191 protein-coding genes, 4 pseudogenes and 1 riboswitch (2 of these 196 cut by a window edge) are annotated in these 230,686 nt (G+C 50.2%); of the genes and pseudogenes, 105 read left to right on the top strand and 90 right to left on the bottom strand.

All coding sequences use genetic code 11. The features are described 5' to 3' along the window. The 7 genes from ilvD to ACJJID_RS15465 all read right to left on the bottom strand — a co-directional run. Positions 1-701: the start of a dihydroxy-acid dehydratase gene (ilvD, locus tag ACJJID_RS15495; protein WP_444920257.1), read on the bottom strand. Its footprint begins 1,135 nt before the window's first position; 701 of the gene's 1,836 nt are visible here — the first part of the coding sequence; it begins with the start codon at positions 699-701; its stop codon lies off the left edge, out of view. A gap of 124 nt (positions 702-825) precedes the next feature. Continuing rightward, positions 826-2,148 (bottom strand): amino-acid N-acetyltransferase, encoded by a 1,323-nt coding sequence (argA, locus tag ACJJID_RS15490; RefSeq protein ID WP_444920256.1) that lies wholly within the window; start codon positions 2,146-2,148, stop codon positions 826-828. A gap of 83 nt (positions 2,149-2,231) precedes the next feature. Continuing rightward, the gene (gene argE / locus ACJJID_RS15485) at positions 2,232-3,395 is read right to left on the bottom strand and encodes an acetylornithine deacetylase (RefSeq protein ID WP_444920255.1); all 1,164 of its coding nucleotides are present in this window, start codon (positions 3,393-3,395) and stop codon (positions 2,232-2,234) included. Then, entirely contained in the window at positions 3,373-4,251 is an 879-nt protein-coding gene (locus tag ACJJID_RS15480) for a carboxylate/amino acid/amine transporter (protein WP_444920254.1), read from the bottom strand. The genes argE and ACJJID_RS15480 overlap by 23 nt, the downstream gene beginning before the upstream one ends. Positions 4,252-4,425: 174 nt before the next feature. Further along, positions 4,426-6,126, bottom strand: coding sequence for a thiamine pyrophosphate-binding protein (locus tag ACJJID_RS15475; protein WP_444920253.1), 1,701 nt, complete (start codon positions 6,124-6,126; stop codon positions 4,426-4,428). A gap of 217 nt (positions 6,127-6,343) precedes the next feature. After that, positions 6,344-7,618: an inorganic phosphate transporter gene (locus ACJJID_RS15470; protein WP_444920252.1), complete on the bottom strand. Its 1,275-nt coding sequence runs from the start codon at positions 7,616-7,618 to the stop codon at positions 6,344-6,346. Between the two features lie 10 nt (positions 7,619-7,628). After that, entirely contained in the window at positions 7,629-8,306 is a 678-nt protein-coding gene (locus tag ACJJID_RS15465; RefSeq protein ID WP_152455299.1) for a TIGR00153 family protein, read from the bottom strand. Positions 8,307-8,451: 145 nt separating this feature from the next. Between ACJJID_RS15465 and ACJJID_RS15460 the strand changes: the two genes are divergently transcribed. From ACJJID_RS15460 to ACJJID_RS15445, 4 genes are all read left to right on the top strand, one after another. Then, complete coding sequence (locus ACJJID_RS15460; RefSeq protein ID WP_444920251.1) at positions 8,452-10,227, top strand: GspE/PulE family protein; 1,776 nt, start codon at positions 8,452-8,454, stop codon at positions 10,225-10,227. 128 nt (positions 10,228-10,355) lie between these two features. Next, complete coding sequence (gene glnE, locus ACJJID_RS15455) at positions 10,356-13,199, top strand: bifunctional [glutamate--ammonia ligase]-adenylyl-L-tyrosine phosphorylase/[glutamate--ammonia-ligase] adenylyltransferase (RefSeq protein WP_444920250.1); 2,844 nt, start codon at positions 10,356-10,358, stop codon at positions 13,197-13,199. A 60-nt stretch (positions 13,200-13,259) separates the two neighbouring features. Next, the gene (locus tag ACJJID_RS15450; protein ID WP_444920249.1) at positions 13,260-14,222 is read left to right on the top strand and encodes a branched-chain amino acid transaminase; all 963 of its coding nucleotides are present in this window, start codon (positions 13,260-13,262) and stop codon (positions 14,220-14,222) included. 254 nt (positions 14,223-14,476) lie between these two features. Next, a complete protein-coding gene (locus ACJJID_RS15445; protein ID WP_444920248.1) occupies positions 14,477-15,850 on the top strand; it encodes an O-antigen ligase family protein in 1,374 nt (457 codons plus the stop codon). A gap of 43 nt (positions 15,851-15,893) precedes the next feature. Here the strand turns inward: ACJJID_RS15445 and ACJJID_RS15440 are convergent, their stop codons facing one another. Beyond that, on the bottom strand, positions 15,894-17,225 hold the full coding sequence (locus ACJJID_RS15440) for a UDP-glucose dehydrogenase family protein (RefSeq protein WP_444920247.1): 1,332 nt from the start codon (positions 17,223-17,225) through the stop codon (positions 15,894-15,896). A 176-nt stretch (positions 17,226-17,401) separates the two neighbouring features. On the opposite strand from ACJJID_RS15440, the gene ACJJID_RS15435 reads away from it, so the two are divergent. After that, on the top strand, positions 17,402-18,292 hold the full coding sequence (locus tag ACJJID_RS15435) for an ELM1/GtrOC1 family putative glycosyltransferase (protein ID WP_444920246.1): 891 nt from the start codon (positions 17,402-17,404) through the stop codon (positions 18,290-18,292). On the opposite strand, the gene ACJJID_RS15430 is transcribed toward ACJJID_RS15435, so the two are convergent. Next, on the bottom strand, positions 18,289-18,954 hold the full coding sequence (locus ACJJID_RS15430; protein WP_444920245.1) for a YrbL family protein: 666 nt from the start codon (positions 18,952-18,954) through the stop codon (positions 18,289-18,291). The two genes, ACJJID_RS15435 and ACJJID_RS15430, sit on opposite strands and share 4 nt — an antisense overlap. Further along, positions 18,951-20,066, bottom strand: coding sequence for a glycosyltransferase family 4 protein (locus tag ACJJID_RS15425; RefSeq protein WP_444922641.1), 1,116 nt, complete (start codon positions 20,064-20,066; stop codon positions 18,951-18,953). The genes ACJJID_RS15430 and ACJJID_RS15425 overlap by 4 nt, the downstream gene beginning before the upstream one ends. A 175-nt stretch (positions 20,067-20,241) precedes the next feature. On the opposite strand from ACJJID_RS15425, the gene waaA reads away from it, so the two are divergent. After that, positions 20,242-21,552: a lipid IV(A) 3-deoxy-D-manno-octulosonic acid transferase gene (gene waaA / locus ACJJID_RS15420; RefSeq protein WP_444922640.1), complete on the top strand. Its 1,311-nt coding sequence runs from the start codon at positions 20,242-20,244 to the stop codon at positions 21,550-21,552. A gap of 33 nt (positions 21,553-21,585) precedes the next feature. Here waaA and ACJJID_RS15415 read toward each other — a convergent pair whose 3' ends face one another. Beyond that, a complete protein-coding gene (locus ACJJID_RS15415; RefSeq protein WP_444920244.1) occupies positions 21,586-23,109 on the bottom strand; it encodes a TolC family outer membrane protein in 1,524 nt (507 codons plus the stop codon). 355 nt (positions 23,110-23,464) lie between these two features. On the opposite strand from ACJJID_RS15415, the gene ACJJID_RS15410 reads away from it, so the two are divergent. The 4 genes from ACJJID_RS15410 to ACJJID_RS15395 are packed head-to-tail and all read left to right on the top strand — an operon-like array spanning position 23,465 to position 27,740. Further along, positions 23,465-24,115 carry a paraquat-inducible protein A gene (locus tag ACJJID_RS15410; protein WP_444920243.1) on the top strand — a complete coding sequence of 217 codons (651 nt, stop codon included), beginning with the start codon at positions 23,465-23,467 and terminating at the stop codon, positions 24,113-24,115. Continuing rightward, entirely contained in the window at positions 24,112-24,792 is a 681-nt protein-coding gene (locus tag ACJJID_RS15405; protein WP_444920242.1) for a paraquat-inducible protein A, read from the top strand. Before ACJJID_RS15410 ends, ACJJID_RS15405 begins: the two co-directional genes overlap by 4 nt. After that, the gene (locus ACJJID_RS15400; RefSeq protein ID WP_444920241.1) at positions 24,785-27,169 is read left to right on the top strand and encodes an MlaD family protein; all 2,385 of its coding nucleotides are present in this window, start codon (positions 24,785-24,787) and stop codon (positions 27,167-27,169) included. Before ACJJID_RS15405 ends, ACJJID_RS15400 begins: the two co-directional genes overlap by 8 nt. Before the next feature lie 22 nt (positions 27,170-27,191). Further along, entirely contained in the window at positions 27,192-27,740 is a 549-nt protein-coding gene (locus tag ACJJID_RS15395; RefSeq protein ID WP_152455273.1) for a DUF4136 domain-containing protein, read from the top strand. 192 nt (positions 27,741-27,932) lie between these two features. On the opposite strand, the gene ACJJID_RS15390 is transcribed toward ACJJID_RS15395, so the two are convergent. After that, entirely contained in the window at positions 27,933-28,988 is a 1,056-nt protein-coding gene (locus ACJJID_RS15390; RefSeq protein WP_444920240.1) for a glycosyltransferase, read from the bottom strand. A 38-nt stretch (positions 28,989-29,026) separates the two neighbouring features. Next, the gene (locus ACJJID_RS15385) at positions 29,027-30,067 is read right to left on the bottom strand and encodes a glycosyltransferase family protein (protein WP_444920239.1); all 1,041 of its coding nucleotides are present in this window, start codon (positions 30,065-30,067) and stop codon (positions 29,027-29,029) included. A gap of 116 nt (positions 30,068-30,183) precedes the next feature. On the opposite strand from ACJJID_RS15385, the gene ACJJID_RS15380 reads away from it, so the two are divergent. The 9 genes from ACJJID_RS15380 to ACJJID_RS15340 all read left to right on the top strand — a co-directional run bounded on the left by ACJJID_RS15380 (position 30,184) and on the right by ACJJID_RS15340 (position 38,044). Next, positions 30,184-30,882, top strand: coding sequence for an NUDIX domain-containing protein (locus tag ACJJID_RS15380; RefSeq protein ID WP_444920238.1), 699 nt, complete (start codon positions 30,184-30,186; stop codon positions 30,880-30,882). Between the two features lie 86 nt (positions 30,883-30,968). Then, the gene (locus ACJJID_RS15375) at positions 30,969-31,490 is read left to right on the top strand and encodes a DUF1249 domain-containing protein (RefSeq protein ID WP_444920237.1); all 522 of its coding nucleotides are present in this window, start codon (positions 30,969-30,971) and stop codon (positions 31,488-31,490) included. A 41-nt stretch (positions 31,491-31,531) separates the two neighbouring features. Continuing rightward, the gene (locus ACJJID_RS15370; protein WP_444920236.1) at positions 31,532-32,356 is read left to right on the top strand and encodes a phosphodiesterase; all 825 of its coding nucleotides are present in this window, start codon (positions 31,532-31,534) and stop codon (positions 32,354-32,356) included. A gap of 449 nt (positions 32,357-32,805) precedes the next feature. Continuing rightward, positions 32,806-33,459 (top strand): hypothetical protein, encoded by a 654-nt coding sequence (locus tag ACJJID_RS15365; RefSeq protein ID WP_444920235.1) that lies wholly within the window; start codon positions 32,806-32,808, stop codon positions 33,457-33,459. Between the two features lie 74 nt (positions 33,460-33,533). After that, on the top strand, positions 33,534-34,157 hold the full coding sequence (locus ACJJID_RS15360) for a YqiA/YcfP family alpha/beta fold hydrolase (protein WP_444920234.1): 624 nt from the start codon (positions 33,534-33,536) through the stop codon (positions 34,155-34,157). A gap of 12 nt (positions 34,158-34,169) precedes the next feature. Further along, positions 34,170-36,056: a DNA topoisomerase IV subunit B gene (parE, locus tag ACJJID_RS15355; RefSeq protein WP_152455261.1), complete on the top strand. Its 1,887-nt coding sequence runs from the start codon at positions 34,170-34,172 to the stop codon at positions 36,054-36,056. A 379-nt stretch (positions 36,057-36,435) separates the two neighbouring features. Then, positions 36,436-36,966: a hypothetical protein gene (locus ACJJID_RS15350; RefSeq protein WP_444920233.1), complete on the top strand. Its 531-nt coding sequence runs from the start codon at positions 36,436-36,438 to the stop codon at positions 36,964-36,966. Between the two features lie 73 nt (positions 36,967-37,039). Next, positions 37,040-37,447 (top strand): FAD-binding oxidoreductase, encoded by a 408-nt coding sequence (locus ACJJID_RS15345; protein WP_444920232.1) that lies wholly within the window; start codon positions 37,040-37,042, stop codon positions 37,445-37,447. Positions 37,448-37,570: 123 nt separating this feature from the next. After that, positions 37,571-38,044 (top strand): hypothetical protein, encoded by a 474-nt coding sequence (locus ACJJID_RS15340; RefSeq protein WP_444920231.1) that lies wholly within the window; start codon positions 37,571-37,573, stop codon positions 38,042-38,044. A gap of 54 nt (positions 38,045-38,098) precedes the next feature. Here ACJJID_RS15340 and ACJJID_RS15335 read toward each other — a convergent pair whose 3' ends face one another. After that, positions 38,099-39,019, bottom strand: coding sequence for a LysR substrate-binding domain-containing protein (locus ACJJID_RS15335; protein ID WP_444920230.1), 921 nt, complete (start codon positions 39,017-39,019; stop codon positions 38,099-38,101). A gap of 121 nt (positions 39,020-39,140) precedes the next feature. On the opposite strand from ACJJID_RS15335, the gene ACJJID_RS15330 reads away from it, so the two are divergent. Further along, complete coding sequence (locus ACJJID_RS15330; RefSeq protein ID WP_444920229.1) at positions 39,141-39,863, top strand: SDR family oxidoreductase; 723 nt, start codon at positions 39,141-39,143, stop codon at positions 39,861-39,863. Positions 39,864-39,899: 36 nt separating this feature from the next. Here ACJJID_RS15330 and mmsB read toward each other — a convergent pair whose 3' ends face one another. Together mmsB and ACJJID_RS15320 are read right to left on the bottom strand one after the other, a co-directional pair. Further along, the gene (gene mmsB, locus ACJJID_RS15325) at positions 39,900-40,799 is read right to left on the bottom strand and encodes a 3-hydroxyisobutyrate dehydrogenase (RefSeq protein ID WP_444920228.1); all 900 of its coding nucleotides are present in this window, start codon (positions 40,797-40,799) and stop codon (positions 39,900-39,902) included. 40 nt (positions 40,800-40,839) lie between these two features. Next, positions 40,840-42,351 carry a CoA-acylating methylmalonate-semialdehyde dehydrogenase gene (locus ACJJID_RS15320; protein ID WP_444920227.1) on the bottom strand — a complete coding sequence of 504 codons (1,512 nt, stop codon included), beginning with the start codon at positions 42,349-42,351 and terminating at the stop codon, positions 40,840-40,842. A gap of 384 nt (positions 42,352-42,735) precedes the next feature. Here ACJJID_RS15320 and ACJJID_RS15315 point away from each other — a divergent pair, with 384 nt between their 5' ends. After that, positions 42,736-43,791, top strand: a complete 1,056-nt coding sequence (locus ACJJID_RS15315) for a hypothetical protein (RefSeq protein ID WP_444920226.1) — start codon at positions 42,736-42,738, stop codon at positions 43,789-43,791. Between the two features lie 119 nt (positions 43,792-43,910). Here ACJJID_RS15315 and ACJJID_RS15310 read toward each other — a convergent pair whose 3' ends face one another. Beyond that, positions 43,911-44,879: an alpha/beta hydrolase gene (locus ACJJID_RS15310; RefSeq protein ID WP_444920225.1), complete on the bottom strand. Its 969-nt coding sequence runs from the start codon at positions 44,877-44,879 to the stop codon at positions 43,911-43,913. Positions 44,880-45,223: 344 nt separating this feature from the next. Then, entirely contained in the window at positions 45,224-45,826 is a 603-nt protein-coding gene (locus ACJJID_RS15305; protein WP_444920224.1) for a GNAT family N-acetyltransferase, read from the bottom strand. 447 nt (positions 45,827-46,273) lie between these two features. Between ACJJID_RS15305 and ACJJID_RS15300 the strand changes: the two genes are divergently transcribed. From ACJJID_RS15300 to ACJJID_RS15285, 4 genes are all read left to right on the top strand, one after another. Beyond that, positions 46,274-47,740 carry a DEAD/DEAH box helicase gene (locus ACJJID_RS15300; RefSeq protein ID WP_444920223.1) on the top strand — a complete coding sequence of 489 codons (1,467 nt, stop codon included), beginning with the start codon at positions 46,274-46,276 and terminating at the stop codon, positions 47,738-47,740. Between the two features lie 329 nt (positions 47,741-48,069). Then, entirely contained in the window at positions 48,070-48,864 is a 795-nt protein-coding gene (locus ACJJID_RS15295; RefSeq protein WP_444920222.1) for an FG-GAP repeat domain-containing protein, read from the top strand. Continuing rightward, entirely contained in the window at positions 48,851-49,687 is an 837-nt protein-coding gene (locus tag ACJJID_RS15290; protein ID WP_444920221.1) for an FG-GAP-like repeat-containing protein, read from the top strand. The genes ACJJID_RS15295 and ACJJID_RS15290 overlap by 14 nt, the downstream gene beginning before the upstream one ends. Positions 49,688-49,794: 107 nt before the next feature. Beyond that, on the top strand, positions 49,795-50,964 hold the full coding sequence (locus ACJJID_RS15285) for a PKD domain-containing protein (protein WP_444920220.1): 1,170 nt from the start codon (positions 49,795-49,797) through the stop codon (positions 50,962-50,964). Positions 50,965-51,004: 40 nt separating this feature from the next. Here the strand turns inward: ACJJID_RS15285 and ACJJID_RS15280 are convergent, their stop codons facing one another. Further along, a complete protein-coding gene (locus tag ACJJID_RS15280) occupies positions 51,005-52,306 on the bottom strand; it encodes an amidohydrolase (protein WP_444920219.1) in 1,302 nt (433 codons plus the stop codon). A 309-nt stretch (positions 52,307-52,615) separates the two neighbouring features. On the opposite strand from ACJJID_RS15280, the gene ACJJID_RS15275 reads away from it, so the two are divergent. From ACJJID_RS15275 to ACJJID_RS15245, 7 genes are all read left to right on the top strand, one after another. Continuing rightward, positions 52,616-52,906, top strand: coding sequence for a hypothetical protein (locus ACJJID_RS15275; RefSeq protein WP_444920218.1), 291 nt, complete (start codon positions 52,616-52,618; stop codon positions 52,904-52,906). A 51-nt stretch (positions 52,907-52,957) separates the two neighbouring features. Continuing rightward, positions 52,958-53,269, top strand: coding sequence for a cupin (locus tag ACJJID_RS15270; RefSeq protein WP_444920217.1), 312 nt, complete (start codon positions 52,958-52,960; stop codon positions 53,267-53,269). A 791-nt stretch (positions 53,270-54,060) separates the two neighbouring features. After that, the gene (locus tag ACJJID_RS15265) at positions 54,061-54,237 is read left to right on the top strand and encodes a hypothetical protein (protein ID WP_444920216.1); all 177 of its coding nucleotides are present in this window, start codon (positions 54,061-54,063) and stop codon (positions 54,235-54,237) included. Positions 54,238-54,605: 368 nt separating this feature from the next. Then, positions 54,606-54,914, top strand: a complete 309-nt coding sequence (locus tag ACJJID_RS15260; RefSeq protein ID WP_152455163.1) for a DUF1272 domain-containing protein — start codon at positions 54,606-54,608, stop codon at positions 54,912-54,914. 309 nt (positions 54,915-55,223) lie between these two features. Beyond that, positions 55,224-56,186, top strand: coding sequence for a glucokinase (gene glk, locus ACJJID_RS15255; protein ID WP_444920215.1), 963 nt, complete (start codon positions 55,224-55,226; stop codon positions 56,184-56,186). Between the two features lie 323 nt (positions 56,187-56,509). Further along, positions 56,510-59,350: a TonB-dependent receptor gene (locus ACJJID_RS15250; protein ID WP_444920214.1), complete on the top strand. Its 2,841-nt coding sequence runs from the start codon at positions 56,510-56,512 to the stop codon at positions 59,348-59,350. Positions 59,351-59,487: 137 nt separating this feature from the next. After that, on the top strand, positions 59,488-60,999 hold the full coding sequence (locus ACJJID_RS15245) for a tryptophan halogenase family protein (protein ID WP_444920213.1): 1,512 nt from the start codon (positions 59,488-59,490) through the stop codon (positions 60,997-60,999). A gap of 81 nt (positions 61,000-61,080) precedes the next feature. Here ACJJID_RS15245 and ACJJID_RS15240 read toward each other — a convergent pair whose 3' ends face one another. The 5 genes from ACJJID_RS15240 to ACJJID_RS15220 form a co-directional block, all read right to left on the bottom strand. Continuing rightward, positions 61,081-61,377 carry a hypothetical protein gene (locus ACJJID_RS15240; protein WP_444920212.1) on the bottom strand — a complete coding sequence of 99 codons (297 nt, stop codon included), beginning with the start codon at positions 61,375-61,377 and terminating at the stop codon, positions 61,081-61,083. 64 nt (positions 61,378-61,441) lie between these two features. Continuing rightward, positions 61,442-63,253, bottom strand: coding sequence for a VCBS domain-containing protein (locus tag ACJJID_RS15235; protein WP_444920211.1), 1,812 nt, complete (start codon positions 63,251-63,253; stop codon positions 61,442-61,444). Between the two features lie 322 nt (positions 63,254-63,575). Then, positions 63,576-65,759: a hypothetical protein gene (locus ACJJID_RS15230; RefSeq protein ID WP_444920210.1), complete on the bottom strand. Its 2,184-nt coding sequence runs from the start codon at positions 65,757-65,759 to the stop codon at positions 63,576-63,578. Positions 65,760-65,762: 3 nt separating this feature from the next. Next, a complete protein-coding gene (locus ACJJID_RS15225) occupies positions 65,763-67,760 on the bottom strand; it encodes a DUF3857 domain-containing protein (RefSeq protein ID WP_444920209.1) in 1,998 nt (665 codons plus the stop codon). 312 nt (positions 67,761-68,072) lie between these two features. Continuing rightward, entirely contained in the window at positions 68,073-68,927 is an 855-nt protein-coding gene (locus ACJJID_RS15220; protein WP_152455149.1) for a DUF3014 domain-containing protein, read from the bottom strand. A 296-nt stretch (positions 68,928-69,223) separates the two neighbouring features. Here ACJJID_RS15220 and ACJJID_RS15215 point away from each other — a divergent pair, with 296 nt between their 5' ends. Next, positions 69,224-70,870 carry an alpha-amylase family glycosyl hydrolase gene (locus ACJJID_RS15215; RefSeq protein WP_444920208.1) on the top strand — a complete coding sequence of 549 codons (1,647 nt, stop codon included), beginning with the start codon at positions 69,224-69,226 and terminating at the stop codon, positions 70,868-70,870. Between the two features lie 80 nt (positions 70,871-70,950). Here the strand turns inward: ACJJID_RS15215 and ACJJID_RS15210 are convergent, their stop codons facing one another. Next, positions 70,951-71,793, bottom strand: coding sequence for a universal stress protein (locus tag ACJJID_RS15210; protein ID WP_152455145.1), 843 nt, complete (start codon positions 71,791-71,793; stop codon positions 70,951-70,953). 316 nt (positions 71,794-72,109) lie between these two features. On the opposite strand from ACJJID_RS15210, the gene ACJJID_RS15205 reads away from it, so the two are divergent. The 8 genes from ACJJID_RS15205 to ACJJID_RS15170 all read left to right on the top strand — a co-directional run bounded on the left by ACJJID_RS15205 (position 72,110) and on the right by ACJJID_RS15170 (position 79,145). Continuing rightward, the gene (locus ACJJID_RS15205; protein WP_444920207.1) at positions 72,110-72,832 is read left to right on the top strand and encodes a thermostable hemolysin; all 723 of its coding nucleotides are present in this window, start codon (positions 72,110-72,112) and stop codon (positions 72,830-72,832) included. Next, the gene (locus ACJJID_RS15200; protein ID WP_444920206.1) at positions 72,823-74,301 is read left to right on the top strand and encodes an AMP-binding protein; all 1,479 of its coding nucleotides are present in this window, start codon (positions 72,823-72,825) and stop codon (positions 74,299-74,301) included. Before ACJJID_RS15205 ends, ACJJID_RS15200 begins: the two co-directional genes overlap by 10 nt. Then, complete coding sequence (locus ACJJID_RS15195) at positions 74,298-74,969, top strand: TenA family transcriptional regulator (protein WP_444920205.1); 672 nt, start codon at positions 74,298-74,300, stop codon at positions 74,967-74,969. Before ACJJID_RS15200 ends, ACJJID_RS15195 begins: the two co-directional genes overlap by 4 nt. Before the next feature lies 1 nt (position 74,970). After that, complete coding sequence (locus ACJJID_RS15190) at positions 74,971-75,816, top strand: SDR family oxidoreductase (RefSeq protein ID WP_444920204.1); 846 nt, start codon at positions 74,971-74,973, stop codon at positions 75,814-75,816. A gap of 148 nt (positions 75,817-75,964) precedes the next feature. Next, positions 75,965-76,633 carry a response regulator gene (locus tag ACJJID_RS15185; protein WP_444920203.1) on the top strand — a complete coding sequence of 223 codons (669 nt, stop codon included), beginning with the start codon at positions 75,965-75,967 and terminating at the stop codon, positions 76,631-76,633. Then, positions 76,630-77,973, top strand: a complete 1,344-nt coding sequence (locus ACJJID_RS15180; RefSeq protein WP_444920202.1) for an ATP-binding protein — start codon at positions 76,630-76,632, stop codon at positions 77,971-77,973. The genes ACJJID_RS15185 and ACJJID_RS15180 overlap by 4 nt, the downstream gene beginning before the upstream one ends. Before the next feature lie 10 nt (positions 77,974-77,983). Then, positions 77,984-78,352 carry a cupredoxin domain-containing protein gene (locus ACJJID_RS15175; protein WP_444920201.1) on the top strand — a complete coding sequence of 123 codons (369 nt, stop codon included), beginning with the start codon at positions 77,984-77,986 and terminating at the stop codon, positions 78,350-78,352. A gap of 10 nt (positions 78,353-78,362) precedes the next feature. After that, positions 78,363-79,145: an FTR1 family protein gene (locus tag ACJJID_RS15170; RefSeq protein WP_444920200.1), complete on the top strand. Its 783-nt coding sequence runs from the start codon at positions 78,363-78,365 to the stop codon at positions 79,143-79,145. A 716-nt stretch (positions 79,146-79,861) separates the two neighbouring features. On the opposite strand, the gene ACJJID_RS15165 is transcribed toward ACJJID_RS15170, so the two are convergent. The 9 genes from ACJJID_RS15165 to ACJJID_RS15125 form a co-directional block, all read right to left on the bottom strand. Beyond that, a complete protein-coding gene (locus ACJJID_RS15165; RefSeq protein ID WP_444920199.1) occupies positions 79,862-80,311 on the bottom strand; it encodes a GNAT family N-acetyltransferase in 450 nt (149 codons plus the stop codon). 420 nt (positions 80,312-80,731) lie between these two features. Then, positions 80,732-81,010 carry a hypothetical protein gene (locus ACJJID_RS15160; RefSeq protein WP_444920198.1) on the bottom strand — a complete coding sequence of 93 codons (279 nt, stop codon included), beginning with the start codon at positions 81,008-81,010 and terminating at the stop codon, positions 80,732-80,734. Positions 81,011-81,105: 95 nt separating this feature from the next. Further along, positions 81,106-81,492 (bottom strand): Rid family hydrolase, encoded by a 387-nt coding sequence (locus ACJJID_RS15155; RefSeq protein WP_444920197.1) that lies wholly within the window; start codon positions 81,490-81,492, stop codon positions 81,106-81,108. A 75-nt stretch (positions 81,493-81,567) separates the two neighbouring features. Next, the gene (locus ACJJID_RS15150) at positions 81,568-81,867 is read right to left on the bottom strand and encodes a hypothetical protein (RefSeq protein WP_444920196.1); all 300 of its coding nucleotides are present in this window, start codon (positions 81,865-81,867) and stop codon (positions 81,568-81,570) included. Positions 81,868-82,095: 228 nt separating this feature from the next. After that, a complete protein-coding gene (locus tag ACJJID_RS15145) occupies positions 82,096-82,284 on the bottom strand; it encodes a GDCCVxC domain-containing (seleno)protein (RefSeq protein ID WP_444922639.1) in 189 nt (62 codons plus the stop codon). Between the two features lie 112 nt (positions 82,285-82,396). Then, complete coding sequence (locus ACJJID_RS15140) at positions 82,397-83,242, bottom strand: acyl-CoA thioester hydrolase/BAAT C-terminal domain-containing protein (protein WP_444920195.1); 846 nt, start codon at positions 83,240-83,242, stop codon at positions 82,397-82,399. A gap of 162 nt (positions 83,243-83,404) precedes the next feature. Then, positions 83,405-83,629, bottom strand: a complete 225-nt coding sequence (locus ACJJID_RS15135; protein ID WP_444920194.1) for a DUF7661 family protein — start codon at positions 83,627-83,629, stop codon at positions 83,405-83,407. Positions 83,630-83,987: 358 nt separating this feature from the next. Then, positions 83,988-84,173, bottom strand: coding sequence for a hypothetical protein (locus ACJJID_RS15130; RefSeq protein ID WP_444920193.1), 186 nt, complete (start codon positions 84,171-84,173; stop codon positions 83,988-83,990). A gap of 74 nt (positions 84,174-84,247) precedes the next feature. After that, positions 84,248-85,063, bottom strand: a complete 816-nt coding sequence (locus tag ACJJID_RS15125) for a trypsin-like serine protease (protein WP_444920192.1) — start codon at positions 85,061-85,063, stop codon at positions 84,248-84,250. A gap of 1,137 nt (positions 85,064-86,200) precedes the next feature. Between ACJJID_RS15125 and ACJJID_RS15120 the strand changes: the two genes are divergently transcribed. Beyond that, positions 86,201-88,750 (top strand): alpha amylase C-terminal domain-containing protein, encoded by a 2,550-nt coding sequence (locus tag ACJJID_RS15120; RefSeq protein WP_444920191.1) that lies wholly within the window; start codon positions 86,201-86,203, stop codon positions 88,748-88,750. 47 nt (positions 88,751-88,797) lie between these two features. On the opposite strand, the gene ACJJID_RS15115 is transcribed toward ACJJID_RS15120, so the two are convergent. From ACJJID_RS15115 to ACJJID_RS15105, 3 genes are all read right to left on the bottom strand, one after another. Continuing rightward, the gene (locus tag ACJJID_RS15115) at positions 88,798-89,436 is read right to left on the bottom strand and encodes a hypothetical protein (protein ID WP_444920190.1); all 639 of its coding nucleotides are present in this window, start codon (positions 89,434-89,436) and stop codon (positions 88,798-88,800) included. A 214-nt stretch (positions 89,437-89,650) separates the two neighbouring features. After that, positions 89,651-91,564: an alpha-amylase family glycosyl hydrolase gene (locus ACJJID_RS15110; protein ID WP_444920189.1), complete on the bottom strand. Its 1,914-nt coding sequence runs from the start codon at positions 91,562-91,564 to the stop codon at positions 89,651-89,653. Between the two features lie 50 nt (positions 91,565-91,614). Further along, positions 91,615-94,056: a TIM-barrel domain-containing protein gene (locus ACJJID_RS15105; RefSeq protein ID WP_444920188.1), complete on the bottom strand. Its 2,442-nt coding sequence runs from the start codon at positions 94,054-94,056 to the stop codon at positions 91,615-91,617. A gap of 185 nt (positions 94,057-94,241) precedes the next feature. Here ACJJID_RS15105 and ACJJID_RS15100 point away from each other — a divergent pair, with 185 nt between their 5' ends. Beyond that, a complete protein-coding gene (locus ACJJID_RS15100; RefSeq protein ID WP_444920187.1) occupies positions 94,242-95,759 on the top strand; it encodes an MFS transporter in 1,518 nt (505 codons plus the stop codon). A gap of 178 nt (positions 95,760-95,937) precedes the next feature. After that, a complete protein-coding gene (locus ACJJID_RS15095) occupies positions 95,938-97,344 on the top strand; it encodes an alanine/glycine:cation symporter family protein (protein ID WP_444920186.1) in 1,407 nt (468 codons plus the stop codon). Between the two features lie 84 nt (positions 97,345-97,428). Here the strand turns inward: ACJJID_RS15095 and ACJJID_RS15090 are convergent, their stop codons facing one another. Together ACJJID_RS15090 and ACJJID_RS15085 are read right to left on the bottom strand one after the other, a co-directional pair. Next, on the bottom strand, positions 97,429-97,875 hold the full coding sequence (locus ACJJID_RS15090) for a L,D-transpeptidase family protein (protein ID WP_253868728.1): 447 nt from the start codon (positions 97,873-97,875) through the stop codon (positions 97,429-97,431). Further along, the gene (locus ACJJID_RS15085; protein WP_444920185.1) at positions 97,833-98,072 is read right to left on the bottom strand and encodes a hypothetical protein; all 240 of its coding nucleotides are present in this window, start codon (positions 98,070-98,072) and stop codon (positions 97,833-97,835) included. The genes ACJJID_RS15090 and ACJJID_RS15085 overlap by 43 nt, the downstream gene beginning before the upstream one ends. Before the next feature lie 630 nt (positions 98,073-98,702). Here ACJJID_RS15085 and ACJJID_RS15080 point away from each other — a divergent pair. Both ACJJID_RS15080 and ACJJID_RS15075 read left to right on the top strand, forming a co-directional pair. Continuing rightward, positions 98,703-99,038, top strand: a complete 336-nt coding sequence (locus ACJJID_RS15080; RefSeq protein WP_444920184.1) for a gamma-glutamylcyclotransferase family protein — start codon at positions 98,703-98,705, stop codon at positions 99,036-99,038. Between the two features lie 140 nt (positions 99,039-99,178). After that, positions 99,179-100,081, top strand: a complete 903-nt coding sequence (locus ACJJID_RS15075) for a hypothetical protein (RefSeq protein ID WP_444920183.1) — start codon at positions 99,179-99,181, stop codon at positions 100,079-100,081. Between the two features lie 64 nt (positions 100,082-100,145). Here ACJJID_RS15075 and ACJJID_RS15070 read toward each other — a convergent pair whose 3' ends face one another. Further along, positions 100,146-100,814 (bottom strand): outer membrane beta-barrel protein, encoded by a 669-nt coding sequence (locus tag ACJJID_RS15070; RefSeq protein ID WP_444920182.1) that lies wholly within the window; start codon positions 100,812-100,814, stop codon positions 100,146-100,148. A 296-nt stretch (positions 100,815-101,110) separates the two neighbouring features. On the opposite strand from ACJJID_RS15070, the gene ACJJID_RS15065 reads away from it, so the two are divergent. Beyond that, positions 101,111-102,562, top strand: coding sequence for an aryl-sulfate sulfotransferase (locus ACJJID_RS15065; protein ID WP_444920181.1), 1,452 nt, complete (start codon positions 101,111-101,113; stop codon positions 102,560-102,562). A gap of 202 nt (positions 102,563-102,764) precedes the next feature. Here ACJJID_RS15065 and ACJJID_RS15060 read toward each other — a convergent pair whose 3' ends face one another. From ACJJID_RS15060 to ACJJID_RS15050, 3 genes are all read right to left on the bottom strand, one after another. Continuing rightward, positions 102,765-103,061, bottom strand: coding sequence for a putative quinol monooxygenase (locus ACJJID_RS15060; protein WP_444920180.1), 297 nt, complete (start codon positions 103,059-103,061; stop codon positions 102,765-102,767). 20 nt (positions 103,062-103,081) lie between these two features. After that, on the bottom strand, positions 103,082-103,534 hold the full coding sequence (locus ACJJID_RS15055; RefSeq protein WP_444920179.1) for a DMT family transporter: 453 nt from the start codon (positions 103,532-103,534) through the stop codon (positions 103,082-103,084). A 152-nt stretch (positions 103,535-103,686) separates the two neighbouring features. Further along, a complete protein-coding gene (locus ACJJID_RS15050; RefSeq protein WP_444920178.1) occupies positions 103,687-104,361 on the bottom strand; it encodes a type 1 glutamine amidotransferase domain-containing protein in 675 nt (224 codons plus the stop codon). Between the two features lie 119 nt (positions 104,362-104,480). Between ACJJID_RS15050 and ACJJID_RS15045 the strand changes: the two genes are divergently transcribed. Continuing rightward, positions 104,481-105,362, top strand: coding sequence for a LysR family transcriptional regulator (locus tag ACJJID_RS15045; protein ID WP_444920177.1), 882 nt, complete (start codon positions 104,481-104,483; stop codon positions 105,360-105,362). Between the two features lie 2 nt (positions 105,363-105,364). Beyond that, positions 105,365-105,688 carry a cupin domain-containing protein gene (locus ACJJID_RS15040; protein ID WP_444920176.1) on the top strand — a complete coding sequence of 108 codons (324 nt, stop codon included), beginning with the start codon at positions 105,365-105,367 and terminating at the stop codon, positions 105,686-105,688. Between the two features lie 62 nt (positions 105,689-105,750). Here the strand turns inward: ACJJID_RS15040 and ACJJID_RS15035 are convergent, their stop codons facing one another. Beyond that, complete coding sequence (locus tag ACJJID_RS15035; protein ID WP_444920175.1) at positions 105,751-106,608, bottom strand: LysR family transcriptional regulator; 858 nt, start codon at positions 106,606-106,608, stop codon at positions 105,751-105,753. Between the two features lie 179 nt (positions 106,609-106,787). On the opposite strand from ACJJID_RS15035, the gene ACJJID_RS15030 reads away from it, so the two are divergent. From ACJJID_RS15030 to ACJJID_RS15015, 4 genes are all read left to right on the top strand, one after another. Continuing rightward, positions 106,788-108,209: an aromatic amino acid ammonia-lyase gene (locus ACJJID_RS15030; RefSeq protein WP_444920174.1), complete on the top strand. Its 1,422-nt coding sequence runs from the start codon at positions 106,788-106,790 to the stop codon at positions 108,207-108,209. Beyond that, on the top strand, positions 108,206-109,066 hold the full coding sequence (locus ACJJID_RS15025; RefSeq protein WP_444920173.1) for a TauD/TfdA dioxygenase family protein: 861 nt from the start codon (positions 108,206-108,208) through the stop codon (positions 109,064-109,066). The genes ACJJID_RS15030 and ACJJID_RS15025 overlap by 4 nt, the downstream gene beginning before the upstream one ends. Positions 109,067-109,082: 16 nt before the next feature. Continuing rightward, a complete protein-coding gene (locus ACJJID_RS15020; RefSeq protein WP_444920172.1) occupies positions 109,083-110,405 on the top strand; it encodes a phenylacetate--CoA ligase family protein in 1,323 nt (440 codons plus the stop codon). Between the two features lie 266 nt (positions 110,406-110,671). Then, on the top strand, positions 110,672-111,163 hold the full coding sequence (locus ACJJID_RS15015; protein ID WP_444920171.1) for a DUF1203 domain-containing protein: 492 nt from the start codon (positions 110,672-110,674) through the stop codon (positions 111,161-111,163). A 157-nt stretch (positions 111,164-111,320) separates the two neighbouring features. On the opposite strand, the gene ACJJID_RS15010 is transcribed toward ACJJID_RS15015, so the two are convergent. From ACJJID_RS15010 to ACJJID_RS15000, 3 genes are all read right to left on the bottom strand, one after another. Further along, positions 111,321-112,199, bottom strand: coding sequence for a polyphosphate kinase 2 family protein (locus ACJJID_RS15010; RefSeq protein WP_444920170.1), 879 nt, complete (start codon positions 112,197-112,199; stop codon positions 111,321-111,323). A 49-nt stretch (positions 112,200-112,248) separates the two neighbouring features. Next, complete coding sequence (locus tag ACJJID_RS15005) at positions 112,249-114,786, bottom strand: plasma-membrane proton-efflux P-type ATPase (protein WP_444920169.1); 2,538 nt, start codon at positions 114,784-114,786, stop codon at positions 112,249-112,251. A 177-nt stretch (positions 114,787-114,963) separates the two neighbouring features. Next, the gene (locus ACJJID_RS15000) at positions 114,964-115,830 is read right to left on the bottom strand and encodes a LysR family transcriptional regulator (protein ID WP_444920168.1); all 867 of its coding nucleotides are present in this window, start codon (positions 115,828-115,830) and stop codon (positions 114,964-114,966) included. Between the two features lie 102 nt (positions 115,831-115,932). Between ACJJID_RS15000 and ACJJID_RS14995 the strand changes: the two genes are divergently transcribed. Beyond that, positions 115,933-116,520, top strand: a complete 588-nt coding sequence (locus ACJJID_RS14995) for an FMN-dependent NADH-azoreductase (RefSeq protein WP_444920167.1) — start codon at positions 115,933-115,935, stop codon at positions 116,518-116,520. Positions 116,521-116,762: 242 nt separating this feature from the next. Here ACJJID_RS14995 and ACJJID_RS14990 read toward each other — a convergent pair whose 3' ends face one another. After that, a complete protein-coding gene (locus ACJJID_RS14990) occupies positions 116,763-118,400 on the bottom strand; it encodes an alpha-amylase family glycosyl hydrolase (protein WP_444920166.1) in 1,638 nt (545 codons plus the stop codon). Positions 118,401-118,634: 234 nt separating this feature from the next. Beyond that, the gene (malT, locus tag ACJJID_RS14985; RefSeq protein ID WP_444920165.1) at positions 118,635-121,349 is read right to left on the bottom strand and encodes an HTH-type transcriptional regulator MalT; all 2,715 of its coding nucleotides are present in this window, start codon (positions 121,347-121,349) and stop codon (positions 118,635-118,637) included. A gap of 487 nt (positions 121,350-121,836) precedes the next feature. On the opposite strand from malT, the gene ACJJID_RS14980 reads away from it, so the two are divergent. From ACJJID_RS14980 to ACJJID_RS14940, 9 genes are all read left to right on the top strand, one after another. Continuing rightward, entirely contained in the window at positions 121,837-122,730 is an 894-nt protein-coding gene (locus ACJJID_RS14980) for a hypothetical protein (RefSeq protein ID WP_444920164.1), read from the top strand. Positions 122,731-122,773: 43 nt separating this feature from the next. Next, entirely contained in the window at positions 122,774-123,424 is a 651-nt protein-coding gene (locus tag ACJJID_RS14975) for an MBL fold metallo-hydrolase (protein ID WP_444882889.1), read from the top strand. 44 nt (positions 123,425-123,468) lie between these two features. Beyond that, entirely contained in the window at positions 123,469-124,080 is a 612-nt protein-coding gene (locus ACJJID_RS14970; protein ID WP_444920163.1) for a DUF2799 domain-containing protein, read from the top strand. A 77-nt stretch (positions 124,081-124,157) separates the two neighbouring features. Further along, on the top strand, positions 124,158-124,589 hold the full coding sequence (locus ACJJID_RS14965) for a hotdog fold thioesterase (RefSeq protein WP_152455066.1): 432 nt from the start codon (positions 124,158-124,160) through the stop codon (positions 124,587-124,589). 30 nt (positions 124,590-124,619) lie between these two features. After that, on the top strand, positions 124,620-125,327 hold the full coding sequence (locus ACJJID_RS14960) for a M48 family metallopeptidase (protein ID WP_444920162.1): 708 nt from the start codon (positions 124,620-124,622) through the stop codon (positions 125,325-125,327). 55 nt (positions 125,328-125,382) lie between these two features. Further along, positions 125,383-126,747 carry a 23S rRNA (uracil(1939)-C(5))-methyltransferase RlmD gene (rlmD, locus tag ACJJID_RS14955; protein ID WP_444920161.1) on the top strand — a complete coding sequence of 455 codons (1,365 nt, stop codon included), beginning with the start codon at positions 125,383-125,385 and terminating at the stop codon, positions 126,745-126,747. 72 nt (positions 126,748-126,819) lie between these two features. Further along, entirely contained in the window at positions 126,820-127,275 is a 456-nt protein-coding gene (locus ACJJID_RS14950) for a DUF2750 domain-containing protein (RefSeq protein ID WP_444920160.1), read from the top strand. Between the two features lie 54 nt (positions 127,276-127,329). Further along, entirely contained in the window at positions 127,330-127,713 is a 384-nt protein-coding gene (locus ACJJID_RS14945) for a VOC family protein (protein ID WP_444920159.1), read from the top strand. Between the two features lie 14 nt (positions 127,714-127,727). After that, entirely contained in the window at positions 127,728-128,657 is a 930-nt protein-coding gene (locus ACJJID_RS14940; RefSeq protein ID WP_444920158.1) for an SDR family oxidoreductase, read from the top strand. A gap of 128 nt (positions 128,658-128,785) precedes the next feature. On the opposite strand, the gene mnmH is transcribed toward ACJJID_RS14940, so the two are convergent. Beyond that, positions 128,786-129,877 (bottom strand): tRNA 2-selenouridine(34) synthase MnmH, encoded by a 1,092-nt coding sequence (mnmH, locus tag ACJJID_RS14935; RefSeq protein ID WP_444920157.1) that lies wholly within the window; start codon positions 129,875-129,877, stop codon positions 128,786-128,788. A gap of 796 nt (positions 129,878-130,673) precedes the next feature. Here mnmH and ACJJID_RS14930 point away from each other — a divergent pair. Continuing rightward, positions 130,674-131,270, top strand: a complete 597-nt coding sequence (locus ACJJID_RS14930) for a hypothetical protein (RefSeq protein WP_444920156.1) — start codon at positions 130,674-130,676, stop codon at positions 131,268-131,270. A 243-nt stretch (positions 131,271-131,513) separates the two neighbouring features. Further along, complete coding sequence (locus tag ACJJID_RS14925; protein WP_444920155.1) at positions 131,514-133,370, top strand: SLC13 family permease; 1,857 nt, start codon at positions 131,514-131,516, stop codon at positions 133,368-133,370. 2 nt (positions 133,371-133,372) lie between these two features. Here ACJJID_RS14925 and ACJJID_RS14920 read toward each other — a convergent pair whose 3' ends face one another. Next, positions 133,373-133,819 (bottom strand): CBS domain-containing protein, encoded by a 447-nt coding sequence (locus tag ACJJID_RS14920; RefSeq protein WP_444920154.1) that lies wholly within the window; start codon positions 133,817-133,819, stop codon positions 133,373-133,375. Positions 133,820-134,365: 546 nt separating this feature from the next. Between ACJJID_RS14920 and ACJJID_RS14915 the strand changes: the two genes are divergently transcribed. Then, positions 134,366-134,842 (top strand): DNA binding protein, encoded by a 477-nt coding sequence (locus tag ACJJID_RS14915; RefSeq protein ID WP_444920153.1) that lies wholly within the window; start codon positions 134,366-134,368, stop codon positions 134,840-134,842. Positions 134,843-135,022: 180 nt separating this feature from the next. Beyond that, complete coding sequence (locus tag ACJJID_RS14910; RefSeq protein WP_444920152.1) at positions 135,023-135,592, top strand: SixA phosphatase family protein; 570 nt, start codon at positions 135,023-135,025, stop codon at positions 135,590-135,592. A gap of 19 nt (positions 135,593-135,611) precedes the next feature. On the opposite strand, the gene cobB is transcribed toward ACJJID_RS14910, so the two are convergent. The 3 genes from cobB to selD form a co-directional block, all read right to left on the bottom strand. Beyond that, on the bottom strand, positions 135,612-136,316 hold the full coding sequence (cobB, locus tag ACJJID_RS14905) for a Sir2 family NAD+-dependent deacetylase (protein ID WP_444920151.1): 705 nt from the start codon (positions 136,314-136,316) through the stop codon (positions 135,612-135,614). A gap of 203 nt (positions 136,317-136,519) precedes the next feature. Continuing rightward, positions 136,520-137,827 (bottom strand): NAD(P)/FAD-dependent oxidoreductase, encoded by a 1,308-nt coding sequence (locus ACJJID_RS14900; protein WP_444920150.1) that lies wholly within the window; start codon positions 137,825-137,827, stop codon positions 136,520-136,522. A 182-nt stretch (positions 137,828-138,009) separates the two neighbouring features. After that, complete coding sequence (gene selD / locus ACJJID_RS14895; RefSeq protein WP_444920149.1) at positions 138,010-140,295, bottom strand: selenide, water dikinase SelD; 2,286 nt, start codon at positions 140,293-140,295, stop codon at positions 138,010-138,012. A gap of 259 nt (positions 140,296-140,554) precedes the next feature. Here selD and ACJJID_RS14890 point away from each other — a divergent pair, with 259 nt between their 5' ends. The 5 genes and pseudogenes from ACJJID_RS14890 to ACJJID_RS14870 all read left to right on the top strand — a co-directional run bounded on the left by ACJJID_RS14890 (position 140,555) and on the right by ACJJID_RS14870 (position 148,895). Continuing rightward, positions 140,555-145,732: a DUF748 domain-containing protein gene (locus tag ACJJID_RS14890; protein WP_444920148.1), complete on the top strand. Its 5,178-nt coding sequence runs from the start codon at positions 140,555-140,557 to the stop codon at positions 145,730-145,732. A 398-nt stretch (positions 145,733-146,130) separates the two neighbouring features. Next, entirely contained in the window at positions 146,131-146,496 is a 366-nt protein-coding gene (locus tag ACJJID_RS14885) for a hypothetical protein (protein WP_444920147.1), read from the top strand. Between the two features lie 64 nt (positions 146,497-146,560). Further along, positions 146,561-146,983, top strand: coding sequence for a GFA family protein (locus tag ACJJID_RS14880; RefSeq protein ID WP_444920146.1), 423 nt, complete (start codon positions 146,561-146,563; stop codon positions 146,981-146,983). 356 nt (positions 146,984-147,339) lie between these two features. Beyond that, positions 147,340-147,537 carry a hypothetical protein gene (locus ACJJID_RS14875; RefSeq protein ID WP_444920145.1) on the top strand — a complete coding sequence of 66 codons (198 nt, stop codon included), beginning with the start codon at positions 147,340-147,342 and terminating at the stop codon, positions 147,535-147,537. A 469-nt stretch (positions 147,538-148,006) separates the two neighbouring features. Continuing rightward, a pseudogene (locus ACJJID_RS14870) lies at positions 148,007-148,895 on the top strand (IS30 family transposase). A gap of 38 nt (positions 148,896-148,933) precedes the next feature. Here ACJJID_RS14870 and ACJJID_RS14865 read toward each other — a convergent pair. Both ACJJID_RS14865 and ACJJID_RS14860 read right to left on the bottom strand, forming a co-directional pair. Continuing rightward, positions 148,934-149,737 (bottom strand): ABC transporter permease, encoded by an 804-nt coding sequence (locus tag ACJJID_RS14865; protein WP_444920144.1) that lies wholly within the window; start codon positions 149,735-149,737, stop codon positions 148,934-148,936. Next, complete coding sequence (locus tag ACJJID_RS14860; RefSeq protein ID WP_444920143.1) at positions 149,734-150,339, bottom strand: ABC transporter ATP-binding protein; 606 nt, start codon at positions 150,337-150,339, stop codon at positions 149,734-149,736. The genes ACJJID_RS14865 and ACJJID_RS14860 overlap by 4 nt, the downstream gene beginning before the upstream one ends. Positions 150,340-150,749: 410 nt before the next feature. Here ACJJID_RS14860 and parC point away from each other — a divergent pair, with 410 nt between their 5' ends. The 3 genes from parC to ACJJID_RS14845 all read left to right on the top strand — a co-directional run bounded on the left by parC (position 150,750) and on the right by ACJJID_RS14845 (position 154,670). Then, a complete protein-coding gene (gene parC, locus ACJJID_RS14855; RefSeq protein ID WP_444920142.1) occupies positions 150,750-152,999 on the top strand; it encodes a DNA topoisomerase IV subunit A in 2,250 nt (749 codons plus the stop codon). A 134-nt stretch (positions 153,000-153,133) separates the two neighbouring features. Then, complete coding sequence (locus ACJJID_RS14850; protein WP_444920141.1) at positions 153,134-153,598, top strand: MarR family winged helix-turn-helix transcriptional regulator; 465 nt, start codon at positions 153,134-153,136, stop codon at positions 153,596-153,598. Continuing rightward, the gene (locus tag ACJJID_RS14845) at positions 153,591-154,670 is read left to right on the top strand and encodes an HlyD family secretion protein (RefSeq protein WP_152455015.1); all 1,080 of its coding nucleotides are present in this window, start codon (positions 153,591-153,593) and stop codon (positions 154,668-154,670) included. Before ACJJID_RS14850 ends, ACJJID_RS14845 begins: the two co-directional genes overlap by 8 nt. A 150-nt stretch (positions 154,671-154,820) precedes the next feature. Here ACJJID_RS14845 and ACJJID_RS14840 read toward each other — a convergent pair whose 3' ends face one another. From ACJJID_RS14840 to ACJJID_RS14830, 3 genes are all read right to left on the bottom strand, one after another. Next, entirely contained in the window at positions 154,821-155,243 is a 423-nt protein-coding gene (locus ACJJID_RS14840; protein WP_152455013.1) for a DUF2147 domain-containing protein, read from the bottom strand. A 328-nt stretch (positions 155,244-155,571) separates the two neighbouring features. Continuing rightward, positions 155,572-156,174 carry a zeta toxin family protein gene (locus ACJJID_RS14835; RefSeq protein WP_444920140.1) on the bottom strand — a complete coding sequence of 201 codons (603 nt, stop codon included), beginning with the start codon at positions 156,172-156,174 and terminating at the stop codon, positions 155,572-155,574. After that, a complete protein-coding gene (locus ACJJID_RS14830; protein WP_444920139.1) occupies positions 156,161-156,400 on the bottom strand; it encodes a hypothetical protein in 240 nt (79 codons plus the stop codon). The genes ACJJID_RS14835 and ACJJID_RS14830 overlap by 14 nt, the downstream gene beginning before the upstream one ends. A 176-nt stretch (positions 156,401-156,576) precedes the next feature. Here ACJJID_RS14830 and ACJJID_RS14825 point away from each other — a divergent pair. Further along, positions 156,577-156,681: pseudogene (locus ACJJID_RS14825) on the top strand (replication initiator protein A); the annotation flags it as partial. Between the two features lie 43 nt (positions 156,682-156,724). Here ACJJID_RS14825 and ACJJID_RS14820 read toward each other — a convergent pair. Both ACJJID_RS14820 and ACJJID_RS14815 read right to left on the bottom strand, forming a co-directional pair. Next, positions 156,725-158,191 carry a protein adenylyltransferase SelO gene (locus tag ACJJID_RS14820; RefSeq protein WP_444920138.1) on the bottom strand — a complete coding sequence of 489 codons (1,467 nt, stop codon included), beginning with the start codon at positions 158,189-158,191 and terminating at the stop codon, positions 156,725-156,727. A 70-nt stretch (positions 158,192-158,261) separates the two neighbouring features. Further along, on the bottom strand, positions 158,262-159,740 hold the full coding sequence (locus tag ACJJID_RS14815; protein ID WP_444920137.1) for a Ppx/GppA phosphatase family protein: 1,479 nt from the start codon (positions 159,738-159,740) through the stop codon (positions 158,262-158,264). 237 nt (positions 159,741-159,977) lie between these two features. Here ACJJID_RS14815 and ppk1 point away from each other — a divergent pair, with 237 nt between their 5' ends. Beyond that, the gene (gene ppk1 / locus ACJJID_RS14810; protein WP_444920136.1) at positions 159,978-162,029 is read left to right on the top strand and encodes a polyphosphate kinase 1; all 2,052 of its coding nucleotides are present in this window, start codon (positions 159,978-159,980) and stop codon (positions 162,027-162,029) included. Positions 162,030-162,118: 89 nt separating this feature from the next. Here ppk1 and ACJJID_RS14805 read toward each other — a convergent pair whose 3' ends face one another. Further along, positions 162,119-162,622, bottom strand: coding sequence for a hypothetical protein (locus ACJJID_RS14805; RefSeq protein WP_152454983.1), 504 nt, complete (start codon positions 162,620-162,622; stop codon positions 162,119-162,121). A 56-nt stretch (positions 162,623-162,678) separates the two neighbouring features. Next, complete coding sequence (aceK, locus tag ACJJID_RS14800) at positions 162,679-164,433, bottom strand: bifunctional isocitrate dehydrogenase kinase/phosphatase (RefSeq protein ID WP_444920135.1); 1,755 nt, start codon at positions 164,431-164,433, stop codon at positions 162,679-162,681. A 168-nt stretch (positions 164,434-164,601) separates the two neighbouring features. Between aceK and ACJJID_RS14795 the strand changes: the two genes are divergently transcribed. Beyond that, on the top strand, positions 164,602-165,210 hold the full coding sequence (locus tag ACJJID_RS14795; protein WP_152454979.1) for a MarC family protein: 609 nt from the start codon (positions 164,602-164,604) through the stop codon (positions 165,208-165,210). Between the two features lie 460 nt (positions 165,211-165,670). Then, positions 165,671-167,554, top strand: coding sequence for a diguanylate cyclase (locus ACJJID_RS14790; RefSeq protein ID WP_444920134.1), 1,884 nt, complete (start codon positions 165,671-165,673; stop codon positions 167,552-167,554). Position 167,555: 1 nt separating this feature from the next. Here the strand turns inward: ACJJID_RS14790 and pstS are convergent, their stop codons facing one another. Beyond that, positions 167,556-168,641 carry a phosphate ABC transporter substrate-binding protein PstS gene (gene pstS, locus ACJJID_RS14785; protein ID WP_444920133.1) on the bottom strand — a complete coding sequence of 362 codons (1,086 nt, stop codon included), beginning with the start codon at positions 168,639-168,641 and terminating at the stop codon, positions 167,556-167,558. Between the two features lie 128 nt (positions 168,642-168,769). Further along, a complete protein-coding gene (locus ACJJID_RS14780; RefSeq protein WP_444920132.1) occupies positions 168,770-170,692 on the bottom strand; it encodes a PhoX family protein in 1,923 nt (640 codons plus the stop codon). 338 nt (positions 170,693-171,030) lie between these two features. Here ACJJID_RS14780 and ACJJID_RS14775 point away from each other — a divergent pair, with 338 nt between their 5' ends. Together ACJJID_RS14775 and ACJJID_RS14770 are read left to right on the top strand one after the other, a co-directional pair. Further along, a complete protein-coding gene (locus ACJJID_RS14775) occupies positions 171,031-173,661 on the top strand; it encodes a TonB-dependent receptor (protein ID WP_444920131.1) in 2,631 nt (876 codons plus the stop codon). 105 nt (positions 173,662-173,766) lie between these two features. Further along, positions 173,767-175,713, top strand: a complete 1,947-nt coding sequence (locus ACJJID_RS14770; RefSeq protein WP_444920130.1) for a phytase — start codon at positions 173,767-173,769, stop codon at positions 175,711-175,713. A gap of 599 nt (positions 175,714-176,312) precedes the next feature. Here ACJJID_RS14770 and ACJJID_RS14765 read toward each other — a convergent pair. The 8 genes from ACJJID_RS14765 to ACJJID_RS14730 form a co-directional block, all read right to left on the bottom strand. Then, positions 176,313-177,323: a serine hydrolase domain-containing protein gene (locus ACJJID_RS14765; RefSeq protein WP_444920129.1), complete on the bottom strand. Its 1,011-nt coding sequence runs from the start codon at positions 177,321-177,323 to the stop codon at positions 176,313-176,315. Positions 177,324-177,730: 407 nt separating this feature from the next. Next, positions 177,731-178,834, bottom strand: coding sequence for an agmatine deiminase family protein (locus tag ACJJID_RS14760; protein ID WP_444920128.1), 1,104 nt, complete (start codon positions 178,832-178,834; stop codon positions 177,731-177,733). 1,054 nt (positions 178,835-179,888) lie between these two features. Continuing rightward, a complete protein-coding gene (locus ACJJID_RS14755; protein WP_444887267.1) occupies positions 179,889-180,095 on the bottom strand; it encodes a hypothetical protein in 207 nt (68 codons plus the stop codon). Positions 180,096-180,110: 15 nt separating this feature from the next. Further along, on the bottom strand, positions 180,111-180,305 hold the full coding sequence (locus tag ACJJID_RS14750) for a hypothetical protein (protein WP_444920127.1): 195 nt from the start codon (positions 180,303-180,305) through the stop codon (positions 180,111-180,113). Between the two features lie 706 nt (positions 180,306-181,011). Next, positions 181,012-181,419, bottom strand: a complete 408-nt coding sequence (locus ACJJID_RS14745) for a hypothetical protein (RefSeq protein ID WP_444920126.1) — start codon at positions 181,417-181,419, stop codon at positions 181,012-181,014. A gap of 35 nt (positions 181,420-181,454) precedes the next feature. Further along, entirely contained in the window at positions 181,455-181,958 is a 504-nt protein-coding gene (locus tag ACJJID_RS14740) for a GNAT family N-acetyltransferase (RefSeq protein ID WP_444920125.1), read from the bottom strand. A 355-nt stretch (positions 181,959-182,313) separates the two neighbouring features. Further along, complete coding sequence (locus ACJJID_RS14735) at positions 182,314-182,979, bottom strand: replication protein P (RefSeq protein ID WP_444920124.1); 666 nt, start codon at positions 182,977-182,979, stop codon at positions 182,314-182,316. Next, on the bottom strand, positions 182,891-184,222 hold the full coding sequence (locus tag ACJJID_RS14730) for a DnaT-like ssDNA-binding domain-containing protein (RefSeq protein ID WP_444920123.1): 1,332 nt from the start codon (positions 184,220-184,222) through the stop codon (positions 182,891-182,893). The genes ACJJID_RS14735 and ACJJID_RS14730 overlap by 89 nt, the downstream gene beginning before the upstream one ends. 216 nt (positions 184,223-184,438) lie before the next feature. Between ACJJID_RS14730 and ACJJID_RS14725 the strand changes: the two genes are divergently transcribed. The 4 genes from ACJJID_RS14725 (at position 184,439) to gbpA (ending at position 190,289) form a co-directional block, all read left to right on the top strand. Continuing rightward, positions 184,439-186,682, top strand: coding sequence for a heavy metal translocating P-type ATPase (locus tag ACJJID_RS14725; RefSeq protein WP_444920122.1), 2,244 nt, complete (start codon positions 184,439-184,441; stop codon positions 186,680-186,682). Beyond that, positions 186,682-187,050 carry a cupredoxin domain-containing protein gene (locus ACJJID_RS14720; RefSeq protein WP_444920121.1) on the top strand — a complete coding sequence of 123 codons (369 nt, stop codon included), beginning with the start codon at positions 186,682-186,684 and terminating at the stop codon, positions 187,048-187,050. The genes ACJJID_RS14725 and ACJJID_RS14720 overlap by 1 nt, the downstream gene beginning before the upstream one ends. Before the next feature lie 226 nt (positions 187,051-187,276). Further along, complete coding sequence (locus tag ACJJID_RS14715) at positions 187,277-188,119, top strand: DUF417 family protein (protein WP_444920120.1); 843 nt, start codon at positions 187,277-187,279, stop codon at positions 188,117-188,119. A 592-nt stretch (positions 188,120-188,711) separates the two neighbouring features. Further along, on the top strand, positions 188,712-190,289 hold the full coding sequence (gbpA, locus tag ACJJID_RS14710; protein ID WP_444920119.1) for an N-acetylglucosamine-binding protein GbpA: 1,578 nt from the start codon (positions 188,712-188,714) through the stop codon (positions 190,287-190,289). 96 nt (positions 190,290-190,385) lie between these two features. Here gbpA and ACJJID_RS14705 read toward each other — a convergent pair whose 3' ends face one another. Beyond that, positions 190,386-190,985 carry a macro domain-containing protein gene (locus ACJJID_RS14705; RefSeq protein WP_444920118.1) on the bottom strand — a complete coding sequence of 200 codons (600 nt, stop codon included), beginning with the start codon at positions 190,983-190,985 and terminating at the stop codon, positions 190,386-190,388. A gap of 23 nt (positions 190,986-191,008) precedes the next feature. Continuing rightward, positions 191,009-191,455 carry an N-acetyltransferase gene (locus ACJJID_RS14700; RefSeq protein ID WP_444920117.1) on the bottom strand — a complete coding sequence of 149 codons (447 nt, stop codon included), beginning with the start codon at positions 191,453-191,455 and terminating at the stop codon, positions 191,009-191,011. 362 nt (positions 191,456-191,817) lie between these two features. Between ACJJID_RS14700 and ACJJID_RS14695 the strand changes: the two genes are divergently transcribed. Genes ACJJID_RS14695 through ACJJID_RS14685 form a run of 3 tightly spaced genes read left to right on the top strand, consistent with a single transcriptional unit; the run spans position 191,818 to position 192,895 of the window. Further along, entirely contained in the window at positions 191,818-192,192 is a 375-nt protein-coding gene (locus ACJJID_RS14695; RefSeq protein WP_444920116.1) for a hypothetical protein, read from the top strand. A gap of 42 nt (positions 192,193-192,234) precedes the next feature. Further along, on the top strand, positions 192,235-192,573 hold the full coding sequence (locus tag ACJJID_RS14690) for a hypothetical protein (RefSeq protein ID WP_444920115.1): 339 nt from the start codon (positions 192,235-192,237) through the stop codon (positions 192,571-192,573). Between the two features lie 28 nt (positions 192,574-192,601). Next, the gene (locus ACJJID_RS14685; RefSeq protein WP_444920114.1) at positions 192,602-192,895 is read left to right on the top strand and encodes a hypothetical protein; all 294 of its coding nucleotides are present in this window, start codon (positions 192,602-192,604) and stop codon (positions 192,893-192,895) included. A 163-nt stretch (positions 192,896-193,058) separates the two neighbouring features. Here the strand turns inward: ACJJID_RS14685 and ACJJID_RS14680 are convergent, their stop codons facing one another. Beyond that, a complete protein-coding gene (locus ACJJID_RS14680) occupies positions 193,059-193,670 on the bottom strand; it encodes a TetR/AcrR family transcriptional regulator (protein ID WP_444920113.1) in 612 nt (203 codons plus the stop codon). A 138-nt stretch (positions 193,671-193,808) separates the two neighbouring features. Between ACJJID_RS14680 and ACJJID_RS14675 the strand changes: the two genes are divergently transcribed. The 3 genes from ACJJID_RS14675 (at position 193,809) to ACJJID_RS14665 (ending at position 197,302) form a co-directional block, all read left to right on the top strand. Continuing rightward, positions 193,809-194,885: an MBL fold metallo-hydrolase gene (locus tag ACJJID_RS14675; RefSeq protein WP_444920112.1), complete on the top strand. Its 1,077-nt coding sequence runs from the start codon at positions 193,809-193,811 to the stop codon at positions 194,883-194,885. Between the two features lie 211 nt (positions 194,886-195,096). Then, entirely contained in the window at positions 195,097-195,891 is a 795-nt protein-coding gene (locus tag ACJJID_RS14670; RefSeq protein WP_444920111.1) for an SDR family NAD(P)-dependent oxidoreductase, read from the top strand. A 571-nt stretch (positions 195,892-196,462) separates the two neighbouring features. Beyond that, entirely contained in the window at positions 196,463-197,302 is an 840-nt protein-coding gene (locus ACJJID_RS14665; protein WP_444920110.1) for an alpha/beta hydrolase, read from the top strand. A gap of 170 nt (positions 197,303-197,472) precedes the next feature. On the opposite strand, the gene ACJJID_RS14660 is transcribed toward ACJJID_RS14665, so the two are convergent. From ACJJID_RS14660 to ACJJID_RS14630, 7 genes are all read right to left on the bottom strand, one after another. Then, positions 197,473-198,315, bottom strand: a complete 843-nt coding sequence (locus tag ACJJID_RS14660) for a copper resistance protein B (RefSeq protein ID WP_444920109.1) — start codon at positions 198,313-198,315, stop codon at positions 197,473-197,475. A 356-nt stretch (positions 198,316-198,671) separates the two neighbouring features. Beyond that, positions 198,672-199,466, bottom strand: coding sequence for a copper resistance protein B (locus ACJJID_RS14655; protein WP_444920108.1), 795 nt, complete (start codon positions 199,464-199,466; stop codon positions 198,672-198,674). Beyond that, positions 199,463-201,211 (bottom strand): copper resistance system multicopper oxidase, encoded by a 1,749-nt coding sequence (locus ACJJID_RS14650; RefSeq protein ID WP_444920107.1) that lies wholly within the window; start codon positions 201,209-201,211, stop codon positions 199,463-199,465. Before ACJJID_RS14650 ends, ACJJID_RS14655 begins: the two co-directional genes overlap by 4 nt. Positions 201,212-201,220: 9 nt before the next feature. Then, positions 201,221-201,712, bottom strand: a complete 492-nt coding sequence (locus tag ACJJID_RS14645) for a DUF411 domain-containing protein (RefSeq protein WP_444920106.1) — start codon at positions 201,710-201,712, stop codon at positions 201,221-201,223. Positions 201,713-201,827: 115 nt separating this feature from the next. Then, complete coding sequence (locus ACJJID_RS14640) at positions 201,828-202,166, bottom strand: hypothetical protein (RefSeq protein ID WP_444920105.1); 339 nt, start codon at positions 202,164-202,166, stop codon at positions 201,828-201,830. Between the two features lie 189 nt (positions 202,167-202,355). Then, the gene (locus ACJJID_RS14635; RefSeq protein WP_444920104.1) at positions 202,356-203,153 is read right to left on the bottom strand and encodes an MBL fold metallo-hydrolase; all 798 of its coding nucleotides are present in this window, start codon (positions 203,151-203,153) and stop codon (positions 202,356-202,358) included. A gap of 13 nt (positions 203,154-203,166) precedes the next feature. Further along, complete coding sequence (locus tag ACJJID_RS14630) at positions 203,167-203,568, bottom strand: pseudoazurin (RefSeq protein ID WP_253868716.1); 402 nt, start codon at positions 203,566-203,568, stop codon at positions 203,167-203,169. A gap of 306 nt (positions 203,569-203,874) precedes the next feature. On the opposite strand from ACJJID_RS14630, the gene radA reads away from it, so the two are divergent. The 4 genes from radA to ACJJID_RS14610 are packed head-to-tail and all read left to right on the top strand — an operon-like array spanning position 203,875 to position 207,878. Continuing rightward, on the top strand, positions 203,875-205,269 hold the full coding sequence (gene radA, locus ACJJID_RS14625) for a DNA repair protein RadA (protein ID WP_152454944.1): 1,395 nt from the start codon (positions 203,875-203,877) through the stop codon (positions 205,267-205,269). Between the two features lie 5 nt (positions 205,270-205,274). Next, positions 205,275-206,108, top strand: a complete 834-nt coding sequence (locus ACJJID_RS14620) for an ABC transporter substrate-binding protein (RefSeq protein ID WP_444920103.1) — start codon at positions 205,275-205,277, stop codon at positions 206,106-206,108. Beyond that, positions 206,092-207,087 (top strand): FecCD family ABC transporter permease, encoded by a 996-nt coding sequence (locus ACJJID_RS14615; protein WP_444920102.1) that lies wholly within the window; start codon positions 206,092-206,094, stop codon positions 207,085-207,087. Before ACJJID_RS14620 ends, ACJJID_RS14615 begins: the two co-directional genes overlap by 17 nt. Next, positions 207,084-207,878 carry an ABC transporter ATP-binding protein gene (locus ACJJID_RS14610; protein WP_444920101.1) on the top strand — a complete coding sequence of 265 codons (795 nt, stop codon included), beginning with the start codon at positions 207,084-207,086 and terminating at the stop codon, positions 207,876-207,878. Before ACJJID_RS14615 ends, ACJJID_RS14610 begins: the two co-directional genes overlap by 4 nt. A gap of 11 nt (positions 207,879-207,889) precedes the next feature. On the opposite strand, the gene ACJJID_RS14605 is transcribed toward ACJJID_RS14610, so the two are convergent. Beyond that, positions 207,890-208,987: a YHYH protein gene (locus tag ACJJID_RS14605; protein ID WP_444920100.1), complete on the bottom strand. Its 1,098-nt coding sequence runs from the start codon at positions 208,985-208,987 to the stop codon at positions 207,890-207,892. 42 nt (positions 208,988-209,029) lie between these two features. Continuing rightward, a complete protein-coding gene (locus ACJJID_RS14600) occupies positions 209,030-209,284 on the bottom strand; it encodes a hypothetical protein (RefSeq protein ID WP_152454939.1) in 255 nt (84 codons plus the stop codon). Positions 209,285-209,556: 272 nt separating this feature from the next. After that, a riboswitch (cobalamin riboswitch) is annotated at positions 209,557-209,720 on the top strand. Positions 209,721-209,846: 126 nt separating this feature from the next. Here ACJJID_RS14600 and ACJJID_RS14595 point away from each other — a divergent pair. The 3 genes from ACJJID_RS14595 to cobO all read left to right on the top strand — a co-directional run bounded on the left by ACJJID_RS14595 (position 209,847) and on the right by cobO (position 213,288). After that, positions 209,847-211,661 (top strand): TonB-dependent receptor plug domain-containing protein, encoded by a 1,815-nt coding sequence (locus tag ACJJID_RS14595; RefSeq protein WP_444920099.1) that lies wholly within the window; start codon positions 209,847-209,849, stop codon positions 211,659-211,661. Positions 211,662-211,793: 132 nt separating this feature from the next. Then, on the top strand, positions 211,794-212,612 hold the full coding sequence (locus ACJJID_RS14590; RefSeq protein ID WP_444920098.1) for an alpha/beta fold hydrolase: 819 nt from the start codon (positions 211,794-211,796) through the stop codon (positions 212,610-212,612). A gap of 61 nt (positions 212,613-212,673) precedes the next feature. Continuing rightward, positions 212,674-213,288, top strand: coding sequence for a cob(I)yrinic acid a,c-diamide adenosyltransferase (gene cobO, locus ACJJID_RS14585; RefSeq protein ID WP_444920097.1), 615 nt, complete (start codon positions 212,674-212,676; stop codon positions 213,286-213,288). 185 nt (positions 213,289-213,473) lie between these two features. Here the strand turns inward: cobO and ACJJID_RS14580 are convergent, their stop codons facing one another. Together ACJJID_RS14580 and ACJJID_RS14575 are read right to left on the bottom strand one after the other, a co-directional pair. Continuing rightward, a complete protein-coding gene (locus tag ACJJID_RS14580) occupies positions 213,474-214,541 on the bottom strand; it encodes an AraC family transcriptional regulator (protein ID WP_152454935.1) in 1,068 nt (355 codons plus the stop codon). A 738-nt stretch (positions 214,542-215,279) separates the two neighbouring features. Further along, positions 215,280-216,881, bottom strand: a complete 1,602-nt coding sequence (locus tag ACJJID_RS14575; protein ID WP_152454934.1) for an AbgT family transporter — start codon at positions 216,879-216,881, stop codon at positions 215,280-215,282. Between the two features lie 352 nt (positions 216,882-217,233). Between ACJJID_RS14575 and ACJJID_RS14570 the strand changes: the two genes are divergently transcribed. Together ACJJID_RS14570 and ACJJID_RS14565 are read left to right on the top strand one after the other, a co-directional pair. Continuing rightward, the gene (locus ACJJID_RS14570; RefSeq protein WP_152454933.1) at positions 217,234-217,935 is read left to right on the top strand and encodes a glutamine amidotransferase-related protein; all 702 of its coding nucleotides are present in this window, start codon (positions 217,234-217,236) and stop codon (positions 217,933-217,935) included. Between the two features lie 520 nt (positions 217,936-218,455). Beyond that, on the top strand, positions 218,456-221,443 hold the full coding sequence (locus tag ACJJID_RS14565) for a TonB-dependent receptor (protein WP_444920096.1): 2,988 nt from the start codon (positions 218,456-218,458) through the stop codon (positions 221,441-221,443). A 97-nt stretch (positions 221,444-221,540) separates the two neighbouring features. On the opposite strand, the gene ACJJID_RS14560 is transcribed toward ACJJID_RS14565, so the two are convergent. Both ACJJID_RS14560 and ACJJID_RS14555 read right to left on the bottom strand, forming a co-directional pair. After that, entirely contained in the window at positions 221,541-221,909 is a 369-nt protein-coding gene (locus ACJJID_RS14560) for a hypothetical protein (RefSeq protein ID WP_444920095.1), read from the bottom strand. A gap of 184 nt (positions 221,910-222,093) precedes the next feature. Continuing rightward, positions 222,094-222,807: an alpha/beta fold hydrolase gene (locus ACJJID_RS14555; RefSeq protein ID WP_444920094.1), complete on the bottom strand. Its 714-nt coding sequence runs from the start codon at positions 222,805-222,807 to the stop codon at positions 222,094-222,096. Positions 222,808-223,249: 442 nt separating this feature from the next. On the opposite strand from ACJJID_RS14555, the gene ACJJID_RS14550 reads away from it, so the two are divergent. Genes ACJJID_RS14550 through ACJJID_RS14540 form a run of 3 tightly spaced genes read left to right on the top strand, consistent with a single transcriptional unit; the run spans position 223,250 to position 229,219 of the window. Beyond that, positions 223,250-224,347, top strand: a complete 1,098-nt coding sequence (locus tag ACJJID_RS14550; protein WP_444920093.1) for an HlyD family secretion protein — start codon at positions 223,250-223,252, stop codon at positions 224,345-224,347. Beyond that, positions 224,347-227,091, top strand: coding sequence for an ATP-binding cassette domain-containing protein (locus ACJJID_RS14545; RefSeq protein WP_444920092.1), 2,745 nt, complete (start codon positions 224,347-224,349; stop codon positions 227,089-227,091). The genes ACJJID_RS14550 and ACJJID_RS14545 overlap by 1 nt, the downstream gene beginning before the upstream one ends. Then, the gene (locus tag ACJJID_RS14540) at positions 227,081-229,219 is read left to right on the top strand and encodes an ATP-binding cassette domain-containing protein (RefSeq protein ID WP_444920091.1); all 2,139 of its coding nucleotides are present in this window, start codon (positions 227,081-227,083) and stop codon (positions 229,217-229,219) included. Before ACJJID_RS14545 ends, ACJJID_RS14540 begins: the two co-directional genes overlap by 11 nt. Positions 229,220-229,619: 400 nt before the next feature. Here the strand turns inward: ACJJID_RS14540 and ACJJID_RS14535 are convergent. Then, positions 229,620-229,901 (bottom strand): annotated as a pseudogene (locus tag ACJJID_RS14535) (transposase); the annotation flags it as partial. A gap of 271 nt (positions 229,902-230,172) precedes the next feature. Between ACJJID_RS14535 and ACJJID_RS14530 the strand changes: the two are divergent. Continuing rightward, complete coding sequence (locus ACJJID_RS14530) at positions 230,173-230,406, top strand: IS3 family transposase (RefSeq protein WP_444920090.1); 234 nt, start codon at positions 230,173-230,175, stop codon at positions 230,404-230,406. 35 nt (positions 230,407-230,441) lie between these two features. Continuing rightward, positions 230,442-230,686: pseudogene (locus tag ACJJID_RS14525) on the top strand (IS30 family transposase); its annotated part runs 88 nt beyond the window's last position; the annotation flags it as partial.

Below are 230,686 nucleotides of genomic sequence, written 5' to 3'. Positions count from 1 at the left end.
CCTGCGCGCAGGAACAGTTCTTTGCGGTCTGCATGGGTGGCCAACAGGGTGCCATTGCCCGGCAGCGAGAGACCCAGAGCCTCGGTCAGGCAGTTCATGGAGTTGGCGGTGAACATGCCGGAACAGGAGCCGCAGGTGGGGCAGGCGGAGCGTTCATACTCGGCCACCTCTTCATCGGTGGCGCTATCTGTGGCGGCGATGACCATGGCATCCACCAGATCGAGTTTGTGGTCAGCCAGTTTGGTCTTGCCGGCCTCCATGGGGCCGCCGGATACGAAGATCACCGGGATATTCAGGCGCAAGGCGGCCATCAGCATTCCCGGGGTGATCTTGTCGCAGTTGGAGATACAAACCAGGGCATCGGCACAGTGGGCGTTGACCATATATTCCACCGAATCGGCGATAATCTCGCGACTGGGCAGGCTGTAGAGCATGCCGTCGTGGCCCATGGCGATACCATCGTCCACGGCGATGGTGTTGAATTCCTTGGCGACACCGCCGGCCCGCTCGATTTCCCTTGCCACCAATTGCCCCATGTCTTTCAGGTGCACGTGGCCCGGTACAAACTGGGTGAATGAGTTGGCGATGGCGATAATCGGCTTGTGAAAATCCGCGTCGGTCATGCCTGTGGCGCGCCACAGGGCTCGGGCGCCGGCCATATTGCGTCCGGCGGTGGAGGTACGGGAACGATATCTGGGCATGATACAAGCATCCGGCTGGGCAAATTAGAGTGCCAGCTTAGCAAAAAGCCGATATTCGGGATAGTTTCGCGCAGTGTTGAGTCACCGCGCTTCTCACTAGGATGAGTATTTCGGTTGGGAGGTGTTAAGAGCCGTTATCCTGGCCGAGGTTTTTACGCAAAATGCGTGAATTGCGCTGGATGTTGTACAAAGATTTACGTGAGGCCGGTAGGTCACTGACATCCACTTGCTCAAAGCCCTGCTCGATAAACCAGTGTTCGGTCTGGGTGGTGAGCACATAGAGTTCGTGAATATTGACTGTGCGCGCCTGGCGTTCTAGGTGGCGCATCAGCTTGGCGCCGCGGCCCCCTCCGCGAAAATCTGGATGGCTGGCCACGCAGGCGATCTCAGCCGCAGAAGTATCGCCGTTGTCATCCCCGATGGGATAGAGTGCGGCACAGGCTACGGGAGTGCCATCGACTTCCACCAGAGTGAAGTGATCAATCTCCGCTTCGAGCTTTTCCCGTGAGCGCCTTACCAAGACGCCCTGGTTTTCCAGTGGACGAATCAGCCCGAGAATCCCTCCCACATCGGTAATACGCGCCCGGCGCACCACTTCGTAACTATCCCGATAGATCATGGTTCCGGCACCCTCGCGACGAAACAGCTCCTGGATCAGAGAGCCATTTTGGCAGTAGCTGAGTAGGTGAACCCGGGCAATGCCGGAGTTACAGGCCTGAATGGCACACCGCAAGGTTTCGCTCTGTACCCGGTTGGCGGCCTGTTCTGCCTGCACAATACTGAGCTCATGGACAGGGTTGCCGTCGAGCATCAGCTGAGCGGGTTCGCGGAATAGAACTAACTTTTCAGCGCGCAGAACCCGTGCAGCTTCTGCGGCCAGGTCCAGGTAATTGATGTTAAAAAGCTCTCCGGTCAGCGAGGTACCCAGAGGCGAGAGCAATACCAAGGCGCCCTGGTCCAGGGCTTGTTCAATCGTGTTGATCTCCATACGCCTGACGGTACCGGTCCAGCCCAGGTCGACGCCATCCAGGACGCCACAGGGACGCGCGGTGACCAGGTTGCCGGAGATTACTTTCAGGGCCGAGCGGGCCATCGGGGAGTCTGGCAGCCCCTGGGAAAAGGCCGCCTCGATATCAAAACGCAACCTGCCCACCGCAGCTTTTATGATTTCCAGACTCTCCCGGTCGGTAATGCGCTTGCTGCCGTGGAAACGGCTTTCTATACCGTGTTCTTCCAGGGCGCGATTTACCTGTACTCGGCAACCGTACACCACGACCAAGCGGACTCCTAGACTGGCCAGCAGTGCCAGGTCGTGGACCAGATTGCGGAAGTTACTGTGTTCGAGTCCGTCGCCGGGAATGCCGACAACCAGGGTGCGACCGCGCAGATCGTTGATATAGGGCGCCGCGTGGCGGAACCAGTTGAGGGAGGCGTTCTCGTCGGTCACTAATACCTTTCCGTCTAATAAAGTATTTGCCTGTGTATCGGCGCGGGTGGATAGTCATCTGAAACCGGGGAGGCATTAACCGCTTAGAGGCAAAAACGCCCGATCAGATTGCGTAATATTTTTACCATCGGCTCTATCCGGTCGAGCCCCAGGTATTCATCCGGTTGGTGGGCCTGGTCTATATCGCCGGCGCCGAGCACGATAGTGTCAATATTCATGCTCTTCAAGTAGGGGGCTTCGGTACCAAAGGCGACGCTCTCGGCACTGTAACCGGTGAGCTTCTCCGCAACCCTGACCAACTCAGAATTTGGGTCCTGCTCGAAGGGCTCGGTGCCGGGAAACAGAGAAACCATTTCGAGGTGAATTCTGTGTTTGTCGATACGAGCCTGCAGCCGTCCATTTAACTCGTTGCGCAGCTCTTGCAGGGACATGCCGGGCAGAGGGCGTACATCAAATTGCAGCTCTACGTTGCCGCAGATCCGGTTGGGGTTGTCACCGCCGTGAATACAGCCGAGGTTTAGGGTGGGAACGGGGACGATAAATCCGGGGTTTTTGTACTTTTCCTGCCACTCTCCGCGCAGGTGCAGCAACTCTCCAATTACCGAGTGCATGGCCTCCAGGGCATTGGCACCGAGGCTTGGGTTGGAGGAGTGCCCGGACTGCCCAGTAATGCGTACAGCCTCCATCATTACGCCCTTGTGCATGCGAACCGGGCGCAAGCCGGTCGGTTCGCCAATTACCGCATAGCGGCCGTGGGGCCGCCCTGCTTTAACCAGTTCTCTGGCGCCGGTCATGGAAGTCTCTTCATCGGCGGTGGCGAGAATGGTCAGGGGATGGCGCAGAGGTTTATCGACAAAGCTGCGGGCGGCTTCAATGGCCAGGGGGAAAAAGCTTTTCATATCGCTGGTACCCAGGCCATAGAGGCGATTGTCGCGCTCCTGCAGGCTGAAAGGGTCCGATTGCCAGCGTCCATCATCGAAGGGAACTGTATCGGTGTGCCCAGAAAGGATCAGACCGCCTCCGGCGCCCTCGCGCGCGCCCAGAGTGGCAATGAGGTTGGCTTTATTTGGACTACCCGGCAGGGACATCAGCTCGACAGAGAAGCCCAGGGTTTCAAGCCAGTCTGCGAGTATCTCTACCACGGGGCGGTTACCCATATCCAGTGCTGGATCGGTGGCACTTACACTGGGGCAGGAGATTAATTGCCGAAGTTGAGTCTTGAACTCAGGTACTGCGATAGGCGCCATGGGGATTGTCCCTTGTTTTGTTGCGTCGCTCGTTGAGGATAACCGCCAGCGCGATCGCACATCCACCTAGAGCCAGTCTGGGAATGTCCGCATCGCGGTTCCAGATTAACAGGTTGACCAGCAGGCCGGCGGGTACCAGGGCATTGTTCATTGCGGCAAGGGTTGCAGCGGAGACCTGGGTCGCGCCCTTATTCCATAGAAAATACCCGAGGCCGGAGGCTATAAGGCCGAGCCATAGCAATACGCCCCACTGGGTGGTGGTTTGCGGGTATTTGGGTCCACCCAAAATTACCCATGCACTCACGGTGACGACTGCCGCTCCCAGAAAAAACCAGCCAAAAGTTTGCCTTGGGGGAAGCGCTTGTTCCCGCTGCATAAATTGCTTGTAGGCGACCTGGCCGATAGCAAAGCACAGGTTAGCCCCCTGGACTACGGCGAAGCCCAACCAGTAATTGCCACTGGGAGAGTCCCATCGGATAACGGCCGCCCCGGAGACTGCCAGCAGTGCGATGGCCAAATTCCACAGTGACAGGCGTCGCTCAATCAGATCATAAAGCAGTGCAATGTATAAAGGGGTAAATATGGTAAACAGCAGCACCTCAGGCACGCTGAGTAGTAAAAACGACTGATAGTAAAATAGGTACATTGCGCCCAATTGCACGGCGCCAATCGCCATCAGGGTAATAGCGCTGCGGGCACTTGTACGTCGCCATTGCAGCAGGGGCAAAAACACCAGCGCGGCTAATAAAACTCTTGTCATCGCCGAGAAATAACTGTCTACCTGGCCAGCGAGATAGACGCCGATCAGGCTAAATGAAAAGGCCCAGAGCAGGGTGACAAGGATCAATAGAGGCATGGTGATGCTTTCTCGGGAGCGGAAAATATACGGCTAGCAATAGCGGGTGAGTATTGCTTGGGCGAACAATAAATGGAAGTGGCCGCCATCCGCAGCCGTGAGAGGCAGGCAATGGGGATGACTCAATCGAAAGTGCCGGGGCTAGAGCATCGCCCACGCCGGATGGCGTTGCTGTTATATACTGCGATTAGCCCGACTGTTGTTGCGAGCCACCTGGTTGCCCCAGCGCAGCAGGTTCACATTGCAATCATTGCGGTCGATAAGCACTTCAATCAGGCATAGGCCATTACGTTTCTTGGCTTCTGTAATGGCTTTATCGAGTTCCCCCTCGCTGCTGACCTTACACCCCCAGGCGTTGCCTTCCCCGGCGCTGAAGGTTTCGACTAGCTTGGCATAATCCCAGTTTTTAATCGTATTGTAGGGGCCATCGTGGATCTCCACCTCAATGGTGTATCCGCCATTGTTGATCAGAAAAATAATCGGGTTAACCCCGTAGCGAATCATGGTGGAGATTTCCTGAGCGGTGAGCTGGAAGGAGCCATCGCCGATGCAGGAGATCAGGCGGCCTTTGCTCATACCGAGTGCGTAGCCGAGGCTCGCCCCCACAGACCAACCGATGCTTCCATATTGCATCTGAATTTCAAACTGTGCCCCCTCGGGTAATGAGAGCTCCATACCGTTAAACCAGGAATCCCCAGTTTCCACAAGCAGGGTACTTTTGCGATCGAGCAATTTTTGTATTCGCGCAAACAGCTGTCGGGAGGTGAGCGGCGTGTCCGGCTTACCGGGCTTGAGAATATACTTGGGGCTACTAACCCGGCGGTAGGCGGTCAGGGCGCCATCGTTTGCGCTCAACTGTCCGGCAAGGGCATCCAGCAGATCCCTCATATGCACATTGCTGTAGCAGGTCTCCCCAAGTTGTACCGATGTGGGTTGAACAATGATGGCCTTTTCGCTTTGGAAGCACAGCTGGTGTCCTGTAGTCGTGTAATCGGTAAATAGGGGGCCGGCAAATAGGAGTGCATCTGCGGTGTCCACTATTTCACTGCAGCCAGGAGTGCTTACCGGCCCCCAGTAGATACCCATAAAGCTCTCCATAGTTTCTGGAAGCAGGCCCTTGGCGTCCGGCATGGAGGCGAGACCGTATTTACAGCTGTGCGCCAAATGGCACAGAGCTCCCTGGGCGTTTGCCGCGCGCACCTTACTGCCGGCTACCAGTACAGGGCGTTCAGCGGCGTTTAGGAAATCGGCGATATGTTCCACTGCGGCGGCGAGGGAGTCGGGGTCACTGGTCGGTCGGCGGGCAAAACCCCGCGGAATGGGGGCGGAGGTCGGAGCGTTGGCAACGTTGGCAGCGATCTCGATATAGACCGGTTTGCGACGCAACATGGCGGTGTCCAGGGCGCGATCAATGGCCGCGGGTGCCAGCCTGGGGTGGTGGATGATTACGGTTTCTGCGGTGACGTATGAATACATCTCCCGCTGGTAGCCGTAATTCACCTTCCCCAGGGTGTGGTGCAGGTATTCCCACTCGGCTTCCGAATTCGTATTTGGCCCCCCGGAAATAGCGATCAGGGGGAGGTCTTCGGCATAGGCACCGGCAACCGCGTTGATCATGCTGAGCCCGCCAACAGAAAAGGTCACCACAGCTGCGGAGGGTCCTCCGGTTGCCCGCGCATAGCCGTCGGCGGCATATCCCGCATTCAGCTCGTTACAGCAGCTGATCATCTGCAGGTCCGATTCCAGCAGTAGCTGGTCGAGCAAGACCAGGTTGTAGTCGCCAGGCAGGGCAAAGTAGTGGTTGATCCCCACATCTTTTAAACGCTGTGCCAGGTAGGTTCCAACGGTCCAGTGCTTGGTTTCTCGTGTATTCATGGGGCGATATTCGTTTTCAGCGGGTGAAAGCCTGGTATGGAGGCGGGCTTAGGCAGGTGAAGCCGTGTCTGGGACAGCTTAGTCCAGTTTCTGAGGGGAGATAACGGGGAGAGATTGGGGCATTTACCAGGGGAGCAGCGGGCCAACAATGAATATATTGGAAATCAAAAAAGGGAAGCTGAGCTTCCCTTTTTTGACGGATACTGCGTGGCTGCTATCAGCCAAATAATCCCTTGAAGAAGTAGAAGAACAGGATCGCAATACCGGCACCTGCGGGCAGGGTAACCACCCAGGAGGCGGCAATCGTGGTGATCATACGCAGGTTCAGTGCGCCGATGCCCCGAGCCAGGCCAACCCCCAATACCGCACCTACCAGGGTGTGAGTGGTGGAGATTGGCAGACCGGTGCCGGATGCCATCACCACGGTGGCGGCGGCGCCGAGCTCCGCAGCAAAGCCGCGGCTGGGTGTCAGCTCGGTGATCTTGCGGCCAATAGTCGCCATCACTTTGAAACCGTAAGTAGCGAGGCCGACCACGATACCCAGGCCCCCGAGCAATAGAATCCAGGAAGGCATGGTTGCCTTAGCGGTTACCGCACCCATTTGGATGGTGTTGACTACCGCCGCCAGCGGGCCCACTGCGTTGGCCACATCGTTGGAGCCGTGGGCAAAGGCCATGGCACAGGCGGTGAAGATCATCAGGATGGCGAAGACGCGCTCTACGTTGGCAAAGCGGTTTTCTGCTTCGATAGAGGGGTCGCGCTTAATACGCTTGAGCATGGTGACGCCAATCCCGGCGACGATCAAACCGATGATCGCGGCGATACCGGCATCCTGCAGGAAGCTGAGCTTGATATCCGCATCTTTGAGAACGTGCTTCAGGCCCTTGGTCAGGGTCACCATGGCGATCATCCAGCCCACGGCAAACATATAGAAGGGGATATAGCGCTTGGCGTTAGCGAATGGATCTTCCGTGTCGAGGATTAGGCGCTGCACGCTGCGGAACAGCAGGAAGGAAATGGTTCCTGCCAGCAATGGGGAGACCACCCAGCTCGCCACAATACTGCCTACCTTACCCCAGGCCACGGCATCGGCAGAAATACCCACCGCAGAGAAACCGACAATGGCGCCAACAATGGAATGAGTGGTGGATACTGGCCAGCCGAGAATACTGGCCACGAGCAGCCAGGTGCCTGCGGCGAACAGGGCGGACAGCATGCCGTACACGAGCAGCTCAGGCTGTGAGGCAAAGATCTCAGAATCGATAATGCCTTTGCGGATCGTGGCGGTTACCTCGCCACCAGCCAGATAGGCGCCGGCAAATTCGAAAATCATGGCGATAATAATCGCCTGTTTGATAGTCAGTGCCCGCGAGCCGACTGAAGTGCCCATGGCATTGGCGACATCGTTAGCACCAACACCCCAGGCCATAAAAAAGCCCGCGACACAGGCCAATATCAACAGAATATGGCCATATTGACTAAGAACTTCCACGTTGAACCCCCTAACGTGCCAACAACAACTGCAAACGGTTACCCACGCTGTGGGCGCGATCGGCCAATTCGCCGATCCATTCAATCACCCGGTAGAGGAACATCACATCTACCGGCGGTAAGTCTTTTTCGATTGCGAACAGAGAGGCGCGAATTTCAATTTCCAGCTTGTCCGACTTGCGCTCCAGCTCATCCAGCTCTTCGGTCATGCGCTTGGCGATAGTCACCTCGCGCCCGGCAAAGCCGCTCTCCAGCAATTCATCCAGTTCATTGATTGCGCGCAGGGCCTGGGCGGAAGTGGCCACGGCGCTTTCAACAAATGTGGTCATCAGAGATTGCAGGCTCTCGGGAATCTGCATTTTCCGGCCAATTGCCAGCCCGGCGATATCCTGTGCCGTGTTGGCCACTTCGTCCTGGGCGTGCAACAGCTCCAGCAGGTCGGAGCGGGAGACTGGCATAAACAGACTGTCCGGCAAGTGCAGGCGCAAGTCTCTCTTGATGTCATCGGCGCGGTTCTCTGTAGCAGAGATACGCAATTGAATCTGCTCCGCCTCCTTCAAATCGCCTTTAATCAAGGCGTCGAAGAACGGGATCAGGTCGGCCGAAGCCTCGTGGGCCGTAGCCATGTGCTTCTCGATCGGCTTGATCGGTGAGCGGCCAAACAGATTGGCAATATTCGACAGGGCCATGGTTTGCTCCATTGCTCAGGGTGCGAAAACGGCGGCATGGTACCCCAATCGGGGCCACTTCGGTAATAGTGCGTTAACGATGCACTGTCTCCGATAGTTGATAGGGCTACAATGCGTCGTCATATGAGAATAAGGGGGCATGCCGATGACAGAGAGCAAGGCGGCGGACAGGTTGCTGGATTTACGTGGATTGCTGGAAGATCTCGTTGCCCAGGGCTACGTGAGCAGGCTGGATGCGAACCGTATTGTGGGCACGCCGCGTACCGCAGAGCAGGCACAGATGCATCCGCTCAGTTATATCGCCAGCTGCGACCTAGCCAACCAGAAGGCCCCAGGTATTTTGCTGGGCGACGAGTTGCTCAGTGCCTGGCTGGCGGAGAGCGCTGATCACCCCCTCTACCATATCGACCCGCTCAAGGTGAATGTGAGCGCAGTGACCGAGGTGATGAGTTTCCAGTTCGCTAAACGCCACCAGATTCTGTGTGTCGAGGCTGGTGCAGAAGAGCTAACCGTGGCCACGGCCCAGCCCTTTACCCACGGTTGGGAGGAGCAGCTGGAACACACCAGCGGACGCCGGGTGCGGCGGGTGGTGGCAGACCCCGCAGATATCAAGCGCTACTGTGTGGAGTTTTACTCCCTGGCGAATTCTATTTCCGGTGCCAGTGGGCTGCAGGGCACCTCTGCGGCGAATAATTTCGAGCAGTTGTTAGAGCTGGGTAGCCTGAAAGACCCGGAAGCCAACGACCAACATATCGTCAATATCGTTGACTGGCTGTTGCAGCACGCTTTCGACCAGCGTGCCAGTGATATTCATATCGAACCCCGGCGCCAAGTAGGGCGTATACGTTTCCGCATCGATGGGGTCCTCCATCCGATCCACGAACTGCCCGACCAGGTCAATGCGGCGGTAACCAGTCGCCTAAAAATCCTCGGGCGCATGAATGTGGCCGAGAAACGCAAACCCCAGGACGGCCGAATCAAGACTAAACGCCCCGATGGCAGCGAGGTGGAGCTGCGTCTCTCCACCCTACCCACCGCCTTTGGCGAAAAGCTGGTGATGCGTATCTTCGATCCCGAGGTACTGGCGCGTTCCTACAGCGATCTGGGACTCGCCGGCACCGACCTGGCCCGCTGGCAGGCGATGCTGGCACGGCCTAACGGCATTGTGCTGGTGACAGGCCCTACCGGTTCGGGTAAGACCACCACCCTATATACCGGCCTTAAGCAGCTCGCCACCAGTGCAGTGAATGTCTCCACCGTGGAAGATCCCATCGAGATGGTGGAGGAGAGTTTTAACCAGACGCAGGTGCACCACGCTATCGGCTTCGATTTTGCCGCGGGCATTCGCACCCTGATGCGACAGGACCCGGACATCATCATGGTGGGGGAAATCCGAGATCTGGAAACCGCACAGATGGCAGTGCAGGCGGCACTTACCGGCCACCTGGTAATCTCCACTCTACACACCAACGATGCTCCCACGGCGGTGACTCGTCTGTTGGATTTGGGTTTGCCGCACTACTTGCTCAAGTCCACCATCCTCGGTGTTATGGCCCAACGCCTGGTGCGGACCCTGTGCCCTTCGTGCAAGCGCGAAGACACCATCGACGAGGCCGACTGGCATTCCCTGGTTCGCCCCTGGAAAGCGCCTTTACCGGAAAAAGTGTATGCCCCCGAGGGCTGCCTGGAGTGCCGCAACACCGGCTACAAGGGCCGCCAGGGTATCTATGAAATCCTGCCGTTCAGTGAAGCGGTGCAAACCATTATCACTCCCGACTGTGACTTGCAGCAGCTTCGTCGCCAAGCTATGCGCGAGGGTATGAATAGTCTGCGTTTATCGGGGGCCAAGAAAGTGGCAGCAGGCCTAACGACCGTGGCGGAAGTATTACGTGTGGCACCACCGCCGGATATCGCTTTTTAATAGAGCTAAATTTCCGCTACAAAAAGTGTGGGATAAAGTGTGGAATACAAGTAGCTTGGGATAAAAACTGTGGGGCGGGAGTGCTGCCCCTGCAGAATTTCTCATTTGGAAATAAGGATCGATTCCGCATGATTGATAGCGCCATCTGCCCCGAACCTCTGCGCCCGCAATTACAGACTCTGTGGCGAGATTGGAGTGAGGCTGCGGGCCCCGCAGTGGCTGCCGAAGTAAAGGTGTTGCTGAAGGATCAAGCGCTTGAGCTGGCACTGGCACGCAGCTTTATCGGTTCTGAATTCTTTTATCGACAGTGCCGGCGCCATCCGGATTTTCTCTTGGAGTTACTGCAACAGGATGATCTGGGTCTGCAGCTGCCCAGTTTTGATAGCGATGAAGCTCTAGATCTGACCCTGCGGCAGCTGCGTAACCGAACGACCGCCGAGGTTATTTTCCGGGACTTTGCTGGCCAGTGGGATATCCCCAGGGCCTGCCTGCGCCTCAGTGAACTGGCAGAACTCGCTATCAACACGGCCCTGCAGTGGCACCACAGCCAGCTGGCACAGCGATATGGCGAGCCCCGGGATAGAAGCGGCCGGGCTCAGTCTATGGTGGTGCTCGGCATGGGCAAGCTGGGCGCGCGCGAGCTGAATCTTTCCTCCGATATCGACTTGATTTTCGCCTACCCCGAACCGGGGCATACTGACGGCGATCAGTGCGTGGAAAATCAAAAGTTTTTCCAGCGCCTGGGTCAGCGACTGATCAAATCCCTCAATGTCATTAATGCAGAAGGCTTTGTGTTTCGCGTGGATATGCGCCTGCGTCCCTATGGTGATAGCGGTCCCTTGGTAAGCCATTTCGCTGCGCTGGAGGATTACTACCAGACCCAGGGGCGCGAGTGGGAGCGTTACGCCATGGTTAAGGCGCGCCCGGTGGCTGGTGATCAAGGCGTTGCCGCTGAGTTGATGGAGTTGTTGCGGCCATTCACTTACCGCCGCTATATCGATTTCAGTGCTATCGACGCCCTGCGCGAGATGAAGGCTCTGATACAGCGACAGGTCCGTGCCCGCGGACTGATCGACAATATCAAGCTGGGGCGCGGAGGAATTCGCGAGCTGGAATTTATTGTGCAGGCTTTCCAGTTAATTCGTGGCGGACGGGTGCCTGCACTGCGAGAGCGCAATTTATTAAAGATACTGCCACTGCTGGAAACTGACGGCCATGTGGAGCCCGGGGTTGCCGATGAACTGGCCAACTGCTATTTGCTGTTGCGCCGGGTGGAGCACGCCTTGCAGGCCTATAAGGATCAGCAGACCCAGGCGCTGCCGCAGGACTCAGCAGAGCGCGAGCGGCTCGCATTCGCCCTTGGCCGTGACAGCTGGGATCAGTTGGTTGGGGAGTTGGCAGCCGTTCGCAATGTAGTGGAGCGGGAGTTCGATACGGTCATTGCGCCACCGGAGGAAATCGCCGAACCCCATGTGGCGGAAGAGTGGCAGGGATTGTGGAGCAGCTGTGGCGACGAGACCGGTAAAGAGATCAATCTACAGACTCTGGAAAATGCGGGATTCACTCCGGCGCCGGAGGCCCTGGACCTGCTGCGGGATCTCAGTGTCTCCCCTATGGTGATGGCACTGCCGGCGTCCTCGCGCGAGCGGCTGGATCATTTTATGCCCCTGCTACTGGCCGCAGCCAGCTTGCAGGAGCGACCGCTGTTGGTGCTCGGTCGGGTTCTACCTCTGGTGCGCTCGGTACTGCGCCGTAGTGCCTACCTGGTACTGATCAATGAAAATCCCCCGGTGCTCAGCCAGCTGGTACAACTGTGCAGTGCCAGCCCACGGATTGCCGAGCAGCTGGCGCGCCACCCCATCTTGTTGGACGAACTATTGGACTCCCGTCGCCTGCTGGCACCGGCCACGGCGGAGGATATTGCCGATGAGCTGCGGCTTGAGCTATTGCGTGTTGATCCCGCAGATCTGGAACTGCAGATGGAAACACTGCGCTATTTCAAGCAGAGTCAGAGTCTGCGAATTGCCGCTCAAGAGGTCAGCGGAGCCTTGCCACTGATGAAGGTGAGCGACTCCCTCACCTGGCTGGCAGAGGGGATATTGCGACAGTCGCTTAATTTGGCTTGGGCACAGATGGTGGACAAATACGGCCTACCCGCAGGGGCAACCGCCGAGAACATGCACTTTGCCATTGTCGCCTACGGCAAGCTTGGGGGGTTGGAGTTATCCCACGGTTCAGACTTGGATATTGTATTTGTGCACGATGCGGACCCCCAGCTTGCTACCGACGGCGCAACCAGCATCGATAATTTGCGTTTCTATACCCGCCTGGCGCAGCGCCTGATCCACATCCTGCAAACCCGTACCCTGAGTGGACCGTTGTATGAGGTGGATACCCGTTTGCGCCCTTCGGGTAACTCGGGCCTACTGGTCACCTCCATGAAAGCCTTTGAAAAATATCAGCGCGAGAGCGCCTGGACCTGGGAGCATCAGGCGTTGGTGCGCGCCCGCCCGGTTGCAGGGAGCGAACAGCTCTGCAGTGACTTTGAGGCCCTGCGCTTGAGATTGCTTTGCGAGCCGAGAAATGAGGGAAAGTTGCGCGAGGAAGTGGTTGGGATGCGCGATAAAATGCGCTCCCACCTGGATAAGAGCAATGATCAAAATTTCGATCTGAAACACGGCCTGGGCGGTATTGTCGATATTGAATTTTTGGTTCAATATGCTGCTCTGGCCTGGGCACAAACTTCGCCCTCGATCGTGCGATACACCGATAACATTCGCATTCTCGAAAGTCTGAATGACGCGGGCCTGATGCCGGCCAAACAGGTCGAGCATCTGATCGACGCCTACAAAGCCTACCGATCTGAAGGTCATCGCCTGGCACTACAACAACTGCCAGGGATAGTGAGCGATGACCGCTTCACAGCGGAAAGAAAGACCGTTCTAACAAACTGGCAGCAATTGCTTGGTTAAACCCCAGCTTCACCCTGCTGCCCGATTAAACTGTTTTTCAGGATTTGTAGGAGTTGCCCCATGTCTTTTGCCGACCGCGACGGCGTTATCTGGTTTGATGGTGAATTGGTTCCTTGGCGGGATGCCCGCGTGCATGTTTTGACTCATACCCTACATTACGGAATGGGAGTCTTTGAGGGGGTGCGCGCTTATGAGACCGATCGCGGAGCCAGTATCTTTCGCCTTCAGGACCACACCCGCCGTTTATTCCGCTCTGCGAAGATCATGAATATCCCCATGCCCTACGATGCGGATGAGCTGAATGAAGCTCAGCGTCTTGTGGTAAGGGAAAACAGCCTCCAGCACGCCTACTTGCGCCCAATGGTATTTTACGGCTCTGAAGGGATGGGGCTGCGCGCAGAGGGGCTAACTACCCATATAATCGTTGCCTCCTGGGAGTGGCCCAGCTATATGAGCCCAGAGGCATTGGAACGTGGTATCAAGGTAAATACGTCCTCTTATACCCGTCACCACGTGAATATCAGTATGTGCAAGGCCAAGGCCAACGGTAATTACATCAACTCGATGCTGGCCCTGCAGGAGGCGATACGCAACGGTTGTGAAGAGGCGCTGCTGCTCGACCCAGAGGGCTATGTGGCCGAGGGCAGTGGGGAGAATTTCTTTATCGTCAGGGACGGGACTATTTATACCCCAGAGCTGACCTCCTGCCTGGATGGCATCACCCGCGACACCGTGATCGAGCTGGCCAGGGAGTGTGGCTATCGGGTGGTGGAAAAACGTATTACCCGGGATGAAGTCTATATCGCCGATGAGGCCTTTTTTACCGGCACCGCCGCAGAGGTGCTACCCATTAGCATGCTCGATGGCCGATCCATCGGCAGTGGTCGCCGCGGTCCAATCACTGGCCGCTTGCAGGGGCTTTATTTCGATGTGGTACATGGCCGCAGCACAGCACACCGGGGCTGGTTGAGTGATGTGGATGATGCCGGTTTGCAAAATGGTAGCCACATTGCCGTTGCCTAGACTATAAGGTCCGGGTTTAACCTATTTCAGATAGGAGGGCCCTAAGAGCCCTCCCCAATTCTTCTCCAGGGGAAAGTAGTACCCTGCCCGCTGTTCTCGTAGAATGCCCAAGTTAATTATCCCTCTGTATTCTGTGGGTGTCCGCCCATCGCAGGTTTAATGTGAATCGAAAGCATTGAATGGTGAGTTCAATCTTTGACCCTGCTTGATGGGATACCGATTTAATGAGTCATTCAGGGCCATGGGAGTCATTGGTGTTACCAACTAAAAACCTCGCGAAGGACTGGAAAAGTATTGTCTCTCAGTTTTGGCAACGCAATGCGTTGATCGATGTGTCAGTCAGACTACAGATGCTCGGAGGAGCTTTGCTGCTCCTTTATGCGGCATTATTTCCATTAGCCAGCGACTATGCAGATACTGCTAAAAAACTTTTAGTTGTTCTTACTTTCTGGGTGCTTTTCACCCGCGGAAGACATTGGCTGAACTCACCAGTCGGCTGGTTTTTCGCTGCTTCCTTATTAGTGCAGGTGTTATCCTGGGTTGGCATGCTGGTGGAACATCCTATCTGGGCCGAATCCTCGCCAAAGCTTCACCGCCTGGGGCAGTGGTTTTTATTTGCTGCTATTGCCTGTTGGCTGGGAGGCAGTACTCGCAACACTTTAATTCTCTGGTTGACGGCTTTAATCGCCATACTTTTGGCTCCCTGGATTGCGGGAGGAGGATTTTCTGAGTGGGCATACGGAGCCATGGGGCAGCGGGTCGAATTTGGCTTTCATAATGCCCAGCATACGGCAATTATCTTTGGTGTTGCGCTGCTCGGATTGGCTGTTTTTTCAAAGCGAATATTTAACTATTCAGGAGTGTTATCTGTTCCAAGTTTAGCCTGGGCCGTTGCTGTTGGTTTATGTGCTCTGGCCGTGCTTTATTCACAGACTCGTGCGATTTGGTTTGCTATAGCGATATCTCTGTTTGCGCTACTAATAGTTTACGTAGTGGTAGTTTTTCGCAAGCCGGGTAAAGGCATTTGGTTGCGCTTGCTGTCTTGGGGGGCGGTTATCGGTGTAGCTATTATCGCCCTTTGGGTGAAAGTTGGGGATGTGGTGATCAAGCGCCTTGGATTAGAGAGGAGTACAGTTGATGCCTTGCTCTCAGGTAACCTTGAATCCATTCCCTATTCCAGTATCGGTGTCAGGATACACAGCTGGCATGCTGCGGTTAATTGGATAGCTGAACGCCCATTGCTCGGTTGGGGCGGTAAAGGTCGGCGTCTTGTTATTCAAAACCTGCAGGATATGCCACCGGAATTTAGAAACTCTATCGGGCATCTGCACAACAGTTATCTTGACCTGCTCGTGAATTATGGGTTTCTAGGGGCCTTGGTGTGGGGAGCGTTTAATTGTTGGTTATTCTTGGCAGCTTATAAAAGCTGGCGTAAGGGCTTTTTACCGGGGGATTTCTTCCTTTTTTATATTGGTTTTATGATTCTTTGGCTGATTGCTAATTGTTTCGAATCTTATCTTTTCTATTCCAGCGGACATTTTATATTTGGCATTGTAGTTGCGGGGATTGCTACTCATATTTTTCGAAGCAAGAGCACTCCTGAGCAGGGCCGGGCTGTTAGTGAGTGAATATGAGGGGGGGGGAGTCCCCCCTCAGTGGGGCAAGGGCGACTTATCCTTTGGGGCGCCCTACACAATAATACTCGATCCCACCCTCGCTCATATACTGGGGCTCATAGAGGTTGCGGCCATCAAAAATAACTGGATTGTTCAACGCATTAATAACGGCCTTAGCATCAATGGCTTTAAATTGTTGCCACTCGGTAGCGATAATCAGGGCATCCGCTCCAGATAGCGCAACCTCTTTGGTACCACAGAGTTGCATATCTTCGCGTACACCGTATATCCGTTGACACTCCTCCATTGCCTGAGGATCGAAGGCCTGAACCTTTGCGCCGAGCTGCCAGAGCTGCTCCATTAAGGTACGGCTGGGCGCTTCGCGCATGTCGTCGGTGTTGGGTTTAAAGGCAAGTCCCCACAAGGCAAAGGTTTTCCCTTTCAAATCCTCACCAAAATGTTTGGTGATTTTTTGTAGCAGGTAGCTCTTCTGGGTTTGGTTACGCTCCTCCACAGCATTCAGGATGCTGGGGGATACGCCCTTTTGGGTTGCCGTCGCTATCAGTGCTTTTACATCTTTGGGGAAGCATGAGCCACCGTAACCGATGCCCGCGTAGATAAATTGGTAGCCAATGCGAGGGTCGGAGCCAATACCCTGGCGCACCTGTTCGATATCAGCGCCCACATGGTCGGCAATTTGTGCCATCTCATTCATAAAGCTGATCTTGGTGGCCAACATGCAATTGGCTGCGTACTTGGCCAGTTCCGCACTGCGAACATCCATGGTGATGATTTTTTCATGGTTGCGGTTGAATGGCGCATAGAGCTGGCGCAGGGCATTTTCTGCGGGGGCGCTGCGGGTGCCAATAATGATGCGGTCCGGTCGCATACAGTCGCTGACCGCGGAGCCCTCTTTGAGAAACTCGGGATTTGACACCACGTCGAAGGCGATGTCTTCGGCGTTGCGTTCAGCCAGCCGATCAGTAATTGCCTGGCTTACCAAATCTGCGGTGCCAACGGGAACCGTAGATTTATTGACGATTACTTTAGGGCTGCTCATATAAGTGGCGATAGATCCGGCCACCGCGAGCACATGGCGAAGGTCGGCCGAGCCATCCTCATCGGGGGGGGTGCCGACTGCGATGAATATGACTTCTCCGTGCTCAACGCCCTGTGACGCATCAGTACTGAAATTTAGGGTGCCATTTTTCAGGTTGCGTTCTATCAGTGGGGATAAGCCGGGTTCATAGATGGGAATAACCCCTTTTTTCAGATCTTCGACTTTCTTCTCATCAATATCAATGCACAAAATATTGTGGCCAACTTCAGCCAAAACTGCGGCTTGAACTAGTCCCACGTAACCGCTGCCAAATACCGTTACATTCATGAGTATCCCATTACCTGTCGCTGGAGGGGCTTTGCTGCCCAAAAATCATGCGCGCAAGTGTATCAGATATTGCTACCCTGCCCTGGTGGGTATTCGGCATATCTCATGTCTCTTGTTCGTAGCCAGGTGGGCAATAAGTTATGCTTACGGGCTTTTAAGAATGGGGTTAACTGGCTTTGCAGCTCAGGGTTTGGCGTTTTCTCGATGGTAACCGGGCGCATGAGAAACAAAGTGCGGCGTTGGTTCGTGGCCTGGATAAAAGTTTTGCCGGGCAGGTAAAGAGTTTTGATGTCCCGGCAGAGTTGAGTGCCTCGCGCATCTTCCTGGGGCGTGCACAGGAGCTCAACCAGCTGCCCAAACCGGATTTCCTTATTGGCACCGGGCGCAAAAGTCGCCTACCGATGTTGGCTGCGCGCCACCGTTTTGGTGGGCGTATTGTGTCGATCAACCGCCCACAGTTGCCGTTCCGCTGGTTTGATTTTGCGATTGTGCCCGAGCATGATCGACCGCCGCCGCTGGAGAATATTATTCTAAGTCAGGGCGCTCTGACCGAACCGCTGCCCGATATTGTTCCACAGGTTGGAAGAGGATTGATCCTTCTCGGTGGTCCGAGCAAGCATTATTCTTGGGATATTCAGTCGATTCGCACCCAGATCACGCCACTATTGAGCCAGCCCCTGGAGTGGCAGATTTCTAACAGCCGCCGAACACCAGGGGGCACACTGGAAGAACTGTCTGGAGATAATGCCAGTCTTATCGACTGGCACTCATGCCCCCCCGGTTGGGTTCAGGAGCAGATGGCGACAGCTGAGCAAATCTGGGTGAGTGAAGACAGTGTTTCCATGTTGTTTGAGTCGCTGCAGAGTCGCGCACGGGTAGGGGTGATCCGGGTTCCTAGCCTTGGTAAGTCCAATAAGGTCCGTGCCGCGGTGCAAAGGCTGATCGATCAGGGAATAGTCAGCGAACACCTGGAAGAAGTGCTGGCCCAGCCACAGCGTCAGCCTTTGGACCAGTACCTTCTGTGTGCCAGGGCACTATTGCGTCGCTGCGGACTTTTGGCAAATTAGCCTTTCAGGCCGCGCGCCTCAAATTTTCTCCAGGGTACCTTTTTATCGGAAACCTCCCACTCCACTCGAAGCCACATACGCTGGATACGACGGTGGATATAGCGTCTAGCAAAAAAGCGGGAAAATCGCGGCAGCGGCAGGAAAGAGGCACAACCTAAACCATCGATCAGGTAGATCTGTAAACGCCCATTTTCTCGACGTAAAACCAAGTTGTGAGCGATCAGGTTTTTGGTCAGTACTTCGTATTCTAGTAACCAGCTGGCAAATTCCTGCAGTGCCGTGCGCACTTCTTCATCCAGGCCGTGTTTGTTTAAGTACTGGCGTAGAGTGGGGGCTGGAGCCCCGCTCTCATCTAAAACCATATCTGTGACAGCAGCTGGCCCGAGACTGGTCTGCTGAATGCCATACCAGCGAGGTAGGTGTTGCCATAGACCGGCTCGCTCCCGTTGCAATGCTCTTTGACTATAACCCTCCTGCTCGCGCAGGTTATCGTCAAAGCTGTCCAGGCCGCGCCATCGTTTATACCAGGGGGCCCTATCCAACAGTATCTGTGTGCGTCCTGGGCGCATCACTTTGACACATAAGAGGGAGTCTTGTGGATGCTGATAGCAAAAGCGGTTGCCCCCACTGGCGAATGGCTCACGGTCATTCAAATCTATCATTGTGCCGCACCCTTTCTGCTGTCGAGCATTGTGCGATAGATTTCCATGGTATGGGCAGCCTGTCGCGCTAAGGTAAATTCTTCGGTGAGATGAGGTTTTAGCAGGGGGGCCTCCAGCAATTCCAATGTGCGCTCGAGGAGCATTTGCTGGTCCCCTTTATTCACCAGCCCCTGTGGGAAACAGGCTTGTAGGGACTCGGCTGGGCCACCGATGTCATAACCGATAATCGGTGTGCCTATCGCAGCCGCTTCGATCACCGTGCGCCCAAATGGCTCCGGGCGCTGCGAGAGATTGAAAACCAGAGTGGACTGCTTATACCAGTAGCGGATATCAGAGCGGTGCCCAACAAAACTGATGTGATCCCCAATCCCCAGTTTTTGCACTTTCTCTTTTAGCTCTTGTTCGTAATGGACCTTATTCGCTTCGCTACCACCGAGGATTACTCCATGAATTTGGGGATTTAGGGGAGCGAGCTTGGCAATCAGCTCAATAAAATCTTCCTGACCTTTCCAGCGGGTCAAGCGCCCCGGCAGTAGCAGCCAGCGCTTTCCCTGGAGTTGTGGAAACTCGCTGCATGTCAGTTCCATCCAATCAGCCGGAAGGTTTATCTCTGGGTGAAACTCGGTGGTATCCACCCCCCGGTAGACAATCTGAGGGGGCCTTTGCAGATCCTTGGGGTAGTTCTCCTGCAGGTAATCGTTTACGCATTTGGAGATGGCGATAACCTGCTCGGTTTTCGCCATGATCGCACTGTAGCGGTTGGTGGAGTAGAGCCCATGTGCGGTGCTCAGTAGTCTGGGACGGCTTTCCTCAGGCATTTTCTTCCAGGCCAGGTAGGTAAGCCAGGCCGGCACTCGGGAGCGAACATGCAGAATGTCCGCGTTTAGTTCGTGTAACAGTCTACGCAGAGGGCGTACCTGTAACAGGCTGGTCAGGGACTTTTTGTGGATTGGTAGGGTGATATGCTGCGAGCCTTCGCGCTGCAGCTGCTCCACCATCCGGCCACCATTGGAAATGACGATGGATTGATGTCCTGCTCGGACCAGTGCACGGGCAAAATCCACGGTTCCGCGCTCAACTCCGCCCGAGTTCAAGGCGGGCAGTAGTTGCACAACTTTCAAGTGACCAGCTCCGAGTAACCAAGAAGAAAATGTTCTGCCAATGATATGATGACCAGGCCTTGGTTTCCTGGCAGAAGACTCATTATATGCAGTGAAGCCTAATCCAGTACAGTTGGTGGTACAGCCTACCAGCATTTGTTTACTTCTTGTGAAGCCCTTTTTGTCGATGCGAGTTCTGTATACCTTTATTTTTCGAGCGGCGATTCCATTTGTTTTGCTGCGCCTCTGGTGGCGCGGTCGCAGCCAGCCCGAGTATCGGCAGCGCCTTGGAGAGCGACTGGGAAAAGTGCCGGAACGCCTCAGCCGCACACCGTTGCTCTGGGTACACTCAGTTTCTGTGGGTGAAACACTGGCGGCGATACCGGTGATTGCCCAGCTGGCGGCTCGCCATCCCCATTGGCAGTGGTTGGTGACAACGAGTACCCCTACTGGCTCGGAGCGGGTGACCGAGGCGTTGCGCCCCATTCTTGGTGGACGCTTGCTGCACTACTACCTGCCCTATGATCTTCCTGAGTGCCTGACTCCATTTTTGCAGGCTTTGCGCCCAAATATGCTGGTGATTGTGGAAACTGAACTGTGGCCGAACCTTCTTTATCTCTGCAAAAAACACAATATTCCCACGTTGCTAGCCAATGCCCGGCTCAGTGAGAAATCTGCCCGGGGCTACGGCAAGCTACCGAGGCTTACCCGGTCGATGCTGGCCAACCTGGATAGGGTTGTCGCCCAGTATGACGTGGATGCCCAGCGATTTATTGATTTAGGCTTGCCGTCACAGCGAGTGCAGGCCAGTGGCAATATTAAGTTTGACCTGAATATTGATCTGGGGCTGGCCAGTGAGGCTCAGGTTCTAGCTCACCAGTGGCGTGGCGCAAAGGAGCGGGCAAAGGGGCGTAAGGTGTGGCTGGCGGCCAGTACTCACGCCGGTGAGGATGAAATTATCCTGGATGCCTACAAAGTGCTGGTCAAAACTTTTGCAGATTTACTTCTGGTATTGGTCCCCCGGCACCCCCAGCGTTTTGAGGGTGTCGCGCGACTCTGCCAGGAACGGGGCCTTAGAGTGACCAGGCGCAGTGAGGGGCGGGCGCCGTCAGCCCGCGATCAAATACTCCTGGGGGATACCATGGGAGAATTGCTGCGCTTCTTTGGTGCCTGTGATGTGGCCTTTGTGGGTGGCAGCCTGGTTCCCGTTGGCGGGCACAATATGATTGAACCGGCGGCCTGGGGAGTTCCTGTTGTGTGCGGGCCTTTCCTGCATAACTTCGCCACCGTTTCCCAGCTATTGAAAGAAGCAGGTGGTATGGAAATTGCCGAGGATGCAGCCGCTTTAGCTGCTCAGTTGCATGAGTGGTTGGAAAATGATCAGAAACGTATCTCTGCAGGCCAGCGCGGCAGGGATGTCGCACAGGAAAACAGCGGTGCATTGCAGCGTCTGTTGGATGAAATCGAAGGCTTGATGCCTGGTTTGGAAGGCCAGTGAGTGGATTTGAATCCACTCACTGGCCAGTAAAACCTACTTGGAAGGAGCGGCGGCGCCGGCTTCGGCAACGCGGGATACATGCAGTGCCGGGTTCAGCATAGCGTCCAACTCCTGCAAGTCTTTGGGCGACAGCAGTCCGGATACTTGCTTGAGATTGAGAGTATTTAGAATGTAGTCGTAAAGGGCATTGGCATAATCCGTTTCCGCCTGGAAGAGGGTGCGCTGGGCCAGCAATACATCGACGATATTTCGCGTGCCCACTTCATAGCCCGCCTGGGTTGCTTCCAGGGCGCTCTTGGCGGAAACCACCGCCTGTTGCCGAGCCGATACACGGGAGACATCGGTCACAACCAATCGATGCAGGGTACGGGTGGTCTGGATAGTATTGCGCTCGGTGAGGTTGCGCAGATCCTGGGCCTGGAAGGATAGGTTGCGCGCCTCGCGGCGATTGGCACTGAGCAGACCGCCGGTGTAGATGGGGATATCTAAGGTAATTGATACGGTGGTATCTCGGAAATCCTGATCGCGAGGGAATGTTGTACTTCGGTTTCGGCCTCGAAATTCTCCTTCAAAAGTTGCCCTCCTTGTTTGGTCACCTTCTGAGGTGGCTTTGTTATATGAGACGGCACCAGTAAGCGTAGGCAGATGCTGACTCGCGGCCGAGCGGGCGCTGTAACGGGCTGCCTCGGCATTCAGGCGTGCGGCTTTTAAGGTGAAGTTATTGGCCAGCGCGAAATCGACCCAGTCGGCGCGGTCCGCTGGCACCGGCGGAGCCACCTGGAAGCTCTCCACCAGCGGCGCAACTTCATCGTGATAACCGCCTGTAAGCACAGAGAGGGCATCGAAATTACTGAGCAGGCTGTCCTGGGCGGTGAGGCGTCGCGCTACGGAGCTGTCGTAGGCAGCCTGGGAGTCATACACATCGGTAATTGCCGTCAACCCCACCTCGAAGCGCTGCTGGGTCTGCTCCAGCTGCTTGGCCAGAGCCTTTTCTTCAGAGACGGCCGCCTCCAGCACATCGTAAGCCCGCAACACATCGAAGTAGGCGGTGGCTACACGAATCATCATATCCTGCTGGTTGGCGCTATACTCTGCCGTGGCCAGTTCGGTTAGCTTCTTGCCTTGTTGATAACCAAACCAGGCTGGAGCATCAAATATCGCTTGGCTCAGGGTGGCATTGTAAAGCCTATCGTCAAAGGTGCCCGTGTCTTTTTGAAGAAAATCAATGAGTTCAACATTCTCAACATCATCTACATTTTCATCAAAGGGTTCTGCTTGACCTGACTGATAGTACTCATGATTTCTCGCCGCCTGGATTTGAGCATTCACCTGCGGCAACAGCGGCGCGCGCAGTTGGTTTTTTGCCTCAATTCCTGCGTGGTAACCCGCGCGATCTGCGGCTAACTGGGGGTCGTTATCCAGCGCCTGCATATAAATATCCCACAGGGTGTCGGCCTGGGCCTGCATGGCGCCGAAGCCCAGCAGGGTTGCGGCGATTAGTTTCTTCAGTGGACGCAACTGGCGGCCTCGCGGCTCTTTGCGGTTACTTCTTTTCATCTGTTTCAACTTCCTGTGGCGGGTGCGGTCTTCAAGCTTCTGTCAGTTATTTGGAGCGGCACTCGAGTTCTGATTCTCGGTGGGTTCCTTTGGCTCGCATTGTCTGATGGCGCTGCCAGTCTCCCCAATTAGCAGTCGCGAGAGTGTACCCGCGGCTAGTCTAAGCGTCGAGGCGACGCTTTGGGCTTTTTGGTATATCTTCGTTAAACCGACGCGAATGTGCGTTTACCGGTAACTGCCTGGCAGTATCAGGGCAGCATTGAATAGGGCAATGGCCCTACATTGCAATAGACGCGCCATCGAAGTATTTGGATGCGGCAAAAATTGTGCAGAATAAGGCAAGGACCTCTGGCACATGAATCAGCTGCGCAACACTAAGCCGATACCCTGGCAGCGTGCCTGTCATGAATGTGACCTGTTATTGACCGGCGGTTTGGCACCGCCAGGCCAAAAACTGGTTTGTCCGCGATGCCGTTGCACTCTGCACCGCAACAGCAATCACAGCGTTTATTACACTATTGCCCTGAGTCTGACTGGGCTATTGCTATTTATTCCCTCGGCCAGTCTGCCGTTACTCAAATTCTCACTTTTCTCTTTTGGTGCCGATAATACCCTATTGAACGGGGTTCACTCCCTCTACAAAGCGGGTTTTATCTGGCTGGCATCCCTGGTGTTGTTTTGCAGTGTATTGGCACCCTTGGGGAAGTTCCTACTGCTGTTGTTTATCTGCTGCGGCAGTGCCTGGAAGTTCCTGGATCGGGCGGTTGCCTTTGCGGTGAGGTGGTACCAGCACATCAAGGAGTGGGGCATGTTGGATGTCTACATGCTGGGCATCCTGGTGGCGCTGATCAAATTGAGGGACCTGGGAAAAATGGATGTGGAACCGGGGCTCTACTGCTTTGGTGCCATGATGTTGGTGGCCAACCTCTCCTCCCTCAGCTTCGATCAAAATGCTATTTGGCAACGTATGGCACTGCGGCGTGACTTGCGCGAGGCAGCGCTATGAGTGCTCCGCAGAAAGCGCTTAAAAAGGGAATGACCAGCTGCCTGAGCTGTCATCAGCTGATTATTTTACCGGCCCGGGGAGGGCGTTGCCGCTGCCCTCGCTGTGATGCGAGTGTTTATGGGCGCATTGATGGCAGTTTGATGCTTACCTGGGCGCTGACAATCACCGGTGCTCTGTTGTTACTGCCAGCAAATATCCTGCCGATTATGAGTGTTATTTACCTCGGTGCCGGGGAACCCAGCACAATTATCAGCGGGGTGATGCAACTCTATAACAGCGGTATGTGGGGGATTGCCCTAATCGTTTTTGTGGCCAGTATTGCTGTGCCGGTAATGAAATTACTGGGGTTGATATTGCTATTAGTACAGATTCAGCTGCGATTGCATTTTGTGCCGACCCAGGCGATGAAAATTTATCGGGTGGTTTCTGGAATCGGGCGTTGGTCGCTATTGGATCTATTTATGATCTCGATTCTCGCGGCTCTGGTGGATATGGGGTTTATCGCACAGGTCGCTGCCGGCCCTGGTAGCACCGCTTTTGCCTCGGTGGTGGTGGTTACCATGCTGGCGGCGCGCTCTTTCGACCCGCGCTTGATATGGGATGCACACGATGGAGATCTGTATGCAACCGCGGTAGAGCCGGAAACGGCTCACAGGAGTGCGGCAGAAAATGGCTGACAATGTGCCTGAGGATAATGAAGTCATAGAGCCCCGGGCTTATGAGGGCGCCCAGCGCGGGCAGGTTCGCAGGAGCCGGGGTCTGCCGCTTGTTTGGATATTGCCACTGGTGGCCGGTTTGATCGCCGCCTGGTTGCTTTACCAGGATATGGCTGAAGGGGATGTGCACGCGAGCATCCTGTTTCACTCCGGCGATGGCCTGGTGAAAGGCAAAACGGTGGTGAAATATTCTGGTGTGGATATAGGCGTCGTTCAAGATGTACGCCTGGTTCCCAATGCTAAAGAATTAAACGGTGCCGATGGCGTGATGGCGGAAGTCAGTCTCAACCGCAGTGCCGAGTATCTGCTCGTCGAGGGCACCGAGTTTTGGGTAGTGAAACCGGAGCTGTCCATTACCGGCATCAGCGGATTGGAAACTCTGCTATCGGGCAACTACATCGCCGTGGAGTCCGGCAGTGGCAAACGCAAACGGGAATTTGTCGCTCTGGATCGCCCGCCAGCATTTGTTCGTGGCGATGGCCTGCGCGTGGTGCTCAAGTCCCGCAGGCTCGGCTCCCTCAGTCGAGGGTCGCCGGTGTACTACCGCCAGTTGCGCGTGGGGCAGGTGGCAGACTACAGCCTCGATGAAGACGGCAACCAAGTCGGTATCGAATTATTTATCCGTCGCGAATACGCCTATCTGGTACACCGGGGCAGCCGCTTTTGGAACAGTTCTGGCATTTCAATTGAGGGGGGAATCAGCGGTATCAGTATTAACCTGGAATCTCTCGCTGCCTTGTTTGCCGGTGGTGTCAGTTTTTACACGCCGGAATCCCAGCGTCAGTCGCCACTGGCGGTCAACGGCACAGAATTCAAACTGTATAAAAATTTTGCCGCGGCAGATGCGGGAATTTCTGTCACCCTAAATTTTGATCGAGGTGTCGATGTAACACCCGGCAGTACCAAGGTTTACTACCAGGGAATCAAGGTGGGGGAGGTCAGTCGTGCTAAAGCCAATGCCAGTATGAATGGAATGGAAGTCAGGGTGCTGATGGACCCGGCCACCGACGACCTACTCAGTGAAAATACGCGTTTCTGGTTGGCGCCGCCCACCTTTGATTTTAGTGGTGGCCTGAATGAATTAATTCAGGGCAATCGCATTGAGGTAGAGCTGCGTCGCGGACAGCGCTCCCAACGCACTTTTTCCGCTCGTGCCTCGGCGCCACAAATGGACCCCAGGGTGCCAGGGCTGCATTTGCGTCTTACCTCCCGCAACCCGGGCTCACTGCAGCGGGGGGCTCCCGTTTATTTCCGCCGTATCGAAGTGGGCAAAGTGCAGGGAATGGAATTGCGCAGAGATGGCGAAGGCGTTGAGGTGTATGTGGTGATCGAACCCCGCTATGCACACTTAGTTAAGCCGGGTACCCGTTTCTGGAATATCAGTGGGCTACGGGCTAGTGCGAGCCTCAGTAGCGGTATCGAGGTACAGGCAGACTCACTGATGTCGCTACTGCGCGGTGGTGTCGCATTTGGTATGAGGCGCGATGACCACGAAAAGGGCGGGCCCGTGCAAAATGGCGACCAGTTCCCCTTATACCGCAGCCGCGAGGCAGCGTTGGAGGAGGGCATTGAAATACACATTTATTTACCCAGTGCCGAGGGACTTAAGGTCGGGGCCCCATTGCGCTACAAAGGTGTACAAATTGGGGAAATAACCCGTTTGCGTCTCGGCAGGGATCTCAGTGAGGTGCAGGCGAGAGCGAAGCTCTATCACCGCGGTGGCAACTTTGCCCGTGCGGGCACTCGTATCTGGGTGGTGTCGCCACAAATTGGTATTAGTAAAGTTGAGCATCTGGATACGCTCATTACCGGCCGCTACTTGGCCCTTGAGCCTGGTGGAGGGCCCCCGGAAACAGAATTTTATGCCGAGTTACAGGCCCCGAAAGAGGACCTTGCCGAAACCATGAGTCGACCTGGTCTGACGATAATACTCGATGCCGCCAGGCGAGGCTCTCTGGTGGCGGGCAGTCCCGTCTATTACCGCCAGGTTCAAGTTGGGGAGGTTACCGGTTTTGAGTTGGGAGAGTGGGCGGACCGGGTATATATCTATGTGCATATCGAACCGCAATACCGTCCGCTTGTGCGCGAGTACACAGTTTTTTGGAACGCCAGCGGTGTAGATGTGAATTTTGGGCTGAAAAGTGGTCTCAACATTAATACTGAGTCTGCTCAGGCCCTGATTAAGGGGGGAATTGCTTTTGCCACACCCGAGCCGCCATTTATGGGATTCGAAGTGGAATCCGGCAGCCATTTCCCACTCTATCCACGTGCGGAGCCCAAGTGGTATAAGTGGAGTCCTAAGATAGAGCTGTATAACTATGCAGAACCGGTCAAATAAGTAATAAAGTCAAGGAGTATTTATGCGTTACATAACCATGGGACTAATGACACTGCTGTTTTTGGCCGGGTGCCAGGAAATGCAAGTGGAACGGGTGAATACGGGGGCCCAGCCGGTGGCTTTTTCCACTTATAAATGGGGAGTAACGCCCCTCAACGATGTGGATGCCTCTGCACAATTGGTGGAGCTGGATGAGGAAATGCGCGGCACGGTGGCGGCCCAATTACAGCAGCGCGGTTACCGTCAGGTAGCCCAGGACCAGGATGCGGATATGGTCGTGGATTATCAGGTGGCTGTGGTGGATGAGTTTTTTTCCGGAGATACCCGGGACCCAAGCTGGGACAAGCAGTTTGACAGCAACGCACCGCAAGATGTGGTGGAATTGCCGCCACTTACCGATGCTCCACTGGTGATTATGAGTGTGGGGATTGGTCGCCCTGATGGCGTGACAATTTGGGGTGGCAGTGCCAGCGAGCTGCTGACCCGCCCCGATAGTGTTGAACAGCGTCAACGCCTGATTTCACGAGGCGTCAGTGAATTATTACGGGATCTGCCACCAGCCTATCAGTGAACCGAATTATTATCGATTTTTTTAGCTCCCCTACCTTACATCCCGCATCGCCGGCCATTGGCCGGCGATGCTCTTCAAATATCAGAGAGCTGCCAGTTATTGGTAGCAATATTACTAACCTTTTTTGTTTTCACGGCTACAGAGGCTGGGCAGTGAAAATACTTTGAAGGCTTTCTGCAATTTTTATAGGAGTTAGGGGCGCCCGCGTCTCATCAGGGTATCGTAGAGTTCAATATAGGAGTCCACGATAAATTGCTTCGAATAACCCTGCGCATACACTTCCGCGGCATTCTCAATCAGGCTCTGGCGTAAATCTGGGTTATCCAGCACCGAGCGGACGGCCTTGGCCAGGGCATCGGCATCATCGATGGGAGTAATAAGTCCGCTGTGCCCATCACTGATCACTTCGCCGGGCCCCTGGGAATTGGTGGCGACGATCGGGCAGCGATGTGCCCAGGACTCCATTACGATGGAACCCAGTCCCTCGTGCCGTGATGGGCATACAAACAGATCGGCCGTGCGCATCAGGGTAGTGACGTCGTTGCGCCAGCCGAGGAAGCGCACGCGCTGGTCCAGGCCGAGCTTGTGGCACAGCGCTTTCAGGTTGGCCTCTTCGGGGCCGGTACCGGCGAGCCACAGAGTGGCGTCGGGTATCTGCGCCAGGGAGTGCAGCAGGACATCAAAGCCCTTATTGATGTGCAGGCGGCCCGCGGCGAGGATCAGGGGTTTGTCTTCGGGGGTATCGAAACTGTTGCGCGGTAGGGGTTCTACCGGAGTCTCATCGGCAAAATTGGGGATATGAAAAATACGCTCCCTGGGGATACCGCCATCGATCATATGTTGGCAAATACCCTTACTGATACCGATCCAATAATCCGCGTGGCGGTAGTATTTCAGGTTGTAATAGTGCCCGAGCCGGCTGACCAATAGGTAGTTTTTTGAGTTGGGGGTGATAATGGTGGCGCGCCCCATCCAGGTCATCACGATGTCCGGCTGCCAGTTATTCAGTGCCTCGCGGTAGACTCTGCGACCGAGAAAATCCAGTTTGCCGCCAAACTTAAAACCTTCGGTTTCGACACCATTGTTGCGCAGCGCCTGCACGCGGTGATCGTGGTTGCGGATAAAGGCTTTCTCGTTAATCTCAGCGCGCGGATTCAATCCGCTTACCAGGCGCACGAAAAAATTTTCCGCACCGCCGTGCTCGGCACCGGCCAGGACCTGCGCCACTCGAATTGGCTTGTTACTCATAAATCCAACGTATTCTGTGTAATTCTTCCAGTGGCCCGTTATTTCAGCGTGCCATCCAGGTTGATATCGTGCGCCCAGGCGTAGTCGTGACTAAAGGGTTGCAGGCTGGTGGCCTCAACAATGTACTGGGCGTAGAGTTTTGAGTTCATTTCGGTGTGGAAAAATTCCCGGGCTTTTGCTGCCCAGGCGCGGCGCTTGGCATCATCACCATGGAACTCGCGGATTTTTTCCAACAGGTCCTGCTCATCGGAAAAGTAAACCACGCTCTCTGCAGGCAGTAGTTCGTCGAAGTGCAACTTGTCACTGGTGAACTGCAAAATACCATTGCCGGCGAGCTGGGCCATACGCGCTGAGGAATACCAGTAGTGGGTATCCTGGCGGTTAAAGTTCAGCCCCATTTTAGTTTGTGCCAGTGCGCGATCGTAGTCCCTCCCCCAAACTGGCGCTTCACCAAAGCTGCCGTAGGTTTTGAAGTTCAGCGAATCTCCCAGGGCATCCTTGAGATTTTTCACCATTTGCAGGCGCTTGGTGAAATTATTGCTGTTGCTACAAAACAGCAGATCGATAAGCAGATCAGTGCGCTCGGCATTATTGAGGTTTTCGATGGAGGGCTCGACCGGGTTGGGCATGTGGTAAACCCGAGCATTAATCCCCTCAAAAATACTCAGTTCGCGGCGGCCGGTGGAGACAAAGACAGCATCGGCCACTTCAGCACGGTGCTTGATACGTTCAACATTGCTGGGCACGAACAGCGGATCGTTATTGCAGTGTGCGATCAGACAGTTGGGCTGTTGTTGCTTGATAGTCTTCAGGGTGTCGTTACTGATCATGTCGCAGTGGCCGGCGATGATCAGGTCGGGCTCGAATGCTTCAACCGTTTCCAACAGGCGACGATTGGCTTTGCTCACCCCCAAGTCGCGGATTCCAAAGGGCGCTTCAAAGGCTGCCACATCCCGGTCGCTGAACACCTGTGTATAGTGATCGTTTTTGATCAGGCCAAAAGTCAGTTTCTGTGCCCAGCTAACCCGCGTCTTACCGTAACGGCGCAGTTGCTGGTAGGCGATATTGAGCACTCTCATGGTGGTGCGGTCTCTAAAAAAATCCAGGGAGATAATACGTATGGCCGCTTGCTATAGGGGCTGGTACGGTGGGCGCAGAGTATAACAGCTGCATCCCGGTCATATAGTGCCCAAGTATGCAGATCCCACTCGCGCAGAAGGTCAGCGAACTAATGTCAAAAATGAAGAGTCAAAAGGGTTTGTCCCCGGAGTTTTCCGTAGATTCTGTAGAAGTTGTTTCCAGGGAGACGGTCTATAAGGGATTTTTTTCCATGTTGCGCCTGCGGCTGCGCCATCGCCTTTTTCGCGGTGGCTGGAGTGAAATCTTCACGCGGGAGCTGTTTGTACGCGGTCCGGCAGTGGGGGTATTGCTCTACGATCCTGATCGGGATCTCGTTGCGCTTACCGAGCAGTTCCGCATTGGCGCGCTGGAGCGGCCGGCGGGCCCCTGGTGCCTGGAAGTAGTGGCCGGCATGGTGGAAGCCGGGGAAGACCTGGAGGATGTAGCCCGTCGCGAAGTGCTGGAAGAAGCGGGGCTTAAGGTACAGGCGTTGCACTTTATCCACAGTTATATGCCCAGTGTGGGTGGCAGCTCCGAACGGCTGCACCTGTATTGTGCGCTGGTGGACTTGAGCAGTGCAGAGGGGTACTTTGGCTTGGAGCAGGAAAACGAAGATATCCGCCTGCGGGTGTTTTCCAGAGACTCGATACTCGCCACCATGGCGGGGGACTATGCTCCAGGTGAGAACCCTATCGATAATTCGGCCACCATTATTTGTATGCAGTGGCTGCAATTGAACCGGGCAAAACTAACAAACCACAGGCCAACTGCCTGACTGGTCATTTGCATTGCGCACTGTTACCTGCGTATAGAGCAAATTGAGAGCTGAGTCACGGCGGTCACTGAATTGGAGTGTTGATAATGGCTCTACTGGGCGAGGCTAAAACGCGACGGCGAAGGCAGTCGAAAATGTCGCCAAATGGCAACGGGCGGGTGGTGTATAGAGTCGATCTGTCGTCTTATCATGCCGATTGTGACGCCAACTACCTGCGCTTGACCAAATTGTTGCCAGAGCTTTCACAAAGAGCGCTTTGGCGCTACCAGCTGCCCGGTGGCACTCTGGTGTTGAGAGTAGTGGAGCGCTCCAGATACACCACGGAGGTGTCTCTGGCGGCGGAGGTAAATCTCAACGAGTGTCAGTGGCTGGAGCCTCCAGACCTGACTGTACGCCTCTACCACGATGCGTGCATGGCGGAGGTGATAAAAGCCAATGGTCGCGGGCCGGTGGGTGGTAAAGGAGTGGATACCGCCTATCCAAATCCCCGTATGCAGCGTGCAGATGAGAGACCCCAGGCCAATCGCTTTCTCGGCGAGTGGTTGGAGTACTGTCTTGCAAATGGTCGTGCAGAATTTGAACTGGTGTTGGATGGCCAGAGATTTTAATTCTGCTGCAGAACACATGGATGTGAACACAAGGTGAGCAAGTGATTCGCGAGCACAACAAGTCGGATTCACCCCCGGGGGTGACTTCGCACCGTCTTATCCAGATCACAGATCCACATATCGGCAGCAGGCCCGATTATCAATTGTTGGGTCTGGATACCGGCTACACCCTCGATGAAGTTTTGACCTCTCTCCGAAGTGGGCTACCCCGCGCCCGAGCCCTGGTTGCCACCGGCGATATCAGTGCCAATGGATCTGAGGCTTCCTACTGCCGATTCCTAGAAAAAACCCGCACACTTCCCATGCCCTGGTACTGGCTGCCCGGCAACCACGATGTCAGTGCCCGAATGAAAAAACTGGCTCCCAATCGCTGTACTGATTTGGTCGCCCTGGGAGATTGGCGCTTACTGCTGTTGGATACCAGCGTAACAGGACAGATTTGCGGTGGCCTGGACAGCGCGCAACTGGAGCGCCTGCAATTACTTCTGTGGGAAACTCGCGATCATCCGGTGATCATTATGATGCACCACCAGCCGGTACCTGTGGGTAGCAAGTGGATCGATGGCCATATGCTGCGCGAGGGCTGTGAAACCTTTTTGCAAATGGTCGATCAGGCTCCTCAGGTAAAAGCCCTGGTTTGGGGGCATGTACATCAGCAGTTTGACAGCAACCGAGGCCATTTCGGTCTGCATGCGACGCCCTCCACTTCTGTGCAGTTCACTCCCGGTAGCGGCCCCTTCGCTGTAGACGATGAGATGCCTGGTTACCGCTGGTTTGAATTGTTTAGCGATGGCACTTACGAAACTGGCGTGGAGCGGGTGGCTATCTCCAAGTATTGTGTCGATCTCGCCTCATCCGGATATTGATTTAAGTCAAACCGCTGCGCATTCGCAGCGGTTCTTCCGTTCCACTACAGCTTCTTCATCTTCTCTCCTGCAAGTTGTTATTGGTTCTCGAGTAAAGAATTCACTGCTTCCGGTATAATGAAAAAATAACTTGGACCTATGCGTAATCGTTATCCCTAATTCATACTATCCAAGTGCATTCCATTCCTTTCTTTCGCCTTTTTAGTAAAGCGCAAGAAAGCATTTCTTTACCAAAGCCCCCTGGTTTTCCTACTGTCTCACCGTACAATGAGGGGCCGGTATTAAGCTGTGTTTTTTCAATATGGGCGAAGGGCGGTGAAAGATGCGGTCAATTAAGAATTTAATTCTGATTTCTATAATTGCCGAGGCTCGAAATTGAGTGGTAGTAAATGTTGTGTTGGGAGCCTCTCACCGGATAAATATCCTGTCGGGAAAATGGGAAGTTAAAAATGCAAAAATTATTTTTTTTACCACTCCTCTCATTTCTTTTACTGATCACGGCATGCAGTCAACAGCCCGCTCTGCAGGAGCGCAGCGATGGTTTGGAAGTGCGGCCGAGCCAGCTCGATGAAGTCGCCGCGGCTTTCGCCCTGGATCTCAGTGGTGCTAAGGTTTATATCGCACCGGTTCAGATTGAATACACTAAGCGATTCTCCTCCCTGCCCAGGCGCCAATATCGGGAAAAAGATTATGAGCTGGACCAGAGGGATCTACAGCGACTAAACACTCTGTTGGCACAGAGCTTTAACGATAAGCTGCTAAAACCGCGCAATGCACAGCAGGTGTCGGATCAGGCGGAGGCCGATTACACGCTATCTCTGTCACTGCAAAATTTCTCCCTGGCGGCACCGCTCGATCCGTCTCCCTGGACCTGGCGTGTCTATACAGAGCAGAGTGCCTACGCAGAAATGGTAGGTACTCTGTACGATCGTAACGGCAGCGCTGTAATGCATTTCCGCGATCGACGGGATATTGGCGAGAATTTTGGTTCCTCGTCCGGACCGGGTGGACGGCTGGAGCGATTCACCAGTGTCACCTTCTGGTCCGATATGCGGGTGGATATACGCCGGGCTTTTGCCAGCCTGGACAGGTCCCTGTTGTAATCGGGATTGGTGATCAGTGGGATCTGTGAGGAGGCAGGCCCCATTGCTGCCGCGGGGCGCTATAATCCCCGACTATGCAAACACAAAATCTCAACGGAAGACCGCTGTTGATCTATCTGCACGGTTTTCTTTCATCGCCTCAGTCCTTTAAATGCCAACTGATGCGGGAGCGGCTTGCTGCCGACCACCCGCAGATCATTTTCTGTGCGCCGCAAATCTCTCCCTATCCGGGAAATGCTCAGCAATCACTGCTGCGCCTGCTGGATGGCTTCCTAGACTCAGGCAACACTGGGCCTATAGGCTTGGTCGGTAGCTCGATGGGGGGCTTCTGGTGTACCTACCTCGGTGAGCGCTATCGTTTGCCGGCGGTGCTGATTAACCCCGCGGTCCGCCCATCTCGCTTTATGCCGTCCTACGTCGGTCAGGTGTTACAGCCTTATAGCGGTGAGTCACAGGAGTATCGCCTTAGCGGGGCGGACGTTGATACCATGGCGCAATTGGAAGCAGAGATACCCAGCCCGCTGCTCAGCCGCTATTGGCTTTTGGCACAGCGAGGCGATGAAACCCTCGACTACCGCGATGCGGAGTCTTTCTATCAAGGGCAGCGTCAAACTGTCGAAGAGGGTGGTGATCACAGCTTTCAGGGCTTCGCGCGATACTGCGATCCCATTGTCGAATTTCTATTTAACCAGCAGTAATTTATAAAAATTATGGCCAATTATTCCGCCGAAGATATTGAGGTACTCACGGGACTAGACCCGGTGCGAAAGCGCCCGGGCATGTATACAGATACCACCCGTCCCAACCATCTGGCCCAGGAAGTGATCGACAACAGTGTCGACGAAGCGCTCGCCGGGCACGCAAAAAAAATTGAAGTAGTACTGCATAAGGACCATTCGCTCTCGGTAAGTGATAACGGTCGCGGTATGCCGGTGGATATACACCCGGAACAGGGGCGCCCCGGTGTCGAAGTGATACTGTCCACCCTGCACGCCGGCGGTAAGTTCTCCAATAAAAACTACCAGTTTTCTGGTGGCTTACACGGCGTTGGTGTTTCTGTGGTGAACGCACTTTCCAAAGTGCTGGAAGTAACCATCCAACGGGATGGCAAGGTGCACCGCATCGGCTTCCAAAATGGAGAAAAGGCTTCTGACCTAGAGGTGATCGGCGATTGTGCCAAGCGCACCACGGGCACCAGCGTGCGCTTCCTGCCCGATCCCAAGTATTTCGATTCCGCTAAATTCTCCGTAGTGCGCCTGCGGCACCTGCTGCGTGCCAAAGCCGTATTGTGTCCCGGCCTGACGGTTACCTTTATCAATGAGCAGGATGGAGAGTCCGACGAGTGGTACTACGAGGACGGCCTCAAAGACTATCTCGCCGCAGCCAATCAAGGTTGGGAAGTATTGCCGGCCGAACCTTTTGTGGGCAGCTTTGCCGCCTCTACAGAAGCTGCGGATTGGGCAGTACAATGGTTGCCGGAGGGCGGTGAGGTCACCGCCGAGTCCTACGTAAACCTGATCCCCACCGCCCAGGGTGGTACTCACGTGAATGGTCTGCGCGCGGGCCTGCTCGACGCCATGCGTGAGTACTGTGAGATTCGTAATTTATTGCCCCGAGGGATTAAGCTGGGCCCTGAGGATATCTGGGGACAGTGCTCTTACGTGCTCTCGGCCAAGCTCGCCGACCCACAGTTCTCCGGGCAGACCAAAGAACGCCTCTCCTCCCGTGAAGCCACCGCATTTATTTCTGGCGTGGCCAAGGATGCTTTTAGCCTGTGGTTGAACCAGCATACAGAAGAGGGCGATAAGCTTGCCGAATTGTGTATTGGTAATGCACAAAAGCGAATGCGCTCTGCCAAAAAAGTCGCGCGAAAAAAAGTTACCCAAGGGCCCGCATTGCCGGGTAAGCTGGCAGATTGCTCCAGCGCCGATACCTCCCGCTCCGAGCTTTTCCTGGTAGAGGGGGACTCCGCCGGCGGTTCCGCCAAACAGGCGCGGGATCGTGAGTTCCAGGCTATCATGCCGCTGCGCGGTAAGATCCTGAATACCTGGGAAGTGGATTCCGCTGAGATCCTCGCCAGCCAGGAAGTACACGATATTGCCGTGGCACTGGGTGTCGATCCCGGTAGCGACAACCTGGAAGGACTGCGCTACAACAAGATTTGTATCCTTGCCGATGCCGACTCCGATGGCCTGCATATTGCTACTCTTCTCTGTGCTCTTTTCCTGCGCCACTTCCGCCCACTGGTAACCAATGGCCACGTCTATGTAGCCATGCCGCCACTGTTCCGCATAGATATCGGTAAAGATGTTTACTATGCGCTGGATGAATCAGAGAAGCAGGGCATCCTCGACCGCATAAGCGCAGAAAAGAAAAAAGGCAAAATTCAGGTGACCCGCTTTAAAGGTCTGGGTGAAATGAATCCCTTGCAGCTGCGTGAAACCACCATGGACCCCAACACTCGCCGCCTGGTACAGCTTTATATCGATGCCGGTGATGACAGTAATCAGCTGTTAGATATGCTCTTGGCCAAGAAGCGCGCCGGGGACCGCAAGCAGTGGTTGGAGAGTAAGGGTAACTTGGCAGAAGTGGGTTAATCTTTAGATCCGCAAAATATCAATATATGTTGTTCTTCCACTTTTAAAGATAGCATGTACTTTGCGCATGGATGCCGAAGTACATGTGCTCACTCCCAATAATTCCTTCCATTTCAAGAAGTTTAAATAGTGATACTGGTATCGTCTAGTAACGTTACTAGTAGGGGTGTTTTCTTTTCATGTCTTCTAAGAGAATATTTAATGCTTGAACTTTATTGCTGATGTCGGAGGTCGGATTAGAAATTTTACTGTATATGAAAATCAGGATAAATTCAGTTGGGATGAATTTGCGGACCTATTAATTCCGGTTATAGATGACAATTAAACATCTACTCTATCCTTTGTTTATAACAGACTTGTTCTTTTAAAGGATATGACAATGCTAAGCCTGCTAGTCATCAGAGTGATTTTTGTCATTAAAGAGCACCGCAGATTATTGGAACAGCCAGGCTCGCCCACCGGGTGGCTGGTCGCTCAATGGGCCAAGATCATGGTGTTGCCACAGTTTTTCCTGGCGCCTTTCACTTTGCTCTTTGGGCGCTGGGAGGGGCCAATGATTTTCTTGGCGCGCTTTTTGGCAATGCATGTTGTTTACTATCTAGACAGAGTGATTCCCTATACCCGAGCCCTAGGGATTTGCCATCTGGTAACGTTCGGCCCACTCTTTATTTGGTTCAGTTTGAATTTTTCTGAGATATATCAAGGTTGGGGAGTCTTTGGATTCTTATTTGTAATTGAATATATCATTATTGGCCTATGTCTTTACTTTGACCTGAGAGACTTGATCCTCTATCTGTGTGGTCGCCCTTATCCCTGTTATGTGCGAGATTACAATCGAACTGGCTATCTTCATATTAAGGATAAAAGGGTAGAGCAGCCGGTAACATTGTTTTCAATATTCTTTTGGTAGTTTGTCTTGCCTCTAGCAGATTGTTTATCTGAACATGAGTGTGTTGAGAAAAGAATAGATCTAAAGAGTCTCTATGAAGTATTTTCCGTTGTTGTTTTTATTCTATGTTCTGCCCCTGTTCGCTGTAGAGATAGAGGATTTTCACTCTGATGGCTGTAGCGTCTTTCCTGATGGCACACTCGATCAAAGTGATTTATGGTTGGATTGCTGTTATGCCCATGATTTCGCTTACTGGAAGGGTGGAAGCTATGCACAGCGTGAAGAGGCTGATCGCAATTTGGAAATTTGTGTTGCCAAAACTGGGGAGAGAGAAGTAGCGTTGCTTATGCTAGTTGGTGTCAGAGTAGGTGGGACACCATTCTTGCCAACCCCTTTCCGCTGGGGCTATGGTTGGCCTTATTTACGAGGCTATAAAGCCCTGACAGAAGAAGAGCTGAAAGCCATTGAGCGGGTACAGGAGTCTTTACCAAGAGCGCTCTAGGTAATCTAAAAATATTTTCACTTAATAAATATGATCAATTCTATGGCGTTTCCACTGGAGGACGTTGGGAGCGACTGGTGACGAGGTCAATAATAATCAGATTTCTTAGAAGGGATTCATAGTATGTCCTATTTTCGCTATGTTCTATTGTTCTGTATTACCCTTAACCTGCTGATCTTTACTTATTTGGCTTTTCATTTGGGCTGGAATATTGGGCTTCTTGAGGTTTTACTGGGGATTGTTCTAGCCAATTTTCCATTACCCTTTATGGTTCGATGGTGTGAGCGTATGGCTAGTGATTTGCGAGGTTACTGGATCAACTTTATTCCTTATATAAGCCCCTTGTTGGTAGGGCTGGGTGGAACAGCGGTATATATTCATGCGGTTCTTCAGGGAGAGCAGGTATTTTGGTTGTATTTAACTGTGCCTATGGCACAGGCAACAGCTTTCTGGGTGCTCCTGGCATTGGTTTTTTGTATTTACCCGTTCATCAATACAGATAAGGAAGAAAATACGGAAATGAAGCTAAAAGATAGCGAGGAAAGCTCTATAGAAGGAACGGTCAAACAGCAGGAAAAATCGGGTGAAATTGCATAGAGTTTAAAATATCGTTGTTAAGATCACTACAGAATTTTTGCCGATAGCTGCTTGTTATCCGTTTTCATCTAATCCTTTTTCCAATAACCGCTCATATTCCTTGGAAAAATGATCTTTCAGCCATTGCATTAAACTGCGTACACGGGCTAGCTGATGGCGCAGCGGAGGGCAAACCATAGAAAGCTGGGTGGACTCTGACCATCCAGGTAATATCTCCTGTAATTTACCCTGTTGGATATCCGCCTGAACATAGATGTCTGCTAGGCGGGTTACCCCAAGTCCCGCCAGTGCTGCAAGGCGCATCGCGCGGCCGCTGACCAGCTTGATACCTTGTTCAACGTCAACTTTATGGCTTGCCTTACCGCGGGTTAGTACCCATTGGTCAACACTGCCGTAAATTAGGGGCACCTGTGAGAGATCCATGGGCTTTAGAATTGGGCCACGCGTTTTGATAAAATCCGGGCTCGCAACATAGCGGGTTTTGATACTCTGCAGTTTGCGTACTACGAGGGTGGAATCTGGCAGCTCCCCCATACGGATTACTAAATCGTAACGATCCTCAATGAGATCGACACGTACACTGGAAAAATCCAGTTGTATTTGTATTTCGGGATAAGTTTTCTGAAACTCAATGACCAGGGGGGCGATAATCTCCTCGCCGATAATCCCGCCCACCGCGTTGATACGGATTTTGCCCTTAACCTTCTCCCTGGAGTGTGTTGCCCAATCAGCTGCGCTATCCAGTTGCTGCATCGCTTGCTTGCAGCGCTGGTAATAGCCTTCACCGACTTCGGTTAGTCGTAACTTACGAGTGGTGCGTAGCAATAGTTGAACATCCATGGCGGATTCCAATTCCGAGACTTGCTGGCTAAGTGTGGCCTTGGAGTATCCCGTGTGGTCCGCTGCAGCGGTAAAGCTGCCATGCTCGGCCACGGCAATAAAGGCGCGAATGGCTCGCCAGGAGATATTGTTCATAAAATCCAAACAATGATTTCAGATTAAGTGGGTTAGTCATTCTAATACTAAATTCTATACTGCCGATACAGCAGGGTTAATCCAGTACCCAGGGTCATTAATTGCAGAAGAGAAAAGCAGTATGTCTAAGCCATTGGTTGTAATAACAGGCGCCAGTTCTGGCATCGGGGCGGCAATTGCTCAGCATATGTCGGATGCGGGACATCCATTATTATTGTTGGCACGTCGTCTGGAAAAGTTAGAGGCGTTGAATCTACCGAATACCCTCTGTCGACAGGTCGATGTAACTGACACTGCGGTTTTATCCACAGCAATTCAGGAGGCAGAGGCGCTTTATGGGCCCGTGGATTGTCTGGTGAATAATGCCGGTAAGATGTTATTGGGGAACATTGAATCCCAGAATGCCGAAGAGTGGCGGGATATGTTCGATGTGAATGTGCTCGCCTTGATGAACTGTATGCAGGTTGTCCTGGCGGATATGAAATCCCGTGGTCGCGGTACGATTCTCAATATCAGCTCCATTGCTGGGGTGAAGACTTTTATTAATCATGCAGCCTATTGTGGGACAAAGTACGCAGTATCGGCGATTAGTGAAACTGTGCGTGAAGAAGTTGCCGCAAGTGGGGTACGTATAATGACCCTTTGCCCCGGAGCGGTGGAAACTGAGCTGCTAAGCCATACCACCTCAGATGAAATTATTAAGGCTTACGAAGAGTGGAAAGCTTCCATCGGTGGAGCCATCAATGCTGAGGATATCGCACGTACGGCGATGTTTATGTACAGCCAACCTCAGCATGTGAATATCCGTGAAGTTCAGATAGCCGCTACCGGTCAGGACAGATAGATAGGTTAAATGGGATGAGAGCCTAAATAACCAATCTTATTTATAGGGCTCTTTATTGAAAATTGTTTGGATGCTGGAGAAATCCAGCTCTTCATTTCCCTTCAAGCTGTGTAAGCCAAATAGATTTCTGGCCAGTGAGCCGAGCGGTGTATAGCTTCTGCTATGGTCGGCAGCTTGCTGAGCCAGTCCCAGGTCCTTACACATTAATGCCACTTTAAAGCCACCGCGATAATGATTGCTTGCGGGGGTGCTCTCCATAACTCCAGGGTAAGGGTTGTAAGTCTGTAGCGACCAGTTAGCGCCGGAGCTTTTTGACATAATTTCGCTCAGTACTTTAGGGTCGAGGCCGTTATCCACACCCAGTTGGAGTGCCTCGGCTGTGCCAATCATATGAATAGCCAGTAACATATTGTTGCAGATCTTTGCTGTTTGTCCGGCACCTGCTGGGCCTGCAAAAAAAACGTTGGTTCCCATATGTTGCAGAACTGTCTTAGCCCTTTCCACATCCTCATGCTCACCGCCACACATAAAGCTGAGAGTGGCGGCAGCCGCTCCTTTGACTCCGCCAGAGACTGGTGCTTCTATGGCATGCAGCCCTTTAATTTGGGCGGCGTTAATTAGTCGCTTCGAGCTCCTTGCGGAAACGGTGGAACAATCGATTATTAGTGTCTGCTTTTCGATAACTTCCAGTAGGTGATCTTTATCAATATATAGTGACTCCACTACCGCATCACTGGGTAGCATGCTAATAACAAAATCTGCTCCTTTTACCGCTTCTTTCGCCGATGCGCATTTCTCCACCCCCTGCTCTACAGCCGCCTGGAGTAAGGTCTCCACTGGATCAAAACCTCTCACAGTGAATCCAGCTTTGATTAAATTAAAGGCCATGGGGGCACCCATATGCCCCAGACCGAGAAAGGCAACGATTTTATCCATGGTATTATCCAAAAAATAAAAACTGAGTTGTTAAGTGGTGTTACTTTAACTGTATGGTCATATTTGCTTGTTCGGCGTGTTCGATATCTGAATCAAACCAACGAGCAGTAATAGTTTTTGTTTCGGTATAGAAGCGCACGGCCTGCTTACCATAAGCGTGCAAGTCCCCATAGAAAGAGCTGCGCCAGCCGGTAAAACTGAAAAAGGGCAGTGGAACCGGGATAGGCACATTGATACCCACCTGGCCGACAAGGATTTCATGTTGGTATTTCCGTGCGGCAGCCCCGCTGGCAGTAAATATCGAAGTGCCATTGCCGTAGGGGCAATTATTGACCAGTGTTATGGCTTCATCTAAGTGATCTACATTCACTAAGCACAATACTGGGCCAAATATTTCATCCGTATAAATAGACATTTCAGCAGTGACATTGGCAAACAGGGTGGGACCTACCCAGTTGCCATGGGGATATCCATCAACTGTAACTTGTGAGCCATCCAGCAAACAATCGGCCCCCTCTTTTTTGCCGGTCTCGATATAACCCAGCACCCGCTCTTTTGCCGCGGGGGAGATTAGGGGGCCATAGTCGGCTTGTGGACTCTTCCAATGTCCAGGTTTTATCTTTGCCATCGCATCCCGTATTTCGGGGATCCAACTCTGTGCCTCACCGACTAGTACCACTACCGAAATTGCCATACATCGCTGACCCGCAGCCCCAACAGAAGAACCGATGATATTGTTGATGGTGGCACTTTTATTAGCATCGGGCATGACCACCATGTGATTTTTGGCTCCGGCAAAAGCCTGTACTCTTTTTAAATACTGAGTACCTGTTTGATAAATATGCCGACCCACCGGTACCGAGCCGACAAAAGAAATGGCTTTAATGTCTGGATCTTTGAGCAAGAAATCCACTTGTTCACGGCCGCCATGGATAACTTGCAGTACCCCTTTTGGGGCGCCTGCCTGCTCAAATAATTCGGCTAACTTGCATGGTGTAATTGGATCTTGTTCGGAGGGCTTAAGAATAAAAGTGTTGCCACAGGCGATCGCAAGGGGAAACATCCACAGTGGAATCATGGCAGGAAAGTTGAAAGGCGTAATGCCGGCGCAGACACCGATAGGTTGAACATAAGAATAACAATCTATAGCGCTGGCAACGTTTTCAACTGTCTCGCCCATTAATAGCGTGGCAATATTGGCAGCATGTTCAACAACCTCAATACCCCGCCAAACATCCCCCTTGGCATCCTCGAAAGTTTTCCCGGTTTCCTCTGCGAGAATCTCAGCCAAGGTCTCTTGGTGTTTTTTTAGCAGAGCCTGATACTTGAGCATAATACGCGCCCTGCTAGGGACTGGAGTATCCCGCCAGGATAAAAACGCCTGTTTCGCGGCGGCAATGGCCTTAAGTTGCTCTGCCTCAGTGGTATAGGGAGCCTGGGTTAAAACCTCCCCCGTGGCAGGATTTGTCACATCCAGCCACTCCTCGGCATTGGATTGTATCCAGTTGCCGTCAATGAGAAGCGGAAGGCGAGCGGGAATGGATTTATTCATATTATTTGCCTTACCAGAAACAGGTGGGGGGGTGACCAACAGTTTAGGCGTTTTAGGTGTTGTCTCAATAGTTAGGGGGTATTTCACGCCGTGTGTTGTTCTTGTTGGGAGCCCAAGAACGATTGTGTTATTAGGGGCAGGGGGGAGATTGTGGATAACTACAGATTGGTTAGAACACTCTTATATTTTTAGGGGCGCTGGCCTTGTCATGGCTTCTGCGTGTTAATGGGATTAAATAAGTATTGTGTGGGCTTTCTCAACTTGCTAATGGGTGTCAGGTATTTCCATAAAAGTTGTAGACATACTGATAGTATGCGTTTTCCGAATTTTAAAAGTAGTAACTCAGGGATCTTTATAAATTAATTTAAATTAGGAGGTTGTAAGGTGTTTTATCAAAAAAAAATCAAGTTATTGATCATTTCAATTCTGTGGTTAGTAAGCCACCTTGTCTCGGCCACCACTTTGGATGACCTGAAAGCTCATACACCTACTTCAAATAAAACCTGGGCCGAGCAATGGTTTTACAATATTGCTGTACCCGATGTGGGATATTTCAAGGTGAGCCTGCAAACTTATATCGCTCCGGATTTCACTGAGCCAACTCCTAGGCCTTATATTCATTTAGCATTTTCTCCCAAGAATGGCACAGAAGTTAAGTATGACCTTTTTCTGGATGAAGTCATCCTGAAGCATCCAGATAATTCAGGGGAATTCTACTACGAGGTCCCTGGAATTATTTTAGCGGATGAGGCAGGGATATGGGTCAATCACGCTGAATTTAACTTTAGCATGCGTTGGGCCGGAGACCATCATCACTATTGGCACGGTCTTAACCCTGGGCAAACACCCTTTGGCATTATTCCCGAGTTGCCTGGGGTGGGGGGAAAGTGGTTCCTCTATACGGTGGGAACACCAGTAGAGTATAGCTTTTCTGATGGTGATCGATCTTTAATTGGGCAAGGCTTTGCTCAGCTGGATAAAGGTTGGTTTGATAAGGAATCCAGTGCGGGTGTTATATACACTATGGGACTTACCGATGACATTTATTTTATGTTTACTGGGGCAAAAATTGGTGACTCAAGTATTGAGATGTGGGCGGGGAGATATATTTCAGACCAGTATGATCTAATTTTTTACCCAGCGTTTAAAAATTTATCGGTTAAACGTGAGCTGGACCCATGCTCTGGTTATCTAAAGCTACAAATGAGTAAATTAAAGTATAAATTGATTCTTGAGGCCTGGGCTAATGCAGGAAGTTTCTATCGGCAGAGGTTTCCTTCAGATGTTATTTTTGGCCTCGGCCAAATTTACATGAAATCAATGCAGGCAAATATTAACTTCTCTCTTTATAAAAAGGGCAGTCTGGTGGAATCCATTCAAGTGCCACAAGGGCTTTTGGAGTTTAGTGGGCCTTTTACCTGTGAAGGGGGCGCGGGGTAGAGTCTGGATCTATTCCCTGATGTATGATTGTATTCTGTTTCTAGGCTAAGGCGACGGTAGTTTGTCGCCTCTTTGTACAATTATTTTCCCTAGTGGGAGCTTTCTTAAGATTGGAATTCTTAATTGGGCGTAAGCCACTCTTGTAAGATTCTATGCTCTATATCACCGATAATGGCCATGCTCGGGTGATTTCTTTCCGGTAAATTTACCACCCTAATATGGCCCTGATCTAGGTTTTTAAAGTGATCATAGGGTGATATAGGGTCAGTATTTGAAGTAAATAAAAGCACCGGTATGGAAGAATTCATAATTAAGGGTTCAATTTTTGTATCTTGGGAACTGATATTGGCTTCTTTCAGTGCGGTTAATGCTCCTATTTTAATCTCATTCTCAGAAATTGCTTTGCTAAGCAGCGGAAAGTTTTCCTTAGCATAAAGATAAACAGCCTGATCAAATTCCAGCATGGGTGCCTGTAGTATTAGACCGCTGATATCCTGTCTAGATTGAGAAATTCTGGCCGCGGCAAGGCTTCCCATGGAGTTGCCAAGAAGATAAATGTGTTGATTCTCTATAATGCCTGTATCAATTAGGTCATCAATCAGTCTGTTAATGATTTTGCTATCACCAACACCATATTCCTTATTGCCACCGGATTCGCCATGACCAAGAAGGTCTGGAATAACAACGTGAAATCCCAATAATCGGAAATAAAGTGCCGAGTTGAGCATGAATTCCTTTGAGGCGCGGAAACCGTGTAGCAGAATCAAAGTGCCGGAATAACTGTTTTTCAGAGCCTTCCTATCAATGGCAAGAGCTACCGTAGTTGTACTCTGACCTGAGTCGGTTTCGATAGAGTATTTGATTTTGCTTTTTTCCAGGGGGGCGGCATAAAGATAGCTGATACTAAGATCTCTGTATGTATCGCGATAGTTACCTTTCTTAAACCCCCATGTTTCAATCTGTTCACTGGAAACGATCTCGTCGTAAGGGAAGCTTTTAGAGTGCGCAATATAGTCTGCGATATTTGAGGAGCAAGCAGAAATCAATACGCAGAATATAGTAACTGGAATCAGTTTTTTTAGTTTCATTCTTATAGGGATAAAATAAGCGATTAAATCTAATGTAAGTGCACAAAAGAACGAGAAATAGTACTGGTAGTCGATCTCTTTAGATCTGTGGTGACTCTTTGGTGTTTAATAAGCTCAACTGTGAAAACTGCTAGTAAGTTTAAAGGTTTATTTCCTGGTGTTATGCCCTGCCGGTTATCCCGTTAGGTATACCGATTCGGTAGCGAGTTGACCGGAAGGTCATTAAGTATCTTAGTGGATGGAAACAAGGGCACAGGAAGATTTTTTAAGTCGGGTGCAGTAAAGCAGTGGGATGGCGGCAGCCAAATAAAATTCACTAACCGCCATAATTGTGAGGGAGGCCTTTAACCCAGGTTAATCCCGGCCTCTTTGGAGGCTGAATCATAACCATTGGTAGGGGGATTTCCCTGGAGATTAAGGGTATAGGTTAATAGGGTGTAATCTTTCGGGTCAGCTTTACAAACAAACCCCATGGAGCGGGCAAATGTCTGCACGCGTTTATTATCGGCCGACTCAATAGAGTAAATCCGTTGTAAGCCCTGCTCTTTCGCACAGTCGATCAGACGTTTAAGCATCAATCGGCCGAGTCCCAATCCCTGCCAGTCATCGCGCACAACAACTGCGCACTCACAGGCTTGTCCGTCCGCATCTACAGCGTAATGTGCTGTGGCCACGGCCCTTTGCGCATGGTCACTGGTACACAGGGCAATAAAGGCCTCGTGAATCTGGTGATCATTATCGGTGAGTAGCTCAATCAATTTTTGGCTGGCTTTACAGCTTCCACCAATAAAGCGGTCTCGCCGAGTTTCTGGAGATAAATCTTCGATAAGATCTTTCTCCAGCTGGCTGTCACTGCGACAAATAGGGCGTATTGAAACCCTGCGCCCGTTACCGAGAGTGACTTGTTCGATCTGGTGTTCATTACTGACACTGCGATTGTGTGACATGGTTGTGAATATCCCAGCAGCACTTGGCTGCATCATCTGTGGTTCGCAACGAGGGTTGGATATCACAAAGATAGACGCTCGCGTTGCGAACGTGGAACTATGTTACGGTCGTCTCGCCCGAGTGCCTAACAATCCCTGTGTCTATGGCTATGAGGACTAGTTTTAGGGGCTGGAACTATACAGTCAGATTGTTTGTGTTATAGTGCTGCAGCTGATTTTTTTCAGCTGCGTCATTTGTAGGCCGGTGATATACCGGTATCCCCCCGTGAACATTTCTTAAATTCTTCCCGGAACCCTCTACTGAATGCCGCGCGCCGGCTGGCCGGTGATTTGACGGCTGTGTGCATCGAGCCTCGCTTGCTCTGGATGCCAACTCCGATTTTTCTATTTGCACCTCTGTGGTGCGAATGTGTTTGATTGCGCCTAGGGCGCAGTTTGAGGTTATTTATGTTGTTTGAAGATCTGGGCCTTGCCCAGGAGATCGCCCGTGCAGTTGCAGAGCAGGGGTACAGTGCGCCCACGCCCATCCAAGCTCAGGCTATTCCCGCCGTTATGCAGGGCAGCGATATTATGGCTGCGGCCCAAACGGGAACTGGTAAGACAGCCGGTTTTACCTTGCCAATGTTGCACCGTTTGAGCCAGGGGGAGCGCGCAAAAAAAGGGCAGGTGCGTGCGTTGGTGCTTACTCCTACCAGGGAACTGGCTGCGCAGGTGTTCGATAATGTGCAGAGCTATAGTAAATACTTGCCAATGCGCCACTCTGTTGTCTTTGGTGGGGTGAAGATCAATCCACAGATCGCCAGGCTGCGCGGCGGTGCCGATATCCTGGTGGCCACTCCCGGACGTTTATTGGACCTACATAGCCAGGGGGCTATCCGCTTCGATCGGCTCGAAGCCCTGGTGTTGGATGAGGCCGACCGCATGCTGGATATGGGCTTCATTCATGATATCAAGCGGGTATTGCGTATCCTGCCCACAGAGCGCCAGAACCTTCTGTTTTCAGCCACCTTCTCCCCGGAAATCCGCCAGTTGGCAAAAGGCCTGGTGAAGAACCCACTGGAAATTGATGTCAGTCCGCGCAACACGACTACAGATACCGTGCGTCAAAAACTGCATCCTGTGGATAAGGCACGCAAAACAAAACTGTTGAGTCACCTTATTCGCGATAACGACTGGCACCAGGCTCTGGTATTCAGCCGAACCAAGCATGGCGCCAACCGGTTGGTGAAGCAGTTGGAGGGCGACAATATCCGCGCGGCGGCGATTCATGGCAATAAAAGCCAGAATGCACGCACCCGTGCCCTGGCCGACTTCAAGGCGGGCAAAGTGCAAATATTGGTTGCCACTGATATCGCCGCTCGAGGAATTGATATTGATCAGTTACCCCAAGTGGTTAACTTTGATCTGCCTAACGTTCCCGAAGATTATGTTCACCGTATTGGTCGTACGGGCCGTGCCGGTGCGCGTGGCCAGGCGGTGTCCCTGGTCAGCGCCGATGAAATCAAGCAGTTGCGCGATATTGAGCGCTTGATTGGCAAGCCAATCCCCCGCGAGGAGATTGAGGACTTTGAGCCTGATCACCAGCTGCCGGCCTCTGGTAATCCCAAGCGGGGTGGCGGACAAAAGCCCGCCGCCAACAAGCGCCCTACCGGCTCCCGTAACAGTGAGGGGGGGCGTGAAGCGCGAGGTAATAGCGATGAGCGCAGGGGTAATCGCGGAAATGGTCGCGGCAAGACAGAAGGACGTGGAAACGGTGGCCGCAACAGCAATGCCGCCGCCGGTAAAGGCAGTAATGGAAATCGAGCCGGTGGTAATGGCAGAACTCGCGCTGCTGAATCCAGCCGCAGTGACGGCCAGAAACCTCAGAGAGCACCAAGACGCCGTCCCAGCAGAGGACGTTCGGAAAGCGCTTAGCAATTCGAGTAGTTGGTAATAAAAAAAGCGGCTTAGGCCGCTTTTTTTTGTGTTTGTTAACTCCCAGTTCTAATTGATTTTTATAGTTTTTTAGTGGCAGATTTTATAAAAAGATATTTATTTTTCAGTTGGTGTTTTGTGAATATTTTCTTTTCTTTTATCTCTTCTAATAAACGATGGAAGTTATATATACTTGATTTTGGAGCCAGCGTCTGCTTTTTGGTTGATTCAAACAATTTGTTCCACAGCTAATCACATTTTCCTTTTGAAATCATATTCTGTGCTAAATTAGCGTCGCTTTTTAAAGCGATATTGTACAAGGAGATGTTGTGAAGCTTAAATTACTAGCAAAATGTTTTGCTCTTTCCTCTATTAACTTTCTGCTTGCAAATACTGCGAATGCAGGGGATCTGTTTCAGCCAGTAGAGGTTCATTCCGTTGGATCAAAGGCAGAGGCAGTCGCTGTTGCTGACTTTAATAATGATGGACTTGATGATGTTGTGCTAACTACATCGAGTAACTTTGACCCCGAGAATGATTTTAAATTAAAGGTATTTCTACAGGATAAAATTGGTGCTCTGAAGGAGTCTGTTGATTATCAGCTAGCTGGGAATGAGGAAAGACCTCCTAAATCAATCGCAGTGGGTGATTTTAATAATGATAATTTAAATGATGTTATTGTCGGGCTTGATGGCGGCGTAATTGAGATATACCTGCAGGATCCTACTGGCGGTTTAGTGTATTCAGAATCTCTAGAGAACTCCTATTCTGAACGAGTGGCTATTGCCGAACTTGGTAATAATGGTGATAAAGGAATCCTTGGGATCAGTTGGGAAGAGTATGGTGCTGTAATAAGTCGTAAAATGGGAGAATCACCTAATTATGTGGGACCCATTAACGAGCTAGCGATTGAAAGTCCTGGGCAGATGGGGCTGGGTGATGTTGATGGAGATGGTTTAACAGATATCTCACTAGTCGGTAAGGGATTTCCCAAAAATCGTTTGCTTGTGCTATCGCCGGATGATTCCTTGATCTTGAATGAGATTGCCAGTATTGAATTAGATGGAAATACTGATGTTGATGATGATATTCAAATAAAAGGAATCGCTATTGGCGATCATTAATAATGATGGCCGCAATGATATTTCAGTATCACTCGGCGATGAGGGACAGGTTAATTCAAGAATCGCTGTATTTTACCAGGGAGAAGATGGATTATTGCAGCAGCCTGAAGTCCTCAGCTATGACGGTATTCCTGGAGAGCTTTTAACCAAAGATATTGATAATGATGGTTCTGCTGATTTAGTTGTCTTGCCGGCCAGTGGAGAGTTGTTAAGTATTTATCAGCAGCAAAATGACGGAGCCTTGGCTCTGAGTGAACAGGTGGCCATTCCAGGTGCGATATATACCAACCCTCAGAGTATGCCTAGTGGTGATATTAACGGGGATGGTATTGCGGATATCATTGTCGCAAATCCGTTACAGGGATTGGTTATATTAAAAGGTGGTGCTGGGCATATCAACCAGCCACCCACGGCTATCGCCGGTGAAAATCAAGCTGCTGAAGGTAATTCGGCGGTACTGCTCAATGGTACTCTGTCTTCAGATTCCGACGGCAGTATTATGGCTTACCGCTGGGCACAGATTTCCGGTACTCCTGTTATCTTAAATGACTCTGGTAATGGTTTCGCTAGTTTTACTGCGCCCTCCGAAATTACTGGAGTTGTACAGGAGTTAATTTTCGAGCTGGAAGTTGAGGATGATAAGGATCTAAAGAATACTAGCAAAGTGGCGGTTAGTATTGGAACTAATTTGGCTCCTATAGTTTTGCTTGATCCAATAGCGTCAGTTGTTTCTGGTGAAGAGGTTAAATTATCTGCAAGCAGTTCTTATGACCTGTTATTAACTATCATTGGCGACAGGTATCAGGCTTACCAGTTGAACTGAAAAATCTTGATGATGGAACCGCTTCATTTGTCACCCCAGTATTTTCTGGGGATAAAAAATATTGGAGGATTTTTTAGTTTGAGATTGAGGTTGAAGATAATGGTGGTTTGAAGAGTAAATCAATAGTTCCTATCTTTGTTGAAAGCATCGTTTTAGCTGCCCCTTTTATAATCTCGAGTTACCAATTCGTTGACCCAGGTGAGGAAGTCTTGCTTCAAGGGTGGGTTGGGGATAATGATGGCCATATTGTAGATTATCGCTGGCGTTCACTCTCCGATATGGATATAGAATTGACAGCCCACGCCGACGGTAGCGCAAGCTTTATAGCACCCCAAATTCCTTGGGATGCAGAAATTACCCTGAAGTTTGAGCTTGAGGTCGAGGATAACGATGGCCTGACAGCCACGGGTTTATTTACTGTAATTGTTAAGCAGAATATGCCCCCAAATATTGGTGCTGGAACTATAAGAGTGGTTCAACCGAATACAAATGTGACTTTAGATGGTTCCTATTCACATGATCCAGATGGATATATTGTGAGGCAACAATGGGAGCAAGTATCGGGTCCACCCGTTGAATTAGTAGATGCTAATAATTTAATTGCCAACTTTAAAGCTCCAGCAGAGCCAGCTGTATTGTCATTTAAATTGAGTGTCACTGATAACAGAGGGGCGACAAGCGAAATGACCGTCAGCGTAGATGTCGAGTTAGTTCCCCCGAAAGTAATAAGCACTACTCAAGAAGTTGAGCCCGGTGAAAATGTCTTACTGGTTCCTGGCATCTTTTGGGATGTCCCTGGTGCGCATATTGTCGACTATCGCTGGAGCTCCCTCTCCGATAGGGATATTGAATTGATAACTCACGCTGATGGCAGTGCGAGTTTTATAGTACCACAAAACCCGGGAAGGGAGTTTACTCTGGAGTTTGAGCTGGAGGTTGAAGATAACAATGGCCAAATAGTAACGAGTATATTTACGGTAATCGTAGAAGGGAACATTCCACCGTTTATGGTTGTTGCATATGGGGCTGTTGGCGGCGTTAAGACTAATACAATTTCGACCTTGAGCGGTGGGGCTTCAATAGATCAGGATGGAACTATTGTGAGCCAGAAATGGGAGCAGGTATCTGGCCCTGCAGTTGAATTGATTGATGCGGACAAGCTGACTGCTTATTTTATGACACCAGCAGAGCCCGCCACTTTGTCTTTCAAATTCAGCATTACGGATGATGATGGAGCAACAACTGAAAAAACTATAACCTTAGATGTTGAAGAGTAGATAATATTAAAAGCGAGCCTCTCAGGAGGCTCGCTTTCTATTACTGTTGCTTATAATTAGCCATATAGTCTAAGGTTAGAAAGGTTAAAGCTTCAGTTCCTTTACGCAACATACCTTCATCCACATAAAACAGCGGTGAATGGTTGCTTGGGGCTTTGCTGGGATCCTGCCCTTGAGGGGTTACCCCCAAAAAGTAGAAAAATCCAGGCACTTCATTCGCGTAATAGGAAAAATCTTCGGCACCGGTTATTTTGGGTACCTCCACAACACGTTGTTCTCCCACCACAGATCTTAAAATAGGCAGGGCCTTTTCTGTGAGCTCGGCATTGTTGACCGTTACTGGGTAGCCCTCAAGGATTTCCACATCTGCACTGGCTCCAGAGCTTTCGGCAATCAGTTTCGCAGTGGTTTTTAAGCGTTTAAAAATCTCCGCACGATTTTCCATATCAAAATTGCGGATGGTGCCGTTCAGGTAAACACTGTCTGGAATAATATTGTTGCGCACACCGCCATCAATACGGCCGTAGGAAATAACGGCAGGTTCCTTGGTGATATCGATTTGGCGGCTGACAATAGCTTGGGTGCCCATTACAACTTGCGCGGCGGTAACAATCGGGTCAACGCCACCCCAGGGACGTGAACCGTGCGTTTGTCGGCCGTTAATAGTAATGCGAAACTCGTCGGCAGCGGCCATTAACGGACCTGAGCGATAGCCAATCACACCGGAGGGTAACGAGGAGGTGACATGCTGGCCGAATGCCACTTCTGGTTCGTATTTTCTAAACAAGCCTTCCTCGAGCATCAGTTCTGCTCCACCTTCCTCACCATCTGGCGCACCTTCCTCGGCGGGCTGGAAGATAAAGAGGACATTGCCGGCCAGCTCCTCGCGAAGGCCTGTCAGTACTTCAGCAGCTCCCATCAGCATGGCCACGTGGGTATCATGGCCGCAGGCATGCATGACACCGACATCCTTGCCCTTATAAGAAGTTCTCACCTTAGAGGCGAAGGGAACATCGGCTCTTTCGGTGACTGGTAAAGCATCCATATCCGCGCGCAGGGCGACGGTTGGGCCGGGTTTGCTCCCTTTGAGAAAACCCACCAGCCCGGTATGGGCAATCCCTGTCTCAACCTCTAGGCCCAGAGCGCGCAGATGCTTCTCAATATATTTGGCGGTCTCAAATTCACGATTTCCCAGCTCTGGATTCTGGTGCAGGTGACGGCGCCATTCGATGACTTTGGGTGCGGTGTCTTCCAGTAATTGCTGGGGATTGGTATCTGTAGCAGATACCTGACTGGCCAGTAACGACGTACTGATAGCGAGTGATAGGAGTAGTTTCTTCACGGTATTTTCTCTTTTCTCATTATCGGTAATCGATTCTATCTTTCTGGAAGAAAAGCGCCAGCGCGAATGCGTTCAAGTAGAAACTTGTTCATTGAATAAACCGGTGGACTTATTCGATGAGCGTGTAGCTAGTCGAGCCGTTGAGCAGTAATAAATACTCATGCCAAAATGGTAGTTTAGGGGGGTATTGTTTCTGAGGACGGATCTTAAAACATTAACGCGAAATAGTATGTTTAACTGAATATTAAAAATATTATCAGTACAATATCATATCAAAATATACATCAGGGCATCGTAGGGAGAAGGCATTTGGGGATTTTAGATAAAGCCAAGCAGCTTGGAGAAAAAGTCAACGAGTCTGTTACAGCGTTTAGTAGTGATGAAGTGATAGCCAATACCGTTATTAAAGCGGTGGAAAAACAGGAGAAGGTCAATGCAATTCTTAAGGCAAAGGGCTCAAATTACCGGGTAGCAGATATTGATCTTGGCATGGGGATACCGCCGACGGTATCTTTTGGTGTGCGTAGGATAGATGAAATTACTGATGGGTTTGGTGAAGGTGAAGCTGAGGATCAGCCTTTGAATGCTTCATTTGATTGATTGTTGTAATTCAAGTTGTTTTTTAGAATTTAATGTGGGTTTAATTTATTAATGGAATTTATAAGAAGTAAGAGCTTCACGGGAAAGGTTGCCTGGGAATCAAAACTCATTGCCAATATGAATGGTGTTACTACCAAACTGCATTGGACCGATAAGCCTTATGTTTGGCATGTAAATGATGGTCAGGAAGTATTTGCCGTGCTCGATGGTTGCGTTGAGATGTTTTATAAGCAAGATAGTAAAGTGAAATCTGAGGTGTTGCATCCCGGTGATATCTTTTATGCTTCAGAAGGTACGGAACATGTGGCTCATCCTCAAGGAGAGGCTCGTATACTAGTGGTGGAGATGGAGGGAAGTATTTGATCCTGATTGATCGCTAGATTTTATAAAAGCCGGCTTCTCATTGTTTGCTCAGATAGTCCTTGAATGCCGGTTTTTTTGTGATGGAAGAATACCCTTTTCATAAAAATAATATTGATGCCATAAGTTTACCGATTTACCCCGGTATCAGCCTACTTGAATAATGATTAGGTTAGTTCTTGGCTATATACCCGCTAATACAACCATTCTTCAGCTTTTCGAATACTATTGATATCAACATAGAATCTGATGGTAAAGCCCTAAAGGTTGTACAGGTAGAACTATGGAAAGTACTACCCGGTCGTGAAGCACAGCTTCTTGATCAAGTTATTGCGGATAATACGGGGAAGGCGCGTTTAACCTATGGTTACCTTGAATAAGGTTCAGTTCTATATATTAAAAGTAAGGGTAGTAGGACCTCTGATAAGTTCCACCAGTACTTGGAGCAATTGGCTATTCTTCCCTTTATCAAGCCAAGTGCCGTGATCATAAATGAAATCACCACGATCGGTTCTATTTGGCCCAATACGCAACAATTGGAAAATGGCAGGCTACAAGGTTCATTTAATGTATTAAAGATTGGCTCAGGTCATGTGCAACACTTAACGCTGACAAGTACTTTGAATTGTTTAACCTGCGCTATCCAATCTCTGAGGGAAAACAGCGTAGAATTACAATGTTCCTTCCTTATCTATTATATCCACCAAAGTATTTTTTCCTGAAGATCAAACTTTCTGGTGGAGGCATCTTTACCGCTGGCCGGCTGATGTTTGATATCAATGGAAATCTATGGAGTGGCCAGAGCTGGATGCCGGGCTTTCAGTGAGGATGTCTTGGATGATAATCTGAGTCGAGAAATTGCCACTGCCGGTGGCGGCGTTGGGCTAGTCGTTATTTATGGTATTGCCAAACCTATACGTAATCCTTTTATTGGATCGGTACGTCGGCCGGTGATTCCGGTAGCCCAATGAGAGTGAGAGCCATTACTCTGTGAAGGATTTAAAAAGGTAATGATCCAGTCTACTCTACTTGAGAGTACATGAGGTGATGGTCTATGGGGTAAACTTGCCAATATGCTCTATACTCTCGCCTAAAGAAGCATTTCGGTATTTCTCTAAGCAAGTGTTTTTTTAACCACCTTCCAGCTATAAACGAACTGCTTTAAGGTTCCTGCCTTTTCCCCAAAGAATTCACCTGACCCTAGATGATTACTTCCCAAGGCTTGAAGATTATTAAGAATTATTGTTTATTGGGAAGTTATAAGAATAAAAGTCGACCTGCTTAATAAAGCTGAGATTTCTCAATTCTAATAATTACATACTCTGAAGGCGAGTTCCCCATGCTACAACTGAGACCCAACTGTGAGTGCTGTGATAAGGACCTACCTCCTAATTCCACAGAGGCAATGATCTGTACCTATGAGTGCACTTTTTGCCGCACCTGTGTAGAAGACATACTGAGCAACGTTTGCCCAAATTGCGGTGGTGGTTTTTGCCCAAGGCCCATTCGTCCACAAGTGGCTCGGCGCCCAGGCGTGGGTCTCGAGTTTCAGCCACCTTCAGAAAAGAGAGTGAAAAGCAAATTCAGCCACGAGGAAATGCAAGTTTTCGCTGAATCCTTAAGAGAGATTGCTGCTGAAGTGCGTTGATCTTTTTGCTGTGATTATTGATGCAGAGTTATGTGCTAATGACCAAATTATATTTTCCGGTCAATAGCTGCTTAGCATGCTGTCGCCGTGATAGCTATTCTGCATTAATAGGGAAAAAAGGTACGAAGAGAAGTAATACACTCAGCCTGTGTCCTTAAGGGCATATTTTCTTTGCTTCAGGGGCAGTAGTAGATTACCCGGTTACTTTATGGGCTAGGTTGCCCTCAACCCTGACCAATGGGGCTAGCATAATTTCTTCTCACCCCTTAACTTATATCGCCTTTTTTTGGGGATCTTACAGGGATAACTATGACGAGTATCGTAGCGGATATCGGCGGCACTAATGCCCGTTTTGCGATAGCCAGACCGGTTGCGGAGGGCTATCAGCTCGAGGGGCTGAAAGTAGTGGACTGCAAGCGCTTTGAAGGGTTTGATGCTGCGCTGCAGCATTGGTTGGATGGCCTCAATCAGCCCAGACCTGAGAAAGCCTGTATTGCCGCTGCTGGCCCGCTGGAAAAGACTTCCTCCGGTAGTCGCGTTTACATGACCAACCTGGGCTGGAGTATTGATGCCACGGCCCTGGCCGAGGAGTTTCAGTTTCCCCATCTGGAGTTGATCAACGATTTCGCTGCGTTGGCTCAATCCCTGCCGCGCCTGACCAGTAGTGATTATAAGGTACTGAGAGATGTGCCCCGCCCACAAGGGGCGCCCATGGTGGTACTGGGACCGGGTACAGGCCTCGGTGTGGCGGGCCTGGTTGAGGCCGATGGACGCTACCATGTGCTCGCAGGCGAGGGAGGCCATGCTAACCTAACAGTCTCCACCGAGCGCGAGTTGCAATTACTGCAGATCCTCATGAAGAGCCGTACACCGGTTTTTAATGAGTGGGTCCTCTCTGGAAATGGCTTGGTAAATCTGTACCGCGCCGTCTGCGAATTGAATGGCCGAACCCCTGAAGCGCTGACACCACCGGATGTAAGCACTCGTGGCCTGGATAACTCCGACCCTATGTGTCATGAGACCCTGCTGGATTTCCTCAATTTCCTCGGCAGTGTCGCGGGAGATGCAGCGCTGTATATGGGCGCACGTGGTGGAGTATTCCTGGGGGGAGGTATACTGCCTCGTATCGCAGAGTTGTTGCCCGAAAGCGAGTTTGAGCAGCGCTTTCTCACCAAGGGGCGGGTTGCAAAGTGGATGCAAGCCGTGCCGGTCTATGCCTTGAATGCCGGCTATCAGGCCCTCATCGGTGCTGCGGTGCAATTGGAAGGTTGATTTGCCAGCTGTGTCCCTGAAATAGATCAGCTTATTTGTTTCAGGGGTACCTATAAAACGTTTGGGAAAGTTAACACTAAATCGTCACTTTTTTCAGGGGCTCCGCAAGGCTTAAAGCTTCTCTTACAAGCCACACCTCCCTTTGCGCCTACCTAGTTAGATGCAATTTACCTTCGCCGCATCGCGTGTAATTATGCGGCATACCAGCGTGATTGAAGTCACAGTTTCTCCCGCCTCCTCCCCCCTCGGGGGAGGATGTTATGGATAGGGGGCCGTCCTAGGATGCAGGGTCTCAACATAACGATAAGTCCAGGGAGAAGATGATGAGTCTATCCAATAAAGGTAAAGGGGCACTCAGACCCACTTTGCTATCTGCTGCCATCGCGGCCTCCGTGTCCACCTCGGTTGGGGCCTATGCGCAGGAGCAGGAAACACTGGAAGAAGTAACAGTTACCGGTATTCGCACCAGCGTTTTGGACTCCGTTGAAGCCAAGCGCGCCGCCGATGTGGTGGCCGATGTGGTAGATGCGGGCGCTCTGTCATCTCTTCCCGACCAATCTATTGCCGACGCCCTGGGGCGGCTGCCCGGCGTAACCACCGTGCGATCCAACGGTCAGTCCTCACAGCTAAATATCCGCGGTATGAACGGCGACTTCCTGCAGACGACCCTGAATGGTCGTGAGCAGGCCTCTACCAGTGGTTATACCGAAAGTACTCGCTGGATCTCTTTTGACCAGTACCCAGCTGAGCTGATTAATCAGGCGGCGGTCTACAAGACTCCGAAAGCCTCTCATATCGAAGGTGGTGTAGCGGGCTCTGTAGAGCTGAAAACGGCCAACCCTCTCGATGCCGAGAAAGAACACAACTTTAATGCCAATGTACGCATGTCGTTTAACGACGCAGCCGATGACGTCGGTGCCGACGAGTTCGGTGAGCGTGTCACGCTGTCGTACATGGGTAAATTTATGGATGACAAGGTGGGCGTCGCTCTGGGTTATTCCCACCTTGAGCAGCCAAACAACTTTACCAAAGCGCGTGCAGGTGCTGACGATCAGCTCGGATACTTCACCGGAACTACGGAAGATGAAGAGGAAGTAAATGTACCTCGAGCCTTCCAATGGCAGGCTGGAACAGGTAAAGATACTCGCGATGGCTATCTGGCCAGTGTTGTATTCCAGCCCACAGATAACTTCAAGGCTCAGCTTGACTATTTCAAGTCTGAATTTGAGCGGATTGATACTCGCCACGGTATTACTGTTGGCAACTTAGAAAAGACCGATGGTTACACCCCTTATGGAATAATCGACGGGGGGGTTGCAACCTCAGGCACAGCAACTGTCACCGATACAACTATTGGTCCCTGGTTTGAAGCGCGCTCCGAAGATCAATCCACCCAGGCAGATAGCGACAGTATTGGCTTGAATTTGGAGTGGAGTTTTGCTGATCAGCATACTTTAACTTTCGATTATTCATACAGCGAAGGCACAAAGACTCGTAAGGACCAGATTGTGTCCATGCATGCGTATGACTTGGGGTATGACGATAGCGGTGAGCTGGAGACTTGGCAGGAAGCGGCAAATCAAAGCTTTGCTTACTCAATGAAAGGTGATGGTATACCTTCAGCTGCTTTTGCCGGGGTAGATTTTACTGACCTGGATACCATGCGTCTTTCTCGCTATGAGGAGTATCCTCACGAGTACACTGACGAGGTTGAAGCCTTCAAAGTGGACTACCAATTTGATTTGGAATGGGGCGCAATCGCCTCTATTGAAGCTGGTCTTCGTTACTCTGAGAGAACTTTTGATTCTGATCGTGGAACCTTCCTATATGGTAGTCGCGATGGGCAGTATAACGGTTACTGTGAAGAAAACCTTTCAGAAATTGAATGCATGCCACAGGAGCTGGATGGTTTCGTAAAAGTTCAATCCGTTGAAGGTGCTCCCGATCATTTCGTTATCACTGATATGGATGGCCTTGCATCAAGCATTTTTGGTGCTGGTAACTACAACGGTGTAAAAACTTTCAGTAATGGTAAGGATTGGACTTTTGTTGAGTCTGGAGCTGTTACTGAAGAAGTATTCGCTTACTATGCGATGGCGAATATTGATACCCAATTGGGTGGCATACCTGTAACCGGTAACTTTGGTGTGCGTATTGTCGAAACAGACGTTAAATCAAAAGGCATCCAAAAAATTGGTGATGGACTTGGTACCGCGATCACTGATGATTTGGGTGTGACTAGCACCGACTATGGCCATGTCGAGTATGGCCCTGAATATACTGATACCTTACCTTCATTAAATTTAAACTTTGAGTTATCAGAACAAGATTACATTCGCTTCGCCGCAGCAAAAGTTATGGGACGCCCGCCGGTTGGCCAGCTAAAGGGCGGTGCAGGTTCTTGGAACTCAGCGGGAGAGAATGATTATAATGTTTGGACCAAAGGATCTCCCTACCTAGATCCCTTTCGTGCGAATCAATTTGACTTAGCTTATGAACACTACTTTGAAGATGGTGGTGCAGTCACTGCAGCAATCTTCTGGAAAGATATCGAGAGTCTGATCGAGAAGCAGTATATTTATCTCGACAGCCAGTCTGAACGCACAGCTCTGTTTAAATCTTTGGGTATCGATGTTCCGGTAGGCTTTGAAGCTGGTGCATTTGAAACCTACGTGAACAATGATAAGGGTGGCTATATTCGCGGCATTGAGCTGGCTGGTACGAAAACCTTTGATCAGCTCCCAGGAGTTCTATCTGGGCTAGGTATGACCGCTAGTTATTCTTACACAGAAAGTGAGACAGAGGTTACTGGTGGTAATCTCGCTGGCGAGACAATGCCCTTACCAGGCCTATCTGAGAACGTGTGGAGTACTACGGTATTTTGGGATATCGGGAACTTCAGCAGCCATGTAAATGTGCGCTATAGAGATGAATTTACAGAAGTAATGTCAATCCCTGGTAGCTCTACAGTAGTTCCTGCTCGTGAATATACAACTGTGGATGCACAGATTTCCTATGCTTTCGAAAATGGTGTTGATATTGTTTTATCCGGCAATAATTTGACCAATGAAGCGGATGTGAAATCTTACGGGGTGGATGGTGCCCTCGGTGAATATACTGAATTCGGGCGTCAGTTTTATCTCGGATTAAACTATAGTTATTAAGTGCCTCTAGTTAATCCGGTGTAAACTGGAATAGTAATAAAAGACCACCCGCTGAGCCTTGCTTGCCGGGTGGTTTTTTGTTGGAAATTCCTCAATACCTGATATTTCGTTCAGGTTCTGAATATTTGAGAATAGAAATGAACCGTCAAAATAAAAAAATTATTATTCTGGGTGGCGGTACCGCCGGATGGATTACCGCTAACTTGATGGCGACCCATTGGCAGGATAAAGGGTTTGAAATCACCCTGGTGGAATCACCGGATATTGGCATTATTGGCGTAGGGGAGGGCTCGACACCGCCTTTAAAAGGCTTCATGGAGACGATTGGTGTTAGCGAAGCGGAGTGGATGCCGGAATGCAATGCGACTTACAAGGTGGGAATCACCTTTAAAGACTGGTCAGTGAAGCCAGGTTTCACCGAGTATGTTCACCCTTTTGTCGCTCAACCAGATCAATTCACTATCCCGGCATTTTTCCATAATAGTTTCTTACGTAGAAAAGGCATCGATCTGGAAGGGCACCCAGATCAGTTCTTTCTGGCAACTGAGATGATCCGGCAAAAATTATCTCCAGTCGCGCCGGAAAACTTCCCTTTTGAAATTGCCTATGGCTACCATTTTGATTCTGGTTTATTGGGCCAGTTCCTGCGGCGTGTTGCAGAACAGAAAGGCGTTCGCTATAAGGAGGCGTCAGTGGCTGGCGCCATGCTCGATGCACAGGGGAATATTGATCACCTGAAAACTACTGATGGTGAGGTTCTCAAAGCGGATCTGTATGTCGATAGTTCGGGTTTCCGTGGGAACCTAATCCAGCAAACACTGAAAGTGCCGTTTATTAGTTGTGCGGAGAGTCTCTTTAATGATTCGGCAATAGTGTTTCCGACCGAGCAAGAAGAAAATTTTGCTCCTCACACAATATCTAAAGCGATGAAGTATGGTTGGGCATGGAAAATTCCCCTGACCAATCGCAATGGCAATGGCTATGTTTATAGCTCTAGTTTTGTGGATGCTGACAAAGCAGAAACAGAAATTCGTGCCCATCTGGGACTACTGGATAGTGATGTAGAGACTCGTCAGTTGAAGTTCAAAGTTGGTCGGGTAGCTCAGCACTGGGCAAAAAACTGCCTAGCCGTGGGGCTTTCTCAGGGTTTTATAGAACCCCTCGAAGCGACAGCCCTGGATATGGTTCAAGAGACCGTGGTGCGATTTATCGAAGCCTATAACAATGGCGACTACACCGATAAATATAGGGAAGAATTTAATAATCGCATCAGCGCCCGTTTTGATGCCGTACGTGACTACATCGTCTGTCACTACCGAATCAGTTCGCGTAGGGATACTGATTACTGGATTGCCAATAGCACCAATGAAAAAATCTCACAATCTCTGCGGTCTATCTTGCAGTCCTGGATGGCCGGTAAGAATATTACCGATGAACTGCTAAATCAAAATCTGGATATCTACTTTCCCAATGTATCCTGGAACTGCTTGTTGACAGGCAAGGGTATCTACCCAGATCAGCAACAGCTGCGTCCGGGCAGTGACTTGGCAAATAAATATAAAATTGAAGATATTCGGGAGTTCAATAGACGTTGCGCATTGAACTTTGGATCGCACTGCGAACATTTAAGGATGTTGCAGTCCATTTGAAACTATCTTAGGGTGAATTGAAGATTTTCAGGGAAAAGATAGAGCCGGATACTTTTCATTAGCCCGGCTCTGAGGAACCTATTATTCTACAGTCTTTTCCAGCTTCTTGGTTTCCTTCATGTGCAGCATCCGCTTATCGCCCCGTTCACCGCGAATTCTTACCCGGTCCCCAGATTTCATGCCCTTTTGCTTAACTTCTTTAGCGTCAATAAAATAATAATTACCGCTAGCTTCATCTTTGATACTGAAACGACGCTCTACCTTACCGGTTTTAAAGTCTTCAGAGATGATCTCCTCTAAAGTTCCAGTAACGACTTCCTCTGCTTGACAGAAAAGGCTAAAAGTAATGCTGAATACGATTAATAAAACCTTATACATTAAGACTACCTTCTAAATAAAATGATTGATGGCTCAAGTAATTCTCTGACTGTCTTCACAGTCCTTATTTATCATATTCGACCGATATCACTGCAGATTGACCAGGCTCGCTGTTAGATTTGTAAGTAATCATGAGGCCGACATTGTCATCTTTAAAAGAGTCACCTGGTTTTTCCAGTACGGCGACATGATTTGAATCTATATCATGCAAATAGTGAATGGTCACTGAATTGGCATAATGAGACCTTGGATTTAGAATGTTGTGGCCAATATGATAGTTAACATAGTAGTAATCTTTACCGTTTTTACTACCATTGCTTTGCACTTTAAGTTGTTGGGGAAGTGTCCCGGAGAGTTCACCTGCTGTCAGCTCTATGGCCTGAATCTCTATATCCTGGGCACTGCCAGCGATCTGGCTGACGGTTGTAGTGTACTCTGGATTTGACTTGTACCAACCCATAACCTCCCGGTGGGCACTGCCAAATAGGCGAGATTTTGACCGGTTGCCCATTAGGGAGCCGGCGGTACCGTATTCATTTTCGGCTGTACCATCGTTATCTTCGTCCCAGCCTGCGTGGCCAAGGCCAATATTGTGACCCAGCTCATGCCCCATCACCAATTGATCGGTACGTGCGGCAACAATACTCCACTTGCCACCCACAGAGGCAATACCGGTACCAATCAAACCGGCATCTTCGGCTTCTGAAGGGTAGATATACACTTGGTGGCGCCAATCACTTAAGTTCAAAGGCTGACCGTTATCATCAACCAAGTTATTTTTGGCCCACTGATGGGCATCGTCTCTCCAGGAAAAACCACCATCGGTGTACTTGCCACCCTGGCCCTGGCGAGCTTGTGCATCTGCAACGCTTAAGGTTCCCCCGTTTTGAGGGTCTGGAATAGTGTATGTAATACAGTCAATAGAGCTTTTTTCTACACCCTCCTCACCATAGCAATAATGCTGCAGAGTATCGTTATCGATTCGGTGCCTAAGGAACTTGAGTTGGCCCTGGGAATTTTCCAGATAGGCATTATCAAGAGAATCGACTTCATTGAAGACCATGTCGGCAATTTCGCTAACCCCCGCCTCTCTGGTGGCGATAGCGTCGGAGAAATTCATAAATATAAAAACGATACTGTTTTTAGACGAGGCTGTTGTAGCAATTGAAAAAACTACTGATTGCTGGCTGCCATCTGTAAGTAGAAATTTGATCGTGTCTTCACTAGTTTCTCCTGTTTTTAATGCCTCGCTGTTGCTATTAAGTGAGTATTCCCAGGTTCCATCACTCTGAAGGGTAAATTGACCATATTCACCCTCAATGGAGTCTGCACTGAAGAGGGGGGTATTACCGTCGACATCATCGATTTCCAACTTACCAGAGGCGTACTCTTTGTCATTAAAAACCAATGAAGAGAGGGGCATGCTAGGTTTGAAAGAATAGGGGTCGTCAGCGCCGGTTATCTGAATGCTAATTTTTGTGACGTCATTGCCATTACCCACACCGAGGGTAAACGAGTCGGTGGCCTGCTCATCCGCATCCAGGGGATCGGAGAGAGCGCTATCCAGGGTATAAAGCCAGCTGCCATCAATTGAGGTTGTCAGGGTGCCATAAGTGCCTTGAAAACTACTATTTTCAAAGATCTGGCTGGGGTTGGCATCATCAATGAGCTTGCCACTCGTAGAGACTGTGCGGTCTTCGGTAACACTGCCTTCACCACCGCTAATTGTACCGATGCCAGTCTCTTGACTGCCACTGCCACTGCCACTGCCATTTCCTGCAGCGCTATCAGAGCCACCGTCACCGCCCCCACTACCACAAGCAGTCAAGAATACCGCCAAGCTGATGGTTGAAAATAGTTTTATCGAATCTTTCATATTGCTCTCGATATCCATCTGTAATTTTGCGCAGGATTATAGGCTAGAGATCTGCATATTCTGTGAAATCGGGTGGATATTGGAGCTTTACTGTGAATATTCAGGAATTGATACCTGTTAGGTACTTTTGGCGAAATTAAAGTAAAAAAATCTAGAAAATTACCTTCTGAATTACCTATCAGAATATATATTTAATTCTTATAGCCTTGTAATTTCAGGCTAAAAATTGCTCTTTATGTCACCAGTTTGTCACTTATGTGCACAGGTGGAAGTAAAGCGACCAATTTGACGGTTGGCCGCTTTATCAGTAAATCTAGGGAAATTATTCAGCTTTTGATAAGAGACTAACCAGTTTACCTATATCCAACTCACTGCAATATTGGGCTTTTTGGCAGTTAAGTAGGGTTTCTCTGACGATGTTGTTTCCGCTCTGCTCAGAGGCTAGTGTTAAAAAATGTATGGCCTTTTGCAGATCATATTCTTTAAGCTCATCGGAGCTGTAAGCTCTGGCCAGCTTTAAAGAGGCTCCCGTATGACCGAGTTCAGAAGCAATTTTATATAATTCAAGAGCTTGTCCCTGATCCTTGTTTACTCCCAACCCTTGTTCATACATTCGCCCCTGGTTATAGAGACCATACATGGAGTGATGTTTTGAAGCGCGTTCAAACCAGGCTAATGCTTCTGCATAATCTTGTGTGTCTTCACTTTGGTTGAGATAAAGCATCCCCAGAGCGTTCATTGCTTCGGTGGAGCCCGCCTCGGCGGCCTGCGCTAGATATTGCCTCGCCTGATGTAGATCTTTCTCAACACCTTGTCCGTTTTGGTAGAGTAACCCCAGATTGTAGCTGGCCCTGGCCGATCCCTGCTGTGCGGCGTACTGATAGATTTTAATTGCCCGATGGTAATCCTGCTCTACACCGGCACCCATAGCAGAGGCATAGCCTAGATTGGTCACGCATTCGAGATTATTTATCTTGGCACAGAGGGCATACCAGCCATAGGCGAGTTCGTGATTGGTCGGTACAAGTTTTCCAGTGGAATTGAGTACCCCCATACGAAATTGTGCTGGGTGGTGCCAGCTTAGGGCTGCCTTTTCGAAGTCCTGTAGCGCGGACTGTTCATCTTCCTTTTGTTGGTAGAGACCGTTTTCTGCAATTCTTCCCCTTAGATAAAGTGCAGCGGGGAATCCGGCACCGGCCGATTGCTGTAGAAAATGTATTCCCTCGTGAATTTGGTTGTTTCCAGCGACCTCAAGCAGATATTTCCCATAGTAAAACTGTGCAGGGGGATAGTTCTTTTCTGCAGCCTGGCTAATCAGGTCTGCGAAGATTTCCTCTTGTCCCGGCTTACCTTTCATATGAGAGCCTGCGAGGTCCAGCAGTGCCGGGGCATAGCCTTGCTGGGAGGATAGTTGCAGGTAGTGCTTTGCTAACTCCGTTCTCGGCATATTGTATTGATTCGATGCCAGTAATAGCGCCATTGCGTATTCGGCCTCGCCCTTGAGCATGGTGACTGCAGCACTCGCCAACAACTGGCTGGCTAACTCTGTATCGACTTCTATACCCAGTCCGATAGTGGTGATATAAGCGAGTAGAATTTTACCTTCCTGTAGCCCCAGGTCTGCAGCGGCAACAAAGAGTTGGGCACATTCATCCACGGCAAACATGGTGCTGTTGCCTTCGAGGCACAGATTGCCAAGACTAATATTCGCGGTGAGAGAGCCCATGCCAATGGCTTCTAAGTAGGTTTGCTCCGCCTGCTGGAATTCCCCCTCAGCCTCCTGAACCTGTCCAACGGCGTGGCGTGCGGCATAGTCAGACTCTGCCAGCGGTTGAATGATGTTTTTATACAAAGAGTCAGAGAGACCGGCAAAGGGGTATTGAATTTCGAGCAGGCGATGGAGGAAACGACTGTTATCAAAGTATATTTTGCGCACTTTGCTGTTGTCAGGATCGCGCACATTGTAAACTCGATACAGGCCGCTTCGACTCGCGGCAAATTCAAAATAGTTATCGAGTATTTCATAGCCAGACATGCTGAGTAGGTCCTCAGCGTCGGCCCAACTGGCTATTTCATAGGCGCTATAGAACGTATCGCCCCTGCGCGATGACAGTATTCCAGTGGCGATAAAGTTAAAAATATTCTGGTGATAGTTGGCCTGCTCACTATTGCCAGCAGATTCATAGCATTCGGCGGCGCTCAGGTGAGGCAGTAGCGAGATACTGTTGAGTTGGGTTATTTTTTCCCAATTTATTTCTGTACAAGTTTTCCTGCCGCTTTCCAGCTCTATCATTTCTGACTGGTAACGATCTTGTGCCTCTAAGGTTCTGAGAGGCTGGGGTGATTTTAAATATTCACTCCAATAGGTAGCATATCGCACCGAATCCGGTGCTTGCGCAACTTGTTCGGTTAAAGCCTGCAGTGGATCTGCGGGTGTTTGGACCGCGGTCTGGGAGGCGCAGGAAGCCAGTAAGAATAGGGTGGGTAAAATCAGCAGCTTCTTCATGGCTTACTTCCTGATTAGGGTTTTAATCAGGTTTTTCATTTCCTGGCTTCTATTGCGCTCGGAGGAAGCCTCCCCTTTAGCCCAAAACTTATACTGCAGTGCTTTGTCGAGCTGATTGAATTGTGCCAAATAGTTGGGCACATCTTGGGGTTCCACATGATCGGTTTTGGATTTGAAGGTGTAGTCTACCAGAAGTGCACCGTTATCCAGTTTGGCATTGCGAGTAAAGGTGAACCAGGGGTTGTCGATAGTGGTGGTACCCAGCTCCTCCTGCCAGAGAAGCTCCCCGCGAATATTCACAGTCGCACTCTGTTGGACATCGACTGGGTGTGTCAGCGCCAGGGGGCTTTGGCGAATAGGGCGTTGAGGCTTGGATAAATAGGGCACCAAAGCGGAGCCATACAAGGAAAATATCTTGCGCGCGGAACTCAGCTGGGCAAAGTCGCCGATTTGGTAATGCTCGGATACCTCCAGCTGGTTTTCCTGCAGGCTATCTTTATAGGTGATCTCTGGATTGGTGCTTACGCCCGGATAATAACCGGCGATAAAATTGGTATAGCTACTTTTGATTTGCTCAGAATCTGCAGAGAGGAAGAATTGACGCACCTGCTCGGCTTTCAGGTGGGAGAAATGAGAGCGTACTTGGAGTTCCGCACGGTTTTCCGCCGCATTGATATCATACTGTTCTTCGATACGGGCGCTGTAGCTGGCGACCTGTTCTGAGCTGGGTTCTAGGGCTTTCAGGGTACGGGTCTGCTTGGCAATGGGAAGTGCCAATTCATAATCGAAAAAGCCCTTATTCTTTATATCGATACCCTGACCTGAAGCCGTGGCATCCACCCAATATTCCCGATTATTTAGTTCGATCAGGTTGATCACATGGTTAAAAGTCTCGGGGGAGGGAATATCCTCGCCGATATCCCGCCCACGGGAAGAGGAGACCAAGGCGGGGTAGGATTGCACTCCCATGTGTGCCAGCATACTAGTTAGTAAAAGCGCTTTGTCTTTGCAGTCTCCATAACGTTTTTCCAGGGTTTCACGCGGGGTTCTGGGTTGGTGGGAATTAATACCCAACTCAATGCCAAAGTAGCGAATATCCTCCTGCACATATTCAATCGCCTTGCTGACCGCAGCCTCCAGCCCCAGCTGTGTCCGCCAGTTATCCAGTTTTCTTTTTAATGCCTCTGGCAATGAGCGGTCGACTTGGTAGAGCCCCAGGGCCCAGTCGTTCACCTGCCCCCAGTTGTCGTAGCTGGAGTATTGGATGTAATTAAGCGGGTCGTGCCAGTATGGATATTCGCTTTCCATTGGCACTCCCGCAACATCGCGCAAGTCCAGGGTGTAAGCGTAATTATTCTGTTGATGGGTTTTGTGGACTGGATATTCACGATGGTTAAATCGGTAATTAAGTTTCTTGTCGCTGCTAATTTTCACGTAGCGGCGATCTACCGCCTGGGGCCAGGAGAGGTACAAACGGCCAAAGTCGCTGCGGGCAAAAATCGGGTTGCTGCCCTCAATGGTATAGGCGTAACTGATAATATCGCCGGGGCGAATATCTTCCAGTATATACAGTGCATTCCATTGTTCGGAGTAGAGTTTATTCGCGAGCTCCTGCTCAGATTGGAAAAGCTTGAAGCCATCCTTTTGTAGGCGATCCAGTCGCTCACCGTTACGCTGTACACTGATATCGTGCATCCACAGCTTTTGGAAAGCTGGGAAGAAGCTGAAACTCAGCTCGGCAATTTCACTGACACCCTGCTGATTCAGGGGCTCAACCATTACCTGGAAGTAATACTGCTGGTCTTTTCCCCTGTGGCGGATCTGGGAATTGGACAGGTGCACACGCACGCTGCCTTGCGCCGGGCGCTTTGATTCCACCGGCTGTAATATTTCCACCCATTCAGGCGTGGCACTGAATAACAGCTCCGGGGCCGCTTGTGCAAATGAGGTGACAAGGAAAAGAGTGGCAGCCAACAATTGGCCGAGGAAACGATATTTCAAGGTGAGCCTCAATAGTTTTTACAGCGGGCATCCAGATACGAAGGGAACTAAAGGAGCTAAATAGGAAGCAAAGGTAATTACCGGTCGGCTCCGGCAAACCGCTAGCTCCTCCTGAGCCTCTCGATAGTCGCCTGTAGATCCTGCTACAGCGCCGGTCGGCAGTACTTCGTTAACCGCCAAGTGTGCCGGTAATATACCCCAACCCCAAGGCAGAATATATTGAACAGCTGGCGGATCTGGGGATGTGAATGGGGAAGAGCGGACGTGTTACATTGAGCCCTCCCTCGGGAGGGCTCGATGATATTCAAGCGATTACTGGGCCTGTTCCGGCTGCTGAACCGGCATAGCCTCCAGCTTTTGCTTCAGCTCCTTAAGCTTTTCCTTCACGCGTGCGGCGTTATCCGGGCCCATGCGAATCATCAGCTTTTGTACACCGGGCAGTTTTTCAAGCTTGGGATCGGCAAACTTATAGTAGACCGATGGGCGCACCAGCTTGATCGGGCCCTCGACCTCAGGGGCCGCGAGCACCTTATCGATGGCTTCAATCACCACCTGGTGGAAAGTTTTATTGCGGATACCCAGTTCACCATAGGCTTGCGCCAGGCGCGGATACCAATATTGGTAGAGGCCAACCGCGGTGTCGGTATCCATCAAGGCGAACAGGCGCACCGGCTGATCGTAGCGGCGGTAATTGTCCGGTGATAATTCGTAGCCCTCCATTGAGGAGCCGGTAACAATAATTGGGCCGCGAATGGTTTTCAGTGGGCGGTGCTTGTGGATCAGGTCTCCCCGTGAGCCAGAGTTGACCGCGGCCACCCACTTGCGCACCACCTCATCGTTTACCAGCCAGCGCGACAGGGCGTTGTCTGGGGCCAGGCTCATCAGATCGTCATAAGCGGCCTTATCGCTTTCGTTGAGAGGCGGTGGGGGTTCTCTGCTGGGTTCTTCCACCGGTGCGGGTTCCTGGGGCTCCGGGGTGGCGGCTTGTTCCTGAGGCTGTTCCAGTGTTTCTGGTTCAGGGGTGCTTTGGGGCTCCTCAATAATTTTGGTAGGGGGAACCTCTTTCTTTTTTTCTTCGCCAGTCCACAGCCAATAGGCTGCCGCGGCGACGACGATCACCACAATAATTCCGATGATCCACCCATGCCTAGACTGTTGTTCCGACATTCCCTGCCTCCTTTTGCTGCTATCAGAATGTGACCCTTTGACCACGGCAAAGCGCTTCGGTTTCTCCGTGATGCCTGGGTTTTACCTTACTCTCCACAGGAGCCCATCGCAAAGGGGATTTGATTCACTCTCTGCCTGTTGCGTAGATTGTTACAGGTTCTGTCCGGCTCCCTCTTTCCTACCGATTACGCCCCCGCTTGGGAGGATGTATGAATTCCATTGCGGATTAGAGTGGACTAGTGAAAATGTGCGCGTCGCATAAGAGCGGTTGAGCGCGAAGAATAAGAGAGGGAACAATGGTTAAATTCACCAGCCTACTGATGGGCCTGTTTCTGGGGGTTGTGCAGATTGCTGCAGCCGCTGAAGCGGTCGACCCTTTTTGGCGCAATGCCACTATCTATTTCATGTTGCCGGACCGGTTTAATAACGGCGACACAACCAATGACTTTCCCTATGGCCGCAAGGATGACGCGGCACACCTGCGTGGATTCGCCGGCGGCGATCTGCGTGGAGTGATCGAAAAGATTGAGGCGGGTTATTTCAACGATCTGGGGGTGGATGCCATCTGGATGTCCCCGGTGATCGAGAATATCCACGGTCACAATGACTCCGACAAGCGCACCTATGCCTTCCACGGCTACTGGCCCAAAGACTGGACTGCGGTGGATGCCAACTTTGGCACTGAGGCCGAGTTAGCGGAGCTGATAGAGGCCGCGCACAAGCGCGGTATCCGTGTGTTACTCGATGTGATTCTCAATCACACCGGCCCGATAACCGCAAAGGACCCGGAGTGGCCCGCCAGCTGGTTGCGCAAAGGCGCGCAATGCGATTGGTCTGATTACGCCGGCAATGTGGAGTGCGCGATCCATGCCAACCTCACCGATATCCTCACCGAGAGCGATAAGCCCGTGGCGCTGCCGCCGCAGCTTGTGGATAAGTGGCAGCGCGAGGGCCGCTTGCAACAGGAACTGAGCGAGCTGGATGCATTTTTCGAGCGCACCGGCTATCCGCGCGCGCCCAAGTACTACCTGATCAAGTGGCTGACCGATTGGGTGCGGGAGTACGGCGTGGATGGCTTTCGTGTGGACACGGTAAAACATGTCGAGCCAGAAGCCTGGGCAATCCTGAAAAAAGAGGCGGACTTGGCTCTGGCCGAGTGGAAAGAAAAACATCCACAGCAGAAACTCGACGATCGCGATTTCTTTATGCTGGGTGAGGTCTATCACTTTGGTGTGAATAACTATGGCCCCACTGTCGGCCGTATTTACGATTACAGTGATCAGCAAGTGGATTTTTACCAGTATGGTTTCGACAGCTTGATCAACTTCGATTTTGCCCAGGTGGCCGGTGAGCCCGCAGAGAAAATTTTCTCCAGTTATTCCACCGCACTGAATCACGGCGCGTTAAAGGGGCTGGGAATACTCAACTACCTGGGCTCTCACGACGACCACCACTCCTTCGACCGCGAGCGCCAACAGACCCGCAGTGCGGCCAGTAAACTGATGCTGGCGCCGGGGGCGGTGCAGATCTATTACGGCGATGAGCTGGCGCGACCCATGACCGATGCCCGTGCCTTTGGCGATGCGGCCATGCGCAGCCCCATGAATTGGGACGACCTGAAAAAGGCTGAAACCCGCGCATTGCTCGCCCACTGGCAGAAGCTCGGCCAGTTCCGCCGAGCACACCCCGCCGTGGGTGCCGGTGTGCACAAAAAACTCGTCGATAAACCCTACACTTTTGCTCGCACTTTAGCCGGGGAGCAGCCGGTGGTAGTGGCAATGGAGCTGCCCCTCGGGGAGAAGCGTATTTCTGTAAAAGGCGTGTTTGCCGATGGCACGGTGTTAACGGATTACTATTCCGGTGAGCGTGCAAAAGTTGAGAGTGGCAGTGTGACTTTTAATACCGGTGGGGATCTGTTGCTGCTTTCAGCTCAATCAAAGTAGCCCTGGTTTTTAACCGGCCCGAGAAAGAAAAAACCCGGCAAATGATTGCCGGGTTTTTTCTTAGAGCTTTCTAATGGAATTTACACATCGGTGTTGGTGAACTGGTTGCACACCATCACATCCACGTCCAACTGGCCGATCACCCGCTCGGCGGTATTGCCTCGCAGCAGCGAGCCGGTTTCGCCGAACTGGTTGAGGGTGCCCATTACCACCAAATCCGCATCAATTTCCTTGGCCACCGCTTCCACCACATCGCTGGTATAGCCCTGCTTCACATGAATGCGGTGTGTGGGCACGCCGGTTTTATCGGCCAGCTTGGCGAGGGCGCCGCGATCGGGATAGCGCATGGAATCTAGGTAGGCGTTCACCAGGTGCAGCTCGGCGCCGTAGTGGCCGGCAATATAGGTGGCCCGCTCGCTGATCTGGCGGTTCAGCTGGCGCTGTTCCAGGGTTTTGGCCTGGTAGTTGACGGTGGCCAGCACCACTTTGCGCGCGGCTTTGGCACCGGGACGAATCAGTACCACCGGGCAGCGTGCGGTTTTCAACACTCGCCACTTGGATTCGGCGAAGGTAAAACGGCGGCTGGATTTCTTGTGTACTGGCAGGTAGATCATTTCTGCATCGCAGCGCTTGGCCTCCTGCACAATGGCCGCTTGCCAGTCGCTGGACCAGCACACGGTGATTTCGCAGGTGAGCCCTGCCTCGGAGATGGGTTCACGGATTTGCTCGCGGAACCAGGATTCATCGCGGAATAGGTGGTCGTTCACCGCGCGGGTATCCACTGCCTCGCCGTCCACCGCGACAAACACCGCCAAGCGCGGCTGCGGGTTGCGACCGCGGGAAGTGCTCATTGCCCGTTCCAGGGCCACATGCTTGTCATCGTTGGGGTCCACGACCACGAATACGGTGCTCTGCTGCTCCATCTTTCCTCCAGATCAATGGGTGTTTCCGGTCCCTGCCTTATGCAGTTGACTCCTGGGTCTACGTTATCACGGGGGGCCTCAGGCGCGGAGAATTTGTCGTCTTAATACGTTGAAAAACGCGTCAGACAGCCCCTAATGCCGGCGCATGATGAAGTAATGGGGAAGGACTGTATTGAGCCAGATCAAGACCGGCCGCCGGTGCGATTAGTGCCGGGTGGGGAGGGGAACCCTCGGCGGGGTTTTTCAGCGTTTCTTAAGTTTGCCTTAATTTTGTCTCCGTAGACTCTCGCCGTGACACTCCCAAAGAGGGTTTTCAATGGCGCTACAAAGACATTATCAATACCTGGACCAGAGTGCGTTGCCCAAGCGCAGGCTGCGGCGGCGCAAACTGGATTTCGACCTGACCCGTATAGGGCAGGCAGGCCACAGCCGGGTGCAGGGATTTATCGCGCAGAAGTTTGCCGATACCTATGGTGCGCAGGTGAACCAGTTTGCCCCGCTATTGCTATCCGCCTGGCAGGAGAGCGCGTTCAGCAGTGCCCTCGGGCTGCGCCGCGCCGACAGCGGACCGCTGTTCCTGGAACAGTACCTCGATCAGCCGGTGGAACAGGAGATCGCCGCCTTCAGTGGGAGTCCGGTAAGACGCACGGAGATTGTTGAGATCGGCAATTTGATCTCCACCAGCCGCGGTGGCAGCCAGATGCTGTTCCTGATGTTGTTTGAATTATTTGCCGCCGCCGGTGTGCATTGGGCCATTTATACCGCAACTGCGGAAGTGCGCGGCCTGTTGCAGAAACTGGTGGGTCGGCAGACGGTTTTATGTGAAGCCGACGGCCGGCGTTTGGGGGATAACCTGAACGAGTGGGGTCGTTATTACGAGTCGGCCCCGGCGGTGACCGCCATCGATATGGTCGCTGAGCATCGCGCCCTGCTGGCAAATCCCCGCACTCGCGAGACTCTGCTGGCCTGTCGTGCCTCGGCCCAGGCTATGTCGCCTGTCCTCACAACCTCGGCGAGAGGAGCCAATCTATGCAATTGATAGAGCAAATTCGCCAGCAGGCTGTGAATCACCCCGAGCAGCTGGCGCTGCGGGGGGAGCAGCGTACATTTAGCTACGGGCAACTACTGGCGGCCGCCGAGGAAATCGCCGTGGATCTGCAGGCGCGCGAGATCCGTGTGCTGGGCCTCTATGCCGACAATGGCCCCAATTGGTTGTTGGTGGACCTGGCCTGCCAGATAGCGCAGATCACTTTGGTACCGCTGCCGGTTTTCTTTTCCCAGCAGCAGCTGGCACATACCCTGCGCGTGAGTGGTATGCAGGCCCTGTTGAGCGATAGCTGTGAACGTTTTACCGCGCTCGATATGGTAGGTCAGGCTAGGGCTGAGTTGGCCGGTATGGCCCTGATCGATATCCATGCGGAAGCGACAGCGGCGCTGCCGGAACACACTGCCAAAATCACTTTTACCTCTGGCTCTACCGGCAAGCCGCGCGGTGTCTGCCTGTCAGCCCAAACCCAGCTCACCACCGCCAGTGTACTGGCGCAGCAACTACAGCCTCAGGGCAACCGTGTGCACCTGTGCCTGCTGCCTCTGGCCACTCTGCTGGAGAATGTGGCCGGGGCTTACAGTAGTTGGTTACGTGGTGGTGAGGTGGTGGTGCCGACCACAGGGCGCCTGGGCCTCAGAGGCAGCTCGGGTCTGGATGTAGCCCAGCTGGCGAGCTGTATCGATGAGTATCGTCCCCACAGCGTGATCCTGCTGCCGCAGATGTTGAAGGCGCTGTTGGAGTACAGTGAGCACTACGGCTGGCAGCCGCCGAGCTCACTGCGCTTTGTCGCCGTGGGCGGCGGTAAGGTCTCGGACCGGCTGTTGTTGCAGGCGCGCAGTCTTGGCCTGCCGGTTTATGAAGGCTACGGCTTGTCCGAATGTGGCTCGGTGGTAGCCCTGAATGTGCCAGGCGCTGACCTTCCAGGCAGCGTGGGTCAGCCCTTGTCTCACTGTGATATCGCCATTCGCAATGGCGAGGTGATGGTGCGCGGTCCCCGCTACCTGGGTTACCTGGATAGTGCCGAGGGTGGTGAAAGCCAGTGGCTCGCCACCGGTGATTTGGGTGAGTTAGACGCACAAGGATTTCTGCACATCACCGGGCGCCGCAAGAACATCCTGATCAGCGCATTTGGGCGCAATATCTCGCCGGAGTGGATTGAGAGCGAGGTACTGCTGGAGCCGATAGTGCAACAGTGCGTGGTGGTCGGCGACGCTCGCCCCCACTGTGCCGCCCTGATTTTTGCACGCCCCGGCAGCAGCCGCGAGCAACTCGACAGTTGGTTGCAGGCAGTGAATCGCAAATTGCCGGATTACGCTCAGGTGCGCACCTGGACCGCGCTGCCGGCGCCATTAACGTTTGCCGATGGCCTGCTCACTGCCAACGGCCGCCCGCGCCGCGATCGCATCGTCGCGCAGTTCCAAAATTCTATCGATAGCCTTTATGGAGGTATCTCCTCATGAGTTTTTACAATCTGCTTGAACAGCAAACTGCCGACGCCCGTCAGTCTCTGATGGAGGTACCTTTTATCCAGCGCGCCGCACGGGGTGAGATTGCCTTGCAGGAATATGTGGCCTTTCTCACCCAGGCCTATCACCACGTCAAGCACACGGTGCCGCTGATGATGGCCTGTGGCAGTCGCCTGAGTCAGCAACAGGAATGGTTGCGCGAGGCGGTTGCGGAATATATCGAGGAGGAAACCGGTCACCAGGAATGGGTGCTCAACGATATTGCTGCCTGTGGCGGCGATGCGGAAGCGGTGCGCAACGGCCGCCCGAATCTGAGTACCGAACTGATGGTGTCCTACGCCTATGACAATATCGCCCGCGGCAATCCCCTCGGCTTTTTCGGCATGGTGCATGTGCTTGAAGGCACCAGTACCGCCGTAGCAACGCAAGCGGCGCGCGCCATCCAGAAAACCCACGGGCTGCCCAACAAAGCGTTTAGCTATCTGCTCTCTCACGGCGATCTGGATATCGGCCATGTGGACTTCTTCAAGGGGCTGATGAATCGCATCGATAACCCCGATGACCAGGCCGCGATTCTGCACTGCTCGCGGGTTATGTACCGCCTGTATGGGGATATTTTCCGCGAACTGGACAACCCCTTTAACGTGCAGGAGGCCGCTTGATATGACAGCAAGAGAAACGCTCACGGTACTGATTACCGGCGCCAGCGGCGGAATTGGCAGTGCCATCAGCCGCTTGCTGGCCGAGCAGGGCCACCGGCTGCTATTGCAGGGGCGCAACGCTACGCGCCTGCAAAAGTTAAAAGTGGGGCTGCCCCACAGCGACAGGCACCAGGTACTGGTGGCCGATCTGTGTGATGGCGCGAGCCGTTCCGAGCTGGTGCGTAGCTGCGAGCAATTGCCTGGCGGTGTGGATGTGCTGGTCAACAACGCCGGCATCGCTTCTTTTTCCCTGCTCAGCGATATTAGTGATGCCGAGCTGGGCAGGTTGTTAAACACCAACCTGATCGCGCCTATGGCGCTTACTCGCGATTTGCTGCCGACACTACAGCGCAGCGAACACGCCGCCATCATTAACATCGGCTCCGCCTTTGGTCATATCGGTCATCCGGGCTTTGGGGCCTATGGCGCCAGTAAAGCGGGGCTGCACGGCTTTACCGAAACCCTGCGCCGGGAATTGGCGGGCAGTAAGGTGCGCGTGCACTACCTGGCGCCCAGGGCGGTGGATACCTCTCTCAACAGTGACGCAGTCAACGACTTGAATCGGGCACTCGGTAACAAGTCCGACTCGCCACAATTTGTCGCCGCCCAATGTCTGCGTTTACTACAGAGTAAACACGGCCGCAGGCGCTTTATCGGCTGGCCCGAACGCCTGTTTATCAAGGTCAATGCGCTCCTGCCCTCTCTTGTGGATAGCGCGCTGGCAAAGAAACTGCCTTTGGTTCGCCAATTTGCCCGCGGGGAAACTCCGCCAACAGTACAGGATAAGGCGGCTCCCGGCGCGCTCTGAGCGCGCTGGCCTTTTCAATTCAACAACTAATTCAACAACCACTCCCGCGCCACCCACCGTCCCGGCAAAGGCACTATGCTCTGGCGGTGGGGGAGGGCGTTGCACAGCGCTCTCCTAACCTGTTTCCATTGCTGAAGAGCCCAGGCCAATGCGCATCCTACTGATCGAAGATAACCAATCCCTGGCCGAGGGGATGGTCACCGCCCTGCAGAGAGGGGGCTATGCCGTTGATCACGCGGCCCGCGGCAGTGAGGGTATTGCTCTGGCTCAGGCGGCGATACCGGATGTGATTATTCTCGATCTAGGCCTGCCCGACCTGGATGGTGTGGAGGTGTTGAAACGGTTGCGAGCTAAATCAATTCGCTCGCCGGTATTGATTCTCACGGCCCGCGATGATCTCCCCTCAAAGGTGCAGGGCCTGGATGCCGGTGCCGATGACTATCTGACCAAGCCCTTTGCAGTAGATGAGCTACTGGCGCGCTTGCGCGCTCTGGAAAGGCGCGGGGGCAGCGGTCTCAGTGCGGAAATCCTGATTGGCGATGTAGCCATTAATTTATCCAGTCATAGCGTGACGAGGGCTGGGCAGGAAATAAAACTGTCGCGGCGGGAATTTAGCCTGCTGCGCGCCTTGGCCGAGCGCCCGGGCCATATTCTCAGTCGCGAACAGCTGGAAGATAAGCTGTACAGCTGGGGCGAGGAGGTTTCCAGCAATACTGTGGATGTGCATATCCACAATTTACGCAAAAAAATCTATCCAGAGTTTATTCAGACCATTCGCGGCGTTGGCTACAAACTGGAAGCGGCTGGCGGCGCATGAAATCTATCCGTATTTTTCTGTTGATCGCGCTGCTCAGTATTATCATGCTGGTCAATTTTGTCTCGGCACTGCGCGGCTACCGCGACACCATGGCGGAAGCGCAGCGGCTGTTTGACCGCCAATTAAGCGCCTCTGCCAGGTTATTGGCAGATATGCCGGTGGCAACAGGGGCTGAGCGGGTGGTGGCCCAACCCGAGGCCATGGTGATGCAGGTATGGTCTGAGGATAAGAAATTACTGGTGCGCTCCGCCGATGCCCCGACGCAACCCCTCAGTGAATTTGCCGTTGGCTTTAAGGAAATAAATTTCTCGGGCTACCGTTGGCGCAGTCTCGCCGAATACTTTCCCGATAATGGCCACTGGATTATCGTTGCCGAGAGATCTGACCTGCGTTACCAGCTGGCAGAAAAACTGGCGATTGCTGCAGTGCTACCGATGCTGTTGGGTCTACCGATTGCCGGGTTGCTGATTTGGTTTGTAGTAGGGCGCGGTCTTTTTAGTTTGCGAAAACTCGCCGAAGACCTGCATAGCAAACGCGCCGAAGATCTGACACCACTGTCAGAGGGTAATCCCCCACAGGAATTGCTCCCGGTGGTGCAATCCATTAATGCACTACTCGCACGCCTGCAGGCCTCTTTTGAGCGCGAGCGGCGCTTTTCTGCCGATGCTGCCCATGAATTGCGCACGCCCATCGCCGCCATACAGGTACACGCGCATAATCTGGAGAGTGATTTTGAGGGGGCTGGGCAAACAGTAATGCCCCAGAGTCTGGTCAAGCTAGAAGATAGTGTTCAGCGCATGGCGCACTTAGTAGAGCAAATGCTGGATTTATTTCGCACTACACCCGAACACTACCCGGCGCGCTTTGAGATACTCAATCTTCATGCCCTGGCACGAGAGGTATTGGCAGAGGAATACCCGATCTTTGCCCAGAGAAAGCAACAGGTGGAACTGCTGGGCGGTAGGGTATTTCTGCGTGGCGACCGTTTCGCACTGACTATTCTTTTAAAAAATCTCCTGCGCAATGCGGCGAAATACACTCCTGAGGAGGGCCGTGTGCAAGTAAGTACCCGGTTAATCAAAGGGGATATTCTTCTACAAGTAGAGGATTCCGGGCTGGGGATTCCAGAGGAAGAGTACTCCAGGGTTTTTGAACGGTTCTACCGAGTGGGGGGCGACCGCCACCAGAGCACTGCCCCCGGTTGCGGATTGGGCCTTTCCATTGTGCAGCATATCGCACGCCTTCACGGAGCTTCAATCGAACTCGGCCAGTCACACTTTGGCCAAGGGCTTTCAATAACTGTGCGTTTTAAAAAAGCAAAGGACGACAAGGATGCGTAGCTGCTTACAGGTGCGAAGAAAAACCTATAAAAAACAGAAAAAGAGCGACGCTTTGGCTGCCGGCCTTTGGATTTTGGTTTCAATTTTATTGGGTGCCTGCGCCCCAGATACTAATAAACCCACTGTAAAATTAGAAATCCACAACCATCTTTTTAACCCTTCCGAACTGGTGGTACCCGCCGATACGGAGATTAAACTGGTGATCTACAATCGTGATGCATCCCCAGAAGAATTTGAGAGTTACCAGCTCAACCGAAAAAAAGTGATCATGGGTAATAGCAAGGCAGTGCTATTTATTGGCCCTTTGCCAGCAGGTGAATATCTGTTTTTTGGTGAATTCCATCCCATAACGGCTCAGGGAAAAATTATCGCACAGTAGCGAAAGACTTATGTTATTAACCTCTGTAATGGTAGTACTGCGGGAAGTGTTGGAAGTGGCGCTGCTGCTCAGTGTGCTATTGGCGACTACCCGAATGCTGGATCTTCGCGCCCGCTGGTTTTATATCGCGCTATTACTCGGTGGATTCGCTGCAATCGTCTATGGTGAAAACCTTACGCGAGTCTCCCAGGCAATAAATGGTACAGGCCAAGAGCTGTTGAATGCCGGAATATTAATTACAATCTATATATTATTAATAATAGTCACCACCTTGTTGTTACTTAATTGGCGTAAGCAGCAATACCATTTACCCATCATACAGGGCGCTATGCTACTGGCAGTCACACTCGCGATTATGCGTGAGGGGTCAGAAGTTTATGTTTATCTCACTTCCTTTTGGCTGCACCCACCACTCTTACCCTCCGTAATAATTGGTGCATTGCTAGGTGCCGGTATCGGCTACAGTTTAGGTGCATTACTTTATTACTTTCTATGTGGTCTATCACCCAAATATACTTTGATGACCTCCTGTATATTGCTCACCATCTTGGCAGCCGGAATGATCCTACAGGCCTCGCAATTATTTATTCAAGCAAATTTACTGCCTGGGCAAGAGCCCCTCTGGGATAGCTCTCAGCTGTTGCGGGAGGACTCAATCCCAGGGCAGTTGCTCTTTGCTATAGCTGGTTACGAAGCCACACCAACCCCTCTGGAAGTCATGGTCTACGCAGGCAGTATTTTTCTTATGCTGGGCGTGCTTGGGGGTTTTTATTATAGGTGTTCCAGAGATTAACTAGTGGGTAGATAAGTTATTCCATTTGGGTTTATTTACGCCTTTTCTTATTGAGGGCATTCTCGTAAATATAGTCTTTCATTCTCATGGCCGAATCATCCATACTTTCAAATAACACATATTCGCGCAATCCTGCTTTGAGACAGAGTGTATTAAATTTTGCGGCTGGTGTGTGCTTAGTGTTCATAATATAGCTTGAAATATATAGGTCTTTTAGCCCCCATTTTAATCTGCACATGGGCTTCCATTTCCATGGGATTAATCCTCTCATGAACACTATCTCTCTATTAAAGTCTATTTTTGTCTGCACAGGAAAGGCTGCCCCTTAGGCCTATTAAAGTGGAGAGCAATATAGGAGAGACACAGAGAACAACCCACTCAGGACCAAGATCCAGCGTGATATTAGCGATATATAAAGTTAGCAAGCTTAATCCTGCTAAAACAATAAAGATAACACAGTAAGAGTTTCTCTTAATAGTTACTGTGCCATCAGTAATGATACATTTTTTGGATAAATTCATGGTCTACTAACTACTAGAATTTTAAATATCAAGTCTTTTTCATAGTGGTTTTATCGTATATTTCATAAATAAAAATATGTAGCCGACACTGCTAGGCCTGCCACCATACCTTAAAAGTTTATAAAATCATTAAACATTTTAACCTGCTAAATATGAATCCTATCGCTATCAGAAATATATATCGAAGAAGTGCCCTTAGGTATAATGGAGCTCCATTATCGTTTCATCGAACTCATCCTGGTCTACGAGGTTAAACCCAAAGCGTTCGAAAAAAGGTTTCGTGATGTCATGTCCCTCAACGTAACAAATGGATATAGAATTAAAGCCTTCAAGTTTCTTTATTTCTGCTAATACGAGTTTCACTGCTTCTGAACCGTAGCCTTGACCTTGAAAGCTGATGTCAATCAATAATTGATCTATAAAGATTTCGTTTGGCTTGCCATTGCCATGATTTGGGTAATATTGGATAAATCCAATGGGCTTATCCCCAAGATAAACGCCTCGATTGATGTAATGATCATAAAACTTGGATGCGGCAATAGCTTCTGAAGTTAGAGCCACATAGTTTTCTTGTTCTTTTGTGATGTCAAGGCCAATCATATCGACCCAGTTATCTTTTGATATTTCTCGTAAGTTGATGTTCAATGATATAAATCCTTTTTATATACAATGGGAAGATTAATGTTAATGTATAGAGGTGGACCACAGAGCAGAGGGTGCCTTTGTTCTACACTCTGGGTTTACTTGAATCACTAGCTGCAGTTCACTGGTCTAAATACTTTCTTAGGCACTTGGCTTTATCGAGAGCTTTACTTTTCAACTCGTAGTTATCACAAACATATACATCAATTTGTTGAATAGGTAATAGGCTTCGCGATAATTTCCTTGGCCTTCTTTTATCAGTGAAAAATTATATATGAGGCTACTACAAAAAGTGGAGTCAAACAAACTAATACAAAAGTTCCATTTCTCATTATGGTTTTTCACCGCTGGTGCTATCTGAGTAATCCTCTAGGAACCAGTAAGAACTCCAGTTTACTGCCTGCGATTATTAAGTTTTTGTGCTCAAACATTCAGTTGATAATCTCCAACGCTAGACAGCAAGCACACAACACCACAAATGAAGGCGAAGAAGGCTAGAATCCAAAAAAATACAGGTTGATCTTTGACTGTTAAAAGAATTTCTTCTGGACGGAAATTTCCTTTTGTTAGGAGGAATTTTCCATCCAGCACAAGCCAAGGAATTAGCCCTAAAAATATACCTGAAGCTATCAGTAAGTTGATAATTGGCGGCTGATGAGATTGCCTAGGGGCTCCGAATTCTATTAGTGCTTTCCAGTTCATATAAAATCTTAATACAGGGATAAGGTGGCGGTTCGGGTAATATTAACGCGTCGTAAACTTGTTCAGTGACGGGTGGAGCGTACTTCAGCGAATTTTTATATCTGGTCCAATACACAATCCATTTCTGTTTCCACAGGCCATGCCAGATCTATAAAGCGACTTACCTCAACAAACGTGCACGCAGGCTTTATTGTAGAGAATAGCTCTCCATGTGCTTTTGCTGCTTCTTCCCAGCAGGATATATCGGTAAGCATGATACGGGTTCTGATGATACCCGTCGGTTTCCCTCCTGCTTCTAGTATGGCCTTCATCGAAAGCTCCAGACAGTACTTCGTTTGAGCATACACATCACCAATGTAAGCTGTCTGGCCATCCTTGATAGGTGCCGTACCAGAAACAGAAATTAGGTTTCCAACTCGGCACGCTCTGGAAAATCCTATCGGCTCTTCCAGATGAGAACCTGAAGAGATTAGTTTTCTCATGTTTCCCTACTTGAGTAAAACACCCACTGTAACGTAGTGAGTACAGGCCTGTAAGATCGAAGTTACTGCTGTACATTACAAGGAATGAACAGCGAGTAGTTTTCTTATCGTAACAGTATTTAACCAAACAATAACAGATGCTACTGCAAATTGACCTAGCGAGTGAAGAAAGAGTTTCGGCCAGAAATCTATTTCCTCAGTTAGCAGTGGGTGCCAAACATATACAAGAGTCAAGTTTCCTGGAAATAGAAATATCTTGTACCCAGGCATACCTCCGCCCCAGACATTCCAATTTAACGCAAATGCAATGAGCCCAAATGCTAACGCTAAAGGACCGCCATAAATCGCGATGGTAGTCGAATTGAATTTACTCATTGTGCATCGTACTCTTTAAAGTAGAGGTACGACTTTATATGCGATCTACCGCTTATGATTGTTAGATCACTAGTGATCATAATTACACTATTACTTGTTAGGTTTCTTAGTATCTTGTGTGCTGAGCCTGTTCATGATTTATGGTGTTCGGGTTAGGGACGGCTGGAGCGGAGCATAGGTAGCCCCAACCGTGTTGTTTCGCAGCGACTACAACCCTTGCTATGTGTGTTACCCGCAACAGTTTTGTCCTCGCTGGATTGGCGGACATTTTACCGTGCCATAAGAACAGAAAACGCAGCAATCACCAGGCTTTGGCTTAAGCAGTGTTCGGCACTGTTCACATTCATAAAAAAAGACACAATAATTCGTAGGCATGGCCTCAGTCTTTTGATGTCGGCACTTGGGGCAAGTAATCATCGTTTCTAGAATCATGGTAGCCTTAAACTCACTCTACGATTAGTGTCGCAATTATGCGCTTACAAATAATGATCAAAGTAGCAGTGAGATACACATCTGCTGACGATGTTTGTTAGCTACCTTTAAGCTTATCGATAAACGTATGGTTGATAGCCGTACCTTTGTCTAAAAACTTATAATCTAACAAGTGATCCAAACCCTCGTAATTAATGTGCTCACACTGATTTTCACTCTTAGCGTTCATTTTATCGCAAATATCATTTGCCATCTGAGGCGCCGGCCAAATTGCATCATTTTCGCCGGTCATCAGCACGACTCTGGCTCTTATATCATTAACAGAAATATCTGCTTTATTGCCATCAACACGGTTCGCTAATGACTGGGCATATAGATCCCGCAAACCGTTTACCGGACCAGAGGGTTTAAAAGGGATATGAGTTAACTCTTGGCCTTTCTCCGTCCAACTTGATGCAGGTACTTTTGTCCAATCTTTTAAAATGCCTGCCCAAACTACTGAGCTTGGTGCTATTGCCACTACCTTTGAAATCTGTTCATCTTTTGATGCTAAGAGTAATGCCAGTTCGGCACCCTTGGACCAGCCAACAATTGTTAACTCATCTGGCTTTACATTATTCTGACTCTTTAACCAAGACTTAGCCTCAGTGAAATATTCCAGAGGGATCTTCTCTAGTTCTTGAGGTAATCCATCGGCATTAAAATAGGCTAAAGCCAACGTTGGATATCCTGCGTCGACAACAGGCCGGGCGAGCTTTTCAGGTAGCCCGCCTTCTGACCCGCCCAGGACCAATACAGCAACCTGCTGCTCAGCTGATGAAGATGGATAATATTTTCCAACAAAATCGTTGTTCTCTAAATTAAAATCAACAGTAGAGGCATTTAAGCTTTGGACCATAAAAAATGAATAAACCAATGTGGCTTTCATGATCTTCTTTAACATGCTTTTTTCCGTGTGGCTAAATTTTGTTGATTGCTGATCTTGCCTTTGTGTTAGGCCGAGATCTAACTATACAAGGTGTCTAATAATTGTGTATAAGTCTTACTACTAACACCCTCAATATTCTGCTTGAAGCTGTTAAGCGGACTCTTTGTAAATATCCGTTTATTTTTTACCGAGACGTACCACAAATGGGTGCCTTTCAGTTGCCCATTCATGGCAGAGATCAGATAAATACTGAGTTAACTCACCTTCCGTAATTTCTGGCGGAACAAATATTTCGGTGTCTCGGCGCTTGCCTTCAGAACTCTGATAGAAGGTTTTCCAGTGATTTTTGCTTCTTTCAACTAAGACTTCTCTACCAAAAATATTATATTTATACCTTTCCATGACTTTGGCCTCTGCCTAATGCCCGTATCACCGGAGACATTGTAGTAGATCAAATTGTAGCAAAGTGCGTCTGGAGTACCATAATTGTCGATACTTAGGTTTTTTATGCATGCGATTGTTAGATTTTTTCATGGTTGAACCAGCTTATTTGGATAGCTGACAATGCTTTGCAAGATGAAACTCTTGCAGATACATATTTAATGTTAGGTACATTTTCACTAGTGCTCAGTGTGGACCAAATGTCAGTAGCACTATTTCGCCCAAGGGCCGAATTAGTAAAGTTATACTTACTACCATTTTCACCAATAACAATAAGTTTTATACAGCCTTCTGGGAAAATCGATCGTAGATACTGATTTTATTTCAGATAATCTAAGCCTTCATTAGAATATTGGCTAATATCAACGTAAAATGTAGCCCATTTTCTATAAGCGGTAATTGGTTTGTCAAAAGAGATTAAGAACGGTTGATCGGATATGTAAATTGGTTCAGGAGTAACAATGGTACTACCACCAAACACCAATATCAAAATCCATTCAAGCATCCAGATGCCCCATAAAATCTACGTTTGAATTCACCGACCTGTGTGGCTTGTGGCTCTGGTCCGGTGATTTTGTGTTAGCTATCTGCTCGCGACTGTGCAGAGATTACATTTCCAATCCACTCTTTATAGTGACTCAAGCGGACATTACAACTAATTTGCCCATACTGCCCCGGGGGATTCCTGATAGCACCTTGTGGAGCTGTCCATGAAGTCAATCCTGCCAACAGCCAATCGTCATCAGTTTGGATAAAGATTGGACCGCCGCTATCACCATTCCCCTCTCCGCCCTCAAGGGGTAGTGCTTCCGGTGGTGCATCAAACACATAGCAGAACCAGCGGCCATGAGCGCTTGTGACTTTATTTTCCGCACGACGAAGTTCAGTACGGTGCGAGTCATGAAAGTTGTACCCAGTGAAGCCGGTACCTGTAGCGCCTTTTCCTATGATCTTGATGCTCTGACCGAACTCATTATCTCCTTTGTAGATGGCGACAGGAGAGACATCAGTAACGGGCTGTGCCAATTTGAGAAGTGCAATGTCATCTGAGGAGGAGAGCAGCACTGCAAACAGCGTCCACTCCCAAGTGGCCAATGCATGATCAAGTAGCTCCTGTGACGGTTTTTTGTATCCCGAGTGTATTATCAGGCGCTCTATATTCCTGGGTTTGCCATTGAGGATTATCTGTTCAGGGCGCCATGTGACCGCATGTGCGGCAGTTATTACCCATTGAGGAGCAATGAGTATTCCGTGCCCCTCACCAGGTATGTCTGCAAGAGCAGGATATTCAGACCCAAGCACTCTATATTTTGAATCGTCAACGTCATCTCGAATAACGATCGCGCAGACGCTGGAGGATACAAAAAACAGTACAAACAACATAAATCGAGTCATATAAGATGCCTTTGTAAATGTCTTCAAGGGGCTAACATTTATATAGTGATCATCATGACCACTATTATTTTGATTGCTATTCTGGAAGTAGCTTAACCTTAGCTACCAAAAAATAAGTTAAATAATCTGCTTTTATGAATTTGGCACTAATGTAACATTTGCGGTGCGCATGTCGTGACGACTATCTCAATAATTCCTTACCATTCCAATAGGTTGACTTCAAAAATTTTATTTTTTATTTCGCTAGATCGAAAATAATGATCATAGTGAAAGAAGTCTCTAGGTCAACCTGGTCCCATGAATGATACATGCCTAACTTCTTTAGGTTGAATCAAAACGGTGGGCTTTAGGCAGAATAGGGTCGCCTGGTAAATGGAAAGGAAATATTAGAGCAGTCTGTGGCTAATAATCTAAAACCCTATAGTGATTGATACACTAGTAATTTATATGAGGGTGATAGTTGTAATTACTCCAATTACCATGGACTGATATTTAGCAAATAAACTGATATTGGTCTATGTCAAATAGGGTTGTGTTTAAATAGTTATTAATCCTTAAGTTTCACTGGCCCTACTTAATTTGACAGCTATCGCCTAAAATTTAATCCTGTTTTTCTTTGAACACCGCACTGCCTCTCTTGTTACTAAGTTCAAATTTCTGCAGATAAAACTACTACGCCCCCCTAAAGGGGGATGTGTGCGTTAGTACCATTTCTTTACTCTGCAATAGGTCACACCCCAGAGAGGGTGGACACTTGTGCCAGAGTCATTGGGTTAGAAGCGCTTTTTGAGTTAGGTATAACAACAATAACTAGGTTTATTTATTTCCATGTTTGACATTCACTGGCAGTCATTTGCTCTCACGGATACCAGCTTTTCGCTTGGATGTTTCCGGTTACTGAGCCTAGTCGTGAATGCTTGACAATTTGAACCTCATTTTGATTGTTGCGCCCTTGGTTTCGTTTACCTTTGGTGGAATAACCTTTCTCAGCGTCAAAGCTTGCTGTTTCTCAATCCGTGACTTCGGTCTTCAAATTCAGGAGATCTAGTCCCCTTGGCTCACTGTTTGTGTGATTGAGGGCTCGGATACCTGGCTTTAAAAAATAACAGCGAAAAGATGAGTAAAGAGAAAGCAAAGATGAACAATCCATTCCCCCTAAAAAGGCTACTGGCCAGTACGGGCCTTTTGCTTGGTACACTGTCTAGTGCCCACGTTAATGCCGGTACCGCTTTTGTACATTTATTCGAGTGGAGCTGGAATGATATCGCCAGTGAGTGTGAGAACTTTCTCGGGCCTAAGGGGTTTGATGCGGTGCAAATATCTCCACCCAATGAGCATATCAGCCTGTCCACCTGGTGGGCGCGCTATCAACCAGTGACTTATACCAACTTAACCAGTCGCAGCGGTACTGAGCAAGAACTGCAAAGTATGATCAACCGTTGTCATGCAGCAGGTGTGAAAGTCTACGCCGATGCGGTAATTAACCATACGGCGGCCTGGAATGGCGGTGGCACCGGTTGGGGGGGCACCCAGTGGTCCTTGCTGGACCATCCGGAGTTTTCTGATAACGACTATCACTCCGATTGCACCATTAATAACTACAATGATGCTAATCATGTGTGGAGCTGTCGGTTGAGTGGTTTGCCAGATTTGGATACCGGCTCCAGTTATGTGCAGGGAGAACTCGCTGGCTACCTCAGTAAATTAAAAGGCATGGGAGTCGATGGCTTTCGTATTGATGCGGTCAAGCACATGTCCCCCGGCGATTTACAGGCAATTGTGAATCAAGCTGGCAACCCATGGATCTTTTCCGAGGTTATCGGTGCTGCTGGCGAGGCCTCAGAAATCCAGCCTTACAATTATACTTTTCTAGGCCGTGTCACTGAATTTAAATATGGCACCGATGTAGCCAGCAACTTTAACGGTCAGATTAAAAATCTTGCCACTATTGGCGAGAGTTGGGGACTTTTATCTTCCAGCGATGCAGTTCACTTTATCGATAACCACGATCGTGAGCGTGGCCACGGGGGTGGCGGTAACCTGACCTATCACGATGGCTACAAGTACAACCTGGCCAACGTTTTTATGCTGGCACACCCCTATGGCTATCCGAAGGTAATGTCAGGTTATGACTTTACCGATACCGATATTGGTCCCCCCAATACTGGTCCGGAGAGTTGTGAAAACAACGAATGGGTATGTCAGCACCGATGGGGCAATATTGCCAATATGGTGGGTTTCCGTAACTATACCGATGGCACCAGTATGGAAAATTGGTGGGATAACGGAGATAACCAGATTGCCTTTGGGCGCGGTGATAAAGGCTATGTCGTTATCAATAACGAGGGTAATTCTTTCAGCCAGACACTGTATACAGGCCTTCCTGCAGGGGACTACTGCAATGTCCTGGCGGGAGATGATGAGTGCAGTGGCGATGTTATTTCCGTAGGCAGCAATGGTTATGCCACCTTCAATGTCGCAGCTTATTCCGCTGCTGCCATTCACGGTGGGCAGCTATCTGGTTCCTGTGGTGAAGAATGTTCTGGGACGGGTTTCCCCAGCCTTTATTTCCGTGGCACAGCGAATAATTGGGAAGCAACAGCTTTTGAATTGGTAGCAGATAATACCTGGCAATTGGTGGTTAATTTTGATGGCCAGGCAGACCAACGCTTTAAGTTGGATATCTATGGTGACTGGGCCGAAAATTACGGTGACGATGGTGCTGATGGCACGCTGGATCAAACCGGAGAAGATATTTATACCTCTGTAACCGGTAACTACTTGATTGAAGTAAATGATGAGACTCTGGCCTATTCGATCACCGAGGTCTCTTCCCAGCAGGCACCCACTGCAAGTGTGACCCCAGTATCCATCACAGTAGAGGTCAATCAGAGTGTCACCCTGGATGCCAGCAGCTCTACTGATAGCGACGGTAGTGTGATTTCCTATAGCTGGAGCAGTGGTGGTAGTTCTTCCTCGACGACTTTGCGCTTCGCCAGTGCGGGCACTTATACCGAGACAGTCACTGTTACTGACAACGATGGCCTGACCGATAGTGCTACGGCAACCATCACCGTGACTGATCCCAATGCGGGTTATGCTCAAAACTTTACGGCATTAAATTTCCGCGGTACGCCCAATAGCTGGGGCACTCAGACGATGACCCTGGTTGCGGATAATACCTGGCGTGCCACTGTGGTGTTTGATGGCAGCAGTAACCAGCGCTTTAAGTTTGATGTCAGCAGTGACTGGGCTGAAAACTACGGGGATAACAATGCGGATGGCTCTCTGGAGCAGGGTGGGGATGATATCTACACCGATGTATCAGGGACTTATATTGTTGAGGTAAATGATGAAACCTTGAGCTACAGCCTGACCTGTGCAGACTGTGGTAGTTACGCATCCAACTTTTCCTCGCTTTATTTCCGTGGCACACCAAATAGTTGGGATGCTGACGCTATGGAATTAGTTGCCGACAATACCTGGGAAATCCAGGTAAATTTTGATGGTCAATCCCAGCAGCGTTTCAAGTTTGATGTTAATGCTGACTGGAGTGAAAACTACGGCGATAGCGACTCCGATGGCGACTTGGAGCAGAGTGGATCTGATATCTACACTTCTGTAAGCGGAAGCTACAAGGTGCAGGTGAATGATCAAACCATGATTTATAGTGTGATTGCACTGTAATTGATAAGAGCCTGCAGGCCAGGAAGCTGGTCTGCAGGCTTCTTTAGTTATTTATTTTCTTTTTCTTTAGCCAGCAGTGCTTGTTGTAGCGCCTGCAATTTTGCAATCTCTTCTTGATTTAACTCTGGGTTCGATTCACAACGAGGATCGGTTTTTTGCAGCAATGCTAGTATTTCTTTTGTCAGTGGTATGGGTTCACAGCCGTGTCCGGTCTCGCAAATTAAATCCCACTGCGGTTTGGCTTGAACATGACAGGCAAAGCAGTTACCTCCAAAACGGTTAACTACATCAACAAAACCTCGGTTACGGATTTTGCTGCCTTCTTCAGAAACATCCAGTTCAAAAAACTCCCAATCTTTAGTGGCGGGGTTAAAGCCTTTTTGGTGTTTGACCATCACTTCCCCGGGGACTAACTGGACCACTGATCCAGGAGGATAAACACCTCCAGTGCTGGAGTTTGCGACCTCTAGAGTCCCATCCAGATCTCCCAGTAAATTATCCACATAAAACCCCCGCACCTTGGTCATATCTCGGATGCAGTTAAAAGTCTCGTCTGTCACCTGGATAGGTGCTTCGCTCTGTTCAGCCTTGTTAGTTTCAGCCATTGTAGGAAGTGCCACTGATGCTAAAAGTGCAGTCAAAATTAGGTTTAGCGGTGAAAAATAGCAGCTAGACTGTCTGTTCATAATTTCCCCTTGCATATCAATTTCGGCTTTTATTTAAGTTGTGCACAATATAATTGCGGGCAATATACATGGGGTAGTGTTTATGTCAAGCGAGTTACCTGATGAGTATGGTTAGGGATTGTCGGGATTATGTTGTGAGAAGGGGGGTAGGGTGGGTATAAATTGCTGTGCTTAAGTGTTCTTGGAGGGGATTAGTCCCCTCCAAGCTGAGAGGTTATTTCTGGGGAGCAGTGGATATTGCAAAGATATGGCTTTCGTAGGGTGCCAACTGGATCTTTATGGAGGCTTGGTCTTTTTCCAAGATAAGGTTTGCCACCTTATTGGATATCTGGCTTTCAGCCAGGTAGCTGCCCGGTTGTAGTTTCCAGGCCTCTAGAAGTGCTGTCGGCAACTGAAAATCAAACTCCACTGCCCTGTTATCGAAGTTGGCGATTACTAACAATTTTTCATGTTCACTCCAGCGGGCAAAGGAGAATTGTTTTTCCCCATAGCCAGAGTTTTGCTTGCGGTTGTAGTTGTGCAAGTCCAGGTAATCGCCAAGTAAGGCCGGGCTCTGTTTGGAGAAATTAAGCAGGCGCTGGTAGAAGCTGCGCAGCTCTTTTTCTTCTTCTGTCAGCAGTGCAGTGTCAAAAGCGCCCTCATTGTTCCAGCGGCGCACACTGGGTACTGACCAGTAGTCGAAAATGGTGGTGCGGCTGGCTTTACCGAAGCCGGCATCTTTGTTGGCGGGCTCTCCTAACTCCTGGCCAAAGTAAACCAAGGTAGGGGCTGGAGAGAGCGCGGCAGACACCAGCATTGCAGGTTTGCCAGCCTCTGGGTTGCCAGAAAATTGTGGGCTGGCAATACGCTGCTCGTCGTGGTTCTCCATAAAGCGCAACATATGAGAGGAGATATCTACCAGGCTTGCCTGCACCTCTGCGATTTTATCTGTGCTGCCCTTGTTCTCCATGACCGCACGAATAGCGTCGTAAGTGCCGACTTTATCGTAGAGGTAATCCATTTTGCCCAGGTGCAGATAATCCCGATAGCGCTCCGGAGTATAGATTTCGGCAAGTAACAGTGTGTTGGGGTTGCGCATTTTGATGGAGGAATTCAGGTAGCTCCAGAATTCTACCGGCACCATACCGGCCATATCATAGCGGAATCCATCGACGCCAAAGTCCAGCCAGTAGTGGGCGATATCGCGGAATTTTTCCCAGGTGTCCGGGACTTTCTTGTCTGCCCAAAACTGGGCGTGGGCCCGGTAGTCGCGCTCGGCATATTCCTGGGGTAGCTCAGAAAAATTCTTGCTGTCATCGGGGCGAACGCCAAAATTAATTTTGACGGTTTCATACCAGTCGTGCATGGCAGGTTGTGCACTGCGCGCGCCGTTACCGGTCCATTTGGCTGGACTCTCTACAAACTGCCCATCGACAAGATCATTGGCCTCGCCATTGAGAGGCTGATAACTGTCTTCTGCAACGGGCACGCGGAAGTCTTCGTCCACCACATAGTAGAAATTGTTGTTGCGGGCGTAGGTGACCTGGGTGTTGTCGCCAGCTCCAAAATCCTGCACGCCTTGGGGTTTATCGAGAGAATGATAGGCGCGGGCTACATGGTTAGGCACTATGTCGATAATCACTTTCAAACCGGCCGCGTGGCTGCGTTCCACCAGTGCGCGGAACTCCTGTAATCGCTCTGCTGGGTTATTGGCCAGGTCCGGGTTTACGCTGTAGTAATCCTTGATGGCATAGGGAGAGCCGGCGCGGCCTTTGACCACATCTGGATCATCGTTGCTGATACCATATTCGGTATAGTCGCCAACGAGCGCGTGGTGCAGGGCGCCGGTATACCAGATATGGGTGGCGCCCAGCGCCTGGATTTCATTCAGTGCTTTTGGGGTAAAGTCGGAGAACTTACCTACACCATTCTCTTCGAGTGTGCCCCAGGGTTTGTTGGTACTGTTAGTGTTGCCAAATAAGCGCGGCAGCACTTGGTAGATAACGGCTTTTTTCTCCGCAACTTTTTCAGCGGGTTGTAATTCTTCCGGGCTGCTCTCCTGGCTGCAGCCGGAAGTACCGAATAGAGCAGCACCTAGTAGGGAAGCCGAAAGGAGTTTGGCAATAAACGGGGAATGTAACTTCTTCATTGTTTTCTGATGACTTGAATTTTTTTGTCAGTGAACAGCGGTTTGCTGAATTATGGATTTTTGAGCATTAAATCCAGCGGTTCTTTGTGCCAGTCAAATTTAACCAGCAATTGCTGCTTGCGCTTGTTGTACCAGGCCCCACGGGGTGCCTGAGCAAAGTCTTTTTCACTGTCGAAAATAGGCAGGGATTTGCCGGTAACATCAAGCTGCGCAGGCACTTGTTGCCAGTTGTGGATCTTTAAATTGACCTTGCGGGATTCCGGCATACCGGTATAACCGTCTCCTTCACTCTTAAAGGCGAAGGTTAAACCCTGCTGTTTATTTTCAGCTGAGAAATGCAGCTTCTCGTATTTGCCTTTTTCAAAAGCCTGCGCGGTAGCGCCATCATCTTCATAAACATAGCGCTCGGACTTTGCTGTTGAGGAGTGCGCGTAGTAGTCCAAGGTCAAGTTTTTACTGGAGTAATCACGACTGCTGTGGACATCGTCAATGGTGGGAATAATGGCGCCGGCCCGCACCAGTACAGGAATAGTTTTCAGGTTCACTTCTACCAGGGCCTGATCGCCAGAATATTGTTCATCAGTCCAGTAATCGAACCAGGTGCCGCCGGGCAGTTTTACCGCGACCTCATCCACATCTTCTTCCACGACCGGGGCAACGAGGAAGTCCTGGCCCCACAGGTAGGCATCCTTGTAGTCCAGTAGGGACAGGTCACTTTCATTTTCGAAAAACAGCGGGCGCATCAGTGGCATGCCGGTCTGGCTGTTTTCGAAGGCGAGGGTGTAGTTGTAGGGCAGCAGGCGATAGCGCAGTTTTACATATTCGCGCAGGATATCGCGGGTGCGGCGATCGTGGAAAACCGGTTCGGAAGCAATATGCTCCTGGGCGTGCGGGCGGTAAACCGGTTGGAATACGCCGTACTGTAACCAGCGGATATAGAGTTCGCGGTCAAATTTCTCGCCGCCGGCAAAGCCACCCAGGTCTGAATGGGTGTAGCCAAAGCCCAGCAAGCCCATACTCAGAGCCAATTCCACCTGGGGTTGTAAGCCACCCCATTCCCGAGCGACGTCGCCGGTCCAGGGGATCATGCCGTAGCGCTGGGAGCCGGCAAAACCGGAGCGCATCATAATAAAGGGGCGACGCTCAGGGTGCTTTGCCGTTTGGCGTTCGTGCAGTAATTGCGCCCAGGCGTGGCCGAAGGCGTTGTGGATTTCATCGGCCATACCGATTGCGTGAACGGTATCGGAGGGGTGAACTTCCGGTTCACCCAAGTCGCCCCACCAGCCGGCTACGCCCTGTTCCAATAACCCGTCGTAAATATTCCAGAACCAGTCGCGGCCATCTTCAGAGAAGACATCGATCAGGCCGGTATTGCCGAAATAGAAATTAAAACGCTTGGGCGCTCCGGCCAGGTTTTTGGCCAGGGCATTATTCGCCACGGCTTCCTGCCAGCGCTCGGAGGTGGAGAGGACAAAAGGCTCGGTCACCAGGATGGTATTGATGCCGCGATCTTTTAGGTCGGCCATCATTTTTTCTGGCTCGGGAAAGGCCTCCTTATCCCAGGCCAGGTTGCCCATATGGCCTTTGATATTTGGGCCAAACCAGTAGAGGTCTAACACCAGGGCGTCCAGGGGGAAATCTTCCTCGGCAAACTTATCCACGGTTGCGCGGACTTCAGCTTCGCTGTGATAGCCAAAGCGGGAGGCGAAGTTACCCAAGGCCCAACGGGGGGGCAGGGGCTGTTTGCCGGTGGTGGATACATAATTTTCCAGCAACTGTGGATAAGTCTCACCGGCTACCACGATGTAAGCGGTGCGCCCGGCTACAGCTTCAAATTGCAGGATATCTTCTTCGTTTGCGCCCAGATCCAGGGTGCCGGTGGCAGAGTTGTCGAACAGCAGAATGTATTTGTTGCTGGACAGTACTGCTGGCAGGGAAAAATACATCTGGTTGGATTCGGTGGTGTATCCGTAATGGGCACGGTTATATAGAGGCAGGCGTTGACCGCGACGGTCCATCCCCATAACCCGCTCTCCGCCACCCAGCAGTTTTTCCTCTGGCGACAGTGCGAAACGGAATCCGCGCATCGTCTCGGTGGCAAAGAAACCACGCTCTTCACTCAGGATTTGTTCGCTACCGCGCAAGTACTCGATTCGGAAGGGAGACTTGTGGATGACCGCAGTAAGCGAGCCAGTGCGGTAAACGAGCTTGTTCCCTTGTTGCTCCAGCGTCGCCTCGGCTCGGTTGGCAGAATTGGTGGCCAACGCGAATGAGGGAAACTGCTTCAGGCCTTCGCGACGATAGTGCACCGATAGCGCTGACGGACCAACCGGGGTGAGGGTGACCTCGCCCTCACTCGTCTGTACAGTTAGTGAGTCTTCGCTCATGGTGTGATCGCGGTAGTTGCGCTGTTCAGCGGCCAGGGATTGAGCGCTCAGGCAGAGTGTAGCTGCGAGGCACACCAGGCGCAGGAGTGGGAGTTTTAGGATCATCGCGCGGGACTTCAGTTGCTTGATTAGGATTCACTGGTTTCTGTTGGCCCGACGCGTACGCTGGGCCTGAGTTTATCCTAAAGCGCATAATCTGGCCCGCATCCCCCCCGTTGGGGGAGGATGGATGCTCAGGGACTGCGTGTGAGAATGGCAGAATAAGCATAACTAGTGATGCGGTGACCTCTATGACCCAATCATCAAGCAGCGCCGTTGCGCCGCAAGCCCAGCAACCGCGCTTGCCCTTTTGGCAGGTGTGGAATGTCAGTCTCGGTTTTCTCGGGGTGCAATTTGGCTTTTCTCTGCAAAATGCCAATGCCAGTAGAATCTTGTCTGATCTGGGGGCGGACCTTCACTCCCTGTCTCTATTCTGGATAGTGGCGCCGCTCATGGGACTTATTGTGCAACCTATCGTGGGTTCGGCCTCGGATCGAACCTGGAGTCGCTTCGGTCGCCGCAACCCCTTTATCCTTTTTGGTGCCATCGCCGCAGCCCTGGGGATGGCGTTTATGCCCAATGCCGGGATTGTGGTGGCGATAGTGGCCCCCATTATTTTCGGCGGCGTTATGTTGGCAATGATGGATGCGGCCTTTAACGTGACCATGCAGCCTTTCCGCGCCCTGGTGTCCGATATGGTGCCATCAGAGCAGCGTACCCTGGGGTACTCGATACAGTCTTTGCTGATTAACATTGGCGCCATCTTCGGCTCCATGTTGCCATTTATCCTGACCAATGTGATTGGTCTGGAAAATACCGCCCGTGCAGGTGAGGTGGCGCCCTCCGTTATATGGGCTTTCTATATCGGCGCCACAGTGCTGCTGGGCAGTGTGTTGTGGACTGTGCTGCGCACCAAGGAGTATCCGCCAGAGCAGTACAATGCCTATAAAGGTCTCGACTCCGCGCAACTGGAGCAGGACAGACAGCAAAAAGCCCCACTGGCAAAGCGCTTGATCGGTTTTTTCCAGTTGCTCATTAAAATGCCGCGCACCATGCGCCAGCTGGCACTGGTGCAATTCTTTTCCTGGTTTGCCCTGTTTATTATGTGGGTTTACACCACGCCTGCGATCACTCAACACGTTTGGGGAGTGGAAGCCAAGTGGTTTGATCCAGTTTACTTGGAAAGTGTCAAAGAAATTCCCGCACATATTTCTGCTGCCAAGGGGACTGCCGGTGACTGGGTAGGAATTATTTTTGCTGCTTACTCCCTGTTCGCAGCGATCTTCTCTATTGTCCTGGCCCGTTTGTCTCAGGTGCTGGGGCGTAAGCTCACTTATTCCCTATCGTTGGCACTGGGCGGTTTGGGATACATCAGCTTCCTATTCTTCCAGGGGGGCGATCCCACACAGGTGAATCTGTTGATTACAGAAGTTTCCGTACCCAGTGGCGCCCTGGGATTATTGTTACCCATGGTGGGTGTGGGCATTGCCTGGGCCGCTATTCTGGCGATGCCCTATGCGATCCTCTCCGACTCGCTGCCAGCGGATAAGACCGGTGTTTATATGGGGATTTTTAATTTCACTATCGCAGCCCCGCAGATTGTTTCCGCCCTGGTAGCTGGCTTGATATTGAAAACAGTGTTCGAAAACCAGGCAATTTACATCATTGTTCTGGCGGGGGTGTGTATGTTGCTTGGCGCTATATCGGTAGCGCTTGTGAGGGAGAGTTCAGAACCCGAGCCCGCATTAAAGGCAACTGCTACAGCTTGATAAAAAGTTGTAAAAGATCGTTTGAAAAGCCCCTATTTGGGGCTTTTTTATTGCCGGGATTCCAGGTTTTTCCAAAATCTTCGCATTGATTGACCTATGGGATTTCATGGGAGCATTTTGACAGTTTGGTGTGAGCGTACCTAGACTGGCGGTGTCTTACAGAAAACGACGCAAGCTTATGTCTTTTTTCGATGCCATTGATCGGGCCTTACAGGCCTTCGCTAATTTTGTTTGGGGGCCGCCTTTATTGGTGTTACTGGTTGGCGGTGGTTTGGCACTGCTGATTTATTCCCGGGGCCGCCCCTACCGCCATTTGAGCCATAGCATTGGCTTATTGAGTGGCCGTTATGATGACCCCAATGATCCCGGCCAGGTAAGCCATAGCCAGGCACTCTCCACCGCGCTCTCTGGCACTTTGGGTTTGGGCAATATTGCCGGCGTGGCCATTGCCATCACTGCCGGTGGCCCAGGAGCGATTTTCTGGATGTGGATCACGGCCTTAGTTGGTGTGGCTACCAAATTTTATACCGCGACTCTGGCGGTGATGTTCCGTGGCCGTGATGCCAATGGGGAACTGCAGGGCGGGCCCATGTATGTGATTCGCGAAGGCTTGGGCAGGCGCTGGACACCGCTGGCAGCGCTGTTTGCCGTGGCGGGGCTGTGCGGTATGTTGCCGGTATTCCAGTCTAATCAGACTACTCAATTGTTGCGTGAATCCTTCGCCGAGCCGATGGGCTGGGTCGCACCGGGTGGTTCGCTATTGTTTGATTTTGCCATTGGTTTATTCATTGCGATCGCCTCTGCCTATGTGATTGCCGGGCGTATCCAGCGCATCGGCAAATTCTCCGCGCGCATAGTACCGGGCATGGTACTGTTTTATTTGGTAATGACTCTGATCGTGATAGCGAGTTTTTGGGAGCAGGTGCCCGCGGCATTTGCCCTGATTTTTAGCGATGCGTTTAGTGGCCAGGCGATTGCAGGCGGTGCCCTGGGTACAGTAATTACCATTGGCGTCAGCCGGGGGGCTTTCTCCAACGAGGCGGGAATCGGTACGGAATCTTTGGCCCATGGTGCGGCAAAAACCCGCGAGCCAGTGCGCGAAGGCGTGGTGGCTATGCTCGGGCCTATCGTGGATACCCTGCTGATCTGCACCTGTACCGCTCTGGTGATCCTACTCACTGGCGCCTGGCAACAAGGTGAGGGTGTGGCCGGTGTGACTCTGACTGCCCAGGCATTTTCTCAGGTGTTTGGTCAATTGGGCCCCATTCTGCTGCTGTTTATGGTTTTTCCCCTGGCTTTTAGCACCATCGTTACCTGTTGGTATTACGGTATGAAGTGCTACGTATTTCTTTTCGGTGGCCGCTGGCAGGGTCTTTATACCGGGCTCTATATGGTTCTGATTGTATTGGGTGCGGTCGCGTCTTTGAGCGCGGTTAACAGCATTATCATCGGTATGTACGCCGTAATGGCCGTACCCACCATGCTTTCTACATTATTGCTGGCAAGACACGTTAACCGTGCAGCTCACGATTATTTCACCCGTATGGAAACTGCAAAGCGAGAAGGGGCAGAAGTCTCTCAATAACAGCGGTTTTTTCAGACAAAGAAAAAGGCGGACTTAATAGTCCGCCTTTTTTATAGTGCCTTTTAGTAAGTACGTAGGTTTTGCCTAGGGCACGACGGATACCTTAGTTCCGACTCTGGCGTGGCTGTAGAAAATTTTCGCCATATGCCAGGGGATACGGATGCAGCCGTGGGAGGCTGGGTAGCCGGGTACATAACCGGCGTGCATGGTGACCGGACCATTAATCCGCATCATGTAATCCATAGAGGCTCCGCGGAAACGAGACCCGGCAGGTTTACGGTGACGGCGCACATCCACATTACTACGCACTACATAGCCACGAGAACTTACATAGTGACCGTACAGGTTTGAGCGGTGACTGTATTTCTTCTCTGAAATACGGAAGTTGCCAGTGGGTGTACGGTGGCCGGGTTTACCGGTAGAGACCGGAGACATGCCAGCAAGACGTCCACCCTTATAGAAGTAGGCCATCTGGTCACTGAGGTCGATCACAATACGCGGTGTGCCTTGCACGTTGGCTTTAAACCACATGTGTCGGCCATTCTGTGGCTGTGCCCGTTGATACCTGCCGTATCGAGAATAGCTCCTTTGGTTTCTGTTGTATCGAGAATAACTTCTTTGATTCCTATCGTATCGCGAGTGTCCTCTGTACTCTCTTCGGTACCTGTAATCCCTGCTGTATCTGGAGTGCCGGTCATAATGCCCTCCATGCCCCTGATGAGCGACATACCTTGAGCCCTGGCGGGAGTAGGGGTTGGAATAATCCGCAGCATAGGCCAGGGGGGCCAATATTGCCGATCCTACAACCATCAGCGCAGCGGCGAATGAAGCGTTTTTACGTAGAGTTCCTTGTACTTTTTGTAGGGATGTTTTCTGTCGTGTAGGTATAGTTTGATGGTTTTGCAGCGAAGGTCGGTTATGCATTACACACCTCTCTATTGCCAGTGGGCCGTGTAAACAACCATGGATTTAGAGTCAAACCATTGCCTTCCTGGGGGGCAAAATCCGTGCGCACCCTAGTTGGGGCAAGGCGCAGGTTAGAGATTTCCCCAAAGCAGCTCGCCATATACTCAGCCTCAGCTGCGGGATGGGTTAGCACAGGTTTTCACCAATGCAGGTCCAAGGGATGTTAAGGTCGGTGTCTTAGGCCAGTCACATCAAAAAGGAATAAGTGAATCACTGGTTATTAACCTGAAATACAGCTAGCCGGTAGGTTTTCCCAGTTTTAAGAGTAAGAACTTAAATTTATAGGGCCACTACTTTTATCCGATTCTAAACAGGTAAAATACCCTGGCGATATAGCGGGTGTGTTTTTACGTTGCAGCCAATAAGTTATTAGCAGGATTAAGGTTTGAACTATGGAACGTTTATTTTCTTACGGTACGCTTCAGCAGGAGAATGTCCAGCTGGAAACTTTTGGACGTAAGTTAAAGGGATCTGGAGATGTCTTAATTGGCTATCAGCTTTCCGAGATAAGAATCATAGATCCACAGGTTATTCAAACTAGTGGCAAGGAATTTCATCCCATTCTGAAATATACCGGAAATTTCTCTGACGAAGTTGAGGGAACGGTCTTTGAGATTTCTGCCGAAGAACTCGCTCAATCTGATGCCTATGAAGTAGATGCCTATCAGCGGGTTGCCGCCAGGTTGAAATCTGGTACAAAAGCTTGGATTTATGCCGAAGCTAATTAAAACATTTTTATTTAAGGGTATTATTCTTTTAACAATAAATAGGCAAGGGATATTTTTCACAGGGAAATGGGTTCAAAAAGGCCTAAGGAATACTGAGAGTCGCTCTAAGTGATTCTTAGCTCCTCAGTGAATAAACGGATATGAAGCAATATTTCGATAGAAGCAAGAAGGGTTTATTTGACCTTTCTCGTAAACTGCCAGCAGAAATCACCGGCAGCTTAAAAGTTTTTCAAGAAGTGGTTGCCGGCCTGCCGATATTCTCCTCTGCTGAGCGCAGTGATCATTTTGTGCAAAAATACGATGAAAAGCATTACTTTGTGATTCCTTATAGGCTCTCAGAAACTGGCTTTACTCTCCATACAATGCGTTGTTTGCCCGATGATGCCCCCAAGGTAAATGATCTACCCAAACGCCGCGTGTTTCACTTTCCTAACTCCCATTATGAGGGGAGTTTACGTAAATTTATGGTGGAGAGCGCCGTCGAATTGTCGCTGGAAAGGGGAAATTCCAGCAAAAGCTCTCTCGAGAGGCTGGCAGATGATATCGACAAGCTCGACAGAAAACTAACTCTTGGACTGTTGCTGGTTGGGGGTGCCACAGCAGTATTTAACCCTTTAATAGGCGCTGGACTGGCTGCCAAGGCGGTATTGCCCGGTGTGAGTGGAGTGGTTAATAAATTCGGCTTGCGCCCTGCCGGAGAAAAGTTATCGGAATTACAGGGCAAAAAAATGCTTCGTCAGGCAGAGGAGGAAGTGGTCAAGCAGTTTTCCGAATCCAATACCCTCAAGGTGATCAATCCGATTCTACAAGAATTGGAATTAGCGCTGAGAACCACTGAAGCACAGCATGACCCATTGACCGATCCCAATTTAGCCGATGGCTCAATCCCTGAATTGGATAGCGAGCGCTGGCGCGAGTTGACCGAGCGAGCGGTTTATCATGTATATAAGGACGTGTATCTGAATAAGAAACTGGCCAAAAATGCTCAGTTGGGGCCGGAGGACTTGCGTTGGTTTGAGGTATTGTTTGCGGGGATAAAGTAGCTTTAGAGTTTTTAGAGAGAAATTCAGCAGCCGATTTGGCTGCTGAAAAAAGTAAAAGCGGTCTTTAGAAATTGTAAGTCAGCCCCAGGGAGGAGAGGCTGGGCTTTTGGTCATCCATCTCGAAAATAGTGTGCTCCAGGCTGAGGCTCCAGTTGTTGTAGTTCCAACCAGCGGAAACACCATAGTAGAGGTCACTGCCATCAGTGTCATCGCTATAAGAAAGATCTTCCTGGTAGGAATACAATTCTACTGTTTGATCGTAGCCATTGCTCCATACAAGACTTTCGCTCACTTTTCCTGTGAGTTCAATTTCGGCATCCCATGATTGATACCCTGCTCGAACGCCTGCATAAAACGGTTTATTGGTATCGGTGGATAGGAACACGCCCAACATTTTTGTTTGGGCACTAATTTGGGATTTATAGCTATAGTCGTAATAAACAGTTTCATAATCGTTGTAAGGCATAAAGCCGCTTTGACTGTCTTTAGCTTCAGCCTCTCCCAGATCGGCATAACCACCCTCAATCGCAAGAAAATTATTGAAGCGGTATCCCAGTGTTAAAAACCAGCCGTTAGGATCTGAGAGTTTTGTTCCGAAAAATTCCTGAGCTTCTTGTGAAGAAATATCTGTATCTACCTTTCCATAAGATGACTTAATGTAGAAGCTGTTTTCCATTGCCATAGTATTGGATGCGGAAAGAGCGATAACGGAGCTGAGAATAAATCTTTTCAAAGGATATCCTTACATCAATATAAAAGACCACCTACCTGGATAAGTAGGCAGCGGTGAGTATTTTGTGGTGATGAATTGGCAGAGAGGTGAAGTATCAAATTCTGTAATGCATTCTTCAAAGCTTGGTAAATGCGTACCAGTTCTCAATTTTGGCGCATAGTGCAGCATTAGGTGCGTCTAGTCAATAATCATCCATTACGATCGATTACAGTCTCTTGAAAAGTCAATTTCTCTGTAAACCAGAAGGCAATGGTTGCGTTAAACAGTTGTATTCATAACAAACTGTGAGATCCCCAATGAGTAAATATATTAGGTTGGCTGTTTTTCAATCAGTATTCTTGCTGCTTTTATCAGGTATTGTCCCTAAGGTTTTTGCGCAGGAGGATGATGCTGTTCAATTAACAATCAGCGCTCACCCTGAGAACCATCTGATGGTGAATGCCAGTGTAATTACTGCGGAGACCGCGAGAGTGGCAATAAGGTTTAACTCTGCAGATACCAGTCGACGACGTACAGCGTATAGTGAGCTAGGCACAGACCACGAAGTAACCGTCGTCGGTCTGCGCGCTGATACTACCTATCGGTTTACTGCGGTTGCACTTTTAGATAGTGGTGAGGTTGTTCGTAGTGAAATCGTAGAGTTTAAAACAGGGTCGGTGCCTACGGGAGTTCCCGCTGTTGAACTTTTGAATAAAACGGTTAAGTCTGAGGGGGGCATTACTATCTTTGCGCCATCAGCGGAGAGGGATAACACTTTCTGGGGATTTGATGAAGAGGGAGAGGTTGTTTGGTATCTGCACGGTGATGTCCCATTAACTGGTGCCCCAGTAGCGAGAAATCTGCATGATGGGCGTTTACTTTTACTACTCAGCGGGGAGGCCCGAGTAATTTCCTTCGCCGGAGAGGTGTTGTCCTCTTTCGAATTGCCGAGTTATCACCACGATGTTCAATTGCTGGAGAATGGCAATTTGTTGGTGTTAACTAACGAAACGGGCCAGTTTGGTGAGCATTTTTTACAAGGAGATGCCATTTTAGAAATCGATACTGATGGGAACACAGTGTGGGAGTGGTCGGCATTTGATCACTTGGATACCAGCCGTTTCCCCGGTGCTTTGGCCAGTAGGGTTTTGGATAACGGAGCCCTTGACTGGAGCCACTCTAATGCACTGCATTATGTTCCTCAGGATAATTCCATTTTACTTTCTAGCCGCTCTCAGAGCTGGGTGGTCAGCATTGATCATCGGTCTGGTGCGATAAATTGGATAATGGGGAGGGACTCAGATATTGAGAACGATTTGAAGGATAAATTCTTTACTCTACAGACTGGTTCCTGGATGGCCTCGCAGCATGCGCCAATGTTGACAAGTGATCATGAAATTCTGATTTACGACAACAGAAATGAAGCTGAGTTGAGTGGTAATATCTACAATAGCCGTGCAGTAAAGTTTCGGCTCAATACATCGACAATGAGTGCTGAACAAACCTGGGAATACATAGCGCCAAAGTATACTCAATCCTTGGGTGATGTTGATGAGCTTGCTGGTGGAAATATATTGCTTTGTGCCGGTGGCCCATCGGACATCAGTACGGGAAGTGATCGCAATGCTTACTTGGTAGAGGTAACATCGACTAGCCCAGCGGATACTGCGTGGGAATTAAAAGTGTACGATAGCACGATTTACCGAGCAGAGCGTGTTAGCTGGTCGGAAATGTTGACCACCAATCCTGTTTTTAATCTGCCTGAATAATGACATAAGTATTTAGACAGAGTGGTGCTTGTAGTATTTTGATTCAGGGTGAATTGAGTTTTTTACTGCTGAGTGCATTTGTGAATGCGCTACTTATTATGATTCATGTGTCTTCCCTTACTTCCTGAATATTCTCCTTGGCCCACACTAACTTTGTTGTGGGCCTATGATCATTCACTTTGCTGGAGATGGTCGTATGCTTTTAATCGGAAATAACCTGATATTTTTCGATTCTTGGTTCTTCAGCCAAAATTGGTTCTAACTCTGCTAGTGTTTCTTTTAAATGCGGCTCTTGCCAATGTTTTTGTTCACTCTCTTTTGAATCCCACACCTCTAATGTCATAAAGGTATCTGTATCCTCACCCGAACATAAAATCTGATAACTCAGGCATCCGCTCTCCTTTTCAGAGTTCGTTGCCAGTCTGGTCAGAATGTTCTTAGCTTTCTGTGTTTCTCCAAGTTTAGACTTCACTTTTGCCATTACATATAGATTGGGCATTGTCTGATCTCCAGATATATTTATGAATTGCGTTTTACTACTAGTAAGATGCCTGTAATCATTAGAATAAATCCAATAATTCGTTTGGAGTCCAGGCTGGTTTGTTGTGCACCAAAGAGGCCAAAATGATCGATGGTGGCCATAGCAAAGAGCTGGCCGAGCAATACAAAAGATATAGTATTGCCAACACCGTATTTTGGTGAAACCCAAGTGACGCTGAGTACGTAAAAAGCAACCAATATGCCGCCGAGATAAAGGTGCCATGAGATATCTTTGTGAAAACCGGCTACTTGGAAACCTTCAGTTTTAAATAAGTAAATAGCAGAGATGGTAAGTCCGACAAAAAACAAAATCGTCGTAGCGAGAGCAGAGCTGCCAAGCTTCACACCTAGACCACTATTTAACGTGGCCATCACCGGGATGCCGATTCCGGCAATTAACATAAGCGACGGATAAAGAATTGAGCTAGGCACTGCTGGAACCTCGCTGGAGGGGTTTTAAGGCTATAACTGCTGATGTAGGTGAGTTGGGTTGACCCACAGTGGAAGCTGTAGGGCTGTAGAGTTATGAAAAGCTGGCGCAGGAACATCAGCTTGCGCCAGCTTTGTTGATACGTTATTAATCGCTAGTTTATTAACTGCTTAGCGATCGCTTTACCAACAGCATGCGCACTGGCTGGATTTTGACCGGTAATCACGCGGCCATCCTCGATGACAAATTCCTGCCAGGGTTGCACTTTGTTAAATCGAGCAGACTTTCGGCTAACTGCTTCTTCAAGCAGGAAAGGAATATCCTCAATGGTGCCGAAGTCGATTTCTTCTTCTCGGGTAAAGGAGGTTACCGATATGCTAGCCAGCAAACTCTCACCATTACTCAGGGTGATGGGTAGTAAGCCAGCCGGACCGTGGCAGACCGCAGAAAGAATGCCGCCATTTTCATAGATCTCTGCACTCAATTTAGCGAAATCTTCATTACTGGCTAGGTCGGAAAGTAGACCAAACCCACCTGGGTAGAACACGGCATCGTAATTGGCAGTATTCAGCTGGTTTACTGGAATAGTGTTGTTGACTCGGTTCTGGAAGTCTTCATCGGCCAATACCTGGCTGTTGACCTCATCTCCTTCAATATCGGTACCGTAGAGTGGCGCCTTGCCACCTTTGATGGAGGCAATATCGTAGTCAATGCCATTCTCTTTGAGGACATGCACGACGTGCGTCAGCTCAGGAGAGTAGGTGCCATTAGCTTGGTCGGTTTCCCCGAGGGTTGCATGGTTGGTTACGGGAATAAGTACTTTCTTCATGAATCTGTCCTCTGTGTTAAGCATTCAGTGGGGAGGATTCTAGGTTGTCCCTGGGTGGATGATAATGGGGGTTATCTGTGAAATACTTTTGCTGAGTAGCAATAATAGAGAGTGCTGGGATGGATACATTTGACGGCGTAATCGAGTTTGTCGCTGTGGCAGAGAGCCAGGGCTTCTCTGCAGCCGCCAAACAGTTGGGGTGCAGTACCAGCCATGTGAGCCGTCAGGTGGCTCGCTTGGAGGAGCGCCTGGGAAGCGCTCTTCTGGCTAGAACAACGCGCTTGGTCAGCCTGACTCAGGCTGGGGCTGTTTATTACCAGCGCTGTAAAGAACTAGTTGTGGGTCTGCAGCAGGCCAATGAACAGGTTGGCCAGCAACAGTATGAGCTGAGTGGCACCTTGAGGGTGAGCTGTGCCGGTATATTCGCCGAGCAGTATGTGGCACCAGCGCTGATGGCTTTCGCTTTACAGCATCCCGACCTGCAGATTGATATCGATTTCAACAGCCGAATGGTTAATTTTGTTGAGGATGGTATCGACTTTGCGATCCGCTATGGCCGCCTGGAGGATTCTGGACTGGTAGCCCGCAAGCTGGCGGGACGCCAGATGATGGCTGTTGCCAGTACGGAATATCTCGATCAATTCGGCAGGCCAAACCATCCTCAAGATTTAAAGTCACACAGTTGTATTGTTGCGAATAATGATAACTGGATATTCGATATGGAGGGTGTTGAAGAATCAATCCGCGTTAATGGTCGTTGGAGAAGTAATAATGCCCATACAGTGGTAAACGCATGTGAAAAAGGTCTAGGTATTGCCTATATGCCAAAAAGCAGCTTTAACCGCTCGTTAGACTCACAGTTATTAGAGCCCGTACTGGAGCCTTATTGGGGGCACGGAGCCAGTAGCTGGATTGTGTATCAGAATCGCCGCTTTTTACCAATACGAGCGAGAATGGCCATTGATTATCTAATGGATCACTTTTCTAGCTGGCAGGAGTAAATATGATAAATATTCTCGAGAATCTCCCGAAAAACACTGAGGTTGAGCACTTCCAGGACATCGTAAAAAGTGATGCTGTACGAATTGAGAGAATTGTTTCATACGGCCAATCCTCACCGGAGAAAGGTTGGTATAACCAGGATGAACATGAGTGGGTGCTTGTACTGAGTGGTTATGGGGTGGTGGAGTTTGATTGCGGGGAGATATGCCAACTGAAGTCTGGTGATTGCTTATTGATAGAGGCTGGAAGAAAGCATCGGGTGATTGAGACATCCTCTGGTGAGGCGACGGTATGGTTGGCAGTATTTTATCGAGAAGGAGCTTGAAATATAGATCAAAAATAATTGGCTTATAGATTAAAAAATAGTTTCCTATTCTCTTCTATTAATCAAATTTTTTTGTAATTCGTAAGTTTAAATTCTTTAATTAACTTCTCAGCACCTAGGCTATGGGTTATTTCCCTTCGATACACCAAGCAGATTTCATCTTTGAATCCTGGTTGGTCTTCATTAACCCATTGAAGCTGATTTCTTCCAATTGCTTGAGCAACTCGGCCAGGAATGATGCCGACCCCGACTCCCTCAAGTGTCATATTTGTGATCAATTCGTGGCTAGAGGAAGTAATATATTGTTTATATTTGTTATTTTTTGCCATATTTTTTAGCAGCCAGTCCGTTTGCATCAGTGCTGGATCATAAATTAATACGTCCCTGGACTGTATTTTTTCAGGGTTATGCCAAAAGCTCACCACATCGTGACAGAGGTGCTTTATTATCAAATCAGGATGGGGTACGGGATTTACCACAATGCCGATATCAGTTTTCCAGCTGACCACTGATTCGACAATTTCCCGAGAAAGCGCGTGTTGGAAGCTTAATTCGATACCTGGGTTTTGAGCAATGAATTCGGCTAACCTATCGGGCAGCATATGTAGTGAAATGGAACTGTGACACCCGATGGTGAAGTGACCAACAGCTTCTTTGTTTTCGCGCAGCGCTGAGTACTTAACCTCATCCCAATCATCAAGTAACTGCTGAGCACTTTTTAATAGTCTTAACCCTGCACGAGACAATTGCACACCAGTTTTTTCTCGTATGATTACTTCTGTACCAAGCTGTCTTTCCAGCCTCTTGATAGCCGCGCTTAAACTCGGTTGCCGAATCCCTAACCTCTCTGCCGCTCTTGAAATATTTTTTGTTTTAGCAACCTCAATAAAATAATTGAGTTCATCAGCGTGTGGAAACATAGGAATAACTTATTTAGCCACTTAAAAAGCCAGAGTCTTTAAGTTGAGTCTACATCGACATTTATTTGGTTGCCATAGATATTGCCTATGGCAACCAGCGACCAGTTCTATTTTTCAAGTTTTAACTCCCATGCTAATTTCTTCGCCTTCTTAGTATTCAAATTATTTTTGGAGTCAGGGTGTCTACATCATCTCTAAGCTATCCAGCGGTAGCGAATGGTAATGCAGTAACTTATGAAACTAATTTCAACTCAGTTTTAACTTTTCCTCTACATGCTTGGTATGAGTGGGGGTACTTACACAACCCAATTACTGCGAGTGATATAGATATTTCTAGAGTTAAGCATTCCTATGCATTACTGCAGGAACAGCTTGGAGGTGATGGAAATCCTATCTACGGTTTGCACACAAGTTATGGAGAGAATGAGCGCAATCGCCTAGATCCAAGTCAATGGAAAGAGACACAAGTCAATCTTCTGGAATACTTAAGAGTTGGTGTTGGTGCGCCATTACCGAAATCGGTAGTCAGGCGTGCATTAAAGTTACAGGCTCTAAAAACAGCGCACGGCTTATCTGGTATCCATCCTTCCACATATCAAGCGCTTCTTAAGCTGGCCAATAGCGAAAGGCTTCCGAGAGTACCCCGAAAAGGGAGCCTTGGAGCCAGTGGTGATTTGATTTCCATGGCTCATGCTATTTCACCTCTATTTGAACAAGGGCCAAGAGGCCCCCGTGATGTCATTGGGCTTGTAAATACTAACTCTATGATGGCTTCCTGGGCTATTGAGCATGATTATCAGCTAAGAAAGCTATTAAGAGATTGTTTCAAATCTGTGGCATTAACCTCCATGGCCATAGGGGCGGGAGATGAACACTTCTCCGAGGGATTGAGCTACGGAGAGGTGCATGGCAGTTATGCGCGTGCTGGCCAATTACTTACACAATTACGACGTGATTACCTGCGGTCCTCAAGGGTTATCGAGGGTAAAAAAAGCTTATTACAGGCGCGATATTCTGTTCGCTGTGCTCCCCAGATATTAGGCCACTGCCTTGATCTATTGGATTATTCAGAGGCAAAAATACGTTCTGAAGCCACTGCCGTTGCAGATAACCCTCTAATTCTTGAATCAGGTCCATGGCATGGCGGATTGTTTTATGCGATTGGATTGGCAGCTTCTGCCGAGTTTATGCAGGAAATTATCCATCGTTTAGCCGAAATGCTTGATCGACAAATATTGATTTTGATGGATCATCGATTGAATGGAGGACTGCCGGATAATTTAAATGTTGAATCGTTTAACCACTGTAAAGGAATTCATCAGTTATCGTCGGCTCTGTTCCAGGAAATAAAAGCTAGATCGACACCTGTGCGTCAGATGAGTTTCTCGTGTGAAGGAAATAATCAGGATTTGGTTCCCTGCGGAATGACAGCTCTCAATAATATCAGTGACCAACTGGATAGTTTAAGAGAAATTATTCGAGCAGCGACTTTTTGCTCAGCTAGGGCAGCAATAATGCGTTCAAGTGGCGATTTGCCAGAAGCATTAAAATTAGTGAATTGGTCGCAATATACAACATCTCAATTAGAGAGCATTCTATGAATTTTAACTATTTAACAGGAAATTTTGGTATTGAGTTTTCCGCAAAAGAAATTTCTGAATTCGATCTGGACACTAAGCAAACATTAAAAAATTTATGGCATGAACATGAACTTTTAGTTGTCAGAGATATGGACCTGGATACTCAGGCATTTGTTAGGTTCTGCAGCTTGTTTGGGGAGCTTCAGCAGAACTATTTTTTCTTTCAAGGTCACTCAGAGGGTTATCCACAAGTTGCTAAAATTATTAAGGAGCCTGGTGAAAAGAAAAATACAGGAGGAATATGGCATCACGATCAGGGCTATTACTCCAACCCGGTAAAAGGTATCGCATTGTACGGTATTGATATTCCTCCTAGGGGTGGTGATACCCTCTTTACAAGTTCAACGCTTGCTTATGAGAGCCTGTCAACTGTAATGCAACAGTTAGTCGGTTCACTCAATGTGATACACACTACTGAGTTAATGCTTAAAAAACAGCCGCTGAAAAAGTCAATAGAAGGTAAAGATGGAGATGAATCTGGTATAGAGCGAGCACTCAAATTGATGCCGCTAGAATCTGCTATACATCCAGCAGTCTGTAAAAATCCTGTAACTGGTAAGCCTTTTCTCTACGTAAACCGAACTACTACCTCACAATTTGAGGGAATGACATGCGATGAAAGTATGGGGCTCTTGAATTATTTATTTCATCATATAGAAAAACCAGAATTCAATTGTCGAGTGCAATGGCGTCCTGGGACCTTGGTTATTTGGAATAATCACCAAGTCTTACACTATGCCGTCAATGATTATAATCAACGAAGAGAATTACATCGTGTACATTTTTCTGCTGAAAAACCGATTAAGTACTATAAGTGATTAATTGGTGGATTTTATGAATTATGATGAGCTGCAGACTGAATTTTCACATGTCAATAATCAGCCTGAAATTCAAAGGCAGAGTTTAAAAGATGTACAGGTGAGGCAATTATTGCGAGAAGCCTTTGAAAAATCTGATTACTATCGCAAGTTAATTATAAGTAATGATATTGACATAGAGGGAATAAGAAGTTGTAAAGATTTATATAGGCTACCAATTATAAGTTCGGAAGTGTTCTCAACTTCTATGTCAGAAATTAGTATGAATTATGACAATATTGTTCGCTATTGTCATACTTCGGGCAGTACCGGTGCACCCAAGCGCGTGCCCTATACACGTAAAGATATTGAGCTGGCAGTAACCTCTCAGGCTCGAAGCTATTTGCTTGCGGGTGTTGAACCATTCGACAAGTGTTTATGTGCAATGACTTATGGTCCGTGGCCTAGTGGGATGATCTGTCATGCTGCCAGTGAAATTTTTGGTCTCACTATTCCTGCAGATTCCTTTCTAGGAATTGATCATCAGCTACAGAGTCTACAAAAAGATAAGCTGAATTATATGGTTTGCTTACCTTCATTGTTACCGAGGCTAGAGCGTTACTGTCTGGAAAAAAACATATCGCCCGTGTCTTTGAGTGTCAGGAAAATATTCGTAGTGGGTGAATTGTTTTCAGAGACTTTTCGGAGTTACTATGAGGGGGTATTCAACGCCAAGCTAATTAACATGTATGCAAATACGGAATTTGGGCTAGTAGCGAGTGAATGCCAATATCATAACTTACATGTCTGGGAAGATTTTTTTCATGTGGAGGTTATTGATCCAGATACGGGTAAGTTATGTGATGATGGTGTTACAGGAGAATTAGTAATAACAGCTCTGAAACGTGAAGCTCTTCCTCTGATTCGTTATAACACACACGATTTGGCTGAAATGTATAAGGAGCCATGTGAGTGTGGCCAAACTGGAGCCTATTTGGGTCCCATCAGAGGGCGTCTCGATAATATGTTCACAATCAATGGGGGAAATATATATCCAATTGTGTTAGAAAACATCGTTACATCCATTCCTGGATTCAGTTCCTTTTACCATTGCATTATCGATAAAATTGATGGGCACGATCAATTATCATTTAAAATTGAAGCTAAAGATATTGTTGATGATCAGGCAAAAGAGTATTTGGCGGGTGAGTTTTATAGAGAGTTGACTAGTTTTGATCTAACACTTCGTATGATATTCCTTGGGCTTGAGTCTGCTTCAAGACTAAATATAGATATCCTACAGCCTGGTGTAATTAGTGAAAAACCTGGGAAGATTAGAAAAATTATAGATAGAAGGTGATTTCTGTATCACCAATAGCTTTTCAGTGTGTTGTTATTGTTGCTAAGTGTTCCTCTGTATAGAGGTAGTATATCGAGTAAGCTTGAGGCTGGCTTATAGTTAATTTTGTTGGTTTTATTTGTCGCTGAGTGTGTGATCATTAGATAGAGAAGTCCTATCGCTTCAACCCATTAGTGTATTCTTTACAGTTTTATCACATTTGCCCAAATTTACACTTCCGAAAATGACCGATACTCGGTGTTCTGTGAAGTTATGATTGTTTCTTCTTGACCAATCAGGTTGCAGTTACCATGGCATTTCAAATACAAGGCATTAACCCGCTAAATTTTTACCATTTATTGATGCTTCCAGATGCTCAGTTGAAAGAAAAAAATTCTTGCTGGAAGCTTGTAGATGCGAACCCCGGTTATCCCTGCAGGGTGTCCCTTGTGGATGCCAAAGCAGGGGAGAGGGTACTCTGCCTACCCTATAGCCATCATAATACTTCATCCTTTTATCGTGCTTCAGGCCCTATCTTTATTCGGGAGCATGCAGAACTCGCGAAATTAGATACTAATGAAGTTCCACTGATGCTGCGACACAGGCTACTTTCAATTCGCGCTTATAATTGTGAGGGGCTAATGGAGACTGCTGAGGTTGCTCAGGGAGCGGAGCTTGAGGGTGTGCTTGAAAAGCAATTTTCCTTAGGGAGTGTGGAGTATATTCATATTCACAATGCGCTTCCGGGGTGCTTCAATTGCGCCGTCTACCGAGCGTAAGGTGCATCATTGGGGACTGCCTGTTGGGCTTCTGAAAAACTCTGCTGATCGCTGGGATATAGCCCTCACAGTCCTGAGGTTCCACTGATAGTTATTGTTACCTTCATTCAACTTTGAAGTGAAAAAATTATCGAAGATTAGAACTTAGGAGAGGTTGCTAGCTTTTCTTATGCTCCTTTGAATCATCTAAGAGTCCCTCTTTTTCCTCTAGGCCATCCAGCTTATGATATTTTCTTTTTATTTCATTGATATCCACACTGGGCTTGGGAAAAGACATTTTTAGGGCCTCCATCGCGTCGGCTACAATGGAGGCAATTGCAAGATTTCTAAACCATTTGTGATTGGCGGGAATAACGAACCAGGGGGCATGAGCTTTGCTGCACTTATAGAGAATATCCTCAAAAGCCTGGGTGTAGGCGTCCCAGTAGCTTGCCTCCGTATAATCGCTCTCACTGATCTTCCAGTGTTTGCTTGGATCATCGATACGTTGCTTAAAGCGTTTCAGTTGTTCGTCCGCATCGATGTGCAGAAAAAATTTCAGTGTCAGGGTGTTATTGTCGGCTAGTAGCTGTTCGAAGTGGTTAATATGGTCGTAACGCTTGGACCAGATGCTCTCTGGTACCATATTATGCACCCGTTGAATTAATACATCTTCATAGTGGGATCGGTTAAAAATCGCCACATGTCCCTGTGCGGGGGTGACTTTGTGACATCGCCATAGGAAATCATGGGCGGCTTCCTCTTTAGATGGCTGCTTGAAGCTGGTCACCGTACAGCCTTGGGGATTCATTGCTCCAAGCACATGATTAATTGTGCCATCTTTACCGGAGGCATCCCGACCCTGTAGGCAAATCAATAAGGAGCGCTTGTGCTCAGCATACATAAGATACTGCTGTGCGCGAATTCTTTCATCTAATTTATCAATGACCGGCTGGGCCTCTTCGCGATTGTTATAGCAATTTTTAAAACTGGCATCGATCTTATCTAACTGTATCTTGCTGCCGGGTTTTACCTGGAATGCCTCGAAGCAATTCATAGTTTTATTTCTTCATGATAAGTTAAATAATTTGTCCATGCAGGTTGGATTAAATATCCTGCAGACGTTGGTAGAGCAGCTTTTTCACCAGATCCAGAATAAACATCCACAAAATCATATAGAGCCAAACGAGCCCGATAATGCGCCAGGGAATAGCAGGTACCAGCCAACCAAATCCACACATTAAAACCGTGAGCGCTTGAGTACCGACAATAGCGATAAATAACTTCATTGCGGGCAGTGGCTTTGCGAAGAAGGCAGAGCGAGATCGCACGACAAAAAGTAGTAAATGACCGCCAGCGACAATTTGTAAAAAGATAATCGTTTGGATCTGTGACTTATCCAGGGGTATCCAGGATTGCCACTGGCTGTTTTGTAGCCATTCCATACCAATCAAAAGCAGCCCCATGGTTTGTGCGATAGAAAAAATACCGATAATGGTCGAACCCAGTAATAAATCACGCATTTCCCAATGCACGGGCTCTTTCGGCAGCAGGGTGTTGTCGTAGGCAATAGTCATAATGGGAATATCGTCGAGCAGTGCCACTAATACGATCATGACTGGGGTGAGGGGAGAAAAACCGAAGAGGATAGTGGCAAACACCACCACCACCATAATATCCAGGGTCATGGATACCCGAAAGAGCACATAATTAATAATGCGCTCAAAGATCTTGCGTGCTTCGTCAATAGCATCCACTACAGTGGAGAGGCCCGGAGCGGTGAGAATAATCGCCGCTGCGGCACGGGCCGCATCGGTGGCGCCACTAACGGCAATTCCGCAATCAGCTTGTTTTAGGGCAGGCGCATCGTTGACACCGTCGCCGGTCATTGCCACCTGGTGCCCTCTCTCTTGTAAGGCTTTTACGATTGCGTACTTATGCTCGGGGAAAACACGGCCAAAGCCATCGGCGCGTTCAACACAATCGACCACCTGCTTGGATAAGTGGTCCATATTCTCCGAGTCGGTAAAAACATCGGCGGCGGCATAAATATTCTGCCCAATCCCCACCTGAGCAGCGATTTCCTTACCGATAGCGACGTCGTCGCCAGTAATCATTTTTACCTGCAGCCCGTGCTCCCTGGCTCGGCTGATGGTTTGTTTGGAATCGTCCCGAGGCGGATCTTCTAAAGAGAGGATGCCAAGAAAGTCCCAGCTTTTCCCATCATTGGAACGCGCCACACCCAGGGAGCGTAAACCCCGTGCGGCGAGTTCCTGCACGCAGTCTGAGGCTTTCTTTTCATTATCACCACTAAGCTTGCACAATTGCATCACTGCTTGGGGCGCACCTTTGCAATAAAACAAAGAATTTCCACTGTCATCGACTACTTGGGCCTGGGTACGCTTGATTACTGGGTCGAAAGGAGTGAACTCTTTAAGCTGGTAATTATTCAGTGCTTTCTTATCTTTGAGGCCGGCAAAAATTGCCTGATCGATCGGATCACTAGAACCTTTTTCCGAGGCGAGTGACGCGGCGAGAATTAACTGTTCCGGGCTCTTGGCGAAAAATAATTTGGGGTCGTGCAGGCTTAGTTGGTTCTTGGTGAGCGTTCCGGTTTTATCGGAGCAGAGAATATCGACCCCGGCAAGCTCCTCTATAGACTCCAGTCGCGAGACTATGGCTTTTTTTCGGGATAGCGCCAGGGCACCGAGTGCGTTAGTGACAGTGATTACGGAGGGCATTGCCACGGGAATCGAGGCAATTAATAGCACCAGGACTGTGCGTAAAATATTAATAATGTCCGACCAGTGCCAGCTGGGGGCCACCACTATGTCACGGTAGAGCTGGGTACCTACCAGTAACAAAGCCAGTACCAGGCACAGCACTATCAGGAAATCGCCAATATGAGTAACGGCTTTTTGCGAGTGGGAGGCGCCTTGGCCGGCACCGGCTACCAGCTTTGCGGTGCGGCCAAAAAAAGTATTGCGCCCGGTGCCAATTGTAACGGCGGTCATTTCGCCGCGCTTGGCGATACTACTGGAATAACCGATGTCTCCTATTTTTTTGCTGACCGGCAATGACTCACCCGTAAGAGCAGCCTGATCGATACTGATGGATTTGCCATCGGTAAAGCGCACATCTGCGGGCACCACTTGGCCGAGTTTGATTCGCACAATATCCCCGGGAACTACATCGGCGGCGTCAATGGTTTGAAAACTACCATCGCGCAACACCTCCGCCTGCGGCGCCATGCTGGCCTTGAGCGCGGCCAGAGCATTGGAGGCCTTGTGCTCCTGCCAAAATCCCGCGACGGCGTTGTAAAGTAGTAGCGCCATAATAATGGCGAAATCTGGCCAGTGACCGATAAGTGCCGATAGCAGGGCGGCGGCTTCGATCATCCAGGGAATGGGCCCCCAAAAGAAACGCAGAAACTTGAGTAGTGCGCTTTGTTCTTTCTCCTGGATGCTATTGGGGCCATAGCGTTGCAGCCGTGTCTCGGCCTCGGCCTGGCTTAACCCTTGGGGTGAGGTATTGAGTGCCTGGTAAACGGAGGGTAAATCGGCTTTCTGCAGGTCAACCTGGGAGCCTTTTAAGTCGGCTTTACTGGCGTTTCCGCTTTCGGATTTTGGCCCGGGTATTGGCACGGATCGATTCCGCCTGTTGAAAATAATTTCCCGTCGAATGGTCCGCCTGTTAACGACAGTTGGGGTTAAATACGGCTAATCATTATTGAATGATTGGGCGGCGCATCCATATTAATTGAACATTATAGGCTGTGATCTGATGGATACCGGTAGCTAATAATTTTCACCTTGATCAGCTTAAAGATAGCCTTTTTTAAAGGTGTCCAGACTGAAGTCCCAAAAGGCTTTAACGCGTGCTGAATTGCGCATTTGAGGATGAGAAAGTAACCAGAAATGACTTTGAAACTCTTTAAGCTCGAATACTTTCTTTAGTTTGTAAGGTTGCACCATTTTTTGGTCCCCTTCGGGCAAAATGGCAAAACCCAGCTTTGCATTGGCTGCACCTGCCGCCGCCATTACCGAATTACAGTAAATTACTTTGCGACTATTCTTAAATGTTTTTTCACTCCAGCGACCAATCGGTAAACTTAAGCCGCGATAACCAATAATGTTTTGCTGCTTAATTTCATCCAGTGTCATTGGACCGCTAACCAAGTCTGGATGGGCAAAAATATGCCAGTTGATATCAAAGAGCTTCTTGGCAATGAGGTTATCCGGAGCGCTAGGTGATCCACGAAAGGCAATGTCCGCCTCCCTCTTCTCCAGTGATAGATGTTCCGCCGAGTCTATGAGTTCAAATTCCACTTTGGGGTGGTGTAGGCGAAAGGCGGCACAGAGTTTTGGAACCACCTCATAAGAGTAAGAGCCAATTGAGGTAATACGGATAATGCCTTCCATTTCCAGGTTTTTAATGCCGGTATTCAATGCAATGGCATTGATATTCTCGGCGGCTTTTCTGGCGTGTTCTAAAGCCGCATTCCCTTCGTCTGTGAGGAAATAGCCCTGCCTGTCTGCCACGAAAAGCTGGCAGCCAAGATCTTTTTCCAAGGCCTGTAGACGCCTCCAGGCGGTGGAATGGTTTACCGCCAAGGCTTTGGCTGCACTCTGTAGGGAACCGTGATCTGCCACGGCTATCAGGTATCGAAGATCGTTCCAGTCCATCATTTTGCATTTATGCAATTATAGATTGCATAAATTGATAATTTAGTTGCTAATTTGCAGAGATTATAGTCTCCGCATCATTGATGTTCACTAGCTGGAGAGACTATGAGTCACAAAATTCTTGCCGTTTATACCTCTGCCTTAGGGGACCATTCGACTTCCAGGTCACTGGCCAAGCACTGGCTGTCACGACAGGCTGACACTGAAGTCACCGAGTTGGATTTAAGTATTAACCCGGTTCCGCATTTGAGCGGTGAAATGGTAAGTGCTTTCTTCACCCCTGAGGAACAGAAAAGTGCAGCCCAGAAAGCGCTAACGGAGTTTTCGAACAATCTTATTGAACAGGTAAAAAATGCAGATACGGTACTGATTGCAGCACCCATGTATAACTTTGGTAGCCCATCTACTCTGAAAGCTTGGTTTGATCACTTAGCGCGGGCCGGAGTGACTTTTACGTACACAGAAAATGGGCCAGAGGGTTTGATTAGAGATACCAAAGTGGTCTTGGTCACGACATCTGGGGGTTTCTATAAAGATTCTGTTATTGATTTTCATGTGCCCTACATCAAGCATTTTCTCTCATTTATTGGCATTGACGATGTCACGGTCATTTATGCCGAAGGGCTGAATATGGGGGATGACCACAAAGAGACTGCCTTAACTCAGGCTAAGGTAGCTCTGGAAGCAATCTGATCTATGAGGCGCACAGCAAAGTAAGTAGGGCAAAGTAAGTAGAGCAAAGTGAAAAAAGCCGGCTTTGGGCCGGCGGAGAAGCAGACGTCGAAAGGATAAATGACGTTGCAGAGAGACAGAAAAACCAACTTATAGCCCTGGGAGAGGTATTGAAGTTTTTCTGAAATTGGCAGCCGGTGGTTGTTGCCACCAGCTGGTAAATTTTTTGACGGGCTGTTAAAGCCTGAAATTAATTCCTGAAATTAATTATTGTTTCGCAATATACCGGCGCTAGCGGCGGGCAAAACCAGCGTGTTTTCTCTCAGCTCCATTGCAAACAGGCCTGGAGTAATATCCTCGGCCCCAAAAAACTCTTGTGGCAGAGCGTAGCTTTCCTCAGTGGCGCCCAGGTTCAGGGCGACCAGGTACACTTCCTGTTCTGCGCGGCGCACGAATACCAATAAATCATTGCCGGTATCAAGCACTTCCTGTTGTGCGGTTGCCAGACTTTGGGGCAGTTGCCGGTGCCATTTGATCAATGCACGGAACTGGTTGAGCATAGAGTGCTGGCTGTCTTGCTGCAGATTCACGGCTAAGTTCCGGTGACTCTGGGAGATCGGTAACCAGGGCTTCCCGCTGGTGAAGCCGGCTTGATCAGCGCTATCGGTCCAGGGCATAGGCGTGCGGCAGCCATCGCGACCTTTGAACTCGGGCCAAAGGTTAATACCGTAGGGGTCCACCAAATCCTCAAAGGCGATATCCGCTTCCGCCAGACCCAGTTCTTCCCCCTGATACAGGCATACGCTACCGCGCAGGGCAAGTTGCATCAGTAGGAACAGGGGCGCGCGCTTTTGCGCCAGCTCCGGACTAAGGCCGCGGTTCCAGCGGGTGATAGAGCGCGGCACATCGTGATTGCTAATGGACCAGCAGGGCCATCCTTTTTCAATTACCGCGCGGTTCTTTTCCAGGGTTTCGCGCAGGAATTGCGCGCTGCAATCCTCGGTTAATAAATCGAAGGAATAGGCCATATGTAGGCGCTGTTCCGTGGTGTAGTCCGCCATGATTTTATGGGTATTATCGTCACCCACTTCGCCCACGGTAACGGTGCCTGGGTATTGATCCATCAGCTGGCGCACACGCTGTAAAAACACCAGGTTTTCTGGCTGGGATTTGTCGTTCTTGTGCCATTGGTAATCGTAGTGATTGACCGGCGGCAGTCCTTTTTGGTCCAGCTTAAGCGGGCGCGGAGGATTATCGCTGAGGGCCTGTTGGTGGAAGATGAAATTCACCGCATCCAGGCGGAAACCATCCACACCGCGATCCAGCCAGAATTTCATATCCGCCAGCAACTGCGCCTGCACCTCGGGGTTGTGCACATTGAGATCCGGCTGCTCTTTGAGGAAGTTGGCTAGGTAGTATTGGCGGCGGCGGGTACACCAACGCCAGGAGCCACCACCAAAAACAGATACCCAATTATTGGGCGGGTTGCCATCGGCTTTAGGGTCCTGCCACACATACCAGTCGGCTTTGGGGTTGTCGCGGCTGCAGCGGCTCTCCTCGAACCAGGGGTGCTGATCTGAGGTGTGGCTCAAAATCTGATCGATAATAACTTTCAGGCCGCGGGCATGGGCGGCCTCAATTAAACGGTCAAAATCCTGCAGATTGCCGAAAATCGGGTCCACATCGCGGTAGTCCGCCACGTCATAGCCAAAATCCACCATGGGGGATTTAAAGAATGGGGATATCCAAATAGCGTCCACACCGAGGGATTTCACGTAATCCAGCTTCTGGGTGATACCTGGCAGGTCGCCGATACCATCGCCGTTGGCGTCGCAGAAACTGCGGGGGTAAATCTGGTAAATAACGCTGTTGCGCCACCACTCGGTGCTGTTGCCGCTCATGGATTACTGCCTTGTCTCATTATTCGAAGGGTGGGGCGGGCCCACTCAGGAAAGGATAGGGTGAGTATGGCGAAGGGCGGAGCCGCGTTCCTCCTCCCCATAGAGGGGGGGAGGGGCTGACCGGGGGGATTTAGAGCAGGAGTAACAAGTTTCGGGAACTGCTCAAATAGAGATGTGGAGAAATCCTGCAGTGGGGTTTTGCGCACATCCCTGTGCCCCGACTCGCAGTTATTCCTATGGGCGGTCCTGCACCGAGCGCAGCATTTGTTCGGCCAGGGTAATCGCTTCCTGGCGGTCTTTGACATCCAGCTTTTGGTAGAGGCTGCGGATATGGGTTTTGATGGTACTCGGTGCCACTTTGAAGTGCCTGGCGATACGCTCGTTCGAAAGGCCTGAATGAATAGCGTTTAAAACCTGCCACTCCCTTGGAGTGAGTGGTGAGTGACGCAGAAAATCCGGTACCGCGTCGCTGGCGAGAATCTCGCGAATAATAGTGTCGTCCAGCTCAATACGAATGCCACCGTCCAACTCCGGCTGTTGCTGGGCGAGTTTGATCAGCCCTTGGGCCTTGTCGGTGGATGCCTCATCCAAGCCCCGTTCCAGCGCAGCCTTGAGAATCACAATCAGGGGTTTGCCAATCTGTAGAAAGCTGGCGCGAAATCCTCTACCTGCGGCCAGCAGTAGCGCCTCGCTAATGGCTTCCACGGCTTCACCGTGCTGTTCGCGCAGCCACAACAGGTGGGATTCCAGCACACGGTTGCGCAGGCGATCGGTGACTAAATGACACTCTTCCGCGAGCTGTTGCAGGCGGCTGAGCAGGCGATTGGCGTCGGACCAGCGGTGCAGTTCGATCAGTGCGCGCACATGGTTGCGGCCGTGACACTGTTCAAAGTGATTACTGGGCCTGTCCGCAACTGGCGCAGCTTGCTCCAACCAGCTGGCAATGGCTTGTTGGTTGTCCAGGGCGCGCCAGGTGCGAATACGCGCGGCATCGGCATTGGCAACCCAGTCGCGGTGGTAGCGCCCATCTGAGAGTAAGCGGTCGATGCGGGCCAGCCACTCCAGCGACTCCTCTTTTTCTCCGCGCGCCTGGGCGAGTTTCAGCAGCAGCGTGTATTCCGGCAGTAGCCAGTGTTCACCCACTTTGCGGTTGATCTGCATTCCCCGCCGGGCCGAGTGCTCGGCGCTCTCCAAATCCCCCTTTTCCCACTGCAGCTGTCCGAGCAGGCGGCAGACAAACTCAGCGATGGGCAGGGTGGAGAGGTGGTGTTTCTGCACCAGGTTGGACACCTTTTTCTGCAGTGAGGCAGATTTTTGTAGAAGCCCCTGGGCGAAGGCGATCTCACTCTGTTGGCAGATGGCCCAGGCGGCGCTGGGAATATCTCCCTCGGCGATAGCCAGGGCCTCCACCTCCAACATATGGGTCGCGGCGGGCTCTAATGCGCCCAGGCAAAAGCTGGTCTCACCGGTGACAAGCAGTGCCGAAATCCGCTCGCCTAGTTGGTTGGGCTGCAAAAGTCCCAGGGCCTCTTCGGCATACTCTTTGGCCTGCAGGGTCTGGCCGCGGGCGATGGCCACCTGGGCGCGCATGGTGGCGAAGGCCCCTTCAAACTGACGCCATTGCTGTGGGTCCTGCCGCTGCAGCCAGCTCTCGGCGCTGGCGAGCATTTTCTCGCACTGGTCGTATTCAAAATTCTCCCGCGCCATTTTTGCCGAGAGCAGGGTGAAGCGCGCACTTTGCTGCAACGCCTCACTGCCGAGCCATTCCAGGCAATCACGCAACAAGCGCGACTGCCCGCCGCGCAGCAGTATTTCTCCCTGGCTATCGAGCAGCTGACACAGGCGCTCGCGGTCACTGCCAGCGAGGGCATGGCGCAGGGCTTCCACCGGCTGTTCCATTTCCTGCCAGGAATCACAAGCGAGAGCGTGCAGGTGCAACAGCTGCTCTCGATTGGTGAGCTGGCGCTGCAGGAAGCGGGCGAACACCGGGTGAAAGCGGAACCACTGGCGGCTGGAGTCCTGTGCCTGCAGGAAGAGTCCGCGTCGTGCCGCTTCTTCCAGCAGTTGTTGGCCATCGTTGCGGCCACTCAAGCGTTCCGCCAGCTGGGCATTGACACGGGTGAGGATCGAGGTGCGAGCGAGTAACTCGCGCAGCTCTGGCTCCAGCCTTTCCAGCACTTCTTCGGCCAGATAGTCGAGGATATGGCTGTGGCCCTGTTCCAGTTCCGTCAAGTAGCGGTCTACTTCTTGGCGATCGCGCACCGACAGAGCGAACAGTTGTACCGCCGGCGGCCAACCCTCGCTCAGGTGGTGCAGTTGTGCGGCGCGGTCGCCATCGAGATTAAATGGCAAGCGCTGCTTCAGCAGACGTGCGATCTCTTCGGTATTCAGGGCCAGTTGATCGCTGCCCAGCTCCAATAGGCGGCCTTGTACACGCAGGGTGGCCAACCCCAGGGGCGGCTGGCTGCGGCTGGTGAGAAGGACCCCGACGCCTGGAGGTGCGTGGCGCAACAGGAAGCGAGTGATGCTATGCACCGCCTGGTTGTCGATATGGTGGTAGTCGTCGAGCACTATGCGCAGTTCGCTGGGTAAGCTGCGCAGTTCACCCAGCAGATGACTGATGAGGGTTGTTGGATCTGGGCTTTGTGGCGCCGCCAATAAGCGACAGGTTTGCGGTACGCCTTTGCCGGTAGCGCGATGCACGCTTTCTACCAGATAGCGACAAAACTGGCTCGGTTCATTGTCGCTGGCATCGAGGGTATACCAGGCCATTGGATTTTCCTGCGCCGAGGCCCAGGAAGTGACCAGCGTGGTTTTACCGTAGCCCGCCGGTGCCGTCACAAGCAGCAGCTGGTCGCTGTGGCTGTCGTCGAGCAGTGCCAGTAAGCGCGGGCGCACCAGGGTATGCTCGGGGCAGTCCGGCAGGCTGTATTTGGAAGTTAAAAGCATCGCTGCGGGCAGGATTGTTTTAAATGTCTGATTTTTATACAGGGATATTATGCACTAGCGGAGCGCTTTTGTGACAGATTTGCGCCGAGGATAGGACGACTTGCTGGATTCTCTTTGGCTAATACTAGAAGTGGCTTTGCTTATGACGGTATATTGATCGGCGGATCCAATCAGTCTTACCGATCCAGCCCAAAGAGACAAAATAATCAGAAAGAGATCCTGCGGCCAGTTTTTGGCTTGCGGTGTCCGGTGCCAGGAACACATCCCTGTGTTCACCTAGACCGGCGTAGAGCTACCCGACAGCGTTATCTGCTTTCCCGGCTGACATTCGTTGCCGTAATACACAAACGTTTGTACGCAGTGGGGGATTCTTGGATCACTGGATTATGAAAAAACAGAGTTATTTTCGAAAAAAATTTGGTGAATAACTGATGCCGTCAGGGAAGTAGATGCGGCTGCGACAACAATAATAAAAAAAGAGGGAGTTATGGCCGATATTGTGGTTTTGGCAGCGCCGGCTATAGGTGACGCACACAGGAGTTGTGTAAAGCCGTTGTTTTCCATGCTCAGGGAAACCCTGGGTGAAGACTGGTCGCGCCTTCATTGTGATACTTTTCCTACTGTGGAAACACTGCCAGGTAATACCCAGCGAGTATTTGAGGATATGCGCAAATGCGAGGTGGATGGTCTGCGCGCGCGCAAATTCTTGCTCAACGCCCTTGCTGAGAACTCGGCGCAATTGGGGGATATTTATAGCCGTGGTGGTCTCTACGAGAGAACCCAGACAGCCATTTATCGAACCTTACAGAAGGCTGCAGCCGCCGCTGGCGATTGCGCTCCGGTGTTGCTTATCAGTCATTCGGCCAGCTGTATTAGCTTGTCCAACTATTTGTGGGATGCCCAGCGGCCCAGTGTAAACCACGGTGTCTGGCGCGATGGCGGGCCAGCCGAGGTGCGCAAGGGCTCCGCACGGGAACGCTTTTTGCGCCTGAAAACGCTCAGCCATTGGTATACCCTCGGGGCCGGCACGCCGCTGTGGTTTGGGGCCAAGCAGCGGGATCAGATCCAGGCGGTGGCTACGGCCTCCCGTGGGTATCAATTCCGCTGGAAAAATTTCTATCATCCGAATGACCTGCTCGGCTGGCCCCTAAAGCCTCTCAGCCCCAGTTACAACCAAGCGGTATTTCGGGATTACGCGACAAGGCCACTGTCCGATCCAGACGATGCCCTGGCCGGTCCACAGCTACTGCCACCGGAGGATTACTGGCGCAATGCATTGGTGTGGGAGCAGCTCAGCAAGGACCTGAGCACTCTTCTGCAAAACACTAAGCCGAAGGCAGGCGCATCCGCACAGCGATCTCGGCGGGCAGTCGCGGTATAATTGCGGCACTAGCTACTACTCCCGAATAAGGATGGGTTTTACCATGTCGCTGCAATTTCACTCGGTCCCGGTCACTCCTTTTCAGCAGAATTGCACCCTGCTCTGGTGCGAAGATAGCAAGCGTGCCGCAGTGGTGGATCCGGGTGGCGACCTCGATAAAATTCTGGCGGCGGCGCAAGAGCGCGGGCTCAACATTGAGAAAATCCTGCTTACCCACGGTCACCTGGATCACGTGGGTGGCACTGCGGCGCTCTCTAAACAATTACAGTTGCCGGTTGAGGGCCCCCATGAGGGCGATGGTTTCTGGATCGAGCAGTTGCCGGTGCAGGCGCAGATGTTCGGTTTTCCCTCAGTGGAGGTATTCACTCCCGATCGCTGGTTGCAGCAGGGCGATACCGTAACTGTCGGCGACCAGGAACTGGAAGTGCATCACTGCCCAGGCCACACCCCAGGGCATGTGATCTTCTTCCATCGCCCGAGCAAGCTGGCACTGGTAGGCGATGTGTTGTTTGCCGGTTCTATCGGCCGTACCGATTTTCCCCAGGGGGATCACGACACCTTGATCCGCTCGATTACCGAGCGCTTGTGGCCGCTGGGCGATGATGTGCGCTTTGTACCCGGTCACGGCCCCATGTCTACTTTTGGCCAGGAGCGTCAGACCAACCCGTTCGTCGCCGATAAACGTTTCGGCTAATTGGTGGAAATGGCAAAACAATAATCCATCGGGAGCCCCTTCCCATGCCTGTAAAGCTGAGTGTTTTCCTGTTGATTCTGGCCACTGCTATTAGTGGTTGCGCTGTTATTTCCGAGACGGATTGCCGTAGTGGGCTCTGGTATGAGCGAGGCCTACATGACGGCGCTCGCGGGCGTTCCCAGGCGCTGGTGCATGATATCGCCAAGGAATGCCAAAGTTACGAAATCTATGTGGACAGTGAGGCCTGGTTGCGGGGCCACGAAGAAGGCGTGGAACAATTTTGTACCGCTGAGAATGGCTATGCTCAGGGGCGCCAGGGGCGAAAATATGAGGGCGTATGCACCGGTCCCACCGCGGATATTTTTTTGCAGAATTACCAGCGTGGCCTCGCCCACTATCGCGTAGCACAGCAGTATCGCGATTTATTGTGGCGCCGGGATAATTTAGAGCGAGAACTTTACTCCCTGCATCACGCCCTCAGGCACAGCGATAGTGACAACCAGAGGCGTGCGCTCTATTTCCAGCACAGCCGGCTCGAATGGGAGTTGCGCATGTTGGATTTAGAACTACACCGCTACGGGCTTTTCGGCCCAGACTATTTCACACCGGGTTTTTATCCGCGCGGCTTTTTTTCATCTGGTTTTTTTTACTGGTGAATTTAGTGGGTTGATATGGCTAGTCAATTCAGCCATTTCCCCCGGTCCCAGTTTGGATTTTCAAGAGAGTTATTCCCATGGCAATTTGGCACGTTACTCCCACCCTGGAAGAGATTAACCGGGGCACCGCCCAGTGTATGCCCGGTTATCTGGGCCTGGAGATTACCGCAATCGGTGAGGATTACCTGGAGGGCAAGCTGCCGGTGGATCATCGCACTCGCCAGCCGTTCGGTATTCTACATGGCGGTGCCAACGTGGTGTTGGCGGAAACCCTGGGATCTATCGGTGCCAATCTGTTGGTGGATACCAGTAAGTTTTACTGCGTTGGCCAGGAGATTAATGCCAATCATCTGCGTCCTGTGCCGGAAGGTGAAGTTACTGGCCGGGCCAAGCCGGTACATATCGGGCGCACTAGCCAAGTATGGGAAATCCTGATTTACGCCCCCAATGGCAAGCTGAGTTGTATTTCCCGGATTACCATGGCGGTTGTGGCTCATGCCGCTGGGTAAATTTCGTCGAGTTTTATTGGGGCGATTTTTATGAGTGAAGTGCGGGAATATTTTTTTGAGGATATTCCCTACCGCTTGGTGCGTTCGGCAAGGCGCAAGCGCCTAGGGCTGGTGTTGGCGCAATCCGGCGTGGAGGTGCGTATTCCACAGCGCTGCGCCGCCCGCCACGGCCATCAGTTTTTACAGGAAAATATCCAGTGGGTACGCGCCCAATTGCTCGCTGCCAACCAGCGTGCGGCACAGGTGCCACAATATCGGTTTGAGTTTGGTGAGCACTTTCCCTGGCTGGGTAAAATGCGCCCCTTGGAGCGCGCGTCTAATCGAGGTGGTGCGGCAATCACCGAAGAGGCCATTCGTCTCTACACCTTAGTGCCCGCACCTACACCGAAGCAATTACAGGGAGCTCTACAGCGCCTCTACCAGCGCGAGGCGTTGGCCCTGTTAACAGAAAAGTCCCAGCGCTTGGCCGAACAATTGGACTTGCAGTTTTCCATACTGCGAATTCGCCGCACCAAGAGTAAGTGGGGGCACTGTAGTATTCGTGGAGAGTTGCAATACAACTGGTTGGTGTGCCTGGCCCCCGAACCAGTGGTGGATTATCTGGTGGCCCATGAGGTCAGCCATTTGCGTCACCATAATCACGGTCGCGATTTTTGGCTGCTGGTGCAGAGTGTTTGCCCCCGCTATAAAGAGCTGCGCCGCTGGCTGCGCGATAACGGCCACCGCCTCACGGTATAGAATTTACCGACAGGTCCCATTGATTTCAGTTGTTTTGATTATTCAGTAATTTCCTATGAGTAGAAAACCGCGTTTTATCACTCCGCGCAAAACGGTAAAAAAACCTTTGCCCACCCAGGCAGAAGCCTGTGTGGAAAAATTCAGCCACGATATGCGCGGTCTTGCCCGTGTGGGTAAAAAAACAGTATTTATCGATAACGCCCTGCCTGGTGAAGAGGTGCATTTTCGTTATAGCGCTCATCGCGCTCGCTTCGATGAAGGTGTTGCCAGTGAGATAATTCAGGCTTCGCCACTGCGCTGTGCACCACGCTGTCCTCATGTGTCCCTGTGCGGGGGGTGCTCCCTGCAACACCTGCAGGACGATGCGCAAATTGTCGAAAAACAAAAAATATTGTTGGATCAGCTGGCTCGTTTTGGTGGTATTGAACCCGAGGAAATTTTGCCTCCCCTGCTGGCCGAACCTTACGGCTATCGGCGCAAGGCACGTATCGGTATTCGACTGGTGAAATCGGCAAAAGGCAAAAAACTCGTTTTTGGTTTTCGCGAAAAGCGCAGCAACGATTTGACCGATATCGATGAGTGCCATGTTTTGCACCCTTCTATCGCTCAACATATTCCCGCGTTAAAGCAATTGGTGGCGGAGAGCGAGGGACGCACGCACTTTTCCCAGTTGGAAGTGGCGGTCGGTGATGATGTGGCGGCCTTGGTATTGCGCCACCTACAGCCCTTGTCGAAAGGGGATCGGCAGCGCTGGCTGGGCTTCGCCAAATCAACAGGTATACACATGTATATACAACCTGGTGATGCGGCTTCGATGCAGCTTCTGTGGCCAGAAAATGGTGAGAATTACCTCAGTTACCGTCTGCCGGAATTTGACCTGAGCCTGCACTTCCAGCCGATGGATTTCTTCCAGGTGAATTTCGAGGTCAACCGGCAGATGGTGAGCCGTGCTGTGCAGTTACTGGACCCGCAACCCGGCGAGCGGGTGTTGGATCTTTTCTGCGGATTGGGAAATTTCACCCTGCCACTGGCGCGACGCGCCGGGGAGGTTATCGGTATCGAGGGTGTTGGCGCTCTCACCCAAAGAGGCAAGGAAAATGCCGCATTGAACGGGCTGAACAACGTGCGCTTTCACACTGCCGACCTGAATGAGGAAATGGTGAAAAAGGCCTGGGCCAGCGGTGGCTTCGATAAAATTTTGTTGGACCCTCCGCGCGATGGCGCCTTGCAGGCGGTGCGTGGTATCGCCCGTTTCAAGGCGCAGAAAATTGTTTACGTGTCCTGTAACCCGGCGACTCTGGCGCGGGATGCCGGGGAATTGGTTCAGCTGGGTTACCGTCTTAAGCAGGCCTGTGTCATGGATATGTTTCCGCAAACGTCCCATGTGGAATCTATGGCGGTATTTGAGCTGGATTCCTAAAGTCATTTATTCAATTTTATTCCGTCCCTGTATGTCATTTAAAAAGTCCTGGGGGATGGAAGTAAAGCAGTTTTGCCTGATGCCAGAGCCGTGGCCTTTGCGTTGGTGCGGGGGGCAAACTGGCGTAAACTGCTGGCAAACTTATTAAGCGAAGATGTTATGCAAAGCGAACCCTTAACTGACGATTTTGAAGAAAACTGCGCACGCTTTTTACCGGAGGCCGCTGAACAGGGCTGCGTCTGGGCGCTGCAGGGGGAAGAGGGCTTTGCGTTGTGCGAATCCGAAAAGCGCCCACAGACCGAGGTGATGCCCTTTTGGTCCCAGCGGGAATTTGCCCAGGCACACTGTGAGGGCGATTGGGCGGATTACCAGGCGGTAGCTATCGATCTGGAAGAATTTATGGATGACTGGCTCACCGGTATGCACGAGGATGTACTGCTGGTGGGGCTGAACTGGAACGATGAGCTGGACGGTGTGGAGCTGGAACCCATCGACCTGCTGGAGCAACTGGAGCAGGAGCTGCAATAAGCTGCGCCATAGTGCCCCACCCAGCGGATAAAAATTAAACAACAGGGTGTCTCAATGGAGCAGTTTCTCGGCTTGCATACAGTTATTTACGGTGTAACAGATATTGCGGAGGCCCGCGCCTGGTATTCGCAGCTGCTGCAGAAGGAGCCCTATTTCGATAGCGACTGCTATGTGGGTTTCCATCTCGGCCATTGTGAACTGGGCCTGAATCCTGATGCGCGCAGCGCGATCAGCCGTGCGGACGGGGTGATCGCCTACTGGGCGGTTGCGGATATGGCCGCGCAAGTCGAGCGTCTTGGAGCCATGGGTGCGCGACAACACAGCGATGTGGTGGATGTTGGCGAGGGCGTACTGATGGCGAGTTTTCTCGATCCTTACGGCAATATTATTGGCCTGATTGAGCAACCTCAGGTCGTGTCGGAGGGTTCGAACCAGTAAACGGAGCAGTCCCCGTGAACAAACCGCCAGTATCCAGTTTCCGAAAATCTCCCGATAGCTTTGCCGCAGAGAGCCTTGTGCAAATTGGCCGGGGCTATGTGGCGCCCGACAGAGTCGCACTGATTACCGGCTGTTCCAGTGGTATTGGCCGCGAGCTGGCCCTGGCTTTGCACCGCCGCGGTACAATCGTTATCGCCACCGCGCGGCGCCCGGAAAGCCTGCAGGAATTGGCAGATCTGGGGATCGCCACCGAAGCTCTGGATGTTAATAGCCAGGCAGATATTAACCGGGTGCTACACGCTCTCAAGGCCGCTTATGGTCGTCTGGATATATTGATCAACAACGCCGGTTACGGGCAGATGGGCCCGCTGATGGAGCTGGATACCCGCTCCCTGGAAAATCAGTTTCGCACCAATGTATTTGCCCCACTGGCACTGGCGCGCGCCAGTGTGCCGTTGATGCGCTCGGGCAAGGGGGCTGTAATTTGTAATATCGGTTCCGTATCCGGTGTTTTGGCTACTCCTTTCTCCGGAGCTTACTGCGCTTCCAAAGCGGCCTTGCACACGCTCTCGGAAGTCTTGCGCCTGGAACTAAAACCTTTTGGGATTCGCGTTATGACGGTACAACCTGGGGCTATTGCCTCAGAGTTCGGCCGCCACGCGGAAGTATCACTGCGTGGTCTCTTGCCCCCAGATTCAATGTATAAGCGTCAGGAAGAGGTGGTACGCGCACGCGCGCAGGAATCTCAACAGAATGCCACCCTGGCCAGTTCCCTGGCGCGTAAGTTAGTACGTGAAATTCTACGCAAACGGCCGCGCACACTGGTGCGTATCGGCAATCGCAGCCGCCTGTTGCCCTGGCTTGCGCGCTGGTTACCGCATAAATTGCGAGACTGGATTTTATTGCGTCGCTTTAAGTTGCACCGCTTGGCCCACAAGGTTTAATTAATTTTTATAGGCCGCTTGGTCGTAGCTTCAGTTTTACCTCTTGGACAAGCAATTTTTACAGCGCAATGCGCCACGGCAAAATACCGACTTAGTTTTAAGAATTACTAACTGAAATTTAATAGTTACTAACTAGCAGTTGCACTCGCTTGTTGCAGCCATTCATTCACTTCAGAGAAACTTCCGCGAAACAGGATGGTGCTGTCGCGCTTTTCCATCAAGTAGTTGTAACTGCCATCGTAATATTCCCGCAACAGTGTCATAACGAGCGGGATATAGATCTCACTGTTACCGCTGTGCTGTAACTCCCGGTTGGCATCGGCCAGTTGTGCATCCAACATCTGATAGCGCAATCCACCGAGACGTTTACGAATTTTACTCAGGCTGTTACGCAGGTCTTCCCCCAGGGCAACCGCGGGTTTTTCTGTAGCTTTAAAGCGCGGCAGGGACTCGCTCACATAACTGCACACAATACGCCGAGCCCGCTGTTCCAGAGGTTCTTCCACCAGGACTCTGGGAGCTTTTTTCATGGCACTTTGCAGTATCGGGGGCAGGGCACAGCGGCCAATAAGTCGGCTTTCATCTTCGATAAAAACGGGTCCGGCTGCTTGGGAAAGTTTGAGTAAATCGATGCTTACTTGGTTTTCAAAATCGATTTGAGATGGTTGTTCACAACCAATGCTGCCAAAACTGGAGCCGCGGTGTCGGGCAATTCCCTCCAGATCGAGTGCACGTTTACTGCCCTGGATCAGTTCTGTCTTGCCACTGCCAGTATGACCGGCAATTACGACTAGCGGCAGCTTTTGGCTGAGGTTGTCCAGCTCGTTGAGTAGGTAAGTGCGCACGGCTTTGTAGCCACCTTCAATCAATGGGTAATCACTTCCCATCTCCCGCAATAATTTTTGTGTAGTGCGCGAGCGCAGGCCGCCGCGAAAACAGTAGAGATAACCTTGGGGGTGGCGATGTATAAATGCAGTCCAATTTTGCAGCCTTTGCTCAACCACTTCCGGAGTGGCCAGCTTCCAGCCCAAATCGATAGCCGCTTGCTGACCCTGTTGCTTGTACTCGGTACCTATCAACTCACGCTGCTGGTCATCCAATAGCGGATGATTTTCCGCACAGGGGAAGGCTCCACGTTGGAATTCCACCGGCGCACGCACATCCAGTAGAGGAATATCGTTGAGAAAAAGGCCCCGGTAATTCGCAGTATTGTGCCGCAATGAGAGTCTCCACAAATTCTGAAGCGGTGAGAGTAAAGTACCCAGACCTGTCCATTGCAGGTTTGGTCCTCAAATTGTAACGCGCCTTGATGCTTTCTTACCCATAAGTTTGGATGTGGAGTTGGGAGTGAGTCGGTACGCTTTGAATAAAGCCTTTTGGTAGGCGTTCCCAGTCATGCCGGTAGGTTAGCAAGAACTAACCAGGATTTGCTTGAATTCTCGATGGAAGTGGTAGCGTGGTACTAGTGGTACTAAGGGGTAGATTTTAAACTCATTAAAAATCCGGTATTCCCTTTTTTGGAGAGGCACTTTTAGGGCTTTAAATTAAAAAATAAAAAGTTTCCAGTCATTTGCGATTAAATAATGGTTCATTTCCAATGCTCTTCTCTACTATGGGCTTTAACAACAAAGATTAAAGACCCTCTTAATCTTTAAGCAATTTACCAATTTCCTGAAGTTACTCTTGAATAGTTATTATCGTTAATGGAAATTGTTTATTTATTGAGTTTGGAGCTCCTAAATCCTCAGCTATAAAAGATAAACCATCAATAACCTCAATTTGTGTCGCGTTATGACAACTCCATTTTGCAAATTTCATTGGCTTTTAGCGGTATTTATATGGCTAACTTAAAGAAGGCTTAAGGGGGTACCCAAAAGTCGTATTAATTATCAAGGTTGATTAAAGCTGGGGCTGGGTTCAATGGCGGGTTAAACAGAGGCAATCATTTATACCAATGATTGATTACTACGGGTTTAACTGCCTTTAGAAACATCAGTGACCCAGGGAAGTTTTATAATGGCAAAAAGTTATATTTATATTCCCATTAATAGCGATGAAATGCAGGAGTACGCAAAGAGTTTGGCTGGGGCCTGGAATATCCCAGTAAACCAGATACTTGCGAATAAAGTAACTTCTGGTATTGGGAAAGCGATGTATCGTTGGGTCGATAAATGCCTCAGTAAATTGAGGCCAGAGGATACTCTTTATATCGTTACACACGGAACGGGGGCGCCGGATGGTCAAATGATCGGTGCTGAGCGATCTGTGGGAAAAAATGTACAGAAAAAAGTGTATGTAAATGGAATGCCGAAGTGGACTGGGGGGGAATGGAAAACTTACACGCCAGCTGAATTGGCGAGCACCCTGATTAAAGAGGGACTACCCGCCAATTTCGTAAATCTTCATGTGTGTGCCTGTGGTTCGGGCTATGACGGCGAAAATCTGAGACCTTGGGCCCAGCGCCTGTTGCAGAGGATGGCTACAACGCACGGGAGCCTCCAGGTAACGGGATATCGAGGTTGGTTTTCCTGCAGTACTATGCGGGTATGTATCAAGGTGGGTACCCAGTTTTACCCCCTTGAGGAGCGGGCGGTGACCTTCACCTTAGCTTAATTAGGACAGCAACGCTGGCCCCAAACCGCACAGGGATGTGCGATTGGAACTCTTTCTCGCTATTTCTTTCCCGAGCGATTTACTTCGCTGACAAAGGCAGAAGAAGTAAATTTCGGCACAAATACCTCTCAATAGAATCCAGTGTTCTGGCGCCATTTTTCCTCTTTAGCCTTAATCCTTGTATACCCTGAATAAGTCGCCCTGTGGGAATTTCCCTATGCGTTGCATTAGGCGCTCCTCTATATGACCCTCGATCAGCTGCTGATTTTAATCATTCTCGCGATTACGATAGTGCTGTTTATCTGGGGGCCTTGGCGCCACGATATGGTGGCGCTGTCCTCCCTGCTCGCTTGTGTTTTCTTCGGATTAATCCCTCCTGAAAAAGCCTTTGCTGGATTTGGTCATCCCGCCGTGGTTACCGTGGCCTGCGTGCTCATTCTCAGTCGCGGCCTGCAGAATACTGGCGCTATGGGGGCCCTGGCTCAGCGGGTAGTACCGCGCAGCGGTAACATCACAATATCCATGTTATTGCTTACCGGGCTCGGTGCTCTCTTATCCGGCTTTATGAACAATGTAGGGGCTTTGGCACTGTTGATGCCGGTGGCGGCGGATATGGCGGAAAAACAGGGCTTAGCCCCGGGTAAGGTGCTGATGCCGTTGTCTTTCGCAACCATTCTTGGAGGCATGACCACCTTGATCGGCACGCCGCCAAACCTGGTGGTCTCTGGTTTCCGCGATAGCGCCGGCGCCGGTAGTTACGGCATGTTCGATTTCACACCAGTGGGTTTAGTGGTGACTTTGGTGGGCTTGTTGTTTATCGGCCTGCTGGGTTGGCGCCTGGTACCCGGACGTGGCCAGACGGGTGCGGCTAGTTTTGACACAGGAACCTACCTAACTGAGGCTCTGGTCGGGGAAAAGAGTGCGGCGGTGGGTAAGAGCCTGGGGGAAATTGGCAAGGTGCTTAGTGCCGAGGATGCTCAGGTGGTTGGGTTGGTGCAAAGCGATGCCAGGGTAGCAGCGGTCGCTCCCTGGCAGCGGGTGCAAAGCGGGGACATTCTGGTGATTGAGGCCGAGCCCGAATCCCTGGCTGCCAGTTTATCCAGGCTGGGGCTGAAAATGGTAGGCGGCACTGAGACGGAAAAAGACAAAAAGGTTGTTGTGCAGCTCGGCGGCGCGAAACCACTGGAGGATACTGATGGGCGGAAAAAAGATCAGGATAAAGATAAGGGCGTTCCGGCTGGCGAGGAAATGCAGCTTCGCGAACTGGTAGTGATGCCCGATTCATTCCTGGTGGGGCGCTCGATTCAGTTTGTACACCTTTCGACCCGCTATCAGATCAATCTGCTCGCCCTGTCCCGACGGGGACGTCGTTCCGTGCGGCGGCTGCGCTCAACACCGCTGCAAGCGGGCGATGCCCTTTTGATGATGGGCCCCGATGACAACCTCAGCAACTTTGCACGGGATCAGGGTTGTGTGCCTTTGGCCCAACGGGATATCGGCATGCCCAATAAAGAGAAGGCCGCAATCGCCCTGATTGCCATGGCGTTGGGAGTGGCGGGGGCGGCCTTTGGTTTGGTGCCTGCAGCAGTCTCATTCGCCACCTGTGTGCTGGCTTTTATGGCGCTGAAAGTTGTGCCACTGCGCAATATTTACGAGGCTCTGGATGGATCGGTGATTGTCTTATTGGGCACTCTGATCGCTGTAGCTGAGGTCATAGAGAGGACAGGCGCGGCGGATCTGGTGGCACAAGTACTGCTGGATAACCTGGCTCAGGGTAGCTCGGTAGTGGCTTTGGCCTTGATATTAATCATCACCATGACCCTGTCGGACTTTATGAACAATGTGGCTACTGCGGCGGTGATGTGCTCAATTGCCATCAGTACCGCCGAGCAATTGGCGGTGAATCCAGATAGCTTTTTAATGGCGGTGGCGATCGGTGCATCCTGTGCCTTTCTCACGCCGGTGGGGCACCAGAACAATACCCTAATCCTGGGGCCGGGCGGTTTTGACTTTGGCGACTATTGGCGCATGGGCCTGCCCCTGGAGATACTGGTAGTGGTTGTGAGTATCCCTATGCTGCTGTGGGTATGGCCCCTCTGAGCTCAGGCGATGGAGTCGTCCACCGGTTGCGCCAGCTCCGCAAGGTAGTTGCCGCAAAAGCGCAGGATATCGGTCACTGTGACGATACCTACCAGCTCTCCCTCGCGCATGACTAACACCGAGCCGATACCGGTATCCGCCATGGCCATGAGAATCTTATCCAATGGATCGTGGATATCGGCAATAAAAGGGCGGCGCGCGCACAAGTCGTGGACATAGAGTTGCTGCTCTTCCAAACGGTGTCCCGGTGCATTGGCCCTTTCGATATCCCCTTTGGAGATAACCGTCTCCAGATCACCGGCGCGGGTCACCGGTAGATGGCGCACCTTGTGCTCTTCCATTAGCGCTAAGGCTTCCTCGACCGTGGCATCGATATCAATATGGTAGGGAAAAGGTGTCATCAGTGCCGCTAGAGTGGGCATATGATGGATATTGTGGGTATTGGACATAGCTTACAATGGTTATCCAATGGTTTTTTGCAATGGGTGCTATAACAAAAGTCTATGCAATAATTTGCAACTGGTGACTGCGGATACAATATAGCCAAAACAGGAGTGTTTGAATATCCTTTTGTTGAGGCAGATATCCCCGCCTTTGTTACACTTTGTTAGCGATAAGAGCGAAGAATCCTATTATATTCAAATGATAGGGCGTAAACAGTTGATATTTGTTGGCGAAAGATTATTATTCGCGACCTCAGCCGAGAAATATAATCAGTGTTTCGGGTTCAATACCGGAGATGGCTGAAGTCGGCTAGCTTTAAATAATGTATTTGCCGAACATATCTAGCACTGGAGTCGACCGGTGCAACGATATCTCGTTTTTGCATTCGGCTAATTCGTAATATGCCGAATATAACATCACTTATCCGCCTGTAATCGGCTAGTGGTGCTGTTAACAATTTTGATATTTCGAATAACCGGGCTCGACTCTGTGTCGGTTTCCGTCACAGTGTTTACTCTGTATTTTTAATAACCGTCGTTGAGGTTTATTGAATGTTCCAGGAATACGAACAACTCGAACAACAAATTGCCGAACACCAGGCAAGAATAGAAGAACTGCAAGAGCAAATGGCTCAGGCAGAGCGCAAAAAAGATGGCGTTATTGCTTTTGATAAGGCGCTGGTTAATCTGGCCGCCGAATACCACATGGAAGAAGAGGAATTCTTCGTTGCACGTGGCCGTCAGGTCGTTGAGTGGCTGGTAGACCAGCTGAATGATGAAGACGCTCCAGACTACGTGCAGACTCTTAAGTCTCGTGTGGCTCGTCACCTGAAAAAAGAGGGTGATACCCCCCGTCGCGGTCGCCGTGCTGCTGCTGCGAGCAAGTCTGCCGAGCCTAAGCTGGAAACCGGTCACTACCGCAACCCTTATACCGGTGCCACTGTAGAAAAGAAAAAGCGCAATCCTAAAGCGCTGAGTCAGTGGATCGATGAGTACGGTCTGGACACCGTGAAAGAGTGGAAGATCTAACTCCTCTCTGGCTCCCTATCCAGTACCGGTAATACCGGTGCTGGATACTTCTCACCACAGTTATCTTTACACTTCTTAAAAATTAAACGCATTTTCCTGTGTTTCATCGAATACGGGTTTACTTTCCCTAATATCTTTTGCATAACCTCCGGCCAATTGTTGGATTGAGAGAGTCTTTCTGTGTTTACCCGGGTTATCGGTCTGCTAGTTTTTTGTATTACAACCCTGGGCGGGCTCAATGCCTGGGCGGAAGCCACACCATCAAATACCAGTAGCCAGGTGATTTATCTGGTGCGCCATGGGGAAAAACAGCGGGGGCCGGATGCCGGTAGAGATCCACAACTCGCAGCGGCCGGAAAAGCGCGTGCTGAACAATTGGCTCGGATACTCGAAGGTGTGGAAATTGATGCGGTGTACAGCACCGATTTTATTCGCACCAAGGAAACCGCCCGCCCACTGGCCGAGCAGCGGGGCTTAACGATTAAAAGCTATGATTATCGCAAATTAAAAGAGTTTGCTATGGAGCTGGAGCAGGCTGGTGATCGCATATTAGTGGTGGGGCATAGCAACACTACCTCGGAGATGGTGGCGCTGCTCGGAGGGGAGCAGGGTGCGCCGATCAGGGAATCGGATGAATACGATCGACTCTATATCGTTATCCGTGATCGCGGACAGGTGACCACCCTGCTACAACGTTACGGTGAGGACAGTAGAGAAAACAAAATGGCCGAGCACTCGGAAACCCAGTAATTCTCAACGGATATTCTTCCTAGCCGAGCAGCTCCTGTACAAAACTGCCGACAATCTTCGAGGCAGGTCCATAGCGGTGCTCGGCGAAGGCATCACCCACACTACTGGGTTCCAAATTTAATTCCACACTGTGCGCACCTGCCAGGTTAGCGCACTCCACAAAACCGGCCGCCGGGTAAACATTGCCGGAGGTACCGATGCTGATAAATAGGTCGCACTGACTCAAAGCTGCGTAAATAGTCTCCATCTGCAATGGCATTTCCCCAAACCAAACCACGTGGGGGCGCAAGGTGCCGGACAGCCCACAGCAGTCGCAGCGATCCGTAACCTGTAACTCCCCTTGTAGGGAAAATAGCTGGCCGCTGATACTGCAGCGTGCTTTACGTAGTTCACCGTGCATGTGGATCGGGTTGCTGCTGCCAGCGCGCTCGTGCAGGTCGTCGATATTTTGGGTAACTAATAAAAAGTCCCCGGTAAATTCTTTTTCCAGTTCGGCTAAGGCTCGATGGGCAGGGTTGGGAGCTATATCACCATAGAGCAGCTGTTGGCGGCGCTCGTTATAAAAGCGCTGCACCAGTTGTGGGTTGCGTTCAAAGGCTTCGGGAGTGGCGACATCTTCAATACGCTGATTTTCCCACAAGCCATCGGCCCCACGAAAAGTGCGGATACCGGATTCCGCTGAGATACCGGCACCGGTCAGCACCACGATACGTTGATATTGCATAGAAAAAAGTTCGCTAATCTGTGGGGATTAAGAGATAAACATATTCTGGTTAGTTTAAGGAGAAAAATACCTTATCTGAAGCCAGAAAACCTAAATTACCTGGGGTAGGGTAAAAATGTAGAACGATCTGTGAACATTTGTAGGTTTAAAAGTAAGGGCGGCCTGGATAGGCCGCTGCTTTTATTGATTTAATTATTTTTTTATCAATGCAATTTTAGACGGGGGCTCACCGCGCGGTTGGCTTGACCAATCAAATAGAGCAGCATGGCTTTTGGCCAACCGTGGATAGCCGCCAAGTGCATGCGATAGAGGGAGCGGTAGGCAAGTCCGGCAATTCGTCCTTCTATGGTGAGGCTGCCTTTTACCAGGGTGCCCATCAAATTTCCCACCGCAGTGTATTTACTCAGGGAGACCAGTGAACCGCGATCCCGGTAGTAAAAATGTCCTAATGGCTTGTCTTCAATCAGAGCGATCAGGTTGGTGGCGGTGAGCTTGGCCATCTGTTGTGCCGCTTGGGCGCGTGGCGGTACCCGTTGCTCGTCACCATCGATGCAACTGGCACAGTCTCCCATGGCAAAAATATGTGGATCACTTTGGCTCTGTAAAGTGGTTTTCACTTCTATCTGGTTGAGGCGATTGGTGGCGAGCCCGTCGAGGCGGTTGAGGAATTCCGGCGCTTTGACCCCTGCGGCCCAGACGCGAATGGCTGCGGGAATTTCCCTGCCATCGCCGGTGGTGAGACCTGAGTCACTGGCACTGGCGATACTGCAACCCGTGAGTACGCGCACACCCATTTTACTCAGTTCGCGTTCGGCGTTATTGCCCAAACGGGCCGGAAGGGCCGGCAACAGGTGCGGCCCAGCCTCAATGACAGTGATATCAATAGCGTCGGCACTGATTCGCCCGTAGTTGCCCATTTGCTTACTGGCGCCGACTAATTCTGCCGATAGCTCTACCCCGGTAGCGCCGCCACCGACTATGGCGATCTGCAAATTTTTATTGGTGTGGGTCTCCAGGCGCAAAAAGTGATTGAGAAGCTGCTGGTGGAATTTCTGTGCCTGCTCACTGCTGTCGAGAAAAACGCAATGGTCGCGCACACCGTGGGTGTGGAAGTCGTTGCACTTGCTCCCAATACAGAGCACTAAATAGTCGTATTCAAGCTCGCGTGGAGGCACCAGTTCATTGCCCTCGTCATCCAGCACTGCACCCAGGGTGACTACATGGCGCTTTCTGTCGAGGGACTGCAGGGCGCCGAGTTGAAATTCATAACCATTGGCACGAGCGTGAACCTGGTAATTGAGGGCGTCCATATTGGCGTCCAGTGCGCCGGCGGCAACCTGATGAAGCAGGGGTTTCCAGATATGGGTGCGATTTTTATCGACCAGAGTGACTTGTGCTGTGAGGGAATTACGCCTTTTTCCCAGGAATGGAGTAAGGCTGAAATAGTGCCCGAGCCGGGTGGCCAAGTGTAGTCCACTGGCGCCGCCGCCGACGATCATAATTTTTTTCATGGTGGGTGGTCTTCCTGTCGATTGCTAATAAGCCGACTCCCCGATCTGTGAAGACCTATCGCCGCAATACTTGGCTGCTGGCGCTTGTTTTGGCGTCAGTATCCCCTGCATTGGCAGTGATAGCAATTAGTATTAACAGGCCCTAACCAGTGGCGATGAAAATTGGAGGAAAAACGGGGTTATCACACTTGGCTGTGTTCCGCTTCGTTATCGCGGGTAAGTAGCTGCCGCCAGTGGCCATCTCTGCGCAGGCTTACCTTTGGTTGTGGATTCTCGTTACTGCTGATCACACCGATGATGGCAGCTTGGCTGCAACCACTCTGCAGTAGTGCGCGCACACAGGGCTCAGCCTTGTCTGCAGGCACTGCGGCGAGTAGGCCACCACAGGTTTGTGGATCTGTGAGCAATGCCCAGTGCGGCAAGGATTGCCATTCCCGCGAGTTTTCCACATAAGCGTAGGCGCTGGCATTTTGCGGCTGCAGGCTGGAGAGCCAGCCGCGCTCAATGCACTGGCGGGCACCGGGAATCATCGGCAGTGGCTCGGCGATCAGCGTGGCGCCGAGTCCATCGGGTTTCAGCATTTCCAGCAAGTGACCGAGCAGCCCGAAGCCGGTGACATCGGTGAGGGCGTGAGCGCCATGCTGGGCGAATATTCCGGCGGCGGCTGCATTACTGTGCAGCATGGTTTCCAGTGCCTTTTGCAGCCAGCGCCCCTTGGCTTCCCCCATCCCCTCGGCGGCGAGAATGGTGCCGATGCCCAGAGGTTTACTCAATATCAGGCAGTCCCCATGACGAGCTCCACGCTTTTCCAGTAATTGCTCCCGCTCGGCCAAGCCATTTACGGTGAGGCCCAATTGCATTTCCGCGCCCTCGGCGGTATGGCCACCGGAAAGTACGCAGTGATGGCGATTGAGTTCGTAAATCGCACCAGCGAGCAGTTGTTGTAAATCCCGCTGGGTAATTTCCTCTGCTGCGGTGGGCAGGGTGGCCAATACCTGCGCACTCACAGGGCGCGCATGCATGGCAAATAGATCGGAGAGTGCGTGCAGGGCAGCGAGTCTTCCAAATAGCCAAGGATCGGCAACTGGGGCACGCAGTTGATCGGAACTTTGCACCAATAACTGTGTGGCAGGTAGGTCCATTACGGCGGCATCATCCCCGAGACCGCGCAACAGATAATCGGATTGCTGCGCGGGCAATTTGGCCAGGGCGCGGCGCAATACCTCCGGGCCCACTTTGGCGCCGCAGCCATTACAGCGCATGCTCGCCAGAGAAATACCTTCGCGTTGGCTCAGTGTCTCGCGGGGTTGCGCGGTCGGCATCTCTTCCATGGTGACGGGCAGATCGCTAAAACGGTGCATAAAGCTGCGGTCGATATGGTCCTTCCAGCGCCAAAGTGGCGCGCCCACTGCGGCAACTCCATTGCGCACCGCTACAGCACGCCTGCCTCCACAGGACAGCAGGCTGAGAAAGCGCTTCTGCGGGCGATAGCGCTTCAGTGGGCGCCCGGTGAGTGTCGCGCGCAGGTTATGGAAGAGCACGGGCCCCTGTCGTACCGCATAAACACCAGCCTTGGGCAACGGCCCTGCGGAAAAGCTGGCCACATCCCCGGCAGCAAAGATTTCCTGATGACCCTGGGCACGCAGTTTGCTGTCTACTAGAACGAAGCCTTTGCCGTCCAGCGCAAGCTGGGAGTCTGCCAGCCAGGGAGGGGCACAGGCATTGGTGGTGAGCAGCACCTGATCCAGGCCCAATAAATCACCGCTGTTGTTACGCACGCCCTGTTCGTTAATTTCCGCCACGGTCCAGTTGTGGTGTACTTCTACCCCGAGGCTACGAAGTTCTCGCGCTACTAATTTTTGCGCGAGGAATGGGTAGCCCTGGGGGATTTCGTCGGCGGCGTGGATCAGGTGAATTTGCACGCGCCCAGAATAGAGCTGTTCCTCTAAGCTGTGAGCCATGGCCATGGCTAGCTCGCAGCCGCCGGCACCGCCCCCAATAATTCCGAGGCGCAGGGGGGTACGGTTTTTTTGTACGTGCTTTTGTAGCTTTTGCCAAAAGTTGTAGAAGTGCCCGATGGGTTTAATGGGGATGGCCAGCTCAGAGCCCGGCAGTTCCCGCACTGGGGTGGCGCCGACATCCAGGGAGAGCAGGTCATACTCCAGTGGGGGGCGCCCGAGCAGAGAGACCGTGCGGGCTTTTACGTCGATATGGTGGGCACAGGCCTGAATAAACCGGGCACCGGCGGCGCGACACAGGCGCGCCAAGTCAATATGCGTATCATCCAGTGAGTAGTGGCCCGCCACCATCCCCGGCAACATGCCTGAATAGGCGGTTTGAATCTGTGGTGAAACCAGCGTCAGGCGCGCGCCCGGCAACGGATTCATAGCCCACATTTGCAACACTATGGCATGGGCGTGGCCGCCGCCGACCAGAACGATATCCTGGTAGTTAGGGTGCTCCTGCATTTTTGCTCACTACTGATTCTCTGGAACGATTGCTGGGGTAAATCCATTGCCCGCCAGCCAACTTCTCCCGCCGCGCAAATTTACTTCTGGATAAATATTAGACAGCGTGAGTTGGGACGAGACTGATAGCACGACGTCAACTTTCATTATCGCGAATCGCAGCGTCAGGGTAAAAAAAACAACGGGGCTGGTCTTTACTTTATGGGCTCAGCTGTCGTTGCAGCTTGCGTTCAATTCATTTCGCGGCGCTATTTTTCTAATGCCAACAGAGCCTGCCCGTCATAATGCCCGCTTTCGTCATCTGCTGTGGTGGCTGATTGGCGGATTATTGCTGCTCGAAGGGCTATCTCTGGTGCTTTCCGGTCTGGTACGCGATAAGGCCAGCGCATGGATGGCCGAGCGGGGGCTGGATTTTCAGGCGCAACACTTCCGTGTGTCTCTGCTGGATCTAAGTGTCTTGGTTGTCGATTCGCGTGCAATCAATCGCGAGGGGCGTGGTTTTTCCGCCCAGGAGATCCTGCTGGACTACAGCTGGTGGCAGTTGCTGCGTGGTCGCGCCAATCTGCCGCGGGCTTCGATCAGCGGCGGTTATATAGACCTGCAATCCACTCCTGGAGATCAACAAAGGGATTGGGAGCTGGGCGGCTGGAACCTGACTCAGGGCGAACGGCAGGATAGGGATTTTCAACTGACAATCGGCTCGGCGCGCATACGTAATAGTGAGCTCTGCTATTTGCACAGACCCATCTGGTCGAGGGCTTCCTGCGTTTATTTAGGCGATGTGCGGGCGCGGGATTTTTCCCTGGGACTGTGGCGTAAGGGGGATGTTCCCCTCAAAGTGGATATTGCCGCTGCAGAAATTGAATTGCACGAATTGTTAGCTCGAGAGAGAAACTCTGCACGATATAACACCACCTTGGCATATTTTCATTTAAAGACTGGAGAGTTTCGTTGGCCCAGTCTACTCACCGAGGCCGATGCCTTTCAGGCTGAATATTTCTCGAGTTGCCCACCGCAGCAGTGGGCCGATGCGATTCACGGCTTGCAACGCTTGATCGGTCATTGTGCGGCAGCGCGCACGTTGCGAGCTGCAGGGGACTTAAAGTTTGACTTTGGTCGTGTAGCCATGGCGCAGTGGCGCCGCGCCCGCGGCGAAGGGGTTTTGTTGCGGCGCAGTGATCAGCGCTGGCAGGATTGGCGTGCGGAAACCATTGCCATTCGCGATTTTGATTATATCCGTCCAATTAAACGGCTGCGGTGGCGACGTGCAGGCGCTACCGCCTTTGATTGGTGTCCACAACACCTGCGCAATGCTGAGCATCATTTTTGTGTGCGTGCCACCACCCTAAATCTCCCCGGGCCCACCGAGTTTGACTGGAATCAGCACCTAAAAATAGCCACAGGGCCCAGCCATGCCCAACAGGTTCGCTACCTGGATGTGGCACAACCCCACAGGCAGCCCCTAACGGCACAGCAGGCCCAGTTGGGTTCGCTGAAATTCGATATGTCCAGCCGAGTTCTCTCGGTGGACAGTTTATCGGTCGATAATGCCAGTGGCTGCGTACCTGGTGAGCTGTGGAATAAGCCCGACCACTGTGTGCGTTTGGCGGGCCTGCGTGGAGAGGAAAAAGTGGCACTGCGCTTTGGTTCGCAGCCAAAGTCGATTCCCTGGGGATTTGCCAGTGGGCCATTGTATCTTGGACAAATGCAGTTGAAGGGATTGGCGGAGGAAAAATTGAAACTGCGCCAATTACAATGGGGCGGCATTGACACTTTGGCATCCGATACGCCTTATTCCATTCAAGACTTCTCCCTGGAATCTCTATCCGGTTGTCTATCGCGTGGCTTGCTGCCGGAGGGCCTGGGGCCTCTGTGTGCCCAGCTGAGTAGTCTGCGGGGGCAGGGGAATTTTGCCCTGCAACCCGGTAAGGACGGCTATGCCATTTTTGGCAAACTGGGGGTGCAGCGGCTGATGCTGGGAGACAGCCCCAGTGGCAATAAGGGCCTTTTACTGCAAAAAATGGCCAGCGGTGCCGGTTATTATCGCCGTGAAGCGGTTGAAGACCCCTGGGCTGCCAGTGCTATGGCATCGGATATAGGCCCAACTGAAGCGGATTACGGCACTGAGAAGGGGCGTCTCGAGGAACAAGGACCACTGGCCAGTACTCAAATAGCCAGCGTGGACGCGCCAAATTTCAAGCTGGAAAGTGCTAGCTTACTTCGTCTGGACGGCTGCCTGCCGGACTCCTGGGCCCGCTTAATTTATCGCGACTCACTTCCTCTTGAAGAAATGCCTACTTGCTTCGACCTGCGTGACTTTCGTCAACTGCAGCCGCTTCGCATAGCCTGGCGTGGAGGCATTGATATCGCCACATCTGAGGTTTCTCTTGAGCAGGCCCTAGCGCACACAGCACAAAATCGCTCCCTACTAAATATAAAAAACCTGAATTTACCACTGGTAAGAATCCGCCACTCAGAAGCCGCCATACTCAGCACTTACATAGCCCTGCCGGGGAGTGATTTAAAGACGTTATACACCTGCCTACCCGATATAGCTGTGTTCTCTGATATTCATATCCGCTGTATAGACTTTCAGGAACTTCAACTAGGCGAAGCGTTTCATTTTGAATTTGGTCGCCAACAGGCATCTGCTAACCTAAATGACTCCAGTATTGCCCGGGTTCAATTGCTTGGGCGGGACGACGTAGCCGCTCTGGATGTACAGAAACTTTCCCTGCCTGTTCTGGAATTTCTATGGTCCCGCAATGGCAGTGCTTCTTCAGAAATAAAGTTTGAAAAAGTGTCTGCAGAATCCCTGCAAGCTTGTCTGCCACAGCAACAGGGAATACAAGTAAAATTACCGCACTGCATTTTCAGTCGGGATTTACACTCAATCAATAATAGTGGCATGGTTTTGGGGGAGACTAAGTTTACCCGTACAGTCTCTGCTGAGCCCCACTGGCAGTTCTCAAAGCTAGAAATTCCAAAGATCTACTTTTCCCCAGGCGCTATCGATCTCTATGATTTATCTATCGATAACATCTTAGTTTGTGGTTTGCAGCGCTTAATGCCTGGTGGGGCTGACAGAGCCAATTTAGCCGATTGTATTGAAACCCCACAGATAAAATTTACTGGGAACCCAATTCGTATTGGTTTCGACCAGGGTATTGATCGTCTTAGTTTTGGCACGGTACAAGCTGGTCCAATCGCCTTCTGGCAAAAAGGTCAAGCCTTCCTTCAGGCTGGCCTGCAAAAGCTGAGTTTGCGGGGACTTAACTGGAACGGCGGAAAGGATTTTTCCGTTACCGATTTAAAGGTTATCAATACGCGGATCTGCCTGCCGGATTCTGGCAAGACCGTGACAATCGAACGACTTGAGAGATCTAGAGCCGGGGATACACGGCGGTGTTATGGCATAGATGAATTATATATGCCCGGTTTACAGCGCATATCCTTGAAAAAGCCTTTTGCGCTTAAGGGTTCGTTACACTTGGTCGGCCTCTCAATTCCCCGAAAAAATACCCCACCCATTAAAATTCCCAGCTTCCAGCTGGATAATATCTCCTTTGAAGGTGAGTCGCTGGCAAGGGTTCAGAATGCCAGTGGCTGTTTACCTGCGGGACTGTTAAAAGACAAAAAGCTTGCCCCCTGTTATCAAATGGGGCAGTTGCGTTTGGGGGGAATGGAAAGCCTGCAGGCATCAACAGGGAGAACATTTCTGCTCAGAGACATCAGTGTGGCAGAAATACAAATGCACGAAGCGGGGTTTCCTCAAGGTCTACCTCTTCCCTTGTTAAAAACCCAGAGACTACAGGTCGAGCAGCTGCATTTTGGAGACCGGTCCTTAGGGGTACAAAAACTGCGCCTCCTGGATATCGCCAGTTGTATTCCCGCCGGTTACTTTGACCAAGGCAGTCACTGCCTTAAATTCGGAGCTGTTGATCTAGATGGTAATTTTAGTGGAGCACATGGACTAACGCTGTCCCTATTTAAAGTTGAGAATATTGATCTCTTTTCGCCAAAAGGCGAATTACTAGTCGAGGGGGAGAGTATTGAAGTTTCACACTTCTCCATGAATTCAGAAGAGTGGTACTTTGCCTGGGGAGAAGCCGTTCATTTCCACTTTTTTAATCGGGACCCTGGTGCCCCGGAATTTGAACGCCATAGTACTGTTGGGGACTTCAGGCTATTACATATCAAAGCCTTAAGTTTTGATCGACGTAAGGGGCTGCTAACGATTGATTTTATCGATTTCTTGAAGCCACGCTTTATTTTGTTGCGAGATGAGCAGGGCCAGTTTCCTGTGACTTGGGAAATTGCTGAGCTGCGTGGCATACCGATTAATCAGTATATCCACCGGAAGAAAAAACTGCAGCCGCCACTTTTTTACCACATCGGCGATATCTATTTGCGCCACGGCACTTTTACCTGGGTAGACCGAAAGCATGAATTTCGCGCACGCCTGCCGGTGCGTGACATTAACCTTAATCTCACTGACATCAGTAATTTGGGAGAACATCCTCCAGCTGTTGTAGTGGCGAATGGCCGCCCCGGTGGGTTTGGCGATATTCAATTGGCGGGGACGATTGATTATCTTGGACAGCAAAAATGGAATGCAGATCTGACCGGTTACTTGGCCAATGTAAATCTGATACCGGCTACACCCTATATGGCCAAACTACTTGGCTTCAAGATACTACAAGGGCAGATGGATGCTGTGGTTAACATTCATGTCCACGAAAATCAACTGAATGCCTTTGCCGATGTCGTGCTGGAAAAAATCAAGGTTCGGCGAGTGCGAAAAGACGATGAATTGCCAGTTAAAAAGAGGTTTATTCCCCTGAATCTGGCTCTTTGGTTGCTGAAAGATGGAAAAGGGAATGTGAAGTTTGGTATGCCGGTTACTGGTAATATTCGTGATCCCAAGTTTTCCATGGAATATGTGTTTAGTGAGCTTCTGCAAAAAGCCATCATGGATGCACTATTTAGTTACTTCACCCCTTATGGTATTTATCTTTTGGGTAAATTGGCTTGGGGACGGTTTATGGCTAAGTCATTTGATTCTATCGACTTTGCTCCAGGTAGTGCGGAGTTAACCGGTTTAGCCCTGGCACAGCTTCAGCAAATGGTGGCAGTGCTGCACAAACATCCGGATGCCCGTCCAGGGGTTTGTGGAATTGCCAATGTCAGGGACTGGAATGCAATGTATCCCAACTCCACCATTGGCTTGCGTGGTAGTCGTCGTTTCCTGTCTAATTTTTATCGTAGGCCGCCCATTATCTTGCGAGAAGAATTTGAGAAGCTCGCTTTGGAGCGAAGTCGCAAGGTTGAACGCTACTTAATTGACGCTGGCATTCCTGCGGCGGAGCTGATCCCCTGTGCTCCGGATTATATGGGGCGAGATTTCGGTGAGCCAAGGGTCGAATTTTCCAATTAACGTTGATGCTTATTAGCTAAGTTAATAACTTATAAATTGTTGGCTTGGTTTTTTTGATAATGGAGGAGAGCCTTTTAATAGGCTTCTTCTAGGAAACTATCCTTTTGATAGAGCTTAACCGATTTCCTATGTAGATATGGACTTCACATTGATAAAGTTTCTTGTGATCTTTTCAGTTGCTTTATTAATCAGTATTGCCGATATGACCGTTGAATTTAGTGTGCTAGATACCTGAATTCTAGAGCGCAAATATAGGTATCTTTAATATAGCTTGATGTGGTTCTCGTTTTTGTGACATAGTTGATGTGTGAATACCTCTCTTTAGGTAGTGCTATTTACCACTGTTATTGCGACTATTTGCTCATACCTTTAAAAGAATAAATATTCAAGGAATGAATATGAGAATAACCCTGTTATTCCTATTACTGTTTTCAACCTCTGTATTTGCTGTTGAACAGCAGCAGCCCCTTAAAACCATGTGCACGTGTTTGGTAATGAATAAATGGAGTGCCTGGGGTATGTGGGAATTCCAGGTTTACGCAATGGCCAGGGAGAAGATCTTAATTGGTGATAAGGAAAATCACTTCCTGATTACAGCGGATGAGCCGGGATTTCGCCACATCATTGCTGATGAGGAAGTCGCAAACTATCCAGAAGCAACCACCCTGGAAGATCTGGGGCGGTTGTGCAAGGAAAATTGCCCGCTGAATCACACCAAAAGGATCAACTGGTTCAAGCGACGCTGCAAGTCTTATGAGTCTTAGATTGTCCTATGGCAAGAGTTAGTAAGTGTACGCTTCTATAGCTTTACAGAAGAGAGAGAAAAATATGAACGATTCTAATCAACTCCAGGGAAGCTGCCTGTGCGGTTCTGTGACCATTAAGGCTGAATTGCCTTCTTCTGACCTTGGGGTCTGTCATTGTGGTATGTGCAAGAAATGGAGTGGTGGTCCACTGTTGGCAGTAGACTGCCAGACCAGTGTTGAAATCTCCGGTGAAGAACATGTATCGGTATTTGACTCTTCAGACTGGGCTGAGCGTGGTTTCTGTTCAAAATGTGGCTCCCATCTCTTCTACCGATTAAAGGAAACTCAGCAATATTCAGTACCTGCAGGTATTTTCGAGCTTCCCCCAGAAGTAACAATGACCCATCAGATATTTATTGATGAGAAGCCCACTTACTATAGCTTCGCCAACGAGACTAGAAATATCACCGGCCTGGAGTTGGTCACTGAATTTTCCGGAGAGTGAGTGGTTACACACTCCCAGTTACTATTTGGGGGACCATTTGTCCCCCTTTAAGGTTACTATTAGACGCTAACAGTGCTTTTGGATTTGGATTTGGATTTGGATTTGGATTTGGATTTGGATTTATGAGTAACTGTGCCCGCAGCACAGCTTGTGGGTGACACGAGATTCCCACAAGCAGTCATTTTAAACTGCAGAAAGGGCCTGAAAATGTGGAATGACCAAGTAGTAATAGGGAGTGGCAAATTGCCATGACAGAAACACAGATAGTAGAAATTTTCCTGGCTAATCAATGGTGGTCCATAATCGCACTAGTGATATGTGTCATAGGTGTCACCTTGTGTTGGTTTGGAGGCCTTATGGCCGCACTCACTGCCTTGGGCAATAAGCATTGGGTTTGGGGTATTGTAACCATCTTTCTTGGACCCATTACCGGGATTCCCTATGCGCTGCGTTATAAAGAAGCGGAGTATGCACGCTCTTTGATGTTGCGAGGTGTCTGGATTCTGCTGATTGGTTTAATTATTTTTGTACTTATTTTGTTCTTGGGCCGCTGATTTAACGTTAAAAGTGCCGAGCCATGAATCGGCACTTTTTAGATTGGTATCTACTCTATTTCTGGTTCTTTCATCCCTCCAAGTTTCTTACAAAAACTCTACCTCTTCATAAATATCTATTTTGCACTTTTGTTTAAATTTTTTGACTATCTTTTTATGAACTGCTTTAAGTGTTAGGTAGTGATTATTAAATAAAATTTTGCAATAAGTGTTTTAATTTTATTGAAACAATTACATTTGCATGATAGAAAGCGTGCGCTGATTTTCCTTTTGGGGTGGTTTGTCTTTCTTAGGAAGTAAATCTGTCAGACAGGGAAGGAGTATGATTGTTAAAAATCTAGGGAATGATAATTATGGGACTTGGTTTCGGATAATAAGTGCAATTGGTAAAGGAGGGCTCGGCTGGTAGAGACCGCACCTCTCCCGACCAAGAGAAAGGCACTGATGAGCTACTACCAAACGATACCAGATTTACAGCCTAAGAAAAGCCGGACACTCTCAGAAAGCAATAGCAAAATTATTGGAAAGGCATCCCTCGACGATCAGCCGAGAGCTACGACGCAATATAGGCTTGCGAGGATATCGTCCAGGGCAAGCAAATAAGCTTGCAGAACCAAGACGCCAGCAAGGGTACAAGGCACAGAAAGTAACTAATTGTGTGTGGCAACAAATAGTCACCCTAACCTGGAAAGAACTAAGTCCCCAGCAAACTGCAAGCTATTTAAAGAGACATACAGGTGTATCGTTACACCATGAGACGATCTACCAACTAATTTATTTAGATCGGGCAAATTGTGGAGACTTATACAAGCACCTTAGGATTGCATCAAAACCCTATCGCAAATGGTATGAAAAGTATTATCGGCCAGCTGTTGAAGACCGAATGAATCGGATTGGCGACTGGGAAGGTGATACTGTTATAGGCTAGAGGCGTGGCGAGGCTTTGCTGACTATGGTTGAGCGCAAAACGTTATTTACCGTTATTGTTAGATTGACTGGCAAACGATCATACTTGCTATCTGAAGCAGCAGTTAGCTTATGGTGAGTTTCAAAGATAAAATCAACACAATTACCTTCGACAACGGTCTTGAATTCGCTGTTCATGAAACGATTGCGAAAGGCTTGGGCGCTGATATTTATTTTGCTCACCCATTATTATCTTGGGAAAGAGGGATAAATAAAAATACTAACGGTCTCATTCGGCAGAATTTCCCAAAGGATACAGACTTCAATAAAGTAACAGGTCAGCAGGTTTAATTTGTAATGGGCTGCCTAAATAGTAGGCAAGATTGAGTCGGGGTGAAAGGTCACCGAATGAGCTATTTATGGGGCTTCAAGATGATTTTCTTGCAGCATGAAAATATTACAGTTATTACTTGAAACCAAGATAGTTAAACTAAAAATGCCCTGCTAGTAGCCTATCGATACATAAGCGTTCGCGCTTATCAAACATTCGTCTCGCACATAGAGCAACTGCTACAAAAGTTCCAAACCCCGTACCTGCAGCAATCGTAAACATAATCAAAATCTGATATTTCACTGCAACTGTAGGAGATGTGCCAGCTAGTATCTGCCCGGTCATCATACCTGGCAGAAATACAATACCGGCTGCTGCCATCGAATTGATCGTTGGCATCAACCCCGCGCGCATCGCATCCCTGCGAAATTCAATACTGGCTTGTCGCCAGGTTTCGCCAAGCATTAAACGATTTTCAATAATATCCTGCGAACGCTGCATACTTTCTGTTAGTCGGTCCAGGCCCAGGGCGACACCGGTCATGGTATTTCCCAGCAGCATGCCTAATAGAGGAATGGAGTATTGTGGTTGGTACCAGGGCTGGGGGGCAATCAGTACCACCAAGCTTAGTATTGTGACGCTAAACGCGGATACCAGCATGGAGAGGGTGCCGATGGCAAAACTCCAGCCGCCTCGTAGGCGATATTTTTGCCGCGAGACGACTTGTTGCCCGGCAAACAATAACATCGCCAGCCCTAACAGACTCACCCATAACAGGGTGCCTACGGCGAATAGCGCTTCCAGTATCAAACTGACAAGCGTCAGCTGAATCGCCGTGCGCACCGCCGCAATAATCAGCGGTTTACCGAGCTGTAACCGGGCGATATGGGTGCAAATTGCCAGAGCGACTACCAACGCGGCAGCCATTGATAGCTGCCACCAGGAAAGATCGATCACATTCATTGTGATATCTCCCTCTCTATTAGGTTGCTCCCTTTAATTTCAAAATGTCTGCTGGCTACGCGCTGGATCTGCTCTTTACTATGGGCCACCCAGATAACCGGATATTGATGTTTGCTGATTTCTGCTATAAGCCATGCTTCTACTTTACTCGTAGTGTTTGCATCCAGGTTGGCAGTGGGTTCATCCAGTAAAAGTGCCTGTGGTGCGTAGGAGAGCGCGCGAATAAGCGCCAAGCGTTGTTTCTCTCCGGAGGAGAGCTGGCTTACCTGCCATTCTGTTGCCTCCTCGGGAAACCCCAGTGTGTTTAATGCTTTCCCCATCGTTTGATTAAAGTGTTCCCCGACTGTCTCGTACCACCAGGCGCTCTGTGCTGGCGCCAACATAACTTGGCGGCGCCACTGGTGCCCAGACATTTCCTTCTGATCTATGTCGTCAAGAGAGATATCACCACTATGGGGTTCAATGTCGGCAATGGCCCTGAGCAGTCGGCTCTTACCTGAACCAGAAGAACCTGAAAGGCAAATGATTTCTCCTGGTTGTATTTCCAACCGTACTTTTTTAAGTGGGCCGATATTTAGTTTTTCTAGTTTTAGCTGCGGCATTTTATGGGTTACTTGCAAACAACTTTGCAGTTAATAGTTTTTTTTGGGGTTGGTATTCTAAAGTACTGATATCTCTATCGTATGAATTAAGTACTATGACTGTGATAGGTTGGTTCGATTAGTTAGGTGATGAAAATTGAGAATCTGTGAGGGTTACTTTTTTATTCTCAACTATCCCGCAACATAACTTAGTCTGCGACTCATGATGGCTTAACCACATCCTAACTATAGAAGGATGTGGTTGAAGCTCTCGGAGGCATTCAGTTGATAACCATAGTCATAGTTCTCCTTCATTGATGCAGTTCAACTTTTTGAACCTGCCGCTTCCCTTTGAACCTGCCGCTTCCCTTTGAACCTCCCGCCCCAGTCCGCCATAATCCGCTCTTTCCGAATCGAATAACGAGTGCTGTATGACCGACACCTCTGTCTATGAGGCCACAGAGCGCCTGCCGTTAAAGGAGTACACCGAAAAGGCGTACCTGGATTACTCCATGTATGTGATCCTGGATCGTGCCCTGCCGAACATCGGTGACGGCCTGAAGCCGGTGCAGCGGCGTATTGTCTACGCTATGAGCGAGCTGGGCCTGAAGAATACCGCCAAGTATAAGAAGTCCGCGCGCACCGTCGGCGATGTGATCGGTAAGTACCATCCCCACGGCGATAGCGCCGTGTATGAGGCGATGGTATTGATGGCACAGCCGTTCAGCTACCGCTACCCATTGATCGACGGCCAGGGCAACTGGGGCTCCCCGGATGATCCTAAGTCCTTCGCCGCCATGCGTTATACCGAGTCACGTATGGGTAAATACTCGGAAGTGTTGTTGTCGGAACTGGGCCAAGGCACGGTGGATTGGCAGCCGAATTTCGATGGCACCATGGATGAGCCCTGTGTGTTGCCGGCGCGGGTGCCGAATATCCTGTTAAACGGTACCACCGGTATTGCCGTGGGTATGGCCACCGATATTCCTCCGCACAATTTGCGCGAAGTGGTCAACGCGACGGTGGCACTGCTGGAAAACCCCAAGGCCACGGTGGAAGAGCTGTGCGAGCATATTCTCGGCCCGGATATGCCCACCGAGGCGGAGATTATTACCCCGCGCGAAGATATTCGGAAGATTTACACCAGCGGTCGCGGCTCTATCAAGATGCGCGCCCTGTGGAGTAAGGAAGACGGCGATATTGTGATTACCGCGCTGCCCCATCAGGTGAGCGGCGCCAAGGTGCTGGAGCAGATCGCTCAGCAGATGCAGGCGAAGAAATTGCCGATGGTGAGTGACCTGCGCGATGAGTCGGATCACGAAAATCCCACGCGCTTGGTAATTGTGCCTAAGTCCAACCGAGTGGAGATGGAATCGGTGATGAATCACCTGTTCGCTACCACCGATTTGGAGCGCAACTACCGCGTCAATATGAATATGATCGGTATCGATGGCCGCCCACAGGTGAAGTCCCTCGATAAGATCCTGCGCGAGTGGCTGACTTTCCGCGCCACCACCACCCGCCGCCGTTTGCAATTCCGCCTTGATAAAGTAGAGAAGCGTCTGCATCTGTTGGCCGGCTTGTTGGTTGCCTTCCTCAATATCGATGAAGTGATCGAGATTATCCGTACCAGCGATGAACCCAAGCAGGAGCTGATGGATCGCTTCGAGCTGACGGATATCCAGGCGGATTACATCCTCGATACCAAGCTGCGTCAGTTAGCGCGATTGGAAGAAATGAAAATCCGCGGCGAGCAGGCGGAGCTGGAGAAAGAGCGCGATACCCTGACCAAGACCCTGGATAGTGAGCGCCGCCTCAAGACCCTGATCAAGAAAGAATTGCTGGCTGCGGCCAAGGAGTTCGGCGACGAGCGCCGTTCCCCCATTGTGGCCCGCGAAGAAGCCAGGGCGTTTAGCGAATCTGAGCTGCTGTCTTCCGACCCCATCACCGTGGTGGTTTCCGAGAAAGGCTGGATTCGTGCGGCCAAGGGCCATGAGATTGATGCGGCGGCGCTGAGCTATAAGGCTGGAGACAACCTTGGCTTTGCCGCACGCGGCAAGAGTAACCAACCCGCGCTGTTGCTCGATAGCACCGGGCGCAGTTATTCCATCGCCTCCCATACCCTGCCATCGGCGCGGGGCCAGGGTGAGCCACTGAGTGGTCGTATCAACCCCCCTTCTGGAGCGACTTTCAAGGGGTTGTTGATGGGGTCGGACGACCAGCGGGTTCTGTTGGCCTCCGATGCGGGTTATGGTTTTATCGCCAGGCTCGCCGATCTGCAGTCGCGCAACAAGTCGGGTAAGGCCATGTTGACCCTGCCTAAAGGCGCGCAGGTACTGCCGCCACAGTTGCTAGACAGTCCAGAAGAAGCGCTGCTGGCGGCAGTGACCTCAGAGGGGCGCATGCTGGTATTCCCTGTCACAGAGCTGCCGGAATTGTCGAAAGGCAAGGGCAACAAGATTATCAATATCACTGCCGCGCGGGCCGCAAGCCGCGAGGAAGTGGTGGTGGGAATCGCCGTGTTAGAGGGTAAAAACCAGCTGGTCGTGCATGCCGGTAAGCGCCATACCAAGATCAAGATCTCGGAAATGGAGCACTACCGCGGTGAGCGCGGCCGACGGGGCAACAAGCTGCCACGGGGCTTCCAGAAGGTCGATAGCATCGAGGTGCTGGAAAAATAAGCCAAGCAGTGATGCGGCAGAGCCAAAGCGGTCGTTACGACCGCTTTTTTATTGCCAGCTTTTTATTGATAAGCCGCGCATTGATGAAATAATAAGCAGGCTTATAATGAGCGCCCTCAAAAAAGGGAGAGACTATGTCAGGGATGGGCGAGTCAGGAAAAGACAGCGCAACCGAGATGAGCTTTGCGCTGCACAGTGCGGCACGCCTACTGCGGCGTAACTTTGACCGCCGCGCAAGGGATCACGGCCTCAGCGATGCCCGCTGGCAGGTGCTCTGGCACCTGACGCGAGAGCAGGGGCTGAAGCAAACTGCACTGGCGGGGCGCCTGGAGATTGCGCCGATCAGTCTGGCGCGCCTGCTCGATAAGCTGCAAGGCGAAGGGCTGGTGGAGCGGCGGCCCGATCCGCAGGATCGGCGCTGTTTCAGGATTTATCCCACCGATTTGGCCCAGCCGGCGATGGCGCTGCTGGGTGATTTGGCAGAGGAGACCCGCAATCACGCCCTGGATGGCTTTACTGCGGCGGAAATAGGGCAACTGCAGGCGCTGCTCGGGCGGCTGCGCAAGAATTTGATAGGCGAAGAGATTGAATGTGACTGAAAAGCTGCACCTGAAGCTAAAGCCGAGCGCGATGCGCAAGCTGGGGGGCGCCCTGGGGTTGGCGCTTGTCGCCCTGGCGGCCGGCTGGAGCCTGTATGGCGGCGGCGATATCGTCGAGACGCAAAACGCCTATGTAAAGGCGGATAAGGTCTCCCTGGCGCCGGAAGTCCATGGTGTGGTGACCAAGGTGCTGGTGAGTGCTAATGAGCCGGTTTTCAAAGGCCAGCTACTGATTCAAATTGATCGCACCGCCTATGAACTGGCGGTGACAGAGGCCGAGGCGCGCCTGGCCCAGGTGCGCAATGACCTGCTGGCGCGCCGCGCCGAATATGCCGAGGCGGATGCCGCCCTGCAGCAGGCGCGCAAAGATGCAGACTTCTACCGGCGCCAGCTGGAGCGCAATGAAAAGCTGGGCAAGGTGGCTTTCTCTGAGGCGGAACTGGATAGCGCCCGCCAGCAACTGGAGCGTGCCCGCGCACAGATCACCATCAATGCGGAGAAACTCTCCAGTCTGCGTGCCGAGCTGGGCGGCGACCCCAGTGTGGCCCTGGAAGAGCAGGCTGATCTCAAGGTGGCTCAGGCGCAGTTGGACAAGGCCAATTATCAGCTGTCGCGCACCCGCATTATTGCGCCTATGGATGGTGTGATCGCCAATACCCTGCCACAGGTCGGAGAGATGGCGACTGTCGGTGAGAGCCTCCTGTATATGGTGGGCACTAGCGGCCTATGGGTGGAAGCCAACCTCAAAGAAACCGAACTGGCCAGGGTGCGCACAGGCCAGCAGGCGGAGGTGACCCTCGATGCCTACCCGGACTTTGAATGGCAGGCCCAGGTGGACAGCATGAGCCCGGCTAGCGGCAGTGAGTTCTCGCCAACCCCGCCGCAGAATGCCAGTGGCGAATGGCAAAAGGTAGTGCAGCGGGTGCCGGTGCGCTTGCGCCTTTATCCCCTCAAGGATGCGCCGCCGCTACGCGCAGGGATGAGTGCCAAGGTGCGTATCGATACCAGTGAAGATGCCAAGGTGGTTTCCGCGCGCGCCTCTACCGGTGAGAGTGGCAGAGTGGTTCTGTAGAAAAAGAGAAAAACAGGAAGAGTTGGGATTTGCGCAGAGCGCAGAACTAGCGGAACTAAGAGGGGCTAGTCATTTAAATCGGACTAGCCAGCGACTACTCGCTAGAAAAAAACTAGAAAAAAGAAAGGCCCGCATTGCGGGCCCTGTATTTTACTCTTCGACTCTGTACCAGGTCTGGGTACGGTAGAGAAAACCGAGGTAACCGCGCACTTTCAGGGTGTTGTCGTTTTCCAGCCAGAACTTGCAGTCGTACACCTTGCCTTTCACCGGGTCCATAATTTCCCCGCCTTCGTATTTTTTGCCTTTTTTCACCATATTGGTGATCACGTCCATTCCTACGATAGGCTTGCCCTTCAGGTCGCCAGGACAGTTCTCGCAAATGGTGTCATTGGGTTTCAGCAACAGCTGGACGATCTTGCCGAAGTACTTGCCGTCCTTTTCATAAATTTCCACGATGGATCTGGGCTTGCCGGATTCGTCATCGATAGTGCGCCACTTGCCTACAACATCTGCGGCATTGGCCTGCAGGGCGAACAGCAGGCCAAATGTGGCCAGAAGCAGGTTTCTTATCATTTGTAGGTTTTCCTCTATTCAGTGGGTGACCCAGATCTTACAGGAAGTCACTTGCAGCGACACCGCATAAGTCACCATCGGGTAAAAAAATAACCGCATACAGACGACATTTGACCGCAAATCCCGGTAATTTGTTCGCAAGTTGTACCATTTTGGTTACTAAGGGTACTCAATAAAAGATTTGCCAGAATATGACAGCTGTTGAGGCTGTGTGTGAAAAATGTGAACAAAACAACCGTGTCTTTCTCTAGAACTGGCGAATTTATTCTCAAGGTGAGGGAGTGGGTCGAATAGCCTATAGCCTACGCCGACCCAGGAGAGAAGAAGGCTACCAGGAGCCCTGATCGTTGTACTTGTCCATAAAGTAGGTTTTAACCCATGGCGTGCCGTTTACATAGCTCACTAAGTCTCTGTTCTTCACTTCAGCGACCAACTTGATTCCGTCCTCAGAAGTATTGTCAAAGATTAGGGCATGATCGGCGGCCATGGCAGCATCGAACAGCATTTCCATGGTTCGCTTGTAGCGGGAGAGGATCTTATCGACGGGAACGGGATGACCACCTTTTTTAACTCGGTCAGCCACACGGGCCACGTTCTTCTGAGGGTCATTGATGCCGACGAAGAGAAGCATCACTTCAAAGCCATCGGCCTTAGCTTGGACCATGTACTCAATCTTGCTCGGGTGACTCATCACCGATTCGAAGGAGTGACTTGTTTTCGTCTGGCGCAGATTGTTGCGTTGAGCTTCAGCAATCTTTTGCGCTGCCTTCACCCTTTCCTGATCGCTCCCTTTGAGGCGAGCCGCAATCTCATCGGGATTTATATAAACGCCGAAGTCTAAACCTTCAGACATCAGCTTATTTGTTAGTGTGCTTTTGCCGGACCCGTTTGGTCCAGCAATCAATATCATCCTTGGCTTACGCTCCGCCATCCTCAGTCTCTCCCTTGACTACTCGCTGCTCGGTTCCATCTGGCAGCTTCTTGGTTATTACGGTTCTACCTTGCTCGTCTTCGCTCACAACCTCACAACCTGCGTCGAGCGACTCCTGCCGGGCTTCTTGTCCAGCTTTGCGAGCAATATCTGCAATTTCAGCCGTTGATACCTCGCTGAAGTCTCGAAGCTTGAACTCATCTTTCTTTGCGGGTGAACTAGCCATTGTTGACCTCCGTTGTTTCCCTAACTCAAATCTTACGCTCATAGCCAGCTCCTCGCTAGCGGCTGTTAGGAGGTGTCTTTCCTTTGGTCAAGAAACTGTCCTGACCATAAAGTTCTACGTGATCAAACTTGATCGTTGCACATTTGACACAAAAGTTGCTTGAAGCTTTGCCGACAATGGTAATTCGGAGCGCTGACGGCCGCGCGATCATGCAGGACAAGGATGTGCTGATGCATTGCATTGGTCAGGTGGTTGAGGAATTGAACCGGAGCCGCGAAGTTTCCCTACATATGGTGATTGCGGCCCATGATTTTTTAGGTCACTTTAAGAGCTACAGCTCAACGGGATACGCTTGCCGGATTCCGGTGGGGCGCTGGCCCAGACTTCGTGCTGAGGATGTTCGTCAAATGGGCTCTGCAGTAGCTGGCGCAGGGTACGCAAGGGCTGGTAATCCCCGGCTTCGGCAGCCTCGATAACCTTCTGTGCCAAATAGTTACGCAATAGGTATTTGGGGTTTGCTGCCAGCATGGCTCGGTTGCGGGCGCAGGAATCACTGTGCTCGCGCGCCAGGCGTCGGTCGTAGTGCTCCAGCCACTGCTCGAGAGCACTGTGCTGGGCTTCGGCGAGACATTCCTGAAGTCCTTGGGCGGGGCGCTCGCCGCGGTAGTGGGACAGGGCGCGGAAGAAGCGGGTGTAGTCCGCTTCACCTTGTTGTAACAGCTGCAGTAGATCGGCGCACAGCGCCTGATCGCCATCCTCCTCGGTGGTAAGCCCCAACTTGGCGCGCATTCTCTCAGCATAGGCTTGGGTCACCAGGGGTTGGAACTGCTCCAGGCAGTCGCGCAGCGCCTCCACACTGACAAAGTCGGATAGAGCGTGGGCCAGGGCATTCAGGTTCCAGAGCACCACGCCGGGCTGCTGCTCGAAGGCATAGCGACCGGTATGGTCCGAATGATTGCAGATAAAGGTGGGGTCGTAGTCATCGAGAAAGGCATAGGGGCCGTAGTCAAAGGTGTCGCCGATGATCGACATGTTGTCGGTATTCAGTACACCGTGGGCGAAGCCCACCGCTTGCCAGCCGGCCACCAGCTCGGCACTGCGTTTGGTGGTAAAACGCAGCATGGCTTCGGCCTGCTCGCCGACATTGAGCCCTTGGGTATTGGGAACAAAACGCCGGCAAATCTCACCGATAAGCTGTTGCTGGGCCTGTAGTTGCTTGGTGTAAAACAGGTATTCGAAGTGGCCGAAGCGCACATGACTCTCGGCCACGCGGATCAGCATGGCGCCTCTTTCAATTTGCTCGCGGGTCACTGACTCGTCGCTGCCGACGATACTCAACGCGCGGGTAGAGCGAATGCCCAGGCCACTTAAGGCCTCTCCGGCGAGATATTCCCGAATGGTGGAGCGCAACACCGCGCGGCCGTCACCAAAGCGGGAGTAGGGGGTTTGGCCGGCGCCTTTCAGGTGCAATTCCCATTCTTTGCCCTGGTGCCCTATCTCCCCCAGCAGCAGGGCGCGACCGTCACCCAGATCCGGGTTGTAGACGCCAAACTGATGGCCTGTGTACTTCATGGCGAAGGGGCGGCTGCCCTGAAATAGCTTGGCACCACAGCCCAGTTGGGCCCAGTCGGGATTGGTCGCCTCTGAAGCATCGATTCCGAGTAGCTGCAGCACCGCGGGGTTGATATCGATTAGCTGTGGGTGCTTGAAAGGCGTGGGGGCGATACGGCGGCCAAAAACATCGCCCATATCGGCGTAGTGGTGGCTGAGGGTAACTTCTCTGAGCTTCATAGGTACTGATTGTAGGTTGCAAATGGCTGCGGGCTCGCTCTAAATCGGGCCCTTGAATTGGCTGAAAAGATTAAACCGCCAGTAGGCGCAACGGACGATTCTGCGATTGCCAATGCTGCTCCTCCTGGTAGAGCAGCTCTTCGATGGCGGGGCTCTTGTCGAGCCAGTCCCGCGCTATCTGCAGGCGGAAGGCGTCTCCTTGGTCTGCCAGGTTAACACCCTGCAGAGTGCGCTCCGTGCGGTCGCGGTGAATAATACAGGCCAGGCGCAGGCACAGCAGTAAATCCGGGCTCGGGTGGAAACCATAGTGTTCTTTAGGAGGCTTGATGGTGCCGCGCTGGTTGCGCACCAGATAGGCCAGGTGTTCCTGCTCACCATTGGAAAATCCGGCCATATCCGCGTGCTTGATCATATAGGCACCAAGTTTTCGGAAGCTGCTGTGGGTAAGCGCCAGTCCTACTTCGTGTAACTGGATGGCCCAGCGCAGCCGCTGCCTGCCCTCGAGTGGAAATTCGGGGCGGAGTTGCTGCAGCAGTTTAAGTGCGGTGTCGTTGACGCGGCGCACCTGGTTTTGATCGATCTGCCAGCGCTGTACCACGGCGTCTACTGTGCTGGCGCGGCGATCGCCACCGTGCAGTCGCCCCGCCAGGTCGTGCACTATGCCCTCGCGGATGGCATAAGGGGAAACTTCCATACGTTGGATATCCAGCTCACAGAAGATGGCATGCAGGATTGCCAGGCCAGCGGCGAATACAGGGCGTCGCTCCTCATCGAGATTGGGCAGGTCCAGTTCGGCGATATGCTCCACCTGGGAGACTTCTTCGGCGAGCCGGTTGATATCCTCCCGCAGGATATCCGCCACTTCCCCTCCATTGAGCACCCGGGAAACCGCTTTCACACTGCCCGAGCAACCGATTACTTCCGCCTCGGCTGCGATGTGCTGTAGCTCCTGCAGCTCTGCACGGGCGGCACGCTGTGCGCGCTTAAAATGGTTGACGGTGTTTTCGCTGATTAAGCCATCGGCAAAAAAACGTCGGCTGTAGGAAACACAGCCCATGTTCAGGCTTTGCAATTGTTGAGGGGCTTCGCTACCGCGCACCAGTTCGGTGGAGCCTCCGCCGATATCGATGATGCAGCGAAGCCGCGGTGGACCGTCGGCAGCGGCCATTACTCCACTGTAAATTAGCCGCGCCTCCTCAATGCCGCTAATAATTTCCACGGGCACGCCGAGAATTGACTCGGCCTCTTCGAGAAAGCCATCGGCATTGGCCGCGGCGGCACGGAGGGTATTGGTGCCGACGACGCGAATATGATCGGCCGGCAGTTTTTGTAGTACCGGCTGGAAGCGGGTAAGGGCGGCCAGGGCGCGCTCAGACACCGCCGGGTCCAGGTGGTGATGGGCGTTCAACCCCTCCGCCAGGCGCACCATCGCGCGGTCTGTATGCAGGCGCACCATACGCTGCCCACGGAATTCTGCCAGTAACAGGTGGAAGCTGTTGGAACCGAGGTCGAGCGCGACATAGCGTTCAATCGGTGTTTGTGTAGGCATCCTGGCACCTGCTTAAATTTATAGAGCAAACCGCTCCTGCACTTGCAAAATCACCAAATAGTTTTGGTTAGTGCGAAGTACCCTGTGGGTCAAGGAGAGCTGCACGAGTTTGTTTTGAGAGAGCTCGGCTTGCGCTAAGTATACCCCTGTCATAGAGATTTCGTCTTTTTGTGGGATTTTATCCCGGTCGATCTTGTTATGATGTTTGAACTGGTAATTATGTGAAATGGTTTTCCGATGCCGAGTGATATCCCCCTCTTCCCCAAAGAATTGAGCTGGTTGTCCTTTAACGAACGGGTGTTGCAGGAGGTGGAAGATGAGAGTGTACCCATTATCGAGCGGGTACACTTTCTGGGTATTTTCTCTAATAACCTGGATGAATTTTTTCGGGTGCGAGTGGCCGATGTTCGTAGACTCACGGCATTTACGATCGGTGAGGAACAGAAACAGCACTTTTCTGACCTGCTAGGGCAAATTAATAGTCGGGTATTGCAGCTGCAAAGGCGCTACTCCAAAGCCTATGCCGAAGTGCTCTCGGTCCTTGATAAGCACAATATCCACATTGTCCGGGAAACCCACCTGAATGAGCAGCAGCGGGCTTTTGTCGAAGAGTACTTTCACCGCGAGGTGCTGCCAGAGTTGGAGCCTTTCTTTATCGATGAGCGCAATACCATGCCGTTGCTCAACGAAAAGAATATTTATTTTGCAATTACCCTTGCATTAAAAGGTAACCTGCGGCGCTATGCCGCTATGGAAATTCCAACGGATACCCTCTCGCGCTTTGTGGAAATTCCGGCGCGCAAGGGTAAGCGGGAAAAAGTTTATATTGTTCTGGATAATATCATTCGTGCTTGCCTGATGGATGTGTTTCGTCATGTGCTGCCGATCCTCTCCGCTCAAGCTTATATGTTTAAGATCAGCCGCGATGCAGAGTTGGAAGTCAGTGAGGAGGTTACCCAGAATATTGTGGACCGCGTTGAACGCTCTCTTAAACAGAGAAAATATGCGGACCCGGTGCGCCTGGCCTATGATGCGGAAATGCCCAAAGCACTATTGGGGCTGGTGAAGAAAAAGTTAAAAATGGGCCGCTATGATAGCTACACCCCAGGTGGGCGTTATCACAATTCCAAAGACCTGATGGGTTTTGCCAGTGACTCACGCAGTCATCGCTACAAGCGCATGGCGCCATTGCCTACCCTGCCGGTCAACGAGAGTATCTTTGCACAATTGAGGCTAGGGGATCAGCTTTTCTATTATCCCTACCACGATTTTCGTGCGATCACCAATTTCCTCGCGTCGGCAGCCATAGATCCCAAGGTCAGGGAAATTCGTATCAGCCTGTACCGGGTGGCAAAAAATTCACGGGTGGTGGCCGCACTAATCAATGCGGTGAGAAACAATAAAAAAGTGATTGCCGTAGTGGAGCTTAGGGCGAGCTTCGATGAAATGGCCAATATCCACTGGTCTCATGAATTGAGAGAAGCTGGTGTTCAGGTGGTCTACGGAATACCGGGTCTGAAAGTACATGCTAAATTAATTTCTGTGGTGCGGCGGGAGGAAGGCAAAAACCGTTTTTATACTCATTTGGGCACTGGTAATTTCAATGAAAACACCGCTCGTATTTATTGTGATTTTAGCTTGCTGACTAATGACCAGTCGGTTGGCCGTGAAATATACAATGTATTTGAATTTATGCGCTCTCCAGATAAGCGGCCTGTTTATAGAAATATCATTGTCTCACCATTTAATCTGCGCAATTCCTTAGAAGAAGCTACTGAGCGGGAGATAGAAGCGGCCAAGGAAGGGCGTGAGGCTGGGCTGTTTTTTAAATGCAATAACCTGGTCGACAGCCAGGTGATTGAGCAACTCTATAGGGCCAGTGCAGCAGGGGTAAAAATAAAATTGCTGATTCGCGGTATGTGTTCGCTAATCTGTGAAACTCCCGGACTGTCTGACAATATCCAGGCTATCAGCCTGGTCGATAAATACCTGGAACACGCGCGCGTGTACATTTTCCATAATGGTGGCGAGGAGATTATGTGGATGTCCTCAGCTGATCTGATGAAGCGCAATTTGGACCAGCGGGTGGAGGTCACCTTTCCGGTATCCAACCCGGAGCATCGCAAGACCATCAGGCATATTATGGATTTGCAGTGGAGCGATAATCAGAAAGCGAGAATTTTGGATGCCACGCAGAGTAATACCCGCCTGGCCAATCGAGAGGGAAAAAGTTGTCGCGCCCAGGATGCTATTTACGGTTACCTGAAACGCCTCGGCCAGGAAGATTAATCCAGTGTGGAGGCCGATAAATTAGAACGTTAAGGCAGGGTATTCCTGATTGATATCTGACGATGGCTCATTTGTGGCTGGCCGAGTCGCTATCTCACTGGGCTGAAGCCCACCAATTTGCCACGGCTGAATGAGAAGCGGTAGCGCTGCCCTATGCGCAATTGCTCGGCGCAGGGAGATTGAATAATCATACGCGGATACTGCGGGGTAACGACCCAGGTTTGGAAGTCATTACCGGGTCCGCGTCCGATTAAGTAATAGTAATTCCCTCTTCTGCAAAAGGCGCTCGGCGCACAGCGTTCGCTGCCCCACACATAGGCCAGTACATCGTATTGCATTGGCACACTGGTTTTCTCTTGAAATGGCTGACGCTCACTGCCGGTAAAGGTATACAGGCTGTCGAAAGGAATCTGGCGAAATCCTTGCGCAGGGGTTGCACAGCTGACGACTTGAGGCTTTCCGGTGATACGGGCGTGAGGAGGCGGTGCCTTTTCCTTGCCGGGGATGGTCATTTCGCTGGGCAGATAACCGCAGCCGCTGGCCGTTAATAGAGCCAGGGCCGCGAGGGTTGCGGCCCATGCAAATATGCGCACTGTTCACCTGTTCGAATTGTGGGGGCCTCCTACCAATATAGCCATAGTTTGCGCGCTTATTTGTTCCGTGCGATGGCCGGGGCGCGGCGGTGAAAGCGCCATTTGCGTCGGTAGGGGAAGGCACTTTCCACGTGTCCGGCGCGGATTCGATCTTGCAGACGTCTCCAATAACGATAGTCGTAGAGATCGCTGTGTAGCCTCTCAAAAGCGGAACGCGCGATGGGGTTGCCAGAGAAGAACAGGCGAAATTCTTCTGGGAAAACATCTGCCTCATCCACGGTGTACCAGGGTTTATCCGCCAGCTCCTGCTCGGGGGTTTGCGCCTCGGGAATCTTGCGGAAGTTGCATTCGGTCAGGGGGCAAAGTTCGTCGTAATCGTAGAAAACCACACGGCCGTGACGGGTCACACCAAAATTCTTGAGGAGCATGTCGCCGGGAAAGATATTGGCTGCTGCCAGCTGCTTGATGGCATTGCCATACTCCTCCATGGCCTCGCGGGTTTCCTCCTCGCTGGCGTTTTGCAGATAGAGGTTAAGGGGTTCCATACGCCGCTCAACATAGAGATGCTTGATGATCACCCATTTTTCATTAATGACCAGTTTGGAGGGCGCGACCTCCTGCAGTTCACGCAGCAACTCCTCGCTAAAGCGATTGCGATAGAAGATGAAGTTGGTGTACTCCTGGGTATCGGCCATGCGCCCAACCCGGTCGGAGCGGGATACAAATTTGTATTTATCCCGCACAATTTCTTCCGTGACGGTTTTGGGGCGGTCGAAGCGGTCCTTGATGACTTTGAAAACCACAGGATAGGAGGGCAGGGTAAATACACTCATCACCATGCCTTTGATACCGGGGGCGATCACAAACTGGTCGCTGCTTACCTTCATATGCGCCAGGATATGGCGATAGAATTCCGTCTTGCCGTGCTTGTGGAAGCCGATGGAATTGTACAATTCCGACTTTTCCTTGAGCGGCATAATGGTGGAGAGGAAGCGTACAAAGCGCGAGGGGATAGGCGCATCCACCATAAAATAGGAGCGGGTGAAACTGAAGATGATACTGGCGGAGTCGTTGCTGTGCAGCAGGGTATCTACAAAAATGCCGCCGCGACCGTTATTCAAGCAGGGCAGAATAATGGGCACCACTTCGCCATTGAAAATCATACGCCCAACCAGATAGGCGGCCTTATTGCGGTAGAAAACTGACTCCAGCATATCCACACGCAGTTGTTTCTCATTCTCCAGGTTGGCCAGCGGTGCCTCGCGCAGGGCCGCGCAAATATTTTCTATATCCCGCTGCATGTTTTCCCAGGGGGCGGAAAAACTGAAGTCTTTGAGGATGTCCTCGATCATGTATTCGAGTCCATCACGCCCGCTGTAGCTGATATAAATACTGTAATCCCGCAGCGGTTTGTCGTCTGGAGCGCGTGAGGGCTTGACGAAAATATTTCTGTCGTGAATATCTGCGTGATGGAACTGGCTGCAAAATACAGAGTTAAAGAAGGTTTCTGCGATCTCGTAATTACTGTGATTGGCGATCAATTGCGCGTAGGTGGCGCGGGCATCTCTCCAAAGTTCCAGCTGGCTGGTGTCTTTACTGGTCACCGAATGCACCAGTTTGAGCACCTGGTTGACCTTGGTTTTGTATAGGTCAATACGCTCCTTGTTGGCATCATGAACGGCCTGCCAGGAGGCGGTCTCAAAGCGTGCCTTGGCGCCTAGAGTGATGTTCTGGTAGTCTGCGAAATACGCATCAAAACCATTCAGGATGGTCTTAGCGATGCGGCGGGCGGTCGGTGAGTGATTTGTCATGCACTAGACTTGGTTTCTGGGTTACAGGTTAAGCATTTGTCCGGGGGAGCTGTTTTGGGCGGCTGGCGGGAGTATCCCGTGCCTTTCCAGATTCTACCGCCACGGCGCTTGCCGATCTCCCCGCGGCAGGGAATAAGCGGATAGTAGCACGGCACGCCGGAGTACCAATTGAACGATTGGATCAGTAGTTTTGTCTTTTTCTTTGCGGTGATCGACCCGGTGGGCACCCTGCCGGTATTTATTGCGGTCACTTCCCGTCATGCCGAATGGCAAAAACGTAAAATCGCCTGGTTGGCGGTATTGGTGGCCGCCGGCATCTTGTTGTTCTTTTTGTTGGCTGGCCAGTTCCTGCTGGAAGCTATCGGTGTACCGCTTTCCGCCTTCCAGGTAGCCGGTGGGGTGGTGCTGTTCCTGTTCGCCCTCACCATGATCTTTGGCGATAGCAAGCCCGAGCAGGAGATGGAGATCGTTCGCGAGGGTCATGAGACTGCCATATTTCCACTGGCGGTGCCCTCCATTGCCTCGCCGGGCGCCATGTTGGCGGCCGTGGTGCTCACTGATAACCATCGTTTCGACATGATGCACCAATTCAATACCGCCACTGCCATGTTTGCGGTGCTGGGCATTGTGCTGGCGTTGCTGCTCACTGCGAACTGGATATACCGCTTTATCGGTGATGCCGGCGCCAGTATTGTCAGCCGGGTGATGGGGCTCATCCTCGCCTCAGTAGCCACCACCAACGTATTGCTGGGGATTCAGCAGTTCTTTTCCATCTAAGTCCTCTAGGCTTGGAATAATAAACACCCCGAAAGCCTGTCGGGGTGTTTACCTGGGGTCACTGACCGACCCGATTTGAACATTACCTAGGGCTACTTTTCTCCCATTACTGAGGTCTTGTTAAATAACCCCACTACTGCAAAAAGTCATGTAATCAACTTGAGTACTGTGGATCGAGGGTTTTTAGCAGTCGACCATTTTACTGGAAGTAATGCGGCTCATTCCGAAAAGCATATTCACTTTTTTACAGACTATCCTGAATATAAAAGCTTTATACGGTAAGTATCTTTAAAGTACTTTTAAGACGCTAAGGTAGGGCTGTTTGGTAAGTTAAATGCGGCAACCTACCTATTAAAAAGTACTTTTTACCCAGAATGTCCCAGGTTGAGTGAGAGGGTGTCATTTACTGCTATAGGGTAAGCATTTATAACGGTTAGGTTTATTCCCGCGCGCCAGGATTATGAAAGACAGAATAATAAGACAGCGGTTACTTAATTTATGGCATGCTGTTTTCAAATCTTGGTACTTTCGTCCCGCTTTATGTGTCTTCCTACTTCTCTTTATCCATACGATTTTTTTATCCAATGCGCCGGTCTGGGCACATGCGCCCCTGGATGTAACTCTTAGCGAGAACGGCGAAAAGTCCACCGGTCTCCATGCCATCTGGCATGACGAGAGTGGTGAGAGCGATATTTATACTGCGCGACAAGCTAATGAACTTGGAGAGTTTCGCACTCTGGAGACGGCTGGCTCCACAGGCCTAAGTGCCGGTGTCTTCTGGTCTCATTTTACTCTGCGCAATCGTGACAGCCAGCCTACAACCCTCCATATCGAGTACGTTGACCACCAGCTGGTGGGTTTACAGGCTTTCAGTAGGGAGGCCGCTAGTGGTGATCTCTACCGCGAGATCAGCCACCTCTCTATTTACGAACCTTTTGCCAGCCGGCAGGTGGCCCATAACCGCTTTGTTTTTCCAATTACCATTGCACCGGGGGCCACTCAGGAGTTGATGGTGAGGTTCGATGTTGGTGATTTGGGCGTGGCATTTCCCAGCCTGCGTATCTGGAGCCCTCAGGCGTTGCAACAGAACAGTAAAGGCGAAACCAGCTTGATTGCGTTTCTGTTTGGGGGCTACTTCCTAATGGCACTCTTCGCCTTGGTAGGAGCGATCGCGATTAAGGAGAAGATTCTCTATATCTACTCTTTTTACTGCGCCAGCAAAATTCTGGTGTGGGGTACGGTGTTGGGATATACCCACCAATACCTGATGACAGCCAGCTCCCACTGGGGTTACGCCTCACTGAGTGGAGCTGTGGCGATTATGGCCGGGCTTGTTTTTGCGCGGACATTTCTCGAAACCCGTCAGTTCACTCCAAAACTGGATTTTCTTTTGCAGCTGATGATGCTCAATGCCGCTTTCCTGATCGGTTGTGTGCTATTGGGGCTAAAGGCCCTCTCCCAGATCTCAATGATCATCGCTTTGCTGTGTTACCCAATAGTGGTTCCCATCGCTATGACTCGCTGGCGCCAGGGGGAAAATGCCGCAGGGGTCTTTGCCTTGGGCTGGGCCACCCTGGTACTGGGATTACTGGTGCAGGCAATGCGCGATCTCGGCTTTGTGGTACACAACCCGGTCAACTACTACTGGCCGCCGGTGGCCTCCTTTGTGGAGATGCTGGCGATCATGGGCGCGATTGGTTTAATGGTGCAACGCCTGCGCCTGCAGAAGGACAGAGCGGAAAAAAAATATCTGCAGCAGCTGGAAATTTCCAAGTCCGATCTGGAAGAACTGGTGCAGTCTCGCACCAGAGAATTGGAAGCAGCCAAGACCAGGGCGGAACTGGAGGCGCGCACAGACCCCCTTACCGGTATTCACAACCGGCGCAGCTTCTTTGAAGAGTCTAATCGGCTGCTCAAGCTGGCTCAGCGTAAGGGAATTCCCCTGGGCATTTTGATGCTGGATATCGATCGTTTTAAATCCATTAATGACCGCCACGGTCATCTGATTGGCGATCAGGCCCTCTGTGCCACCGCAAGGGTGATTTCTCAGCATGTACGCGAAGTAGATGTGTTTGGCCGCATAGGCGGTGAAGAATTTGCACTGCTGGTCAGCGCTGATGGTCCGGGCACATTGGTGGTCGCCGAGCGAATCCACAGGGATATCGCCAAGATTATGATTAAGTCTGCCCAGGGCCCGGTGCAATTTACCGCTAGTATTGGAGTGGCGCAGTTGCGAGGGCAGGGCGATGTGTTGGAGCTATTACAGCATGCCGACAACGCCCTCTACCGAGCCAAAAGGAGCGGGCGCAACCGCGTGTTGGAGTATGAAACTGTGGAATCCTGAACTACTGTACGTAAGTCACGGCGTTCAGCACTCTGAGGCGAACGTTTTCCGGCAAGGGCACTAAGCCAATTTTACCGGCTTCCGCCTGGGCTTTCTGACTCAACATAAATACCAGCATTTGTCGCAAAGCCTGAGCGATATTGTCCTCCTGCTTGGCGTAGAGCAGTAGCCAGGAAAAGCTGGTAATTGGGTAAGCATCCTTGCCCTCGGGGTCCCAAACCCAGGCGATCAGGTTGGGAGCACCGCTCACCGGTAGCTTACTATCTGGGAATTCCACTTCTTCCAAAGCGGCTGACCCAGTTTCAGCATTGGCCTCGATATACCGACCCGAACGGTTTTCTAAAACCGCTAGCGGTAAGTTTACGATTTTGGCAAAGCCGTGCTCCACATAGCCAATGGCCCCTGGAATTTCCCGCACCTTGGCCGCCACGCCTTGGTTGCCGGGTGCTCGTTTGAAGGTTGATAACCTGGGCCAGTCGGGAGTGCGGTCGAGCCCAATATTTTGGCGAAACTCCTCACTAACAGCGCTGAGGTGGCCGGAAAAAATATAGGATGTGCCAGAGCTCTCCGAGCGGGTGACCACGGAAATTTCCGTACGCGGCAATTTAACATTGGGATTGCTGGCGGCGATAAGCGGGTCGTCCCAGTGGCGGACCTTGCCCATAAAAATGCCTACATAGGCTTTCCGTGATAACTTTAATGTGTCGATACCAGGCAAGTTAAACACCAATACCACCTGCCCAGCGGTGACAGGCAATACAACACCGCCCTCTTTGACCTTTTTTAGCTCATCGATTTCTATGGCCGCGTCGGAGGCGGCAAAATTTACGGTATGGCCGAGAAAATCGCGAATACCGTCGCCACTACTGGTCATTTCGTAAAAAATAAAAATATTGTTTTCGCGATGAGTGAACTGGCGAAACCACTCCACATAAACCGGGTAGGGAAAACTGGCGCCACTGCCCCGTAAGTTAACGGGGTTTTCTGGTACCTGAGCTTGAAGCTGCAGGCCCAGGAGTGGGATGCTAGTGGCCACCACCAGGATGACTGCAAGGCGGCGTAGAACAGCGGCGCACCTCGATAACATGGGGTACCTCAACTAAATGGCCGCCAGCCTCTTATTCGAGGCCGGCGGCGAGCCGCAAAAAAGGGCTTCAATAGAAAAATTCTAGCAGGGCTGGCGGCGCCGTGTGAAAGTGCGCCGCCCCAATGATATTAACTACCTACTTCGCCGCCATCGTCCCGGTAGATGGCCAATACCGAGGGGCGCGGTGGTAGCTCTGGGTTGTTATCCGGCCAGCGGTGCAGTGGTTGGTCGTAGGTAGAATTGAGGGCATCGGCGGGGTGTTGCACCGAGACAAACAGGGTTTTGCCATTGGGGGTAAACTCTGGGCCGCATACTTCGGCGCCCCGGGGGCAACCAAAGAAGTGCTTGGGCGCGGCGCGCAGTGGGCCCTCAGTGGCCATGGCCCAGAGTCCATCGTGAAAGCCGAAGCTCTCACAGCCGTCTGTGGCCACCCACATATTGCCCTGGGGGTCGAAGGCGACATTATCCGGATTGGCAAACCAACCGTGACTGGAAATGTTGTAGCTGGATTGCTGGCCGTAGGCGCCGCGCTCCAAGGGATTTTCGGCATTGGGGTTACCACCCAGAAGAAACTGCCGCCAGTGAAACTTGTCGCTAGCGTGGTCTCTTACGCCACTTTTTCCAGGGGGAACAATTTCCAAAATATGCCCGGCAGCGTTGCGTGCGCGGGGGTTGGCAGCATCCACTCCATCCTCGGTGCGGCTTTTATTCTTGGTTAGCATTACATAGGTGCAGTCGTTATGGGGATTGGTCTCCACATCCTCCGGGCGATCCATGGGGGTAGCGCCCAGCAGTGCGGCGGCTCGGCGTGCATCAATCAAGACATCTGCCTGGTTGTGAAAATCATTTTTACTGCTTAGAGGCCCCTGCCCGAATACCAGCGGCAGCCACTGTCCGCTGCCGTCCTGATCAAAACGTGCGGCATAGAGTGTGCCCTCGGTCAGTAACTTGCGATTGTGGGCTGGAGCTTGTGGAAGGTAAGCCTCTTTCGAGACATAGCGGTAGACGAACTGGCCCTCGTCATCATCGCCGCCATAGGCCACCACAGGCTGGTTTGGCTTGCATACCAGGGTAAAGCCCTCGTGTTCAAACCGGCCCAGGTTAGTCAGTTTGCGCGGAGTGGACTGGGGATCGTAGGGGTCGTACTCCACCATCCAGCCAAAGCGGTTGGGCTCGTTGGGTTCGTGTTGGATATCAAAGCGCCGGTCGTATTCGCCCAAGTTGCGGTTGTGGGGTGTTATACCGAAATCGCGATGATTACGTGCCTCGCGAGGGTCCTCGATCTTGTCGGGGTCACCCTGGAAAGCGCCGCCAAATCCCTCTTCGGCCACCAACACCGTGCCCCAGGGGGTCTTGCCACCGGCGCAGTTGCCAATGGTGCCGAGCACCTGGGTGCCAGAGGGATCTGCAGTGGTTTGCAGGCGCTTATCCCCGGCAGCGGGGCCGCTAATTTGCATCGGCGTGGTTGAGGTGATGCGGCGGTTATAGGGGCTGTCTAAGACAGGCTGCCAGCCCTTGCCTGCGCGCTTGATTTCCACAACCGAGTGCCCGCAGGCGGCCATTTCTATTGCGACGTGCTCTGCGCTGACACCACGGGTGGCACTATATTCATCGTTATAGCCGGAAAACATCAGGTGCGGCTGGGTATATTCGTGGTTTACACACAGCAGGCCGCGATCGCTATTGCCGCTCTGACAGTGAATATCACCGCGCCCCGCAGGGGTACCCTCTGCCAGTGGCATAAAGGCGATAAAGTCATTGTTGTAGCCAAAGCGTTGCAATTGGCTCTGTGCGGTTAGTTGTTTCGGATCAAACTGCTCGATGTTATCGACAATGGGGTCGCCCCATCTCAGCAGAATATCAGCGCTATAACCCTGGGGCAGGTGATGGTTGAAATCCAGGCTATGGGGAACTTCCTGAAAAGAAAGATTCTTCTGTTTATGCTCCGAGCCACAACCAGGAATAAAACTGGTGGCCGCGCCAGCAGCAGTGGCACCGCCTATGGCTTTGAGTAGCTTTCGACGGCCGGGATTTTTCGGGAAATCTTTCATTACAGCTGCTCCATTGCAGGAAACCTGAGAAAAAGGCTTTTATTGGACTACTAAAAAATCATAAGGTGAAAATTATTGTATTTTCTGGCTACCTCAACTGGTGAGTCATCTATTTATTTCAGTCTGCAGCCAGTAAAGTTATAAGTAATAAATTTTTTGCATAACGCCAAATAAATAATGAATGATATTTCATTTTTGCAGGAATATTCCCAGGCATTTCTGAAAGCTTGATGACAGCTTAAAAAAACCGTCATGTAAAGTTCATAGTCGCCCACTAGTCTGCGCTCCAACTCATAAGCCACTAAATACGCCATCGGCATTAATCGGAGTGGGACGCCATGAAAAATTCAAACATCAGTTTTCGATTGCCCAATACACCCATTACCACACTTGCCGCCGCAATTTTTTGCGCCAATGTCGCTCTGTGCGCTAATACCTATGCACAGGACAACCAGGCCCGCGCCATGGAAATGGTGACTGTTACCGCCCAAGCCAGCAACGCGCGCAGTGACCTGGATCGCCAGCGGGACTCCAACAAGCTGGTGGCGGTACAAACCTCTAATGCCATCGGTGAGTTACCGGATGCCAATGTGACCGAGGCCCTGCAGCGGATGCCAGGGGTCTTTATTGCCCGCGACCAGGGGGAGGGGCGTTTTGTGGGGGTGCGCGGTATAGACCCCAACCTAAATGCCGCCACCATCAATGGCGTGAGCCTGCCCGCCCCGGAAACAGATAGCCGCGCTGTGGCCCTGGATGTGATTCCCTCAGACCTGCTCGCCAGTTTGGAAGTATTTAAGACCCTAACTCCAGATATGAGTGCAGACTCCATCGGCGGGGCGATAGAGATCAAGAGTATCAACGCACTGGATTACGATGGCAGCCGCTATAAATTCAGCGTTGAAAACAGTTACAGCGACCTGCAGGAAGAGCACAGCCCCAAATACGCAGCCACCATGACCAATGTTATTGATCTCGAGGGCGATAGACGTTTCGGTATTGCCCTGGCGGTTAGCCATCAGGAACGGGATTTTGGTTCTGAAAATATCGAGACCGATGGCAGCTGGAGACAACTTGTGGCCGAAGATGGCAGTGAGGGAATCGGCGCAACTGAAATAGAGCAGCGGGACTACACCATTACCCGCGAGCGCACCGGCGTGGCCGCCAATTTTGATCTGGAACTGAGCAGCGATGCGCGGATATATCTGCATAGTCTTTATTCCGACTTCTCTGATCAGGAGATCCGTCAGCGCAATTCCTGGAAATTAGATGCGGAACGCGATGAGCCGGAAATGATTTCCAGAAATTCCGCAATTTGGGACGAGGCGGCACTGGAAAAATCTCTGAAGGATCGCCTGGAAGAACAGGAAATTATTTCGACAGTACTGGGTGGTGAGCACAATTTCGAACAATGGGGTCTGTCCTACGCGCTGGGCTATTCCCATGCGGAGGAATCCGAGCCTCACCGTCGTGATACCGACTTTGTCCTCGAACCACTGCGCCTCGGTTATGTGGAAGCCGATAAGACCCCGCGTATGGCGGTGGGCCGTTCCGATGCTGAAAAAATAATAGACCCCTCTAATTACCAGCTGGACGAGCTGGTGATTGAGGATAACTTCACCGAGGATGAGGAGCTGAGTGTACGCTTGGATTTTTCCAGGGAAATAGAGTGGGGGGATTATGCCTCAACCGTGCAGTTTGGCTTGCACGAACGCCAGCGAGAAAAAAGCGGTGACCTGAATGCCAGTGTTTATGATGGCTTTGGTGGTGACTTTACGCTGGCAGATTTTGTCCGCAACGATATCGACTACGGCCTCGATACTTTTGGGCCGGGAGTTAACCCTGGTAGCCTCAACAGCTTTATCAATCGCAATATCGCCAGTTTTGAATTGGATGAAACTGAAACCGCGCTCTCCTCTGCGCGGGATTATAAGATGCAGGAAGATATCAGCGCACTCTATGTGATGAATACCATCGAACTTGATCGCGCCCAATGGGTTTTTGGTGTGCGTTATGAGCGCACCGATTTCAGTGCCGAAGGGATGCGTGTCATTGAATCCGAGGAGCCGGTACCCGATGCCGATCCTATCGCTGATGAGGTCTATGCCAGTGCGGTTAACTTCCAGCGTGACTACGATCATTTCTTTCCCAGTGTCAATTTCAAGTTTGACTACAACGATAATATTGTTCTGCGTGCAGCTTACACCGAGTCCCTTTCACGTCCCTCGTTTGCTCACCTGAATCCGTCACCGACTAAAATTGAGTACGACGACGGTGAGCTGGAAGTGGAAGCTGGCAACCCGAATTTACAACCCTACGAATCCCGTAACCTGGATATCTCTGCGGAATATTATGCGGACCACCTGGGTATGTTCTCCCTTGGGCTGTTCCATAAAGATATCGACAACTTTATTGTGATGTCCGATGTTTCCCTTAGCGCGGACTTGACTCAGTACATCGGCAACCTGGCAGTGGAAGAGGCTGAGGTAATGCAACCCATCAATGGTGATAGTGCGCGAATTAACGGCGCTGAGTTGGCCTGGACACGGGGTTTTGATAACGGCTTTCTCTTACGCGCCAATGCGACACTCACCGATTCTGAGGCCCGGCTTGGCCTGGGACCGGATCGTCAGCGTAGTGACAAAATCTCTCTACCTTCCCAGGCCGATTTGGTGGGGAACTTTATTGTCGGCTATGAGCGCGATGCCTTCAGCTTGCGCTTGTCCGCCGCTTTCCGCAGTGAGCAACTATTGGAGGTAGACATGGAGGATGCCTCTCGCGATCGCTACGAAGAGGATCACCTACAATTGGACCTCTCCGCTCGTTACCGTTTTAGCAATGGCCTGCAGCTGACATTTACCGGGGTAAACCTCACCGATGAACCCTACTATGTGCATAACTCCGGCTTTAACGGCCAATATGAAGAGTATGGCCCAACCTATGCCTTAGGGCTGAGTTACAGCACTTTCTAATGAGGCCGCTTCTAAAGTCTTTTTGAAAATAATAGCGCAGTTACATGCGCAATTTACCGAACCCTGCACAGGCGGGGTCTATTCTCTGGAATGTAACTGCTACCCATGAACAAGCTGCGTTTTACTTTTGCAATCACTCTCTGCATCTCTCTGCTTTATGGCTGTGGTCATGAAATGGACTCTGTTTTACGCATAAAAAAAGCACTGCCCCAACAGGTCATCTCACTTGGTGCAATAGAAACCGAGCAGATGCTACCGGTACAAGTGGGTGGTGAGGGTTATTTACTGCTTGCCAGTGAGCGCCGCGGTTTGATTTTAATTAATCCCTTTGGGGAAATAATCGCCGCTCAAGAAGGGCGGGTAGAGCGCTTGGCAGTGCAGGTTCTGCCTAATAAAAATTTATTGGTAGCCTCTTATGACGAGGGCCAAGCGCAATTAAATTTACATGAAATTAGACCCAGCGAAGGTGAACGAAAACTAGATTTTAGGCTACTGAGCAGCCAAAAAATGCGTGCTCCGCAAAGTGCCCTGTGCTTCTCTCGTCAAGAGGAGCGAACGCACTTATTTACTATCGCCGAGGATGGCATTGGCTACGAATATTTACTTTTACCGGCCCAGCAGCAGTTACAAGAAATGCGCCCGCTTTATTTTGGTGAACAGGTCAATGCTTGTGCAGTGAATTCGAAGACACAACATCTGTTAGTCTCCCAACCGCCTATCGGCATCCTGAGTTTAAATGCCAGTGCGGAAAAAGATGAGCAACGTGAGTTGATGCTAAGTGGCCAATGGCTTGGTGAAGACTTTGGCAATCTGTGGCTCGATACCCAAAATGAAAGTTTGTGGTTGACCGTTGATGATCAGGTACGTCGCTACAACTTGAGCTCTCTGAAAGAGGAGCCAGATTGGCACCTCCATATTGATGAAAGCCACACGGTAATCTCCCCAGTGTTATTAAACGGCCAACTCATCGCCCTGGATGATGGAAGAGACCAGCTGCTGATTTTTGATCAGGTAGAGTCCGATTCTTTGCCCCATGACCCTCCGGTAATTGCGACAGAGAGTGATAGCTCAATCGTTAGTATCTTCGCCCGCAATCAGACAGAGTCTGTGCAATCATTGGGAGATGCCGCCGATGATCCAGCAATTTGGGTAAACAAATTTCGGCCGCAAAATAGTTTAATTTTAGCAACTGACAAGAAAAGTGGTCTGAATGTCTACGACCTATCAGGAAAAATGCTTGAGCACTTCCCAGTGGGACGTGTGAACAATGTAGATATTCGTAGTATTGATCACCCCCTTTATAGTGCAGTGGCGGCAGCTTCCAATCGTTCTATCCCAGGTGTGAATCTATTCGCCATCACCCGTGAGGGACGAATTGAGCACCTGGGTCTGCGTACAATTGATTTACAAGATCCCTATGGCTTGTGCCTACAAAAAACCGATAACCGGATTTTCGCCTGGGTATCGGATAAAGACGCGGCCTTGCATCAGTTTGCTATTGAACTTGGAGAGATTCCCAGCGAATTTAGCTTAAAAGCACAGGCAGAAGTGGCTGTGAATAGCCAAGTTGAGGGCTGTGTAGTGGATGATGAGCGCCAGACTCTCTTCTTCGCTGAGGAAGATCGGGGAATCTGGTCATTGAATCTTGTTAAGCAGCGGAATGGTGAATCCCAGCCAAGGTTGGTTGCCGAAGTAGATGGTAAAACCCTTATAGATGATGTGGAAGGGCTCGCCCTCTACCTGACAGAGGATAGCGGTTACCTGATTGCCTCCAGCCAGGGTAATGACAGTTATGCGTTATTTACACGTGATGGTAATAACTTTGTTGATCATTTTAGGGTAACAGTGAATATGAGATTAGGTATTGATGGAAGTTCTGAAACCGATGGGTTGGCTGTTACCAGCTTGAATCTTGGGCCGGAATATCCAATGGGTCTACTGGTTGTCCAAGATGGCAGAAATCGTCTGCCCAATGCCAAGCAGAATTTTAAATTAGTTGGTTGGGATTCTGTGAGTGAAGCGCTGGGTTTGTCTGTTTTTGTCAAGAATTAGTCATTTAAATTTCTTATGCATAGACCTGGATTAATTTTCTTTAATGTTTCTTGATAAAATATTGAGCTGGGTCTTCGTTATAAGCTAGATTTAATAATGAAAAATATTTTTTATATTTATTACTTTAGGATGTAAGCTAGCGTTGTTTTTTATATTAATTTCTATTAAATCTTAATCAAAAAAAGTTTGATGGGTTGTTAAGCCTAGAAAATCTCTGAAGGGCTGCGTGATTCTTCTGCTCTTTAGAGTGGTTCACAATCAAGGCACTGCTTCGCAGGAATATCTAGCCCTTTCTAAAGGTTGAAACACTGAGTGTAAATCGCTATGAAAGTGCAGAAAAGGGCAGGCTCTGTAGGTTATGTCTGCTACACTGCAGCTCTTGTAAAGGGCTGGGGCCATTCGCGGTGAGCTGTGCCCAACCTCTGCAACGCTTAAAGTCCGCAGAGGTATTCCAGAATTATTCAGAGGCTCCCCTGTATCTCCAATAATTATTTTTGACTCATTTATGGATTAATTTTTGAGGCAGGTCTTGTATAAGTTATGATGTTTGCTCATTGACCAACTCTTAAAAAGACTTGCCTAAACTATCCCCTGTTACTTTATAGCTTAAATTCAGGAATATATTCAGCTGCAATTTTGTCTACAAACTGGATTGGCAGTCCGCCAATTAAATTTGTGAGAACAACAATGGATAGATTATCATCCGGGTAGTGGATCATAGTTGCCGCATTTCCACCGCTCGCACTCACTGCACTGTGATGTTCCCGATCGATAACTTGCCATCCAATAGCATAACCATTCTCTACACGATTAAACCCAGCCGTTTGGCCATTCTTTAAAGTGATTGGCGTCCAAAGTGAATTGAGGTTTTTGACCAGCTTTTTTGACTGCAAGGCAATAAGATATTGCGCAATTTCTGTTGCAGTTGAATTCATGCCAGCTGCGGTTTGTAAAATATAAGGGAATTCAACGTAGTTATTTTTGTGCTGACCCTTATCGGAATCGTAGAGATATTGCCTTGCATGATTGGCTATAGGGCGCATCATGTGTTCAAAGCCGGCATCAACTGTTAATTGCATATTAGCGATTTTAAGCTGATTATCGGTAATGAATTTAGGGAAGCCACCTTGTACGTATTTATCGATTATTTTACCGATAATAACATAACCCGTCTGATTATAACTAAATTGTGTGTTTGCCTCTGATTTTAAAGGTAATTCTTGTACTTTGGTCCATGCAGCCTTTGGATTGCCACGAACAATCAAATCAGTAAGGTAACCACTGAAAATATTGGGAAGTCCAGAAGTGTGTGCCATTAGATGTTTTATCTTTATTGACTTCCAGTTGGCAGGTAAGTCAGTAAGGTGTTTGCCAATCTCATCATCTAAGGAAAGGCGTCCTTCCTCTGCGAGCTGTACCAATGCAACGCCTGTGAACGCCTTAGTCATTGAGTTAATAGGAAATACGGTGTTGGATCTTACCGGCACATTATCTTGCAAATTAGATAATCCATAATTTCCCAGCTTGATGATTTCACCGTTTTTAACAATGGCTAATTGGAGGCCAGGGATCTGGCGCTTATCCATAATGCCCCTGATAAGTTTATCCACAGAGTCTGCATATGATGGAAAGCTGAGGGATGTCATGAAAATAGCTAGAACGGTTAAGCGTAGTTTAGTTAGCAATCGAAGTGTATTATTCATCAATAATATATCCTTATTGTTTCCCAACTTTAGGAGCTTTATAACTGAATTGTCTCTTTTATAAAGAATATGATCAGTGTTATGGCAAGTCTGTTATCTTGCCATAGATTTCTGAAAGGAAGGGGTTTTTACCGTGGAAATGTAATTAGTTGTAATTTTTATCTTCTTTTGTGGTTATGTAGTCAACATATTTCTCCATTAAATTATGTGCGGCATGAATATATTCAAGATAAATACATAATAATTTATGGCGAATACCTAGGCTGACAAGAATTTAAAGGAGTAAATTCTTTATTAATTAAAATCAAGATCAGTTAAATTTCCGGTTCCTGTTGAGTTGTACAATGGATACCTCCGCCACCCGCTGCAATACCGTCAATATTGACCTGTACAATATCGCGATCTGGAAATATCTTTTGCAATTTTCGTTGGGCTGCTGTATCTGTATTAGGATCTCCGAACTCAGGAATAATAACTGCCCCATTGCAGATATAAAAGTTAATGTAGCCAGCGGCGAAATCGGCATTGTCAAACCGCTCTCGAACGATTGATGGTGCCTCAAGTACAACAATCTCTAGTTCCCGACCACTGGCATCTGTCGCCGAGCGCAGAATCCTCAGATGCTGTTTTGTTACGGCATGATCGAAAGAGTTTGGATCGGGATCATAGCCCGCAACAACCACACCTGGGCGCACGAAACGGGCATAAAAATCTGTATGTCCATCGGTGATATCCATGCCTTTAATGCCGGGTAACCAGATAATTTTCTCTAGGCCAAGAAGCCGTTTTAGCTCATGCTCGCATTGTTGCTTACTAACACCAGGATTGCGGTTATCGTTGAGTACACAGCTCTCGGTTATGATGGCGGTACCATGCCCGTCCACCTCAATTCCACCACCTTCGAGAATCAGGTTAGTCTGGATACTAGGTACTCCAGCGTACTGAGCCGTGAAAGCAGCGACCTCTGCGTCATTGTCAGACTCCTGCTTTTCACCCCAACCATTGAAGTTGAAGTCAATTGCCGCTTTATCACCGTGATCATTAATAATAAAAACAGGGCCTATATCACGCATCCACAAGTCATCCAGTGGATAGGCAACTAGCTCAACCTTATCCCCCATTAACCGACGGGCTATCGGCAGGTCGGCTTTGCGGACCAGCATTGAGACGGGTTCGTACTCCGCAATCGTCAGGGCAATTGTCGCCAAGTTGCGTTGGACTTCCGGTAAGAGTTTCCGCCCCCAAATTTTACGGCTTGCACCAAAGGCCATCCAAGTACGCAGGTGAGGCTCACCTTCATCTGGCATGTACCAGGTACTTTTACTATTCATTACTGCAAATGACTCCTTTGTGCCACTCAGTAGAGAGGCTGCAGTTAAGGCACCTAGTGCCTTAACAAAATTACGACGGTTAGTCATTGTGTGGTATCCCTTCTAAATACAAAAACGGTGCTTTCTGAGATAATTGAAATGATATCCGCTTAACTAAACCACAGTGGTAATTCATGCATGCTTGCCACTTTTGTAGCTGCCAATAATTCAAAATAAGTATAAAGTTCGCAATCATCATAAAAAAGTAATTCGTTACTTCTTATAATACGCAATTCAGAATCATCTGTGTTTGAAAGTGTTGTCCAGTGACGTTTTTACCAAGAAAATCTATTTCAAGTGGAATAAAGTTATCGAAATGGTCAGCTATCTTAGTTTTTCTTTCATCCAGTATCGGGTTTAATAGTTTATATGGTTTCCCTAATCATGTTCCATGAGTAATCATGTGAGCAGTAAGGCTCTTGCTGAGTATCGTTAAATGATAGATTTAATTTCTACTCTAATGCTTTTTTACAGCAGACGCCAAAACTATTATTGTGAATTAATGTTGAAGTTCATGTCCAGGGGTTAAACATATCATTCCTTTTTTTGTAATACTTAAAATTGGTCATAGTATTATTAGTTTTTTTATAGGCATAAAAAATATACTTTTTAAATTTCCAAATTATTCACGGAGGGTTTTAAAGCCTTAGGATCCAGATAGGGTAAAGTTTAAATATAGAGTGTTGTTTATGGTTTAAGTAGCAGGCTTGCTGGCATCTTTGAATTGTTATCTTATTCTTGTCTGGTAGAGGGCGCTTAGATGAAAGTTGTTTTTTATCCTCTCAATTTATTTAAGCTTTTCTTTAAGGCTGCATACGGCGATCTTTCCGAGATCTAAATAACTTCCTGGTGCTCGAAATCAGTTAATAAGTCTGACATTATTTGATACAGTCGCATACACTTTTTTCGTCATGATATTATGTGGTGTCTGAAGCTGGAATAAGCATCATCACAATATCACTTTCACTTATTAACTAGGCCGAGCCCTCTAAGTCCAACTTAAACTGCCAGGAACTTAGGGGGCTTGGTGTTGAAATTTTATGCTCGGATGAGTATCGTTAGGGGGTGACGGCTATAATTACAGATAACCATTAATATATGTTTACCATCCACTAACACTATGTTTTTCGCCTACTTTGGCGATCATTCGTATCTGTTGTTTTCCACCTTCAGATCTCTTGAATACTAAAGAGCTAACAGAAACTTCATAGGATTGCTCTCCAGTCATTTTTTCTATAACTTCAGTTAAAGATTTTTCGAGATCTTCTGCAGAAATACAAATTAAGTCTTTATTTCTATCTAAATCCATTGTCTACCTCTATTCTCACCAGTTGTTACAATCAATTTCTATCGTAAATTCAATAGCACCATCATCAGAGTATCCCCCTGATGCGTATTCGAATAGACTTATGTAAATTGAGTGAAACTTAGAACCTGTAATTTTCTCTAAGTTTTGCCTTAACTCTGCTTCTAATCTTCCTGGTGAGAGGGACTTTAGTTTTTTAGGATTTTCTTCCATAAATAAATCCATTTAATGGGAAAAGGTCGCAAAATATTTAGCTCAATCATTACTGATGTAAAATTTCACCAGTCAGTATACTCTACAATAATATGTCCTCATTTTGTATGTGTTCAATTCAAAATTACAATTTATTTTGTTTTTTTGTATTTTATCTCAATGTGATAGTTTTTTAAGTCTAAGTTTTCGTGTCCATCTTTGAGCTGTGTAAGCATACCTCTTGGCAACCCCTCAAGCCTGATCTCAATACCGGACTACTGGAATTTACCCTTTGCATAGATTTCTATAGATCTGCTTGCCAACTTATGCCCATCATGGGGATGCTTTTCCGGCCAGCCCTCCAGGCTAATGTCGGGTATTCCAAATGTCCGCATTCCCTTTGAATGTAACCTAATTCCATCTTTCTCCGGAGAGTACATTAGAAAAACATGTTTTTAGGGGGAAGGTCTCCGTGGTTCAAAATAAGTATCTGACCACTGATCAGCCGTGTAGAGCTAAGCGACTTGAAAGTCTATTACAAAAACTACCCCCCTTTTCTGTAATAGCTTTAATAATACCAATGGTATTTTTGAGGTACTTAAGTGATTGTACGCCCTTAAACTCACCTGACACTATGGCCATACTATTGGTTTGTATTGTTTTTTTATATAACTCCGGTGATTACGTTTTTAGTAGTTGCCTCATTGTTCCTGCCAGTAACCGAATTTTAGGTTATGACTCTGGTGTGCCATTGTTTCACATCCTTTACAATCGCTTTGTAAGTTTTATCTCTAGTTTTGATTGTGCTGCGACATTCCATATTGAATAAAACAATTTTCTTTTTATTTGTAGCTACTTTGTCTGTGTCGATGTCTACTTCCAGGATGGCACTTTCTAGTTGCGAAATGTCAATACTACCTTTTTTGCTTTGATACTTAAACCAAGATTGAATCTGCTTGGTTATATGTAGATCTACGGCGCCAGAAATAGAATGATGAGCTTCGCCCGAAAGAATATTTACAAAGATAGTGCCATCTGGTAAGTCGGACATCATTTCTAGGTCATTGCTCATGCGCCAGCCGAAAAACATTTTACAAACTATATCTGCATAATGATTTAATCGCTTCCTACGCATTTTTTAAATCCAATATTCATTGCTGGTATTTTTTGTCACTCCGTATTTTGTAATGTAAGTGACATTTCATGCCAGCTAAGCCCGCCATGATCAGAATCCGATTTTCCAAGGTGTATAAAGCCGTATTTGGCATACATGCCAATAAGTTCAGCCTGGCATATAAGGTAAATTTTTGTTTTCCCTATCTCCCGCATGGACTCAATAAATCTATCCATCAGCTTACTTGCCATGCCTTTACCTTGATATTTAGGGTGAACTACCACAGACATGATGACAATGTACTTTCCGCTCGGATCATGACCTATTAGTTCTTTGAAGTTTTCATCAGATAATTCAACCTTGTGGGTTGCTCCTGAATTAATAAAGCCAATGATTTCCTCACTGTTTTCTATAATGAGAAAACCATCAGGGTAGGTCTTAATTCGCTTTAAAATTTTTTCTCTAGTTGCGGCCTCGTTACCGGTATAGGATACAGACTCAATCTCATAGCACCTATCCAGATCTAGCTCATTTGCAGTGCGAATATTTACTTTAGACATTTTCGATTAATAGTCCTAAGAAAAACATTTATATGGTGATTAACAGGACCTCTACTACCTGATTTCTATTCCAAACGCATTTCTGCGCTAATGTCTCCCAAAAAACATAATAAATCAATCTGCCACTTCTAAATGGTTCCATGGTGCATGCCAGAGGCTGATAGAGCAATAAATCTACATTTCTTTGAGTTTAAGAGGGGTTCTATCTTTTTGTGGTGGCTCGATAAAAAGAGTGATCAAAGTGACCTAAATCTTTCTGTAGATCCGGTCATATTTTTTGGGAGTATGTGGGGAAATAGGAGTGTTGGAGGGGGGGGGACGCTAAGGGTATTCCCTAGCGCCGGGCGAAGAAGATTTAAATACCTAACTCAGCCCTCAGGGCTGCCATTTTTTGCGCATTCTCTTCTTTGGAAAGCGGGGTGCCGGGGTTTTCTTCCAGCTTTAATTGTTCCGGGGCACTGAGTTTTTCTCCTTCCAGTACGCGCGCACAAAGTTTGCGGTAGTGCTCTGCAAATACTGGGTAGGCGATGGATTCTGGGTTGTTGGCGAGAAAATACCAGTTGGATTCACGCCCGGCGTGGTAAACCGCTGGGTGGCTCCATTTGTGGTTGGTTTTGGGGCTGGGGGCATTACAGGCTTCGCGGTAGGCGGCGCGGGCCTCTGGAAGGCCGTTTTCGCCGGCGGCGCAGAGCTGCAGCATCTTGTGTACTGTGGGCAGGTATTCGCTCTGCAGTATCGCGCGCTTTGCGCCCTGCATAATATCCTGCGCTTCAAAAGCGGCCAGCGCTTCGAGCCACAGGCGTTTTGCGTGGTGTAGGGTTTCGGTATCCGGAAATGCAGCACTGAACTGGTTGTGGTAATTCAGTTTAAACAATGCGAATACTTCGTTAATCGCGCGTTTTTTTTCGTTCAGCAGTTCCTGATTTTGCGCATTACCAGTTTGTGTCTGTGAGTATGTCGCCGATTGAGCGGTCGCGGGTGCGTTGGTTTGCGTTGTTGTGGGCGTCTTGTGGATTGCCATAAGAGTTTCCTATTGCCAACTTGTTGCGCTCTGCCCATTGGTGGCGAGCGTGACGCACAAATACGGCGTCCCAGCTTTTGCGCGCGGCGTTTTGGCCGCGCCAGTAAATAATAAATTCCGGTACCAGTGACAGGGCGAAGTCGCGGTCTATCTCGCACTGGTTCACGAGGTGGCTCAGGCAGTCGCTGCCGGGCTGCCAGTTGCGCGCTATGGGTTTGGCTACTGGGTTTTTCTCAATACCCTGGCAGTAGTAGGCCCATTCCTCGCGGGCGTATTCAATAAACAGTTCGCCCCAACGCGCGCTGTGGCCACCGCGCTCTGTCCATTTATAAATAAATTCCGGCAGCAGTTCGGCGGCAAAGCGCGGGTTGATTGCCAGGCGCTGCAGCTGCTCCCAGGTGTGTTCGCTGGGTTGCCAGTCGCGGGTCATGGCGGTGGGTTTGCGCTTTTCAATAAATGGGGTTTCCTGCTTCTCCCAGTCTTCCATGATCCAGTCATTGAATTCCAGGTCCCAGGAAATGGATTGCTTGCCGCTGGAGCGGTGGTAGTCCAGAAAGCGCTGCAGGCCGCGGCTGACAAAGGTACTGGGTACCCCCTCGTCGGCCAGTTTGCGCAGGGTATCGTTGTTCGGCTGCCAGTTATCCGGCAGGGCCTGCTTGCGCTGGGCGGTAGCGCGAAAGGCCTCCCACTTACTCTTTACCTGGCGCAGGAACAGGGAACCGAAGGAGTGACGCGGCTCGGCCCGTTCGCGCCAGTAGGTGACAAACTCCGGTAGCTGCTCCCGCACAAAGTGTTCCGGGATGCCCAGCTGGCTGATGCGCGCCATGGTTTCGGCATCCGGCTGCCAGCTGGGGGCAATGGTGTTAGCGCTGCGGCTGGTTGGCGCCGGAGCGCGGCTCGATTCTGGGGGTTGAGCCTGGACTGTTGGGCGGCGATGTTCACTGGGCAGGGTGAACTTAAGGACCTCACTGCTACCGAAAGGAGCCGCGCCGAGCATCAGGGCACCCTGATTGCGCAGGCTGGTGGCTACCCGCTGGATATCTGCCGCCTGCCAGAAGGGCAACAGTAGATAGAGCTGCTCGCCGGTGGCGGTAAACCAGTCCCGCCCGGCGTAGGGTTCCGCAGGCAGGAAAGGTGTCAGGTCGCCCAGGGCGGTGAGCAATACCGCTTCCTCCAGGCCAACAGTCGCGGCCAGAGTCGGGGAGATACTCAGGGGTCTTTCGGGGAGCAGGGGGTGTTTCATGGCGCGATAATAACATTCCGGCGTAGGGCTTGCGCGGCCTTTACAGTGGCTCTTTATTACGTGCTTTTGCCAGAGCAGGGTGCGCCAGTCCAGCCGCTAAGCTAGATATTGGCGGCCCGGGAATAGGGCAGGGAAAATTGTGGCTGTAACCCGTTGCCTTACCCCAGGGGTAAGGTTGTAACTTTGTCGCCAGAAACGGTATTGCGGGAGAGCATTATGGCGAAAGAGCAGCAATCAGCGCAGACACTATTCCGCCTCAGTGGCGTGAGCTGTGCCGGCTGTGTGAATAAGATTGAGAGCGCTGTACAGGGGGTTGCGGGGGTGGAGGATGCCCGCGTAAACCTGGCCGATAAAACCCTAAAGGTGCAGGGCGCGGCGGCGCCGCAGGCCTGTATCGAGGCGGTGCGTCAGGCGGGTTATGACGCCGAAGTGGCCAAGAGTAGCGAGCGTCAGCGGCGCGAAGAGCAGCGTGCCCAGGAAGAGCGCCACTATCACCAGCTGCTGTTGCGCTCGGCTATCGCCCTGGGTGTGGGCCTGCCGCTGATGGCCTGGGGCCTGATTACCGACAAGATGTCCGTCAACAGTTTCGCCGACCAGCTGGCCTGGGGCGCCATGGGGCTTATTACCCTCGCGATTCTGGTGTTCTGTGGTGGTCAATTCTTCAGTGGGGCCTGGAAGGCGTTGCGCCACCACAGCGCTACTATGGATACCCTGGTGGCCCTGGGTACCGGCACGGCCTGGCTTTTCTCCATGTTGGTGGTGCTGGTGCCCCATTTGCTACCGGAATCCGCGCGCCATGTGTACTTCGAGGCCAGCGCCATGATTATTGGCCTGATCAGCCTGGGGCAGGCGTTGGAAGTGCGCGCCCGTGGGCGCACCAGTGCGGCGGTGGAGAAACTGCTGGAGCTGCAGGATACCTCGGCGCGGGTTTTGCGTGATGGCAAAGAAGTGGACCTGCCGATCGAGCAGGTTCAGGCCGGCGACCAGTTGCGCGTGCGCCCCGGTGAAAAGATCCCGGTGGATGGGGTAGTGCTGGAGGGCGGCAGCCTGGTGGATGAATCCATGCTCACCGGCGAGCCGGTGCCGGTGAAAAAGGGTGAGGGAGACAATCTGGCTGCCGGCACCCTGAATAAGAATGGCAGCCTGTTGTTCCGTGCGGAAAAAGTAGGGGCGGACACCCGTCTGGCGCAGATTATCGAGATGGTCAAAAACGCCCAGGGCTCGCGTGTGCCCATTGCACGCTTGGCGGACAAAATCTCGGCCATTTTTGTGCCGGTGGTAATGATCATCGCTGTGGTGGCGGCACTGGTCTGGTTCAACCTGGGTCCGGACCCTCGCGCCGCCCATATGCTGGTGGTGCTCACCTCGGTGCTGATTATCGCCTGTCCCTGCGCCCTGGGGCTGGCCACGCCTATGTCGGTGATGGTGGGCGTGGGCAAGGGTGCGGAATACGGTGTATTGGTGCGCAACGGCAAGGCGTTGCAGCAGTCCTGCAATCTGGATGTGCTGGTTGTGGATAAGACCGGCACGCTCACCGAGGGCTCACCGCGTCTCACCGATATTGAAAGCGAAGGCGATAGCGATGAATTACTGCGTTTATTGGCGAGCCTGGAGCAGGGCTCGGAGCATCCGTTGGCTGAAGCGGTTGTGACTGCAGCCCATGAGAAGAAGCTCGATCTACAAAAGCCCACTGATTTCGAAGCCATTACCGCACATGGGGTGATGGGAGTTATTTCCGGTAAAAAGGTACTGCTGGGCAACAGTAAGTTAATGCAGCGGGAAAATATTTCCCTGGGTGACTGGCAGGCCCGAGCCAGCAGTCTGGCAGAACAGGGCCGTACAGTGATGTACGGCGCGGTGGATGGCGTGCTGCAGGGAGTTATCGCCGTGGCCGATCCCATTCGTGACGATGCCGCAGCGGCCATCGCTCGTTTACGTAAATTGGGCCTGCGTTTGGAGATGCTAACCGGTGATAACCAAGCCAGTGCCGAGGCCGTTGCCCGCCAGCTGAAAATCGATAAAGTGCATGCGGAACTATTGCCGGAAGATAAAGAGCGCATAGTGGCGGAATTGCAAAAAGGCGGTGCGCGCGTGGGTATGGTGGGGGATGGTATCAACGATGCCCCGGCACTGGCCCGTGCCGATGTGGGCTTTGCCATCGGCGCCGGTACCGATGTCGCCATCGAAAGTGCGGATGTCACCTTGATGCGTTCCTCCCTACATGGAGTAGCCAACGCGGTGGAATTATCGCGGGCCACTCTCGGCAATATTAAACAGAACCTTTTTGGAGCCTTTATTTACAACACTTTAGGTATACCCATCGCCGCAGGGGTGCTATATCCGCTCACCGGCATGCTGCTGAGCCCGATTGTGGCCGGCGCCGCTATGGCACTTTCCTCACTGACCGTGGTGAGCAATGCCAACCGCCTGCGCTTTTTTAAGCCTTCGGAGGTGCACTAATGAATGCGATCCTGGTAAATACCATCGGAGTGCTGCTGATTATTGCCATCATCTGGTGGTTCTGGCTGGGCCCAAGGCGCGGAGTGGCAAAGACAGTGGCGGCCAGTGAACAATTAAAAATTCTGGTCAAAGATGGTGTCTATGAGCCGGATCATATTCGCCTGCCTGCGGGCCATGCTGCCACCCTGCATTTTTTGCGGGAAGATCCCAGTCCCTGTTCCGAATGGGTGATTTTCCCGGATCTCGAAATCAGTGCTGAACTAGCGCTCAATAAAGAAACCACGGTAGAAATCCCCGCGGCCAAACCGGGGACATACCCCTTTAGTTGCCAGATGCAAATGTACCGTGGGACGCTTACTGTGGAATAAAGTGAGCACGACCAGCAGAGGCCAGTCTATTTTCAGTTAATAAGTTAATTAAGGTGTAATTTTTTACAGCCAGGACCGACAACTTTAATAGGCCTTCAGGCACTTTCACAGCTAACCCGACCTAGAATACTAGATGGGTCATTTGGGCATAGGGAAGTGCTGTAAGAAGAGTGAGAGTGGAAGCCACTAGATTTTCCGCAAGTGCTATTTACGATTTGGTCCCTGAATGATGAATACCTTTTTACAAAAAATTTCTAGGGCCCTACTGGGCCTTTCATTTGCATTGATTGCTGCCGCTTTGTTTCTTGGCCAGAGTGGGGGCTTGGCCTCCATTTTCGGATTTTATGGTGTGGATAGTGAGGCAGGCTTGAACACCGTAAGAATTGCCGTAGCGCTAGTCTTTGCTGCAGCTGCCGTGCTAGCCCTGTTATCGTTGTTAAAAGAACAATATATTCGCCCTCTGGCACTACTGATTATATTTATATCCTTGATCCCATTACTGAGCCTCCTCGGAAGTGCACATTGGATCGATAGCCTCGGTGGATTTCCCGCTATTGGCTCTGGGCAGGGCGTGATCAAGTACTTTGCCCTCACAGCGATTGGCCTGACACTGTTGAGCCGCAATGCCTACCAGTCACAGCGCTATATCTGGCTGAACTATTTACCGGTGGGGTTGGTCTTGCTGTGGATTGGCGGGATGAAATTCACCGCAATAGAAGCCCAGGGCATTGAGGGTCTGGTGCGTAGTTCACCCTTGATGGCATGGCTCTATCATTTCTTCAATATACAACAGGCCTCCAATCTGATTGGCATCTATGACTTGGTCGCCCTGATCATTCTGGCTATAGGCATAGTCATGCGGCCTCTGTTTTGGCCGGGAGTGCTGCTCTGTGGTGCGGTCTTTGTGACAACTCAGACCTTTCTCTTCAGCTATCCCGGAAGCTGGCAGAGTCCCGGAATTTTGGCTTCAAGCGGCATATTTATCATCAAAGACCTTTGGTTTATCGCCAACCTACTAATAATGATTGATATCCGTAAGCGACAAAACTGCCCAGCTACAGGAGAGTGACAGGTTTGTGCCAAGTCTGTGCTGCTATGGCGTAATCATTAGCCTGTTTGGGTTTTGGGGAGGAAAAAAGTTCCTATGCAATTGGGCTTTGGAGTTTTATTTCCTTTTGGTATCCCCTTAATAGGTCTAGGCAACATAGGGATGTGTTGCCATATGACTGCATAGTGGAGATAAGGTGTTTGCTGGCCTTATATCCTTAATTGTTTTTTTGTGCAGGTTCTAATTTTTGGTCATATATTCAGTAAAAAACTTTTTGGATTTTTAGATGGTTGCTTCCCATTGTTTATCTGCCTAGAACTCTCTATGTGTTTGTAGTCGATTTATACTTTCTCTCCTCCAGACAAGAAGTCTAAATAGAAATTCCCAAAAATTTTCTGATATTTTCTCTTGCTAAGAGTAAATTGTATTTTGGTGACAATATCTTAATTTGTTAGCGCAATAGCGAAAATTCTCGGAACCGTATTTATAGAGCGTAGTCCATTAACCTGACAATAACGCCTTACAAGTATTTTTTAAATAAAGCGATGTTTACTTGGTCGGGCAAAATAAGGAAGTGAATCAACCCAGGAAGGAAATCGCACATGCATAATTAATGGCAGTTGATATGACTTTACGAATGAAAAAAGCAGTTTCTTCACTGAATAAATCTGCATTAAATAAAACGCTATTGGCGATGATTTTGGCTGGCGTCAGTTCAAATGTAATGAGCCATGGCTATGTCGAGGAATTAGACGGTGGTGTTGCCTCTGCGCGGGGAACTCTATGTAAATATGCCCAATCCACTACTGGAGAAAAGAATGTTAACTGTGGCTCTGTTCAGTGGGAACCACAGAGTATTGAAGGACCCGAAGGGTTTCCGGAGAGTGGTCCCGCGGATGGACAAATTGCTAGTGGTGGCAATAGCTCCTGGTCCACACTCAATGAACAAACTTCCGATCGTTGGATAAAAAATCCTATCAGTGCCGGTACGCAAACATTTAAATGGCACTTTACTGCGAATCATGTTACCCGCGACTGGAAATACTATATTACAAAGGCGGATTGGAATCCAAACCAACCACTAACTCGCGATTCTTTCGATCTCAACCCGTTCTGTGAAGTTGATGGAAACTTCCAGCAACCTCCCTACGATGTTTATCACGAGTGTGTTGTTCCTGAGCGAGAAGGTTACCAAGTTATTTTGGCGGTATGGGATGTTGGTGACACTGTTAACGCTTTCTACAATGTGATTGATGTGGAGTTCAGTGGAAATAACGGTAATGATGACAACAACTCTAACTGGAGCCAGGGCGGCACTATTATCCCCACTCAAGACTTGAGTGTGGGTGACAAAGTTTACACTCGTGTGTTTGGCAATGGCGGAGAGAATGAAGCCTATTCCACCGTATTGGATATCACTTCTGCTGATCAGGGTATGGCCACCAACTGGACACACGATCTGGCTGAGAAAATTAATCAGGAACAAACCTTGATCCGTGCCGGTGAGTACGATGGGCAAGATAGCTTCAACCCCACCTACGGTTCCAATCCGATCTACTTGCAAAATGATAGCGGCCTGGAACGTGTTGAAATCAGTTATGAAATCAATACCGAAATCCCTGACTATGAGCTAAATATATCCGGCCTGGAGAATGAATATACGATTACCGGCGATCAAACAGCTCTGGATCTTTCGCTAACAGCAGTTGGTGACATCCGAGCTGAATTAAAAGTTGTTAATCACGATCAGGAGACACTGGCCAACTATGCCAGCAATATACGAGATGGTGAAAGTGTTAATACCACACTTGCTCTGTCCAAATCTGAAGCTGGACATCACATGTTAGTGGTAGTTGTAAAAGACTTTGATGGTAATCTGATTGAACAAAACACTTTAAACTTCTATCTGGTCGGTGGTGATGACAGTGGAGACGACGATCACAACTCAGGTGATGATGGTCAAAACAACGGAGATGACGGCCAGACTATAGATGAAGATGACTATGATTATGTTTTCCCTCGTGGCCTAAGAGGCTATACCGCAGGCACTAAAGTTTTGGCTCGGGATGGAAATATTTATCAATGTAAGCCCTTCCCTAACTCTGGCTACTGTGTACAGTGGAGCAGAAGTGCGAACCAGTATGAACCTGGCAGAGGTAGCCACTGGCAGATGGCTTGGGAAAAATTATAAATTCAACTAACCAAATAAGGCCCCACTAGGGGCCTTTTTGTATTTTACGTTGCGCTTTATTTCTGTTGAACTATTTCAATTGGGCATAGGCCCTATTTAGTATGTGATTTGCAGTTTTCTGTGGGTTTCATGAATTTCTTTAAAGCTAGGGATTCTAGGAGGCTTGGATAAGTAATTATAGGCCGCTCGCATATGGCCAGCACAACGCCTTGCCGGTAAGTTTCCAATGCCAGTGCCCAAGCCTGGGCAAACTATTGAGTTTATCTTCTGTGTGGGAGTTGATTCATTAAATAGTCGCACTGAGTTTAAAATGGCCCTAAAAGCATGATAGGCATTCATAGTATTTGATATGCCTTCAGGAATACGCATTGTGGGTGCGGAAATCAGGTATGGCCACCTGGAATTTGAGGTCGGAATCACTATTGCTGACCCAATGGGTAGCTCACCATGAAAATCAGATTTAATTCGTTCTTGTAACCGATCTTCCACCTCAAATCCTAGTTCATTCCTAATCGGCAGGTCGAGGCCCCCATCCATAATGCCAAAACTGTTTGCTGGGCTGACCATTGCATCAGCAGGTTTTGAGAAATAATCGCCCTCAATAATTTCAAAAATCTCGATATCACCAAAAACCTGGCACCAGGCTTCAATCAACTCTTTTGATTTGTCGATCAAATAGATCTTAGCGGGGAGCATTGTTTCCTACGTATAGTTATATTTTAGGGAGATGGATGAGTGTTTTTTATATTTGTGCTCATTAAGCACTCAATATGTCCTGTATGGTTATCTGATTGCTCTTTCAGTAGGTGAAAACCTTGAGATAGGTAAAATTGATAACTGCTAACATTCTCTTTGTAAACCGTTAGATTTAACGGGCTTCTCTGTGATTTTGCGTGTTCTAAAAGCTGTTTCCCAATACCCTGGCCTTGGAATTCTGGATCTACAAAAAGCGCGGCTAAAGTATTGTCAACTAGAGAGTAAAAGCCAGTTACCTTTGATTGTATTTCATAGATATAGGTTTCTGAGTTTGGTATATAGATATTGCGCATATTATCTATTTGAGACTTCCAGAAGTCAGCTGCGATAAAATTATGTGCCTTAACGGAGGCTTTTAGCCAAATATTTAGTATGGTCTCTATATCGTTTGGGGTGTAGCTTCTAATCATTTTGTTGATGTACTTTTTTGTTGATATTGTATCAAAGTGGGTAGTCAGGCGTCATGGGCCTATTAGTATATTTTGGCCGTCCCTGCTGATTTTCTGTGTTGATTTTTGTTTAATAATATATATGGATGGAAAAATTTATGATTGATATTTGGGTTAAATTCAAAATGAAAAACAGATATTTTTCCAATAACAATTGATTATATTTGGAGTTATAGCTATTGATTTTATATTAAAATTCTGGAATTTCTAATGATTTTTGTATTGGTTATTAACGGTGAGATGACCTGAACTCCTCAGGGTTGTATGTGTTACCGTACTGTGTTTGATAAGTTAACCCTCATGCCTGATATTGAGAGATGAATATGGATAACAAAGATATATGGATCGTTTCGACTAAGTCACGTCGAATGGATGGATGCCAGTTAGATGACGATGGGTCTGATTTTTATTTTGTCGAGTGCCTGATTCCCTCAAGTAGCTTTGAAGAGGCAAGTGGTTCAATTGAACATTTATTGCGAGATAAACAGCTGGAATTGTGTGAGGTATTGCGATGTGAAATTTATGATGCCGAGTCGTGGGTAGATACTGAGCAGTTTAGCCAGATTGAGAGTGCGGCTGAAACTGCCAGACGAAAAGGTGAGCCAAAGTTTGCTTTGTTCATTTCTTCTGAAGCTATGAGCTTTAATGAAAGTGAAGAAAGTGAAGAAAGTGATAACGATGAAGTGGAGTGGGACTGACTTTAGCTAGTTAGTAGCAGATTTAATAAGGATGTTGTTGCAATGAATATAGATTCTTTTGCTATGTTTATGGCTGAGGGCAATCCAAGCTTCGAAATGGATGTCTCTTTGGTATTTGGAAGTCCTAAAAATAGAGAGAAGATCTTACGTACCTGCTTTGATTCGATTGATATATGGTCATTAAAGTATTTTGGATCTATCAATAAATCTCCTTTTGAAAGAAGGTTTGATTCTATAACAAAAAATGCTGCCATTATCGACAATGAAGTTTGGGTGTACGGTATAGATTCTACAGTGAGTAGTGATATTGTGGCTGCAGTAAAAATTGCAGCGGAGTGGTATCAAACTACCCCTCAAGCATTTATAAGAAATATATGTTAAAAATCTGAATGCTGAGGGTGAAAGAATCATGTCACCAAATGACTTGGTTCAGGAGAATAAAAAGCTATATACCGGTGTGAGTAAAGCGATACGTGAGGTTGCGCGGATACTTGACTATACAGGAGGGATAGACTTCTGGGTTATGAGTAATAATGTAAACCCTAAAATACCCAAAAAGGATCTACACCAAGCCCTTAGGGATGGAGGTGCAAAAGCTGCAGCGGTGGCAAAAAGAAAATACAAATATATGAGTGGGTCAAATAATGGGGAAGATGCTCAAATGTTAATAACTAATTTGCATCTGGGCAAGTTGCAAGTTTAATCGCAGCGTGGCCTAGCTCAAAAGTAGTTATCCTACTGAATTTTATTTTATCTGAAAATTTATGGATAAGTCTTAGAAAGCCACTTGAAATAATAGGGTTTTGTTGAGTCAATAATGTGTTGGTAGTTTCAGGACTATCTACCAACACATAAAGATCTAGATATTAAACCTGATAATGACTTAAAAACATCCCCGCAGTACGCTCCGCCAGTGCGACTTGTTCGGTTGAGCTAGGCGGGCCGGAAAGTTGTAACATCTGTGGCCAAAAACAGCTTCCCTTAATTAAGTTGTGTATCTGCCCGCTGGCGATTTCTGGGTCCAGTGGCTTCAGCCGGCCATCGGCTACGGCAGCTTTAATCCAGCGCTGTACACCGGTTTCATGGGCTTTGTATTTTTCCATTTCCTGACGCAGGGCTTCCGGTTGGTGGAAGAAGTAGTCGAAGGCCATGCGATTTAGTTCAATATACTGCGGGTTGCAGATGGTTTTAATTTCCAGCTCCAATAGCGTGAGAAGCTGCGCATGCAGGTCGCTGTCGGGGTTGTAATCACAGCCGGGAGACTGGGTTGCCTGCTGCCAGAGCTCACCAATCAAAAACATCACCAGCGCTTCTTTACTGGCAAAGTGGTTATATACCGTGCGCTTGGACACTTGGGCTCGGGCTGCCAGTTCATCCATGCTGGTCCCCTGAACGCCGAGTTCCTGAAAGGCCTGTTTAGCGGCATCAATAATAGCCTGGCGCTTTAGTTCGCTTCTAGTCGGCTTCTTTCCACTCATGTGACTCTCGGTATCTCTGTTTGCACCAGTAGATCTGCCTGGCGGGGAATTACACTTTTCGATTAATTTTACACTAGTTGGTTTACTTCTGCCTCTTCCGTAATTAAACTGCACTGTATAGTTTACTTGGTGGCATCTATGAAGAAGCGCTGGTGGTTATTACTAGGAGTGATAGTTATGTCCGTTGGTCTGTTTAATAGCTGTGCTACACAGCCGCAAAAGTTTCAAAACACGGAGATCGACTATAGAGCGGGGCTGGGTAAGATGGTGGACATCATTGCTGCCTATGCTCGTGCTGAGAGGGTGGCACCGGTACCAAGAGCACCTCTTCCCCTACAGTCGATCACAAAGGAAGTACTCACAAGCAATGAGGGACAGCCCACGATCTATCGCCTGGGGCACTCATCCGTTTTGATCCATCTTGATGGAGAGTATGTACTTACTGACCCGGTGTTCAGCGAAAGGGCTTCACCAGTACAGTGGATGGGGCCGAAACGTTTCCACCCGCTACCTTTGTCTCTGCAGGATCTGCCTGCGTTAAAAGCCGTAGTAATCAGTCATGATCACTACGATCACCTGGATAAAACCAGCGTGCGCACTCTGGATAAGAAAGTTGAACGCTTTGTTGTCCCTACAGGGGTAGGCGATTACTTACGGGAGTGGGGAGTCGCTTCAAGCAAGATTATCGAGCTGGCCTGGTGGCAGTCCTTTTCCCTAGGCAGTCTGCAATTGACGGCCACTCCGGCGCAACACTTTTCCGGGCGCGGCCTTATTGATAGGGATAAAACCTTGTGGGCCAGCTGGGTAATTACAGGACGCGAGGCACGAATCTTCTTTAGCGGTGATAGTGGCTATTTCGGTGGCTTTCGGGAAATCGGTGAGCGCTTCGGCCCCTTTGATCTGACCTTGATAGAAACCGGTGCTTACAACGATCTGTGGAGCGAAGTCCATATGTTACCGGAGGAGAGTGTGCAGGCTCATTTAGATCTGCGTGGCCGTGCCATGGTTCCTATCCACAACAGTACTTTTGATCTTGCCCTGCACGACTGGTTTGAACCTCTAGAGCGCGCGTTAGTGGCCGCAGAAGCTCATGGGGCAACAGTTCTTTCTCCTGTTATCGGTGCTCCGGTGAATGTGCGTACGCCCGCCCCGACACAGCCCTGGTGGAGGAAGTTTACTGTAGAGGGACAGGTTGAGCTGGCTACTCAACCATAAAGACGGTCTTGCCAACTCAGTTGAGTATCTTTCGAGAGGGAAATGCAGATGGATAAACAATTTATATTGATAACCGGAGCTTCGTTGGATATGGGCAAGGGCTCTGCCTGAGCACTGGCTATAAAGGATTTTGTCTGCACACCTGCCCGATGTCGGGATCGAATGGGCGACCTAAATAAATAGGATTTGAGTTGTATTGGGATAGTAGTAAATGAAATCAAAGACTGTATTAGTTACGGGAGCTTCTTCGGGAATCGGCGAAGCATTTGCGTATGAATGTGCGAAAAGGGGTGCAAACCTAATTTTGGTTGCTCGATCTGAAGACTCCTTATCGAATATCGCAACAAAAATTAATGAATTATACCCAGTAGATACAAGCTTTATTCCTATGGATTTAAGCGTGGAAGGATCTGCGCAAAAACTCTTTGATAAAACTAAAGAGATAGGTGTTGAAGTTGACATTCTCATTAATAACGCAGGTTTTGGCAAGTGGGGAAGCTTTGAAAGCTTCACCCTTGACACCTATAGGGATATGTTGCAGCTCAATATTAATACCCTTACAGAGCTGTGTTACTTATATCTACCAGAGATGAGGCTCAAGAAAACAGGAGGTATCATTAATGTTGCCTCTGGAGCAGCCCTGATGCCGGTACCTTATGCTGGAGTCTACTCTGCATCCAAAAGTTACGTACTGAATTTTTCGGAAGCTCTCCACAATGAACTACAAGGGACCGGTGTAACAGTAACCTGCCTTTGCCCCGGTGGAACCAAGACAAATTTTGCCGAGGTGGCGAATAATCAAGTCATGGTGGATGAAAGTATCTACGAAACTGCTGAGTATGTCGCTCAAGTAGGGTTGGAAGGATTCTTGTCTCAAAAAAGTTATGTATTGTCAGGTAAGCAAAAGTGGGCACTGGTTTTACTTTCTCGACTATTGAGTCGAGCGCAACTCCTACGTCTATCGGGGAAAGTATTTAAGCGTATTGTAAGTAATGAAAAGACATAAAATTTCGCTATTTTATTAGAGCTGAATTATCCACTTGGACCCTGCTGTTGGCCATATTGATAATCTGGGAGGAATATATTCCTGATGATTCAGGAGAGTCAGAATGCAGGTGTACCGTTGAATGGTATTTTTACGTTTTAGTTAGTAAAGGTTGTCTGAATATCCAGGGTTAAAATGATCGCTCAATATTTTGTTGCGGCTGATAACAGTCACTTTGGAAATTGGATTTAGGCTATTTTTGGATTTAGGCTATTTAAGGATCGAGCCTGTCGCCATATTCAACGCATAAGGTAAAGATTAGAGTGGATCCTAAGTAAATTGTCTTAAAAGGTAGGGTTCTGTCTTTTTTTACAAGTTTGCAGGATTTTGTATTGGTTTGGCTTTACTTAAAGCTATGAAAAGCTACTCTCGTGGGGATTTTTATTTTTAAATAAATACGCTTCTTTGCTTGTTTTTTTGCTTGGCAATTAATTTTCGTGTCTGAGTTGACATTATGGTTAGCGCTGAATTAAAAACTGGGGTGTCGCTGATTGCATTGGTGATAGTGATTTTATTCAGCTAGGGAAGGTTTATGCGAATATTATTGTCAACGATTTTTCTTGTGCTTGTCGCTTCTGTGGGGGCGGCGTCTGCAGGAACTGCTGAGCCAGTCTCTTTTACTCGTGGCGAAATATTGTCTTTTTATTACCAGTCAGACCTCTTGGCGCGTCAGTACCAAATTGATGTGCTATTGCCTAAAGAGTACGATCCCGAGAACGATACCGTTCAATATCCAGTTGTTTATATGGTGGATGGTTATCTCGATTTTCCAATGATGGCTCCAAATTTCTTCAAGCAGAGTGCAACAGGAAAGATTCCGGCTTTTATTTTTGTCGGTATCGATTATGTTAATGATAGTTTGGGGAAGTTTCGGCGTCTCGATTTGACGCCAACTGCTGTGGAGATGGATGGGGAAATTCAGGGGGGTGGTGCGAATCAGTTTCTTGAGTTTATCAACGAAGAGTTAAAGCCCTTTATTAACAATACTTTCCTTGCTGATCAACAGGATCAGACCTTTATGGGGCATTCTTTAGGGGGATTGTTTGCTCTTCATACTTTGTTTACTCAGCCAGATAGCTTCCATCGTTACATCATAGCAAGCCCTAGTGTCTGGTGGGATGATAAAGTGATTCTTGCCAAGGAACGACATTATGCGGAATATAATGCAGATATGAATAAGCATATATTCATGTTTGTCGGTAAGGAAGAGGGGTTTATGGTGAAGGACATGAAACAACTTGTGCGCAGGTTGGAGTTGCGCAATTATCCTAGCCTTAAATTGTCGAAAAAGGTATTTAAGGGGGAGGATCACCTAACGGTTCCAGTGGTGGGTTACAATTTCGGAATTAGGGAAATATTTAAAGAAGATTAACGCTTTAGCTGCTTGGCTGACCTTTTTTGCACCTCTGCGAATTATTCTTGCCATCCTGTTTGATGTTGGGCACATAAAGATTTAAGGTTCATAGGATGAAAATGGTAAATTTTCAGAGGTGCCGCTATTTTAATAGTACCAATGTTAGCTAAGGGGGAATTATCTTTGGTTTATAACCAAGCTCGAAATCCCAGAACCCACACGGTATCGTATACTTTTTCTCCCTCTTCGCGTTCAAAGTCTGCAGTTTTTCCGATATTGCGATATTGATGTATGCCAATATAAGGAGAGAATTTCGGATGAAGTTCATAGCGTAAACGTATGCCAATTTCTATTTCAGATAGACCAGATCCTCCGTCTGCGCTTCTGTCATTTTGCCCAAAGAAATCAAATTCTGCACGGGGCGCTAAACTAAATTTTTCTGAGAGTTTAAATGTATAAACCCCTTCTATACGAAGGGCAGTGCTGCCGCTTCTGCCAAGGAAAAATACCGCGTCCATCTCAAATGAGTAGGGGGTCTCGCCAATAATACCAATTGCAAACCAATTGCGGCTGGTATTCTCCAGGTAAAAATCATGACGAATTCCTGCGAGAATATTCCAATTAGCAGAAACTGAGTGGCTGTAAATGCCCCATAGTTCATTCTCCTCTGTCTCTCCGTTGGAGCGCTCGTAGTCTACTTCTGCGGATAGCTTGCTTTTGTCTGTACCATAGCTGATGTCCCCCTCAATGGTGGCTCCGTTATTACCTTGTAGCTCGAATTGATCAAGGCTGAGCTTGGCGATAGGTTTGTCTTCTATTAGGGTTGCATCATTATTAACTCCAGATGTGGAGTGATACTGAAGGCCATGATGTAAATCCTCCTGGGATTGTCCTTCTATAGCCAGCATCCCGCTAAGTAGGGAAAACGTCATCGCTGAAGCTATCAAAACTTTACGCAGAAGAATTTTACTTGCCTCTCGTCTGGATTCCCGCTTATCCCATATCGGCTTGGTAAAACCTATGATGTTCAATGAATAGAAATCTTTCTGTAGAGATAGTGAGTGTATGGTGAGTAGAATTATAGGGTTTATGTAAGACACCTTTTGCCCTTTTTAGACCCTTTTTCTCTGATGTAATAATTTCACGTTTATGAGAGGCTGCCTCTGAATTACGCCATTTTATCAAGCTTAGAGTCTGTTTCTGTAAGTAATATATTCCAGGATAAATACATTGCCTTTCTAACCTTTCAATTTCGATAAAGTCCCTCTGTTCATAAATTCTATGAAAAAGTATGAATTACAACTGTAAGCCAAGAAAATCCTGGTTTCCTGCTGCATCTACTTGGCGGTTAGTCAGTTATAAACAGAACGTTTTATAGCGTAGGGGGCTAAAACCAGACGCGAAAACCAATCACCCACACGGTGCTATAGACCTTTTCCCCTTCTTCGCGGGCAAAATCTGCGGCATTGCCCACGACTCGTTCATGATGAACGCCAATATAGGGGGAGAATTTTGGGTGAGTTTCATAGAGTAGCCGCAAGCCTGTTTCTATTTGAGACAAACCACTGCCACTGCCAGCGATTTCATCATTTTGGCCAAAGAAATTTAGCTCCAGCCGCGGAACAAGGCTCACTTTTTCTGCGAGCTTTGCATCATATTCCCCTTCCAGGCGAAAAGCTGTACTGCCGTTCCTTGCCAGGAATAGCACTGTATCCATTTCTAATGAATAAGGGGTTTCTCCAGCCAGCCCAATCGCCAGCCAATTGCGGCTGGTCGTTTCCCGCTGCAGGTCGTGTCGGTAGCCGGCGAGGAAATTCCAATCTTTGGAAATGGATCGGCTGTAGACCAGCCATCGCTCATTTTTCTCTGTTTCTCCGCCTCCCCGCTCAAAGTCCACTTCCAGCACTACTTTATTGACGTCATCTCCATAACTGAAATCACCTTCGATTGCCGCGCCGTTCATGCCGCGTCGTTCGAATTGGTCAAGGCTGAGTTTGGCTACTGGCTTGTCCCCTTCCCCGACCATACCATGGTCCTCTCGAACGACTGAGCCTACTGAGCGGGATTGGAAACTGTGATGCTGGTCTTGCTGATTTTGCGCTTTAGCTGCTTGAACACCCAGTTGCAAGCACAGGGTAACAACGATTATCACTGTCGTTTTGGTATGGGCAGTGCGCTTCATACCACGCGCACCTCTCGGAAAATACCGTATGTGCGATAAAGCATTTGGCAGTGTAATGCCCAGCGCCCCCGGGTATCGGCATTTACTAAGTAACTGACCTTGGCACCGGGCTGCACCATCACCGTGTGCTTGCGTGGCAGATACTCCCCGTCACCAGTTTCCAGCTCACTCCATAAACCGTGCAGGTGCATGGGCTGGGTGAGTAGGGTGTCGTTCACGAGAGTGATACGCAGACGCTCTCCATAAGCCAATAATATTGGTGTGGCGTTTTCATATTTAACACCGTCAATGGACCATAGGTAACGAGCTGGATTACCGGTGAGATGTAGTTGTAGTTCTCGCTGCGGTTGGCGCCGATCTAATGATGGTGTGAGGCTGCGAAGATCCCTGTAGGTTAGGATGCGGCGGTTGTGGCGTTGCTGATGTTCACGCAGTCCAACACCGGGGTCATCCACTCCATTTTGGGGCGCGTGCGCGCGTAGGGCTACGCCATGGCCTTTTTCTGTTGGCTGGTGGACGATGGGGCTATTGCTTCCCAGGCCGGCGGGTGCCAGTTTGGCATTTTGTTCTTCTGCAGTGGGCTGTCTATCAGCAGCTCTAGCACCACTGGCACGGGTGAATCCCATATCGCGTTTATCGAGTATTGGGATTGGGTCCATGGGGGGAACTTCGGCAGAGAGATTCTGAGCGGGCGTTAAGGTACCGCGAGCGTAACCGCCGCGATCGATCGCCTGGGCAAAAAGGGTGTAGGCTCTGTCCCCACTGGGCCTAACCACCACATCGTAGGTTTCCCCAGTACCTAGGCGGAATTCATCCACTCTCACCGGCTGAATATTCTGGCCGTCAGCACTCACCACGGTCATATCCAGATCGGGAATGCGTAGGTCGAAGATTGTCATGGCAGAGGCGTTGATAAAACGCAGCCGTACTATCTCACCGGGTGCAAATAGGGCAGTCCAATTGGCTTCTGGAGTTTGTCCATTGATCAGGTAGCTGTAGGTGTAGCCTGTGACATCAGACACATCTCGATCAGACATGCCTGCGAAGTTCCATGGGTGTCGTTCACGCCAGGTTTTCTCTATGCCTTTCGCGCGCACATCACGCCAGAGATCTGTGGTGGTGCGATGGCGGCGCCGGTTGTAATAGTGGCCATCTTTCTTCAGGTTTGAATAAATCCGCTGGGGAGATTCATCGCTCCAATCGGAGAGCAACACTACATAGTCCCGGTCATAGGTCACCGGGTCCCCCCCAGCTGGATCGATGACGATAGCTCCGTAGAGTCCCTGCTGCCTCTGGAAGCCGGAGTGACTGTGATACCAGTAAGTTCCGCTTTGTTTGACTTTAAAGCGGTATCGAAAATTTTCCCCAGGCCTAATACCGGAGAAATTGAGCCCTGGTACACCATTCATCGGGTTGGGCACCCTGATGCCATGCCAGTGGATCGAAGTGTTTTTATCTAACTGATTGAGGACGTTGAGAGTGACTGTTTGCCCCTCGCGCCAGTGCAGGATTGGGCCGGGAATAGAATCGTTAACTGAAATTGCGTTGCGGGTTTGCCCGGTCAGGTTAACTGCCCTTTGATCTACCTGCAGGGAGAAATTCTCGCCAGTTAAAGTCGTGGGAGGGGGTACTCGCGCCCTGGCGGGGTTAGGGAAGCCGGGCAGGCCCAGCAGGGCCATGCCGGCGCCGATTCCGGTTACAAAGGTGCGGCGCGAAACCGAGCCGCACCGCGGAGGTTTTGTCATCGACAGTCCTCAGAACTGTTCTCCGGCTGCGTTGATTTCTGCATAAACCACACTGCTGCCGTCCTTGTTTAACTGCATTACCTGGTAGGGGGTAAAGCGATCGCCCATCTCCATGCCAGGGCTTCCGAGAGGCATACCGGGTACGGCTAACCCCAAAGCGCCTTTGGGTGGATTCTGCAAAAATTGCTGAATCAGCTTGGCTGGCACATGCCCTTCGAAAACATAGCCTTCCCTGGACACACTGGTGTGGCAAGACTGGTAGCGGGGTTCGATTCCGTGCTGTTTTTTGACGCCGTTGAGGTCATCGACATCCTTTGCCACTACTTCGAAGCCGCTGCTGCGAGCGTGGTCCACCCAAACTTTGCAGCAACCACAGGTAGCGGATTTATAGGTAGTCAGGTGCTGCGCCTGAGATTCTTTGGGCTCGATGGGTTCGGCGCAGGCACTGAGGGCTAATGTGGTAATAAGCGCGGCAATCGCGATTAAAAAAGATCGGTACATGGAATTACTCCTGTCATTCATATCAACTGGTCCACCACATCGCCAGCGCAGCATCGGTGCAGCTAGTGGTGGGCAAAAAAGATTTATTGGCGAAATTTACTGCTGGAGCCGAGGCTCAGGTGGCAATAGGAGGCCGCAGGGCGCTTTCCGGATCGGGGGAAGGTTTAAATATTGAGCAAGCAGTTGCCAGGGAAATTGGCCGCGAAAAATTCGGGATATTGGCGGAGATTAGGGCGAGGCTATTGCTCAATCCCGGGCAGCAAACGCATTCGATACCACAGTCGCCGCGGTGTTCACTGTGGCAATCATCGGCTTGATCCGCTTCACAGTGACCTTGTTCGCTGCTCTGCAGGCTCAGCATATCTGCAGGTTCCGCACAGGGCACGGCCGATGCCAGGCCGGCAAAGGCCAGCAGCAGTATCAGCAATAAGGTGCGAAGGTAGGCGGTGTACATAAAGTAGGCCTGGAGCAGTGTGTCGGTCAGTGTATGTGTGGGCAGCAGGGGGCGCAAGCACCGCGAGAGGTTGGAGGAGGGTGATGGAGAGCGTCCCGCTCTCCGTTGGTTTTACGCCGGTATTGATTCGGAGCTTACAGGGTTATCGTTTCTGAAAACTGCCCTTTAGACAGGCCTTTAGGGTTCCCTCTAGGGTTTCCTCAGCGGCAAGTGATAGTCCTGATGTCGCAGCAGATCGGGTCCACACTCCAAGCGCTCCAACCAGCTCAGGAAGCCTTCCTTAACTTCCTCAGAGGCAAAATAACCGCCGTGCTGGGGCACAATCATGGCCGGGTTCAGTTCTCGCACCATTTTCACCCACAGGCGACAGGCCCAGTTGCCCCCCATATAGCGCTGGTGGAAACCTTCCATGGATGGAATATGGGAACCGAAGTCGTTGACTTCGCCCTCTTCACCACCGAGAGAAGCGCCCACGTCACCGGAAAACAGAATACGGCTAACCGGGTCGTAGAAACTGAAATTGCCGCAGGAGTGCATAAAGTGTGCGGGCAGGGCCCAGATTTCGCTGTCGGCAAAAGGCAGCACCGCGCCCTTGTCACTGATGGGAATAATACGGTCCTGCCAACGTTCACTACCGGCGCGTGAGGCGACAAAGCCGGAGACCAGGTGGGGTAGGAAGCGCGACCACAGTTTGGATACCGCCACCTTGCAGCGCGAATGCAGCATCCAGCGCGGCAGTGAGGCGATGATATCCGGGTCCTGGTGCGAGGCCAGGATATATTCCAGATCGTTCAGGTTCAGGTGGCGGCTGAGTTCGATGGTTAGGGGGGTGTAGGTGAGATCACCGCCAGGATCAATCAGCGCACCCTGGGTGCCGCGGCGAATCACAAACTGGTTGGCCTGCACTCCATCGCTGCCATTCTGTTCTTTAACCAGATCGCAGAAACGCGCAACCAGGTGAGGGCCTTGCTCAAATAAAATGTCCACGCCGCGGCCCCTCTTATTTAATTAGGTCAAGGTACTGGCTGAGGCGCTCCTTGTTGACGGCGATACGTTCACTCATTCCTTGAGCGTGTTTCTTGGCATCTTCCAGATTGCCGGCCTGGCCTACCTGAATTACACCGACCATGCCCAAGGGCAGGTGCGGATCGCACTGGTACAGGTAAACGCCTTCCTTATTCAAGGTCACGCTGACTTTCTCGCCCATGCTGCCATTCCAGCTGTCGCCATCGGCCGGGGAGAGTACTGAGCGGCTGTTGTGAGCCATATCGGTGGGCAGGAAGGTGACAGTATCGCCCACTGCAACGTTCAGGAACGCGGGTTCAAAAGTCATCATGCCGTCCTTGCCCTGGTTCAGCATCTTAACTTCGTGATCTGCAGCCAGGGCGGACGTCGAGGCCATGACGAGTGCGAGAAGCGCACCGCGAAGAGAAATAGACGACATATTTACTTCCTGTTTTGAGTAGTCAGTGATGTTGTAGTGACTCTGCCTCTAGGAGGAGGCGAGACGCGCCGGATAGTAGCCCGGTGAAAATACGGAGAATTGATCTAGATCAATCGCGCAGACCCCGGAGAAAGTGGGAAAAAGTGCCAATACACCACTTGGGTAAAGGAGAGTCATATCTGTCTGTTAAGCGCTGCCCGCTGAAGGGAGATAAGGGGTAAACTGTGCGCCAATTTGACTGGGTGACGCTTTGGGGGAATAACCTTGGCTGCTAAACGCAAAACTGCCTATGTATGCAATGAATGTGGCGCTGACTACACCAAGTGGGCGGGGCAGTGCAGTGCTTGCGGTGCCTGGAACAGTCTCTCTGAAGTGCGTTTGGGGCCGGAGCACAAAGACAGCCGCGCGGCCAATTTCACCGATGCCCAGAGTGGCTATGCCGGTGCCGCCGGTGCTGGCAAGGTGCAGAAGCTCTCGGAAATCGACCTGAGCGAGCTGCCACGTATTCCCACTTCCGCCTCGGAACTCGACCGGGTGCTGGGGGGCGGCCTGGTGCCGGGCTCGGTGGTGTTGATCGGGGGCCACCCGGGGGCGGGTAAATCCACGGTATTGCTACAGACTCTGTGCCACCTGGCTACTACCATGCCCGCGCTGTATATCACCGGTGAGGAATCCCTGCAGCAGGTGGCTATGCGTGCCAAACGCCTGGGCCTGCCCACCGATTCCCTGCAGCTCCTCAGTGAAACCGATGTGGAGCGCATCTGCCTGGCGGCTAAAGAGGTGAATCCACGCGTGATGGTGGTGGACTCCATCCAGGTGATGCATATGAGCGATGTGCAGTCCGCTCCGGGCTCCGTGGCCCAGGTGCGAGAGAGTGCTGCTTACCTGACCCGCTTTGCCAAGCAGACTGGTACTGCGCTGATTTTGGTGGGCCATGTCACCAAAGACGGCAGTTTGGCCGGCCCCAAGGTGTTGGAACATATTATTGACTGCTCCATTCTGCTCGAAGGTACTCACGACTCCCGCTTCCGCACCCTGCGCGCCCATAAAAACCGCTTTGGAGCGGTCAATGAACTGGGGGTGTTTGCCATGACCGAGCAGGGCCTGAAAGAAGTTTCCAATCCCTCCGCTATTTTCCTGCAGCGCGCTGAAGAGATCGCCGCGGGATCGGTGGTGACTTCCGTGTGGGAGGGTACCCGGCCGCTGCTGGTCGAACTGCAGGCTCTAGTGGATGACAGCAGCCTCGGTAATCCGCGCCGGGTGGCGGTGGGCCTCGACCAGAACCGCCTGAATATGCTGCTGGCGGTGCTGCACCGCCATGGCGGCGTCTTGGTCGGCGATCAGGATGTGTTTATCAATGTGGTGGGCGGCGTCAAGGTAATGGAAACCAGCGCTGACCTGACCCTTTTACTGGCGGTTGTTTCCAGCTTCCGCAATCGGGTGTTGCCGCGGGATCTGGTGGTATTCGGTGAGGTGGGACTTTCCGGTGAGATCCGCCCCGTGCCCTCGGGCCAGGAGCGCCTGCGCGAAGCGGCCAAGCACGGTTTCCGCAAGGCGATAGTGCCCGCCGCCAACCGCCTGAAAAACGATATTGAGGGTATGGAAATGCACTCAGTGAAAACCCTGGCGGAAGCCCTCGCCGTGATTGACATGAGCTGAGCCGGATGAGTGGCCGCACACCCAGGCGCAATCTTATCTGCTGGCAACTATTACTCGGTGCAGTGTTCATGCTGGCCGCCAAAGCCCAGGCCTATGAACGAATCGCTTCGTTGAACCTGTGCCTGGACCAAGTGCTGCTGAACTGGGCGGAACCTGCGAATATTGCCTCTCTGACTTGGCTCTCCGCCGCCGAGCAGTATCGCTCGCTGCCGATACCCGAACACGTACAACTCAACCGCGCCCGCGCCGAGGAGCTGCTGCCATTAAAGCCGGACCTGGTGCTCGCCGGGCAGTACGGTGCCCAGCGTGCGGCCGAGCGGCTGCAGGCACTGGGTGTGAATGTGGTAACCATTCCCGATGCCTACAGCCTGGAGCAGTTGCAACAACAACTCGATGCTTTTGAAGCCGTACTAGGTCCGCTACCCCCGCTGCAAAAACAGAAGCGTGCGCTGACGCAGCTGCTCGATCAGCCCACTGCCAAACAGCGCGCCAGCGCGGTGATTCTCTCTGCCAATAACATTACCTATGGCAGCGGTATGTTGGAGCATCAGTTGTTGCAGCGCGCCGGTTTTGACAATCTCGCCAGTTCTCAGGGCCTGGCTCGTATCAGTCTGGAAGAAGTAATCGCCCTGCAACCGGATTTGCTGGTGTTCTATGGCAGTGAAGAGCATTTTGCCCTGGCTTACCTGGCCGCTCGCCACCCAGTACTACAGCGCTATATCGATAGCGGTCGCACCTACACATTGCCTAAACAACTGAGCCTGTGCCCGGTATTGGCAGTAGTGGATACGCTGCAGCAGCTGATGGAAAAGAGGGAAGCCCTTGTTCAAGCACAATAAAAACGCGGTTTTTCTATTGCTGGCGGCCCTGCCGCTGGCCCTGCTCGGGGCACTGGGCAGCGGCCCGGTTTCGGTGGATCTTTCCAGTGCGCTGGCTGAGGGTTGGAGTGGTCAGAGCAGCGATGCGGTGATCCTGTGGCAATTGCGGCTGCCCCGCGCCCTGTTGGCAATACTGGTGGGCGCTGCCTTGGGGATGGGGGGCGCGGCCATGCAGGGGATGTTGCGTAACCCTCTGGCCGAGCCGGCGCTGCTCGGTGTTTCCAGCGGTGCGGCCTTGGCGGCGGTACTGTTTCTCTATTATGGCGCCGCCTGGAAATCCGGTTGGCTGCTGCAGGCTCTGGCTATCGGCGGTGCCTTTAGCGCGGCGGCGGCGGTGTGGCTGTTGGCGGGGCGGGGCGCCAGTGCCGGACGGCTGGTGTTGGCGGGGGTGGCCATTAACGCTTTCCTGTCGGCACTGATTGCATTGGCGCTTAACTATGCGCCGAGTATGTTCGCCATGCAGGAAGTGGTGTTCTGGTTGATGGGCTCGCTGGCCAATCGCGGCTGGGATCAGCTGTTTTTGGCATTGCCCTTTTTGGCCGTGGGGGTGCTGTGCCTGTTTTTCACGCGCAATTATTTGCGCGCGCTGGCCTTGGGTGAAGACAGTGCGGCTTCCCTGGGTTTCCAGAGTCGCGCCTATCCCTTTCTTATTTTGCTGGGCATCGCCAGTGCCGTGGGTGGTGCCGTGGCAGTAGCTGGCACCATCGGTTTTGTCGGATTGGTGGTACCGCACCTGGTACGCCCTCTGGTGCGCCAGGACCCCGCCCGCTTACTTTGGATCAGTGCTTTAGCTGGGGCGTTGCTGTTGCTGCTGGCAGATATCCTGGTGATTAATTTTGTCGGCGCTCAGGAGCTGCGCATTGGTGCGGTCACCGCCTTTATCGGTGCACCTTTTTTCTTTTGGCTAATTCTGACGGCGCGTAGGGGGCAGTGGTTGTGAGTATTGCGGCTGAGCAAACGATCGAGGCCGCTTGCATTGAGCTGGGGCTAGAGCGTGGGCGCAAGAGTGTCCTGCGTGGAATCCATTGTGCATTTAAGCCCTTTGAGCTAACCGCTGTGGTGGGGCCCAATGGGGCCGGTAAGAGCAGTCTGTTGCAGTGTCTGTCAGGAGTTCAAAATCCCAGTAGCGGGCGCGTAGAGTTAAATGGTCTGGCCTCTGGGCAGATGAAGGCGGCCCAGCGCGCGCAGCTGGGGGCTTTCCTGCCGCAGTCGGAAACTCCGGCCTGGTCTCTCAGTGCGGCGGATATGGTGGCGCTGGGATTACTACCTTGGGGGCGTCTGCCGGATCGCGAGCAGAGAATTCAACAGGCGTTGTTATTGGTGGATGCGCAGGAATTTGCCCAGCGCCCGGTCACTCAATTATCCGGTGGCGAGCTGCGCCGTGTGCAATTGGCCCGCTTGTTAGTGGGGCGGGCGCCGTTGCTGATTGCCGATGAGCCCACCGCGGCGCTGGATATTCGTCATCAGCTTCAGCTGATGCAGAACTTCCGCAGTCTGGCCGACAGTGGCAAAACCGTGGTGTTGGCACTGCATGATCTCAGCCTGGCGGCACGATTTTGTGATCGGATTCTCTTGATGCTGGATGGTGAAATGCTGGCACAGGGAATACCGCAGGAGGTGCTGACCCCGGCGCTGATTGGCGAAGCTTACGGAGTGAGTTGCGAATTCCGCTGGCGCGATGGTATCGCCGATTTTGTGCCGCTGGATTTGTTGCGGAAATCCAGCGGCTAGAGTTATTCATCTCAACCAAATCGCCGGCGCGGGGGCTGCGGCCGCCCCATTGCGGGTCCGCGGCGGAAGTCTTCGGACGGTGTGCCTTTGTAGCAGCGCGGAATTATTGGCCACTCTTCGGTGAGGAAATAGGCATAGGTGCCCTGGGGGAATTCCGGGGTGCGCACAAAGCGGCCATTGCACTCATCGAGGGAGCCCGCCCCTTCAACATACTCGTAGTCCGCCACAAAGGTGCCGTCGTAATAGCCGCCAGGTTGCTTACTGCCTTTTGGTCGAGGTCCAGATTTTACCCGATAGCTGGAATGCATTTTTACGATACTAGATTCCCCACTCATGCCATCTTCATAGCCATACAATGCGTAAATGGGAAAACCATCTGCGGCCCAACCAATCAATGGTGAATGCTGCTGTGGCGTTACATGCAATCGTGTTAGCAGTCCAGTGGGCAGGCCGTGGTAGTGGTAGGCGCCGTTCGGTTGAACATGGGCATAATTGTCGTCCACACCCAGAGGCACGGCACCGGAGAGTGCCTCGTAGCGCCAGATACCGCGGTTGCCCAAATACCATTCCGCCGCGCTGGGATCAAAAGGCACGCCGTTAATGCCAATGCCAAAATTTTGCAGAGTTACCGGCGTGGATTTTTTTGCCACTTTGGGGTTTGCAGGCACTCGGTATTTGTAACGCTGGATCTCTATTTCGTGGGGATTACCGGAGTTGGGGAAGGCGCCGGTTTTGTGTATGGAAATACCGTTGGCCTCAATCACCCGCCAAGGGCCCTCAATAGTGACTTTAATACGGCTCGAGGTGATCGGGTCACGGTCAGCGGGGACTTTATATTGCAGTCCTTCCGACTGTACCACCCGGTGCTTGCGCGACGGTGGTCTGCCATTAGCACGATCCTGAATAGGGGCCCTGGCAATATCTAATTGGTCTGGCATACAGACCAGGCTCTGCGGTTCAGATAAGTTGAAGCACTGTCCTGCGCTGTGATTGATGGTGCAACTGCTGCCTGTGGAGAGGCCCTGGCAGGCCTCAACGGCAGTTTGTGGCAGATGGCCCAGGGCCGCAGGGGCAACACAGGCGAGGCTGAATAAAAACCACTTCTTCATACGACATTTCCAAACTGCGCGGCCCCCGGGAGGCCGCAAAATTTACTGCGAATCCTTTTCTTTATCTTTGCGAGGTCCACGGCCTTCCATTTTTGTCGGCACACACAGTATTTGTTCTTCCTGAGGGGGTTTACGGCAAGTTCCCTCTAAAGTACCGCGCGGGGTTTCCACAGTGCAGGCATCACCCTCAGACTTGCCGTTACAGGCATCAAAAGCCTCCTGAGGGGGTTTGCGCGGTTGTGCCGTAGCGGTAGAAATCAAGGCCAATAGGGCGATAGGTAAAATGACTTTATGCATGGTGTGCTCCTTGGGGGCGGATGGGGTTTGCCTGTACCCAAATGTGCAGATTGTGGTGACACCGGTGGCCGGTAGCCCCTTCTCAGGGATATTTTTTAACCAGCACTTGCAAGCCAACATAGTTCAGGAATGCGTAAACAATGTGGATTTTTGGTAAAGAAGTGTGCAAGCGAGCAAGAGGCTGAGAGGCGTTTGAAAAACAGATTTTTATTGAAAATTACCCCGTGGATTTAACGTCTCACTTTCGCTGGGGAAGCGTCAGCCACGCTGTTATACTTGCCGCCGCTTTGGGTGCCCAGCAGTGCAATGTCACTTGGCTGGGGTAAACGGGAAGTCCGGTGATGTGTACACAGAGTCCGGCGCTGCCCCCGCAACGGTAAATCATTTTTCTTTGCAAAATGACAAGCCCGATACCGGCCCTCGGCGTTAAACCGGAGTTTTTATATCCGGCCTCGAGGATAAAGCGGAGGGCTTTGTCTGGTCAGTGTGCCCGCCTGGGTTGCGCACCGATTGTACTCACCCTCCCTCAATCCGTTTTTCTGTTCGAGATTGGGGAACCACAATGAAAAAAACTTTATTAGCCGTCGCCGTTTTTAGCGCGGCGCAACCGCTGTTGTCTTTGGCTGAGAACCTTGAAGAAATCACGGTGACCGCCAGTCGTCTGGATCTGCCCAAAAGCCAGCTGGGCGTCTCTGTTTCAATTCTTAATGCTGCCGATATCGAGCGCTTGGGTTATACCAGCTTGCTGGATGTGATGCGCACACTGCCGGGTGTGGCTGTCAGCAACAGCGGCGGTGCTGGCAAGGTCAGTTCCTTATTTATCCGCGGTGAAAGTAACTTCCGCACCCTGGTGTTACTGGATGGGGTGAATATTGCCGACCCGACGGGTTTGCAGGTAAGTACCCAATTACAGCACTTGCAAGCCAGCGATATTGAGCGTATCGAAGTCCTGCGTGGTCCCCAGGGCATGCTTTACGGTGCTGGCGCCGGTGGCGTGATTAATATTATCAGCAAGAGGTCCACTGAGAGCGTTAACGCCAGCGCCTCTGTAGAGGCGGGCCGTTACGGAAGCCAGAGCGCCAGTGCGAATCTGGGGGGAAGCATTGAGTCCTGGTACTATGACTTGAATGTTTCCGACTATTCCACCGATGGTTTTAATGCGACCGAAAATGATACTTCTGGTGAGGAAGATGGTTACGATAATCTTACCGCCAGTGCACGCCTCGGTTACCAAGTAAATGAGAACCTATCTCTCGAGGGCCAGTACCGCAAGGTGGATACTGAGACCGAGTATGACAACTGTTTTTCGGGTTTTCCTAATGATTGCCTGAGTCGTTTCGACCAGGAATTTTACATCTTTAGTAGTAATTACCAGTTTGCTAACTGGAATCATAGAGTAAGCCTTTCTCAGCAGGAGATTGATCGCGAAGAGGGGCTCAGCCCTGAGGCCTTTCCCTTTATAACTAGCGGTGAAATTCGTGAGGCAAATTATATCGGCAGCCATACTTTGAGCAGCGGAAAACTGCTGTGGGGCGGAGAGTATGAACAACAGAAATATGCTACACAGTTTGCTGGAGTCACTTCAGGTGATGAGGTGCTGGAAAGCACAGGCTTATTTACTGAATGGCACAGTGACTTTGCTGAAAAAGTATTTTATACCTTGGGGTATCGCCGGGATAGTTTGGAGGTTGAGAATCATAATAGCTGGCGTGTCTCTGCAGCCCTACCGGTTTCTCTAGGTGAAGATCATCAGCTTAAATATCGCGCGAATTTTGGAACCGGTTACCGTGCTCCGAGTCCGTACGAACATACTACGAACGCTTCTTTGGGAGCTGAAACCAGTCGTGGTTATGAGTTGGGCCTGGAATACCAGTGGGCACAATTATTACAGGCTGAACTGACCTACTTCGACCAGGAGATCAACGATGCTATTTTTTATAATTACATAACCTGGTCTTATGAACAGGATGACGGTGAGAGTCAATCTGAGGGGGTGGAGCTGTCCTTGGGCGGCAACCTTAATGGCAGCCTGGATTGGTCTATAACTGGCACTTGGCTGAACTCCGAGGACTTCACGGGCGCTCAGCGTGGCGGAGTTCCTCAGAGGGTATTTAACTTCGGCCTAAGCCAACAATGGCTGGGAGATAAGTTGACTCTGAGTGGTAACTGGCAGCGGGTTGAGGATCGTATTGATGGTTATACCAGGATTGCCTTGGAAAACTACAGCAAGGTTGATCTTAATGCTGTCTATCGGGTCTCCCCCAATATGCGGATTAATCTACGCGGTGAAAATGTGCTGGACCGGAACTATCGCGAAGTTGTGGGTTATTACACTGCAGGCGCGGCAGTTTATGCGGGTATAGAATTTAGCCTGTAAAAACCTTTCGAGAGATGGCCCTTTGGGCTATCTCTCTGTTCACTCTCTTTTGACAATTCAACGACTCAATTCCGGTGTTTCTCTTCCCGGCGGCTACTATTGCAGCGTCTGGTTTTTTCCGGGAGCTATTTTGTGGCGGTATTTAGTAATAATGGCGTGGAATTGCATTTCGAAATTCGCGGAAATGGTCCCCGTCTGGTATTTCACCCCGGCACTCTCAGTGACCTCAGAGTAGCCCCGACGATTTTTGATTCCCCGCTGGCAAACCAGTTTGAAATACTGACCTTCGACCCCCGTGGCATCGGCCAGTCTAATTCGCCGCTCGACTCCCCCAATATGGCCGATTATGCCCTGGACCTTAAACACCTGATGGATCATCTCGGCTGGCGAGAGGCTTTTTTATTGGGAGAGTCATTTGGCGGTATGGTTGCCCAGGAATTTGCCTTACAGTATCCACAGATGGTGCAAAAACTTATTTTATTGGTCACCAGCTCTGGAGGTCATGGAGGCGCTTCATTTCCATTTCATAATTACGATATCGAGGCAATGAGCCTCGAGGAAAAAGTAAATTTGTGGGTGACAGCAGGGGACCGGCGTTTACAAACTGCCGGCGGAATAGACTCAGAATCCGCGCTTTATGCTTCTTTAAGTCGTTATTATCGACAAGTCTGTGAACTGGCCGCGAAGAAGCCTGAGGGTGCCCTATGCCGTTCGCGACAGCTCCAAGCGAGAAAGGGTCACGATACCTTCGCGCGCTTACCGGAATTGGAAGTGGAGACACTGATCTGCGCGGGACGCTATGATAGTGTTGCTCCTTTTGAAAATCAGCAGGCTCTATTCCAGCAGATACCCAATGCACGTTTGGCTATTTTTTCCGGTGGTCATAATGTCCTCTGGCAGGACGATCTGATTTGGAATTTTATTTCTGAATTTTTGGCGCTGGCTGATTAAAAATGAATGTAAGTAAGCTTTATCAGTTCCCTTCCTATTATTTTAGTATTCGATGGTTTTTATGAGCTCAGAATCACAAGATAAAAATAGTCGCCATAAGGCGCGAATGCAGAACCGTAAGAAAATTGTGGATGAGGCAGTTTCCAAAGCCCTGGATGAGCGCGGTATCGTGATTCTCTATACCGGCGATGGCAAAGGCAAAACTACTGCGGCTATGGGTACTGTCACTCGAGCCCTGGGCTTTGGTTACTCCACCGTGGTGACTCAGTTCATTAAGGGGACCTGGGAGTGTGGAGAAAAGAACCTGTTAATGGGGGCTGCCCACCCGTTGCAATGGCACCAAATGGGTACGGATTTTACCTGGGAAACTCAGGACTTTGAGGCCGATAAAGCCGCGGCAATGGCACTTTGGGAGAAGGCGCGGGAAGCGTTGCGGGATGAACGGGTTTATCTGGTGGTTTTGGATGAACTTACCTACGCCCTGAATTACCGTTGGTTGGACAAAGAAGAAGTGTTACAGGCCATACAACAGCGTCCCAGGGAGCAATCGGTCATTATTACCGGGCGAGGGGCCAAACAGCACCTGAAAGATATTGCCGATACTGTGAGTGAAATGCGTGCGGAAAAACACGCGTTCAATACCGGGGTTGCCGCCCGCAGGGGCATAGAGTGGTGAACTTGCCTTCGCAATAACCATAATCAAAGTGGTGACTATGAAGGGCTGGGTTGGGTTAGGTTGGGTTGGATGGAACCGGTGGACAGGTGATAGTCAGTAAAAAAAGGTGATGGTGAGTAGAGATGCTGGATAAAGGCTTTGGCTGTCTCAGAGTATATACAGCCAAAGCTCCATAGTGGCTCTACTTATTCGACTTCCGCCAACTCTTGTGCCGCTTCTCGGGCAGCCAGTTGCGCCATTAGCTGGCGTCTGACGCGCATCGGAGTGGTGCCAAACCAACGATAACAGGCGCGGTTGAAAGAGCTCTGTTCGCGATAGCCCAGCATATCGGAAATCTGGGACATGGGTGGCTGTTTACCGCTTAAATAGTATTCGGCGCGCTCCCGGCGAATGCGATCTAACAGATCTTCAAATACCAAGTCACGGTCCCGCAGCCGCCGTTGTAAGGTGCGTTTGTGCATACCCAACTGGTTGGCCACCTCTTGCAGGCTGCAGCGCTTTAATGGCATCAGGCAGTAGATTAGCTGCTGCACCTGCTCTATTAAACTGGATTCTCCCTGCTGCAGAAGCTCTTCGATGTAGGTTTTCAACAGTGGGCGCAGGCTTGGATTGCACTTCTCGGTGGGCTGTAGCAGGGAGCTACTATTTAGGATGAACGCATCTGTTTCCTTGCCAAAGCGCACCGGAACCCCAAAAAAGTTTTCGTAATGGCTGTGTAACGGCCGCTCGGCTTTTAGATGGACGCTTTCCAGTTGAAAGTTGCTGCCGCACAGGTGCTGGAGGGCGACGAGTGATACGCCGAGCAGAAATTCCCGGCACTGTTGCTGGGCGAGGGGGGAGTCCTCGGCGAGCTGGGCTTCGAGGTCATCGACACAAAGAAAGTCCAGGTGCGTATGCTTGCCTTTTTTGGTGAGTTCAACCCGCAGATTATAGGGTGAGTTACCCAGCTGTTTTATCGCTGCGTTCAGAAACTCTCCGAGGGTAAGGGACTGCAATACTGCCGCCCCAAGGGAACCCAGTGCGGCGGCACCTTGGCTGTGAGCGAGGCGCAGGCCAAAGTCAGCACAGTTCAATTGGCTAGCGGTCTTATGTACCAGTTCGGCGACCTGATCAAGCGCCAGATACCCATCCAGGCTTTCCACCTGGTGGGGGTTGATACGTGAGCTGATTAGCAGGGCTTCAGGGCTAGCTTTTAATTGGCTCACCAACTCGTAAAAGCCTGTTAACAGGGTCGTTCTTATTTGTTGAGTCAATTTTTATAAATCCTGTGAATTCCCTGGGAAAAAATTGCTGTTATACATTTCCCAGGGTGAAGGGGTTAATCCGTCGGAATAGATCGAATAAGGGCGGAACCCAGGGATAAAAAAGAGCCTCACGGCCCATGGTATTTATCAAGTGGGGTTTTATAGCGACTGAATTAGAGGACAGTCTTCGGCCAGGGCCTGCTCTGAATTGACGTCCTGTAATGTCTGTAATGGAGGGCAATAGCAATCTTTACCTTCTCGAAGAAGGTAAGGTAGGGCACAACCACGGTGCTCGTCCTGAGCGGAAAAAATAAATGATAGTTAGATCAGGGCAGGTCTATGCTGGCGATAATCCGCGTATCGATCTCCGCAAAATGTTATTACGAAGTAATGTTACTCGTTTTATTTAGATGTTTTAAAGGCCATTGATAACTTCAGGGTGCTTCTCGAATACTGCCTAGCGGAAAATAAATCTTTTTATTGAGCCTTTTGGGGTAAGTTATCCCCTTTTATCTTTTTTAAGCTCTTTTTGTTTTATGACGACTGCGTCACCGGGAATATTAGTTTTTTAGTCAGGACTGACAAAAAAATGCGGTATTGGCTCGATGGTACCAATTTAGCGCAAGATTATAGTGATTTTGTTGAAGCGCTGTTGAGCTTTCTCTCCCAGTGAGGCGCTTTAACTTGCACATTTCTTTCATAATTAAAAAGGCCCGCTAAAAGCGGGCCTTTTTAAAAATCGGGGCTTTAGCCACCGTAATAGGTTGCTGCACCGGGCCCAACGGGGAGGCCCAGGGCAAATACCCAGATATAGAACAGGGCTGTCCAGCCAACAAAGAAGAAGATGGAGTAGGGAATCATTGTGGCGATCAATGTTCCCATCCCCAGGTCTTTCTTATAGCGTGCGGCGAAGGTGATGATCAGACCGAAGTAGCTCATCATCGGCGTAATGACATTCGTCACTGAGTCGCCAATTCGATAAGCGGCCTGGATCACCTCAGGCGCATAGCCCAGCAGCATCAACATCGGCACAAAGATTGGAGCGGTAACGGCCCATTGTGCCGAGGCGCTGCCCAGCATCAGGTTCACAAATCCGCACATCATGATAAAGAACAGGAACAGCAGTGGGCCTGTCAGGCCGATACTCTGCAGGGCGTCGGCGCCCAGTACGGCGAAAATAGTCCCCAGATTGGTCACCTTGAAGAAGGCGACGAACTGCGCAGCGAAAAACACTAGTACGATGTACATCCCCATGCTGTTCATACTTTTGGCCATGGCATCAATGACATCACGGTCATTCTTCATGGTGCCCACCACCTTGCCGTAGACAAAGCCGGGGATCGCAAAGAACACAAGGATTAGAGACACAATACCTTTCAGGAATGGCGAACCGGCTACCAGACCAGTTTCTGGGTTGCGCAGCACACCCCACTCGGGCACCACCGATAGGGCAAAAACAGCGGATACCGCCAGAACCGCAAGGCCAGCGTACTTAAGGCCGCGTTTTTCATCGTCGGTAAGCGTACCAAGTTTGTCCTGGCTCAGGTCGACGGAGGCCTCATTGGGGTCGTACTTACCCAACTTGGGTTCAACGATGGCCATGGTGACCCAACTGCCAACAATGGTGATCAGGAAGGTACTGACGATCATAAAGAACCAGTTCACTTCCGGCCCAACGCTATAGGTAGGGTCGATCATATGCGCAGCGGATTCAGTAATCCCCGATAGGAGCGGGTCCACTGTGCCCAGCAGCAAGTTGGCACTGTAGCCGCCGGAAACACCGGCAAAGGCCGCTGCCAACCCGGCGAGAGGGTGGCGGCCCAGGGAATGGAAGATCATAGCGGCAAGAGGGATCAGTACCACATAGCCGAGTTCAGAGGCGGTGTTGGAGATGATACCGGCGAATACCACGATCACGGTGACTGAGCGCTTGGAGGCCTGCAGCACCAGACCGCGAACGGCGGCACTCAGCAGGCCGGAATGCTCGGCAATACCTACCCCAAGCAGGGCTACGAGAACGGTACCCAGCGGCGCGAATCCGGTAAAGTTTTTCACCAGGCTGGTGACGATCATTCGAAGGCCATCGCCACTCATTAGGTTGAAGACCTCAATCACCCCATCGGGATCGCGTCCTGCCGCACCAACCGGGCGTGGGTCTGCCACAGACAGGCCAAAGTAGGAGGCTATACCGCTAAGTATCACCACACCCACAGCAAAGAGCGCAAAGAGGGTGATGGGGTGGGGGAGCAGATTGCCTAGCCACTCCACCACATCCAGGAAGCGGGTAAAGGCTGTTTTGCGTCCCGGCGGGCTTTCCTGCTGGTTGCTGGGGGAGGTCGTTGTGGTCATTGTGTGTCCTCAATTTCGTTGGCGAGTGGCCCTAATTGCCTCTGGGATACCCGTTAGCCCAATAATTGGCTGAAAAATGTGCTAAGGGCGCGATGATACACAAAAGTCCTTTAGGTAAGAATGCCGGCGCTGGAATGATATTGGTTAGTGGGTCGGTAAAACCTTGGGGTAAAACCCTGTTTAGAAGAGGGTTATCTTGGCAGGCTATTGAAACGAGGGGATACCTCTGAACAACTAATCGAAACTCAGGGGGTGGTGTTTTAGGTGGTCTGTTTGAGCCTCACGCATGCCGCCCAGAATTTCTTAATATGCCATAATCCGAAAACTCAGCAGTCAACCGAGGGGTGAAATAATGAAGATTGGAGTTTTAAAAACCGACGATGTGCGCAAGGAACTGGTGGGCGAATACGGTGAATACCCGGAGATGTTCGCAGACCTATTGCGCAGCCAGGACCCCACACTGGAGTTCTCTACCTATGAGGTACAGCACGGACAGTACCCAGCCCAGATTGATGAAGTGGATGCCTATTTGATTACTGGCAGTAAAACCGGTGTCTATGACGATAAGGAGTGGATACCACCCCTAATGGACTTCGTGCGGAAGCTACACGACCAGAAAAAACCTACCATTGGAATCTGCTTTGGCCACCAGTTGATCGCTCAGGCACTGGGTGGAAGGGCCCGCAAATCTGATAAGGGCTGGGGATTGGGGGTACATTCTTATGAAATGCAGGAAACACCCTCCTGGATGTCGGAGCCTACGAATAGCTTTAACCTGCTGGTTACCCATCAGGACCAAGTGGATACTCTACCTCCCGGCGGCCGGGTGCTGGCTTCTAATGATTTCTGCCCAATGGCGATGCTCCAGGTTGATGATCATATGCTCACGTTCCAGGCCCACCCTGAATTTACCAAGCCTTATTCCAATAGCCTGATGGAATTGCGCCGAGAGGTGTTTGGTTCTGATGTAGTGGAAAAGGGGCAGGCCTCCCTTCAAAACGATATTCACGAGAATATGGTTGCCAAGTGGATGTTGGAGTTTTTACGTAAATAGAATTTTCAAGGGGTAGCTAATGCTGCCCCGTTGGCTTGTTGCCTGGTTTTTAGTGTTTATCCTTTGTTCCTCCCCTTCTTTTTTCTCCATTATTAAATTTGACAGAATAAATGGGCAATATTTCTTGAAGTTTTAATGGAAACTTTTTGCCTTTTGGTTAGTCCTTGAGATTTTAATTTATTGCCCGCCAATTTTATTTCTTTATTCCTGTCTTGGTGGCTCTGGAAGCTTTTTGATGTTTTTTGACGCCGCTTTGGTTGCTCATTTGTTAATTTGTCGGTTTATTTTTTTGTTGTAGCTGCTGGAATTTATTTTCTGGCGTTATTTTTATTTTCCCACTTGAGTGTGGTTTCAAGATTGTTGTGTTGGCTGTTTGAAGAGGAATAATATGGCTTTTCTAGTTGGTTGAATCACTATTTTGTTCATGTTGATAATGAGGTCGCTGGGGGACGATCATCGGTTTTAATAAAGCTTGTAACTAATAAATTATAAATTTATTGATAATCAAAAGGATGGCTTTATGAAGAACTTCAAGCGGGTGCTTCTGGCTGCATCTATAAGCTTGCCGGTTATTGGGGGGCAAGCGCTGGCAGCAGGTAACGTGAATGGGTCGATTGATGGGACAGTTATCAGTAGCAGTGGTAATGATCTGAGCGGCGCTACTATTATTATAGAAAACGAAAAAAATGGCTTTAGAAGGACTATGTCCACAGGTGGGAATAGTGACTTCCGAGTGAATTTGCCTACTGGCATTTACAGAGTGACTGTTCAGAAGGATGGCTACCAGCCAGCGATAGTTGAAGCCGTTGCGGTTTCAATAGGTAGCTCCACTAAGTTGGATATACCTTTGACATTGGGAGATCTGGAGGAGGTAGTTGTAGTGGGGGAGGCCATTCCCCAGATTCGCACTGGCACGGCAGAATCGGCACTGAATATTGGCTTGTCAGATATAGAGATGTTACCGGTAGCACGTAATATTGAATCGGTTGCTTTATTGGCTCCGGGTACCGTTTTGGGTGACTCTGGGTTTGGCGAAGAGAAAGAGTTGATATCATTTGGAGGGGCTTCAGTAGGAGAAAACGCCTATTACATTGATGGTCTAAATGTCACTAATTTCCGCAATGGGTTGGGTGGGTCATCGGTTCCCTTTGAATTTTATGATCAGTTTCAAATAAAAACCGGGGGGTATAGCGCTGAGTTTGGCCGTTCTTTGGGGGGAGTATTCAATGCTGTTACCAAGAAGGGCACTAACGAATTTGAGTATGGTGTTGTTGCCTATTATGAGCCGGCAGCCCTGCGTGCAGAAGCTCCAGACTCCCTCTCAGCCGATGGAACTCTCTACGACTTAAATTCTGAAAATGAGTTGTCCAAGTATACAACTGATTATTATGTTAGTGGCCCTATCATTCCGGATAAATTATTTTACTATGTCCTTTATGAACAGCAGGAAACAGCCGAGGAATTCAACACGAAAGGGAGCCCGGGAAGATACAATGAGAGAGATATTGATGATGATTTTTGGGGGGCTAATTTAACCTGGAACATAACCGATAACCATATTCTTTCTTATATGCAATTCTCTGATAAGCGCACCAGGGAGAATGATCAGTTTGATTACGATTATTTTAATAGAGATAAAAAAGAGTATACGGGCACTAAGTGGGATAAACGTGGCGGAGATAACTGGCTGGTTCGCTATGATGGCCAGATAACAGATAATTTTAGTGTGTCTATGCTCCATGGCCAGAATGAATATTCATTGACCACAATTAGTACGACAGATATGGAGTGCCCTTACGTAAGGGACTTTAGTACCGGTGCCTTACCTGGAAATACGGATGACAGACCTGGCTGTCAAGCTAGCTCTAGGGTTCAAACTGGAGGTGATGAAAGGGTAGCTGATCGTATCGATTTTGAGTGGGTGATTAATGATCATACGATACGCTTCGGCTACGATCAGGAAACTAACTCCTCTTCGTCCAAAGAAACTTATTCTGGAACAGGTTTTAGGGAAGGTCGGGGAGTGTTTTACACTTATGATTCATATAAACCTGGTAAAGAGCTCCCCAATGGCACGGTGGTTGACGATGTAAATGGTGATGGCTCTCTTGTTCATATAGTCTCTTATCGGGTTGGCGATGTGGAAGGAGACTTTGAAGTTGAGTCAAAAGCTTTTTATATCGAAGATACCTGGGATATTACCGATACACTTACCTTAAGTGCAGGAATTCGTAATGAAACTTTCTCCAATCTTAATGGAGAAGGGGATACATTTATTGAAATTGATGATCAATGGGCACCAAGATTAAGTTTCTCTTGGGACCCAGCTGGTGATGGCGAGTCTAGGGTATTTGGTAATTGGGGCCGTTACTTTATGCCTATCGCTTCCAATACCAATGTACGCTTATCTGGCGGTGAATTGGGATTTGAAAGATATTTCATTTTTGATGGTGAATACGATCCGAAGACATACGCGCCTACAAATGTAGGTGACGATGGGGTTCCTACATCTGAAGAAGTTGGACCTGCAAGGGTAACTTCAGATGGTAATGTGCCGGATAGTGCTCAGCTATCAGACAAAGACCTCAAGCCTATGTATCAGGATGAGTTTATTCTTGGTTATGAGAGGCTTTTTGCTGATGACTGGACATTAGGAATTAAAGCTACCTATCGTGATTTAAAATCGCATATTGATGATGTGAGTATTGACCATGCGGTAGACGCTTTGGGATATGAGCACACTGGTGATGGCCATGGTTATGTACTTGCAAACCCAGGAAGTGATATCACTATACCCTATGATCGCTATGGAACTGGTGAGCTTGAGATGACAACCTTTTCGGCAGACCTGCTAGATTATCCGGAAGCCAAAAGGACTTATAGGGAGTTAGAGTTTTCTGCGAAGCGCGCCTTTGATGGTATTTGGGGCTTAAGTGCGAGTTATACCTGGTCTCAAAGTAAGGGTAATAGTGAAGGGTACGTTAAGTCAGACAATGCTCAGGATGATGCTGGGATTACCCAAGATTTTGATTTCCCCGAGTTGATGGATGGAGCCAACGGATATTTGCCAAATGATCGGACTCATAAAGTAAAGATTTATGGGAACTATCAGGTGATGGAAAACCTTTTATTAGGGGCAAATTTCCTTTTGCAATCTGGGCGTCCAATTAACTCCTTTGGTGCTGGTCATCCTAATGGAACCCCGGCTTATGGGGATACTTATTATGTGACTGATTCAAATGGAAATCTAATCAAGACAAATCGTGGCAGTAGAGGGCGAACTAGCTGGGTCAATCAGATAGATTTATCCCTTGTCTATAGTACCCGTATTGGCTTGGCTGATGTAGAGCTTAGGGCTGAGGTGTTTAACCTTCTTGATGCGGATGCTGAGACAGAAGTTTATGAGTTTGCTGAATCAAGTCCTGGTGTATTAGATCCAAGTTGGGGTGTGAATCAAGAGTATCAAACTCCTCGGTATTTCCGATTTGGAGCAAGTGCAAGGTTCTAGCTGAAAAATTATTATAAATTGATATGTGATTGCAGGAGGTCTTCTCTAAAGGGAGGACTTCCTTGTTTCTAATTTCAGTAATTTTCCACTTCCTACCTTAGTTCAAACCTAATAAAAAATCTTCATCTACCATTTGAATTCTTACTCCGACAGGCTCTTCAATTTGAAATAACCTTCTGGCCGTCTCGTTCAATTCAATAGCCATACTCTGCAATACCTTATGGGTCCGATGAGGTGTTTTACTACAGAGAATTTCAATATAGCAACCCGATGGTAAAACCTGCTTGGACTCGATCACAGCAACTGGTAATTTTGTTTCTTGTACTTCCAAATTGTTCGTTAATATCTCGCTGAATATTCTTGTTGCTGATTCTGGAACTGATTTTGAAGACTCTACAAATATTTTGCAGCTGGACATACGTGGGATTCCTGGTGGACCTATAAGAAGAAAATTTTTCTTCTTCACACAGCTTGTCTACTTAGAGTGTAGCTGTTAGTTAATGGGTTGATAGTTTTCCAAGAATGAGTATTGGTTTTGGAAATTAATGGAGTGATAAATATCATTGTTTAGGGCGAGATATAGCAAAATAATTTAAGCAGTTTTCCTATTTCTTCCCCATGGTTGTTGACTTCTGCTAAGCAGCGAGAGGCTAAGCTAGGTTTATCAAGATATCAGTGACAATACCTGGGTCAGTAATGGGGGCGCTGTGTCCCGTCGTTATGTATTTAATTTCCCACCTTTCTTGAGTTTTTGCCCAGTGTCGACTCAATGAAAATGAGGGATGTATCGGTTTACTGCAGACTATATAGAAGCAGTCTAATCCTGTTCCTGCAGGCTTTGACATCTTTACAGGATCTAAATAGGTTTTCACTGGGTGGGGAGTAAGGTGGCGTTCTACCCAGGCGATGTCATTCGGGTTAGTTATATCAAAACTTGAGGCGGATATTGGCATAAAGCATCGGGTTCCCTTAACGAGCTGGCTACTAGCCAGACGTTGGGCCCTATTTTGCTCCGGTAACTGCTCATAGAAACAGTGGCCATCCTGAGCGATAGCGGCGTCCAGGAAGACTAGATGCCGAATGTGATCTCTTAATCTATCGGCTACTGCGGAGACCGTAATGCCACCAAAACTGTGCCCTACCAGCGTTATTTCTTGTAATTCCTCCGATATAATTAAATTGACTATATCGTCAATAAAGGTATCGATGCCCACTCTTGGGGAAAGAAGGTGCCGACGCTCTCCCAGGCCTGTTTGTGTTGGGCTATAGACACAGTGACCTGCCTTTATGAGCCTCTGACGGACCTTCGACCAGCACCAGCCTCCATGAAACAATCCGTGTACAAGGACAAACGTTTTAGTCATTTGACTGTATTCATATCGTTTAGATACCTAGCGAAGGGTATTGGATCTGTAGAAAGCTTCAGGAGCTCTAATCAATATAGCGCTTTGACCATTCTGAGTGATTAGGCTTAACCGGATGAAGACCTAACTTATCACTCAATTGCTTTTGTTTAGTATTTCCTGGCGTACTTGAGTTAATACGAGGTGTTTGAGAAGTTTGTGACTCCGTCCAGGCAAACAAAATTTTCTCGAATTTGACTATCCGATACTAGAGAATTAGATTTGGCCCCGCGGATCACAGCCCATGCTGGCTTCGCAAAAACAGAATAAATTATTTTACTTGCCTTATTTGGTACGGACTGGGTGAATTGTATTGCCAACACCGTTTATTCAAACATCTCGCGCGATTAAATCCGATTCAATCAACTCTCTTGGGTTGATAAGCACCTTAGGTGTATTCCTTATGATGGGCTGGGGGATATGGTTCCTATTTAAGGAGATCACGGTTTTCAGCATTAGTGACCAGGCCAGGCTTGAGCAAGAACAGAATACAGTTCATGTCAGTACTCACCGGGCCGGAAGGGTCATTGCTATTGCAGCTTCTCTGGGCGATACCCTAGATCAGGGGGACTTAATAATAGAGCTGGATACCAAGGCATTTGCTCTGGATCTGGATGGCGATAGCCGAGTATTGCAGCGTCTTTCAGATCAGTTACTGGCATTAGATCGTGAAGAGGGCTTGCTGGCTAGAAAGTTTGCTGAAGACGATAAAGCTTTAAGGGATCAACTGAGGCTACTTCAAGAGCAGCACAAGCTTCAGATGAGTAATCAGCAAATTCAGTCGGATGTGGCAGAGCGCTATGAGCGTCTACTGGAAAAACAGCAAAGCTCTGAGCTTGATTATCTTGCGGCAAAGCGTACCTATCAGCAAATGGCCATGGCCACACTTGCATCGGAAGCAGCAATAAGTGCAGCCAATGATCGCCAGGAGCAATTAGCTAATGAGTACCAGTTATCAGTGAGTGAATTGGGGCAGCGTCGAGCAGACACCCAAAGACAATTGGCTGAAGTGGATACTCGCATGCAACAGAGCACTCTGGCTGTAGATGAGCAGCGTCTGCGAGCGCCTATCTCGGGTAAGCTTGCTTCGCTGGCAGATATTAGGGAAGGAGAGGTTTTGCTCGCGGGGCAACAAGTTGCCACATTACAAGCCGAGGGTAATATCAGCGTGCAGGCGTTTTTCCCTCCCGCTCTCGCTCTTGGACATATCCGTCCGGGACAGAATGCGCGGGTAAAACTGGATGGGTTTTCCTGGGCGCGTTATGGCCAGTTACAGGCTCGGGTAGAGCGGGTGGCCAGCGCGGTGCAAAAAGGAAAAATCCTCGTTGAGTTATCTTTACAGGGAGAGATCCCCCCAAAGTTACCCCTATTGCATGACCTACCAGCAAGGGTAGAGATTGCCACCGGAGTAAAGACACCCTATCAGTTGCTATTGCAGAGAGCTGGCGACTTGTTATCAGGGCAAGCAGGTAGTAGCGCAAATTCGTTGGAGACCCAGTAGTGAAGGGAAAAACCTGCTGGCTGGTTCCCGAAGTCGTACAAACTTCCAATATGGATTGTGGCCCGGCGTCTCTTAAGTGCTTGCTTGAGGGCTTTGGGGTAAATGTACATTACGGCCATTTACGTGATGCCTGCCAAACCGATGTGGACGGCACCTCTATTAATACCCTGGAAAAAATTGCGGTTGAGCTGGGGTTGGATGCGGCACAGATGGTCGTGCCCAAAGATCACTTATTATTAGATTCAGCAGGTTACCTACCGGGATTGGTGGTAGTACGTCTGCCCAACGGCAACACACACTTTGTTGTGGCTTGGCGCAATCATCGTGGAATTATACAGGTTATGGACCCAGCCTCGGGAAGGCGTTGGCCGAGTGCGCGACGTTTTCTCGATGAGCTGCATATCCATACTATGCGCGTTCCACCACAAGGGTGGCGAAGCTGGGCTGGTGGAAAAGATTTTATCGATCCCCTGCGAGAGCGGATAGGGCAGTTAAGAATTTCAAAATCTATCAGCGAAGCCGTGTGTGAGCGGGCCCTGAAGGGAGGAAATTGGCTCTCCCTGGCTTTCCTAGATGCCAGTGTAAGAATGTTGGCAGCACTCGTTGACTCAGGTGCGGTGCGACGAGGGGCAGAAACCAGTGCGTTATTGCAAAGGCTGACAGGGGGCTTAACAGAAGATTTTAGCAACGCTTATGACCTGGTGCCGCAGAGCTATTGGTGTGTGCAACCTTCCCGCCCCCCTGGCACTGACGAAGCGAATACAGTTGAGTTAGAGCCAGATCTGTTGGAGTTTAGTGGCGCCGTAATTGTCAGCGTGAGAGGGGTGCGGGAGGAGGCTGAGGTCAAGCCTAAGTCCGAGGCCTTAAGCAAAGCTTTGCAAGCACAACCGATAAACCCATTCCAGAAATTATGGGGGTTTTTGCGAGAGGATGGTCTACTTGCTCCAAGCATAGTACTAATAGCAATGTTGGCCGCAGTACTTGGTGTGATGGTTGAAGCATTACTGTTTCGTGGTTTGATCGATATTCACACGGAACTGGCCACCGAGGTACAGAGATTGAGTGCGGTCATTTTGTTATTGGGGTTTATGCTAACGCTTATACTCGTGCAATTGCCGATGACCAAGCTGCAATTAAGGATTGGCAGACATCTGGAAAACCGCTTTCGCATACGTTTTCTCTCTTCCCTGCCGAAAATACCCGACCATTTTTTTCAAAGCCGTCCCACCTCGGATACCGCAGAGAGAAGTCACCGAATAGTTGCTCTAAGAGAACTGCCATTGCTGGGAGGTGGAATACTCTTCAAGAGCTTGTCATTACTCGCTACAGTGGTTGGTATTATTTGGATTGCGCCCGCTGCCGCCCCCTTGGTGTTATTAATGGCTGGGTTGCAAGTAGTTATTCCACTGCTGTTCTTGCCTGTACTCAGTGATCATAATATGCGTGTGCAAACTCACGCTGGCGCCTTGGCTAGGTTTTATATGGATGCGCTGTTGGGAGTCATTCCAATACGCACGCATGGTGCTGGGGAATCTGTTCGTCGTGAACACGAAAGCTTATTAACCGAGTGGATTAAAGCCGGTTACTCATCTTTGCGATTCCAGCTGAACAGTCAAACCGTACAATTGATTGTTAACGGGATTCTTACCTGCGCGCTAGTGATCTATTGTGTCCAGGTCCGCGGGGCAAGCCCCGATCTGCTCCTATTAATTTACTGGGTACTGGCGCTGCCACCACTGGGGGAAGATATCGCGCAACTAATGCGGAGCTACCCTCGCCAGCGAAATACTCTGTTGAGGGCTTTGGAGCCGCTGCAGGCGGCCACAGTTGATGACAGTGAAGAGACGTCTGGTAATAAAAAGGGGCAGCCCTTAAAAGGAGCTGCGTCTTTTCACTTTGATAATGTCAGCGTCAAAGTCAGTGGCCAAAGTATTCTCAAGAATATTAATCTGGATGTTGCTCCCGGAGAGCATATCGCAATTGTTGGCTCATCCGGTGCGGGCAAATCAAGCTTGGCTGGTTTATTGTTGGGCTGGTATAAACCCGCTACTGGTAGACTTTTGCTCAATGGCGAAGAGCTGCAGTGTGAATTGCAGTCCCGCTTTCGCCGACGGTGTGCTTGGGTTGACCCTGCGATCCAACTTTGGAATAGCAGCTTGCTGGATAACTTACACTACGGCAACAATTCCTCTACTTCCTTGTACCCAATATTACAGCAGGCCGATCTTTTGAATTTAGTGGCTTCCCTGCCCGATGGTTTACAGAGCAGCTTAGGGGAAAGTGGTGCGCTTGTCAGTGGAGGGGAGGGGCAACGTGTGCGTTTGGGTCGTGCTCTGAGTCGAGAGTCCCCAATCTGTGCCATTTTAGATGAGCCGTTTCGCGGGCTAGACCGTGGGCAGCGCCAGCGCTTGCTCAATCGCGTGCGACAGTTGTGGAAAGGCACCACGCTAATTTGTATCACCCACGATATTTCTGAAACTAGAGATTTTCCCCGCGTATTAGTGGTGGAAGATGGGCAAATAATTGAGGATGGCAGACCCACAAACCTGGAAGCGCAAACTCAGTCCAGATATGCCCAACTTCTTGCCGCGGAGAAGAATCTTTGGCAGGAGTGTTGGCAGAGCACAGATTGGCGCCACCTTTATATGGAGGAAGGGCGAATCACCGAGGTTCAACCTGAAATAAGAGAGCGGTCGCAAAATAGTGGTATGGCGCGGTCTCAAGAGGTAGCTTGTGAAATCTGAAGGTTCCCTTAGTAAGCTACCTCACCTTTGTTGGCCCACGGCTCAATTAGATAGTGCCCTAAAGTCCCTGGCTCTGCGTACTGGCCTAGAGCCAGCAGCAACTGACTACGACTCCAACACGGAAGTACATAAAGATATAGATACCCGTCTGAAGTTACAGGCAGAAGCTCTGGATTTAAAAATTGAGCAAGTTAGTTGTAAATATGGCGAGTTGGAGCAGATGCTGGTGCGTGCTGCACCGGCCCTGGTGCGATTACGCTTTGGAGCTGATGAATATTTCGTTGCTTTATGCGGCAGTGATCGTCGCTTTTTACATATTCTTTCACCATCCCAAAAAGTTATAAAGCTGCGTCCAAGACAAGTAATCAGTGCGCTGATAAGCGCACAGGAGGCACCCCAGCGCGAGCGTATTACAACTCTATTTGATAGTACCAATATAGCTGGGCGACGGCGTGAGAAAGCTGTTGAAGCATTATTGTTGGTAAATTTGGCAGGGTTACAAATTGATGATTGCTGGCTATTGCGTCAACCGGCCCATCGTCCTTTCTGGCAGCAGCTACGCCAGCGTCATCAACATTTGCGCTTTTTAAGCATGATTGCCTGCCACACGCTGCAAATGGTCTTATTCATTGTCAGTTGGTGGTTGATAGGTCGTGCTGTTCTTGACGGTTATGTTGATAGCGGTTGGCTAATTGCCTGGGTGCTATTGCTGATAACACAGATCCCCCTTTCGCTCTTTACTGCCCGGTTACAAGGCTCAATCTCGCTGGAAATCGGTGCCCTGCTTAAGCAGCGCTTGCTCGCTAGCGCTTTGCGAATAGATCCAGGCAAGGTCCGTCATATGGGGTCTGGGCAGGTACTTGGGCGCGTGTACGATGCAGAAAACATAGAAACCAACGCTCTGCAGGCGAGCTTTTTGCTGCTTCTTGGCGGTGTAGAGTTGGTAATGGCTTCCATAGTGCTACTGCTAAGTATAGGAGCCCCGCTATTGTTAGGGGTTTTGACCACTTTTTCACTCATAGCCTTCGCTCTAGGACGTAGCCAATACCACGCTCGTCGATATTGGACCAATCAACGCTTGAGTATGACTCACCATTTAATTGAGAAAATGCTCGGCCACCGAACCCGATTGGTGCAACAGGAGCCAGTGGATTGGCATCGGGGCGAAGATCAAGAGCTGGAAGAGTATTTGCGTAGCTCGAATGCTATGGATAGCAATTTGACTCATCTAACTGCAGTATTGCCACGTATTTGGCTGCTGCTGGGAATAGTGGGCCTTGCGCCAATTTTTGTCATTGGTAACGCCGAGAGTGGTCAAATCGCTGCGGCTTTGGGGGGGATGCTACTCGGTTATCGTGCAGTGCTGAAATGTATAAGCGGATTCTCCAGTGGGCTCAGTGCTCTTGTAGGATGGGAAAAAGTCTGTGAACTCTTTTCCTTGGAGGCTCCATCAAAATCGGGGGCTTGCAAGCTTTCTGGAGCTGATAAAGTGCCAGGAGATATGAAAGGATCTAAGCAACCTTTATGTTATATCAGTGACTTAAGTTTTAGCTACCCGAATCAAGACAGGGCGGCCTTAAAGAACTGTAATCTGAGTATTTATCCAGGCGATCGCATAATATTGCAAGGGGCTTCGGGTTCGGGAAAATCTACTTTCGCGAATGTGATAACAGGTATCCAAAAGCAAAGAGAGGGACTTTTGCTTATTAATGGGTACGATAGACCCAGCACGGGCGTGCAATATTGGCGTAGACAAGTTGCATCGGCACCTCAATTTCATGAGAATCACGTACTAGGTGATTCTTTCTTATTTAATTTATTGATGGGTGATGACTGGCCTCCTAAGCCTGAAAGTATAAGAAGAGCCTATAAAATTTGTGACGAATTAGGGCTGACTTCACTACTTGAAAAAATGCCTGCAGGCATATTACAAACAGTGGGAGAAATGGGCTGGAGATTATCTCACGGGGAAATGAGTCGCTTGTTTATTGCTAGAGCACTTCTGCAGAATGCTGAGTTGTTAGTACTGGATGAGAGTTTTGCGGCCTTGGATCCGGGCAATTTAAGACAATCGTTCCATTGTGTGCAAAAATATTCGAATAGTCTGATTGTGATCGCTCACCCATAAATTTTGGTTAATTGTGGTCTAGGAGTAGAAAAGCAGGTTAAGCTATATCCTATCCAGCATTGTTGAGAATTGCTGGGTATTCTTATTGTATTATTATTTAAAGGAGCAAGCATATGTATACAGAAACTGATATTCAAGCGGGACCAAAAACCGGAATTGATCCTCCCCCACAAGCTATGACTATGTCTGTCGCTTAATAGTTGAACCTCTAAGGTGAAAAGATGTATTTTTGCCTTAGAGGGATTTATGTGGAGCGGAGCCACTGTAAGTAAAATAGGGGTAAGGATAATAAAACTTATTTTTTAGAGGATTTATATTTTTCTGCGGCGTTTTTTACCATCCTGCTTTGAGGCTTTTTCTCCTGTGTGAACAGATAAGGTCGATTCCACGACGCAACAGGCTATCTCGAAGTCAAGAAGACCCTTTTTGCTGGCGCAAAGCTGCCATTAGAAAAGACCACCTCCCAGTTAAGCAAAGACTGTTGATCTAATAGCTCTAGGGATCTACTCCATGCCTGTAACCTAGCTCCTTGCTCTTCGTAAAATTGAAGCCTTCTCCAGCGTGTACTCGCTGATGGATAGCGTGAGGGAAGATCTTTCCATCGCGCTCCAGAACGCAAAATCCATAGGATGCCCTCAAAATAAGCTCGATTATCGATGGGCTTTGGGCCTCCCTTTCCTCGTTTTAACTCAGGAAGTTAAGGTTCGATTAATTACCATTGATCATTGGTTAGCTCTGACTTGAATCGGCTCACTATTGCTGGACTTTTTCTAAGTAATTGCGTGAAAATAGCCGATTTCAAGTTATGAAGCAGTCTCTTATCTGTTATGCCCTAAAAATGGCTTTATGGCGAAGTAAAAGCCTAAGAATTCATCGTGCATACTGACAAGGTACGCCAAAACTACTCCAGAGATTAACAATTTTTAATTAAAACGTATAATCTTCGGTGCAGAATGAATGTCAAGGATAATTGCTGCGATTCCGTTTGTGCGGAGACCTTTTTTCACTCACTTAAAGTTGAGGTTATTTATGGAAACCGCTATTCCACAAGGTGCTTTATGCGAGCAATAGTGTTTGAATATAAAGAGATAGACAACAATAGATTCCGACATCAAGGTGCCAATGATTATATTAGTCCTGAGGCGCTTGAAGATCAATTTAATGGTATGTCCGTTGTTGATGGGTAGGATTAAAAACGATCATGTTTGCAGGCTGAAGCCGCATAAACCATATGGAAAGCCTCAAAGATAAAATCAAGATAATTACCATTCGACAATGGTCTTGAATACTCTGATCATGAAACGTTTGAAAAAGCGTTATAAGTCAATATTAATTTTGCCCATCTATATTCATCTTGGGAGATGAGGGGGCAACGAAAATACTAACGGCCACATTCGACAGTAATTCCCAAAGGATACCGACTTTAATATAGTAGCAGGCGAGCAGATTCAATTTGTAATGGATCGC

The sequence above is a fragment of the Microbulbifer sp. CnH-101-G genome (genome assembly GCF_052466775.1).
The sequence above is the reverse complement of the archived record's forward strand: the minus strand, read 5'-3'. Positions and strand labels throughout refer to the sequence as shown.

What these genes read in the sequence shown, in the direction of transcription:
- argE (WP_444920255.1), bottom strand. Translation starts at nt 3,395, where the DNA reads ATGGCGCCTATCGCAGTACCTGAGTTCAAGACTCAACTTCGGCAATTA.
- ACJJID_RS15480 (WP_444920254.1), bottom strand. Translation starts at nt 4,251, where the DNA reads ATGCCTCTATTGATCCTTGTCACCCTGCTCTGGGCCTTTTCATTTAGC.
- ACJJID_RS15475 (WP_444920253.1), bottom strand. Translation starts at nt 6,126, where the DNA reads ATGAATACACGAGAAACCAAGCACTGGACCGTTGGAACCTACCTGGCA.
- ACJJID_RS15465 (WP_152455299.1), bottom strand. Translation starts at nt 8,306, where the DNA reads ATGGCCCTGTCGAATATTGCCAATCTGTTTGGCCGCTCACCGATCAAG.
- ACJJID_RS15460 (WP_444920251.1), top strand. Translation starts at nt 8,452, where the DNA reads ATGACAGAGAGCAAGGCGGCGGACAGGTTGCTGGATTTACGTGGATTG.
- glnE (WP_444920250.1), top strand. Translation starts at nt 10,356, where the DNA reads ATGATTGATAGCGCCATCTGCCCCGAACCTCTGCGCCCGCAATTACAG.
- ACJJID_RS15450 (WP_444920249.1), top strand. Translation starts at nt 13,260, where the DNA reads ATGTCTTTTGCCGACCGCGACGGCGTTATCTGGTTTGATGGTGAATTG.
- ACJJID_RS15440 (WP_444920247.1), bottom strand. Translation starts at nt 17,225, where the DNA reads ATGAATGTAACGGTATTTGGCAGCGGTTACGTGGGACTAGTTCAAGCC.
- ACJJID_RS15430 (WP_444920245.1), bottom strand. Translation starts at nt 18,954, where the DNA reads ATGATAGATTTGAATGACCGTGAGCCATTCGCCAGTGGGGGCAACCGC.
- waaA (WP_444922640.1), top strand. Translation starts at nt 20,242, where the DNA reads ATGCGAGTTCTGTATACCTTTATTTTTCGAGCGGCGATTCCATTTGTT.
- ACJJID_RS15415 (WP_444920244.1), bottom strand. Translation starts at nt 23,109, where the DNA reads ATGAAAAGAAGTAACCGCAAAGAGCCGCGAGGCCGCCAGTTGCGTCCA.
- ACJJID_RS15410 (WP_444920243.1), top strand. Translation starts at nt 23,465, where the DNA reads ATGAATCAGCTGCGCAACACTAAGCCGATACCCTGGCAGCGTGCCTGT.
- ACJJID_RS15405 (WP_444920242.1), top strand. Translation starts at nt 24,112, where the DNA reads ATGAGTGCTCCGCAGAAAGCGCTTAAAAAGGGAATGACCAGCTGCCTG.
- ACJJID_RS15400 (WP_444920241.1), top strand. Translation starts at nt 24,785, where the DNA reads ATGGCTGACAATGTGCCTGAGGATAATGAAGTCATAGAGCCCCGGGCT.
- ACJJID_RS15395 (WP_152455273.1), top strand. Translation starts at nt 27,192, where the DNA reads ATGCGTTACATAACCATGGGACTAATGACACTGCTGTTTTTGGCCGGG.
- ACJJID_RS15390 (WP_444920240.1), bottom strand. Translation starts at nt 28,988, where the DNA reads ATGAGTAACAAGCCAATTCGAGTGGCGCAGGTCCTGGCCGGTGCCGAG.
- ACJJID_RS15385 (WP_444920239.1), bottom strand. Translation starts at nt 30,067, where the DNA reads ATGAGAGTGCTCAATATCGCCTACCAGCAACTGCGCCGTTACGGTAAG.
- ACJJID_RS15380 (WP_444920238.1), top strand. Translation starts at nt 30,184, where the DNA reads ATGCAGATCCCACTCGCGCAGAAGGTCAGCGAACTAATGTCAAAAATG.
- ACJJID_RS15375 (WP_444920237.1), top strand. Translation starts at nt 30,969, where the DNA reads ATGGCTCTACTGGGCGAGGCTAAAACGCGACGGCGAAGGCAGTCGAAA.
- ACJJID_RS15365 (WP_444920235.1), top strand. Translation starts at nt 32,806, where the DNA reads ATGCAAAAATTATTTTTTTTACCACTCCTCTCATTTCTTTTACTGATC.
- ACJJID_RS15360 (WP_444920234.1), top strand. Translation starts at nt 33,534, where the DNA reads ATGCAAACACAAAATCTCAACGGAAGACCGCTGTTGATCTATCTGCAC.
- parE (WP_152455261.1), top strand. Translation starts at nt 34,170, where the DNA reads ATGGCCAATTATTCCGCCGAAGATATTGAGGTACTCACGGGACTAGAC.
- ACJJID_RS15350 (WP_444920233.1), top strand. Translation starts at nt 36,436, where the DNA reads ATGCTAAGCCTGCTAGTCATCAGAGTGATTTTTGTCATTAAAGAGCAC.
- ACJJID_RS15345 (WP_444920232.1), top strand. Translation starts at nt 37,040, where the DNA reads ATGAAGTATTTTCCGTTGTTGTTTTTATTCTATGTTCTGCCCCTGTTC.
- ACJJID_RS15340 (WP_444920231.1), top strand. Translation starts at nt 37,571, where the DNA reads ATGTCCTATTTTCGCTATGTTCTATTGTTCTGTATTACCCTTAACCTG.
- ACJJID_RS15335 (WP_444920230.1), bottom strand. Translation starts at nt 39,019, where the DNA reads ATGAACAATATCTCCTGGCGAGCCATTCGCGCCTTTATTGCCGTGGCC.
- ACJJID_RS15330 (WP_444920229.1), top strand. Translation starts at nt 39,141, where the DNA reads ATGTCTAAGCCATTGGTTGTAATAACAGGCGCCAGTTCTGGCATCGGG.
- mmsB (WP_444920228.1), bottom strand. Translation starts at nt 40,799, where the DNA reads ATGGATAAAATCGTTGCCTTTCTCGGTCTGGGGCATATGGGTGCCCCC.
- ACJJID_RS15320 (WP_444920227.1), bottom strand. Translation starts at nt 42,351, where the DNA reads ATGAATAAATCCATTCCCGCTCGCCTTCCGCTTCTCATTGACGGCAAC.
- ACJJID_RS15310 (WP_444920225.1), bottom strand. Translation starts at nt 44,879, where the DNA reads ATGAAACTAAAAAAACTGATTCCAGTTACTATATTCTGCGTATTGATT.
- ACJJID_RS15305 (WP_444920224.1), bottom strand. Translation starts at nt 45,826, where the DNA reads ATGTCACACAATCGCAGTGTCAGTAATGAACACCAGATCGAACAAGTC.
- ACJJID_RS15300 (WP_444920223.1), top strand. Translation starts at nt 46,274, where the DNA reads ATGTTGTTTGAAGATCTGGGCCTTGCCCAGGAGATCGCCCGTGCAGTT.
- ACJJID_RS15270 (WP_444920217.1), top strand. Translation starts at nt 52,958, where the DNA reads ATGGAATTTATAAGAAGTAAGAGCTTCACGGGAAAGGTTGCCTGGGAA.
- ACJJID_RS15260 (WP_152455163.1), top strand. Translation starts at nt 54,606, where the DNA reads ATGCTACAACTGAGACCCAACTGTGAGTGCTGTGATAAGGACCTACCT.
- glk (WP_444920215.1), top strand. Translation starts at nt 55,224, where the DNA reads ATGACGAGTATCGTAGCGGATATCGGCGGCACTAATGCCCGTTTTGCG.
- ACJJID_RS15250 (WP_444920214.1), top strand. Translation starts at nt 56,510, where the DNA reads ATGAGTCTATCCAATAAAGGTAAAGGGGCACTCAGACCCACTTTGCTA.
- ACJJID_RS15245 (WP_444920213.1), top strand. Translation starts at nt 59,488, where the DNA reads ATGAACCGTCAAAATAAAAAAATTATTATTCTGGGTGGCGGTACCGCC.
- ACJJID_RS15240 (WP_444920212.1), bottom strand. Translation starts at nt 61,377, where the DNA reads ATGTATAAGGTTTTATTAATCGTATTCAGCATTACTTTTAGCCTTTTC.
- ACJJID_RS15235 (WP_444920211.1), bottom strand. Translation starts at nt 63,253, where the DNA reads ATGAAAGATTCGATAAAACTATTTTCAACCATCAGCTTGGCGGTATTC.
- ACJJID_RS15230 (WP_444920210.1), bottom strand. Translation starts at nt 65,759, where the DNA reads ATGAAGAAGCTGCTGATTTTACCCACCCTATTCTTACTGGCTTCCTGC.
- ACJJID_RS15220 (WP_152455149.1), bottom strand. Translation starts at nt 68,927, where the DNA reads ATGTCGGAACAACAGTCTAGGCATGGGTGGATCATCGGAATTATTGTG.
- ACJJID_RS15215 (WP_444920208.1), top strand. Translation starts at nt 69,224, where the DNA reads ATGGTTAAATTCACCAGCCTACTGATGGGCCTGTTTCTGGGGGTTGTG.
- ACJJID_RS15210 (WP_152455145.1), bottom strand. Translation starts at nt 71,793, where the DNA reads ATGGAGCAGCAGAGCACCGTATTCGTGGTCGTGGACCCCAACGATGAC.
- ACJJID_RS15205 (WP_444920207.1), top strand. Translation starts at nt 72,110, where the DNA reads ATGGCGCTACAAAGACATTATCAATACCTGGACCAGAGTGCGTTGCCC.
- ACJJID_RS15200 (WP_444920206.1), top strand. Translation starts at nt 72,823, where the DNA reads ATGCAATTGATAGAGCAAATTCGCCAGCAGGCTGTGAATCACCCCGAG.
- ACJJID_RS15195 (WP_444920205.1), top strand. Translation starts at nt 74,298, where the DNA reads ATGAGTTTTTACAATCTGCTTGAACAGCAAACTGCCGACGCCCGTCAG.
- ACJJID_RS15190 (WP_444920204.1), top strand. Translation starts at nt 74,971, where the DNA reads ATGACAGCAAGAGAAACGCTCACGGTACTGATTACCGGCGCCAGCGGC.
- ACJJID_RS15185 (WP_444920203.1), top strand. Translation starts at nt 75,965, where the DNA reads ATGCGCATCCTACTGATCGAAGATAACCAATCCCTGGCCGAGGGGATG.
- ACJJID_RS15180 (WP_444920202.1), top strand. Translation starts at nt 76,630, where the DNA reads ATGAAATCTATCCGTATTTTTCTGTTGATCGCGCTGCTCAGTATTATC.
- ACJJID_RS15170 (WP_444920200.1), top strand. Translation starts at nt 78,363, where the DNA reads ATGTTATTAACCTCTGTAATGGTAGTACTGCGGGAAGTGTTGGAAGTG.
- ACJJID_RS15160 (WP_444920198.1), bottom strand. Translation starts at nt 81,010, where the DNA reads ATGAACTGGAAAGCACTAATAGAATTCGGAGCCCCTAGGCAATCTCAT.
- ACJJID_RS15155 (WP_444920197.1), bottom strand. Translation starts at nt 81,492, where the DNA reads ATGAGAAAACTAATCTCTTCAGGTTCTCATCTGGAAGAGCCGATAGGA.
- ACJJID_RS15150 (WP_444920196.1), bottom strand. Translation starts at nt 81,867, where the DNA reads ATGAGTAAATTCAATTCGACTACCATCGCGATTTATGGCGGTCCTTTA.
- ACJJID_RS15145 (WP_444922639.1), bottom strand. Translation starts at nt 82,284, where the DNA reads ATGATTACTTGCCCCAAGTGCCGACATCAAAAGACTGAGGCCATGCCT.
- ACJJID_RS15140 (WP_444920195.1), bottom strand. Translation starts at nt 83,242, where the DNA reads ATGTTAAAGAAGATCATGAAAGCCACATTGGTTTATTCATTTTTTATG.
- ACJJID_RS15135 (WP_444920194.1), bottom strand. Translation starts at nt 83,629, where the DNA reads ATGGAAAGGTATAAATATAATATTTTTGGTAGAGAAGTCTTAGTTGAA.
- ACJJID_RS15130 (WP_444920193.1), bottom strand. Translation starts at nt 84,173, where the DNA reads ATGCTTGAATGGATTTTGATATTGGTGTTTGGTGGTAGTACCATTGTT.
- ACJJID_RS15125 (WP_444920192.1), bottom strand. Translation starts at nt 85,063, where the DNA reads ATGACTCGATTTATGTTGTTTGTACTGTTTTTTGTATCCTCCAGCGTC.
- ACJJID_RS15120 (WP_444920191.1), top strand. Translation starts at nt 86,201, where the DNA reads ATGAACAATCCATTCCCCCTAAAAAGGCTACTGGCCAGTACGGGCCTT.
- ACJJID_RS15115 (WP_444920190.1), bottom strand. Translation starts at nt 89,436, where the DNA reads ATGAACAGACAGTCTAGCTGCTATTTTTCACCGCTAAACCTAATTTTG.
- ACJJID_RS15110 (WP_444920189.1), bottom strand. Translation starts at nt 91,564, where the DNA reads ATGAAGAAGTTACATTCCCCGTTTATTGCCAAACTCCTTTCGGCTTCC.
- ACJJID_RS15105 (WP_444920188.1), bottom strand. Translation starts at nt 94,056, where the DNA reads ATGATCCTAAAACTCCCACTCCTGCGCCTGGTGTGCCTCGCAGCTACA.
- ACJJID_RS15100 (WP_444920187.1), top strand. Translation starts at nt 94,242, where the DNA reads ATGACCCAATCATCAAGCAGCGCCGTTGCGCCGCAAGCCCAGCAACCG.
- ACJJID_RS15095 (WP_444920186.1), top strand. Translation starts at nt 95,938, where the DNA reads ATGTCTTTTTTCGATGCCATTGATCGGGCCTTACAGGCCTTCGCTAAT.
- ACJJID_RS15090 (WP_253868728.1), bottom strand. Translation starts at nt 97,875, where the DNA reads ATGTGGTTTAAAGCCAACGTGCAAGGCACACCGCGTATTGTGATCGAC.
- ACJJID_RS15085 (WP_444920185.1), bottom strand. Translation starts at nt 98,072, where the DNA reads ATGTCGCTCATCAGGGGCATGGAGGGCATTATGACCGGCACTCCAGAT.
- ACJJID_RS15080 (WP_444920184.1), top strand. Translation starts at nt 98,703, where the DNA reads ATGGAACGTTTATTTTCTTACGGTACGCTTCAGCAGGAGAATGTCCAG.
- ACJJID_RS15075 (WP_444920183.1), top strand. Translation starts at nt 99,179, where the DNA reads ATGAAGCAATATTTCGATAGAAGCAAGAAGGGTTTATTTGACCTTTCT.
- ACJJID_RS15065 (WP_444920181.1), top strand. Translation starts at nt 101,111, where the DNA reads ATGAGTAAATATATTAGGTTGGCTGTTTTTCAATCAGTATTCTTGCTG.
- ACJJID_RS15060 (WP_444920180.1), bottom strand. Translation starts at nt 103,061, where the DNA reads ATGCCCAATCTATATGTAATGGCAAAAGTGAAGTCTAAACTTGGAGAA.
- ACJJID_RS15050 (WP_444920178.1), bottom strand. Translation starts at nt 104,361, where the DNA reads ATGAAGAAAGTACTTATTCCCGTAACCAACCATGCAACCCTCGGGGAA.
- ACJJID_RS15045 (WP_444920177.1), top strand. Translation starts at nt 104,481, where the DNA reads ATGGATACATTTGACGGCGTAATCGAGTTTGTCGCTGTGGCAGAGAGC.
- ACJJID_RS15040 (WP_444920176.1), top strand. Translation starts at nt 105,365, where the DNA reads ATGATAAATATTCTCGAGAATCTCCCGAAAAACACTGAGGTTGAGCAC.
- ACJJID_RS15035 (WP_444920175.1), bottom strand. Translation starts at nt 106,608, where the DNA reads ATGTTTCCACACGCTGATGAACTCAATTATTTTATTGAGGTTGCTAAA.
- ACJJID_RS15025 (WP_444920173.1), top strand. Translation starts at nt 108,206, where the DNA reads ATGAATTTTAACTATTTAACAGGAAATTTTGGTATTGAGTTTTCCGCA.
- ACJJID_RS15020 (WP_444920172.1), top strand. Translation starts at nt 109,083, where the DNA reads ATGAATTATGATGAGCTGCAGACTGAATTTTCACATGTCAATAATCAG.
- ACJJID_RS15010 (WP_444920170.1), bottom strand. Translation starts at nt 112,199, where the DNA reads ATGAATTGCTTCGAGGCATTCCAGGTAAAACCCGGCAGCAAGATACAG.
- ACJJID_RS15000 (WP_444920168.1), bottom strand. Translation starts at nt 115,830, where the DNA reads ATGATGGACTGGAACGATCTTCGATACCTGATAGCCGTGGCAGATCAC.
- ACJJID_RS14995 (WP_444920167.1), top strand. Translation starts at nt 115,933, where the DNA reads ATGAGTCACAAAATTCTTGCCGTTTATACCTCTGCCTTAGGGGACCAT.
- ACJJID_RS14990 (WP_444920166.1), bottom strand. Translation starts at nt 118,400, where the DNA reads ATGAGCGGCAACAGCACCGAGTGGTGGCGCAACAGCGTTATTTACCAG.
- malT (WP_444920165.1), bottom strand. Translation starts at nt 121,349, where the DNA reads ATGCTTTTAACTTCCAAATACAGCCTGCCGGACTGCCCCGAGCATACC.
- ACJJID_RS14980 (WP_444920164.1), top strand. Translation starts at nt 121,837, where the DNA reads ATGGCCGATATTGTGGTTTTGGCAGCGCCGGCTATAGGTGACGCACAC.
- ACJJID_RS14975 (WP_444882889.1), top strand. Translation starts at nt 122,774, where the DNA reads ATGTCGCTGCAATTTCACTCGGTCCCGGTCACTCCTTTTCAGCAGAAT.
- ACJJID_RS14970 (WP_444920163.1), top strand. Translation starts at nt 123,469, where the DNA reads ATGCCTGTAAAGCTGAGTGTTTTCCTGTTGATTCTGGCCACTGCTATT.
- ACJJID_RS14965 (WP_152455066.1), top strand. Translation starts at nt 124,158, where the DNA reads ATGGCAATTTGGCACGTTACTCCCACCCTGGAAGAGATTAACCGGGGC.
- ACJJID_RS14960 (WP_444920162.1), top strand. Translation starts at nt 124,620, where the DNA reads ATGAGTGAAGTGCGGGAATATTTTTTTGAGGATATTCCCTACCGCTTG.
- rlmD (WP_444920161.1), top strand. Translation starts at nt 125,383, where the DNA reads ATGAGTAGAAAACCGCGTTTTATCACTCCGCGCAAAACGGTAAAAAAA.
- ACJJID_RS14945 (WP_444920159.1), top strand. Translation starts at nt 127,330, where the DNA reads ATGGAGCAGTTTCTCGGCTTGCATACAGTTATTTACGGTGTAACAGAT.
- ACJJID_RS14930 (WP_444920156.1), top strand. Translation starts at nt 130,674, where the DNA reads ATGGCAAAAAGTTATATTTATATTCCCATTAATAGCGATGAAATGCAG.
- ACJJID_RS14925 (WP_444920155.1), top strand. Translation starts at nt 131,514, where the DNA reads ATGACCCTCGATCAGCTGCTGATTTTAATCATTCTCGCGATTACGATA.
- ACJJID_RS14920 (WP_444920154.1), bottom strand. Translation starts at nt 133,819, where the DNA reads ATGTCCAATACCCACAATATCCATCATATGCCCACTCTAGCGGCACTG.
- ACJJID_RS14915 (WP_444920153.1), top strand. Translation starts at nt 134,366, where the DNA reads ATGTTCCAGGAATACGAACAACTCGAACAACAAATTGCCGAACACCAG.
- cobB (WP_444920151.1), bottom strand. Translation starts at nt 136,316, where the DNA reads ATGCAATATCAACGTATCGTGGTGCTGACCGGTGCCGGTATCTCAGCG.
- ACJJID_RS14900 (WP_444920150.1), bottom strand. Translation starts at nt 137,827, where the DNA reads ATGAAAAAAATTATGATCGTCGGCGGCGGCGCCAGTGGACTACACTTG.
- selD (WP_444920149.1), bottom strand. Translation starts at nt 140,295, where the DNA reads ATGCAGGAGCACCCTAACTACCAGGATATCGTTCTGGTCGGCGGCGGC.
- ACJJID_RS14890 (WP_444920148.1), top strand. Translation starts at nt 140,555, where the DNA reads ATGCCAACAGAGCCTGCCCGTCATAATGCCCGCTTTCGTCATCTGCTG.
- ACJJID_RS14885 (WP_444920147.1), top strand. Translation starts at nt 146,131, where the DNA reads ATGAGAATAACCCTGTTATTCCTATTACTGTTTTCAACCTCTGTATTT.
- ACJJID_RS14880 (WP_444920146.1), top strand. Translation starts at nt 146,561, where the DNA reads ATGAACGATTCTAATCAACTCCAGGGAAGCTGCCTGTGCGGTTCTGTG.
- ACJJID_RS14875 (WP_444920145.1), top strand. Translation starts at nt 147,340, where the DNA reads ATGGCCGCACTCACTGCCTTGGGCAATAAGCATTGGGTTTGGGGTATT.
- ACJJID_RS14865 (WP_444920144.1), bottom strand. Translation starts at nt 149,737, where the DNA reads ATGAATGTGATCGATCTTTCCTGGTGGCAGCTATCAATGGCTGCCGCG.
- ACJJID_RS14860 (WP_444920143.1), bottom strand. Translation starts at nt 150,339, where the DNA reads ATGCCGCAGCTAAAACTAGAAAAACTAAATATCGGCCCACTTAAAAAA.
- parC (WP_444920142.1), top strand. Translation starts at nt 150,750, where the DNA reads ATGACCGACACCTCTGTCTATGAGGCCACAGAGCGCCTGCCGTTAAAG.
- ACJJID_RS14850 (WP_444920141.1), top strand. Translation starts at nt 153,134, where the DNA reads ATGTCAGGGATGGGCGAGTCAGGAAAAGACAGCGCAACCGAGATGAGC.
- ACJJID_RS14840 (WP_152455013.1), bottom strand. Translation starts at nt 155,243, where the DNA reads ATGATAAGAAACCTGCTTCTGGCCACATTTGGCCTGCTGTTCGCCCTG.
- ACJJID_RS14835 (WP_444920140.1), bottom strand. Translation starts at nt 156,174, where the DNA reads ATGGCGGAGCGTAAGCCAAGGATGATATTGATTGCTGGACCAAACGGG.
- ACJJID_RS14830 (WP_444920139.1), bottom strand. Translation starts at nt 156,400, where the DNA reads ATGGCTAGTTCACCCGCAAAGAAAGATGAGTTCAAGCTTCGAGACTTC.
- ACJJID_RS14820 (WP_444920138.1), bottom strand. Translation starts at nt 158,191, where the DNA reads ATGAAGCTCAGAGAAGTTACCCTCAGCCACCACTACGCCGATATGGGC.
- ACJJID_RS14815 (WP_444920137.1), bottom strand. Translation starts at nt 159,740, where the DNA reads ATGCCTACACAAACACCGATTGAACGCTATGTCGCGCTCGACCTCGGT.
- ppk1 (WP_444920136.1), top strand. Translation starts at nt 159,978, where the DNA reads ATGCCGAGTGATATCCCCCTCTTCCCCAAAGAATTGAGCTGGTTGTCC.
- aceK (WP_444920135.1), bottom strand. Translation starts at nt 164,433, where the DNA reads ATGACAAATCACTCACCGACCGCCCGCCGCATCGCTAAGACCATCCTG.
- ACJJID_RS14790 (WP_444920134.1), top strand. Translation starts at nt 165,671, where the DNA reads ATGAAAGACAGAATAATAAGACAGCGGTTACTTAATTTATGGCATGCT.
- pstS (WP_444920133.1), bottom strand. Translation starts at nt 168,641, where the DNA reads ATGTTATCGAGGTGCGCCGCTGTTCTACGCCGCCTTGCAGTCATCCTG.
- ACJJID_RS14780 (WP_444920132.1), bottom strand. Translation starts at nt 170,692, where the DNA reads ATGAAAGATTTCCCGAAAAATCCCGGCCGTCGAAAGCTACTCAAAGCC.
- ACJJID_RS14775 (WP_444920131.1), top strand. Translation starts at nt 171,031, where the DNA reads ATGAAAAATTCAAACATCAGTTTTCGATTGCCCAATACACCCATTACC.
- ACJJID_RS14770 (WP_444920130.1), top strand. Translation starts at nt 173,767, where the DNA reads ATGAACAAGCTGCGTTTTACTTTTGCAATCACTCTCTGCATCTCTCTG.
- ACJJID_RS14760 (WP_444920128.1), bottom strand. Translation starts at nt 178,834, where the DNA reads ATGACTAACCGTCGTAATTTTGTTAAGGCACTAGGTGCCTTAACTGCA.
- ACJJID_RS14755 (WP_444887267.1), bottom strand. Translation starts at nt 180,095, where the DNA reads ATGGATTTAGATAGAAATAAAGACTTAATTTGTATTTCTGCAGAAGAT.
- ACJJID_RS14750 (WP_444920127.1), bottom strand. Translation starts at nt 180,305, where the DNA reads ATGGAAGAAAATCCTAAAAAACTAAAGTCCCTCTCACCAGGAAGATTA.
- ACJJID_RS14745 (WP_444920126.1), bottom strand. Translation starts at nt 181,419, where the DNA reads ATGCGTAGGAAGCGATTAAATCATTATGCAGATATAGTTTGTAAAATG.
- ACJJID_RS14740 (WP_444920125.1), bottom strand. Translation starts at nt 181,958, where the DNA reads ATGTCTAAAGTAAATATTCGCACTGCAAATGAGCTAGATCTGGATAGG.
- ACJJID_RS14735 (WP_444920124.1), bottom strand. Translation starts at nt 182,979, where the DNA reads ATGGCAATCCACAAGACGCCCACAACAACGCAAACCAACGCACCCGCG.
- ACJJID_RS14730 (WP_444920123.1), bottom strand. Translation starts at nt 184,222, where the DNA reads ATGAAACACCCCCTGCTCCCCGAAAGACCCCTGAGTATCTCCCCGACT.
- ACJJID_RS14725 (WP_444920122.1), top strand. Translation starts at nt 184,439, where the DNA reads ATGGCGAAAGAGCAGCAATCAGCGCAGACACTATTCCGCCTCAGTGGC.
- ACJJID_RS14720 (WP_444920121.1), top strand. Translation starts at nt 186,682, where the DNA reads ATGAATGCGATCCTGGTAAATACCATCGGAGTGCTGCTGATTATTGCC.
- ACJJID_RS14715 (WP_444920120.1), top strand. Translation starts at nt 187,277, where the DNA reads ATGATGAATACCTTTTTACAAAAAATTTCTAGGGCCCTACTGGGCCTT.
- gbpA (WP_444920119.1), top strand. Translation starts at nt 188,712, where the DNA reads ATGGCAGTTGATATGACTTTACGAATGAAAAAAGCAGTTTCTTCACTG.
- ACJJID_RS14705 (WP_444920118.1), bottom strand. Translation starts at nt 190,985, where the DNA reads ATGCTCCCCGCTAAGATCTATTTGATCGACAAATCAAAAGAGTTGATT.
- ACJJID_RS14700 (WP_444920117.1), bottom strand. Translation starts at nt 191,455, where the DNA reads ATGATTAGAAGCTACACCCCAAACGATATAGAGACCATACTAAATATT.
- ACJJID_RS14695 (WP_444920116.1), top strand. Translation starts at nt 191,818, where the DNA reads ATGGATAACAAAGATATATGGATCGTTTCGACTAAGTCACGTCGAATG.
- ACJJID_RS14690 (WP_444920115.1), top strand. Translation starts at nt 192,235, where the DNA reads ATGAATATAGATTCTTTTGCTATGTTTATGGCTGAGGGCAATCCAAGC.
- ACJJID_RS14685 (WP_444920114.1), top strand. Translation starts at nt 192,602, where the DNA reads ATGTCACCAAATGACTTGGTTCAGGAGAATAAAAAGCTATATACCGGT.
- ACJJID_RS14680 (WP_444920113.1), bottom strand. Translation starts at nt 193,670, where the DNA reads ATGAGTGGAAAGAAGCCGACTAGAAGCGAACTAAAGCGCCAGGCTATT.
- ACJJID_RS14675 (WP_444920112.1), top strand. Translation starts at nt 193,809, where the DNA reads ATGAAGAAGCGCTGGTGGTTATTACTAGGAGTGATAGTTATGTCCGTT.
- ACJJID_RS14670 (WP_444920111.1), top strand. Translation starts at nt 195,097, where the DNA reads ATGAAATCAAAGACTGTATTAGTTACGGGAGCTTCTTCGGGAATCGGC.
- ACJJID_RS14665 (WP_444920110.1), top strand. Translation starts at nt 196,463, where the DNA reads ATGCGAATATTATTGTCAACGATTTTTCTTGTGCTTGTCGCTTCTGTG.
- ACJJID_RS14655 (WP_444920108.1), bottom strand. Translation starts at nt 199,466, where the DNA reads ATGAAGCGCACTGCCCATACCAAAACGACAGTGATAATCGTTGTTACC.
- ACJJID_RS14650 (WP_444920107.1), bottom strand. Translation starts at nt 201,211, where the DNA reads ATGACAAAACCTCCGCGGTGCGGCTCGGTTTCGCGCCGCACCTTTGTA.
- ACJJID_RS14645 (WP_444920106.1), bottom strand. Translation starts at nt 201,712, where the DNA reads ATGTACCGATCTTTTTTAATCGCGATTGCCGCGCTTATTACCACATTA.
- ACJJID_RS14640 (WP_444920105.1), bottom strand. Translation starts at nt 202,166, where the DNA reads ATGTACACCGCCTACCTTCGCACCTTATTGCTGATACTGCTGCTGGCC.
- ACJJID_RS14630 (WP_253868716.1), bottom strand. Translation starts at nt 203,568, where the DNA reads ATGGCCTCGACGTCCGCCCTGGCTGCAGATCACGAAGTTAAGATGCTG.
- ACJJID_RS14620 (WP_444920103.1), top strand. Translation starts at nt 205,275, where the DNA reads ATGAGTGGCCGCACACCCAGGCGCAATCTTATCTGCTGGCAACTATTA.
- ACJJID_RS14605 (WP_444920100.1), bottom strand. Translation starts at nt 208,987, where the DNA reads ATGAAGAAGTGGTTTTTATTCAGCCTCGCCTGTGTTGCCCCTGCGGCC.
- ACJJID_RS14600 (WP_152454939.1), bottom strand. Translation starts at nt 209,284, where the DNA reads ATGCATAAAGTCATTTTACCTATCGCCCTATTGGCCTTGATTTCTACC.
- ACJJID_RS14595 (WP_444920099.1), top strand. Translation starts at nt 209,847, where the DNA reads ATGAAAAAAACTTTATTAGCCGTCGCCGTTTTTAGCGCGGCGCAACCG.
- cobO (WP_444920097.1), top strand. Translation starts at nt 212,674, where the DNA reads ATGAGCTCAGAATCACAAGATAAAAATAGTCGCCATAAGGCGCGAATG.
- ACJJID_RS14575 (WP_152454934.1), bottom strand. Translation starts at nt 216,881, where the DNA reads ATGACCACAACGACCTCCCCCAGCAACCAGCAGGAAAGCCCGCCGGGA.
- ACJJID_RS14570 (WP_152454933.1), top strand. Translation starts at nt 217,234, where the DNA reads ATGAAGATTGGAGTTTTAAAAACCGACGATGTGCGCAAGGAACTGGTG.
- ACJJID_RS14565 (WP_444920096.1), top strand. Translation starts at nt 218,456, where the DNA reads ATGAAGAACTTCAAGCGGGTGCTTCTGGCTGCATCTATAAGCTTGCCG.
- ACJJID_RS14555 (WP_444920094.1), bottom strand. Translation starts at nt 222,807, where the DNA reads ATGACTAAAACGTTTGTCCTTGTACACGGATTGTTTCATGGAGGCTGG.
- ACJJID_RS14550 (WP_444920093.1), top strand. Translation starts at nt 223,250, where the DNA reads ATGATGGGCTGGGGGATATGGTTCCTATTTAAGGAGATCACGGTTTTC.
- ACJJID_RS14530 (WP_444920090.1), top strand. Translation starts at nt 230,173, where the DNA reads ATGAATGTCAAGGATAATTGCTGCGATTCCGTTTGTGCGGAGACCTTT.